Raw genomic sequence first — 230,686 nt, forward strand, 5'->3', positions numbered from 1 at the left:
AATACGAGAGCCCTTGGTTAGCGAGTGATGCTGATTTAAGGGCTCTTTTGTATGGAAACGATAGGAAGGAGCGGTATGGGTGTCAATGTGTTGGATATAAAACAAAGCAACCACAACGATGATTTCTGCGTATGAGAAAGATACAGATTACGATGCACAACCTATTAGGAGGATTATATATGGATTCACGCGAAACCTTGGACCAGGAACTGGAACAGATTTTGAAATGGGAAAAACAACAGAAGGACTTGTTTATATGGGATAAAATTGGGCGTTTGCCCTTTGCGATGTTGGATAAAGTGATGCCTAAAGCGTTAAAACAGAAAATTGGAGATTCCCTGAACGATGTCGGGCAGTATGTCCAGCATGGGGGAAAGTTCCTCGTACAGAAGAAAAAAGTAGCTAAGCTGCTGCAAGAGGAAGCCGAGAAGTCCGGTTATTCCATGATAGATACGACCTATCGTTTGGAGCAGGAAGCTGAAACCGAGGGCACAACGAAGATTCATAGTGTGGAAAAGTTGCCGCTTCAAGTGTTGGACCAGGTGGCTGATAACATTACCGAGAGTCGAACCAAATTTGCTGCGGCACAGGGTGCAGCTACAGGCTTCGGTGGCATTGTAACTATTGCAGCAGATATTCCGATGGTGATGGGACTTTCCCTGAAGGTGCTTCAGGAGATGGCGCTATGTTACGGCTATGATCCAGATGAACCGCTGGAGCGCATCTTTATTGTGAAATGTCTGCAATTCTCATCCGCTGATATCGTAGGCAAGAAAGCGATCATTGAAGAACTCGCTGCATACGACGACCCGGACAAGCCGATTGAAGTGGTATCGCAGATGCAGGGCTGGCGGGAAGTTTTTAATTCCTATAGTGAATCCTTTGGTTGGAAAAAGCTGTTCCAGCTCATTCCAATTGCCGGCATGGTGTTTGGTTCGGTGAGCAACAAAAATACGATCCGGGATGTAGCCGAAGCAGGCAAAATGCTGTACAAAAAAAGGCTGATCCTTCAGCGTTTAAAGTAATTTAGAGACGTAATATTACAGAACATATCGTTAAAAACCTATTCTTGCGTGATGACAAGAAACGCAACTATGATATGGTGACGATTGCTGGAACGAAGTCAGTTGATTTGAGAAGTTTAAGCGTGAAGATACCTAGCCGCAAACTAAGTTTTGCTAGCGAAAAGGATTTGATGGAATGCCTCGGACTGGAAAAAGGACACGTCAACCCTATGGGGGTTCTCAATAATACTCAGAAAAACGTAACCGTCGTCTTTGACAAGGATCTAGTCGGTCAAAAAATCGGAATTCATCCCATGGAAAATACAGCAACGGTATTTCTTTAGTTTGAAGATGTGAAGGAATTGATTACATCTCAGGGTAGCAGCGTTGTGATGTGGAGTAATGCGGTTAAGGCTCATTGAGAGAAAAACAATATAACAAAAAGGGTTCCTGCCGGTCTGTGGATACAGATGGCGGGAACCCTTTTGTTGTTATGGTTTAAATTATTAATTTAGACTTCAAATGTAGGTGACTAAAGTGAAATCTAACGAACTCAGCAGACGCTATTTGGCGATATTTCACTCATCCCGATCTCTAAAGAATCTCAGACACGTTATTTCTACATTTTACACGCACATTCCAAGGTTTTCGGCCTTTTTCTCGGGAATAGCGTTGCTCAGATTCATTAGATTGCGAAATATGTGATATTCGTTCAAATAAGAGCTGTCAGGTTCGTTAGCACAGCTAACGTTTTATAAAGACAGTGTTGCCACGTAAGGATTGGATCCAATATAGAATAAAATGTGGACACCTGTTGATGTATGGCTTACTCTTCACTACCGTTTTCTTTCGCCCAGATATTCAGCAATTTATCGGATGGAAGCAGGAACGTGAAGATCCCGAGCAGGGGCAGGAAGCTGCACATCTGCATCACGGGTGATACGCCGAATACGTCAATCCAGTTGCCGAGAACAAGTGCACCCAGGCCTCCCATACCAAATGCCAGACCTGTAATCAGACCGGAAACCGTACCGATTTTGCCTGGAATCAGCATTTGTGCATAGACCACCGTAACCGAGAAGCTGGATAACATGATAAAACCAATAATGGTTAACAGTACACCTGTCCAGAACAGATTCGCATAAGGCAGCAACAGAGCAAGTGGAGCAGCTCCGGCCATGGACAGGAAGATCAGATTACGTTTGCCAAATCGATCCGCAAGAGGTCCTCCAAAGAACGTACCGAGTGCTCCCGCGGCCAGGAATAGAAAGATATAGATCTGCGCGTCCTCTGTGGATAATCCAAAAGTATCTTTCAGATTAAACGCGTAGAAGCTGCCAATAGAAGCGATGTACCAGGAACGAACAAAGACAAGCAAGATCAATAGCGTAATGGCGGCAGTAATCTTTTTGCGTAATGCTGGATTGGGTGCACGACGTGCAGCAGCCTGTCTACGCAGGTATCCACCAGATTGCAGCATGCGGCCATACCAACGGGCTATGTAGATCTGAACGGCGATCCCCATGGCTGCAATGCCTGTAAATCCAATCGCACCGAACAATCCAAACGGGATAAAGATCCAACGTGTAAGCAAAGGGGCAAGGGATTGCCCGGCGTTACCGCCGACCTGGAAGATGGACTGTGCCAGTCCGCGACGCTGACCGGCAGCCATATGGGATACCCGTGAACCTTCCGGATGGAAAGCGGCTGAACCCAGGCCGACAAAGATTACGGAAATCAGGACAGCCATATAACTGTCAGCAAAGGCCAACAGCAACATGCCGGTAAATGTAAAACCCATGCCGATGGGTAGAATGGACGGTGTCGGTTTTTTATCAGCAAACCAGCCTACGACAGGCTGCATAATGGATGCGGTAAAGTTGATCGCAAAAGAAATCCATCCGATCTGAGTATACGTGAGATGCATGGAGTCTTTCAGAATCGGAAAAATGGCTGGAATAACCGACTGGATCGAATCATTGAACAGATGAACCAGACTGATCGCAATGAGTATCCGGTAAACGGTGCTTTGGGCATCCAATCCGGGTGGGGCTTTCGAACGCGCTGCGGCGTCCTTGGTTAATGAGTTTTGTGTAGACATGTACAATTCTCCTTTGGTCGCGGTCACGAGGGATCAGCGCCTGATGTTGTATTCTATGCGTGTAAGCATATTGTTACATAATAGGATAGATTGATTGGGTCGACAAGGGGAACAAGAGAAATAGAATAACGTGGATGAATCAATTTTTGCTATTAAATATCTATATTTGAAGAGTATTTTGTTGTAATTGCATTTACAAAAGAAACATATTAATTTAGCATTTAGTGTAAGAAAATCCATATTTAAGTGCAAGAAGGCCCTAGGAGGGGTTAAAATGAAATCACTGTCACCTTATGCTGCTGCCAAACGTGAACTGGTGATGACCATTTTATATATGGCTGTAATCACGTATCAGGCTATCTATGTTGCACCGAAATCTCTATCTGCTGCTATCGTCATATTTATCATTTTTCAATCGATTGGTGTACTGATGTTGAGACATTACATTAAAAAATTAAAAAAACTGAAGGACGATCAGTCTACTTGAATGTCAGTTGAATCAAGGATTTAGAGAAAAGCTGAATTTCGTATAAATCGTATACCTGTTAAAAGGAAAAAGCCGAACTTCTTCAGATTTGAAGAGTTCGGCTTTTGACATTCTATGATTCTATTTTATACAGAATGGATGAACCTGACGATTTAACGATTATCAATTGTTTCCGGATACATATCATGATTCATCATGCGGTGGTCGGCCATCTGCTCGTACTTCGTTCCCGGCTTACCGTAATTTGTGTACGGGTCAATGGAGATACCACCGCGCGGTGTGAATTTGCCCCATACTTCAATGTAGCGCGGGTCCATCAGCTTGATCAGGTCGTTCATGATGATATTCACACAATCCTCGTGGAAGTCACCATGGTTGCGGAAGCTGAACAGGTACAGCTTGAGTGATTTGCTCTCGACCATTTTGATATCAGGAATGTAGCTAATATAGATCGTTGCAAAGTCTGGCTGACCCGTAATCGGGCACAGGCTGGTGAACTCCGGGCAGTTGAATTTAACAAAATAATCACGGTACGGATGCTTGTTATCAAAGCTCTCCAGAATGCCCGAATCGTACTCAAACGTATATTTTACGTTCTGGTTGCCTAGCAACGTCACATCTTGCATCTCATCAGGTTGTCTCATCGGTTATTAAGCGCTCCTTGTTTCCGTCAAAGCCCGAAGCTTCGCGGTATATATGAATAGGCCGTCTTCAATCTTGCCTGTATAATTCTCTTCATTGTTTGAGGACATTTCGTTCTCATCCATGCCGCCCATTCCACCCATACTGCCCATTAGACGCCGCGTTTGTTGCCCCATACCAACGTATGAAGCTGTGGAAGCACACGAACATCATTCAGGTCATCGGATGCACTGACTTGGTCAATCAGCCACTCATAACGAGCAAGCAGTGAGGACGCCAGATCTGGCGTATCGGCGGAAGTCACATCCGGGTTCCCGGTTTGTAAAAATAGATCCGTGCCCGGATATCGTGCATGCACACGGCGGGCATAGCCCAGGTCTGTCTCATCGAAGATCACGATCTTCAGACTATGGCTTCGTTCTGCCGGGCCAGCGGCTAGCCGTCCGATCAGATCATCCAGCACGGACCAATCCGTGTCCATGCCGGAGCTGGGTGGCTTGGGCGAGACGGTGACTTCATCAATGTCCGCCAGCCAAGGCTGCCAGCGGGAGCCCTGCGTCTCCACCGCGGTGCGGATGCCGTTCTCCCGCAGCAGGGCAACCAATCCGCCCAGCGAAGCGAGCAGGGCGGGATTACCGCCGGAGATGGTGACATGGGAGAAACGCGTGCCGCCAACGCGGCGCAATTCTTCCCATACGCCCTCCGGCGTAATCATCTGGATCTGGTCCTTGCCACTGCCATCCCAGGTAAAGGCCGAGTCGCACCAGGAGCAGCGATAATCGCAACCCGCGGTGCGAACAAACATCGTTTTTTGCCCGATGACCATGCCTTCGCCTTGAACCGTCGGACCAAAAATCTCCATCACAGGGATGCGAGCCTCTTGGTTACGTTCACGCGATGGCCCATGTTCTACAACACTACTCATCAATCATCCACTCCCGTCTCGCTTCCGCGTAACTGGTTGGTGTCTCGAAGAGCCTTACAAACTCTGTCCGTCCGCCGTCGGTTAGTCCAGCATATGGCTCTGTCTGAAGCGCATGCTCCATTTGTTCGAACAGCCAGACGACCATATTTTCAGCCGTTGTATTCATTAAAGGAAGTGTCTCGTTGAGGTACTGATGATCCAGATAACCCTCAATCTGAGTTTTCCATATATCCTTGATATGTCCAAAATCAACTGTCAGCCCGGTTTCACCCGGATAACCGCTGATGCCAAATATCACTTTATACGTATGACCGTGCAAGTTCTTGCACTTGCCTTCATAACAATGCAGATGATGTGCCGCGTCAAAGGTGAATTCTTTGCTTACAAGCACACGTTTGCGGTGATAGCGCAGCTGGGTGGGTAGAATATCTTCACCTATTCGTTGCAGATGCTCCACAATACGGAATGTTCCCGGCTCTCTCATCGTACATCCACTCCCGCCGATTCAGCAGAAGCACGTTGCTGTACATAACGATCCAGTCCGGCTTTGCGCAGTTTGCAAGCAGGGCATTCTCCGCATCCATCGCCAATTACGCCGTTATAACAGGTCAGGGTACGCTCACGAACATATTCGAAGGCACCGAGATCATCTGCCATCTTCCACGTTTGGGCTTTGTCCAGCCACATGAGTGGCGTATGAATGACAAATGGGTAGTCCATCGAGAGATTAAGTGTCACATTCATCGACTTTACAAATGAATCCCGGCAATCCGGGTATCCGCTGAAATCCGTCTCACATACACCTGTAACCAGGTGACGAGCTCCTTTTTGTTTGGCCATAATCGCTGCAAAGCTGAGGAACAGCAGATTCCGTCCATCCACAAATGTACTTGGCAGTTCGCCTTCTTCATGTGTAATTTCAACATCTGTGCGCGTGAGTGCGTTGGGTGCTAGCTGGTTTAACAGGCTCATATCGAGAACCGTTTGCTGCACGCCCAGATCGCGAGCGATCTCGGAAGCACATTCAATCTCCAGCTTGTGGCGCTGACCGTAATCAAACGTAACAACCTCGACTTCGGCAAACTGTTGTTTGGCCCAGAACAGACACGTGGTGCTATCCTGACCGCCGCTGAATACAACGACTGCTTTTTCTTCGTTCAACATAAAAAAACCTCTCTATCTTCTTGAGATCAAACCATGCACGAAGGCATAGAGTGTCGGAAGAACAGAGAAGTTCATGAACTGGCATCCATCAAAAAACACACCTTCTCGATAACCGCTTCAAAAAAAAGCAGCCATGAGCAAGTGTCCTTAGTTTTTTACGTACATTACGATAAGTAACGTGTACGCAAGACTTATACTGACCATCACAAGGTCAAGTCTTATAGAGGGAGTTCGCGAACCTCTCCCATGCCGTAGGCACGGATTTTCTTCTTCAATTGTCTGAACCATTATAACATGAAACCGCGTGGTGACCACCCCACTTGAGCACAGTGGCAGTTAATCGGTTGGCTTCATTAACTAACGGTCTATTTGATATGTTTATTTGATCAGTACATTCCCGAAAGGGATCACTTCTTTCAGAATTCGTTTGAACAGACCCTCATCGTTGAGATCCTGTTCCAACCGACGATTCTCACGTCCAGCCTGAAAGAGTACAGATCCATGTCCTGTCATCTTCCAATGATAATTCATATGCTGACTGGCAAGGTTGTTACCATATACCGTGAGTTCCAGATGTGCATTCTCGGGATAGGCAATGATGCTACCGGCATCCACATACAGCGGTGCTGTTGGGTGAAGTTCCTGTTGGCAGACCTGGCCTTGAGTGAGCAATCCGATTTTACCTCTGCCGGAAAATTTCATTTTCACTGCATCACGGGTGATCAGCATGTTTTTGATTTTTTGGATTTTGGTATGCATCGTTACACCATCCGAGTAGAAGAACAGGTGGCGGAAATCATAGAGCAGATCACTGTCCTCCGTGAGCTCCACTTCCTTCATGGTGAATCCGGGAGGCAGGGCAGCCACAAATTGGCAAGGTCCGGTAATTTCAGATTTAATCAGCTTTTTCTTGCGATATATGCCTGTAATATTCATGAATTTATCATTGCGGCTCCCACTTGGACCGCGGAAGGCCACTATTTGCTGTGGATGCAGAATATGAAGGCGGTCATCTTTAATCAGTGAAAATGTGACGACTTGTCCAGTTCCGCCTGCTTCAGCATGGTTCAGGTGTATGTTCATGCAGTTGCTCCTGTCTTTTATACTCGGCCTGAACGGCGACGCATTCCCCAACGCATCACACGAATCAGAACAAAATAACCCAATATGAGAGAAACGACAGTGATGATCATCGTCTGAATTCGTTTGCTGGCAGCCACTCTGGCATTCTGGTCATCTTGCAATTTGCTTACCATTTCAGTAAGTTTCTGGTTCTGAGCCAGTAGCTGTTCGTTCTGGGTCTTAAATGCTTCGACATTGGCCTGAGCTTGTCCCAGCTGAGCGGATGTTTGATTCAATTGCTCCATGGTTTGTTTGTAACTTTCCTGCAGAGCGTTCACTTCTCCAGGCAATTCGGAGACTCGCTCCCAGCCGCTATATATATCCGTAAAAATATTGGCACTGGCTGCATTTGCTGTCGAAGCGATCGAAACGGTAAATAGAATGCATGTGGTGAATAACACCCGAATGAAATAACCCTGAATGGATTTTGGCATCGTTAACACCTCTTTCTTCGGTTAGATCGAGCAATCGCCGAAATCGTCGTCTATTGTTGAAATACGGCTCTTACATTATACGTCAAAATCGGGACGATGGGTTCAAGATGATATCGTTTTATTACCCGAAATATTTAAAATGATTTAGGAACAGGGCTGTTTAGCATATAAATCTGTGGGGTAATAGAACGATAGGCAAGCACACCGGACCGTTTTAACAGAACTTTTACTTCAGTTCCGGGTGCATGCTATTCACAAATACGCAATTTAATGAACGATACCAATATATCCGATTGAATATAAGATCGCGAACATGAAGGAGTAGAAACATATGTATACGACAGATCAGAGCACATCAACCAAAACAATTATGATCACTGTTAACGGAGAGCCAGTAGGGCGTAAGCTGGTCATTGACAGTGTCACCTATGCTCCGGTAACCCAAGCAGATGGTGCACAGTACTTACACAAAATGGGAATTGATCATCCTACAGTTTAATTTGGGACTTGTCATAGATTAAGGATTGAAAAGCTTGGCATAGTGCCAGGCTTTTTCGTCGTTTATTGTCGTATTCAGGCGGATTTGGGGACGAGAAACTAATATATTGGAAAAATTTAATGGGAACATGTGTTCCGTGACAATATAGTGTCCATTCACCCTGATAACTTAGAAGATAATACACATAAATCGGGGGAGAGACTACCAGTGAACTCAGTCTTTGAAGTATCTTATTCGTGGAATAAAGAGGCCATACCGACAGGGGGAGCCGACCCCGTATATATGATGGTAGAGTGGCGTAACGGTGCCCCTGCCAAAAGACTTAGGAAAATAGCACCCAAAATTGTATCAAGAGATTTGGAACTTTTGCTCAAACCGGAATATGGGGTGCAGCTCAAAGGCATCTATGGATGTCGCTCCAAAGAAACAGATATTGGTTGGTTACTCAGGCTTGGTGATGTATACAAAGGGGAGAGCAAACAAATTTTGCTTGAATTCGTCATGGGACCCCGGGTATCCGGAAAAGCAGCGGTATGTTCAGCCTACTGGAGCACAAGGAAGTTGAAGCAAAGTCAACGCGTATTGTTACGAAGAGAGCAGTTGTATATTCAGTACACCAGTCATCTCGGCATGCTGAGACAGCCGGAAGATCCGAAGGTGGAAAAGACCATTAAGTTAAGTGAAACTGTACCGTTGATCAAGCAAGCCTTACGTGCCTATGAAAGGGGCCGGGTTCAAGAGGGGAGTCATATGTTGCGTCGTCATGCAGATGCGCTGTTAATTGAAGCCGCACGCAAGCAGGATCTGGATTATTACACAGAAGCCGAGATCGTTGAGAAGCTGCGTTGTCATTATGAAATCACGTTTACAACCGGATATCATGACCGTGAACAAAAGATATTAGGCGAATAGGGTTGATTTCAGATGGTTACGGTATAGAGAGAACGAGTCTACATATGTTTTGAAGGTGAAGTTTAGGAGAAGGTCGAATGTATGTATCAATATCATATTAAACTATGGATGGAGTTGTATCAAATTTATTGAAACAACATCGTGGAGGGTCCGGCAAAATGACAGACCGACTAATCCGATTAATGCGCATTATCACGCTGGTACAAGCCAAGCCAGGCATTCTGGCGCGTGAGCTTGCCCAGCGATGCGAGACGACGGAAAGGACGATATACCGCGACATGGAGGCCCTCAGTGCAATGCATATCCCGATCGCCAATATGGGACACGGACAAGGGTACATGTTTATCAGCCATTTTGCCATGTATCCGCTTAATTGGTCTGATGAAGAAGCCCAAGCTTTCATGCATCTTGCTGAAGTTATGGAGAATATTCGTCCTTTGCTGAAACCTGCTTTTGAGAGCGCGTATGAGAAAGTGGTTGCTTCGAGTCAGAAAAACAAAACAGAACGTGTGGAATGGTCGGAGCAAATAAGTGGATTATTCAAAGTGGGATTGCCCGTATGGCAACATGAAAATAATGATTCACAGAACCAATCCCTGATTACCTTGCTTCAGGCAGGAATCTCACAGAACACTATTGAAGCGGAGTATCTGTCTCAAGGAAAAAAAGGAATTGTACGCATAGATCCTTACTGTCTTATCCCGCAAGAATACAGATTTGAGCTGTTAGGGTATTGTCACATGTCGGAGAAACTTCGAATATTTCAGGTGAGCCGGCTGCTAAGGATACGGATCTTGCCGCGTACGTTTCGAAAAGAGGACTATCTCATACAATCACACTTCCGCATTCCTTGGGCATATGAGGGAAGTACGGAGTGGACTGCGTTCAAAATTCGATTTGCACCCCATGCTGTGGAGCGTGTAATGCAGGAACAATTCTATATACGCCCCATTTTAACCATAGAACCGGAAGGTAGCCTGTTATTTGAAGCCATTTTAAGTGACGTTGAGGAGTTTCTCGTATGGATATCCAAATATGGACCTGATGCGGAGATACTCGAACCAGAGATATGCCGCATCAAGATGAAAGAACGCCTGAATTATTGGCAGCAAATGTACAATAGAAGTTGAAATTAGAAGGCTCCTATTCTATCGCAACACACGATTAGGCACCGTGCTGTGGAGAGCTACTCTTTGGATTTGAACAGGTTTGCCAGGTTACCAAACGGAGATTCTTTCTCTTCATCTTCTGTAGAGCTGGAATAGACAACCTTAGATGCAATGCCTTCATCATCGGCTGCACAGTTATTTTCCAGCGTGAATCGGTCGAATTGATGCATGAATACCTTAGCTGTATTGATGGCATCATCCAATGCGCGGTGCTGGGTACCATCGAATTCAATGCCGCAGATTTCAAGAGCCTGAGCGAGACCGAGTTGACGGAATTTGCCTTCTTTGCGAACGGTGCGCGACCATTGTTGCTGGAGATCGTTATGATTGGTGATCCAGGCCACATCCAGTTGATGTGTGCGACAATGAGAGATCAGTTTGCTGCGGTCATCGGGTCCCCAGGAACACATGTAATAGGGGTCACTTCCCATCCAGGCAATGAATTGATTCAATGCTGCCGGAAAAAGTGGGGCTGCATCAATATCTTTCTGCGTGATGCCTGTAAACTGAATCGTGTCAGTGGACAGAACGGATTTGTTGGAAGGACGAACATACGTATGGAACGTATCCGTAACGGCCAATCCATCCGCACTTTCCGTAACTTTGACGGCGCCGATATCAATGATTTCAGAAGAATAGCGAGTATTGCGGCTTACCGTGAATTCAAGATCGTATATGATATATGGCATAGGACAAGCTCCTTTATCGATTAATACCTGTGGTAGATTTCTATTTCTCTATATTACAGGGAACATGCTTCCATGTCAGCCATCGCCAGAGAATTCATTGTAATCAGGATGAACGAACTGTTTGAATGTTTAATTATCTAACAGATGCATTTCCGGTTTTGGTAAGTCTTTACTTCGCAAAAAGTGGTCGTTATAATGAGTGGAGTTAGGGGCTTTCCTATATATTGGTCTGTATTTATGGCGACATAAAAGTAGAATTATTATCAAAACTTCCTAACACAGTTTGAAATGTTGGGAAGTTTTTTTGTTATTTATGCCTATTCATGCAGGAAAGGAGAGAAATTAGTCGGTTGTTGGTATAGCATAGGAAAACTGCTTCACGAGTTCGTATTATTGAATTTACAGTACATATGGAGGTTTGTTTCTTTGATTAGCAGAAAAATGAAAATAACAGCAATTACAGCTAGTGTGTTTGTTGTGTTAATGAGCGCTGCTTATGGTGCATTTTATATTTGGAACAAGAATTATAAATTTAATAATAATTATGTATGGCAGCCTCTGGAGAACGTAGAATCTGCAATAACCTTGAAAGATTCCTATGACGTAATTGTAGCTGGAACGGATCCTGAGGGCATTACCGCTGCTTTATCAGCTGCTCGTAATGGAATGCGTGTATTGCTAGTGGAAGCAAGAGATCGAAACATGTTGGGCGGATTGTTAACCGAGGGAGGCCTTAATACGCTGGATCTAAATTATTCCCCTGAACAACCGCAGTTATTGAGTAGTTTGCGACAGCCTGATTTTTTGAACAAGGGCATTTTCCAGGAATGGTTTGACCAGATCGAGGGCAGTTCTTTTGATACCCATACAGCAGCTAACGTTTTCTATCGGATGGTTCGTTCTGAACCTAATATTGATCTGTTGATGAACGCGAAGGAATTAGTTCCTGTTACTGAACAATCTACGGGAGATCACACGACAATAACGGGGATGAGCATAACGAAAGAAGACGGAACAACTGTTCAGATATCAACCCGCTCCATTATTGATGCGACGCAAGATGCGGATATTGCAGCCGCTGCAGGAGTTCCATACTCCATCGGTAGACAAGATATTGGAGATGGTAAATCCAAAATGGTCTCTACGCTCGTATTCAAGCTAAGCGGTGTTACAGATGAGGTATGGCAAAAGTTTAGGGAAAGAGAGGGAACCGGGGTTGATAAGATGAGTGCTTGGGGGTACGGTGATGCTCGAAAATATGAATCCTCCAATCCACAACATATTAAGATTCGTAGTCTGAATATTGGAAGACAAAATGATGATACAATCTTGGTTAACACGATGCAGATCTTTGGGGTAGACCCGTTAGATCCGATATCTGTGAAAGAAGGTTTGGAGATCGGGAATAAAGAAGCCCCACGAATTGTTGATTTTCTGAAGAAAAATTATGATGAATTCGCAGGGCTGCAATATGCTGGGACAGCGAATGAGCTTTATGTGAGGGAGTCACGTCACATCTATGGCGAGTATCGATTAACTTTAGCGGATGTCATGGAAAATCGTGATCATTGGGATGCAATTGGATACGGTTCATACGATATTGATATTCAGAGCACGAGTGTTGGAAATGCCGGCACGATTATGTTAAGTCCGATTCAATATGGTGTACCTTTTCGTTCTCTTGTTCCGCTAAAGGTGGATGGTATGCTTGTCGTCGGACGTGCAGCAAGTTATGATACAATCCCACATGGTAGTGCGAGAGTTGTACCGCTGGGAATGGCAGAGGGAGAAGCGGCAGGAGCGGCGGTCAAACTGGCCTACGTCCATAAGGAGTCCTTCCGAGAACTCTCAGCTTCTGAAGAGCGAGCATCTGAATTACGCAAAATGCTGGAAAAACAGGGTATGGATCTAAAGGTACATCATTTCGAACAGCCTAAGTATATGGAACATAAGGATTACAAGGGATTGCTGGCTGCCGCGAGTATGTATATGACTTCAGGCAATTATAATAACGATGGTTGGGAACTGGATAAAGGAATGAATCCGGAACGATTTTTAAGTAAATTGAAAAGAATGCAGTCGATGTTCCCAGAAGCCTACACCGGCAGTGCCGATCAAGCTCTGGCCACTATGCAGAATGCCTCAACCCTACCTTTAACGTTGGATCAGGCTGCGTATATGTTATGTCTGGCAATGGGATCTGCAGAAGCTGAAACTTCACTTGAAGAGGCACTTGCTCAATTGCAAACGCAAAACTTTATAAGTGACGACACACTTGCTGGCATTGCTGACAAGAACAATCTTACCAATGGGGATGCGTTTATGCTCATTCGTGATGTAGTGGAGTATTATTCAGGAGTTGTATTTGGTTAAGTTGGTTGACAATTACTTGTAAATGAACTAATGTGGTCAAAAATGATAACAGCGTTATAACGAGGACATGATTGTGCAAGCCAGCTTCAACAGAGAGGGGACAGTATGGTGTAAGGTTCCTGTAGCTGCTTCGTAATTCCTACCTCGCGAGCTGCGGAAGAGAATACTCAATCAGGGTTGCAACATCCGCCGGCAGGGCCCGTTATGCCCCGTAGGACTGCATTTTACAGATCGCATAGGTTGCGAACGGATGAATATGCAGTTAAACAAGGGTGGTACCACGACACATTCGTCCCTTGACGGATGTGTCTTTTTGCTGTTTACACGCCATATTTTGATAATAAAAAAGAAGATTGGGAGTGGTCCAGATGCGTCAAAGTGAAATGTTTGTTCCAACATTACGTGAAGCGCCAGCGGAGGCAGATGCGGCAGGACATCGCTGGTTACTGCGCTCCGGTATGATTCGCCAACTGGCAGCAGGAATCTACAGTTACCTGCCTCTTGGACGCCGTATATTGTTGAACGTTGAACGGATCGTTCGAGAAGAGATGGATCGTGCCGGTTGTCAGGAAGTATTACTGCCGATTATGCAGCCAGCCGAACTGTGGGAAGAGTCCGGAAGGTACACCCAGTATGGTCCTGAATTAATGCGTCTAAAGGATCGTCATGCAAGGGAGTTTGCTCTTGGACCAACACATGAAGAAGTGGTAACTGCGTTAGCGCGGGATGAGGTGAACTCGTATCGTAAGCTGCCATTCACGCTGTACCAGATCGGAACCAAGTTCCGGGATGAACGCCGTCCTCGATTTGGATTGCTGCGCGGTCGTGAATTTATCATGAAAGATGCGTACTCCTTTGCTTCCGATTGGGAAGAACTTGATCGTACCTATCAGGCGATGAATACAGCTTACAGTCGCATTTTGGAACGTTGTGGTCTGGACTATATCCGTGTCGAGGCGGACGCAGGAACGATTGGCGGTCAGGGGGAGACACACGAGTTCATGGCTCTTGCTGATGTGGGTGAGGACACGATTGTCACCTGCAAACATTGTGGATATGCCGCAAATCTGGAGAAAGCTGATTATCAGACTTTAGAAGATACGGAGAAAAAAGAAGGAAGCTTGGAAGTTCCAGTCGACGCTGCCAGTGCAGACTCCGCTCTTCAAGCGGATGAACATTCAGGAGCGGAAAACGTAGTACGCATCTCGACACCTGGCGTTCGTACGATTACAGAGTTAAGCGCCTTTGTGGGCGAAGCTGCTAATCATATGATCAAAACACTGCTTTATCTGGCAGACGGTCGGCTCGTTGCTGCCCTTGTACGTGGAGATCATGAACTGAATGATATCGCATTAAAGCAGTTGTTGGGTGCAGAGGAACTGATCCTTGCAGACGATGCAGCCATTGCAGCACATCCGAGTCTGAAGGTCGGTTTTCTGGGGCCGATTGGACTGAATCTGCCGATGGTGGTGGACGCTGACGTGGCAGTGATGAAGAGTGCAATCACAGGAGCCAATGAAGTGGATATGCATATTTCCGGTGTACGCCCAGGCATTGATTTTGCATTGGAGCGAGTAGAACGAATCCGTTTTGCTGCTGAAGGGGATGCTTGCCCAACATGTGGCTCACCACTTGGTTTTACCAAAGGCATTGAGGTTGGACACATCTTCAAATTGGGAACGAAATATAGTGATGCCATGGGTGCTTCATTCCTGGATCGTAATGGTCGCCAGTGTGCGCCAGTCATGGGGTGTTACGGCATTGGCGTATCCCGTCTGATGGCTGCGATAGCTGAACAGTATGCAGGAGATGAAGGCATACGTTGGCCTGCGACTGTGGCGCCATATGATGTGCATCTGATTCCGGTAAGCTGGAAGGATGAGCAGCAGCGTCAACTCACGCTGGAACTGGAACAACAATTGGTCGAGGGTGGTTTCACTGTATTAGTCGATGACCGGGATGAACGACCAGGTGTGAAATTCAAGGATGCGGAGCTAATCGGATTGCCTGTACAGATCGTGATTGGCCGAGGAGCAGCAGAAGGACAGGTTGAACTGGGATCACACGCCCTTGCAGCATCAGGTGAATCGAAGCGAATCTCGTTAACGGCCCAGGAAGCCGTGTGTTATGTGAAGGAACAGCTCACTTCCTAGATCTATTTGGCTAATGATATAAGTTCATATAGTAGTACCGAATATCATGCGGTCGATCATTTTGATTGCCAAAATTCCAATTCGAGTATGAAAAAGAGGGCTATAGACATATAAATAGGCGAGATTGTAGTTGTTGTATCAGACGAAATAACTAAATGGGGATCGTTGTATTCAGTATACAAATGGTTTTATGATTAAGGAATTCGAGATCATCATGCTCAGGGCGGATTGATGTGCAAGTATGCAATTTTGAGAAGACAGAGATGTCGAAATCAAATGTACAATAACCGCATGAATACAGTAATTTTGGAGAATTTTTATATAGTTCGGTATCGAAGGCACGTGATAAACTTGGTCCGTAAAGTCCATGCAGGGATTTATTTTTACTTCAAATGATTGTCAAGATCAGCAGGATATGTCCACGGGAAATGTTCAACATAACTGATATGGGTGGATGTTTAACAACAGATATTAAAAAATGGAATAGAAAAAAAGGGAGTCCCTTAACCAGTAATCTGGCTTGAGGGACTCCCTTTTTGTTATGGCAAGATAGATTCGTGATGTAATTGAACCATATCAGCGGTCACGCCTATACGCACTTTGCTGAGCTTAAGAAGCTGCAGGCAATTTCAATTGTTGACCTGGATAAATCCAGTGTGGATTTTTGATATTGTTCAGCTTTTGCAATGCCTGCCAAGTTGTGCCGTATTGTTTGGAGATAGAGTACAGGGAATCTCCAGATTTCACAACATGCAGTTTGGCTGGAGCTGGTTTGCTTGGTGTTGGTTTAACCGGTTTTTCCGGTTTTGGTGTTTCTGGTTGTGGCTTGGTTGGAGCTGGTGTTTCTGTTGCCGGAGTTTCCGGCTCTACTGCAGGTTTTTTCGCTTCACTGATCCGACCATCTGTTTTGATGTTAACTGCGCCAAGCTTCTGCATGTAATTGATCAATGCTTCGTCCAGCGCGCCATACATACCTGTTGTTGGGTATTTGGCAAACATGGTGTATTCGTCACCACCAACAGCTGTGAAATCATTGGTTGCCAGCGTGTATGTGGCTTCCGGATCAAGGGCTTTATCACCAACAGTCACGGAATGTACACGGCTACCTTCAGCAGCGGAAGCGTCAATTTTGAACTTGATTCCAGATACTTGCGGGAATCCACCGCTTGGTTCCGGATAGGAGGCTACGCCGACTTCAAGGGCTGCCAGGATATCGGACCCCTTCACTTCAAGAGTTACCACTTGATTACCAAAAGGAAGCACGGTGATGATATCACCTTTGGTTACGACACCTTGCTCAATGGAAGCACGGATACCCCCACCGTTAGTCAGTGCGATATCGGCATTGCTGACATCACGAATGGCATCTGCAAGCAGGTCACCCAGGTTAGTTTCACCTGCACGTACTTGTTCACGTTTACCATCCAGCAGTATAGCTGTATTGGCTACTTCTTCTTTCAAAATCGGTTCTTGTTCTTTTTGAATGGAGTTTACGAGAGTTGCAACTTTCTCATTCGGTTTGATGTCTTTTGCTTCCGTTTCATCAATTAGAGTTGCTTGTTTCTTCGTTACTTTACCACCGTCTACCCACAGATCGATGACACCCACATAATTGGTGTATTCCCCTGCACTTGCAATCAATGTTCCATTATCGGATACAAGACCATCTTGCAGTACAGTGTGGCTGTGACCATCAATGAATACATCGATGCCAGGAACTTCTTTAACGACTTTGAAACTAGTATCCGTGCTGGATGCGTCTTGTCCAAGGTGTCCCAAGACAACAACAACATCTACTTTGCTGCGAATTTCGTTTACCAGAACTTTGGCTTCCGCAGATGGATCTGTAATATCAAGACCTTCTACGTTTTTCGGATTCGTTTTGTACAACGTTTCCGGTGTAGTCAAAGCGATGATACCGATCTTCACGCCATCCACCTCTTTGATGAGGTAAGGATCAAAGAGTCGTGTTCCGTCTTTTTTCTTCACGTTGGCACTCAGCATGGGGAAGTTCATCATGTCTGCCAGTTCAATCAGGCGATCCGAACCATAGTTGAATTCGTGGTTACCCGGTACGATGGCCTGGTATCCCATTTCATTCATGACTTTTACGATGCTTTCACCATTTACGAGAGTGGCAAAAGTTGTACCATGTACAGCATCTCCGGCATCCAGTAGGAGTGTGTTCGGGTTTTCACTGCGATATTTGTCAGCGATTCCAGCTACTTTGGCAAAACCCATGGCAGGTGAAGATTCAACTGCACGGGCATGCGTATCATTCGTATGTAGAATGGTAATGTGTTTGCCTGTGCCCGGAGTGGTGTCCGTTGCAGCCGCGGCAATACCTACACTGCCAAACAGCAAACAGACCGTTAGCAGAAGTGAAACGTAATTCTTCCAGATTTTCATATGAATCCGATACCTCCCCAAATAATAATCTACTAGAGCGTTTACATAGCTCAAATAGTATTTTAACAGACTATTATTAGGAAATCTCGCGAATCACGTAAAAATAAGTAACCTGAAAGTGACATGTTTAAATTGGTACTGGTAAAAATAATCTCCGCAAAGAACGTATGTTCTTAAATGGTGTAAAAAAAATGCTGCACTTCACGCGGCAGTCCGGTACGTAAACAAAATTTCTCCAAAGATTCATCCGGTTCAGGCATTACCCCGGAGGTTAGTAACTGAATGGCAAAACGGTTAGCCTGTCTTTCCAGCTTGCCTGGAGCAAAATAGGAATGTTCCTCCAGAAAGAATCGATTAATCCCTTTATGAAGCCGGTCATGGCCAAGCTCATGGGCGCACACGAACCGTTGCCATTCCGGCGGCAAATCATTGTGTATGACGATAAACCTGCGCCGGAGCTTGCGGAAGTACAGCCCCTTGGTGGATTTCCCCAAATTGGTGAAACGAATCTGTATTCCAACCGCGCGGGCAATGCTGAAAGGGCAGTTGGTCCGGTGTTTTCGAATCAGCTTTGTTACGATATCATCCATATGATCTCACCTGCTGCTTCATTAAATTCAGTTCGTCGTGCCTCATGGGCGATTGTCCGATTCGTCTGTCTTTTTGCGTTTGTTCATCTGTTTGGCTTCCCAGAACAGACCTGTCAGTACATCCTTAATTCGTTTCTTGTCATCTTCATCGAGTGGAATGCCGTCAAACATCAGATCATCATCGTCCTCCAGCATCTTTTTGAAATCACGACGGTCTTTGTATGTAGCCCATTCCGGTACTTCCTGAAGTTCGGTGGCACTCCCTGGTTCGATATAACCAGCCTGTTTCATCATCTCTGTATAAGGCACCGAGAGTGCATCTGAAATCTTGCGGATAGTTGCTGGTTTCGGCACACCCCGGACCCCATTTTCAATACGTGAAATCTGTGAGTTGCTTATTCCGGCTGCTTCGGCGAGCTGATTGATGCTGTATCCCTGTTGCTCGCGCAGTTGTTTCATATAAGGACCAAAAGCGTGCTCCACAATTATGCCAACTCCTTCGATTCGTACAAGTGCTTGAAATTAATATTAAGAAGAAAGGTGAATGCGACAACCCTAAAACTCTGCGGGTGCGCCGTTCCGGATTCGGATCGTTCTTTTGATCGCTGTTATCCCCGGATTTCCTGTATCCCTTTCCTAAATGGTGAAATCCGTTGCTAAAGGCGAACGTTTTGCTTCTTCAGAATCGATTCCGTCTCCTCCACTACGTTGGCTCTTGGTAAGTGCATTAACACATATTTCAAAGGCATCTTCTTAATATTAAAAATCAAATGACTTATACGGAAGTTCATTAATTAAACAGTACTATAACGTATATATACCATTAGGTAAAGGGATATGAAACAATTATGCCAAAAGGCATAGGAAATGAGAGCGAAGGTTTTATTTTATCGTCAAAATGAACCAAAATGAAGGTTTACTCCGATCTCCAGAAAGTGGTATCCTCAAATAGAAATACGAACACCATACGAACAAAATGTAACATTGACACAGGTTGGAGTTTAAGAAACCACCCTTTGAAGAAGGGAATTCCCCGGATTATACTGATTTGGAGTGATTCCAAAAGGCAACAGCGGGAAATTGAAAAAATGTCGTTATTATTTCAGAGATCTGGATAACTCTAATAAAGATGAGAGCATGAGGGTTTAACTTTTATAGAATGAATTTTAAGGTACGCAAGAACGAAGAGGGCAGAAAAAAGCTGGAGAAGCGAAGTGTTCGCCTTTATCACTGGATTTCCACTTTTGAAAATATAATCAAAGAAATCCGGGGATAACAGCGATCGGAAGGTTATTCTGTCATAAGAGTGAATATGCGAAGCTACTAGACTTTCATTCTATACCTAATGTTAAAGGAGGAAGATAAATATGGAATTGATGCTGCCCGAATTGGACCGACGCAAAACGCAAACGGCTGTTGAAGCTGCGCTGGAGAAATATCGAATCTATAAAACGATTGCATTTGAAGAACGAGAGGTTATGGTGACGGCAAGTTATGCGGAGCGTTTCCACGGTGCAACCAATGCGACGGGGGATTCCACGGCACGAACGGCGATCTATAATGTGGATGTGCAGCGAGCGCGTCAGGCATACTGCGATACGATTGATTTTGTGGTGTCCCGCCTGAGTGAAAAGGAACGTGTTCTCGTATGCGAACGATATCTGAAAGACGATGATGTGTTTGATTATAAAGTGTATAACCATGTGTTTGATCCGCCTGTCAGCAAGGACACGTATACGAAGATTCGTACGCGTGCTTTCTACAAAATGGCGCTGGCTCTGTCAGATCGAGGACTAATTAATATGGAACCGTTGTCTGTGTCCCGCAAGGAGCGGCAGAAGCTGGGCTAAGTTATCGATTGAAGAAGTTGATCCTTTAATATCCAAGGTGGATTGGTTACAATAGTTGAACAAACCACAGTTGGCATTAGCCAAAGGAGAGAAGACTGTCATGTCGGAAGAAGTCGGAATGCAGGAAATGGTCACGCTGAAGACAATCGCAGAAACGCTCAATACGTCCAATGATCTGAACCTCATGCTGGATACCGTGGTCGGCAAATTACTGGAGTTGACCGGATTAACAGCAGGCTGGATGTTTCTGATTAATGAACGTGGAGACTATGCCTGTGTTTCGGACTACAATCTGCCCCCGGCATTACTGCGTAAAGATAAAGAGCCCATGCGAACGGGTACTTGCTGGTGTGTGAACCGCTTCAGGGACGGTCGTCTGAATCATGCGGTCAACATCATTAACTGTAAACGGTTGGAGGATGCCGTGGAATTCCAATGGGGAGATACCCATGATATTACCCACCATGCGACCGTTCCGCTGCGGTCAGGTGATAAAATGCTGGGCTTGCTCAACGTGGCTGCGCCAGCCAAGGAACATTTTAGCGATAGTGAACTGGCACTGTTACAGGGCGTCGCGTACCAAATCGGTAGTGCGATGGATCGGATGAGATTGTATCGTGCGGAGCAGCAGCGAGCTGATCTGTATGCCAAGCTAGGGGAGTTTAGCACGGCCTTGGGCCTTGCGGTGAACGAATGCAGCAATTCGGATGCCTTTTCTGTAAAAGTTGTACAGCTGCTTGGACAGCATTATGACTGGCCTTTTGCCGCAATCATTCAGCAGAAAAACGGAATGTTCGTTTTGCAGGCGGTGTATGCAGACGATAAGGTTCGAACATTATCCAGTGCGCTGGTATCCTCGGAAGCGGCAAACCACATGAACCGGGTAATCCATAGCCACCGTGCCACATCTCTGTCTGCAATAGAGGCGGCTGAGATACTTAGTCTATGCGAGCCTGACCAGACGATGAATTCCATTGCCTCGGGAATGGCTGTTTCCCTCCCGTATCATACGCCAGGGGAAACGGGAGTTCTGGTGATCGGAATAGGAACAGCAGGTCCTGTACAGGCAGACCTTGAAGTGCTGGAAGCATTGGCTGAGCATATTGCGGCTGCATGGGAGAGTCTGAAGCTGGCGGAGAATCGCCGAGAACTGGCACGACTGGAAGAGAGAAACCGGTTGGCACGTGATCTTCATGATTCGGTTAATCAGATTCTATTTTCACTATCGTTAACTGCTAAAGGTGCGGAAAGTATGTTGACAGCATCCGAACAGGCGCACCCGGCAGCGGAAGCGATGAAGGATATTCGGACTTTGTCTCAGGAGGCTCTTAAGGAAATGCGCGCATTAATTATGCAGCTACGTCCCGCAGGACTGGAAGCAGGGCTACTCCATGCGTTACAGGAATATGGTACCAGCCAAGGTCTTCAAGTGGTGATGAATCGGACGGGAATGCGGTCTTTACCGCGTAATATCGAAGAAGCATTATGGCGAATTGGGCAGGAAGCGCTGAATAATATACGGAAACACGCGGATGTTCCTTCTGCTGAGGTCAGCCTCAAGTTAAGTGAGCATGAAGTGGTGTTCACCGTTGCAGATCACGGAATAGGCGGTGCGCAAAGGCCAAAGACATCGTCTGGAAATTCACTTGGCCTGTCCATTATGAAGGAACGGGCCGAATCGCTTGGGGGCAGGTTGGAGATAGTTAGTTCTTCCCGCAAGGGAACAACAGTAACGGCAGTCATTCCGATTCCGTTCGAATCCGTATAAAGTCAGGGGGGAGAAGAGATGCCGATTACGATTTTGCTCGCAGATGATCATGCGATGGTGAGACGAGGACTGCACGTTTTTTTGAGCACACAGCAAGACATGGAGGTTGTTGGTGAAGCATCGAACGGACAAGAAGCTCTGACGCAGGCGGAAGCGTTAAAACCCGACGTGGTATTAATGGATCTGCATATGCCGGTCATGGACGGAATCGAAACAGCTAGACGGCTGCGTACACTAATGCCAACAACCCGAATCATTGTGCTCACCTCGTTTTCCGATCAGGATCATGTGGTTCCTGCTGTGCGCGCTGGGGTGAAAGGATATCTGCTCAAGGATATTGAACCAGAGGACTTGGCTGTGGCCATTCGTAATGTGCATGCGGGTCAGGTGGAATTACATCCTGCGGCAGCAGGTCAATTGATGCATGTGATGGCTTCATCCGATGGGTCGATGAGCGAACAGTTATCAAAGCAAATACCGACAGATCAGTCGGCGGACACTCTACATCCAGAGCTGAAGCAGGTGGAGAAAACAACGCAAACATCTCCTGGCGGTCCGGATATGCTCACTCGCCGTGAACAAGAGGTCTTGGGATTGATTGCTCAAGGGCTGAGCAACAAGGAAATTGCGGTTCAATTGGTCATTACCGAAAAAACGGTCAAAACCCATGTCAGTCATCTGCTCGACAAACTGGGGTTGGCGGATCGGACACAAGCGGCTCTTCATGCGTTAAGAAATGGCTGGGTCGTCTGACCATTTCCGACATATCTTCATACTTAAGTCGTATAAACTCAACCTAAAGGTTGAGTTTTTTTGGTATTCAAGTTAAGTCTATCTGCTGACGAATTGAATGCGGAAAAAAGGTAAGATAAGGATAGTCAAAGACGGATCGGTTGAAGGAACGTTAGCGTTTGAATCCAAAAACCAAGGAGAGTGACATGAATGAATATTGTTATTTTGGCAGGCAGCAATCGGAATAATGCAACCAGTACACGTCTGGGAGAGTATGCGGTGGAGATTATTCGGGGTCAAGGACATCAGGCTAGCCTGTTTGATCTGTATAAGTCACCGCTCCCATTCTACGCACCAGATGAGAAACAAGCGGATCACGAACATCTGGCAGACCTGAACACGCGAATGCTCGCTGCGGACGCAATCATCCTGTCTACACCGGAGTATCACGGCAGTATTAGCGGTGTGCTCAAAAATGCACTGGATCACCTGAGTCAGGCTCATTTCAGCGGCAAACCCGTCTTGTCCATTAGCTCCTCCGGCGGAGCAGTGGGGGTAAGTTCGCTTTTACAACTGCAAGCGATTGTTCGCAATCTGCATGGCATTAATGCACAAGAGTGGATCTCCATTGGGGGTGCACAGCGCAGACGATTCGAAGCGACATTTGACGGATATGAAGAATACGAAGGCAGTCAGGATATAGAGGACCGGGTGCAGCGGGTTATTGGATCGTTTTTGAATCTGGCCCAGACGTTAACGAATGCGCGGAATGCATCCACGAGTTAAGAAAGAATGAAGAAAAGGCGAAAATGGAAAAGAGGTTGAGCATCATGATTACAGGCATATTTGAAACACATCTAAACGTGACGGATCTGGAGAGATCCCATCATTTCTATGAAACGGTCTTGGGTTTACTTCATGCCTATGGGCAGAAAGAACGCGGAAACTCCTTCTACTGGATAGGTGGAAAAGGTAATGCCATGCTGGGATTGTGGCAAAAGGAACCTTCCAAGGTGCAGCGTCAGCACTTTGCTTTTCAAGTATCTCTCGAGGATATGAAACATGCGGTGGCCCACTTGGAGAATAAAGGGATCAAGACACGCAACTTCCTGGATGATGATATCGGTGAACTGTACGTCTTTGGCTGGATGCCTGCGGTATCTGTATATTTTACCGACCCGGATGGTCATTCACTTGAATTCATAGCCATGCTCCCGGATGAAGCGAAGCCTGAACTTGGCATGGTGCCATGGAGTGAGTGGGAGAAGATGCAGGGGCGAAGCGTATGATCATCGAAGAATTACAGTTATACACAACTCGGCTGGAGGAGCTCAAGCATTTTTATAGTGTTACGTTAGGCATGGAGGTGTCCAACGAGACGGATCAGGCCTTCCACCTTCAGGTTGGATCGACTAGGATGATATTCAAACAGTGTGAGACGGATCATGAGCCCTTCTATCATGTGGCCTGGATGATTCCGACGAATCGGTTCAAGCAAGCGAAGCAGTGGGCCGCATCCCGTGTTGTTTTAAGCAAGGAAGGGGAGCGGGATGAGACGTACTCTACGAATTGGAACTCTCATTCTTTCTATTTCGAAGATCCGGCAGGTAATATTATCGAGCTGATTGCTCATCATCGTATTCAGAACGGGAGGGATCATAACTTCTCTGCGAAAGACATCGTAAAGGTATGTGAGGTTGGATTGGTGTCGGATGATGTTCTGTCTACGGTGAATGAGCTTCAGCAGATCGGATTTACTCGCTGGGGTGAGATAAGTGAGACTTTTGCTCCTGTAGGAGATGTACATGGTTTATTTATTGTGGTGAAGAAGGAGCGGACGTGGTTTTTCTCTACGCAAAAAGCACAGATCTATCCACTGGAAGTATCCATCCGTGACGTGGGCAAGCTTCGAATAGGCTAAACTTTGCATTCCGGGGCAAAACGGGCATATGTGGAGCAATTCCATCATGTTATAGAAGTAAGCGCTCTATTTATTAACCAGAATAGATAAGTTGAACTACATTTACACGATAACAGAGAGGACAGAAGAAAGCTACTTCGTAATACAGATGATGAAGGGTGGTGGCAAGCTTGGATCGACGTTTGTTGGAAGAAGGACTATCAATTATCGTTTCCAGTCGGGAGCGTACAGGAGATCTGTGGCACGCCCATTATGGGGCGGGTGCGATTGCGGCATATTTTTGGGTGCGGGAAAATCGTCTCACTGCCCTTGCCGCCGGCAGTGTTACCGCCGAAGCAAAAGCCATGCTTCGCCAGCATGGAATCAGCCCTGGTCAGACCTCTCCAATAGGTGAGATGATGCCCAGGGAAGATGCCGAAGCGTGTATTACGGACGCATTGGATCGAACCATTGGAGAGCTGCACTGGGTTGGACACCAGGCCATCTACGGGGCAATCAGTCTGAAAGCCATTCGTGAACTGGATGGATGGGGCACTGCGGAGGAGATTGGTCGTCTGGTTGAACTGATCGATTCATTCGATCGAACCATTCCGGGGAGATCCTGGATGAACACAACGATGAAAGAAATTCGCAGTCTGAAGCCAGAGAAAAGTGATGGTTTCCCCGAGATCGAAGATCCAGTTCAGTTGTCACGCCTGATTCTGGATGAGCTTGGTGCGTTCCAGACCATCTATCACGCGGAAGCGCATCATGACCTGATTGGTCATATGCTGACCTATGGACATGCGCTTAACATATTATATGAGCTGGGTTATCCGGCATTATTCCACAAAGGCATCCCGCCATTCCTTACCATGGTGAAGGCATTACGATTAAGCCGAGATGTGGATATTGAACAGGCGATGCCGACATTACAATCACCTGTAGATCTACTGCCACTAGCACGAGCGGAACGGTCGGTGGCGTTGCCACATGAACTGGAATATTGGCTCACCGATAGACGTTCCCGTGACTGGTACGGAGGTCATGTATTCAAATTCCCGTTCAGCTTCTATCATCATGCCAAGAATGGGGAGCCCGTACCGGAAACATGGGAGAACTTTCGTTATATCATCGCGTGAGATAAAACATACATTTCAGAAGGGGTGTCCGTCAGTCATGAGTTTGACGGAGGACACCCCTTTTTGGCATTATTCTGGTCTACCGAATCGTGGGTATCCTGAACCTTTTTAACGGGGCCAAATTTCAAGGATAAAAAGGATCAGCATGACTCTGGACACCAGCATGTATGGTGATTTTCGTACGGGCCGACGCGCCGCCCATATTCCCCAAGAACTCATAAGTGCAATACTCCCCCAGAACATCCATAAGGAGATGCCTTCTGGCGTAAATAGAAAGGACAGCTTGGGCAGCCCCCTGTTGCCAGCCCCAAGAAGAACAGTGGTCATATAGACGAGGACAAGGAAAAACAACTCGAAGAGCAGGGTTTGCAGCCAGAAATAATAGATGTTGAACACTCGTAGCACGATGACTGTAATCAGGATAAACAGGATACCAACGGATAAGAATGTTGCCGTGGTCCATCCAATGAGAGATGTTGTTATAACATCTGTTTCCTGATATAAGATGTACATCGCCAACGCATACATAGCGGGGCCCGCCATATAACTGGTGACAGCAATCCAAAGATAGAAGAAATACCTTTTCTTCATGGTCATATTCATCCTTTATTGTTCGTAGAATTTGAAAACTGCTTACGTCATATAAACATCAACAGGATGGGTTTGGTTGGGTTATCGATAGGAATTCCTCACAATAAATCGGCTTCTAACCGCCATAGAGACGACCACATTCAGGCGTAATTCATCCCGATTACCATCTGCACGAGTGGGCAAAGGCGGTAAAATGGTATTATCGGATCAGCAGCAAGGCAGACAACACTGACAGCTCATACGCTAAAGTACAGACCGGCCATGGGGCCGGTTTTTTAATTCGGTGATTGTTCCCTTGCCCTGATCGGGTAATAAGACTAAACAGATAACAGGAGGCTACGTGATATGAAAACAGTATTGTATGTTCCACTGGATGATCGTCCAGCGAATCTGGATGATGTGATTGTGCAAGGGAAAGCAGCCGGTATCCATATCGTTACACCGAACCTGAGTGATATTAAGAATCGTCTGGACTCGGAGAAAACCGTAGATGGCACAACGCTGCTCGGTACCTCCACGCCGGTTTATGGAAAACCATCCAAGATTCACGACTTTATTCTGAAACATGCTGCCAAGGTCGACGGATTCATTATCTCATCCGATATGCTCGCCTATGGCGGTCTGATTGGCAGTCGTCAGCTTCGTGAAGATGGGGGAGGCACCTATCCTGAATACGATGGAGAAACCACTCGTTTGCTGGATGTAATCCGCGTGATTAAGCAAAAATATCCACGTAAACCTGTGTTCGTAATGGATACCATCATGCGTCTGGCTACAACCTCTTTTGCAGATGGTTTGGCACTAGATGCATATAATGAGTCCCGTGCGTTGATGCAGCAGCCGCGTCAGACATACACCGAATTTGAAGATATTATTCAAGGTTATAACCTGTCCCCGGATGGAGTGGAATATGGGACAACGACCTATTTTGATAAAGAACAGTATTACAATACAAGACAGCATAAATTCAAAACAAATCTGTACATTTTGGATCAGCTGGCTCGCTCAGGTTATATCGATTTCCTCGCCGTGGGTGTCGACGATGCCAACACGCAGGGTGTTCAGATTAATGAAATCAACTATGTAGAAGCACGAATCAATGAATGGCTCAGTGGAACCAATGGACAAAATCCGGATCGTGCCATCATCTTGCCGGATGCGGATGGTCTGGGGCACGCTTTGGTTGCTCGCATGGCTAACCAGTTGTTCCGAGGCGGGGCGAAGACACGTTACGCCGTGAAATATTTTGGTCCTCACGGCAATACGATCATTAACACATATGAATACATGGACGTACACGAGAATGTGGTTCGTCACGTGGATATTGTGGGCGGTGTGTTTGTGGCGGATTCGGCATATCCTGAACCGGAGGTGGTGACGGATCCGATGACTAGTGTGGATAATGAACAGCTGGTGGCTGTATCAGTCGAGCAAGTTGTTCCATTTGATATGGCTTCCGAACTGGATCGTATGACCAAGGGTCACCCGGGAGTTTCCGGAGAGAACACAGCCGTCGACATCGAGATTATTGCGATTACCGCTCTGGATCAGGTGCAGGCTGCGTTGGAGCAGTTGACGCTGAATGGGGAGCAAGGCCTGCCTTCGGTGTTAATTGATTTTGTGGGAAAAGGTCCAGCGAATGTTGATGTTGCTGAAGCGTTGCTGAGCAGTCCATATACCGGACGGGTGTTGGGATACAGTGCTTGGAATACACCGGGCAACAAGATCGGTATTGCCGTAGGTATGGGGCAGTCTAGGTACGCGTTGATCACCACAGAGAAGCATGAGCATAAATTGCGAGATGCAATGAATGCACACGGCTCCTTGTTGTTTAAACGTTTCCTGAAGGATTATTACTATAAAGCGGTAGCGATTGCAGAGATTCGCACGTATTCCCGAGCTCACGCGTTGTATACCAATGTGGCTACCCTTTCGGATCAAAATATGCTGCTGTTCAACTCAGAGGAAGACTATGCCCATCTGCAAACATTGCTCCGTGATCTGATGCAGACGTATACCACGGCGCTTGCGAATAAGACAGCCTTCCATACAGGCAATGTGGCGATTAAGCAGATCTGTAATGACGAATTGTCCTATGCCACGTATGGCAGTGCACTGCTGGAATATGCGAATCCCGATTTCATCTGGGGCCGTGCATTTGAGATTACGTTGAACCCGAAGGTTACTTTGAACTAAGGTTTGAAATAGTAGAACGCGTTATGTCGTCTTTTTTCCACCCGAACGACCCCCTTTATCGCACCGAAGTCGTACGGAACACCATCCGCGCTAGGGATGAAAGAGTGTAAGATTGTATTATCGGATCAATAACAAGGGACGCACCGAAAGCACATACGCTAATGTACAGACCGGCCAGGTGGCCGGTCTTTTTGATGCGGTGAATTAGTCCCGGTACTGGTTCGATCGGAATACAGACTCTGAGTTCAAAGGGGGAGTCTACTGCTGCTGCATTGTCGCTGCACGGTGTGGGCAGATCTCAAACTTGCAGCCAAAGGGGGCGAAATGAATGTGTCTATGAACAATGAGATTAGCACGATCATGAGCACCGGTAAAATGAGTACGCTCATAAAAAAAACGCTAAAACAGAAGCTCGCGGTACTTGTTCCAGATTGGGATGATCGTGTGCTGGATGTACCTGCTTCAGGCGAAGTGTTGGCTGGGCCTTGTGCCGTGGTTGCGTTTGCCGAAGAAGTGCCGAAGTCTGCCTGGGCGGGATATCGAAGGATTATTAAAATCTCACCGTATGCTCGCCCGGAAGATGGTGGCGCTGAACAAGTGGAAGCTTGGTCCGCTGAACTAATAGAAGGATTGCATCAAGTAAGGCTAGTGGATGAAGCAGGTGAGTCCTTCACTTGTATCTATCTGGGTTCTTCAGATAGTGACCGGGTGGATGCAGGGTCTGGAATGTTTACGCGCAGTCTGCGGTTCGGAGTGTATGTTCCCGAAGACTCGGGAGCTGCTCTCGTTGAATCAGAGGATGCGTGGTTAGCTGCGCTTCAAGGCTGGACACAGCAGGAACTTGGCTCGAACTGGTCGGTATATGGTGATGCCTGGCCTGGTGGATACTATACGCCGTCTGTGTTATGGCGATTGGCCGGATGCAGCACGTCTGTGGCGGGCACTTCCGCATTGGAGGTTCGACAACAGTGGATTGGGCATGTGCTCACCGATCATTCGGTGCTAACCCGGCATACCGTTACTCGGTTGGTAGAGCAACTTGCGGTCCAAGCTCGTCTTGCCGTAACTGAAACGGGTGGCGAAGAGCACCAAAGTAACACACGGTATGTGACGGTGGATGAGGTCACGGCAGATTTACAGGCAGATGCGTATCTGAATGGTCAGATTCGTCTGACACTACAACAGCGGATTCGTCGTCCGGGTACGAATGTACCTTTGATCCGTGAGATTTACCATAGCAAAGGTATGGAGTAAACGTTAGTCGAGAGGAACCTTCTATTAAAGGTGGTTCCAGATTATAGCTTTGAGTAGATTGGTTTAGCTTCAATATTATAGCTTCAAATTCATAGGTTCATAGGGTCGAAAATTCATAGGTTACGCTTAAAGATCAATGTTAACGAAATTAGCAGTCCAACAAATGAGGTGAGATGGCAATGGCAAGCTCAGTAAAAAAAAGTAAAAAGACAGCCCCGCGGTATACACGGGCCGAACTGATGAATCATGCAGAAGCCCTCTTTGCCGTTAAGGCAGAGGTGCTGTACGGTGCGCTGTACGAAGCGGCGCAAGAGACGTTTTCCATTGAAGAAACACAAGAACGAATTAACCAATTTATGAAAGCGAAGGTGAAGGCATAATGGCAGGTGGAACTTGGGAGCAAACGAATCGTCCGGTCCTTCCGGGCTTATATATGAATTTTCAGGCGGCAGCATCCTCGGCCATTCAAGCGGGTACGCGAGGAACGGTTGTTGTGCCGGTTAAGGCCAACTGGGGCCCTGTAGGGACTTTTGTTGAAGTGGGGAGCGAAGCGGCGATTGAACGTATCTATGCGGCGAATGCGCTGGACAACGGTACAGCTTATACGTCCTTGAAGCTTGCCCTGTTGGGCGGGCCGAAGAAGTTGCTCGCTTATCGGGTAGCAAATGCTGCTGCCAAAACAGCTACGCTCACCTTGAAGGACAGCAGTGATGCCAATGTGCTGCAACTGGATGCGAAGTATCCTGGGGATCGTGCGAATGGATTCTACGTCACCATCCAGCCAGGTGTAATTGATAATACGAAACATGAAGTGCGCCTCTTTGAAGGTAACCGGATGTTGTATGCGCTCCTGACTGCGGATATCACAGCAGCTTCTCTGGCAAAAGAGATTAATTCGGATGAACGAAATGTCTGGGTGACGGCGCAGGCGATTGGTGATGGTGCGGGTGTGGTAGCTACTGTTGCGGGTGCGGCATTCAAAGGCGGCGTAAGTGGCAATGATGACCTAACCAATGCGGAATACATTGCTGTGCAGGGTGCGTTGGAAGGAGAGCAATTCGACGTCTTGGCTTTGGATCAGGCGGCTGATGCACCTCTGCTTGCGAGCTTTGCGGCATGGGTGAAACGTGTGCGTGGTGAAGGCAAGCCAGTGATGGCTGTATTTGGCGGTTCCGCAGCGGATGATACCTCCGCTACAGCAGTACAAAAAGCAGCAGCACGTTCGCTTGCGCTCAACCATGAAGGTGTGATTAACGTTGGTACAGGCGTTCGCCTTGGAGATGCATTCTATAGCTCGGCAGAAACGTCTGCTTATGTTGCAGGACTGATCGCCGGACAACGTCTGAACCAGTCTACAACCTATGCAGCTACTCCGTTCGATGATGTGACACGCCGCTGGACGCGGACGGAACAGGAGCAGGCGGTACAGAATGGCGTATTTATTTTCTTCCATGATGGACGTCAGGTGAAAGCACTTCGCGGTGTAAACACACTGGTAACCCCGGCCGCTGGACAGAATAATGCCTGGAAAAAAATCCGATCCATTCGTGTGTTGGACGCCATTAACACGGATCTGCAACGCTCTGCGGAAGATACGTATATCGGTAAAGTAAACAATACCGAAGAGGGTCGTCAGGCACTGATTAGTGCCATGAAGGCCTATTTGGCGCTGCTTGCACAGAGCAATGTAATTGAAGCTGACGGTTACGATGTCATTCTTGATCCGGCGTATTATGGCACTGCTCCAGTTCTCAAACCGGAAGCGGATCAGGTATTCCTGCAATGGAATGTGAAGCTGACGGATGTGATGGAGCAGTTGTTCGGTACATTTTACGTGCAATAAGGTTGTATGGAAGGAAAGAACTATTTTTCTAAAATAATTACTATACATTGAACGGATGGTTTACACGATATTTTTTAATTTCAAGGAGGAAAAAATATGTTGGATGCGTCAAGAGTAATTCTCGGTACCCATGGTCAGCTACATATCGATGGTGTGTGGCAGACGAACATTAACAAGTTGGAAGCGAGTGTGGAGATTGAAAAGCGGGAGCTGAACCTAGTCGGTAACGACTGGAAAGTGCACAAAAACGGCGCAAAAAAAGGAACCGGCACGATGACGGGGTACAAGGTCACTTCGGATATGATCCTGCGCGGCTTCACCAAATTCGAGATTATTTCGAAGCTGAACGACCCTGAATCGTATGGACACGAGAGTGTTCTGCTAAAAGGTTGCATGGTGGACAAAATCCAGCTTGCCAACTGGACAGCGGGTGAGGAAGTACCGGAGGAAACGGGCTTTACGTTTGAAGGATTTGAATTGTTAAATCCGATTGTGGCGAACTAAAAAGGACTTTAATGGAGGCCGAGATGATCTCGGTCTCTTTGTTGTCTACTTAAAGCAAATTTAGTATCTACACGATAACGGAGAGGACAGAAATAACGTGAAGAAGTGGAGCGTTCGCCTTTATCCCCGGATTTTCCCTTGAAGAGGGGAATCAAAAAAATCTGGGGATAACAGCGATCGGAAGGTTATTCTGTCATCGGAGTGGCTAGTGTACCATTATGATTGCCAAATGTGAGCAAGAAGGAGAAAACGCCCAATGAGTATGAATGAAAATATGTCCGAAGAACAGATTTTGGATCAGTTGTTTGAAGCAGCAGAACGTTTGCCAGAGGAGAATGTGCGCATTCAGCGTCTGGATCTACTGTTGACCTTGCGTGGACTGACGTCTTCCAAAGTGGATCACATTCGCGAACGCTGTACAATTCGAAAAACGACCAAAGGCCGCACCGAGGAAAAGGTGGACACGGAAACATTTAACGCGCTTCTCATTTCCGAAGCAACCGTGAAATTGAAAGTCCGTAGCCTGGAATTGTCCGGCTGGGGAGATACACGCATTACCGGTCGCATGAAGCTGTCTGGTGGAGAACAGGCGGTTCGCCGTATGCTGCTCGCGGGTGAATTGGATGCTGTAGGTGATAAAGTGCTGGAGCTGTCCGGCTTCGGTGTGGAGATTGAAGACCTAAAAAACTGATTCACTCCGGCGGAATGACCACGTTCCTGTATCACATGTGGGTGCGTCATCATCTCCGGCCCGGAGAGTTCTGGTCTTTGCCACGCGGGGAGCGTTCGCTGTTGATTGCGTTCTCGGAAGAGGAAATGTCAGCGATCACTTCGCAAATGAATCGATAACAATATAAGGCAGGAGGTGAAAAAATGGCAGAAATGATTGTAGGTCTATCCAAGTCCAATGCCGAAATGCGGACAACCCTTCGATACCTGGATCAGATCCAGCGTTCTACGGAACGGCTGGGAAGAGTTCGATATCAGAGTCTGATTAAGGTGAACAATGAACTGAGAACGACAGGACGCAGGTTGGAGCATGTTTATAGTATGGCCGTGCGAATCAGCAGGCTGCGTATTACACCGACGATTGGGTTGATTGATAAGCTCAGTCCAGAACTGGATCGCGCATTGGCGAAACTGAATAGTTTCAGGAATCAGATGGTTATGGCTTCAGGTACAGTATCGCTTGAGGTTCGACAGAAGATCGAAGTGGCGATGGGTAAAGGAGTACCATCAGGTCCAACTATGGCTATCATGATTCAGAACAACAAAAACATCACTAACAATTCGAAGGAAGAAGAACCAAAAAAATGGTGGGAAAAGGCACTAGAAGTAGCTAATAGTTTTATGGATGCGTTCAACAACATTGGAGATATTATTGATCGTTTCAAAAAGAAAAAAGTAGATAGTCCTCCACCAGATCCAACCAGAAGCCCTGCTTCCAAATGCTGCTGTTGTACAGGTGGAAAGATGGGCAAGAACCGCAGAGTTCGGTCACCCAATGCGAACGGTGGAGGTGGCCCTGATCGGGGCAGACGAGGCTCCCGAAGTGGTAGAAGATCAGGCAATGGACCTAATCCAGGCCCAAGACCAAATCCGGTACCGAGGCCACCTGTACCTGATCCGCCTAATCCTCCACCCGATCGAAATAGAAATGGGAGAAGAGGACGAAGAGTTAGAGGTATGGGTGGCTTAGGTTTTGCCGACTCTGGTTCACTCGGATCATTAACCGATATGCTGGCAGGTAGTGGGTTGATGGACAGCTTGAGTGGAGGCTTTGCCAAAGGAGCCAAAAGGTTGCTTGGTCCAATTAGCATGCTCGCTGATGTAGCGAATGTTGCAACTGCACCTCCCGAGGAGCGGGGTCGAGCGGTAGGTTCCATGATTGGTGGCACAGCAGGTACTGCGATTGGTAGCGCCATCGGTAGTGTACTTTTGCCTGGCATCGGGACATGGGTTGGTGGTGCAGTAGGTGGTTGGGCCGGAAGTGCAGCAGGCGGCTGGATTGGAGACAAAGCGAAGGATATTGGAAACTTTATGTCTAGTGCTACCGAGGGTGTAGGGGATGCTTTGTCGGGTGCAGCCGATTATGTCTCTGAGAAAACAAAAAAAATCACCGATGGCATATCCAACTTCTTCGGCTTTGGTTCCAAAAAAGAAGAGAAGACGGTCTCGGCAGCAACAGTAGCTGCACCGTCGCAAGTACCAACAGTGCCGCAGATGGCACCTGCCTATATACCACCGGCACTGACCATGACAGGCCCAACGGCTTATATGAACAGCAAAGTCGGTCAGCCTACATCTGCTGGATTCATTGGAACAAGCATGATGCAGAGCCAAGCGATGGCGCTTGGTAACGGTGCGCAGACGAATGGGAAATCGTCCACGATGACGGTACAGATATCTGAAGACCAGATGAGCAGTCTGTCCGGTTACTTGAAGGATTTCAAAACCGAAACTACCAATCAGATTGCGATCAATATTGCACCGGGAACGGTACAGGTGACGGTTCGCGAGAACGCAATTGATTATGACGCAGTTTCTCACCATGTGGGGCAACGGATCTCTAACGAGTTCCGCCGTGCGATGCAAAATCGTAAAACGATTATGGCCTAAGCAGAAAGGAGGCCGCAGATATGTCAGTACTTGAAGATAATGTTGGTCCTAACAAAATGTCATTTACATTGAAGGACGGCAATACTCGATTTCAATTCCCAGTGAACCCTGAAGAAGTTAATATTTCCAGGTCTAAGGGATATGAAACGGTCAATATGTTGGAGCATGGCGAGTTTGATTTTGCACAAGGGGAGAAGGTGAAGGAGATCACCTTCTCTTCTTTTTTCCCAAAAAGATTTGATCCGTCCTATTGCATGGATGAAAAATCTTTTCTAGATCCGCGTGTGGCGATGAATGTGCTGAACACGTTTCTGATCTCCAAAAAGCCACTGCGTTTCATCATCTCCGAAACCGGCGTGAACGTGCCTGTTTTTATTGTCTCGCTTAACTCAAGCTTTCGCGGCGGGGAGACGGGAGATATTTATTTCGACCTAACCCTGCGGACATGGCGGGATTCCAAGGTGGAGAAGGTCGGCTCAGCTGCATCCGGGAGCAAGTCAGGTTCTCGTACGGATTTGAAAAAGTCTAGCAAGACCTACACCGTCAAATCCGGTGACTCTCTGTCCAAAATAGCAAAGCTTGAGCTGGGCAGCAGTTCCAAATGGAACGAGATCTACAAGCTCAACAAGAAGATCATCGGCACTGATCCTAACCGGATCAAGCCCGGGCAAAAGCTGGTGATGCCATGACCTACAAGGTCATTGTCGACGACAAATATGACATCACCAAGCTGGTAGAGACAATTACGCTGAAGGACTCGCTGGACCAGATTGCGTATCAGGCCAACATCCGGCTGGCGGTGTCTGCATCTTCGGGTCTGCCTTCGATCTCACCGGGCATGGCGGTGCGGATTAGCGGGGTTCCTTTTGGCGAAAAATCCATGGTTCATTTGCTGCATCCTGCGGTCATCTGGGAGGTGGAGAGTTCCAACAGCGGCACCAAGCGGCTATCTCTCACGGTGTACGACCGGATGATCTATCTGGAAAAATCAGAGGACGAGTTCCTGTTGCCGAAGGATCAGACTGCTACGCAACGACTCAAAACCTACGCCAAAGAGTGGAAGATTCCATACGGCACGCTGCCGGATACGAAGACCAAGCTGGGCAAAGCCGTGTATCGGTCACAGACGATCTTTTCGATGATGTTTGCTGATCTGAAGGAAACGGCCAAGTCTGGTGGGGAGATGTATCATCCACGGATGACACCCGGCGGATTGCAGCTATTTCAGGTCGGCAGTAACGCGAAGGTGTATGAGCTGGATCGGCTGATTGATCTGACCCAGATGCGTACGCTCGAAGGAGCGGTCACCAAAGTGAAGGTGATGGCAGCGTCGGAGTCTGGAAGTGGCAAAGAGGTTCCATCCAAAGTGCTCGCGATTGAGCAGAATGGTGTGGAAGAACTGGGCACATTGCAAAAGCTGGTCGAGGACGATCAGGTGAAATCGACACACGCAGCGAAGAAACTGGCGAAAAGTCATCTGACGGGGATTCAGGAGACCTTTACGATATCCGCACCGGATATCAATACGATTCGCGCCGGGGACGCAGTGTTGTTGAAAGGACTGAAGCTAATCGTCATGTCGGTCAGCCGTGATTTGTCTGCCGGGCCTGGAACGATGACGTTGGAACTGGGTACAGCTGAGATGGTGAAAAGGAGGTATTACCTTGAATAAAGATGATCCGTATGGGCATTTTGCCGACGTCATGCGGGGAGCGATGAGTACACATTCTCGTCAGGCCGTGAGCGGCATGGGCGCGGTATTGGGTACGATGACCTCATCCGGCGTGAAGTTGGATGATTTCAAACACGAAGTGCAGGATTATCTCGTGGCCGAGTTGCCGGGCACGCTTGGACTGCCGGAGCGCGAGGCTGCTGGCGCGATCTCGGGTATATCTGACGTGGCAAACGGCGGAACGACGGGCACGGGACGGTTTCTTTTGCAAGAAGAGGAAGTGGAAGAAGCGGTGTGGTCTCTTGGTAAAGGATTGAAAGCGGGAGATCGCGTACTGGCGATGCGGGTGAATGGCGGTAACGACATTGTGGTGCTGTGTAAGGTGGTGAGTGCCAATGCCTAGTTTGTTCCCGGAAACGGGTGTGGTCTGGGGAGATGAGGAGGATCTGTCGGGGGCGGCTTCGGAAGAGGTGCGCTTTGGGCGGAGCTGGCGATTCGATTACGATGCAGGGGATTTTGTGCTGACCCCAAGTGGCAAAGTGGCTGCGGCTGACGCACATGAAGCGTGGGTACAGTGGTGCATCAAGGCGGTCAAGACGCCACGGTACAGACATGTGATTTACTCTCGAAACTATGGTTCGGAGCTGGAGGATCTGGTGGGGCAGGGTGACAGTCGGGGTGTGATGGAAAGTGAGATTACCCGGATGGTCACGGAGACGCTGCTGGCTGATCCACGCACGGATTCGGTGGACCAGTTTACGTTCGATTGGAATCGGGAGCAGTGCATGTTCTCGTGCCGGGTGGCGAGTGTGCAGGAAGAGATGTTTATTCTGGAAAGTGAGGTGATCTGACGGGATGGCTGAGATTCCGCGTTATTTGGAGGACCAGACGGAGGAACAGATAATGCAGCGTATGCTGGATCGTCTGCCCGCGGATCTGGATAAGTCGGAAGGATCGTTTCTGTGGGATGCGGAGGCTCCGGTTGCATTTATGCTGTCTGAAGCGGCTTTGTGGGCACAGGAATTACTCCGGCGGGGGTTTGCAAGTACGGCTGCGAGCAGTGATCCGAATTTTCGTTCGGAAGAACTGGATCTGCGGGCGGGAGAGCACGGCATTACTCGGCGGGCTGCGGTGGCGGCGCAGGGTTCGGTGAGGTTCATGGGTACGCCGGGGAAAGTAGTGCCTGCTGGAACGGTCGTGGCTACGCTCGCGGATGAAGTGTCTGCTGAAGCTTCGCTCGAATATGAGACAGTCGGACGTGTGGAACTGGATGCCGAGGGCTTCGGGGGGGTAGGCGTGCGAGCGCTTGTTGCCGGAAAAGAGAGCAATGTGCCTGCGGGCACGGTAACAGTACTGTCTACACCTGTAAGTGGCGTGACTTCAGTCACGAACGTTGAGGTGATCAAAGGCGGTGCGGATATTGAGACCGATACGGCACTGCTGGAACGCTTTTATGCCAAAGTCCGCAACCAAGGGACAAGCGGCAACAAGTCGCAATATGTGCAATGGGCCAGTGAAGTGCCAGGTGTTGGTGCAACGCGTGTTATTCCGTTATGGCAGGGGCCAGGCACGGTGGGATTGTATCTGCTGGACACGGACAAACGTGCTGCTGGTACCGATCTGGTGGCGGCCGTACAGAAGTACGTCGATCCAACGCAGGATGGACAAGGTGAAGGTGTTGCGCCCGCGGGGCCAGTGGTATCCGTAATGCCAGCCGAGGAAGTACCGATGAATATTCAGGTCAAGTTGACGTTGGCAAGTGATGCGACACTGACTGATGTACGGGCACTGATCGAACGCGGGGTGACCGCGTATCTGAAGCAGTTGGCTTTTGCCGATCCGCTCGTGCGTTACACTCGCATTGCCGCGATCCTGCTGGATATTCCGCCCATTATCGACTATTCAGAGCTTACCGTGAACGGTGTGAGCGACCAGAATATCGAGATGACCGCGAGTCAGGTGGCCGTGTTGGGGACGGTGGATGTGCATGAGTAGTGTTGGGCAGATGGTGAGAGCAAAGTACGGATGTGGGGGCAGCGGTAATGTAGGACATCGGAAATGTTCTGACTATGCGGCATCCGGTTCAGCTGGAAATGAAGTAAGTGGTGGGCCAGAAGAGTGCTTGGGGCGTGCGGTACGCCGCTCGGGAGCGCAGCATTTGAGCGAAGCTGTATACGTTGATGTGAAAGGAAAGGAGGATGCTGGTCATGAGTGCTCCTTCTACTGTAGATGCTGGACTGACGAGTGAGAAAGGGCGGGAGCTGTTTTCGTATTTACCAAATTATTATGAGACTTCGCGCGTTATGCAGGCGGATATGCAGGCCAAAGGTACCGAGATGGATATGCTGTATCAGGCGCTGGATGAGACGTTGGCGCAATTTTTTGTCCGTACAGCGACGTGGGGGCTGGACTTCTGGGAGCAGGAGCTCGGCATTGAGACGGATCGTCTCAAACCTTTGGAACAAAGGCGTGCTGTGGTGGAGTCGAAGCTGCGTGGTGCCGGTAAATTCTCAGGCAGGCTGGTTGCGAATGTGGCTGAGGCTTATGCCGGAGGCAAGGTGGATGTAACGTTTCAGCCGGAAGCGTGGAGTTTTACGGTGAGCTTTGTGGATACGATGGGCATTCCGCCTAATATCGATGATCTCAAACGGGCGATTGAGGAATTGAAACCGGCCCATATGGCCGTGGAGTATGAGTATCGTTATCTGGTCTGGGATGATCTGGACGACAAACAGATGACATGGGACGAACTCGATGCCGCGTCCTTGACGTGGAATGAACTGGAGGTGTGGGCGTAATGCCAAAAGAAACAGATCGACTGAAATTACCTCTTCCCTTGGGGAACGAGAATGTGACCCGGGAGAGTATTAACGGGATTTTTGAAAAGATTGATGCAGGTGTTGCAACACGTGAATCCATCCTTATACCTGCGGAATCTGATCTTAATAGCTACATTACAGAAGGGGAATATTATTGCCCAACGAATGCCACAGTAGGGACTTTAGCCAATTCCCCAGTAGGAGTAGCCTTTCATTTGACAGTAGAAAAACATGCTGGTGTGGTCCAAACTCTAACAACCTTTGAACCGAGTAACCTACAAGTTTTTCAAAGGAACTACTATGTCGGATGGGGGCCATGGAAAAAGGTACCTACAAGGGATGATATTGAAGAGGTAAAGTTATATACCGATCAGAAACTTGGGGAAATCGTTATTAATGATGCATCCTTAATAGATAAGGGTATCGTCCAACTGTCCAATGCAGTTGATGGGACCCGTGAAGATTTGGCTGCTACGGAGAAGGCTGTTAGAGATGCGAGGATTACGGCTGAGACGAATGCGAAGAATGCAAGTCTGCCGCGCTCAGGAGGGGATATTTCAGGCCCTCTTACAGTTAGTTCTTGGGGGACTATCTCTTCAGGAACTGCTGGCTTTTTCCTAATGGGCCATAACTGCTATATTCACCCTACGAGCAATAAATATTATTTCAAACAAACGCATTCTAATATGGGAGCTAGAGGTATTATTTTTAGATTGGGCCAAGCCGGGGTGCATACGTTTGATACCGGTCCGATCTCTACTGTGAAAGATACTGAGTTTACACCTACTTTGATTAGAATGCCTACACAGGCGGACTATGATGTGCTTTTTCAATCTGGCGTTAGTGCTAAGGAAACAATAGTAGATACAATTAACGCCAAAGGAGTAACAACATCTACTAATGAAAAGTGGAGTGAGATCAATAACAAAATACAGAAACTATATGGCCCAAACTCTAAAATTAGTTCTGATAAAATCTCACCACCATTAATTGCATTGAATGGTTTCATGAGCGTTTCAAGTTCAATATCTTACACATGTTACAATGCTTCATATATCTATACAATATTGGGTGATAAGTATAATAAGTACGATACTAAGGGCGAGTATAAAGGCTCTTTTGGAGTTCCTGGTCTTAATGATTCTAATTATCAGGCAAGAAATGTAATTTTTGCTGTGCCAAATTCAGAGTATTATTACTATCAATCGAGTGATTCTTACTCTGGAGATATAAGATTTGGAAGATGGGGCGGGAGCGGTAACGGTTCTGGGAGTCAAGTGTTCGCTCAATCAGATGGGCAGAATTCAAGGGGAGGTTCTTATGGAATACTTGGTATAGCTCAGGATGGTTCGTGTTATTACTACAATAAGGCAGGAAATATAGTTAGAACTAATGGTATGAATTCCTCGATAAAGTGGTCTGTTTCTTTAGGTTCTACAGTAGGTTATTTCTATCCTTCAAAAAACTACGTAGTGTTAATGGGGAATTATGCAACAAGATATGGAATAAGAGTAATTGATGATATAAGTGGTCAAGTTGTTTCAGCAATTAATTGGCGTACAGATGGTTCTACTGCAGAATATCCTCCAAAAAGTATTGTTTTTGACTATATCAATAGTCATCTGTACATTCTTCCAGGAACAAGTGATTCAGGACCTAACTATACTTTGTTAAAGAAATATGAAATAAATAATGTTAATGGTTCAATTAATTTAGTAGCAACTTACGATTTATCTTCGTTTTATGCTTCTAAATACGGAGCAAATAATCAGGCTAGGACTTACTCATCAATACTTATGGTTTTACGGGACAAGCTAATTATGAAGGTTACAAATGACAATATTTTTTCAGAAATATATGAATTAAATACTAATTTTGCTGAAGGGTGTATTTTAAATCCTTATCTGACTGCGAATCAAAGTTTTATAAACATCCCTACAGGTGCTCCTGCAGATAATGGAAATATATATATAAATCGTGGTGTGATTTTGGACGCAGATCTCAATTACAAATTAGTATAATATTTCATTGCTTAAAATTTCGGGTAGGAGGTGAACCATGACCACAAACCAACTAACCACAGCCATCGCAACTACACTCACGCAACATTTCCCTAACATCCCGATCCATCCTAATAATAGCATCACCAGCCCCATCCCGGACATTATAGGCATGACCTACCGCTTACTATCCGCCCAACTCACCCGGGAACGCAGCGATCGCTTCGTGCAATCTCACGCCTTTGAAATTCGGTGGCTCGATCCAAACGATATCCCGGCAACCCTTCCGGACGAGTTGTTCGAAGTCTTGGAGACCATCAACGTGGAAGGCACCCCCTACCGCGCTTCGGAAATGCGTTGGGAGACGGAGAACGACACACCGCGAATGCTGGTATACTACACCATGCGAACCACCAAAGTGTCGGAGTCCGCCGCTACCATGCAACAACTGGAACAGCGACCTACCGCACTTAAAGCTACGAGAGAATAACGATATGAGTTTAACGTAACGATAGTTATCCTGTCCTTGGAGTGGTCAGTATAGCTTTTTTTTTATTAAACTTAACTAACCGAATGAGGGGATCAGTATGAAAGGAATAGGAGGCGCATTGGCGATGTTTACGAAAAAAGAACAGGATCCTAAAAATCCGGAAGCTCAACAGAAAAACAACCCAAAATACAGCAAATCACAGTTCGCCGAATCCCGGCAACTCAGCCGGATGGAGAAAGACATTTTGGCAGCAGTTCTGCTGAACCAACAGACGTACACCTTGCAAGAAGCACAGCAACACATCCAACAATTTATGAATGGGGAGGCACAATAATGGCTGGAGGAACATGGACAACACAAAACAAGGTACGCCCCGGCGTATATATGAATTTTGCATCAGAGGGCTCATTGCCGGGTACGGTAGGAGAGCGAGGAACGGTCGCTTTGGCGCTTCCATTGTCATGGGGGCAAGCAGGTACAATCCTGACGGTACAAGCAGGTGAAGATGTACAAGCCAAATTGGGCTATGACTGGACAGCACCGCAATTACTGCTCATCCGCGAAGCTTTGAAACGCGCGCAGACCCTGCTTCTTTATCGACTCAATACAGGTACCAAAGCCAAGGCAACCTTGGACAAACTGACAGTGACAGCCCAACACGGTGGTGTGCGTGGTAATGATCTGGCTGTTGTAATCTCAGCAAATATCAATGACCCGGAACAATTGGACGTTTCCACGTTGCTTGCGGGTAAAGAAGTGGACAAACAAACTTCATCCACCATCGAAGCTCTGGAGTCCAACGAATACGTCACATTTACTGGTGAAGGTGCACTTACAGCTACAGCATCACTTCCACTAACAGGTGGATTGGATGGCACAGCAACGAACCAGGAGCATTCCGATTTCCTGACCAAGCTGGAAGTACTGGATTTTAACACGGTTGGTCTGATCTCAGACGATGCCACACTTAAGTCTGTTTACACAGCTTACATCAAGCGCTTGCGTGATACCGAAGGCAAGAAGGTGCAACTGGTTCTGTCCGATTATCCTGCAGCAGATCATGAAGGAATCATCAGTGTGAAAAATGGTGTTGTACTTGCAGACGGTACCGTTCTTACGCCGAAACAAACGGTAGCTTGGACTGCTGGTGCAACAGCCGGGGCTAATCTGAATGAATCCCTGACGTTCCGTGTGTATGACGATGCCGTGGATGTGAATGGCAGATTGACACATACCGAGACAGAAGCAGCATTGCGTAATGGCGAGTTTGTCTTTACCGCGAGCAGCAACCGGGCGGTGGTGGAGCAGGATGTAAATACGTTCCGTTCGGTGACACCGGATAAGGCACGTCATTTTGCCAAAAACCGTGTTGTCCGTGTACTTGATGGTATAGCTAACGATATGAAACGGATCTTCGAGTCCTACTACATCGGCAAAGTGAACAACAACGAAGATGGGCGCAGCCTGTTCCGTTCCCAATGTGTCACTTATCTGAAGCAGCTTCAGGATATTGGGGCGATTCAAAATTTTGATTCCAAAACAGATATCACTGTTGCTCCGGGGAATGAAACCGATAGTATTCTGATCGAGATTCAGGTCCAACCTGTGGATTCCGTTGAAAAAGTATATATGAAAGTGAAGGTGGTTTAAGATGGCATTTTTGAAAGCAAGCGACACAATCTCCGGCCAGGAAGGCCGCGCATACGCAACGATTAACGGACAGACGGAAGAAATGTTCTATGTGAAGACGCTGGAAGCAACGGTGGAGAAACAAAAAGCAGAGGTCAAAACCTTGGGCCGCCGCGGCGTACAGCACAAAGCAACTGGTTGGTCTGGCTCGGGTTCCATGACGATCTTTTATACCACATCCCGTTTCCGTGAGCTTATGCTCCAGTACATGCAGAATGGTGTGGACACATACTTCGACATTGAAGTGACCAACGAAGATCCTTCCTCTACAATTGGCAAACAGACCGTGACCCTCAAAGGCGTCAACCTCGACAGTGTGATTATGGCATCCCTGGATACCGAGGCAGAGGCGCTGGAGGAAGAAGTGAGCTTTACATTTGAAGATGTCGATATGCCTGTATCGTTCAATCTGCCGAAGTAAAGTGTGGCGTGGAAAGCTTAATACTCTAAGAAATAAAGAGAATAAATCAACAGCGGGTTTGTAAAAGCAACCTGTTCAACTTGCCTGTGTTACGGGCTATTTGGCGTGTCAATATACTGTTCTTCGCCGCATCTTGCGGCGGGGGGCCTAACTTTAGAGGAGGAACAATACATGAGTGGATTGAGTATGTTTTTTGCCCAAAATGCAGCAACGGATACAACGGAGGAGTATATCGTATCCCCCCGTTTCAAGGATGAGAAGGGCGAGCCGGTTGCCTGGAAACTGCGCAGCATGACCGAGGACGAGAACCAGGAATGCCGCAAGGCGGCTACCCGCAAAATCAAGGGCAAGAACGGTGTCTACACACCCGACATCGATGCGAATGATTACATGGCTCGCCTGATGAGCGCAAGTGTAGTATTTCCCGATTTGAAAAATGCAGAACTCCAGCGGTCATATGGCGTGATGGGGGCGGAATCGCTTTTGCGGAAAATGCTGTTGCCTGGGGAATTTGCTTCGCTCGGTGAACAGGTTCAGAAGCTGAACGGCTTCAATCAGGACATGAACGAACTGGTGGATGACGTAAAAAAATAATTAAAGAGGGCGATTCCGAAGCCAATCTGGCTTATTACGCTCTCCATGAATTAAACATTTTGCCGCATGAGCTAATGGCCTTCTCTATGCGAGAACGAGCGGCCATTTATGCGATGATCTCCATCCGGGTAGAGGAAGAGAAGAAAGAACGGTCCAAGAATCGCGCCCGGAAGAAATAAAAAGGAAAGGAGGGAGAAATGAATGTCCGATACAAGTATCACCGTAATTAATCCTCCATCCATAAATAATCTGATCAATAACTTAAATCTAGTTCAGGTAAAAACAACCGAAATTTTGAACAACTTCAACCAGATTAACCATGTTAATTTGAATCAATTTAATCAAACCAACATATCCAACCACTTTAATCAAATAAACCAGCAAATGAATGTGACCATTAATTTGATGGAAAAGCTGGAGGATACGGCTGATGATACAAGTGATTCGTTAGGTGATAATCTGAATAAGCTCTCCAAGTGGATGCAAATGGTAAAGTCGGCTGGAAGCATCGTGTTAAAAGCGGCTGCTGAACAAGAAGACTTCAAATATCGTTATATGGTTGCCGCAGAAGATCCGGTGCTTGGGGAAAGCATCTATAATAAGTATCGCGAGCAAGCCGCCAAGAATGGCCAGGATGTCAACGATTCACTCAAATCTTCTCTAGGCTTCGTGCCTTTGGCACAAAATACAGGGCAGGTAGATCAGTTGAATCAACTAACTCAACGTCTGAGTATGTTGTCACCGGATGGACAAAATCTGTCCGAGGCGTCTGCTGCCATTGTTAGTGCCATGAATGGAGAAAACGGAGATTTGGCGAGTCAATTTAACATCCCGGAAAGTGCATTAAACGGAGCTGGATTGGATGAATTTATACAGACGAAAGACCTTGATGGCTTCATACAGGGATTGCAGACGGTACTTGAAATGCAGGGCTACACACAAGAAGCCTTTGATACAATGCTTGATTCTCCATTGCAAAAATGGACGGCTCTGGTCAATCAGTTCAATGGAATACTATCTGAAATCGGGACAAGAGCTTTGGAAGTTTTATCACCTGTGCTTGACCGATTAAACGAAGCCATAAGCTCAGGTCAGTTCAGTGCTTTCATCGAATGGATTGGTGGTGCCTTCGCAATTATTGCTCAAGTTGTAGCTTTTATTATGGAAGGATTCATTAATTTTGCAACAGCTGTACAAGAAAACTGGGCTATCATCGGACCTATATTAACTGCCATTGCTTTAGTGCTCCTAGCCAATATCATTATTACGCTCGGAGTTGTAATTGCTCAGGTTTATTCACTGGCTGTGGCATGGTTGGTAGCTAACTGGCCTATCTTGCTTGTCATTGGTGCTATTGCAGGACTTATCTTCATTTTGCAATTATGTGGTGTTACAGCTGGGGATATGGTGGGAGCGATTATAGGTTATTTTTATATGGCTTACGAGTATATGAAATCAATTTTTGCATCTATTCTGAATTATTTCATATCTTGGGCCGAATTTGTCATTAATGTATTCAGAGATCCAGCCTATGCATTCCAAAAGTTGTTTGTTGATATGGGACTCATTGTACTCCAAATTCTGTTCAACATTACAAAGGGAATTGAGGATTTTGCAGGTGGTTTCAAAGATCAGATCAACTGGATGATCGGGGGTATAAACAAATTAATACCCTATCTTAATAAGATTTTCGGGACCAATTGGGGCGGTATTAAACTAGTGGATGATGCTAACATTCATTCAATGAGTAGTAAGATACAGGGATTAATGAGTGATCTTGAAGCGAGTGCTCCTGAGAGCCAGAAGGGCGTTGTTAGCCTGTGGAGAATGGACGCTTCTGCGGACTATAAGGATGCATTTGATATGGGATTTGACAAGGGGAACGATTTGATGGATACCACCAAAGGCTTATTCCCCAACGGTTCTGATAAATTACTTGGAAACTTCGGCGGCTCAACTCCCAAAACACCTTCCATGCCATCGATACCAACTGCACCTGCTCACACCGTTGTTCCCAATAACAATATGAGTAACATCAACAAAATCAACAATATCGGACAGGTGGACAAGATCGGTGACGTGGACGGCACAGTGGATGTGACGAGCGAGGATCTGAAATTGATGCGTGAGCTTGCCGAGATGCAGGCGATTCAGCGATTTGTCAGCCTTACGCCAACCGTTCAGGTTACTACGGGTGATATCAACAGCGGACATGACGTGGACAGCATCATCAGCAAAATCACTGATGGACTGAACAGTCAGATCGTCTCCAGTGCCCAGGGGGTGTATGGATAAGTGGAATATTATATTCAACTCAGCTTCAATAACCGCTCTGAATACATGTTTTTCCCGGTGACACCAGAGAGCATTGAGTTTTCGGATTCGGGAGACGGCAGTTCGTTTAACGTGAGCGCTTTGGGTGAAATTAACGTGATCAAGTCGCCAAAGCTGCGTGAAGTCAGTTTCAGCGGGATTTTTCCGGCAGACTACAGTCCGTACCATCTGAACTACGATGCAAGCCATCCGGCAATTCAGAAGCAGTTTTACCGTGATCCCTATGAATATGTAAAAAAGATCATCCGTTGGATGCAGACGGGCAGACCCGTCAGACTGTTCTTTTCCAGTGCAAGGTATACCATTAATATGGCGGTTTCCATTGAGAGCTTCGATTGGAAAGAGACAGCGGGTACAGTGGGGGATATCCAGTATGATATCAAGCTGAAGCAGTTCATTTTCTATGCCGCCAAAAAAGTAGTACCGCTCAAGGATAGCAAGGATAATGCTGCTTCAAAAACAAAAACCAAAGCCTCCCGGCCCAATGAAAAAATCCAGCCCCAGACGGTTACACTCAAAGCAGGAGACTCCTTGTGGTCTGTAGCCAAAGCCCATCTGGGAGATGGATCTCGCTGGAAAGAGCTGCAGAAGTTGAATAGCATCAAAGATGCACAACTGAAGAAGCTGCCGATTGGACTTGTGATCAAGCTTCCGTGAAAGGAGAGGCAATATGCAAGAGCAGATCAGGCTGGATGATAAGCTGGCAAACATGAAGGAACGGTTATTGCTGGATGACAAGCAGGGCAACATCTGGGACATTAGCGAAATTGCTGGCGACATTACGTACAAAACCTCCCGCATTGGCAAACCTTCCTCTCTGGAATTCACGTTGATCAAGGGCAGTCTGTACCAGAATAAGAAATTCACCTATGAGAATGGATATGTTGTGAAATATATCAGCAACGAGGTAGGCATATTTTACGGATATATCTTCTCGGTGGATAGTGGCAAGGACGAAAGTGTCAAAATCAAAGCCTACGACCAGACTCGTTATCTAACCGCAAATCAGACGTACAAGTTCGTTAACGCAACCGCTACAGATGTGATCAAACGAATTGCTACCGACTTTCAGTTGAAAGTGGGGGAGCTAATCCAGCCGAAATATGTTATTCCACGCATGTTGTTTGATAATAAAAAGCTGATCGACATGATCTGTGAGGCGCTCGACCGAACGCTTATCTATGGCGGCAAAAACTACATCTTCTACGATGATTTCGGCAAGCTTGTGCTTCGGGATGTGGAAGAGATGCCTTACGGCTTTGTCATTGGGGATAACAGTCTACTCACAGATTACAGCTATACAAGGTCTATTGATGACCAGACGTATAACAAAATCAAGCTTTATCGGGATAACAAGGATACGGGAAAAAGAGAAACGTTTGTTCATCAGGATTCAGGCAGCATCCGTCAATGGGGGCTGCTTTTTTTGTACCAAAAAGCGGATGATGGCCTGAACGAAGGCCAGATTGATGACATGCTGAAGACCCTGATGACCCTCCGTAACCGTGAGACGCAGACGTTGAAAGTGGATGCGCTTGGCGATTTCAAGGTGAGGGCAGGCAGTTTTGTCAACATCCAGATCGATGAACTCAAGATTAATCAATATTTTCTGGTGGACGAATGTACGCATAAGGTACAGAGCGGTGTGCATACGATGTCGCTGGATTTGAAGGTGGTGTAACGATAAATGATGCTGGACGTGATTAAAAAGGCGGCGGTAGCCGCTGTAGATGCTAAGTCTCCCGTTCAGGTAATGTACGGAAGCGTAACAAGTACCCAGCCTCTGGAGATTACCGTTGAACAGCGGTTGGCATTGGCTGAGCCTTTTCTGGTACTGCCGGAATCCGTAGTGAACAAAGCTTGGACCGTGGGTGACCATGTTCTGTTGTTGCGTGTTCAAGGTGGAGACAGCTTTGTCGTGCTGGATCGGCTGGTGAATCCATGATTCCACAAGGTGCACAGATTAGCGCAGATCAGGAAGAAGCTGCTGTGCTTCCAAGTCGGACGTATGTATTTCAAGCTTCGGGACAACGAATTGGAAGACTGCAACTGGATGGAAAAGATGCGGTAAAACAGGCGGTGTATAAAGCTTTGTCGACACGTCGCTACGAACATCTAATCTATTCTTCGGATTACGGAATGGAATGGTCCTGGGAAGGAATGGCCGGGAGATCCATGGTTGAATCAGAACTGGAACGCTGGATTCGCGAAGCGTTACTTCCAGATGATCGGATTTCGGATGTAACGGAGTTCGAATTCGTTCACGAGGCCGATGGAGTACGGGTTTCATTTACCGTGGAAACGGATTTTGGCAGCTTCAGGGAAGAGACGGAGGTGAACATGGATGTATGAAGGGCAGACGTTTGAAATTATTCTAAATAGAATGCTGGATAGGGTACCAGATGGTGTGGATAAACGTGAAGGCAGCATTATCTATGATGCGCTTGCGCCTGCGGCTGTAGAAATGGCTCAGATGTATATCGAGCTGGATGTGAACGCCAATCTGAAGTTTGCAGATACAGCATCTGGAGAGTATCTGGATCGCGCGGTGGCTTGGTCTGGCATTAGTCGAAAAGCGGCCACGAAGGCACGTTGGGCTGGAAGTTTTCGGGACAACGAAGGTAAGCCTGTTGAGGTTCCTTTGGAGAGTCGTTTTTCCACGGGGGATCGGGTGTATGTTGTTGTGGAACGCATCGCAGCAGGGCAATATGTGTTGGAGTGTGAAGTTGCAGGAGCGGAAGGTAATGAGTATACGGGGGCTCTGCTGCCCATTGATTATATTGCCGGCCTGACGACGGCTGAATTGACACAGTTGCTGGTTCCTGGTGAAGACGAGGAAACGGATCAGGCCTTGTATGATCGCTATCAGGATAAAGTTTCCCGTCCGGTTACGAGTGCCAACAAATATCAGTATGAATTATGGGCACGGGAAAACTCCGGTGTGGGCAAAGCGAAGGCTTTTCCACTATGGGACGGGCCAGGTACAGTCAAAGTGGCATTGCTGAATAATGAAATGAAAACACCTGCTGAGGCGGTCATTAAGGCGGTGCAAGAATATATCGATCCATCCCAGGATGGAATGGGCGAAGGTGCTGCTCCAATCGGCCCTGTGGTTACAGTAGTGGGAGCGGAAGAGGTTCCTATTGATGTGGAGGTACAGGTCACACTTGCTTCTGGTTCAACGTATGAGGGCGTGAAGACACTGATTGAAACGGGAGTTACGGCATATCTGAAAGAACTGGCTTTTGCCGATCCATTGGTTCGTTGGACACGGATTGCGAATGTCATTCTGGATATCCCGCCTGTGATCGATTACAGTGATCTGCTGGTGAATGGTGGGATGTCCAATCTGGAGATCGCCCCCGGTGCAGTAGCCGTTCTTGGGACGGTGAAGGTGACATGAGTAAAGCAGAGGCATTAATGACTCTTTTGCCCCCGTTATATGAAAATGTGCTGGAGATGCAGTTTCTTACCGAGACCGAAGGGGTAGAGTTAGACAAGCTTACTGTGGGTTTGGAAAGTGTGCTGGACCAATTCTACCCGGAGTCTGCGACCTGGGCATTGGAACGTTATGAGCGGGATTTGCAGATTCCTACAAATCAAGCCAAGCCAGAAGACCAGCGGAGATCCGTAATCATTTCCAAAATGCGCGGCAGCGGCAAAGTCTCAGGCTCCATGCTCAAGAACGTGGCGCAGGCCTACGAAAGTGGCGGGATTGATGTATCCGTTACGCCCGAGGAGTACTTGATCCGAATCCGATTCATCGACACTTGGGGTTTGCCGCCCAATCTGGATGATCTGAAGGCAGCGATTGAGGATATTAAACCAGCACATATGACCGTAGAGTACCGTCTACGGTATTTGACGATCTCGGAGGTTGAAAGCATGACGCTGGAGGAGATCGAACAGACCCGGCAGGATAAATTTGCAGGAGGTGGAGCATAGATGAATGAACCAAAAACACCGAATTTGGGATTGAATAAAATTGACCGTTCCTCGCCATCGACAACCTATTTTGATCTGGATAAGTATTTAGATCAGAACTGGGAGAAGGTTGATGAGGGTGTAGCGACTAAGCAAGATTTAGAGGAAATTCGTGAAGCAGTAGGGGAGATAGATGTTCCCGATGCGTCTTTGACGCAGAAGGGTAAGGTTCAGTTATCGAATGCAGTGGATAGTGATGAAGAAATTTCGGCCGCTACCCCAAAAGCAGTAAAAATTGTGATGAATGAAGCTTTATCGGCAAAGCAGCTTGGAGTTGAGCGAAAAGCCAATGTGGTTGCCGCTCTCAACTCCATAGGTATACCGGCATCCACAAACGAGTCCTGGGACACACTCATTAACAAACTGACTGGGGTAATTCGAGCCACGGGCAACGCAACAGCAGCACAAGTTCTTGTGGGAGCAACATTCAGCAACGCTTCAGCCAACGGTGTCACCGGAACGATGCCGAATAGGGGAGGGGGAGGAACAATTGTTCCTTCTAATGTAAGTCAGACTAAACCTTTTGGATATTATAGTTCGGATATCTCTATTGCTCCCGCTTCTGCTCAGCGAATAGCAGATATAAAGTCTATACCCGCTAGTTCATATACATTGTTTAGTTATTTCAAAAAACCACAATTAACACTGATGAATAATATTGACAAAGACACTAACTATACCGTGTATGGAATAATCATTGTAGGAGACAATCCCAATGTTGTTCGTGATCCTAATACAACTTTTGTAACTGAACAATTTATTAGTCCTCGTACTAGCGGCTCTAATGCTATTGGCGTAACTGATTGGATGACGCAACAAAAAGCTTTTCAGGTTATTAATCGAAATGATAGCAGATCAATAACTGTCCAATCAATTGCATTCTTTGATACTATTACCCCTTAAAGGAGAAAAAACATGGAAAAAGTTATTGAATGGATTAAGGAAAAGCAATTTACATTTCTTGATCCAATTACAAACAAAGACTCAATTTATTGGGGCAACGGTTACGTGTTCTACGGCATCGTAACTCCGATTGAAGTTGTTGTAAGGCTACATGGTGAAGTGATGAAATTAGCACTTGAAGAAGGGCGCGTAGTAAGGGAAGCTGTCCAGAATAACGATCCAGAAAATAAATATGGTTTTAATGATTTGATATAAAAGGGGTTCCGAAATCGAAGCGCTATTTTTATACCTTCTGGAGTGATCAGGGGGCTTTTTATATTAAAGGGGAATGCCGTGTTTAACAGAGGGGCTTTTAACAGCAAGGCCTTTAATCGCCAAATATCCGTATTTCTCTTTGACCAGGCAGTTGTATACATATCCGGTTCGACTGTCGCCGCGGCAACGAAGGGTTCGGCGGTTATAGATGTAGCTTCTGAACTCATTTCGACTTATTAAATTTCATGATCTGTTCCTGCTAGGTTATTCAATCCATTTAACAAGTTCTTGAATAGATCACAAATAACAATGAGGTGAAACCATGGAAAGATGGGACACCCTATGGAAATGGGGAATTGCACTCATGAGCAGCTCAGTAACCTACTTCTTCGGAGGTTGGTCAGGCGTGCTCGACGTACTGCTCGTGTTCGTCATCCTCGACTACCTAACCGGCATCGTGGCTGCGGGTATGAGTGGCAAGTTAGAAAGTAATGTCGGCATGTTCGGTATTGCGCGGAAGGTATTTATATTTGCAATGGTATCGGTGGCTCATCTGGTGGACGGTGTTCTGGGAGACGGACATTTGTTCAGGGATGCGGTCGCCTTTTTTTATATCGCAAATGAGTTGTTGTCTATCATTGAAAACGGGGGTAAGTTGGGTGCTCCGATTCCGCCTGTGATTCGGCAAGCCATTGAAGTGCTTAAGGGAAAAGGGGGAACCGGGGGGATCTCGGGTAACTATACTCCTGATTCCAAAGAATCTTTTGTACAGTCAGATCATGAGGACGTTGATCAACAGATTAGAGATGAAACGAAGTAAAGGCTCAGCATTCATTCAAGATTTTCCTGTGGCAAATATAGAGCACTACAGAGTCGAAAGTCTGCACCAGTAGCCTACAAGTAGTGAAAGAGACTTTTTCCTAAGAGGATCGATACTCATTGAACATATCTATTACCATCAACAAGGGACACGCACACAAGCAACCTCTAGCTCAACCGCATTAACTATATACAAACGGCAATTTGCCGCATAAAGGGTGTGAGAAATATGCAAACGAGAAGTTCGGGCAACACACAGGGCATTGACGTCTCCCGATACCAGGGCAATATTGATTGGGCCAAAGTGAAGGCAAGTGGCATGACATTTGTGTTTATCAAGGCAACCGAAGGACAGACGTACACCGATCCCAATTACCAGAAAAATGTAACAGGTGCACTGGCGGCGGGTATGCTGGTGGGAACGTATCACTTCTTCCGCGCGACCTCTACCGATGGTGCCAAGGCAGAAGCGACACATTATGCCAATACACTTAACAAAGTTGGAGGCGCCAAAGCGTTACAGCTGCCACCTGTCATGGACTACGAGAACAACCCCGGCAACCTGAGCAAAGCGCAGATGAATACAGTTGCCAAAGCTTTTTTAACCGAACTACAACGTCTGACAGGTGTAAAACCGATCATATACACAGGCAATTCTTTTGCCGGGAATTTTGACACATCACTCAGCTCATACGATCTGTGGATTGCGCGTTACAGCAACTCCCGTGTACCGGATGACCAGCCGGCATGGAAGCGTTGGACGTTCTGGCAGTACACGGATTCGGGCAAGGTGAATGGCATCAGCGGCAACGTGGATATGAATGAATTCGAGGGAACCGCGGCACAGCTCAGAGCTAGATACGCAGCAGCCACTCCGAAACCACCGGAGCCAACCAATCCAACGAATCCAAGTAATCCGAATCCACCAACCGAACCACCGAAAGGGGGCGAACCGATGACAGCCGAAGAGAAAGCAGCGTTTGATGCGCTCAAATCCCAAGTCGACAAATTGCAGGCGCGTCAGCAAATGGAAGTTCCAGTATGGGCAAAAGCAGCTGTGGATGCAGCGCTGGCATATGACACCAAAAATCCATTGTTCAGCATCGATAATGGGGCGAGTTATGATTTTTACCGTTTCATTACTGTGATGCATCGCAGAGGTTTGTTTAAAAAGTAAGCTGAATTTCAGCAAATTTATTTATTAATTTTATCTGATTGTGGATGGAATGGAGAAGGGACACGAGACGCTTTTTGTCGAACTGTGTTCCTTTTTTGTCTTTTGTGTAAGTAATATTAACGCATATAATAAAGTTGAAGACTTATGTCTGTAAATCTCTTGTCTAATTGATTAATGTGATGTAAAGTAAGTTACACGAAATTGTTTTTCACCACAGTTTATTTACACAATCCTCCTCATCATGACAAAACCATAACATATGAAGTTATTGTAATGTCTCTCTGTTGTACAATCCAACATCTCAAGATCTCGTTCATACGTTATACACATCCAATCTGCAAGAGACAACCACCGTATTAAAAATACTTACACGATCTAAACAACCTAGCCTATGTTGAGTTTCTTTCGTCCGTATTGCAAACGATACCTAGTCCAGCTCCCACACTGCATACTTAAGAGGACCCGCGACCCGCTCAAGGAACAGACGTTATTGGTACCCAGCAGCGTAGTATCCATATGCCCATCTGTATTTCTAATCTAGTGACTTGAACTTGGTCTAACAGGTCCGTAGCCATTTTCGGTTACTTATTGACCTAAGTTCAAATAAATCGCAACAATCTCATTCATTTCATTACATTACATAGAGTCATCTCACAAGGCACTTTGTTCATTGTACGTCTTCTTTCTCTATAAAAGTAAATCGTCCATATCCTTAATCCGTGAGCATGATGATCTGACTTTTACTTATATCCATTGTTCACCTGTCTCCCATACTTTTTTACATTTCATATACATGCCTTATTTTTCCCGGAACTTTAATTTAGGTATCACAGGCACCTAAAGCCTTTCATTGATACAAGCAAGCACCGAACCAATGGCTATCATTGAAGTTTTTTCATGCCAGCATCACACACATTATGAGACAGGGAAGGGTGTTGTACGTATGCGAATGAGAAAGAAATGGATGTCCGGTTTTTTGACTCTGGCTTTGAGTACCGTCTTGGTGTTGTCAGGCTGTTCGAGCAATGAGGGGGCTGGGAATTCACCTGCTCCGGCGGAAGGCAGCGAGCCGCCAGCCGAAGTGACAGAAGCGCAGGATACGATGATTATGGGGCGTGGCGGGGATTCCGTTGCACTCGATCCGGCGATTGTGACTGATGGAGAGTCGCTGAAGATTGGACATCAGGTGTTTGATTCGTTGCTGGATTACAAGGAAGGCGGAACAGAGGTCGTTCCTGGACTTGCAGAGAGCTGGGAGATTTCGGCGGATGGGCTCAAGTATGTGTTTAAGCTGAAGTCCGGTGTGAAATTCCACGATGGAACTGACTTCAACGCTGAGGCTGTTGTGTTCAACTTCAACCGCTGGGGCGATCCGGCGAGTGAATATAAATTCGAAGGAGATTCCTTCGATTATTACGACTCCATGTTTGGTCCAGAGGACGGACGTGTGATCAAGGAAGTGAAGGCGAAGGACGAGACTACGGTGGAGTTCACATTGAACCAGCCACAAGCGCCTTTCCTGCAAAATATTGCGATGACGCCATTTGGCATTGCCAGCCCAAAAGCGATTCAGGAGAAAAAAGAAAACTTCAAGAGCGAGCCTGTGGGCACCGGCCCATTTGTATTCAAAGAGTGGAAGCGTAACGACTCCATCACCTTGGAGAAAAACGCGGATTACTGGAAAGAAGGACTGCCGAAGCTGAACAAAGTTATCGTGCGTTCGATTCCGGATAATACCGCTCGCTTCAATGCCCTGCAAAACGGCGAGATTGATGTCATGGAAGACTTGAACCCGGACGATCTGTCCATCCTTGAAGGCAACAGTGAGTTGCAGAAGATTGAGCGTCCACCGTTCAACGTGGCGTATATCGGCTTTAACTTCAAGAAGAAACCATTTGATAATGTCAAAGTCAGACAAGCCCTCAACCATGCGGTGAACAAGCAGGCCATTATTGATGCGTTCTTTGCTGGACAAGCTGAGCCTGCTGTCAATCCGATGCCGCCAACGCTGTGGGGATACAACGATACCATTGAGGATTACCCATATGATCTGGAAAAAGCAAAAGCTCTACTCGCCGAAGCTGGCTTCCCTGACGGTTTGCCTGATCCGGTAACCTTCTATGCCATGCCGGTATCCCGCCCGTATATGCCTGATGGCAAGAAAGTAGCGGAAGCGATCCAGGCTGATTTTGAGAAAATCGGCGTGACCACGAACATCGAATCCCCAGAATGGGCGACGTATCTGGATGATGCCAAAGCCGGGGAGAAAGACGATATCTACATGCTCGGTTGGACGGGGGATAACGGGGACCCGGATAACTTCCTGTACACATTGCTGGACAAAGACGCCATTCCGGGCAACAACCGTAGCTTCTATGTCAACGAAGAGTTGCATGTGCTGCTGACGGATGCGCAGAAAGAAACGGATCAGGAGAAACGTGCCGAGCTGTACAAACAAGCACAGATGATTATCAAGGAAGACGCACCTTGGATTCCACTTGTGCACACCACGCCAATTCTGGCGGGTAAATCGAACCTGAAAGGTTTTGTACCATCTCCGCTGGGCAGTGAATCCTATGCTGGTGCCTACTTCGAATAATACAGACGTAAGCTGAACTTATCTATTTCAGGATAACGGAGAGTGGAGAATCACTCTGAAGAGGGCACTGCACCTCGGAGTGAGTAGGTGTAATTTCTTTCTATTAAAGCGCTGGTGAGACGAAATGCTTGGCAGAACCCACATCCGGACGTAACTATCCAAAGCATGCGTATCTGCCAGCGCTTTTTATTTTGCAGATATGTCGAAGGCAGGTGAACAGGATTGAACAGCTATATTGTCAAACGTGTGCTTGTGTTGCTGCCCGTACTGCTGGGCATGACCCTGATTGTCTTTTCCATCATCCACGCCATCCCGGGTGATCCGGCCGAGACCATACTTGGGCAAAAGGCAACCGAACAATCCAAGCAGGCCCTTCGTGACCAGCTCGGTCTGGATAAACCCTGGTTCCAGCAATATTTCGCCTACTTGGGCGATTTGCTCAAAGGCGACCTCGGAACATCCATCCGCACCAAGGTGCCTATTGCCCAGGAAATTGTGCCTTATCTGACAGCTACCCTCGAATTAACAATGGCAAGTATGTTGTTTGCTGTCATTATGGGGGTGAATGCGGGGATTATCAGCGCATGGAAGCACAACTCCTGGTTTGATTATTGCTGTATGGTCATTGCTCTAGTGGGTGTATCCATGCCGATCTTCTGGCTCGGCCTGATGGAACAATGGCTGTTTGCGAACAAATTGCAGTGGCTGCCATCCATTGGGCGCATGAATGCACGTGATCCGGTGGAAGCCATTACGGGCTTGTATGTGCTGGATACGATGATTGCTGGACAATGGAATCAGTTGTGGACCGTAACGAAACATTTGTTGCTCCCGAGTATTGCGCTTGGTACGATCCCAATGGCCGTTATTGCCCGGATGACCCGTTCCAGCATGCTGGAAGTGATGAGTTCCGATTACATTCGTACTGCAAAGGCGAAGGGACTGGGTCCGTTTTTTGTCGTCTATGGGCATGCACTCAAAAATGCGTTTATCCCCGTGCTTACAGTTATCGGCATCCAGACTGGGTCGTTGCTCGGGGGTGCGGTGCTGACCGAAACGATTTTTGCTTGGCCGGGCGTGGGACGTTATATATATGAAGCGATTAGTTCGCGGGACTATCCAGTGATCCAGAGCGGCATTCTGATCGTGGCGTTCTTTTTCGTGGTCATCAACCTGATTGTGGACTTGCTCTACGCCGTGTTCGATCCTCGGATTAGTTATAAATAGGAGATTCATCAATCATTCATATCCAAGAAAGGGGACGCCGCATGGCCAAATTATCGACCAATACCGGACCATCCATTGATGCTGCGTCGGCGAGCACATCCGGTCCATGGCGGGATGCGTGGAGAACGTTTCGGAAGAATCGGCTTGCACTTGCGGGCTTGATTATTATCGTGTTTTTTATCCTATTGGCTTTCCTCGCGCCATATATCGCACCTTACGATTACAAGGAACAGGTGCTGGTGGATCGGCTTCAGGCCCCTTCGGCAGAGCATTGGTTTGGTACGGATGATCTGGGACGTGACGTGTTTTCCAGAGTGCTGCATGGAGCGCGTATTTCCTTGTGGGTGGGCTTCTTCTCTGTCATTGGTTCCATTATCGCGGGTACGCTGCTTGGTCTGATTGCTGGATTTTATGGAAAATGGGCGGACATGCTCATCTCGCGTTTATTTGATATCTTGCTCGCATTCCCGGGGATTTTGCTGGCCATCGCCATTGTGGCGATACTGGGCCCGTCGTTGCAAAATGCACTGCTCGCCATCGCTATCGTCAACATCCCGACTTACGGAAGGTTGGTGCGTTCACGGGTACTCAGCTTAAGACAGGAGGAATTCATTACGTCGGCGCGGACACTCGGAGCAGGCAACGGGCGAATCTTGTTTCGCCATATCTTGCCCAATAGCCTTACTCCACTGATTGTGCAGGGTACGCTCGGGATTGGAACGGCGATTATCGAAGCTGCTGCACTCGGATTTCTGGGCATGGGTGCGCAACCACCTGACCCGGAATGGGGTAAAATGCTATCAGACTCCCGTCAGTTTATACAAAAAGCACCGTGGACACTCATCTTCCCCGGCGTTTCCATCATGTTGACCGTGCTCGGCTTCAACCTCATGGGCGATGGACTCCGCGATACCCTTGATCCGAAAATGGCAAAAAAGTAGAATTTTCAAACTCAAACTCAAACTCAAACTCAAACTCAAACTCAAACTCAAACTCAAACTCAAACTCAAACTCGAACTCGAACTCGAACTCGTATTCATATTCAACCTCAAGCTCTAACCGTAACCGTAACCTATAACCCTATTCTGCTTTCTAATTTTTTTTGTAACGCACCATACACACCACGGCTAACCCTAAACTAACCATATGTGCTAACTTTCTGCCGTAATCCTATGTGTAGCTGTAACGCTAACTTCTGCATCATCTCTAACGAAACTGGGAAGCCTTATTTTACGATTTTTAGCTGATTTCCTAATCTAACGAACTTCACACACCCTAATATGTGAAAAACTTTCGAATGTGCTCCATAGATTGGATTAAATTGAGCAATAGCGTGTCTAGGGTTCGTTAGATTACAAATTCATCCAAAAAAGGCCATTTAACGCCTCTGAGGTTCGTTAGCGCGACTGCCATACTTCTCAAGACATTCAAGCAATCACAGGACCAAGTTACCAATATACCAACGAACATATCAACACAATATATCAACACAAAAATAGCAATACGGACATATCAATACGAACACATCGATACGGCAGTCTCAACACTGCAAACCCGAGGATATTCCGAGGCGCATTAAATAGACAAGTTTTAAAGCCATCCACGATACCAATGGACAGATTACGATCTTCCCCCATAAGCCGGTTCGAACTTTGGTTCGAGGCGGCTTTTGTTTTACCTGTGGGATTACGTTAAAATGATTGGTGATGTGTCAAAGTTGAAGGGTATTCGATCTTTTTGTTAAAATAACCGCCTGCGTATTGACACCCAATTTTCCCATATGTTATATAAAAGGAAGGGTTTAGCACTCCGATCATTAGAGTGCTAACAAATGATGTTTTTACTATACGCCTACATATGGAATGATTCTGTTTTTGAAAATAGATATTGAACCTGAGTAGGACATGCGAAGCCAAGGGACGCACAGACCTGAAGAAGCGAAATGTTTGCTTAATCTACAGACTCCATCTAAATAGAAGGCTCTAATCCTCATACAAGTTCCTGATTAAATGCGAAAGTAGTGCAGGGGACGAAATCGATTTGGAGGAAGCGAAGCGTTCGCCTTTATCACCGGATTACTCCCTTATATAAAGGAATCAAAGAAATCTGGGGATAACAGCGATCCGAAAAACGATTCGTAACCGCAACGGCTACATGGCAGAACGTCATGCACTTATTTTTTGCAATGACTCATTAGTGTGAGTCACATTATCTGAGGACTAGAGCGCTCAAAGGTTTTTGAGTCTACTAATGGTCGCAGGTATATCTCAGTTATTTCTATTTTCAATCAAATCATTCGATATCCAAATCTGAAAGGAGTCCAACCATTCATGGCTAAAAAAGAATTCCAGGCAGAATCCAAACGTTTGCTGGATATGATGATCAACTCCATTTACACCCAAAGAGAAATCTTTTTGAGAGAATTGATCTCCAACTCCAGTGACGCCATTGATAAAATTTACTACAGAGCACTGACTGACGATACACTTGTTTTCAACAAAGAGGACTACTTCATCAAGCTTACCATCGACAAAGAAAATCGCACGCTCACACTGACGGATACCGGAATCGGGATGACACAGGAAGAGCTGGAGAACAATCTGGGCGTTATCGCGAAAAGCGGTTCCCTGGCGTTCAAGAAGGAAAATGAAGCCAAAGAAGGCCACAACATCATCGGACAATTCGGGGTTGGTTTCTACTCGGCATTTATGGTGGCGGACAAGCTAACCGTAACAAGTAAAACGCTGGGCAGCGACGAGGCTTGGAAATGGGAGTCCGAAGGCGCAGATGGATACACGATTACACCAGCTGAGAAAGATTCCGTAGGTACAGAGATCGTCCTGACGATCAAAGAAAATACCGAAGAAGATTCGTATGACGAATTTTTGGAAGAGTACCGCCTGAGATCCATCATCAAGAAATACTCCGACTTCATTCGCTACCCGATCAAGATGGATGTGACGGGTCAACGTCCGAAAGAGGGCACGGAGAACGAGTTCGAGGAATACCAAGAAGAGCAAACCGTGAACAGCATGGTACCGATCTGGCGTAAAAATAAAAGCGAATTAACCGAAGAAGATTACAATAACTTCTATATGGAAAAACGCTACGGTTTTGACAAACCGCTCAAACACCTGCACATCAGCGCAGATGGCGCTGTGGTATACAATGCAATCCTGTTTATACCGGAGAATACGCCGTTTGACTACTATACCAAAGAGTATGAAAAAGGCCTTGAACTCTACTCCAACGGTGTACTGATCATGGATAAATGCGGGGATCTGTTGCCAGATTACTTCGGATTTGTCAAAGGTATGGTGGATTCGGAAGACCTGTCCCTGAACATTTCCCGTGAGATGTTGCAACATGACCGTCAGCTTAGCCTGATCGCGAAGAACATTAAGAACAAAATCAAGAGCCAACTGCAAAGCCTGTTGAAGGACGAGCGTGAGAACTACGAGAAGTTCTACCAAGCGTTTGGTCGTCAATTGAAATATGGTGTATACAGCGACTATGGGGTGAACAAGGATACATTGCAGGATCTGCTGTTGTTCACGTCTTCCAAAGAGGGCAAACTTGTGAGCCTGGACGAATACGTCTCCAGAATGCCGGAAGATCAGAAGTACATCTACTATGCATCCGGTGAGTCCATTAGCCGGATCGAGAAGCTGCCACAGATCGAGGGTGTTCTTGAGAAAGGGTACGAAGTACTGTACTTTACCGATGACATCGACGAGTTCGCAATCAAGATGATCATGAACTACAAGGAAAAAGAGTTCAAATCCATCTCCAGTGGTGACCTGGGTATCGAAGATAGCGCGGACCAAGAAGAAACGGACGCTCAGGACAACGATAACAAAGAGCTGTTTGAAGCGATGCAAGCTCAATTGGCGGGTAAAGTCAAAGCCGTTAAAGCTTCCAAACGTCTCAGAAGCCACCCGGTATGTTTGTCTACTGAAGGTGAGCTGACGATTGAAATGGAGAAAATCCTGAAAGCTATGCCGAACAGTGAAAACGTACAAGCCGACAAAGTGCTGGAAATCAACGTGAATCACGATGTTTTCAAATCGCTGAAAGACGCTTTCGCACAGGATCAGGAAAAACTGAACCTCTACACAAGTCTGCTGTACCATCAGGCATTGCTGATTGAGGGATTGCCTATTCAGGATCCAGTAGAGTTTACTAACGATATCTGCAAGGTTATGGTGTAACAATCCGGCTACAAGGATGCAATAACAACCTTGATGCAAAAATTTACGCGGCTTCAAGAGTCACTGCGTGAACAATAAGTTTAGTAGCTAAATCGCAACGCTGCATCTACCATATTTATCCGACAGGGCATTGCTCCTGTCGGTTTTTGTTTTTTTACCCACAACGGGGTGGGCGTGGGGGAGGTAGACTATCATTGCAGCGATGGATAAACATCTTAATGGAATTCTTTAGTCATTCAAAAATGTGATGAAATCCCCTTTTCTAGGGGATGTGATGTCACTTAGATTGGGTGTGAATTAAACAGCAAAAGTAATGAAGGGGACGGAATCGATTCTGAAGAAGCGAAGCGTTTGCCTGAAAGCTTTCTGCAAGAAAGCTACATCGGAAGCACATGCTATTACCGAATTTCTCCCTTTCTAAAGGGAATCAAAGAAATTTGGGAATAACAGCGATCATAAGAACGATCCGTAACCGGAACGGCCACGCCAACTGTATCATGCACTTTTTTTTCATCATAAGTCACTTTCAATATAGAATCATGATCATTTAGGTGCACGAATGATAGTCTGGCAGGGTATAATAAAAGAATAGGACTGTTTATTACAAGTTGATGTAAGAAGAGATGACAATCGCAGACAGGTTTTACTTTTCGAAACCACAGATGTTGTGTATAATCACTCAAAATAGAGACAGTCGGCTAGGAGTGATCCCCATGCAATGGAACGATCTGAGAGAACATAGACAATATCCTGAACTAACCAAATTGGATGGATCTCGTGCAGCATACGAACGGGACTATTCCAGACTCATTCATTCACCGACCTTCCGTCGGTTACAGGGCAAATCACAGGTGTTTGGCGCAGGAACGGGGGATTATTATCGTACTCGTTTGACCCATTCCCTGGAGGTGGCGCAGATTGCCCGCGAGGCTGCCCGCAGCCTGATTCGTCGTTTTCCCGAGGTGGACTGGGACCGTGCCGATAACCCCGGCCTTATTATTGATTCAGAAGTGGTGGAGTGTGCTGCAATCGCACATGATTTCGGTCACCCGCCGTTTGGACATAAAGGTGAAGAAGTATTAGACGGTATTCTGGATGACCTCATTAACACCGAGGCTAAGAAAATTATGAAAAAAAGCCGCAGCGCCAAAGTTCCCAAGGTGGAGTCTGAGGTCCGTGCCGAGCTAAAACGGAAATATGAGCATTTTGAAGGAAATGCACACAATTTCCGTCTCATTATGCATTTGGAGAAGCGTGAGGATATCGACGGACTGAACCTGTCGGATGCGGTATTACTGGGAATCAATAAGTATCCGTACCCCGGGACAGAGAGCAAGAAAGGCATGTATCATCATGAGTGGCAATATATTCGTGAGATCCGTGAACGTTGGAACGTGCCGGCAGGCAAGAAGACGCTGGAAGCGCAGCTGATGGACTTATGCGACGACATTGCATACTCTTCGCATGACCTGGAGGATGGCATCAAAGCAGGCAAAATTGAAGTACACGAGCACTTCCTGCAAGATCCGCATGTGAATCGACTGATTGTGGATAAGATTACAACATTGGAGGATCTGTTCTGGAACGGATGGACTCGGGAAGCAATTGGGCAAAAGGTAGAAGAAGTGCTCGCTTCGTTCCTGCGCATCTGGAATGAAAAAATGCCGTTCTGCGAGCATGATTACTCGCGTACCCGACGTGAGGTGAAAGCTTATTGGGTGAGTTTCTTTGTAGGCAGCCTGGGTGTTATTGATGATGGTGACTGGAAGAAGGTTACCTTTGTCCGTGAAGGGGCTGAAGACCTTGATATGCTGCGTACGGTGAGTGTGCTTAAGAGTTTTGCATGGGTGACGATGATACGTGATCTGCGTGTGCAACGGCTACAGAAGCGAAGTGAGTGGATGATTAAGCGGTTATGGGATGCATTTCTGGATCCGGAAACGTCCAAATCTATTATTCCATCCGACTGGCTGCAGCGGTATGAGAAGGATCAGGCCAAAGCGCAACCGATCTGGACCTGGGAACATATGGTGATTGATTATATTGCAGGAATGACGGATGCATTTGCCGAGAAAATATACAATGAACTTTATGGACTGAAGGTAGGTTCCATCTACGATCTGGATTAAAATGAACCGATATAAAGGGAGATGAGACGCTTGGCTACAAGAATGAGTGAGACGTTCAGTCTGGGCGTACTTGACCTTGTTCCAAGGCTAAACGATGCCACAGCGGAACAGGCACTTCAACAATCTGTGGCACTTGCGCAACAGGCTGAGGCTTGGGGATACACCCGATACTGGACATCAGAGCATCATGATATAGCTGAACTGGCATCGGCCTCTCCCGAAGTACTGCTATCCCACATCGGAGCAAGAACGACAACGATCCAGCTTGGCTCAGGTGCGGTCCTGTTGCCACACTACAGTCCGCTCAAGGTTGCAGAGTCGTTCCGTCTGCTGGCCACCCTCTATCCGGGGCGCATTGAGCTTGGGCTCGGACGTGCTCCTGGCGGTGGTCCTCATGCGACGATGGCACTCAGTGGCAATTACTTGCAACATGTGTCCAAGCTGCCCGAATCACTTGCAGCACTGACCGAACTGCTTGAAGATCGATATACCTACGAGGATCATCCTGTGACGGCTCGTCCGATTCCCAAGCTTCCGTTATCGCTTTGGATGTTGGGAACCAACGTAAAGAGCGCAGAATTTGCGGCACGGTTCGGCATGGGCTATGTCTTTGGTCAATTCATGAGTGATGCTGATGGTACAGAGGCTGTAAGGCGATACCGAGAAGGATTTGTTCCCAGTGCAACCATGAAGGAACCTGAAGTTATGGTGGCAGTCAGCGTATTGTGTGCGGAGTCAGAGACGGATGCCTTGGCCTGGAGTCGTGACATGGCAGAGAGACGCAAGGCGGATGGAAAAGAACGTTTAAGCGAGCTGAATTCGAATAGTATCGGGGTCTCCGGCACGAATGATTCAGCCAGTGCTGGTCTTCATGAAGCTGAGCGGCACTATGCAGGTACACCTGAGCAGGTATGGGGTCAATTGGAACAAGTAAGTCGCAGGCTGGATACGGAGCGGTTGCTTCTGGTTACGGCAGGACCCGATTATGAGCGCAGGTTGAATTCTTACCGATTGCTGGCCGAGCAAAGACAGAGCAATCTTGAAGTAGACGAAGCACTTTATGATGCAAACCGTTAAAATTTGAATAAAGCGGAGAGCTGCAGATCGGGATGTAACCGTATGCTGCAGCTCTTTATTGTAGAATATGCCAAAATTCAACAAGACTTTACTAAATTAAGCTTCTTAATAACAAAATAATGTTATAATACTTTACGTCTATTTTCCTATCGATATAATATAGATAAGTTCTTTTGACAAGAGGTCAAAAGAAGGGGAAAACAATGACAAAAGCACCTGAATTCGGGATGACCGAAGAGGTCAAGGGGGAAATCATATGTTCAGCAGATTTAAGATCAAAAGTATCGGTCTGCGTATCAGCATCGCGTTCTACTTGTTAATCCTCTGTTTGATTGTTTTGAGTGTCACCATTGTCACCCGTATGAATTCAATCGAATCCAACACAAATGAGATTACAAACAATTGGATGCCATCAATCCAGCAAATTAACCGGTTAAACTACACTACGGAGCACGTTCTTTCGCTAAGTTATCGTCACTTTGACGCGGATACATCGGACAAGGGAACTTTGTCAGAAGAGCGTACCAAGTATATTCGTGAAACAACACAGGCGATTAAAATTTATGACCAGCAGGAAAAGTCTGCGGAGGAACTTGAACACTGGAATGCGTTCAAGAACAAATGGGAAGCGTATCTTAAGATTAATACGCAAGCAATCAAGCTGAGTGATGAGGGTCAGACACAGCTGGCCAAGGAAGTCGCTGAAAAAGGTGCAGACTCCTTTGACGCCATGCAAGTCGATCTGGATTATCTTGTGGAATACAATCAGAAACAGTCCGATATTGCGGCGGCCCAAACGATCAGATCGGTTCAGGATGGTAGAATAATCATTATTATCGGTGTTCTTGTCATGATTGTCATTACAGCGATCAGTATTCCGATTATTCGTTCACAGGTCGTGAAACCACTGTTGCGTGTTATTAGTGCGGTGAAACTGATTGCAGAAGGCCAATTGAATGTACAGGATATACATACCAGACATGAGGACGAAGTCGGTGTTCTGGCCAAAGCGGTGAATGACATGAAAGGTAACCTGACTTCCATGGTTCTGAGCGTTAGACGAATTGCGGAAGCTGTCAATCGTCAGAGCGGGGAACTGGCAATCTCCTCCGAAGAGGTTAAGATTGGCAGTCGCCAAATTGCTGTGACCATGGAAGAGTCGGCCAAGGCTGCGGAAAGTCAGGCAGAGACAGCGGTGGAATCAGCTCGTACGGTTGAAGTGCTGAATGATCACATCCAGAATCATACGGAGCAAGGCAGTCAGCTACGCGTCATGTCGGATCTTGTACTGGAGCAAGGGCTGAATGGTCGCAAGGCGATGGAACAGTCAGTTCAGCAGATGCAACAGATTTCTGGAGCGGTCTCAACTTCCATGAACAAAATGGAACGGCTGAATCGTAAGAATGAAGATATCTCCAAGCTGGTTCAGGTCATTCATGACATTGCACGCCAAACCAACCTGCTGGCATTGAATGCTTCCATTGAAGCAGCCCGTGCGGGAGAGAGTGGACGCGGGTTCGCCGTAGTGGCCTCAGAAGTGCGGAAGTTATCGGAAGCTGTGCAGACTTCGGTCGAAGAGATCACGGCGATTACCGAGGATATTCAGCAGGAGTCACAAGGGGTGGTTGCGGAATTGCGTACAGGCGTTCAGGAGACCGAACTGGGTCAGGAACATGTACTTGCTTCAGGTCAGCTCTTCCGTACGATTAATGAATCGGTGGAAGGCATGGTAGGTGTGATCAGCACCATGACAGATGGCCTCGCGGGAATGCAGGAAGCAAGCGGACGAATGAATGATTTCAGTCAGCAGATTTCGGCTGTTTCGGAACAATCAGCAGCAAGTGTGGAAGAAGTTTCTGCATCGGCGGAAGAGCAGGTCAGTTCCATGGAAACGATTAGTGGCAACATTCAAAGTCTGAAAGAATTATCGGAAGATTTGCTAACATCCATTGAAAAATTGAAAATATAACCTTCTTCTTATAATAGAAGAAACTGGCTCATGCATTGGGGGTCAGTTGAGAATCTCAAAATAAAATAAGGTGTTCCTCGATCCTGGGGACACCTTATTTTTTTCTTTCCAAATAGTTACCTCCAAAGAAATGGATAGTTGTCTAGCAGTCTAACATTGTATACAATGACTACCTGAAGCATTCGTAACAGCTGATATTTGATATGTATACACTGAGCTACTATCTATATAGAAGAAACATGATTAATGAAGGAAGGAGAGGAGAATTTTGCCTGATGAAACACTTGGTAGTTACACTACTTCTGGGAAATACCTCTACACCTTTGCTTGCCACGAGAACGAGCGTGAATTATGCATGCTGGAGCTGAATACGTTGCTTGAACCGAGTTCAGAGATCGGTATGGATAGGGGAGCATATGTGTGGTCTGAACGACATATATCACCTGGACGTAGTCCTTTTATCCATGGCAGATTAGATGTAATCGGTGAAGGCAATACGGTGAATGACCTACTCCCTCTTGCCAAAGAGATTCAGCTGTTGCCAGAAGAGACATTTAAGGTGATTTGTCTGAAAGAAGGGGATCATGCCCCTGATTATGCACAGTCTCGTCAACTGGAAAAAGAAGTCGGCATGTGCATTAAAGGCAAGGCACAGATGAAGCAACCAAAAGTGACTTTCGGCCTAATCCAAACAGGAGAAAAATGGATCTTGGGCCAGTGGACAGAAGCTGATCGATCATGGCAGATACATCGGCAGAAGCCGCAAAACTACTCGACGGGATTTGGCATCACGCTTGCCAGAGCGCTGGTGAATATTGCTGTTCCGAACGTGGAAAACCATCGATTACTTGATCCCTGCTGCGGTATGGGAACAGTTGTCATTGAAGCTTTATCCATGGGAATTGATGCGAGAGGTAACGACTTGAATCCTCTGGCTGTCCGAGGTGCACGTATCAATCTGCCGCATTATGGATATGATTCGGATCGAATCACGTTAGGGGATATGAATGAACTGCAAGATCGGTATGATGCAGCGATTTTGGACATGCCCTATAATCTCTGTTCTGTACTCCCAGATGCTGAGCAACGAGACATGCTGAAGAGCTTGCGCAGATTGACCCAGCGGGCAGTGATTGTTTCCACAGAGTGGGTAGAAGAGCACTTGTTGGAAGCGGGATGGACAGTAAAAGAGTACCGAACAGTAAACAAAGGCACGTTTATACGTCATATCTGGTTGTGCGTGTAAGTATAAAAAAAACAAAACTCTACCTCTAAGGAAATTTCCAGAGGTAGAGTTTTTTTACTGTGTACATTTTAATTGAACTAACGATTTACACGAGAAACGTAGAGGACAGAAAAAACTGAAGAAGCGGAGCTAAATTTTCTGCAAGAAAGCTGCATCGTAAGCATACTCTTCGCCTTTGTTCACAGATTTTCACTTTTCTAAAAGTGAGTCAAAAAAATCTGGGAATAACAGTGAGCGGAAGGTTGTTCTGTCATCGGAGTTGTAAGTGTAAATATTGTTTAGTTCAATTGATATCGTTGATCTGATTTGCACAATATTGCATGGGAACGGATGTTTGTGTTAATATTTATGACTATAATCCACCAGGTTAAGCGGAAGTGTCTGGCCAGCTATATAAGCTTCCAGATTTTTGACGAAAATATCGAGGGCACGATCCGTGTATTGCTCCGTGCTTCCTGCGATATGTGGCGTCATTAAGACGTTATCCATGCCCCATAACGGGTGGTCTGCCGGAAGGGGTTCTTCTTCGAACACGTCCAGTGCGGCGAAGGCAACCTGTCCGTTTTGGAGTGCATTCAGCAAGGCTTCCGTTTTCACACTGGGGCCGCGGCCCACATTGACGAAACATGCACCAGATTGGAAATGCTCAAATGCAGTTTGATCATATATATGTTTGGTTTCATCGGTCAACGGTAAAATATTAATCACATAATCGCCTTGGCTCAAGGCTTCATGCAGCCCGGTCATGTCGTACATCTGATCCACGTTGGGCACATCTTTGCCTGAGCGACGAACTCCGATCGTTCGCATGCCGAGTGCTTTGAGGATGCGGGCTGTTTCGGTTCCAATCTCACCTACACCAACGATGACCGCTGTTTTGCCGTGCAGTTCGGGTAGGGGGGTGGCGGGAGCTTTCCATTCGGACTGCTGTTGATGCAACATGGCTTGTCTCAGCCAGCGACTGTGGGATAACATCATGCCCAGAATAATTTCGGTGATTGGAATGGCGTGAACTCCATTTGCACTGGTGACCTGAATGTTCTTCTGCTGCAAATCTGCAAAAGGAAGATTGTCCACACCAGCGGACCAGACCTGAACCCACTTCAACAGGCTGTCCTGTCTCAATGCATGTTCAGTGACAAGAGGTGACCAACCGAGGATAATCTCAGCCTCTTTCAACTCAGCAGGGTCCAAGTCCTTGGCTTTTCCGAATGTCAGGGTGTACCCCGGTGCGACGTTCTGAATGCGTTGTTTCTGTTCTTCGGATAGAGATGGAAAACATACAATTTTACCCATAATGTGTGGTCCTCCTGAGATCAATAGTTTGATAAGTTTGATAATTGAAGTGTATCAGATTTGATGTTGGATGTGCATAAGGTGGTAAATGCAGGAATCTAGCCTTATTTGCAAATGGTTATCTTTGTGTCACTCTATACTTACCCAACTTGAAACGATATGTATAGTTATGAAATAATAGAGCGAACTTTAGAGAGGTGTATGCAATGAATAACCAATCACATCAGGATCATTCATCCCGACGGGAAAGATTGTTTGTGGCGATTCGTCTTCCTGGTCCTGTTCAGCAGTCTCTTCAGATGGATGCGAGGCTTGTACAGAACAAGCTTGATTTTCGTAAATGGACAGATCATCGGGATTATCATATAACCTTGCAATTTCTTGGGGATACACTTGTTAGTGAGATTGGACATCTTCGGAAAGCGTTGCGCTCAGTAGCAGTTGAATTCCAGGCGTTTGAACTTCAGCTTGCGGATTGGGGCACATTTGGACTTGAAGAAGCGCCTAAAGTGTTATGGAAGGGTGTTAGCGGAGAGATGGATCGGTTGATTTCATTGCAAAAACAAATCGTTCAGGCCACATCGACTCTTGGATTCGAAGCTGAATTAAGAACATATGCTCCCCACATCACCGTTGCTAGAAAATATCTGGGACAACTCCCAGGTAATGAGAATAAAGGGGTATCTGGAGTGCTTCCGGAACATGCCTCAGGTGTTAATTCATGGATGGTGGAGGACATTGTACTTTATGTGACAAGGCTTGGACAATCTCCAATGTATGAGGTCGTGGACACGTTCTCTTTTTCCTGATAATCATTTTTATGCCATAAAATCACATTGACATTACGTTTATCCCTATGTAATATTAGCCATCGTTATTCAAATTCTTTTTTTTGGGTTACTTAGATAAGGGAAATGTTTCGACAGGAGGAATCTTCGAATGAACATTATAAGCAAGAATCGTTGGGTAGCACCGATGTTATCAGTGCTGCTTGTATGTATAGTGGGGGTAAATGTCGTTCAGGCGACGGGGAAGTGGAATGAAGCTAGTGATAGTAAACAGATGACCGAACTTGCGGCTTCTGTGCAAAATAACCAAACATCTGCGCAAGAAGAGAGGCGCATGATGGAAGATGGGACAAGTCTGTCTACACAAACCGTAGCGTGGACTGAATCTCTGCCAGCGAAGAACTGGTTGACGACTGCTCAAGAAAAGCAGGAATTGCAAGAAGCCAAGGCCAAGAACAAAGCTAGAGCTGTAGCTGCGGCCAAAGCCAAAAAAGAAGCTGCACTGAAATTGGCCAAAGTGGAACGTGCCAAAGCGGTGGCTGCTGTAACAACTCCCCCCCAAAAACTATACTTTACGCGGACCAAACTTCTGAACCAGGAAGACTCGAAACTCGCAACCTGGTCATACAGTGTGTCCGATAAAGAACTGCATCTGCTGCAAAAAATCGTCATGGCAGAGGCGGAAGGTGAACCGTACGAAGGCAAAGTGGCAGTTGCCAATGTTGTCTTAAACCGGCTGCGGTCAGCCAATTTTCCCGATACCATTTACAAGGTGATCTATCAGAAATCCCAGTTCAGTCCTGTAGCGAACGGACGTTTGAAACGTGTGGTTCCCAATGAGGACAGTATCAAAGCAGTGAATGCTGCGCTGAACGGGAAGAAGGAAGTTGCCGATGATACGTATTATTTCTTATCATTGACGCTTGCGGACGATCTGACAGTTGCCCGCTCGCAGAAAAAAGTAAAAACGATCGGTCATCATACTTTCTACAAGTAATCGACCCGTAAATTCTGCAAACAGGCAGGGTAGTTAACAGTGTGTGCTTCACACGGCCCTTTAAAAAGCCTGAATCGTAGTTTTATTTCGTTATTTAAAATATGGTTATACTCTAAATTACCCTTTTTTCTGCCAAATCATACGGTCGAAATCAATGAAAATAAAAGAAGGTTCCCTTCCAATAATTCGGAAGGGAACCTTCTTTGTATATCGTGAGCACTTGCCTTGTCCTCTATAAAACCTCATGAGAGCTGTTCTATAGGTCCATAGAGACGTTAGAATGGGATTCTGGTACCTGACAAGGACGTGGCAGCAATTCCGGCTGAGAATCGCTCTACGGGTGTTTTCGTAACTTCGGCTGTCGTCGGGAATAATAAATCATGAACAGCTTGGGCGCAACACGTTGGATCATAGGCTGAACGGCTGCCGGTAATATGTGCTACGTTCAGCGGGCTTTCAGCTTGAGTGGATGCCTGTTCACAGAGTTGGCTGAAACGTTTGGTAATCACATCGGCAGAGTGGATGACCTGGCCGTATCCGGCTTGTACAAAGTATTCACAGTTCTCTTCCTCTTGACCCGCCAGCGGAGGAATGAACAGCATGGGTAACCGCTTAGCCAACGCTTCGGTACATGTCATGCCACCAGGCTTCGTGATTAGCACATCGGATACATCCATCAGTTTGCTTACTTCACGGGTATATCCCAGAATACGAATATTAGGGTGCTGGAAGCAAGGCATCTCCTTCATTTTTGCAATCATTTTCTCGTTGCTACCAAGACAGAACACCAATTGAACACGATCTGCCCAGGACGTGAGAGCTTTCATATGATCCTCATCAAAAGAAAGTCCCCAGCCTCCACCCATAAGCAGTGCGGTAGGCATGTTCTGAAGCCCCATCTCTTGCCGCAACTTTACTTTGTCACCCGCTTCCCAGAAGTCAGGATGCACAGGAATTCCCGTGATCTGAATGTGGGAGGGATCGACCCCTCGAATTTCAAGTAATGCTTTGACCTGAGGGGTGGAGACCAGATATTTATTCACTTCCGGATTAATCCATGTTCCATGCACGTCATAATCCGTCACGACGGTATAGAGCGGGATATTCAGGCCCTGGCGTTTGAGCCGGGAGATCACTGCATTTGGAAAAGGATGGGTACAGATCACCGCATCTGGTTTCAGTTGGGATACGACCTGTGCTGTCTGTGTATAGAAAATTCGATGCAACGCCAGCTTGGTAAAGCCATTTAATGACTTGTTGTACTGTGTGCGGTACAACAGACTGACCAGTTTGGGTTGAACCGACAGTGTCTTCCGATATGCAGAAAAGATTAATGGAGCTACCGTTGGGTTTAAAAATTTGCCTAGTTCAATGACACGACTGTGAACATGTGGACTGACTTTTTTGATGCCATGTGCCAGCGCATGAGCGGCCTGAGTGTGACCGGTACCGAATCCTTCCGATAATAAGAGCACTCTTGGTTTTCGCATGAGTTCACCTTTATTCATAAGTTTTAATTCATAATGAAGATATTCATCGTTTTCGTTAGCTATGGATCATACATTACTACATGAATATACATTGAAGCGCAGAATCATGTTTCATCCATAAATATTTACACCATATCTCTTGGTCTGAGACAGTCTGGCTTCATTTATATACGTATGTTTGAGTCATCTTACACTATAGACGACGACAGAAGGAGTTTCCACTGCATTTCGGTTAAAAAAAATTAACACAATATTTAAAATGTTAGGGTTGCAATCTTATTGCTGAGGTGGTAATGTATATTTTGACCGAATGACCAAATTGTATTTTTGGTCATTTATGTAGGACGAATGAACATTGAATGGAGTAAAAGGAGGGATATGATGGCTCCGATTGACAGGAGACAGCAGGTTATTCATGCAGCAGCCCAGTCGTTTGCCATGTTTGGATACAAAGCAACTACGATGGACCAGGTCGCCAAGATTGCGAACGTGGGCAAAGGAACGATCTATACGTTTTTCACCAACAAGGAACAATTGTTTGATCAGATTCTGGTAGAAGTGATTCAGGAAATGAAGAACATCGCACATCGTGAAGTGCATCAGGAAAGTGCATTTTTTGATAATCTCTTTCGGGTGCTGGATGCGTTGTTGGAATTCCGCCGTGATCACGAACTGCTGGTTAAGTTATCACAGGAATTGAAGGACTTTGGAACACTGCAGGCCAAGGAAGGTTTGGACAAAGTGGAGAAAGTTATTTCCGATTTTCTGGCCCGGGAGCTTGAGAAAGCGAAGGATAATGGAGAGATTCGGGATTGTGATCCGCAAGTGGTCGCTTTTATGATGATTCGCTTGTATATTGCACTCACCTCTGATTGGAACAAACAACATCAACCACTGAGCAAAGAGGAAATCAAGAATTACTTTCGCCTTTTCTTAATGGAAGGAATTGCTGCTGTAATGTAATCCGAATTTATTCTACTATAAATAAGGGTTATCATACATGTGTGGCAGCGAGGCTTGTCGGAAGACAGGTTTGTTTTTTGCTTCAAATTGACCGTTTGAGGAAAATGGTCACTTCGTGTTTCGGTAATTTTTCTGGAACGCGACATTTTATTTCATTATAGTTATTCCTGCTCATGAAGCAGAGAGATTAAGGGGAGAAAATGACATGAAATCTTTATCCGTGTTTTTCAAGGATGTGGGATCGGCCGTGAGAAACCCGAAGGTGTTGATCCCTGTTATTGCAATTATGTTTATACCGATCCTGTATAGTGGCATCTATCTGGCGGCTTATTGGGACCCATATGGTCATGTGGATGAGATGCCGGTTGCCGTTGTCAATCTGGATAAAGGCGCAGAGCTGGAGGGCAAATCGCTTCATGTAGGTAATGATCTGGTGGATGAGCTGAAGAAAAATGCAGATTTCAAATGGGACTTTGTCAGTGCGAGCCAAGCCAAAGAAGGCATGAGTAATGACAAATATTATATGCAAATTACGATTCCGGAGAACTTCTCATCCCAAGCAACAACGTTGCTCGATGACAAGCCAGCACCGGCTGACCTGATCTATGAACCGAATGGCAATTACAGCTTTGTCGGGGCACAGATCGGCAAGACTGCGATTAAGGATCTGAAAGCGAAAGTATCAGCCAAAGTAACGGAATCCTATGCAGAGACTTTGCTCGACAAGTTCTCCGAAGTATCTGATGGCTTAGCGGAGGCGGGTGATGGAGCTGGTGAACTGAATACCGGCGCAGGCAAACTGGATGATGGTGCAGTTAAGCTCAAGGATAACTTGGCGAAGCTTGCATCCGGGACGCTTGAACTTCAGGAAGGACTTTCTCCATTAAGTGATGGGGTTAACGCGTTGCACACGGGTGCGACCAAGCTTGAAAGTGGAACAACGAATCTTGTATCGGGTCTGCAACAGCTTCAGGCAGCCGCTTCGAGCCAGCTTCAGAGCGGAGCAGATCAGTTGAAGGATGGCAGTGCCAAGTTGGAAACGGGCCTTCAATCTTCACTGGATGGTACAAGTAAGTTGCAGGCTGGCCTGGCATCGTCAGAACAGGGCAGTGCGAAGCTGTCTGACGGTCTGCAAAGTGCCGTTCAGGGCAGCGGTACACTGGCAACAGGCCTGCAATCGGCTGTGGATGGCAGTGGGAAGGTTGCGGACGGAGCACAGAGCGTAGCCGCCGGATTGAAGCAGCTTGCTGCATCGAACCCGGAACTCGCCGAAAATGCGGATGTACAGAAACTGCTTGCGGCGAGTGAAGCGGTTGCTGATGGAAGTGCGCAACTGCATGAGAGCGAGCAGAAGCTTGCACAGGGTGCAGATCAGCTGCATCAGGGTAACCAGCAGTTGGCCGCGGGTGCATCCGAGCTCCATGGTGGTCAGAAGCAACTACTTGCTGGTGCAGACCAGCTGGTAGATGGACAGAAGCAATTGCTGGCTGGAGCCGGACAGCTTAGTCAAGGGGGAGCGAAACTCTCCGATGGTCTGAAGCAGTTCAGCGGCAAATTGGGTGATGCTGCAAGTGGCGGTACATTGTTGGCGAATGGTGCCAAGCAGCTGGGCTCAGGTACAACAGCTTTGCAAACGGGTGTGGGCAAACTCAGTGGTGCCGTTAGTTCACTAACCGATGGTTCCAAGCAACTGGGTGATGGCGCAGGCAAACTGGCTGACGGTCTTACTGAGCTAAAAGATGGTTCAAGTGAACTGGCAACCAAGCTGAATGATGCCGCGCAGAAAACATCCGAAGTGAAGAAAACGGATGATGTGGTGAACATGTTCGCTGAACCGGTGAACTCCTCGGAGAACACGGCAGAGAACGTGAGCAATTATGGTACAGGATTGACACCGTTCTTCCTGTCGATCGGTCTGTTTGTGGGATCATTGATTTCGACGATTGTATTAAAAATGCGGGAAACGTCCGTACCTGGTGCAACAGGCTGGAATCGTTTTGTCAGCCGGACACTGGTATTTGGCTCCGTGAGTATCTTCCAATCGGTTATCGTGGCAAGCTTCATGTTATATGGTCTTGGACTGGAGACGCACAGTGTAGGGCTGTTCTATCTGTTTACCATTATTACAGGGCTGACCTTCATGTTGATCGTTCAGGCGCTTGTAACCTGGCTGGATCTGCCTGGACGTTATGTTGTCATTCTGCTGCTGGTCTTCCAACTTGCGGCTAGTGCAGGTACATTCCCGGTAGAACTGATTCCATCGTGGCTTCAGGCATTTAGCCCTTGGTTGCCAATGACACACAGCATTATGGGCTTCAAAGCTGTTGTATCGAGTGGTAATCTGGATGTGATGTGGCATCAGGCAGGAATTCTTAGTATCTATGCAGGTGTATCTATTCTGCTGACGCTTGCTTACTTCCTTTGGAATGGCAGACGTCCGAAAAAAGAAGTCGAACAGGCTGATTCCGGTCAAGTTGTGACGGCATAAGTCGAACCTGATCTTCAGCAGGGTCATATTTTTGAATAAAAACTTTATTTTCTTGTAGTGAAATTATGCAATATAGTAGTCAAATAGTGCAAATAGCCTGTGACCCCAAAAAGGGGTTACAGGCTATTTTGTATACAAATGCATAAAGAAGTAAAGATTCGCTGGCTTCCACAGTGGAAATTTGGTTGAATTATGGATAAACGCAGGCGGTACATGGAACGATTTTCTTCTGTCAGCAATTTAATTCAGTTGTACTCTGGCTTAAAAAGTGTATAATTATTCGAAAAAGAGATGAATTTAAACGTCACTACTGTAAAGCTGTACTGCAAAACATTTCTTATCAGAGGTATTAAAAAGTTTAAATTGCGCTGATGTTAGGTCGGTGTTAAAATAATAGAACTATATCAAAAAAACGTCGCTCCATTTCAGTAGCCGTGCCAGCGGCTGCGTGTTGATTTATACATGATGCTGTTTGCCGGATCGTCCGGATCAGCCCAACTCATTCAATGGCTTCTGCCCAATAGCAGGCTTATTTTTGACAGTCTCATGCTGTCACCTCTTCTATCTAGCAGGCTCTATCGCAAGCGAAAGGCCAGCTCCTCCCGTTTCATTGTTGCCTGTTGCCTATGTTCTTGATCTTTCCGAAATACTTCATTATAGAAAGGTTGCGTTCCATGAGACACATCGGATTACCTCCAAAACAGGGTCTATATGACCCGCAGTTCGAAAAAGACGCATGCGGAATGGGTTTTGTTGCCAACATCAAAGGAGTACCTTCACACGATATCGTTAGTCAGGCACTAACCATGCTCAGTAACATGGAGCACCGTGGAGGACAGGGAAGTGAGCCGAATTCCGGTGACGGAGCGGGTATCCTGATTCAGATTCCACATCGTTATTTTGCACAGGAAGCGGAACGTCTTGGTTTTGCATTACCTGAGCAGGGCTTCTATGGCGTGGGAATGTTGTTCATGTCCCAAGACCCTGCCATCCGTAGTGCGCACGAAGAGAGCCTCAAGAAGATTATTGAAGAAGAAGGACAGACGTTCCTGGGTTTCCGGGATGTGCCTACTTTTGATGAAATGCTTGGCCGTTCTGCACTTGCAGCGAAACCTTATGTACGTCAGGTGTTCATTGGAAGATCCGCAGATGTGAAGGATGAGCTTGGATTCGAACGTAAACTGTATGTTATTCGCAGACGCGCTGAGTTGGCTATTCGATATTCGGCAGATGAAGCAGAAGGTGGTTCATTCTACCTGCCAAGCTTGTCTTGTCGCAAAATTGTTTATAAAGGCATGCTCACAACGGAACAGGTGGGAGAATTCTATCTGGATCTACAGCAAGATCTCGTAGAATCTGCGCTTGCACTCGTGCATTCCCGTTTCAGTACGAACACCTTCCCAAGCTGGGAACGTGCCCACCCGTATCGCTTCATGATCCACAACGGTGAGATCAATACGATGCGTGGTAACGTGAACTGGATGCATGCACGGCAGTCCTTGTTCGAGAGTGAATTGTTCGGTGACGACATCGCCAAAGTGAAACCGGTCATTAACCCGGATGGTTCCGATACAGCGATGTTCGATAACACACTGGAGTTCCTGTATCTTAGTGGTCGTTCACTGCCACACGTGGCCATGATGATGGTTCCTGAACCTTGGAGCACAGATGAGGGCATGGACCCTGCCAAAAAGGCATTTTATGAATATCACAGCACAATGATGGAGCCTTGGGATGGACCAGCAGCAATGGCCTTCACAGATGGTTTGCAGATTGGTGCCACACTTGACCGTAACGGTTTGCGTCCAGCTCGTTATTATGTAACCAAGGATGACCGCATTATCCTGTCCTCAGAAGTTGGGGTGCTTGATATTGCGCCTGAAGAGATCCTGTACAAAGATCGTCTGCGTCCAGGTCGGATGTTGCTTGTGGATACACAAGAAGGCCGCATCATCTCAGATGAAGAAGTAAAAGCGATCATTGCAGCCGAGAATCCGTATCAGGATTGGCTTGATGAGCATTTGATGGATCTGAGCGAGCTGCCGGAAGCACCGGAACTTCCTGATCCAAAACATGATAACGTGACCCAGCTTCAGCTGGCATATGGATATACATTTGAAGAGCTTCGCAAAATCCTGGAGCCAATGGCGACAACAGGTATGGAAGCTACCGGTTCGATGGGCTATGATGCACCACTGGCTGTGCTATCGGATCGTCCGCAGCGTCTGTACAACTACTTTAAACAGATGTTCGCCCAGGTAACCAACCCGCCAATCGATGCAATCCGTGAAGAGATTGTAACGTCTACGGCAACAACCATTGGTCCTGAGCGCAACTTATTGAACCCTGAACCGGAGAGCTGTCGCCAGATCCGTCTGGATACACCGGTATTGTCCAATGAAGACTTTGCGAAGATTCGCCATGTGCGTCGCCCAGGCTTCCGCTCCATGACGATTCCGATTTTCTTCACCGCTGCGGAAGGAGCAGAAGGACTGCGCAAAGCAATGGATCTGCTCTTCGAAGCTGCGGACCGGGTCATCGACAAAGGTCATAACATTCTGATCCTGTCTGACCGCGGTGTGGACGCAGAGAATGCGGCCATTCCTGCATTGCTTGCTGTAGCAGGTCTGCATCACCATCTGATTCGTCAGGGAACCAGAACAAAAGTCAGCATTTTGCTTGAATCAGCAGAGCCGCGTGATATTCACCACTACGCATTACTGCTGGGTTACGGTGTGAGTGCTGTGAACCCTTATCTGGCCTTTGAAACGCTGGATGACATGATTCAGCAAGGATTGCTTCGTGGCATTTCGCATGAGAAAGCAGTGAAAAACTACATTAAAGCAGCTACCAAAGGCGTTACGAAAGTGTTGTCCAAAATGGGGATTTCTACGATTCAATCGTATCGTGGCGCTCAAATCTTTGAAGCGGTGGGTCTGAAATCAGACTTCGTTGACCGTTACTTTACCTGGACACCTTCCCGGATCGGTGGAATTGGGTTGGAAGAAGTGGCAGCCGAAGCGCTGACACATCACAACCGTGCCTTTACGGATAAAGACGGTAACGATAAAGTATTGGATTCCGGTGGCGATTATCAATGGCGTAACGACGGAGAAGAGCATCTGTTCAATCCGCAAACCATTCATACGTTGCAACACGCAGTTCGTACCGGAGATTACAAGCTGTATAAAAAATATTCCAAACTTGTGCAAGGTGAGAATGATCAGCTGTTGACCATTCGCTCCATGCTGAAACTGAAACCGGTTGGAGCTTCCATTCCACTTGAAGAAGTTGAATCCGTAGAAGATATCATGCGTCGTTTCAAAACGGGTGCAATGTCCTTCGGTTCAATTAGTAAAGAGGCGCATGAAGATCTTGCCATTGCAATGAACCGTGTTGGAGGTAAGTCCAATACCGGTGAAGGTGGAGAAGATCCGGCTCGCTTCATTAAAGATAGCAACGGGGATTCCCGTCGCAGTGCTATTAAACAGGTCGCATCCGGACGTTTCGGTGTTACTTCCAACTACTTGGTTAATGCCGACGAAATTCAGATCAAAATGGCACAGGGAGCAAAACCGGGTGAAGGCGGACAACTGCCAGGACGCAAAGTGTATCCTTGGGTTGCTGAAGTCCGTGGTTCAACACCGGGTGTAGGTCTGATCTCGCCACCGCCGCATCACGATATCTATTCGATCGAGGATCTGGCAGAGCTGATCTATGACTTGAAAAATGCCAATCCGCGTGCTGAGATCAACGTTAAGCTCGTATCGGAAGTGGGCGTGGGTACCATTGCGGCAGGTGTAGCCAAAGGGCGTGCCGATATTATCCTCGTCAGCGGTTATGACGGTGGTACAGGTGCATCTCCGCAAGGTTCGATCCGACATGCGGGTATGCCGTGGGAACTGGGTCTTGCAGAGACACATCAAACGTTGATACTGAACAATCTGCGTGATCGCGTCGTACTCGAAACAGATGGCAAAATGCTTAATGGCCGTGACTTGGCGATTGCAGCTTTGCTTGGAGCTGAAGAGTATGGTTTCTCTACAGCACCGCTCGTTGCACTTGGCTGTATCATGATGCGTGTCTGTCAAATGGATACCTGTCCGGTGGGTGTAGCAACACAGAATCCGGAGTTGCGTAAAAATTATATGGGTGATCCGGCTCATGTGGTTAACTTCATGCGATTTGTTGCTGAAGATGTGCGTGAGATCATGGCTGATCTTGGTTTCCGTACCATTCAGGAGATGGTCGGACGTACAGATTGCCTCGAAACGGTAGAAGCCGTAGATCACTGGAAGAAAAAAGGTGTGGATCTGTCTGTATTGCTGCACGTGCCTGAAATGCCGGAAGGCTCTGCGCGTTACCGTACACAGCATCAGAACCACCAATTGGAAGAAACGCTGGATATGCAGCAATTGTTGCCACTGGCACAGTCTGCTATTGAATCCGGTCAACCGGTTGAAGCGGTGCTTCCAATTACGAACGTTAACCGTGCCGTAGGTACCATTCTGGGTAGTGAGATCACACGTAAATATGGACTCGCAGGATTGCCTGAAGATACGGTTAAATTCAAATTTGTCGGCTCTGCCGGACAAAGCTTTGGGGCCTTTGTACCTAAAGGCATGACCTTGACCGTTGAAGGGGATTCCAATGACTACGTAGGTAAAGGATTGTCCGGAGGTAAACTGATCGTGATGCCTTCTCCGAAAGCAACGTTTGAGGCGGAAGATAACATCATTATCGGTAACACGGCTCTCTACGGTGCAACAAGCGGTGAAGCGTATATCCGTGGTATTGCGGGTGAGCGATTTGCTGTACGTAACTCCGGTGCCAAAGTAGTCGTTGAAGGGGTAGGCGACCATGGTTGTGAGTATATGACGGGTGGACGTGTCGTTGTACTCGGCGATACAGGTCGTAACTTTGCAGCAGGGATGTCCGGAGGTATTGCCTATGTGTATGATCCGGAAGGCACATTCTTGCAACGTTGTAATCTGGAAATGGTTCTTTTGGAGCGTATCGAAGATGTTGCCGAAAGTGCAGATCTGCGAGGCATGATTCAACGTCATGTTGCCAATACAGGAAGTGCTGTCGGTCAGCGCGTTCTGGATAACTGGCAAGATGCGGTGAACCAGTTCGTTCGGGTTATTCCGAAGGACTTCAAGCGTATGACGGAGCAGATTGAACGGGTTCAGGCGACGGGCTTGACTGGAGAAGCAGCACTGCTTGCAGCGTTTGAAGCAAATATGCGTGAACTTGCACGTGCTGGGGGTTAACTCCTTGTTCAAAGGTGAACGTGCATGAACAGGTTGTATGAAGAATAATAGGAGCTATATGGTTGCCATTTTGGCACCATATAGCTCCTATTTGGCTTTCGACAAAATTAGAACCCCTTCAAAAAACGTTATCGTCATGAGACGACAACATCACGGAACGTTCTCAAGTATAATAAGGCTAGTTTTGGAGGGCAGGGAAAGTATATAGATAAGAGAGGTTAGCGGAATGAATATGAAGCATCCAAACAGGGACGATCGTAGGCCGACAGGGAAACAAGTCGAAGCAACCCAGATGGACATCATGAAAGTTTTACTGCAATGCGGAATCGACCCGGAGCGTTGGAACCATTTCATATCCTCCGTCAACAACAAGCGTCCTTGACACAATAGATAACCATGGAATGGAGGGAATTAGGACACAAAAAAAGCCCAGAAGCCAGAGATAGCATCTCTTGGGAACTGGGTCCTCTTTTCGGGTTTAGTCCATGCTGCGTTCCATGCGGACAAACGCAATAAAACGACGTGCCTCTTCTTCCGTTAAGGACTTCCCATCAATCATCAGATCGAAGCGTTCTAACACTTCTTTGTCCGATAACTCCAAGGTATCAACGAATTCACGTACGTCCTCATCCATCACGACATCGCTTTGCTTCGTACGTCCTATAAGATAATCAATAGACACATCAAAGATGTCAGCAAGTCTCGTTAACACTTCGAAGTCCGGTTTACGTCGGTTCTTCTCGTAGTGGGAGAGAGCAGCTCTGGTAATATGAATGGAGCTCGCAAGTTCTTCTTGAGTAAGTCCCCGCTGTTCCCGTAATTCAGCAATGCGATTTCCGTAGCTCATAAGCTATTTCCCCCTGAACGACATCAAATATATATAGAAACAATCCTGAGCCAAGTTTTTGATCAGGGCAGCTTTCCTGCAAAAGAGTAACTCCTCATAAGTTTCCTTTAACCCATTTCCATTTGTAAATAGGTCTGTCTAAGGACATCTCAAATTGTCGTAAATCAAAAGAACCATGTCCAAATACCGCTTGACATGATACGTTTTGTATCGTAAATTGGACGTATGGAGTTACAAAATGTATCATTTGGGATATTTTAAGTATCTCCTTGTTGCCTGGACCATATACCTGTGAGAAGGAAGTAGAGGCAGTCCATGTAGGCTAATCCATTCTAAAGGAATGAAACCATGCAATCAATAATTCAGGAATGGGCTGATATGAAATTAAATGTCCATATGTACATTCAGGAGTTTCATAAGAAAATGGTAGACCACAAAAGACGCCCTGTTCTGTTACTTGGAATGGACACTCAAGCAATCACCTTCCTGAGCGACCTGAACTTGCCAGTATCATCAGAAATGCTCATAGGTTTGGATGTTGAAGATCATCATGTATGTGTAAGACTTCACGCAAGGTTGCAATGGAAACAGCCCTTCGGAGAGCTCACAATGTATCATTCAAATTTGCATATTCAGCACGAACAGAAACTATATATAACTGGACAGTTAAACACAATGCTTACTGAAGTTCAGTTTCCCACGGTTTCCCGTTCTCAGTATGAAAAGGCAACAGAGCAGAAGGATCTGCAGAAAACCTATCATTACATTGATTTCACCATATAATTCCAAGTCGATTCTTAACAAATTCTGAACAAAACATGTACTTAACGCCATTTTACTATATTTCATAGCGTTATGCATTAGTTCTTTAACACCAAAAGCATTTGCGCAATGAATAAAGGGGCGAGGGGGCTCATACTATTTCAGGAAGTTTGGATATGGTTGAAATGCACTGCCACATATTGTCCGGTCTGGATGATGGTCCTGTTCGAATGGAGCAGTCCGTTGCGATGGCTGAGAAGGCGGCAGCCTCTGGAATCACCTCCATTATTGCTACTCCGCATCACCTGAACGGGCAATACAACAATGAACCGATGGTGGTTAATCAGGCCGTGAACCTGCTACATGCAGAACTTCACAAACGTAACATTCGCCTGGAGATCCGTCCCGGACAGGAGATCAGGGTGCATGACAACCTGATTGGAGACTTATATGCAGGAAAGTGCTGCACACTCGCCGGAAGTCGTTACATGTTGCTGGAACTGCCCTTTGGTCATATTCCCTCACAGTTCCCCAGGATACTGCATGAATTACGAATAGCGGGAATTACCCCTATCATTGCTCATCCGGAACGCAATCGTATCATTTTGAAGAAGCCAAAGTTGTTGGCGGATTATTTGAGTCAAGGCGGGCTATGTCAGCTTACGGCTCAATCTTTCACTGGGCTTTTCGGACGGAAAGTTCGGCAGTGGTGTTTTCATTTTTGTAAAGAAAACGGGTTTCATTTCATTTCATCAGATGCACATGATACGTGCAAAAGGACATTTGCCATAAGTGAAGGGGAGCGGGTGATTGAGCGTCGTTTTGGATCTGAGGCCGTTAAGAGGCTTGCAGAGAATGCGTCGCACATCCTATCGAATTCGTGTCTTGTCACAGAACGCTGGAAACCTCGCAAATGGCTACTGTCCATCTGGTAGTTACATAGGATAGATCACAACGTATAGGAGGAATGAAAGTGGAACTGAAAGGATATTTTCGACTCTTACAAAAGAAACTGTGGTTGATTGTTGCAATTGCTCTGGTAGCGGGTGTGGGTGCAGGGGTCAAAAGTATTTTCTTCACCCAACCGATCTATGAGGCGAGTTCCAAGCTTATCGTGAACCAGACCTCCAATGTTCAAGGCCAGGCGATGATGGACTTCAGCATGATTCAAACCAATATCAAACTCATTAACTCCTACAGAGAAATTATTAAATCTTCAGCCATTATGGATAAAGTGGCTTCCACGTATCCAGACCTTGGCTTAACCTCAGCACAGCTCATGAATAGCACCTCCGTCTCTACAGCCAGCGAATCCCAAGTGATGAGCATAACTGTACAGGGGACTTCCTACGAAAAAGCCGCAAAAACGGTCAATGCCATCTCCAACGTGTTCCAATCTCAAATCCCCCTAATCATGAAAATCGATAATGTCGCTATCCTCAGCGAAGCCAAAGTGGATAGTAACGCATCTCCAATTAATATGAAAACCACATTAAGCATCATTGTCAGTCTGTTCGCAGGTTTTGTGCTCGCGATTGCACTTGTATTCCTGATGGATTATCTGGATGACACATTCAAATCCGAGACTGAACTTGAAAAAGAACTAGGCCTGCCTGTGCTTACGGTGATATCCAAGATGAAAAAAGATGATCTGAAAAATACGAAAAATTACGTATCTCAACAGAAAGTGGGGGATGGCAAATATGTCACGGCTAACCAATGATAATAACAGTCTGGTGACCTATTTTAACTCCAAATCTCAAATCTCGGAGGGGTACCGTAAATTGCGGACCAATATTCAGTTCTCCTCAATCGACAGTCATATCAAAAAAATCATGGTGGCTTCAGCCGAAGCCGGTGAAGGCAAGACCACAACCATTAGCAACCTGGCGGTCACCTATGCTCAGGAAGGCAAAAAGGTTCTGCTGATTGATGCCGATCTGCGTAACCCTTCTTTGCACCAGGTGTTTTCCGTACCCAATCACATCGGCCTTAGCAGTGTGCTGTCCAATCAGTACAGTGTGGAGGAAGTGCTCAGAGAGAGTTATATCGATAATCTCCAATTGTTCACTTCTGGCCCAATTCCGCCAAACCCTTCCGAGATGATCGGTTCCAACCGGATGAAGAGGCTGATGGAGAAGTTAGAGGATCAATATGATGTCATCATGTTTGACACACCACCGGTGCTCGCAGTAACGGATGCGCTCATTGTGAGTTCGCTGTGTGATGGTGTGCTGCTGGTCGTGAACTCAGGCAAGGTCAAGAAGGAATTGGTGAAGAAGACCAAGGCTGCTCTGGAGCATGTGAATGCACGAATCCTGGGCGCAATCCTGAACAATATCAAAAACGTTGCAGTTCCGGTGGGTTACGGAGAGAAATAAAGTTCTGTCCGTTGCTCCAGGTAAACAGGTAATGTCTACTGCACCTTTATCACTGTAGGCACTCGGTCATGCTGTGGGTTCAGTGAACCTTAGACGTTAATCGTCGAAGGTATGACGTGAGGACGGGTTAGATGCCCTGGTTCAACTTTTAAACTAAAAAAAGAGGATAGGGTGGTATTTATGAAAAAAGTGAGAAAAGCAATCATTCCTGCAGCTGGACTGGGTACACGTTTTTTGCCAGCCACGAAAGCGATGCCCAAAGAAATGCTCCCTATTGTGGACAAACCAACTATACAGTATATCGTTGAGGAAGCCATTGCCTCTGGAATTGAAGACATTATCATCGTAACAGGTAAAGGGAAGCGCGCGATTGAAGATCATTTCGACAACGCTTTTGAACTGGAACATAACTTGCTGGAAAAAGGGAAGCTGGGCCTGCTTGAAGAGGTTCGCAAATCCTCTAACGTGGATATCCACTACATAAGACAAAAAGAGGCCAAAGGACTTGGTCATGCTGTCTGGTGTGCACGTAACTTTATCGGTGACGAACCTTTTGCCGTGTTGCTCGGAGATGATATCGTCGTATCGGAAGTGCCATGCACCAAACAATTGATTGATCAATATGATCAGGTTCAACATTCCATTGTTGGCGTACAAACCGTACTTGCTGAACAAACAGACAGATACGGCATTGTGGACCCGCTTCAATCGGATGGCCGTTTAACAGAGGTTCTCAGGTTCGTAGAGAAACCTGCCCAAGGCACAGCGCCTTCCAACCTGGCGATTATGGGGAGATACGTACTGAGTCCAGAGATTTTCGAACATCTGGAACAACAAGAGATTGGCCAAGGGGGAGAGATTCAATTAACAGATGCGATTCAGCGTTTAAATGAGACACAAGGAGTGTATGCTTACGATTTCGAGGGAATACGTTATGACGTGGGCGAGAAACTGGGATTCATCCTGACAACCATTGACTTCGCTCTGCAAAAACAGGAACTTAGAATTCCAATGCTGCAAGCACTGCAACATATTTTGGAAAAAGAGTCGGTAGAATATGCAGCCGGGGGGGAGTTTGAATGAGTCCATCTCCCCAAACGAAGGAAGCGGAGATTGTTATGGACCCAAGTCTGGGGTACAATGCATCAACGATGTCAGGACAAAATGCGGATAAAGTGTATCTATTTATGAAAAGAATGCTCGATTTGCTGGGTTCTTTCATAGGTTTGATCATTTTGTGCCCCTTGTTTGCGGTCATCGGAATACTAATCAAAATCGAGGCCCCTCAGGGGTCTGTTTTTTTTCGTCAGGTACGGGTTGGACAGAATGGGAAAGAGTTTCATATGTACAAATTCAGGTCCATGGTTGCGAATGCTGAAGATTTGCTGGAACAACTGATCGATCAGAATGAAGTGAACGGGAATATGTTCAAAATGAAAAACGACCCCCGCATTACCCGCATTGGCAAGTTCATTCGGAAGACCAGTCTGGATGAGCTGCCCCAGTTGTGGAACGTGTTCAGAGGTGAGATGAGTCTCGTTGGACCCAGACCAGCTCTGCCCAGAGAAGTGAAGAACTACACTTCCTATGACAGACAACGCCTGCAGATGATCCCGGGATGTACGGGATTATGGCAAGTCAGCGGTCGCAATAGTGTTGGGTTTGAAGAAATGGTAGAGCTGGATCTGACGTATGCCCGTGAACGCAGCATGATGGTGGATATCAAAATTATCTTCAGAACGTTCAAGGTGCTGGTAGGTTCGAAGGATGCGTTTTGAAACACGATTCTGGCTTTGAGGTGGCATAGCAGATATGCAAAAAACCGGTATACTTGCTGCATTAAATATGAAGTCGTTTAACATCATTTTGTTTTCACTAATAATAGTCTTCGCAGCAATCTATCTTCCGCTAGTTTCAGTTGTTGCACTTGTAGCTGTGATTCTGCTGGGCGTTTATATTAAACAGCCCAGCTGGATTTTTATGATTCTTATTGTAAGTTTCTCATTGTCCATTGATAAGATATTTAGCATTCATCTGGCAGGACTGGATTCGCTGTCCTTCTACAAGCTGGCGATTCTGGGTTTTGTCATTTCTCTTTTTTTACGATTTGGTATTCGAAAAGATCTGATATATCCTGCACTCGCAATTGTTTTTTTATTTGTGGAGAGTTATTTTCTATCGGATCTGCCCAGTAAGGTTAATCCGCTGGATCCATTCAAGGCCTTTCTAGGAGTCATTGTTCCTTTTTTGTTGCTGATGCCCCATTTTTCAAGAGAGATCAGTCAACGAATTATACGTGTACTCGCATGGTTGCCACTGTTCAGTCTCGCTGGTGGTTATATTCTGCAACTCGCCGGCATATTGTCCATTACGAACCTGGAGATGTCGGGCGTAACCCGGTTACAGGGAGCTAATATCGCCGCGCATCTGGCCATGTTGTGTTTTATCTCGATCTGCGTCTGTCTGATCCAGATCAAGCAAGGCCATCAGGTTGTACTGTATTACATGCTTACCTTGACACATCTGGTTATTCTGGTCCAGACAGGAACAAGGGGACCACTTATTGCACTCATTCCAATTATTCTGGTCTATCTTTTTGATCAACTGAAAGCCTTCATCAAAGGCAGAGTCAGTGCCATTATTCCTCTCATTCTATTCGTTGTGGCCGTCGCCTATATGGTGATTGCGCAGTGGGACAACTATGAGATGAGATCAGAGAGCAAAGGCTTGTCGGGAAGGGATGTAGCCTGGAACTATTTCATTGGCAAAGCGAATGAGTATCCGATATTTGGACGTGGGCTCGGCTCAACGCTCGTGGCTAATGATGGAAGTATCTTTTCTGGCTTCGTCGTTCCGCATAATGAATACATTCGTTTTTATTACGATGGCGGGTTAGTTGGAGCCATCCTGTTGTTTCTATCGTTGCTTCTGGTATTCCGTGCCGTATTCTTCCGATTGAGCGGCATGATCCGGTTGTATTTTGCCGGTATGATTATCGGTTTCCTGACCTATTCCTTTTTTGACAATACCCTGTCCACCGTTCATCTGATTGCTCCATTCTGTATCTTCCTGAACGCATTATATGCTACGGGAAAAGGAGTACACTCCAACTCAGGGGCTGAAGCAGAAGTGGATATACAGGTACAGCGAGCCAAGGACGCATCCTTTTCAAAGGAGATTAGAACATGAAGGTCTGTTTGATCAGTTCTACAGGCGGTCATTTTGATGAATTGACCAAGATTATACCTGCGGTTGAAGAACATGATTATTTCCTGATTACCGAGAAGAACAAAAGCAGAAAAGTAGATTCATCTCAGGGCAAAATATACTTCTTAATGCAGCAAGAGCGTAAGAATGCGATGTTTTTGCTGATTTTTATGGCTAACATTATCAAATCATTCTTTTTATATCTGCGCGAGCGTCCAAAGGTCATCATTACGACAGGGGCAGGGGCCACATATCCATTTTGCCTCATCGGTAAAATCTTCGGTGCCAAGCTGATTTATATCGAAAGTTATGCCAAAATCTATTCCTCCAGCGCAACCGGGAGATTGATGTACAAAATCTCGGATGAGTTCTTTATCCAGTGGGAAACGTTGCAGGATAGCTATCCCAATGCAAAATACAGGGGGGCTTTATTTTGATATTTGCTATTGTTGGAACCCAGCGCTTTCCCTTCAATCGCATGTTCGAGCTTATTGATGAGGCGATTGAGGCTGGAATTATTGAAGAGGAAGTTATTGCCCAGTCGGGATATACGGAGTATCAGCCGCGAAACTTCACTGCAATTCCTTTCCTGACGCAGGAAGAGATGAATGGATATGTGCAGCGCAGCAGATGTATTATCACTCATGCGGGTGTTGGCTCCATCACGAATTGTCTCGAACGCGGCAAGCCGGTGATCGTCATTCCGCGCCGGAAAGAGTGGGGTGAACATGTTGATGATCATCAACTTGAGATTTCTAAGGTTTTTCAGGAGAACGGCTATGTTGCCGTTGCAGAGAGTCAGGCTGAATTACAAAAACTGGTTCCTTGCATAGAGCAGCAGACGTTCCAGCCTTATGTGAGAAAACAGTCTGATCTGATCTCGTCCATCAAAAATTACGTGAATAGTCTGTAAGTATTCTGAAGATTAACCATGAAAAAAGGAGTCTATCATGAAACCAAAAGTATTGGTTGTTGGATCATCCTTGAAGGATATGGGTGGAATTGTGAGTGTAATCAAAAACATTGAGGATTCTTCCATCTCTGATATGTATGCCATGCAGCGGGTGGAAACGTATATCACGGGCAGCGTGTTCTCACGGCTGCTTATTTTTATACGGGGATTCATTCAATTCTGGATGAAGCTGTACACGTTCAAGCCGGATATTGTTCATATTCATATGGCGAACAACGGAAGCTTTTATCGGAAGTCACTATTCCTGCTAACCGCAAGAAAATTGTTTCGAAAGTCAGTCATTCTGCATATTCATGCGGCCAGCTTTGATGATTTCTACAATCGATTCGCCCTGCAGCGCAAGTATTGTCACTACATTTTGAATCAAGCCGATAAATTGATTGTCTTATCCCAGACGTGGAAAGAATACTTTGTCACGATTGTTCCGGAGACAGCTATTGAGGTGCTCTATAACGGAGTCTTTGTGAAAGAGCCCTTTGCGAAAGAGCAGAAGGCTGCAGTTAATGCTCTCTTCATGGGAAGACTGGGTGAGCGAAAAGGCGTCTATGATCTGCTTCAGTCTATTCAGCAATTAAAGGCGCTGGGCGTTACAGCTACCTTCAATCTGGCGGGGGATGGCGAAGTCGAAGAGGTCAAAGCGCTTGTACAGCAGTATGGAATCGAAGAGCGTGTCAACGTACTCGGCTGGATTAACGGAGAGCAAAAGGAAAAGCTGATGCGGGAAGCGGATCTGCTGGTCCTGCCTTCTTATCATGAGGGATTACCTATGGCCATACTTGAAGCAATGAATTGTGGCTTGCCCATTATATCGACCAACGTCGGAGGCATTCCCGAAGTGATTACATCCGGTCATAATGGGCTGTTAATCGAGCCGGGAGATGTGCACGGGCTAACATCAGCACTGGAATATCTCATTACGGATGAAGAGATTAGAGCAAGAATGGGTTCATATAACAGAGCGATTATATCGGATAGGTTCGATATGAATCTTCTCGTAGGCAGGCTGTCAGGAATATATGATGCACTTCAAGTGAAGGTATCCTAGTGAACAGGAAAAGGTGATGAAATGAACCCCTTGGTATCTTGCATCATTACGACCCATAACCGGGCCGAGTTATTGAAAAATGCGTTGAGAAGTGTACGAGAGCAAACACATCCGTATCTGGAGATTTTCATTGTGGATGATGGATCAGAAGACCAGACGCCAGAGATCTGTCAGGCTTGGGCCCGGGATGATTCACGGATTCGGTACATTCGGGTTCCATATCCCAAAGGAGCCAATCATGCACGGAATGTGGGGATATCCCAAGCCAATGGCAAGTACATTGCCTTCCTGGATGATGATGATGAATGGATGGCCGACAAAATTAAAACCCAGGCGGAAGTGCTGGAGCGTACGCAGGAATCGTTTACCTTTTGCAGCAAGTATCTCGCATACACGAATGAGCAGCATCAGGTGGTCAAACGGAAATTGTCGGTGGAGCCTCGTGATGTTGTACGGTATGAGGATCTGCTTACATTCAACTGGATCGGGGAAACGTCCAAAATCATGGTACTTACCTCGCTTGCCCGTGAAGTTCGATTCGATGAGACTCTGACATCCGCTCAGGACTATGATTTTTATCTGCGCATATTGAAACGAGGCTACATTGCCGTGAATGTGAAAGAACCGCTCGTGGATATCAATATCCATAGTGGGCCGCGCATTTCAACCTCCACAACGGCCAAGTACAAAGGCCAACGCAAGATTATTTTGAAATACTACAACGATATGTCCAAGGAACAGAAACGCCGCCAATTACATCATTATCGAATGCTCGAATGGTCGAGAAATACTCTGCGCAATAACGTTTATTTGAAAAAAGCACTGTCGCTGTATCCCTGGTGGAAAGATTGGGTGCTGCTCAAGCGTAATACCAAAATTATGATGCAAGGTTTTCTGATGAGATTTCATGCAAGGCGCGCAGTTGGAACGTATACAGAGGAACCTGTGCGAATGAAACTAAAGTAAGAGGTGTCTGGATGGAAAATCCGACGGTGTATATGCTGCCCAAGATGATTGAGAACAATAAATTTAATGAGCTGTTATCCGATTCCATTGAGAACAAGGGATGGGAAGTAAAACAGTTTACCAAAAAAGATCTAATCAAACTGAGAAAAAATGATGTGCTGCATTTTCATTGGCCCAGCTTCTATTACAGAGGTTCATCCGTGCTGTCAACCGTGATCAAATCCATTCTATATGTATTGATGATTTGTTTTGCGCGGTTGCGCGGTGTCAAATTGTTTTGGACGGTGCACAACATCTGGCCTCACAACAGCGGTAAGACGCGCTTCGATTATTGGATGAGAAAAATACTTGTCCGAAACTGCTCCAAGCTGATTGTCATGGGCAAACCCCTGATCTCTGAGATCTGTTCGACGTTCGGGATTGATCCCAGCCGGATCGAGGTTATTCCGCATGGACATTACAAGGGCGTGTATCAGGGAAAAGGCGTGAATATCCGTTCCCGGTTTGGCATCCCGGAGGATAGTTATGTGTACGCGTTCTTCGGTCAGGTGTCACCCTACAAGGGCGTGGATGATTTGCTGGAGGCATTCAAGGAACTGGATTCGGACCAGGCCCATTTGTTGATTGCCGGTAAAAAAGTGAAGGACTACGATCTCGGTGAAGAATTCCTCGAGAGCGGTCATATTCATACCCATTTTCATTTTATTGAAGATGATGAATATTCGGACTATTTTGATGCGGTCGATTCCATCATTCTGCCATACAAGCAAATTGCAACTTCTGGTAGTGCAATTCTGGCTTTGACCTTCTGTAAACCGGTGGTGGCACCACGGATTGGCTTGTTGGAGGAATACCTGCCCGATGATTGTGCAGTACTCTATGAACCTTCCGATCCGGATGGATTGCTTAAAGCGATGAATATGATCCGTTTAAAACAATCGGAGTTTCAGGAAGGCAGTGGTTTTGTCAAAGCGTTAGAGCGGCTGGATTGGCCAGTGATTGCCCAAAGGACACTTACCCTGTACTCCAGTTAGTGCAGATGAGAGGGTGGACCTAATTGAACAATATGGGGATGAAATGATGAAGGTAACCGTCGCGATCTGTACGTATAACCGTGCACATGATGCGGTAGAGGCGATACGAAGTGCAATACAACAGAATTACGCAAGCAGCGACTATGAGATCATACTGATTGATAATAATTCGAAAGATAACACACGGGAAATCGTGCTTCAAACGATTTTGCAGCATGAGACCCATTCGATCCGGTATGTGTTGGAAGAAAAGCAAGGCTTGTCTGTAGCCCGTAACCGGGCCATTCACGAGGCGCGCGGCGAGTATATCCTGTTTCTTGACGATGATGCCTTTGCTTGCAGGGATTGGATTCGCCAGATCGTTAGTGTGTTTGAGATGAGCGAAGATATCGGATGTGTCGGTGGCAAGATTGATCCGATCTGGGAAGTGCCAGAACCGATGTGGATTCCACCCGAGAATAGGTCGCTGTTCACCATTCTGGATTTTGCAGATGAAGTCACTGAAATGAAAAGCCCCTATATTCCATTTGGTGCGAATGTGGCTTTTCGGTTATCCGTCTTTGAACAACTGGCTCCCTTCCGTGAAGACCTTGGAAGAGTGGGCAACAATCTTCTCTCCAGTGAAGAGAGTGAGTTAATTGCAAGAATACGGACAAAGTTCAAGGTATATTACACGCCGTATGGGGCAGTACAACATAAAGTAGCCAAAGAGCGAACGACGAAGAACTGGTTTCTGCGGCGAATCTATTGGCAGGGTGTGAGTGATGCCATTCGTGATCAGGATCGTGGTGTTGTGCGTACGGCCAAACATGGCATCAAGCTGGCACAGGGGATAACAACTTCTCTGATCTACATTTATAATGCAGATCGGTTCACACGTCAGCTTGCCAAAGTATGTTACCGAAACGGCATGATTGTTGGGTCGCTTCGTCAAAACAGTAAGGGATGAGGATCGCTATGGCGCAAGTTGCACTTCGCAAAGTATTCAGAGGAAATGGCTTAATGAGTGCCATATTTCAGACAAGTGGAACCAATCTGCTGGTCATGACACTGACGATGCTGTCTTCCATTTTGACGTCACGCATGTTCGGCGTAGAGGGAAAGGGCGCATTCTCGGCCATCCTGTTCTGGCCTGCGCTCTTAACCGGATTGGTCGGATTCGGACTACCCACGTCTATCATCTATAACATCAAACAGAGTGCAACCGAGAAGAGTGCACAGTATGTTCGATTAAGCTTTCTTTTTCAAGTTCCAGTGTGCATCATCATTGGTGTTGTGGCCTGGTTTGGATTACCTTTCTGGCTCTCCAGCTTTCCGCCGGAGGTCGTGCAGATCTCCAGATGGTATACGATTGCTACGGTTCCTGTACTTATTGTCATCAATCTCATATCAGCCCTCTCGCAGAGTCGGGAGAAATTTGCTGTATATAATGGCATCCGGTTAATGATCCCCCTGTTTAATGTAGGGGGGCTTTTTGTGTTATGGGGCCTGGGCATGCTGAGCATTCAGCTCGCGGCTGCGATCTATTTTGTAACCAGCTTCTCCGTGGTGGCGTGGGCCATCTATGCCAACCGTAATGAATTGAGACTGAGATGGTTCAAGGATAGGGTGGACCAGAGTTCGGCCAAGAAGCTTTTTGGTTATGGCAGCAAGGTGTATGGCGTTGAATTGTTAGGAACGCTGTATACCCAATTCGATAAAATCATTATTTTGGCTTTGCTCACCCCGCGTGATTTTGGACTGTATTCTGTCGTATTTGCCTTATCCCGAATCTATAATGCCGTTCAGACGGCGATTAGCAATGTGGTTTTCCCAAAAGTGACCGGATTGCCTCAAGAGCAGATTATTCGAACGGTTGGCAGAGCCTTCCGCATCTCGCTCATGGTCATGATGATCATCGTAATTCCTACCATGTTTGTGGGGAACTACCTGATGGGTCTTCTGTTTGGCTCCGAATTCCTGGAAGCGAGCGTCGCATTTTATATTTTGGCTGTGGAATGCATCATTGGTGGTGGTTCATGGATTCTGGCATCCGCATTTAATGCGCTTGGACGACCAGGGCTTGTGATGATCAGACAGCTCATTGCACTCTCGGTGACGGTGGCCTTGTTCTTTGTGTTCACCCCGCTATGGGGGCTCAACGGAATTGCGATTGCTTTATTGATCGGGTCCATTGTACGAATGGTAGTCACTGTGGCCGCGATGAAGATTGTATTCAAGGTGAAGTTCGCCGCCATGTTCTATGACAAGGAAGATCTGCCGTTTCTCTATGAACGGTTAAACAAAAAAAGAAGAAGAGTCACCCAAGGAGGAGATGGAGATGGAGATGCTGGGCACTAACAATATTCATCCAATGGAAGAGTTGAAGGGACATTTACGTCAGATTTTGAAGGTCATTCCACCGCGTACCGAAATCTATTATTTGGATTACCCGGTGCATAGCAATGGTGGCGACTTGTTGATTATGAAAGGGACTGAGGCTTTCTTCCGGGACAATGATATTCAAGTACGTGCCAGATACAGCATTCTGGATTGCCCTTTGTCTCTCAAGGTACCGGAAGGTATCACAATTGTGTTGCATGGGGGAGGTAACTTTGGTGACCTGTACCCTGCTCATCAGAAATTGAGAGAACGAATGATTGCCCAGCATCCGAATCATCGGATTGTCATTCTGCCTCAGACGATGTTTTACAAAAGTGATATTGAATTGAAAAAAACAGCCCAAGTATTCAATCGTCATAAGGATGTGCACTTTTTTGTCCGGGATACCTTATCTTATGAGATAGCCAGTAAAGAATTTCAACAAACAAATGTTTATCTGTCTCCCGATATGGCGCATCAATTGTGGCCACTGAAGTCCAAGAGCAAGCCCAATGCAGAGATGTTGTATTTCTTCCGTAAAGACATTGAGAAGACTCAGAATCAGGTGCATTACGAATCCGTCAGTGGACCTAAAGCCACGTTTAAAGACTGGGAGACATTGTACAACCGGGTTGACCGGAAAATCATTCGCATGATTACATCCCGGTTGAAGTCAGGGAAAGGCAGCTCTTTCGCCCGCTGGTTGTGGTACAAATACTCTGATCGGATGGTACATACGGCCATTAAGGAATTCAATAAGTACCAAACCATTACGACATCCCGTCTGCATGGACACATTCTGGCCTGTCTCCTGGATCAACCGAATATCCTGCTGGATAATTCATATGGCAAGAACTCGAATTATTATGCAGCCTGGACCAAGAGCAACCCAGCAGGCAGACTCGAATCCAATCAGACCAGCACATATACCAAGCAGACCGAGACCGGCAAGGGAGCGAGTTCGGTCGTACTGTCAGATGGTGCAGCCCTATGAGAAGTATTCTGTTATCCGGTGGTTCTGGCAAGCGACTCTGGCCGTTATCCAATGATTCCAGATCCAAGCAGTTTCTTAAAGTGCTCCATGGGCCGGGGGGAAGTCCGGAATCCATGGTACAGCGGGTATGGCGACAGTTGAATCATGCCGGACTTGCATCACAGGCGCTGATCGCAACCAGTTTGCCACAGGTCGAGATTCTGACTTCTCAGTTGGGAGATGATGTGAGACTGGTCGTGGAGCCAGAACGGAGAGATACGTTTCCTGCAATTGCGCTGGCAGCCTCCTATCTTTATTCCGTAGAGAGTGTGAGTTTGAATGAGACGATTGCAGTGTTGCCGGTGGATCCTTTTGTTGAAAAAGAATTCTTCGAAGTGCTGGCAACCTTGCCGGAGATACTCGATAAGTCAGGTGCCGATCTGGCCTTAATGGGAGTTGTGCCGACCTATCCGTCAGAGAAGTACGGATACATGATTCCGCAATCCCGATCTTCCAGTGAAAATAACGATGAATACGTCAATGTAGCGAAGTTCCAGGAGAAACCCTGCGAATCCGATGCGGTCCTTATGATGGAGCAGGCCGCATTATGGAATTGCGGGGTTTTTGCTTTTAAGCTGGGTTATTTGATCAATCTGCTGATTGAGATGGAACTGCCGATCCAGTACGACGAGATGCTGAAGCAATACGGAAGATTGAACAAGATCAGTTTTGATTACCAGGTTGTCGAGAAGGCGAATCAGATTATCGCTATTCCGTATAACGGATTTTGGAAAGATCTAGGCACATGGAACACACTCACGGAAGAGATGGGAACTTCGGTGGTAGGAAAAGGGTGGATTACAGGCGATTCCCTGAACACACATCTGGTCAATGAACTGAACATTCCGGTTGCCATATTGGGCTTGTCGAATGTGGTGGTGGCCGTAAGTCCAGATGGCATTCTGGTCAGTGACAAAGAGGCAAGTCCACGCATCAAGGAAATCTTGAAGAACGAGGATCAACGTCCCATGTATGAGGAGCGTAGGTGGGGTTGCTACCGGGTTCTGGATTACACCAGAAACGAAGCTGGTGGTGAGGTTCTTACCAAACGAATCTGCATCAGTGCCGGGAAAAATCTGAGTTATCAATACCATTTGCTTCGCAATGAGGTGTGGACGGTTGTATCGGGAACAGGCGAATTGATTCTGGATGGGCAGAGCCGAATGATCGGGCAGGGAGATACGGTGGTCATTGACCGGAGCATGCTTCATTCCGTCAGAGCCGTTTCGGAACTGGAGATCATCGAAGTACAGATCGGAAGCCAGTTGATCGAGGAAGATATCGTTAGAGTGTCTACCGAATGGCAGGACATTGTTCAGACATATGTGAAGCACGCGTAACCAACACATTAGGACATGGGGGAGATTATGGAATGAATATTACGGTGATTGGCACAGGGTATGTGGGTTTGGTATCAGGCGTATGCTTTTCGGAACTGGGAAATAACGTGATCTGTGTCGACAATAATGTGGAAAAAGTGAATTTGTTGACGGATGGTCAGGTTCCGATCTATGAACCGGGTCTCAAGGACATTATGAATGCCAATATGAAAGCGGGTAGGCTGTCCTTCACGACGAACATTCAGGATGCCATCAGTCGTTCGGATATTATTATCATCGCTGTAGGAACACCATCCCTGCCTAATGGCGAAGCGAATCTGAGTTATATTGAGCTTGTTGCACGAGAAATTGGTTCTCATATGGATAATTATAAAATAATAATGACTAAAAGCACTGTTCCTGTCGGAACTAACGATCGTATTCAGGAATGGATCAGCAGTTTGACGAATCATCCATTTGACATGGCATCGGTACCAGAGTTCCTGCGTGAAGGTACCGCTGTGCAGGACACACTGTATCCTGACCGGATAGTCATTGGCACACATAGCGATCGGGCAATTGCCACCTTGAAAGAGCTGCATCAGCCATTAACCGATCAGATTATTGTCACGGATATTCGCTCAGCCGAAATGATTAAATATGCATCCAACGCATTTCTGGCAACCAAGATCTCCTTTATCAATGAAATTTCTAACATCTGTGAAAAAGTAGGCGCAGATGTCAGCCGCGTTGCTGAGGGGATGGGATATGACAGACGAATCGGTGCTTCCTTCCTCAAGGCAGGCATTGGTTACGGAGGGTCCTGTTTCCCTAAGGATACACAAGCTCTGATTCAAATTGCAGGTAATGTGGATTATGACTTCAAACTGTTGAAGTCGGTGGTGGAAGTGAACAAGGATCAACGCTTCAACGTCATTCGCAAACTGGAAGACGCGTTGGGCTCGCTTGAAGGGAAAGAGATTGCGATCTGGGGGCTCGCCTTCAAGCCGGATACGGATGATGTTCGGGATGCTCCGGCAATTGAGATCATTCAGCGTTTGCTTGAGCAAGGAGCAGTCATTCGGGCGTACGACCCCATTGCTACTGAGAACTTCCGCAAAGAGGTGGATTCTTCATCCATTACGTGGGAGGATCGTGCGATGAACGCAGCGGAGGGCGCTGATGCACTCTGTGTTCTGACCGAATGGAAAGAGTTCATGGAGGTTAATCTGACCGATTTGGCAGCACATATGAATCAGCCCATTCTGATTGATGGAAGAAATATTTATGGAGAAGAACAGATTCAAGACACCCCCTTTCAATACTACTCCGTCGGTCGTCCAGGTCTAACCAATATCGATGGAAGAAAAACGGCAGTTATCTGACGGAGGCCATAACATGAGACGCGGGATTAAAATAACATTAGGTGCCATTTCCCTTGTTGCAGTCGTTATGATTGGATATTCTGTGTATCTGTATCTGCATGTTAAATCAGCGGCAGATCAGATGTATGAACCCCGGGAGCCCATCAAGCAGGTATCTATTGTCGACCAGAGGGGCGGGGGAGATTTCCCCGTGGACATGGAGAATGAGGAACCTTTCAATGCTTTGATTCTGGGTGTGGATGAGCGTTCGAATGATCGGGGTCGCTCCGACACCATGATTGTATTGAGTGTTAATCCTGCGAAACAATCGGTACTTATGTTTAACATCCCTCGGGATACCCGAACTAGTATCGTTGGGCATGGCACGGAGGATAAGATCAACCATGCCTATGCCTTTGGGGGCGTTAATATGTCTGTGCAAACGGTGGAACAAATGCTTGACATTCCCATACATTACTACATGAAAGTGAATATGGAGGGCTTTGCACAGGTCATCGACATGGTGGGTGGAGTGGACGTGAATAACCCGTTCGCATTTGACTACGAGGGTTACCGGTTTCAACAGGGGAATATTCATCTGGATGGTGAAGCTGCTTTGGGATTTTCGCGGATGCGTTATGATGATCCAAAGGGAGATCTTGGGCGTAATGACCGCCAGCGGGAGATTATCAAACAAGTGCTGAAGAATACGGTCCAGGTATCCAATGTGTTGCAACTGGAGACGTTGCTGGACGAAGTCAGTGCACATGTGAGAACCGACGTTACCTTTGATGAAATGAAGCAGATGTTCTCCAACTATCGTCCGGTGCTGAATCATATTGAATCTGTAGAGATCAAAGGCACAGGCAAGAAAATAGACGGCGTGTATTACTATATCGTGGAACAGTCAGAGCGAGACAGAATACATCAGATGATTGAAGGCCATTTAAAATGATCAGATAGGGCGGTGAACCAGATGCGTATCTCCAGGCTATTGAAATTATCCCTGATTGTGCTACTAATGTATATGCTCATGATACCCGCAAGTACAAACGTTGTTCAATCAGCCCAAGACTATCAATGGAAAAATATCCCCATTGGTGGAGGGGGGTACGTTACAGGTGTGGTCATTCATCCGACTGAGCCTGATCTGGTTTACGCTCGAACTGATGTGGGGGGAGCCTACCGACTGGATGTAACTTCAGGAGATTGGGTTCCACTGCTTGATCATTTTGGAGATGAGGATAGCAATCTGTATGGTGTGGATGGCATTGCGCTGGATCAGCAAAATCCCAATGTCGTGTATATCGCTGCTGGGAAGTACGGGAATGTGGGGCCAAGCGATATTCTAAAATCTACAGACCGAGGAGAAACCTGGATTCGAACCGGACTTAATCTTCGGAATGAATCGAATGGAAATATTCATCGAGCCATGGGAGAGAGCATCGCTGTGAATCCAACCAATTCCAATTACCTGCACGTCGGTACACGATATGATGGATTATACACCTCCAGTGACGGTGCAGCCACGTGGAGCAAAGTGTGGGATGTACCAAACGGGTTGGCCGGTGAGGGCATACGGAGTGTAGCATATGGATTAAATCCGGTGACGAAACAAGGTCAGGTTGTGTATGCGGGAGTTCGCGGTATTGGTGTCTATAGCAAAGCACCTAGAAGCAATGGGCAGACCACATGGCAGCTTACCGGGAGAAGTCCCGAATATCCTGCGCGTATGACTGTGGCGAAGAACGGAACCTTATATGTCACCACGGATAATCAGGGCGTCTATAAGTTCAATGGTGTGCAGTGGACGAATATCACACCAAGTTCCAGTTACTCTTCTTACTATGGGATCACCATCGATCCCAATAACGATAATCATATCCTGGTAGCCGTTCGTACAGGCGGAGATAATCTGCCCCTGTATCGTTCGGTAAACGGCGGAATTAGTTGGACTGTAGTTAATAAAACGCTGGTATCCAAACCATCATGGTGGACACCCAACATGTTTTTCTCAGCAACATCCAGTATCAAGTTTGATCCAATTCATCCGGGCACCGTATACGCTACAGACTGGTTTGGCGTGTACAAGACGGAAAATATCAATGGTACCAATGGATTGACTGGCAATACGTCGAGTACTTGGGAAGCCATTACCGATGGTCATGAAGAAGTCGTTGCACTCACTGCATCCACACCGCCTCAAGGTGTATCGTTCTTTAGTGGGTTAACGGATCAGGTCGGATTTAGACATGACAATGTAAATAATGTTCCTCTTAATAAAATTCCGCTCGCAGGTATGCGAGAAATTGTGAGTATTGACTATCATGAGGCAAATCCGAATTACATGATATTTCTCGGAAGCAGTGACTGGTATGGTACGACCACACGCTTATTTGTCTCTTCCAATAACGGAGTTACCGTAACTCCAATGAATGTTCCGGCAGGCTCCATCCTGGGGAGGGTCGCTTACTCGGCCATTAATCCAAATGTAATTGTTTATTACCCTCAGACAGGTAATCCGGTCAGAAGCACGAATCGTGGCGCAACGTGGCAAAATATGAATGGTGCCCCTTTTCAGGCCATTGGGGGAAATATGGTCTTCGCCTATAATCATCCACTGGCTGCGGATCGCATCAATGGATATAAATTTTATATGTACGCTGCTGGTTATATGTATCGCTCAACGGATGCAGGTGCGAACTGGTCCAAAGCCAATACGGTTCGTCTTCCTGTTAACACGGATATCAATACGAGCTTCATTAAAGTCGAGGCTGCCCCAGGTGTGGCGAATGCCGTATGGGTAAGTCTGGGAACCGATGGACTATATGCATCGACGAACTCGGGAAATACATTTTCCAAAATCCAGAGCGTGCAGAATTCCAAATTATTTGCCTTTGGAAAAGCTAAGCCAGGAAAATTGGTTCCAGCCGTCTATGTATACGGCACCGTTAATAACGTGCATGGTTTCTTCCGTTCAGATGATATGGGAGTAACCTGGAACAATATAGGTCCAGTAGGTGAAGGAATTGGGCTAGGCAATGAGCCGCAAATTATGGCGGCAGACCGTCAAATCTATGGTCAGGTATATGTAGGTACGAATGGCAGAGGCATGTATGTTGGATCAATAGAATAACGAGAGAGATATGAAAGTGGTGAAGATCAACATGATGGAGGAGGGCTCCGGGCGCGCGAGACAAAAGCATGTACGAAGAACGTACGGGTTTCTCATTGCTCTGCTGTTGATTGTGATCTGGATTCTGGTCATCTGGTCCATGTCAACGCAATCCTCTCAACAGCAAGACATTCAGCCTTGGCTTCATAAATGGTCTCAAAAATTGCACATCGGTTTTACGCTTCCCGATGTGCAATTCACTTACGGGGAGTACGAGTATTCACTGAAACAGAGGCCGTATGATTTTGCAGAGTTCATTTTTCGCAAGAGTGCGCACTTATTTGTCTACGCTGTGCTTGCCATGCTTGTGTATGGCGGGCTTCGATACAGGAGAACATCCCTTGTGACCAGTATCGTGTCTGCTCTGGCTGTAGTGTTCGTCATTGCCTCTATCGATGAGTATATTCAGCAGTTCAGCCCGGACCGGACAAGCTCGATACGTGATGTTGGAGTGGATTTGCTCGGTGGTTGCTGTGGAATTGCCATATATGCAGGACTGCATTCCATTATTCGCAGGATTATAAGGAAAAGGCGTGCTTCCATCTAGGATAAGTGATTTCCCAGGAAATGCTGTCTTCAGAACCTGCTTCTACTTGTCTTCCAACCATCATAAGTATGGAGTAGGACAAGGAGGGCGGGACATGCTGCGAAGAAGGAATAGGAATGCTTTGTTTAAGAAGATCGGTTTCATTGCGATCATTCTAATGTTACTATGGTTAATCGGCAGAACCATTCCATATGTATTTCGTGCAGATACACCGGATGAAGCTGCAGCTGTTGCTGAAGAATTTTACAAATATGAGCAGACGGGTGACTTCGGCAGTTCGTGGGAACTCTTTCATCCGCTGATGAAAGAGCGGTTTCCGAAAAGCGCATATGTACAGAACCGAGCACATATATTCATGCAGCATTTTGGCGTGGAGACCTTTGAACTGGAGATGGAAAAGCCGGAGCGCGAATTCGATGTAACCGTGATCGATGGCGTTAAGCCATTTTCTGAAGCCTACAGAATCCGTGTCACCCAGAAGTACTCCGGTACCTTCGGCCAATTCGATATTGTGCAGACCTGTTATCTGGTAGAGGACGGTGATGAGTGGACATTACTCTGGTATTATCCAAATCAGAAGAATAAGGATACCTCACATGTCGACAATAGTGACTGATCAGGCATCGTGGGATCGTTGTGAGAGAGACTGGAACTCTGTCATGATGATATTCACCTATACATTGAACCAAATTGTATCATTTACCTCACATGAAGCTCTGTGAATGCGAGACTTTTGTCGCATTTATGGAGCTTTTTTTGTGTTTTCCTCGTTTTTATGGCTGTAAAGCCTTGACAACAGTCCCGGTGTCAAGTAAATTACGAGATAGATACAAAATGTATCAATTTTCAGCGTCTAACGACAAATAACAAGGACTTCTAAGCTCCTTGTGAGGGGAAGGAATATCATTGATCGAAACGGGCCGCTTTTACTGTGTCAGTTGTGGGATGATTGTGTCGGTCGCTAGGAGCTCTGTCGAAATGAAGGAAGAGGGCAATGGAGGCAATCACGTATTTCGCACCGGATTCTACCGGAGTGAAATGCCGCTTGGATGCTGTGAAGCGTGTGTAGTTGAAGCGAAACGTCAGGGGAAATCCCAGTTTGCGGGACAATATACTAAAGATTATGATACACTATGTGCATATGAGAAACGGGCATGATGTATATGTTCGTCCATGAAGGAGGGGATTGAATGCAGCAGGAGCCGGTCGTCCGGATTCAGGGCGTCAGCAAAATCATATCCTCCCGATCATTGGTCAGCGACCTGACTCTGGATATTTCTCCGGGGCAGGTTTTTGGTTTTTTAGGACCTAATGGCGCGGGGAAAACAACGACGATCCGAATGATGGTTGGACTGATGTCCATCAGTAAGGGTGACATTTTAATCTCGGGACACAGTGTGAAGAATGAGTTCGAGCAGGCGGTAGCGCAGGTAGGAGCCATTGTGGAAAATCCGGAGATGTACAAGTTTCTGACCGGGTATCAGAATCTCGTACACTTTGCCCGCATGTCACCTGGAGTTACCAAGGAACGAATTGCGGAAACGATTGAGCGTGTCGGGCTTACCGCCCGTATTCACGATAAAGTCAAAACCTACTCACTGGGCATGCGCCAGCGTCTGGGTGTCGCACAAGCGATATTACATAAACCAAAGTTGCTTGTACTGGATGAGCCAACCAATGGACTGGACCCACAGGGCATACGGGAACTGAGAGACTATTTGCGTGAGCTCACTCAGGCGGAAGGCATTACGGTCTTCGTCTCCAGCCATTTGCTGTCGGAGATGGAACTGATGTGTGATACGGTGGCTATTATCCAGAACGGCAAGTTGATTGATGTAAGAAACCTTCGAGCTGAAACGGGTGCGGATGCATTAATTGAAGTTGCTTTTGAAGTGAATGATGCAGAACGCGCTGTCAACCTGATTCAGGGTGCTACTGCACAGGGCAATGTGCTTGTGGCACGGGTGTCTCGTGAGCAGATTCCAGATATCAATGCCAAGCTGGTTAGCGAAGGGTTTCAGGTATACGGTATTCGTAACGTGACTCATACCCTGGAAGAACAATTCTTGCAAGTCACTGGGGGTGGAGGCATTGGGTAGTTTCGGTAATCTGATATTGAATGAAAATATGAAAATATTCCGTCGTCCACGTACCTGGATCATGTTATCAATTCTGGTGCTGATCTCACTGTTAATGCCCGTGTTATTGCGAGAAGGAATGGGTTCCGCTGGTGTTCCATTCTGGGAAGCGGCTGTAACCACTGTTCAGATTGTATTCTTTCTGAATACGATCTTCTGTGTTGTGATTGCAGCGGAAGCGGTCGCGGGCGAATTTACTTGGGGAACAATCAAACTGCTGCTTATTCGTCCATGGTCACGAAGCAAAATTCTGGCTTCCAAGTACCTCACTGTGATCATCTTCAGCATTTTGAGTACTCTGGTTGTCATTGTCATGGCAACAGGGATGTCCTATCTGCTGTTCTCGCATGATGCTCCTTCGGGGAGTGGCAATGCACTAACCTTATGGGGATATTTGTACGTTGATCTGTTCATTACACTTGCGATTGCCTTCATGGTGTCGTCCGTATTCCGTTCAGGCGCACTTGCAATTGGCTTATCCCTGTTCATTATGTTCTCACAGAGTATCTTCTCACTCATATTTAATCCGGCCCGTTATGAGTGGGCCAAGTATATTCTATTCAACAACATGGACCTTAGCAAATACATGAGCTCGGGAGCGGATTTTGCGCTCATGGGTGGTCCGAGTGCAGGAATGACACTTGGTTTCTCCATTGCAGTCCTGGCAGTGTATTATGTTATTTTCATGGTGATTTCCTGGGTTGTATTCAGCAAAAGAGATGTGGCAGGCTAACGCCTGCTTCTTTTTTTTGCTCCAATGCTGTCTTGGTAAGAAAACAGTGTATAATCAGCATCGCCTGTGGCATGACTGTCATTTAAGGGTAATTAGTACCATAAGTAAATGACTAGATATACATATGAACGCCGCAGTCACTTTGGCCGAGCAGCGCATGGAGGGATCACGTTCCTTGATTAACAACAAGTTCTACCGCATATGTACAGCAATTATTTTGTTGCTGCTCATTGTGTACCTTGGGGATAAAGTAAACTTTATATTCAGCCCCCTGACCTCACTGATTCATATCATCATCATTCCGCTGCTGATTGCCGGGTTCTTCTATTATCTGCTTAGACCGCTCGTCGATTATATGGAAAGGCACAAAATTAAGCGTGCATTGTCAGTTCTGATCATTTATGTCGTGACTGCATTGATGATTGCAGGTTTTAGTGTACTGGTATGGCCTTCATTGAGAGAGCAGCTGCTGAATTTTGTGGAGAATGCTCCAGCATTGGTTACTTCGCTCAGCGAACAGTTGAATGCACTTGAAAAGAGCAATTTTGTATCCAGATACCTGCCTGATGATTCCAATCTATTCTCACGATTATCCGATGTTCTGAGCCAAGGGATCACGCAGGTTACCGATTACGTCTCCGGGTTATTCTCCGTAGTATCGAATCTGGTTATCATTCTGGCTACGTTCCCGATCATGCTGTATTACATGCTCAAGGAAGGCAGCAAGTTTGGAACGAATCTGACCTTATTGTTGCCGAGGCATTATCGGAAGGATGGAGAAGAAACCGTCCATGAGATCGATGAAGCACTAAGCAACTATATTGTTGGCAGGGTCATTGTTAATGTTGCTCTGGGCATTCTGATGTACATCGGTTTTCTTATCTTGGGTCTGCCGTATGCATTGCTGTTGACTGTTGTGTCGATTATTCTGAACTTTATCCCTTATGTGGGTGCATTGCTGGCAGCTATTCCGGTTGTCATTGTCGCGTTTATTGAATCCCCTTCGATGGCGATCTGGTCACTGGTGATTATTGTGATCGCACAGCAAATTCAGGATAACCTGATCTCACCTTACGTTTATGGCAAACAGCTTGATATTCATCCTCTCACTACCGTTATTCTATTGCTCGTGGGTGCCGATCTGGGGAATATCCTGGGCATGATTATCGTTATTCCGCTGTATATGATTCTGAAAATTATCGTTCGCAAAATCCATTATCGGATTGTCGAAGATAAGACTGAACTTTGAAGAGCATTCAAAATATCCCGCTGTCATAGGATAACACTAAGGTTATTTTGAATCACATAGAATAAGCTCAATAGGATAAGCCGCATATCAATGGTGATGGGTCAGGTAAGTTGGCACTCACGATGGATATGCGGCTTTATTTTTTTGTTTTCATTTTTATTGCTCACTTATGTTATAGCTGTTATACTTGATATATAACAGATAACAAAAAAAAGAAGGTGAACCCTTGATTATTCAACTGGATATGCAATCTGAACTTCCCATATATTCGCAACTCGTTTATCAAATTATTGAAGGCATTGCCAGTGGAGAGTTACAGCTAGGTGAGGCGTTACCTTCGGTTCGGAATTTGGCCGCAGATATTGGTGTTAACCTTCATACAGTCAACAAGGCTTATACAATACTCAAGCAAGACGGGTACATTCTGGTTCATAGACAAAAGGGCGTTGTGGTAAACCCTGATGGAATGCCTAATTTAACGGATGATTTTTTGAAAAAGCAACAAAGAGAATTAAGACCGATTATTGCCGAAGCAATATGTCGCGGAATGACCAAAGAGGAACTGTCTGCGGTATTAGACCAAATGTATGATGATGTAAAGATGGGTCACAACAAAGAATAAAGAATCAAGGGAGTGTGTTATGTATGCAACTATTTAGTATATTGCCTATCATTTTAATCTTTGCTCCATTAGCCCTACTTTTATCCTTTGCACCTTATGTGACAAGGGAAACCATCAGCTTTGGGGTTACGGTAAGTCAATATAATTACTACACACCAGTCTTACGTAAGCTCCGGAGAACGTTTGCCACAGTAAGTCTGATCGGAAACGGGCTGATTGTTCTTGCCTGTCTGTATGTACTCCGATCTGCCAATGAAGAGTCTACCGCAATGATCACCGGTGTTTGCACCATGATATTCATTGTGTACTGGTCCGCACTACACATAGTATTTCATTTCAAGATGAAAAAGATAAAAGAAACACTTACAACTGTAGAAGCACCTCAAAGGGTTAAAATCGACACCACCTTCCGCCAAAATAAACTCACCTATTCCAACTATTGGTTTCTCGTTCACATAGCTATTATTGTAGCCATTGCGATCATTACAATCTTGAATTATAACGCACTGCCTAACGTCATTCCGATGAAATATGATCTTCAGGGCAATGTCACTTCCAGTGTGCCCAAAACCTATCTTTCGGTACTGGCTATTAACCTTGTACAGCTAGGTATCATTGCACTGATGATGTTGGTGAACTGGAGTATTAAAACAAGCAAACAACAGCTTGCTCCATCTAATCCTGCCCAATTTGCTGCTGATCATATCCGATTCCGCCGTAAGTGGTCTCTATTTACGATCATAACAGGCTTGCTTCTTACCATCTTATTTGCCTTCATTCAGATAAATATGTTCGTTCCTAATCAGGTCTTGTTAACAGCGATTAGTCTGATCACCTCAGTGGGGATCTTATTAGGTGCTATTTTGTTGTCTCTCACAGGCAGACAAGGCGGTGGGAAAATTAGGAATCATCAGGAAGATCGCGAACGTTCCAAGGAGCAGCCTGTGAATGACGATGATTATTGGAAGCTTGGCTTTATTTACTTCAATGCCAATGATCCTTCTTTTACCGTAGAAAAACGTTATGGCATAGGCTGGACGATTAACTTCGCTCGTCCACTATCTTGGGTCCTAGTGTTACTCATTATTGCTATTGTTGTTTTAAGCAGAGTTCTGAGCCAATAAAAGCTCATAGACTATGCATATTATAAAAATGATTTGGAGGAAATATGACCATGACCAATTGGAAAAAGCTACTCCTGTCTCTTAGTTTCGTATGTCTCATCCTGCCCGTGACATCGATCTCAGCAGCTGCTGAAGAACACGCTGGGAATGAAAATCTGGTTCCTATTCGTGAGATTGCAGAACAGAATGGTGCAGAGGTATCTTGGCAACAAAAAACAGGACAGATCACGATACGCAAAAATGAACTTATTATTGTAGTTAAGGTAGGGGAGAAACAGGCGATAGTGAATGGGCAAGTCGTACCCATAAGCAATCCTGTTCGGTTAACGAAAGGGGTTACCTTCATGGATGAAGGATTTCTTAATGAGACTCTGAATACATCACCTGAGGATCGGTTCATTTTACTTATAAGTGAGGGCAATGGCAAGGAAGCTGCGAAGTATGTTCATAGCTCTGTGAGTGGAGTGTTGTCTCCTGCGTTGTTGAGCCAGTTATGGACAGCATTAGAAGGACAAAATGGTAAAATCACAAATAAAGCCATAGCTAAACACGTAGAAAATAACACCGTGCATCGCAATGTCACCTACACGTTCAAGACAGAGCTTACTCGTATTAATATTACGGTCAGAATGAATGATAATGGACTTGTGGATGACTTGCATATTGCCGCCGCTACTCCAGATGTGTATCAAAAACCAAGCTATGACGACCCATCTGCGTACATAGAACAAGACATAACGGTGGGTCAGGGCGATTTAGCTTTACCAGGAACATTAACATTGCCTAAAGGAGAGGGACCTTTCCCGGTTGTCATTCTGGTACACGGTTCTGGGCCTAGCAATCGAGATGCTGCCATTGGTGGGGCGAAGCCATTCCGTGATCTTGCGGTAGGTTTAGCTTCACAAGGCGTTGCCGTATTAAGATACGATAAGGTCACGTATGAGCATACCTATAAGGTGGCTTCTCAGCCTAAATTCACATTAAAACAAGAGAGCGTAGATCAGATAAACGATGCAGTGGAATTGCTTAAAAAGAATGCACATATTGATTCTACAGCGATTTTTGTAGCTGGACATAGTCAAGGCGGGTTTGCAATGCCGTTAATCATTGCTGAGGATAAGCAACATGATCTTGCAGGAAGTATTCTACTTGCTGCACCAAGTAGTAGCTTTGTGGATGTGCTTACCGAGCAGCAGGACGAATTGGTAGAGCGGATGAAGCAGCTTGGTTTAGACACGGATGTCATTCAAGGGCAAGCTGATTTTTATAAAAATGTGGCTGCGATCGTTAAAGATCCACAATATTCTGTAGATCATCTTCCTGAGGCGTTTCCACTTCAACCTGCTTATTGGTGGTTTGAGCAGAGAGATTATGTGCCTGCGGAATTGGCTAAAACGCAAAATACTCCTATGCTTGTTATACAAGGCGAAAACGATGTGCAAGTGTCTATGGATCAGTTCCAAACCTGGAAATCGGCTCTTCAAGGTCATTCCAATGTAACGTACAATAGCTATCCAAAGGTAAATCATCTTTTATCCAGCTATGATGGACTTTCGATTGGTCAAGAGTACGCTGAGCCGTCTAATGTCTCCAAAGCCATTATCGATGATATAGCGAATTGGGTATTAAAATGATATGGAGAAGAGTAACACATTGAGCCTAAAATAATATAAAAGAGGAGCACTTGCCAATGCAGGCAGCTGCTCCTCTTTTTTGTTTATGAATGTGCTTTATTTAACCCGATTGGACTCTTTGTCGTCTTCATCGGTATAATCAGACATCGTCAATGGTTCCTTGGGGACAATGGCCACTTTGTAGAACCGATTCTTGTCTTTTTCCAGCAAAACAAAAGTAAGATTCTCGAACTCATATTCTTCCTGTTCGTTCATCTCGGGACGATGACTGTAGAGCCATCCACCAATGGTGTCCCACTCATCTGCATCCAGGCTAGACATAAACATGTCGTTCACCTTCGATAAGGAAACCTTGCCATCCATAATGACATAGTTCTCATTGATGACCTGAATATCTTCCACTTCGTCTGCGTCGAACTCATCGCGGATCTCACCGACAATCTGTTCAAGCACATCCTCGATGGTTACAATTCCGGATGTTCCTCCATATTCATCCACCAGCACGGCGATGTGCACGCCATCCTTCTGCATTTTCTTGAGCAAGTCCTTTACAGGAGTTGTTTCGTGAACAGCGGATACAGGCTGAATCAGAGAAGACAGATCGACAGGCTCATCATTTCCGTATAGTTCCAGGAAGAATTGCTTCGTATTAATGATACCGATAATATCGTCTTTGCTCTCATTAACTACTGGAAAACGGGTATACTGTTCTTCACGAATAATCTCCAGGTTTTCCTCATTCGTTCTATTTACATAAAGGCAGACCATATCGGTCCGGGGTACCATGATTTCTTTGGCTAACATCTCATCAAAAGCAAAAATCCGGCTTACATAACCGAACTCGGCTTGGTTTATTTTACCGTTTTCGAAGCTTTCATTAATAATGATCTGCAACTCTTCTTCAGAGTGAGCATCTTCGTGCTCGGAAGCAGGTTTGATTCCGAACAGTTTCACCAGTTGGTTCGCTGAGCCGTTTAACAGCCAGATAAAAGGATACATAATTCGGTTAAACCAGATGATAGGTGTAGACGTCAGCAGGGCTACAGTCTCTGCTTTGCGGATTGCAATCGTTTTTGGAGCAAGTTCACCAACCACAACATGCAGATACGTGATGGAAGCAAACGCAATAACAAATGATAAGAATGAAGAAACGGCCTCAGGAATTTGCAAGCTTTCGAACACAGGGTGGAGAATCTTCTCTACCGTCGGTTCACCCAACCAGCCCAGTCCCAGAGAGGTAATCGTGATGCCGAGCTGGCAGGCGGACAAATATCCATCCAGATTGGCAACGGCTTGTTTCACAGCCAGCGCACGCTTGTTTCCTTCTGCAATCATTTGGTCGATCCGGCTTGGACGAACCCGTACCAGAGCGAACTCCACTGCAACAAAAAACGCTGAAAGTCCTATCAAAAACGCAACCAATATTAAATTTAACGCATACCTCTCACTGTCCATTCACTACTGTTCTCCTTTAAGTAATAAGTTTTTAACGAGTATTATATCTAATTTTACGTAAGAAGACCACCTTCTCATGAAGAAAAGAGGAAGAGTCTGGAAGGGACGATGAGCAAATTGGCGCTGCAATGCGGTTCTGTATCATGATTAATCTGATATGTAGAAGGTAACACAGTCATAATATACAACCTGTGATGAGATATTCCGATTACCAGAATCAAGTATGCGGTCTGCTTATGTAAAGTTTTATCTAAGCAAACGTTACGAATAGGGGCTACATTGGGTATCTATGATTAGCTGTATGCATAATCGTCAAAGCTGTGTAAGTGAGAGAACGGCAAGGTCATGAAGCTTGCCACCTAAGGAGGAAGCCGAATGTTCTGGCTGGTCATTATATTAGTCGTATTTATTTTTCAGGCAGCCACGATTCTTTTGCTGGAATTTCGGAATCCGGCTAAAGCTGTGGCTTGGCTGTTTATTTTGTTCTGCGTGCCTTTGATCGGTTTTGTAGTGTATTATTTCGTGGCGCAGGATTATAACAAACGAAAAAAACTCCGCAAGGGTGGATCGCGAATCTTCCGTGAAATGAAGGAAACGATCTGGAAACAAGCCCACATCATCGGGGATGTTGAACAGATGCCTGGCGATCGTTTCAGCCATCAACATCGATTGTTTAACCTGTTAACCCATCTGTCGGAGAGCCCGATCACGGGTTGTAACCACAGTACGGTACTCACCAATGGTGAAGAGGCATTTGCGGCAATGCTGAGAGAAATGAAAAAAGCAAAGCACCATCTTCATGTGGAATTTTATATTTTTCGTGATGATGTCATCAGCACCATGTTTCAGGATGTCATGATTCGTAAGGCGCAAGAGGGAGTGAAGGTTCGGTTTATCTGCGACGGTCTCGGCAGCCACAAGATGAGTGGAAGCTTTATCCGCAAACTTCAGGATGCTGGTGTGGAATTCCATTATTTTCTCCCACCGCTGATCGCTACGATTGACCGCAGAGTGAACTACCGGAACCACCGCAAAATTGTTGTTGTGGATGGACGGGTTGGCTTTGTGGGCGGTATTAACGTAGGTGATGATTATCTTGGACAATATCCAGAGGTAGGTTTCTGGCGGGATACACATGTGCAGATTGAGGGAGACGCTGTATACTTTCTGCAAAGTACGTTCCTTAATGACTGGAAACTGGCTGCTGGTGAGCGAATTACCGAACCCCAGCTTGCAGAATTATTTCCTCCACATATCTGTAGCGGGGAAGAGCGAATTCAGATATTGGCTAGCGGACCGGATCAGGACTGGGATGCGATTCAGGAGATGTGTTTTGGGGCCATTTCGGTAGCTTGTGAACGGATCTATATTACCACACCTTATTTTATACCTGATCCCGCATTATATGAGGCGCTCAAAACAGCTGCAGTCAGTGGCGTCGATGTGAGAATTATCATTCCGTATCAATCCGATTCAAAACTCGTACACCTGGCGTCACTTTCTTATGTGGAGGAACTGTTGCGAGCAGGTGTGCAGTTTTTCCAATATCGCAAAGGTTTTGTACATGCCAAAGTGATGATTGTAGATGAGTTGCTCGCTACAGTCGGAACAGCCAACATGGATATGCGCAGTTTTTTCTGCAATTTCGAGTTGACGGCGGTCCTGTTCGAATCCTCTGCGATTCAGCGTTTGATGAATGACTTTGAACGTGATCTCGGGGAATGCAGTCAGATCGATGGGAAGGTATTTCAGAAGCGTTCACGGGGACAAAAAGGCGCAGAAATGCTTTCTCGGATGCTTTCTCCGCTTCTTTAGCCGATTTAGGACAGATTTCTGAAGATAAGTTCACTTTTTGTGAATTTATCTTCTTTTTGCTTAGTATTTTGCGCAAATTTGATCTTTTATGATATAATAGATATATAAATCATGTCTTGGCGAAGGAGGGGAGTCTGCGGGAAAACAGGCTCCCTTTTGCTCTCTTTTGAAAGTACAAACCGGGATGAAGAACATTTTGAATCCATTTTATATCGCCTTTAGATGCTTGTGCTTGTATGGCCAGGGTACATGTAGAACGCAGTTTGCTGTTTTCTATATGTCGATTCACCCTGAGTATTTAAATGATTTATAAAATGGATTCACACACTGATTTAACGGGGGGGATACCATGTCCAATGTAACGGTGAAAGAACTAACAGCCAAGCAAGCTGACCGCGGGGTCAAAAGCTCGGTGTTTACTTTAAAGCTGCTGCAACGTATTGTGATGATTCTGATCGGTGCTGCACTAATGGCTGTATCGCTTGAAGTATTTCTCGTACCGAATGGTGTTATTGATGGTGGGATTACGGGGATTTCAATTATGGTGTCAGAGCTTACACATCTGCCACTCGGCGTATTCCTGACCTTGCTCAACTTGCCGTTCCTGATTCTGGGTTACAAGCAGATTGGTAAAACATTTGCGTTATCCACATTGCTGGGGATCGTGGTCATGTCCATCGGGACTTCGTTATTGCACCATGTTCCTGCATTAACACCGGGTGAGCCTTTGCTGGGAGCAGTTTTTGGCGGATTGATTCTGGGTGTGGGTGTTGGACTCGTTATTCGGTCTGGCGGTTCACTGGACGGTACGGAGATTGTGGCTATCCTGCTTAGTGAGAAGTCACCGTTGTCTGTAGGACAGATTGTATTGTTCATTAACGTATTTATTTTCGCAGGTGCAGGATTTGTATTCGGTTGGCCGAATGCCCTGTATTCCATGATTGCATATTATATTGCGATGAAGATGATTGATATCGTGAATGAGGGACTGGATCAGTCCAAATCGGTATGGATCATTAGTGAGAAGTATCGTGATATCGGTTCAGCCCTGACAGACCGTCTTGGTCGTGGTGTAACTTTCCTGGATGGCGAGGGTGGATTCAGCGGCGACGAGAAAAAGATCATCTTTGTTGTCATTACCCGCTTGGAAGAAGCCAAACTCAAGTCCATCGTTGAAGATTGGGACCCGCAAGCTTTTGTGGCGATCGGTAACATTCACGACGTGAAGGGCGGACGTTTCAAGAAAAAAGGTATCCATTAGCGATTTATCCACGCATATATGATAATAGCCGACTCCCTTGTGATAAGGGGGTCGGCTATTTTTTCTTCAAATGCTTGAGAATGAGTTCAACCGGTTGCGGCTCGACGGCTGCGATCAAATCTCCGATATCATTCAGGCGCTCCACAATGTTCATCAGATGGTAATCCTGGATGGAGACGTTGTTTCGAACCTCATCCCAGGTAAGTGGCGTAGATACGGTGGCTCCTGATTTGGCACGAGGTGTATAGGGGGCCGCAAGGGTCTTGCCACCATAATGCTGGAGGTAGTCAAAATATATGCGGTCTCCACGATCCTTTTTGAGTCGTTCCAGTGTGAACAGATCGGGGTGCTTCTGCGTGACATATTTGCCAACAAAATAACCGATATCCCGCAATTCATCAAAGGTAACACCTTGCACAATAGGAACGATAATCTGAACTCCGGTTGCCCCTGAAGTTTTGGGAATGGACCTCAGACCAAGGGAAGTCAAGGTTTCTCCAACGATGAGTGCAGCCTGCATGATCCGTGGCTCATGTTCCTGAGAGGGGTCCAGATCAATCATCCATTCACAGGGCAGCAGGCTTCCGACAGCATGAAGAGAAGGATGGAATTCAAGTGCAGCCAGGTTGCCGAGCCACAATAATTCAGGCAGTCCATTCATTACCACATAACGGATGCCATCGTGTACTTCAGTCCGAACATAATCCGGGACGGGTTCGGGGGCATTCTTTTGGTAGAAAAATGTCCCTCCCGCTCCATGGGGGTATCTTATGGTGGTTAATAGTCGATTGCTTGTATATGTGAGCAGATATGGAGCTAAAGCTGCCAGCTTTTGCAGATAGATTGCTTTGGTGACACCTGCTTCCGGCCATAACAGCTTGTCCGGGTTCGTAACGGTTAGCTCTGTGCCTTCTATTATGATGGTTCCTTGAATCTTAGGGGCCACACCGAACACCTCCTATACGTAATCTATATACGAACTCATTCATTGAAGAAGCTGATTCGCCAGGCAATCCTCACGGGTTACCTCTGCGAAGGTCTGAATACTGGGATGGCGTAGTGTGCGATGATGCGTCAGTTCCATATATTGCACTTTGACACCTATTCGTGGTTCTACCCAGGTGGTTTCCGCACTGCGTTCGGGTACATTATGGAACGGTCGGTCCTGCCTAATCAGAGGCTCAACCTGATGGGTAAGTTCACGCCAAGTATTGGAGTTCAGCTTGCCTGTCCCGACATGACCAATATAGACAAAGTTAGGCCCATCATATACGCCAACCGCGATGGCGTTCACAATACCGCTTCGGTACGTGACACCCCCGATCATGGCATATACATCATGCATGATTTTGACCTTCTGCCAGCGCTGATCCTTACCCTGTATGCCATAAGTGCTGGTGAGATCCTTACAGACGATGCCTTCCATCTGATGCTGTCTCATGACCGTAAGCAGGGATGCGGCATCAAGTGTATTGGTAACCTCCTGAACATGGGGAGCGCTGTTAAGAACCTCGTGCAACAGGCGCTGTCGATCTGCCAAAGGCTGATCCGTCACCCATTGTCCCTCATAGAACAGGATATCAAATACCATATACGTGACCGGAATCTGATGTATGGCTTGGGCGATGCCTTCCGGTCTGCTCATGCGATCCCGCCGCAGAACGTGATAAAACGAAGGTTTGCCGGTGTCCGGGTCCAGTGCAATTACTTCTCCATCCAAGATATAGGATGCTCCTGAACATAAATTACGTGGTGTGACCAACTCGGGATACTGTGCGGTTCGATCATGTAACCTGCGATTCACCAGGCGAAGCTCATGCCCGTCCTCATAAGCAAGCATACGGACTCCATCCCACTTGATTTGTGCAATCCATTGAGGTCCTGTGGGCAAGGTATCCCTGGAGATGGGTTCGAACGGAATCAGCGGTTTGAACATGGGGAACTCCTTCCTCGCCCTAATGATCCGGCGCAGGTTCATTCAGAATTTTGTTATATTTTTTGGAAGCGGGACTTCATATGATGCACCAGAATGAGCAGTAACGGAAGTGCAATACCACAGGTCAGATCCCAATCAATCCAATAGGGAATGATGACCTTGAGATAAAAGGTCTCGTTCGGAGCGATTAGAATAGACATGGCGAGAATAAGCATGGAACCCGGCAGGATCAGAGAACGGTGACTGGACAAGTGAAACAGGTGAGCGACGCCCAGGATAAAACCGTAGAAGAACAGAGCGGCTTTGAAAAAAACAGCAATAATCCAGACCGATGTTATGAAGGCTTCGACGCGTTGCATAAAGTTTCCGATATTGATCTTCTGTGAAAGGTTGAATGAAGCGAACCAGTGATGCTGCGTCATCCATGGTCCCATAACGAACAGACACATGCTTAGCGTCAATGTGAGTAACAATCCACCAATCATGCCAGCGAACAGAATGTCCTTTTGCAGATGGGGCTCATCTTTCGTGTAGGGAAAGAGCATCATGAAGATGCACAACTCGCAGTAAGGATAGGTGAGTACAGCAACAAAACCTTTGAATGGATCAAGAAAGCCTTGTGCAAGCACAGGTTGGATGTTAGCTATACGTATATGGGGGATTAGAAATACCGTCAGAAAAAGCAGAAACAATACGATCAGAGGAAGAAAGACCTCAGCAGTCTTACCAATGCTCTCCAGACCGGAAAAAAGCCCCCAGACAAGTGCACACATAAAAACCAAATGAAGGATCATTAATGGAGATTCCGGCAAGATCTGGGTAGACATAAAATCGCCAATCTCCCTAATGAACGTTGAGGTGCTGATTAGGAAATAAAAAATATAAAAAGAACCAAACAATGTCCCGATCCAGGGTCCCAATGTTCGAAGGGCATTTTGAATCAGATTCAGCCGGGGATGCGTTCTGTAGGCAACAAGCATAATGAAGAGTATTCCAAGGCCCCCTGCGACTCCCAACAAGGCTGATAACCAGGCATCCTGATGAGCATAGGATGTGATCATGGAAGGGAAGACGAGAATTTGCTCCCCGATGGTGCACAGGAACATAAGTGAAGCGAGCTGTCTAACAGTCAAACGTCCCTTTTCGATCATGAAGTATCTCCTTAACAGATCATGTCTATGTATTGGTTAGAATGCACCAATTGTGCCAGTTTTATAAAAGCCAATGTAAAAAGCCCGTGCAGCCGACCTCTCTGTGATGTAGAGAAATCAGTTACCCGGGCTTATTAACATGTGGTTAAGCAATCATATTGTATTATAACGGCTACATAGAATCAGTTCGCAGTTGTCAGACGTATACGAATATTCTGTGGGTCTACCGTAAACCAAGTGTCCTCTACTGGTGTAACGACTGCACCGGATTGACGTAATTGTTCAAGTGCCTGTTCCAATTGTTCCTTGGTGGCGTACACAATGGTGAAGTAATCAATTCCTGTAGCGTTATCTGGATTGACAGGTGCATTCACTCCTGCCCAGATATTGAGTCCCAGATGATGATGATAGCCGCCTGCGGATACAAATAGTGCTGACATGTTGGCGAAGTTACCCACGATATCAAAACCGAGTATGCCGGTGTAGAAGTTGCGGGCTTCTTCCAGGCTGCGGACGTGCAAATGAACGTGACCGATAACTGTGCCAGCAGGCAGACCTTGCCAAGGTTCATTCTCCGATATGGCAAACAGGCTTTCCACATCAACCGGATCACTTGCCATCACGTAGTTATTGTCGCTATCCCGTTTCCAGGTATCACGTGCACGGTCAGCATAGATTTCAATCCCGTTCTGATCGGGATCGGAGATATAGAAGGCTTCGCTGACCAAGTGATCGCCTTGGCCGATATCGATACCGGATGCAGCCAGATTACGAAGAGCGAGACCCAGGGACTTACGGTCAGGCAGCAGAATGGCGAAATGATACAAGCCAGCGTGTGAGCGTTCCGGCAGGGTAATGCCATCCGTGAGCTCTTCCAATCGCAGCAGGGAATGTTTTCCGTCAGCTGTCAACGTAGCCACTTTGTCACTCCGCTCCAGTAATTTCAATCCAACTACATCGGTATAGAACTTAATCGAACGGTCCAGGTTCATAATTCGGAGACTCACTTCATCCAGATGGGTTGTGGCAGGGATTTGATACGGTGTATTCATGATTGTTTCCTCCTGATAATAAATAATATGGGTTCTCGTTTGAATGTGTATATGCGTTGAAGATGAATTATTAGATTGCATGTTGTTAAAGCAGGATTGCAGAGTGACTGTATATTCATAAATAAGTTACTTTTCATAAGTTAATATAAAATATAAATCAGCTTTCGTCAATCGCATTTTACAAAAACAAAAAATCCGACTGTGAAGCCGGATTGGAGTAAATTTCATTACATGAGCAGATAACGGAATCGTTCTTGTGTTGACGACATTCAAACTTTTGGTTTGGGTGCTGCCTTTTTCCTTTTGGCTGGTGCAGGTGCATCGGATTCCCCTCCGGCAGCCGCCTGAGCGGACGATTTTCGCGCTGCGCGTTTCTTCGGTTTGGCCGTTGTTGTCCCAGGGTCAGCCGGAATAGGTTTCACCGCCTCGATGCTTGCCTGTAAGGCAGCCATCAAATCCATCACATTAGCTTCAGGTTTGGCTGGAGCAATCTTGATTTCTTCGCCTGCCACTTTGTGCTGGATAAGATCCAGCAGTTTGTTGCGATAGTCATCGGTGTATTTACCAGGTTCAAAAGGCGTAGACAATTGATCAATCAACAGCTTTGCCATCGTGAGTTCCTTCTCATTCACGTTTTGCACTTCCGGCAAGTTAGGCACCTGGGAGACAGGACGAATCTCGTCCGGATAGAAAATCGTCTCCATGGAGAGGCAATCTTCCAACACGCGTATGGCAGCCAGACTGCTCTTGGAACGAATGGAGATTTTGGCGATGCCGATTTTGCCGGTATCCCGCATCGCGTTCATCAACAGTTGGTAGGCATTTCCCCCGGCCTGATCGGGCGAAAGATAATATGTTTTCTGAAAATAAATCGGGTCAATCTCAGTTAAGTCTACAAAATCCAGTATGGTGATGGTTTTGTTGGTGGAATCATTTAACGCTTCTAATTCATCTTTTTCGAAGAGTACGAACTTTCCTTTTTCATATTCATAGCCTTTGGTGATCTCTTCCCATTTGACGTCCACTTCACAGGATGGACATTGGCGAACATAAGCGAGCGGGCTGCCGCAGACTTTATGGATATAGCGCATGGAGATGTCTTTGTCTTCGGTAGCCGAGAACATTTTGACAGGGACATGAACAAGGCCAAAACTGATTGCGCCTTTCCAGACGGTATGCATAGGTCGGCTCCTTTCGAAAGGGTGTTCAAAAATTCAGCTTTTGATTACGTCAGCCGAATGTCCGTTACTGAAAACCGGATTTGTTGAACACGGATTTATATTCAATAGTATGGGCATATGGCGCAAGGGATAATCGTCTTATGGACGAACGAATTCGTATGGTTCGACGAGACTCGGGGATGATAACAGAAGTGATCTCACAATGATTAAGCTGGGAGGTGCTGAAATGAAGAACAGACGGGATGAAGAGGAAGCACACAAGCATGCGTTTTCTCCGTATCCTCTTGCGGAAGCCGAAAGCGCAGAAGAATTCTATACACCCGCTACAGCTGTGAACTGGGAAGCGGTAACCTCCGAAAAATTGCCCCTTGATCGGGAGTCGTTCATGCTCGACATTGACCGGATGGTGAATGAAGGGTTAGGCGGGGGACAAGTTACGGAAGATAACGGTTATATTGGTGAAAGTACAACAGATAGCATGGTTCGAGAATCACATGAGGATCCGGAAGGGGAGTATGAATAAGATGATGGATGCAAAGCGTGCCAAAGCGATATATGATTCCAAGGATACGATTGCCGTTACGCTGGAAGGAGATCCGGTCTGGATCGAGAATGTGGATGAAGCCAATGGTATGGCGACCGTTCAGGTTGGCAGCAGACCAGGAAATACCCAGACGGTACGTGTGGATCGCTTGGAGGAGTAGGTACAAGTAGCATATTGTTATTAAGCAATTCGAGAATGAATAAAAGCTGAATATATGTATAACACGGCCGGTACCGGGAGGTGCCGGTTTTTGGTTTTTGCTAGGGTTGTTGCGGGGGAAGAAAGGGACCGATATAATAAGGTTCAAAGTGAACTCAGGCGGCTAGACCGCCAAAGGTGGGGCGAATATTGAATCAGACGCACGAGCAGTGGGTGTTTTTATCCCATGGCATTGCAGATACAGAAGCACTCGCTTCCGCACTCGCCAGACAGGCAAACGCCGGCATGGTAATTGCTTTGGATGGTGATCTGGGTGCGGGTAAAACGGCATTTTCGCAGAAATTTGCCTGGCATTTGGGTGTACGTGATGTGGTGAGCAGTCCCACATTCACGCTAATCAAGGAGTACGAAGGGCGTCTGCCTTTATATCACATGGATGTATATCGCATATCGCTGGAAGAAGCGGATGAGCTTGGACTTGATGAATATTTCTATGGAGCCGGAGTCAGTCTGGTGGAGTGGTCGAGTATCATTCCCGAATTGCTACCGCAAGAGCACTTGCATGTGCAGATTGAAACAACGGGCCTGGAGGATCGAACGATTACACTGGATGGGTACGGCGAGACTTATGCAGCCTTGTGCCGACAGTTCAGACAGAATGGGGTCAAATGATGATGGAAGATTTACAAAAAGAGCCGCGTCAGCGGTTTTTGGCGTTGGATACATCCACCGCAGTAATGGCTGCTGCGATGATGGAAGGTCATGCGCTTCTGGAAGAACGCAATGAACGGGCTGAGCGCAACCATTCGGTACACGTTGTACCGGTGATGGAACAGCTGCTGGCCGCCAGCAGCACACACCCTGGCCAACTGGACGGCATTGCCGTTGGCGTTGGGCCAGGCTCGTACACGGGCATCCGCATTGCGGTGACCGCGGCGAAGACACTGGCCTGGGCGTGGGACATCCCCGTAGCCGGGGTGTCCAGCCTTCAGGCCCTCGCCTGGGGCGGCTGGCACAGCGGCCTTGCCGCCAAGGCGGAAGCTGCGGCAGACGATGCCGCAGCAGGGGCTGGCGGAACGCCATCCGCGGACCAGGGCAGCACAGGTGCTGCCCCTGTCCACTGGATCGTTCCGCTTGTGGATGCACGGCGCGGTCAAGCGTGCACCGCGCTGTTTGCCTCCGCCGGGAGCGATGCGCCCCGGCGTCTGGCGCCTGATGCCATCCGCAAGATGGACGGATGGCTGGAAGCCCTCGCCGCCCGCATGGCGGAGGCGGCGCCGGAAGAGCGGCCCGCAGCCGTCTGGTTCGTCGGCGAGACGGGCCCTCATGCTGCGGCAGCGGCGGAGCTTCGCTGCCCCGCAGGAACGGCGCTCCAGCTCGTACCTTATGAGCTGGAAGGCCGCTGGGTTGGGCGGCTTGGCGCCGCCGCGCTGCTTGCAGGTCAGCGTGATGACGTGCATGCGCTGGTGCCGAACTACACCCAGTTGTCTGAAGCGGAAGCCAATCTGCTGCGCAAAAGCTGAAGGGGAGGGGAAGCAGATGGACAACGTGGCGAATAATAAGCAGGAAGCATCGCTTCAGTTCAGGTTCATGACACTCGCGGATATTCCCGATGTGATGGAGATTGAACATGAGGCCTTTACCCTGCCTTGGACAGAAGAAGCATTTCAAAATGAATTGACACACAATCAATTTGCTAAATATATGGTGATGGAATTGGAAGGCAAAGCCATTGGTTATGCCGGAATGTGGACGATTATGGATGAAGCCCATATTACCAATATTGCAGTCAGAGGCGCGTATCGTGGACGCAAGCTTGGCGAAAAGTTACTGGATGAATTAATGAGTACAGCGGCTTATCTCGGGATGGAACGAATGACGCTGGAGGTCAGAGTGTCGAACAGCATAGCTCAGCGTTTATATCAGAAAAAAGGGTTTGAATCGGCGGGTCTTCGTAAAGGGTATTACTCCGATAATGGGGAAGATGCGATGATTATGTGGGCGAACTTGCCGTCTGCAGGCCGGAGCGGCGAAGAGGAAGGAAGCGTACTGGATTCATGAACGAACTCAATGAAAAAATAAATTCTGCACCATCCTACATTTTGGCGGTGGAGACAAGCTGTGATGAAACATCGGTAGCTGTAGTCAAGGACGGACGGGAAGTGCTGTCCAATCTGATCTCAAGTCAGATCGAGACGCATAAGGCATTTGGTGGTGTGGTCCCTGAAGTCGCTTCACGTAAACACGTGGAAGTCATTACGTTGATGCTGGAACAGGCGATCGAACAATCCGGTATTCGTCCGCGTGATCTGAGTGCAATTGCCGTGACGCAAGGCCCGGGACTCGTTGGGGCATTGCTGGTAGGCATTGTTGCGGCCAAAACGCTGGCGATGGCACTGGGCAAACCGCTCATTGGCACACACCATATTGCTGGGCATATTTATGCCAACCGACTTACCCATGAACTGCAATACCCGGCGATGGCACTGGTCGTATCGGGTGGACATACAGAACTTGTGCATATGGAATCCGAAGGCAAGTTCAAGTTGATTGGTCGTACGCGAGATGATGCCGTCGGCGAAGCCTATGACAAAGTAGCACGTGCATTGGGCTGTCCTTATCCGGGAGGTCCGCATGTGGACCGGATGGCGTCTGAAGCGGAGGATGTGGTACCACTACCAAGGGTATGGCTGGAAGCAGGTTCATATGATTTCAGTCTCAGTGGTCTGAAGTCTGCTGTACTGAATACGCTCAATCAGGCTAAAATGCGCGGAGAAACCTTGGAGCCATCTGCCGTTGCACGTGGTTTCCAGGAAGCTGTCGTAGAAGTCCTGGTGGAGAAAGCAGTAAGAGCCGTTCGTGAGTATGGTTCAAAACAATTGCTGTTGTGTGGTGGTGTTGCCGCTAACCGGGGATTGCGCTCTGCATTACAGGAGCGATGCACGAAGGAAGGGCTTGAGCTGTTAATCCCGCCAATGGAATATTGTACGGATAACGCGGCCATGATCGGAGCGGCTGCATATCTGAAATGGCAGCGGGGAGAAATCTCTGAATTTGATGCCAAAGCTGACCCGGGGCTTTCCCTGGAGGCATGGTCCGTTCAGTCCCTATAAACAGGCCGTTTGAGATAAGAGTTGACAGCCTGCATGTGAAGAATGTATATTAGTTACAAATTTAAACAGGAAGTTATTTTCCTGAATGGTTAAACGCGATGAACAGGAATAGTAAGGTCAATTCCCGGTTTAGAGAGCTGCGGGTTGGTGCAACGCAGTCGAAGGAAACCTGAAACTCACCTGGAAGCGGAACGATGGAACACGGTGACTCCCCGGGAGAATCCGAAGGCCGATTATGGCCCAAAGTACATGGTTACGGGTTGCCTCCGTGAATGGGCCGTTGTCGGAAGGACCGTTATTACAAGGATTGCCGACAATAACTGAGGGGGCTTTCAGGCTGCTTCAAGTGATCCGGAGGTGCGAAAGCATCTAGGGGTTCTCTTGAATGAACAGGAAGGAAGTCAACAAGAGTGGTACCGCGAAGGTGAACAGCCTGTCGTCTCTTGCATTATTGCATGAGGTGGCAGGCTTTTTTTGATTTTTAAAATAAGGATGAATGAAGTTAGGTCATAGGTTAAATGTGATGAACGGGAGCAGTAGAATGATAAAGCGCTCAGAGAGCTGCGGGGTGGTGCGACGCAGTGGCTTAAGTCATTCGAATCTCGCCCGGGAACGGAGTTGTGGAAGCGTGGGGATGATATCAATCGTCCAGTTGTCCTGATGGACAACGACATGTGTTACACAGCAACGGTTAACCCGCGTTATAGGGTGTTTCTCCGAATTCCAGTGATGAATGTACGTGCACGCACATTCAGCGGATATCGGAGACGACGAGGTGGATGGAGTCCGGCGCAAGCCTGACCCATCAAGCGAGAGTGGTACCGCGGAGGGGATAATAACCCGCCGTCTCTTATATGAGATGGCGGGTTATTTGTGTTTGCTGCCGGCAGCAGGGTGGGCATGGGATAAACCATATGGAGATTGAAAAGGGAGAAAGACAGGGTGTAAGTCGACGTACAGCCTGTCACAAGCAAGTAGGCTATTTAACAAACGAGCAATGAATATGGAACATCGAGTAAATGAACATGAAATATCAAGTATAGGCACTAAATATGCAATAGGCTCTAATGATTACCAAGGACTAAGCTACTAACGACATACGCATTTACAAACAAAATATATAACAACATTGATGGCGATCAGCGGGTGTTCTATGGCTCGTGGATCGTAACAAAAATGAATATAAAATTTGATGGAGGTTGATGAATATGACAACGATTAATAACAAACGTATGATTGAGATTTTTGATACAACGCTGCGCGATGGAGAACAGGCCCCGGGAGCGAGTCTGCAACCCGAGCAAAAGATCGAACTGGCCCACCAACTGGCATCTCTGGGGATTGACGTCATTGAGCCTGGATTCCCGATCTCCAGTCCAGGTGAGTTCGCGGCGGTTCAGGCGATTTCGAGACAGTTGCAGAACGTGGAGATTTGTGGATTCGCGCGTGCGGTCAAAGGTGATATTGATGCAGCCGTTCAGGCAACAGCAGATGCAGCACGGCGCCGAATTCACCTGTTTATCTCTTCCTCGGATATTCATATAGAGCATCAGCTGCGCCGTCCGCGTAGTGAAGTGGTGGCTACCGCTCGTGAGATGGTATCTTATGCGCGTCAGTTCACGGACATCGTAGAGTTCACTGCTATGGATGCGGCTCGTACCAAGATGGACGATCTGATTGAAATGGTTGAAGTCGCTATTGAAGCTGGAGCGAGTATTATCAACCTGCCGGATACCGTTGGTTATGCTCTGCCACATGAGTATGGCGAGATGTTCCGCCGGGTACGTGAGGGTGCAAGAGGAGGCGATCAGGTTCGCTATAGTGCACACTGTCACAATGATCTGGGCCTGGCTGTAGCGAATAGTTTGGCCGCGATTGCCAATGGGGCTTCCCAGATTGAAGTGACGATCAATGGTATCGGAGAACGGACGGGGAACTGTGCACTGGAAGAACTGATTATGGCTCTGGAGACCCGGGGAGATGCAATTGGTGCAACGACCAACATTAAGCTGAACCAGCTGTATGAGACTTCTCGTCAGATTAGCCGTGCCATGCACTTCCCGATTGCATACAACAAACCGGTGGTGGGACGTAATGCATTCCAGCATGAATCCGGCATCCATCAGGATGGTCTGCTGAAGAATCGGAGCACTTATGAGATTATGGACCCGGAAGCGCTGGGTATCCCTCGCAGCATGATTATTCTGGGCAAACACTCTGGTCGTCACGCTCTGAAGGATCGGGTTCGCAAATACGGTTTTGAGCCGGATGAGCAACAAATGGAGCAATTGTATGAGGTGTTCAAAGAAACCGCAGACCAGCAAAAAGTGGTCAGTGACGACCAGTTGCTGCAGATGGTTAGCCAGACCATGAATATTCCTGCACAGGATTATGAGCTGGTTGAATTGCAGGTGACGGCGGGCAGCATGACCGATCGAATGGCCGCCGTTCGTATTCGTACAAGTGCTGGAGAACAGTCTTACTCTGCCGTTGGCGGGGGTCCAGTGGATGCGACCATTCGTGCGATTGGTCAGAGTATTTCGGATGACATTGCTTTTGTTGATATGGAGATGCATGCCTTGAGCGGTGGAGAGGGTGCAAGTGCGGAGGCTGTAGTTACCGTGGAGCGTGCAGGACGTGAGTTCCGGGGAACGGCAACACATAATGATATCGTCATGGCTGCCGGTTTGGCTTATGTGGCGGCTTGCAATGCTGCTGGGCTGAAGGCGGAGCCTTCCGAACATCATGAACAAGCACATGCGTAGATCATCTGGGTCAGATCGTATGTGCAGCAGGTATAGTACTCATCGCGATTCGATTTGATCTACATTGCATCATGTGAGTAAACAACGGGCAGGCCTTGAACGACAGAGGTCTGCTTTTGTCTTTTTATGGAGGAAGTATGAAGAGAGGGAAAGTCTATTTGTCAAGGTGTGACTATAGTTATCCACATATCCAGTGAAAATTGTGGGTAACTGGGATAAAGTCAAACCAGTGCAGTTTTCGAAACGAAAAGGGTTTAGGGGATAGAACGACTCCTTACTATCCACAAAGTTGTGGATAACGTGGATAACTTGGTGGATAAATATGGTTTTTGTGTGTAAAAGGCTATTCTACCGCTGTATAATTAAGGTTATTAATGTGCTTGCTATCTTGCTTTGCTGTGGATAAGTATGAAAGATGGGCGTATAAAAATATTTCTCCTCATTCGAGTGAATTTGACAAAATCCAAAACAAGTCACCCCAACTTAAACAAAAAGCTGATCCCAGTAAGGAATCAGCCGAGGTACAACTATATTTGTAAGGACTTGTTCAAGCCATGTTTCTCAATTTGGGCTATTCCATAGCTAGTTCTTCCCACTCCTCATACGCCTTGGTGAGCTCTGCTTTGCGCTCCTCCGATTGTTGCTGGAGTTCTTGCAGCTTCATATAATCCTGGTAGATTTCAGGCAGAGCCATCTGCTCCTCAAGCTCTGTAATTTTCGTTTCCAGTTCCGCGATCTGTTGTTCCAGAGCTTCCTGCTTGCGTTGCCGGTTACGTTCTTCACGCTTTGCTTGTTTTTCCGCTTCGAACGAAGCCGCTCCAGATTTTTCGGTTGTTGCTGTACTCGGATCGGATTTGGAAGAGTTCTTGGATGAAGCTTGACGTGCCTCAGCAGCTTCGCGTGCGATGTCCTCAAGCTCCTGTTTCTTCTCCACATAATCATCATAATTTCCGAGATAGTGTTCTGTTCCACCTGGATGAAGCTCGACAATGCGCTCGGCCATTTTGTTGAGGAAGTATCGGTCATGGGAAATGAACAGCAGGGTACCTTCATAATCCATTAACGCCGCTTCCAGCACCTCTTTGGCAAACAGGTCGAGATGGTTCGTAGGCTCATCCAGAATGAGCATATTGGCTTCCTTCAGCATCAGCTTGGATAGAGAGACACGTGCTTTCTCGCCGCCGCTGAGGGAAGAGATTTTCTTGAGCACATCGTCACCGCTGAACAAAAAATTCCCGAGTACGGTACGAATACGTGCTTCTTCCATCCCCGGATAGGCACTCCACAGTTCTTCCAGAACCGTGTTGGACGGATTGAGCCCCGTCTGTTCCTGATCATAATAGCCAATCTGGACTTTCGTTCCCCATTGGATATCCCCGGATACCGGACGTAAACTTCCGGTGAGACACTTCAGCATGGTGGATTTGCCGATACCGTTTGGACCGATCAGAGCAACGGTTTCCCCGCGCCGCAGATCAAAGGATACATTGCGGAACAATGGAGAAGCCTCGTCATAAGCGACAGACAGTTGATCCACACGAAGCACTTCTTTGCCAGACATCACGGCTGTTTCGAAGGAAAAATGAGCTTTTTTCAAATCTCCCATCGGCTTATCTAGGCGCTCCATTTTTTCGAGGGCCTTCCGGCGACTTTGAGCCCGTTTGGTCGTCGATGCACGTACAATATTTTTCTGGACAAAATCTTCCATCTTCGAGATTTCACCCTGTTGTTTCTCATATTGCTTCATCTGCGTCTCATATTCGGCAGCCTTGAGTTCCATATAACGGCTATAATTGCCCGTATATTTTTTGGAGCGATGCCGTTCGATCTCTACGATGGTCGTTACGAGCCGATCGAGGAAGTACCGGTCATGGGATACCACGAGCAATGCGCCTGAATAACCTCTCAGATAATCTTCCAACCAGGTGAGGGTTGCGATATCGAGATAGTTGGTAGGCTCGTCCAGCATGAGCAGATCGGGTGCCTGAAGCAAAATGCGAGCAAGTGCAAGGCGTGTCTTCTGCCCGCCGCTCAGCGTAGCAATGGGGGTGTCCGGCGAAAATTCCCCGAATCCCATCCCGTGCAATACGCTGCGAATGCGGGTTTCCATCTCATAACCGCCATGGTCCTTGAACCAGTCGGAGCGTTTCGCATAACGTTCCAGCAGGTCCGCGTACTTTTTCTCGTCTTCCATCTGGGCAGGGTCGGCAATATCGCGCTCCATCTGACGCAAATCGGCTTCAGCCTGTGTCAGGTGAGCGAACACGTTCATCATTTCTTCCCAGATGGTGCGATCGGATTGCAGCCCGCTATTCTGAGCCAGGTAACCGAGCGTCGTTTCTTTGGATTTGAAAATCTGTCCCCCGTCATAAGACATTTCACCAGCTACAATTTTGAGCAAAGTGGATTTTCCTGCACCGTTTACACCAACGAGGCCGATGCGCTCGCGTTCTAATATTTGTAAGTTCACGCCGTCCAGGATTGGATCGACACCAAAACGTTTGATAATTCCGGATACTTGCAGCAGCATAAAATTAAGTTCCTCCATAGGTCCAGTTCTTGATATGACAACTATATCCCAGTTTACATGAAATACAGAGCAATTGCACCGATTGGGAACGCATGGGGCATGTAGTCTTTTTGATCAATCAATGATAAACTGAAAGAAGGCATGTTATTACATGAGGATTTTGCAGAAAATGAATCATTTTAACCTTTTCAACAAGATGACAACTGGTCATAACATATAAATTGTTTTTTAATGAGCGCTTTTTTGTACCTTCCCTATCAACAGGAGGTTATTCAAGGATATGCAGGATCATGCGGAACTGAAAAGCCAGCTTCGATCCAGACTGAGACAGAGCCGTGATCTGATGGATGCGAGCATGCATCAGCAGGCGATGACTAAGATTAACGTTGGAATGAGGCGTGAGCTGGATCGCCTTAGACAGGCCAAGAGTAAGGTCATGAACAGACCACTCGTCATATTCAGTTATCTGTCCTATGGAAGCGAAGCATCCACAGCTTTTCTTTTTCAAGAGGGCTGGAATCATGGAGATGTGATGTATGCACCGAAAGTGTTGGCGAACCCACCTCGAATGGAGCTACGGCGAGTGACCGGAGAACGGGATCTGGAGCCAGGCATATGGGGGATACCGGAACCCAAGGATTCCTGTGAAGTTCTCAAGCCTGAAGATTGGCCGGATATCGATCTCGTACTGGTACCGGGGCTTGGTTATGATCTGCATGGGGGGCGTATTGGTTACGGTGGCGGTTATTATGATCGTTTTGCCGAGACGCTTGCAGCAACATGTGTGATGACGGGCAAGAAACCTTTGATGGCTGCGATGGTATTGCCGGGTCAGTTACAAGAGGAGATCCCGATGGACCTGCTCGATCTGCGGATGGATCTGTTGATAACAACCGAAGGTATATTACATATCGAATAAAGGGTTGTGATGTGATTGAGTTCAGAAGTGAACAACGGCCAGGCTTCGGGTGGAAAACTGACCCATTTTAATGAACAGGGGCGGGCCCGGATGGTTGATATTTCGGGTAAGGAAATTACCGTGCGTACGGCTGTGGCCGTAACCAAGGTGACGATGAATCCAGATACACTGGAAGCGATTCGGGAGGGCCGAATCGGCAAAGGTGATGTTCTGGCTGTGGCTCAGATTGCCGGGATTCAAGGCGCGAAGAAAACGTCGGACTGGATTCCGATGTGCCATCCGCTGGCACTGACGGGTGTGGATATTCGTTTTCATGATAACGGAGTGGATGAATTACACATTGAAGTTACTGTCAAAACCGAAGGTAAGACGGGTGTTGAGATGGAGGCGCTCACGGCTGCCTCGGCTGCAGCACTGACGGTCTATGACATGTGCAAGGCCATGCAAAAAGATATGATTATCGGTCCAACCATGCTGAATTCCAAGAGTGGTGGCAAAAACGGTGATTACAGCCGATAGACAATATTTATTTTCATAGAGGAGAAGGGTGATCTTTATGGTGTGGAGAACAGCAATCCTGACAGCCAGTGACAAAGGAGCCCGCGGGGAACGTGAGGATACGAGTGCACAAGTCATTCGGGAGCTGGTGGAAGAAGAGCTGGGTGGTCAAATCGTGGAGTACCGTATCGTTCCGGATGAACCCGATGAGATTATCGCGGCTTTGATTGAGATGACGGATTATTTTCACGCCGATCTGGTGCTGACTACCGGTGGAACGGAGCTGGCCATTCGTGATATTACTCCAGAAGCGACCCGGCGCGTAATTGAACGGGAAGTTCCAGGGATGGCAGAGGCTATGCGGTACAGTGTAATGAGCAAAAACCGTTCTGCCATGCTCTTCCGTGGGGTCTGTGGCATTCGTGGCCGCACGCTGATTGTCAATCTCCCAGGTACGCCAAAGGGTGTGCACGAACATCTGGCTGCCATTATGGATCAGCTTCCGGAAGCGCTGTTGATGGTTACCGGTCAGTTCAAGCAATAAGCGAGTACGGACTCTCGTGCATGATATTCGATTAGACATAAACCATTGTTCAGGTAATATCTCTTATTTGTGAATATTGCGGGTTATGTAAGTGGTTACATCTGTGGTATGATGGGCTTAAATTAAGAACGACGCAGAAGACATCTATGAACATCTGGCCGAATATGCGCATCTTTGAAGCTTGAGACGAGGAGGAATATCAATGTTAAGTTCCATTGGACCAACGGGTTTTATTTTGCTGGCCGTGATTGCATTGCTGTTGTTTGGACCCAACAAACTTCCGGAACTGGGACGTGCAGTTGGGCGTACCTTCCGTGAATTCAAAGAGGGCGCTCGCGAGATTATCTCTGAGGATGACTCGTCCAATCGCAAAGAGCAGGAGAAGGCAAAACCACTGGCGGCTGAGAGCACACCTGCAGACAAGCCTGCTGATAAACGCCTGCCGGAATAATCTTGACGGCAATGAAAGAGAAATCCCTTCCTGCCGGAAGGGTTTTGTATTTTAAGCTGGCAATAATGGGGGGGCAGGCATGACGCAGCAAATGGAAGAAATGTCGATTACGGAACATCTGAGTGAGCTGCGGAAGCGGCTGATCTACGTATTAAGTATTTTTGTGCTGGGACTGATTGCAGGATTTTTTGTAGCGGACCCGGTATACCAATATCTGACCAAGTCAGAGTCGGCCAAAGGTTTTGTATTGCATGCCTTCTCGTTCTGGGACGGGATTGGCATTTACATGAAGATTGCAGGTTTATTTTCACTTATCATTACGCTGCCGTTTACGGTGTATCAGATCTGGAAGTTTGTTAGTCCGGGGCTTAAACCGCGCGAACGAAAAGCAACGCTGAAGTATGTTCCCTATGTATTTCTGTTATTTCTTATAGGGATGGCTTTTTCGTATTATGTTATATTTCCGATGGCACTCGCCTTTACAACAGCGATTACGGAGAAGATGGGGCTTGTGGAGACCTACGGGATGAAACAGTATTTCAGCTTCCTGTTTGGCATTGTGCTGCCTGTATCCCTGTTATTCGAGCTTCCTTTGCTTATTATGTTTCTGACAGGACTGCGGATTCTGAATCCCATTCGTCTTCGCAAGATGCGCAGAGTGGCTTATTTTGTCCTGATCTTCATTGCAGTGGTGATTACACCTCCAGACTTCATATCCGATCTGCTGGTGATGATTCCCTTGCTCCTGTTATATGAGATCAGTGTGTTATTATCCGCAATTGTATACCGCAAGCAGCTTGCGGCCGATGAAGAGATCGAATCCCGTTACGTCCGTGCCGAGGATAAGAAGCATGCGGGTTAGAACATAAGATGGTATCAAAATGGAACACTGGTATATGACTGGTATGCGTGTGAATGAGGATGATCAGTAACTGTAATGTGCCCGGAGAAGACGGTTTGTTCTTTTCCGGGCTATTGTTGTAGATTGTTCCGCAGCTAGGCAGGACAAGCAGGCATATTATGTTCAACAATGGATACAATGGGAAAGGGACTGTCTGCTAACGTTGCAGAAGGGCTCAAGAATTTCGTAAAATAAGAATAGTGAATTTCCACATAGAACCAGGCACAGCGGGTGTACTTTGGCTATGTTCGTGTAAATTCAAGGTAAATTCTCATAGGAATTCGTCAAAAGGACTTGAAATCATGCTTCAAGTTGAGTATCATAAAGTTGGTTGTTAGCACTGAACACTGTCGAGTGCTAATACATATGGCTACAACCTACAATGTAACGTTATATAATTTCAAAAGGAGGCTATTTTTCATGATCAGACCTTTAGGTGAACGCGTATTGGTAGAACCACTGGAGCAAGAGCAAACAACTTCTTTCGGGATCGTACTCCCGGACTCCGCCAAAGAAAAACCGCAAGAGGGTAGAATCATTGCAGTTGGTGCTGGAGCATTGAAAGACGGCGTACGTGTGGCTCTGGAAGTGAAAGAAGGAGATCGCGTTATTTTCTCCAAATATGCCGGTACAGAAATCAAGTTCGAAGGTAAAGAATATTTGATTATGAAAGAAAGCGATATTCACGCGATTCTCGACTAATTCAAATTTAATCGGATAACCGAACCATATAGCAATACCATTTTCCAACAAAAACTAGGGAGGTTTTCTTAACATGGCTAAAGACATTAAATTCAGTGAAGACGCTCGTCGCTCCATGCTTCGTGGTGTGGATGCATTGGCTAATGCAGTAAAAGTAACACTCGGTCCTAAAGGCCGTAACGTGGTTCTGGAGAAAAAATTCGGAAGCCCGCTCATCACTAACGATGGTGTAACGATTGCTAAAGAAATCGAACTGGAAGATGCATTCGAGAACATGGGTGCACAACTGGTTAAAGAAGTAGCTACTAAAACCAACGATGTTGCCGGTGACGGTACTACAACAGCAACTGTACTCGCGCAAGCGCTGATTACAGAAGGTCTGAAAAACGTAACTGCAGGTGCTAGCCCAATCGGTATCCGTAAAGGGATCGACAAAGCGGTTAAAGCTGCGGTTGCTGAATTGCAATCCATCTCCAAACCGGTTGAAACCAAACAATCCATCGCACAAGTTGCAGCAATCTCTGCAGCTGACGAAGAAGTAGGCGAACTGATCGCTGAGGCTATGGAAAAAGTAGGTAAAGACGGCGTTATCACTGTAGAAGAATCCCGTGGATTCGCTACGGAGCTTGAAGTGGTTGAAGGTATGCAATTCGACCGTGGATACATCTCTCCATACATGATCACAGACACGGACAAAATGGAAGCTGTTTTGGACAATCCGTACATCCTGATCACAGACAAAAAAATCTCCAGCACGCAAGACATCTTGCCATTGCTTGAGAAAATCGTTCAACAAGGCAAACCACTGGTATTGATCGCTGAAGATATCGAAGGCGAAGCACTGGCTATGCTGGTTGTGAACAAACTGCGTGGAACATTCAATGCTGTAGCTGTTAAAGCTCCAGGATTCGGTGACCGTCGTAAAGCAATGCTGCAAGACATCGCTGCCCTTACTGGTGGCCAATTGATCACGGAAGAACTGGGTCTGGACCTGAAATCCGCTGTTGTGGAACAACTGGGTACAGCTCGTCAAATCCGTGTAACTAAAGAAAACACAATCATCGTTGACGGTGCTGGTAACAAATCCGATATCGATGCACGTGTTAGCCAAATCCGTACACAACTGGAAGAAACAACTTCCGAGTTCGACAAAGAGAAACTGCAAGAGCGTCTGGCTAAATTGTCCGGCGGTGTAGCAGTAATCAAAGTCGGTGCAGCTACTGAAACAGAATTGAAAGAACGCAAACTTCGCATCGAAGATGCCCTGAACGCAACTCGCGCTGCGGTTGAAGAAGGTATCGTATCCGGTGGTGGTACAGCGCTCATGAACGTATACAACGCGGTTGCAGGCGTAGCCCTTTCCGGTGACGAGCAAACAGGCGTAAACATCGTCCTGCGCGCTTTGGAAGCACCAATCCGTACAATCGCAGCTAACGCTGGCGAAGAAGGTTCCGTAATCGTGGAACGTCTGAAAAAAGAACAAACTGGCGTAGGCTTCAACGCTGCGACTGGCGAGTGGGTTAACATGATCGAAGCAGGTATCGTTGACCCTGCGAAAGTAACACGTTATGCATTGCAAAACGCTGCTTCCGTAGCAGCAATGTTCCTGACTACTGAAGCAGTTATCGCTGACAAACCAGAACCAGCAGGTGCTGGTGGCGGAATGCCTGACATGGGCGGTATGGGTGGAATGGGCGGCATGATGTAATAAAGGTGTAAAAACCTTAAATGCATCATGGTTTCCCTTGATAAGAAACCATCAAAAAGAATAGACCATTCGTATTACTACGAATGGTCTATTCTTTAATTGTTTTCTAAGTGTTTAAAATAAGTTATAGATTCAAAAGCTACAACAAATATTTTTCAAACAGCTCCAAGTGCTCTTAAAATGACGTAACTCAGTATCAACTAGCTTGTAAACATCATCGGGAGTATTGATCTTATTAAATGTCAAATATTAATCACTTATAAAGTAATAATTCGTAATTATAGAAATTAAAACAGAAAGGGGAAGATGAGTATATAAAAGAACACTTCACAGATATAAAGATATACTGAAACGAAAATTTACACATATTTACAATTAACAATTCAGAAGATGAAGAGCACTTTCAAAAAAAGATGTTAGCTTAAAAGTATTACAAGACGATAAAGTGGGCATCAACTATTTCCATCACAATCTACTAAAAATTTCAATCAGTTATTATTAAATACTTGGGCGATGTTGATCAGATTAGGGAGGGCGTTTTGAATTGAAACAAAATTTATTTGCTACTGTTAGATACTTTCAATTAGAAGTAGCAAACACTTCATTGGATATAATGAGTGGATTGAGATTATCAAACAAAGAGGCTACAATAAGTCAAATTTTAAATAACACTGTAATTGAGAATATAGGTAAAATATCAGAAAAATCACTTAAGGATTCGATATACATTTTTTGCAATGGATCAGGAAAGCGGTCGATCTATGATAAATTAGATATTGTTGGAATTAAAGATGAAGATGAAATCTTTAATGTTGTTAAAGGAGTAATTCAAATTTTCTTTACATGTCTATGGTTAGTTAAAGATAATAGTGCTCATATAGATAGTATATTTCTTAATAATTATATAGAAAATGAAAATGAAACATTGGAACAAACGTTCCATCACATAACATACTTAATATTTTCAACCAGCAGAGGCGAATTACAAACAAACATGTTCACTATAGATGAAATTAAAAAAGCTCTATTCTACGTATCATGTTTTAAAGAAGTAGATTCTCTCGATGAAGTGGACAACATCAAGTTTGGGTATGGACTCTATAATGACTTACCTTATAATAATTATAGCAAGCTTTCTAGAGCACACACTTTAATATGTACAGCAAGAAAAAATTCTTTTATTCCAATTAAGATTTCATTTTACATTGCCACCCTAGAATGTCTATTTAATACAGGTTCAGGTGAAGTAACGCATATGGTTTGTGAAAGAACATCGTTATTCCTTGCTGGCGACTTAGAAACAAGAATAAAAAACTATCAGTTAATTAAAATAGCATATGATATACGTTCAAAATTTGTACATGGACACCAAGATATGACTTCAAAAAGAAAAACTAAGGAGTCTTTACAGCAAATATCAGAAAAATTGGATTCTTTAATTCGTCAACTAATGGTTTTAGTTATAACAGAAAAAAGAGAAATTCTACGATTAAATAATTCAAAGAATGAGGATAAAAATTCTATAAATCAGATGTTTTTAGAGTTAATCCTTGAATAACTATTAAGTCAATCAACAGTCGATGCATTCGAATAGTACAAATAGTGTTTTTCATGTAAAGAAACTTCACTGCGATTACAAGTTTAGGGATGAACTCGTTTAATGTACATATCTAAAACTGATGTAGAAAAAGTGCGGGATTGACTGAGTAAACACTTGTAGTGAAAAAGTCTAAAATCTTTATAGAATAAGCGCTCGAACATTATTGAAAGCATGCTTTAACCCACCCCAACAAAATGTGAACTAAGACGTGTATTCCCGCATTAGAAACATACGTTCCGAATAAATTTATGACTACCACACAAACTCGAAATTAAAGAGGTTTGTTACAAGTGTGGGACTGAACCCTTTTGATTGACAAGAATCAAGACACCTTGTAGGCTTTAGCAACCGTCATCGGAATTTTATCTGAGACTGTTTGTTTAGTTTCGCTTGAATCCGAATGAAGTTTCAGAAGTTGATGTAGACTTAAAGAGTCTGTTCAACGATTGCCTTCGTTGTGCACCTAAGATCTTCGAGGTGGAACGTTTCAGACTTTAGTGTCGAACTAAACGGCTTACTGTGGGCATTATCAGCGGACATCCCTTATGGGATCTCATGGTACACTAAAATGAGCAAAGGCTCCCGTGAGGGAGTCTTTTTTATGTTGATTTTTTCAAAAAAGTACGGATGATTTCTTCTGTTGCTAAACAGCAAATTCTTAAGTAAAATAATATATGAACAAGTGCTCACATATTAATATATAAACTATATTGGAGATGATTCATATGTACGATGCATTGGTTATCGGAGCTGGGCAAGCAGGATTGGCAGCAGGTTACTATCTTCAGAGGTCGGGCTTAACCTTTGTAATCGTTGACGCTGCTTCATCTGTCGGGGAATCTTGGCGTAAACGGTACGATTCCTTGCGTCTTTTTACTCCACGAATGTATGATGGGTTACCGGGAATGCCGCTTGGTGGAAACGAAAATGATCTGCCAAGCAAAGATGAAATTGCAGATTATTTTGAAAGTTACGCCAAGCAAATGCATCTTCCCATAAAGTTAAACTGTTTAATCTCCCGTCTCTCCAAGCAAGATGAGGTGTACTATGCTGAAACCAATGATGAAATAATTGAAGCGCGCAATATTATCGTTGCCACAGGGCCTTTCCAGACCCCAAATGTTCCATCTTTTGCAAAGTCATTATCCGAGAGTGTAATTCAGCTTCATTCATCAGAGTATAAAAATATCTCTCAATTGCTCCCTGGCATAACAGTAGTTGTAGGCGGAGGGAATTCAGGCGCCCAAATCGCTGTAGAGTTAGCATCAGATGATAAACAAACCGTGTACATATCCATAGCTCGAAATATTACCTTTAGGCCATTGCATATTATGAAACGAAGTATATTCTGGTATTTCGAAAAGCTCGGAATATTACGTGCAAGTGCTGACCGTATGGTTGGAAAATGGTTGCGGAATCAGCCTGAGTACGTCTATGGCTATGCGTTAAAAGAATTGATGACCCAGGGGAAGGTCAACATGCGCCAACGTGCCATTAATGCGATAGATGACCGCATCCTATATGAGGATGGGAGTGAGACACGAATAGACAATATGATCTGGGCGACTGGATTTAAGCGAAATGATAGTTGGATCGATATCCATACTGCTTTTGATTCCAAAGGTGAAATGATACACGAGAGAGGCGTATCACCGGTTGCTGGACTGTACTATGTTGGACTACCTTGGCAAACATCTCGGGGCTCAGCACTGTTGGGATGGGTCAAGTACGATGCTCAGAAGATCATTAGTCATGTGATTCATAGGTAAGACACATTATACTGGAGCAGATGCTGGGGATAATTAGGCAAATATCACATCTCACATTTTTGGGTATATTCCTAAAAGGAGGGATTTTATGAAATTATATAAACTGCCAATGATTCTTTGTATTATAGTGCTTGTATCTATTGTCTCAGCTTGTGGTGCGGATGATATCATCCGCGGAAAGAGCGATAACTGGAATATATCTCTTCAGAGATCGACAGGGATCTATACGATAACCTACATCGGTGATGAAAAGCGTATAAAAGATTTTGTGTTTGACCTTACGGGCAACAATTTATCACAACAGGGGAAATCACTTGATGAAGAAGGGGTACCGTTCACGATGTCGGGAACAATAACTGAGACGGAGAAAATGAAAGATCCGATTACCTTTAAAATGAGTTGGAACAATCAAAGCGAGACTATAACTTTTGAGTAAATCTCGCATGGCGGAGGTGTTCATCATTGGTTTGGTGGCAACCACTGAGTCAATCTATAGTACATAGAACATATCACCCGATAGGCCGTTCCTTCATGGAGCGGCCTTTTTACTCCAATGCATCTCACTTCGCAACAGTTATTTCAAAAGTAGATTGTTCATGATCCTGGATGCTGAAGCGATATTCCAATCCATTTCTAACCGTTGCCCCATCAAAATCTGACTGATTCACATCGCGATCCAATAGACCGATATCCTGAATGACATCTTGTGCATCGTTATACGTGTACTCACTATTGGTTGTGAGAATGAGCGTGGCCATAGCGGTCAAAAAAATTCCACCCGTTGGTTCTATGGTATCACCAGTATCATATAACGTGACTTCCTGTAAGCTCTCATCTGCATTCACTACACCAACCAGGCGCAATTCGTCATTGAACACATACTCGAAAGTGCTAGTAACCTGATTGGAAGACTCTTTCATATTCAAGCGGGTAATACTCAACCCATTCAGTCGGTATTTGCCCACGGCGCCATTAAACTTGTTTTTAAACTCTTCGGTAGTCATGTGGAAGCCTGAGGGACTCGTCTGATTTGCAGCTTCCTGTTCTTTGTCTGTGGTAACATTACCTGAATTTCGTTCCACTGTCTGATCTTGTCCAGTCTGAGCGGAGTTCGAAGATAAAGTCAGCATGCCATATAACCCTATTGAAGCCATTCCGAAGCATAGCACGGATAGAATAGTATGTCTTATCGTTATCCGGTTATGTTTGCGCATGGAGAGGATCATCAAAACAAGAAATCCCAAGAAAGGAAGTAAGCCAAGAATAAAGATGACTGTAAAAAGGTATTGCACATGCTCACCTCGTAGTAGACGGGTATTTGGAATAGTACTGTATCAAATGCTTAATAAGTGTGTCTCAACATCTGTGGCCCAAAATGATATATGTAGAATTGGGCCTATTCCAGCGGGCACAATTCCATTTGCGCCTCATTCATTATAATGGTTCCATCAAAAAGTTCAAACTTCCAATGCTCACTGTCCCCAACAAAAAAAAGCACTGCCGGCATACTGCCAGCAGTGCTTGCTTGATGTTATACAGGTCTTACCGTAAAGGTGAAGGAATACGCGCGGTTGGCCGGCAAGGTGTATTCAGCGTGGGTACGTGCGCCCCAGCTATCATCCCCGCCGACACCCATTTGTTTATAATTAATGCGGGCGACAGTCTGTGTACTCTGAGGTAATTTATACACATGATCATTGGCTTCGAGTTCCTCAGGTGTCCACGGCAACGCATTGATCTCAAATGGTATGTTGGCTTCAACGTGCAGGCCACTTTGACCATCCGTTGACGTGATTTCAGCAAAGCGTACATCGGTTTTGTTACCACACTCTTGTGGTTTCAGGTATGGAACGAATTGATCTCGAACCGCACCTGTGTAATAGCCGAGACGTGCACTGGTTAGGCGGTCTGCGTAATTGTCATGCGGGCCTCTGCCGTACCAAGAGATTGTATCCAGGCTGTTACTCAGTTGCAGCAACATGCCGAACTCTGGTAGATCAGGTAGGCCCTCGCCTGGAATAAGCGTTTGACTGATTTCCAATACACCATCCATATCAATACGGTACGAGATGGACAACGTACATCCCGGATGTTGATCCCACGTATGATCGGTCGTCACGAGAATGCCTTGTTCGTCTGAATGGTGTTCAAAGCGAATTAATCTACTGGTAGCGTGAGCATCTCTCCAGAAAGCAGAACGCATATTCAGCTTGTTCCCCATATCGTTGTCTGTCATGGCTCTCCAGAAATTCGGCCGGATCGGTGCCAGCAATTGTTCCTGATTGTTGATCTGATAAGACGTTAACACGCCAGTAGTCGGGTTAAAGCTCAACGTGACTTGCCCTGTAGCTACTTTCAATTCATCTTGCAGTTCCTGTACCTGTGGTGAATTGCCTTGTCCTTGGTGTACCGGTTGGATTGGACGCAGTCGCGGAGATACCACGAACTGATCCCAGGCAATTTCGTGACCGACTCCTGCCCATTTGGTTGCGACTTTGGTTACCAGAGATACAGTCAGCACCGCTTCCTGGAACAGATCGGATGATGGCGTGTAAGGGATACGCACTTCAGCTGATTCGCCAGGCGGTACCGCGATGTCCAACGTGCCGTTCTCTACGGATACACCATCGTGTGTTACTGTCCATACGAGCGAATATTCGCTCAGATTCGTGAACAGGAACTGGTTTCTTATACGCAGCAGGCCGTCTTTGACATCAATAGCCTCCATACGAACGTTCTGATAACATTTCTTCACTTCTTCCAGCTTCGGTGTAACCGTCTTATCGGCCAGAATCAGTCCGTTTCCGCAGAAATTGCCATCATGAGGGGATTCGCCGAAATCTCCGCCGTATGCGAGATATTCTATACCGTCTGCCGTCGTGGTACGAATGGACTGATCGACCCAGTCCCAGATGAATGCACCTTGCAACACATCATATTTATCGAACAATTCCCAATACAGATGCAGGCCGCCGCAGGAGTTACCCATGGCATGGCTGTATTCACAGATAATATAAGGTTTCTTCGGTCCTTGCATGCGAGCATAATTCTCCACATCCTCAGGACTGATATACATCGTCGATTCAATGTCGCTTGCCGAATCGGAAGGGCGATAATGGAATGTCCCTTCATAATGAACGAGACGGGTCGGATCGACTTGTTTCAGATAATCGTACATGGCGATGAAGTTATCGCCGCCGAAGGACTCGTTACCCAGAGACCAGATAATAACGGAAGGATGGTTTTTGTCCCGCTGGAACATCGAGTTACAGCGATCGATGACGTTGTTACGCCATTCCGGTTTGCTTGCCGGGATGTTGTTCTCATTCATTTCCTTTTGCCCATAGTACCAGGTGCCGTGAGTCTCCAGATTCGTTTCATCAATGACATAGAGGCCATATTCATCACACAGTTCGTACCAGAGTGACTGATTCGGATAATGGGATGTACGCACAGCGTTAACGTTATAGGACTTCATCAGCTCGATGTCACGGACCATGTCTTCCCGACCAATGGCTCGACCTGTATCCGGGGAAAATTCATGACGATTCACGCCCTTGAATACAATGCGTTTGCCGTTGATTTGCATCAGGCCATCCTTGAGTTCAAACTTGCGGAATCCGATCCGGCTGCGAACCGCTTCCAGCGTTTCGCCTGATTCATTCTGAATGGACAGCACAAGTGTATACAGATGAGGAGTCTCGGCGCTCCATAGAAGCGGCTGGATAACCTCTGCTGACAATTGGAATGAAAGTTCATCCTCACCCTGGAAAGTGACCGCCGCAGTAAGTGGTTGCTTCAATACAGTCTGCTGTTGTGCATCATAGAGCTGTGCCTGAACGGACAATCCGGCTGTGGTCTGCACCGCGTTATGATTGAATAATTTTACATCCAGCAGCAGCTCCGCATCCTGATAGGCATCATCCAGTTCAGTGCGAACAAAGAAATCGGCGATCTGAACCGGTGAAGGTGAATGCAGGTATACACCACGGAATATGCCGCTTAGCCGCCAGAAATCCTGATTCTCCAGCCAGCTCGCATCACACCATCGATATACCTCCACAGCCAGCTTGTTTTCACCTTCCGTCAGATATGCAGTGATATCGAATTCTGCGGGTGTGAACGTGTCTTCGCTATAACCGACGAGCTCCCCGTTAACCCATACATAAAAGGCGGATTCAACGCCCTCAAAGTGCAGCAGAACAGGCCGGTCTTTCCAGTCTGCAGGAACCGTAAACGTACGGATGTACGAACCCACCGGATTATAAGTCGTTGGTGCAAAGGGTGGCTTCAATTCAGGCTCACGCTCGACCCACGGATACGTCATATTTGTATATTGGGGATAATCGTAACCTTGTAGCTGCCAGTTGGAAGGAACGGCGATCTCGTCCCAGTCACTGGCATCATAGTTGTTCTCATAAAAGGAAGAGATCCGTTGCTCCGGTGTCTCCGCAAAGGCAAACTTCCACTGACCATTCAGTGATGCGTACCATGGCGATGCGCTGGATTCATTGGATAACGCTTCTGCTACAGATGGAAACGCTACCATAGACGCATGTGCGGGTAGACGGCCTACTTGAAAAGTCTCAGGATTGTTGTTCCATTCCGGGTATCCATTAGCCGGAGGGGTGTATACCAATTTGTTTCGCATAACAGCAACTCCTTCTGAAATGTTATAATATTGTCATTATAGAATTGAATGATGACTTAGAGAATAAAGAATATTGCCCATATATATCACAATATGAAACTAACGATGGAGAAAGGGGGGGACTGGATGGATACCCGGATTTTTTTTGGTAAAACAGAAGAAGCTGCTCGCCTGCCCATCTATATGACCACGGTTGGTTACTGGGAACACCAATATGAAACCGAGCGTCCAGAGGGATTCCCGGATTATCAGATCCATCAGATTATTCATGGCCAGGGGAGACTGATTATACAGGAAGAAGAGTATATCGTCAGCCCGGGAGACGTTTTCTTTCTGTATCCTGATATTCCGCATCGATATATGCCCATCAGTGATCGTTGGGAGCTGGCTTGGGTGTCGTTCCAGGGGAGAGAGGCCAGCCAGTTATTATCTTACGCGGGGATAACCGGTTCAAGCGTGTGCAGACTCAGAAAAGCCACGCTGTTACGTGGCCTGGAGCAACTTCTGGTTAGAGGAGAGCATGGGGATACGACGGATTACGCAGATTACGATGTGGAATGCTCCAAACAATTATATGCCCTGCTGCTGGATCTAAAGCCAATGCTCATCGCTTCCGCCAATTATAATGATGAACTGGAGCGATTGAAGCCTGTGCTGCGTTATATTGCAGAGCATCTGGATCGTTCACTTTCACTGAAGGAACTGGCCGATGTGGCTGTAGTATCTCCCCAATATTTGTGCAGGCTGTTTCAGAAGGCGCTCCATATCAGGCCTGTATTTTACGTGAACCAAGAACGGATCAATCGGAGCAAACAACTTATGTTCAGTGAAAGAGAGCTGCGAATCTATGAAGTGGCTGATCGAGTGGGTTACGAGAACGCCAGTTATTTCTGTGCGATGTTCAAACGGCATACAGGCATGAGTCCCGAACGTTTTCGCAAACTGCATGGACTGAATTGATGAAGTTACAATTTTGATGCTCCACCTGCCCTAGGGGCAACAGAGTACACATCACTTAAATGACATGCCAGATACACCTTCATCCAACCCTCGGAATCGTTCAGATCCACGCGTAGAATCTCCTCTATTTTGCGCAGACGCAGGTACAGCGTATTGGTATGAATATGAAGACGTTCGGCTGTGACTTGCACAGATCGATTTGCGGCAATGTAGGTTTTGAGTGTGAGTTCAAGCTCTCCTGATTTTTGCTGTTGAAGAGGCGACAGAATTTCATCAATGTAGTTCTCAATATCAGACGGTTCCTGATTCAGAAACAGCCGATTGATCCCGATTTCTTCGTAGAGCATCAGGCCCGCTTTGTTTTGTTTCAGCAAAAAGGATAACGAGCGTGTAGCCTCGTCATTGCTTTTGGACACGTACTCAAGCCCTTGATAAAGTCCGCCGATACCGATAGATAGGGCAGGGGTTTTGGAGGTGGTCCATTTCTCTACAGCCGATTCCAGCCTGCTGATGATCCAATGTCTGACCTTGGGCTCGGGTGCCGCAGCCAGAATCGTAATTTTGTGATGTGCACTGAACAACAGATGTTCACGGGTGCCTAGTTCCTTTTCGATAAAACCAATCAATTTGCGCACCCAATTTTCAGTGGTTTTCATATCGGGATGTTCCCCATAGAGCTGCAATTGTGCGACGAACAAGGACTGATGGGCTGGCAATTGAAAGCTGGAAAGTCGTGCCTCCAACTGCTGTGGATCTCTATATTGCACCAGATCGCTGAAGAAATCCTGGTTTTTTCGATAGGACATTTCAGTGAGGGAGTAGGTGTTCATCATCTCCAGCATGACAATAGCTCCGCCTTGCTCCAAAATCACATGATCCAGCTGACCTAACGGATGATCTAATTGGATGGCAAAACAGCCAAGCATCAGAGATCCGTTCACAATCGGATACAGGTAATAATCGCTTTGATCCGTTCCCCCGGATAAGATGATGGGGTTAAACTGACTGTCCAGAGCAGTGTATATATCTAGCTCACTTAACAAGACACTTTCTGGGAGAACGGGGTACCAGTCATTTCTGGCCATGTCCACATAATAGGTAGGAAGCTTCAACATCGACCCAACCGTCTCAATGATATGTTCAAGGCTCACATGTTCAATGGAAAGGGCCGTGAATTGATTATGAATTTCATTGCGGCTAACGAGATATCGGTTCGTTTCCAGCAGTTCTGAATACATGGTGGCATTGGAGATCGCAATGGCTGCCTGATCCGCGAATCCCTGCATCACATTCAGATCATGTGGGGCAAATCGTCTGTGTTGTTCAAATTGGTATACCAGCATCACTCCGATTTTATGGGTGTTCATCGTCACAGGAACGGCGATAAGCCCTTTCGCCATAACACCATCAGGCAATGAACGTACAATGATATCCGCATTCTCCTGACTGACATTGCCCATATCCTTAAAGGCATCATCCGGTGTGCTGTACATTCGGCCAATGCCTTCCTCGTATACTTTTCCCGTAATGCCCTCATCCAGCTCGCCCTGATATTGATACACACTATCCTGAAAACCGACCTTGGCTCTAGGGATCATCTTGCCAGAGTCCGGATCAACCATCATGAACAGTCCACAGGAAAGAGAAGGGATGACATGCAGTGCATTCTCCATGATTTTGAATAACAAGTCGTTCAACTCCAGGGAACAGGTCAGCTCCCGCAGTCCGGTCAACCATCGATCATTGTGTGCACGTTCCATCTCAATCTGCTGCTTCAGCAGTCCTTCCCGAATCAAGGACTCCAGACGTTCACTTTGTAGCAGGGTGAGTTGTTTCTGGGTATCGATCACCACACGAATCTTGATATTGGACAGAAAATCAAACGTATACCTGAGAATCTTCCAGGATGGCTCGATCTGTTCTTGATCTGTATATTCAGGTACCTCTCCTTCGCGCAGCCAGTTATTCCATTGGAAATCGTATTCGTCCTTCATCCAGATTCCGTACGAAGCAGATCCAAAGACCTTAACCATAAATGAGCGAACTGCTTCATGAATCATAGCAAACGTACTCCTTTCGTGTTCACACGGTGGCAAATGCTTACATATATAACATGACCTTCACTATGCTGTGTAATTTATATTCGATATTGTGTATATCACCATAATAAATATCAAAATGCTGTTGTTATCAACAATGACATTATACATTTGCAACTTATATAATGTCATTAACTTTAACACTATACAATTTTATCGTAGTACAGCAATAGAGCTATAAATCAATAATATTGAAGTTCAACTTAACTTTTTACACGAGAACGGAGAGGACAGAAATAACGTGAAGAAGCAAAGCGTTCGCCTAAAAGCTTTCTGAAAGAAAGCTGCTTCGGAAGCATACGCTATCCCCGGATTTTCCCTTTGGAGAAGGGGATCAAAAAAATCTGGGGATAACAGCGATCGGAAGGTTATTCTGTCATCGGAGTGGAAGTGTAAATATTCTTTAGTTGAACTTGCAACCAAGTCTGAAAATGAGGTGGAGTACAGATGAGTCAAATTACTGCTTTTGTAGGTGCATTGTTGATTGATGGACAAGGTGGAGAGCCTGTTTCCGATAGTGTGGTCCTGGTTGAGAACGGAAAATTCATAGCTGCGGGTGCGAAGGCGACCGTTCCAGTTCCGGAAAGTGCCAAGCTTGTTGATGTAACAGGCAAAACGGTGATGCCCGGATTAATTGATGCCCATGTCCACGTGCATGGAGCCAAAAACCTGAATATGGCTGCGGTGGCGCTCGAAGCCAATGAACTTCAGATGGGAAGAGCACTTCAGGATCTGCCGAAACTGATCAACGCGGGCTTTACAACCGTCAGGGATGTAGGCAGCCACGTTGCTGTGTACATTCGTGATCTGATTAAGGAAGGTGTGGTGAAGGGGCCGCGAATTAAAACATCCCGTCACATGCTCTCTCAGACGGGTGGACATGCAGATATTCATATGATTCCAACGGAACTGAATATGTTTACCGTGTGTGACGGCGTTCCCGAAGTGATTAAGGCAACACGTACGCAGTTCCGTGAAGGGGCAGATTTCATTAAAGTGTGTTCCACAGGCGGGGTGCTTTCGGAGAAAGATGACCCTCGCTGGTCGCAATTCCGCTTGGATGAGCTGAAGGCGATCGTGTATGAAGCGGAAGCGGTACAGTCATATGTGGCTGCACATGCGCAAGGTACACAGGGGATCAAAAATGCGCTGGAAGCGGGCGTGCGCACGATTGAACACGGAATCTACATTGATGAAGAAGGTATTGGCATGATGCTGGATCAAAAGGCGGTTCTGGTTCCAACGTTGGCCATTGTACATCGGATTATCAAAGAAGGGCATAAATACGGTGTTCCCGAATTTGGCATCCGCAAAGCCAAAAGTGTATATCAGGAGCATATTGAGAACATGATTATTGCGCGTAAGGCAGGCGTAACCATTGCAGTAGGGACAGATTTCTGCACGTGTGCACCTGTTGAGCATGGCGGGAATGCACTCGAACTGCGATTGCTTGTGGAGGATGTTGGATTTACGCCGATGGAAGCGATTGTTGCTGCAACACGAGATGCAGCAAGAGCGATGCAGATGGAAGCGGAGATCGGCACGATTGAGCCGGGGAAAGCTGCTGATCTGCTGGTATTAAATATGAATCCGTTAACGGATATCGGACTGCTCGAAAACACAGAGAATATCGAACAGGTCTATTTATCAGGTGAACGCTTGAAATAAGAAAGAGAAAGATGGTTCTGCGTGTACTGCACTGACAACATAGAGAATGGGGAGAAGCCACCATGTTTAGTCAACCGATATATATCGCCACGGTATTACTTGTTATTTTAGCTATAGGGGAACTGGTTTCGATCTGGTCCAAAGCACGAATTCCTTCCTTGCTTGTGATTCTGATAGGATATTTGCTGCTGAACTGGGCGGGGTTATTTCCCAAAGGAGTAGTATCGAGCTCCGCTCTCACTGCGTTCGGGGCTCTCATGGTGGCTCCGCTGATTGTACACATGGGCACATTAATACCGCTGAAGTTAATACGTTCCCAATATAAAGCAATACTGATCTCTTTGTTCGCCTCACTCACGGCGACAGGTCTTATCCTGTTAATCGTATCACCGTTCTATGGTTATCCTACCGCTGTTGCCGGATCAAGTCCGGTTGTCGGTGGCATTATCTCATATCTGATCACAACGACGAAGTTGCAGGAGATGAACTTGGGGCATCTGATTACGATACCAGCCGTTATTCTGGGAATTCACTCTCTCGTGGGAATGCCGATTGCAACCAACATGTTACGCAGATATGCGCTGAAACTACAGAAACAGGGTGCTTTTGAGAACAAGGTTGCAGGCGAATCCAATGTGAACATTAAAGAAGCGAATGCCAAAACATTCCTTCCACAACATTTCCAAACCGCACCTATTCTGCTGTTGCTTTTGTTCATTATGGGCAGTCTCTCCATTTATCTGGGCAATGTAACCGGACTTAGCTACAGTATCTGGGCTCTGTTGCTTGGGGTGCTAGGACATCTGATTGGACTATTCCCATCTCGTATTCTGGATAAAGCAAGTACATCGGGGATTGCCATGACAGGTCTGATCGTAGTCGTGATGACAAGTATGGAGTCGATCACTTTCGATGCGGTGGTTAGTTCCATTATTCCGGTGTTATTCATTATCGCAATCGGTGTAGTTGGGGTGCTGATCGGTGGATTTGTCGGTTCCAAGCTGTTCAAATGGGACCCGCTCAAAGGTCTGCCTGTAGCACTGACCGCACTATTCGGTTTTCCGGGGGACTATATTATCTGTGAGGAAGTAAGCCGTTCGGTTGGACGTGATGAAAATGAACGCAAAGCCATCCTCGATGAGATTTTAACGCCAATGCTGGTGGGGGGATTCACAACGGTCACAACAGCATCTGTGTTAATTGCGTCCATACTGATCAAGACACTTTAGAAAAATTGATGTTCTTTTCATCCCAATTTCAGTTTCTATTAATGTTACGGAGGTAAGATAATTCTTGTAAACCCCTTCTCGTGTTAAATAGATGTGTGACTGGCCCTATCGGATTGTCCTCCGGTAGGGCACTTTTTTTCTTCATTTGTGCGGTTGATGGTATGATAGATGAATACATAATGTGTAACCAACTCTAGTGATCGGAGGATTGCATAGTGGATCACAGCTTGCACCCGTTGTTTAAGCCGATTCAGATGAATGGAACGTATTCGAACAGTTATTATGTTGAGAAAATACCCGCCACCGGCTTAATGGCATATGTGGCCTGTTATTGGGAATCGGGATCTCTTTCAAGCACACGCAGGGATGTTGCTAAGGGAGCAGGTCGAGATCAGTCGGTGATATCTGTACCTGCCCGAGTATTGCCTGATGGTTGCACGGACATGCTGATTACATATGATCACGTCCGTTCAAAGTACGCCTATGCATATTGTGGCAATTATACACAGCCATTCACTATACCTGAGCCATCTGATGATGGTCCTCCTGCTAGAGATTATACTTTTGGTGTCCGGTTCTTCCCAGGTGGAGCGCATATCTTCCATGGCATGCCTCTGGAGTGGTTTACGGATAAGCGAGTTGCCCTTCAGGAATGTTGGCCGGAGGGGCTGAACGAGCTTCAGGAACGGATGGCTGAAACGAATAGTTTTGCAGAACGGGTAGAGGTCATGAACGCATATTTGAATCCGTTGTCCGTGCAGACCAGCACATCTGAGAACGATCTGATGAAAAACGTGTTGCACCGTATTTTTATAGATGGGGGACGTATGAGTGTCCAGGAGCTGGCAATGCGTGAAGTGATCAGTGAACGGCAGTTGCATCGCAGATTCTCGGAATGGGTCGGAATCAGCCCCAAGCGATTCAGCGAGGTGGTTCGTTTTCATCGTGTACTGAGCGATATTCATCAGGGGAACACGGCAGACTGGGCCATGCTTGCCCAGAATCATGGTTTTTTTGACCAAGCCCATCTGATTCGGCAATTTCGCAAGTTTTATGGAGAGACTCCGTTGACGGCAGCCAGAGAGCATGGCAGGATGTTGTCCGATTTGTACAATAGATCTGTAGAGTCTTCAGTTATACTAAGATCATGAGTGAGAATAAAAGATAAGGGAGACATCATATATGAATGGAACATTGCAGATTCGGGATCATTTGTTAACTGAACTGGAAACAGGAGTACGGACAGGCGCTTCGTTAATTCGATTGATCCGTCCGGAGGATTGGTCGTATCGTCCACAGGAGAATATGCGTTCATTGGTGGAGCTTGTACATCATTTTATCCAGATCACTGCATCGGATCTTGCCATCATGCAGGAAAAAGATGAAGCTGAGGTTGGACTGGTGGAGAATAGCTTGTCGGGGACTCAGGATATCGAGAAGCTGGAAGCAACGTTGTGGAGCAATTTTGAATCCTACAAAGTCTATATCACGGGATTAAGCGAAGACGATTATCTGAACCGCTCTACCAAAGCTTTTTATATGGAACAGGGTCACTTGCAGGCACAATGGCAGATTGAAACGTTAACGCATGTATTCCATCACCGCTCGCAGCTCTATAACTACCTCAAGCAGCAGGGTCATGAATTAAATTTCTACATGCTGTATGCGTAGTTAAACTTATAATTTCAAAATAAGCTTAGTTGGCTCCATCGGATGTTCCGGTGGGGCTTTTTGCGTACAGTGGTCTATTAATCTATGAAGTCTATCAAAAATGGACACTATGACAAGGGTATTCACCGTTGCTTTAATAGATTTCAAACATAGAATAACGTATCAAAGCAAAAGGAGGTGATTTCAAATGGCCATCCTTTTACCGCAACAGATTTACAATCTGGATCCAAGTGTGGGCAAGTCGTACTACGAAGATCTGACTGGAGGAACCAATGCGAGTATTACGGTTAACAACTTTGGTCCGTTCGCAGTTGACCTGGTTGTTACTCGTGTGAATGCACCGGTAATCACATATTTGATCCCTGCTGGCAACAGCCTTACACTGTCTGTAGACTTGCTGCTCGTCGCTGCGTTATTGACCAGTGCAGCTGGTGCATCTACAGGTACGATTCAAATTGCAACATCTGATTTCTAATGATGTAATGTACTTGTTGAACCTCTGTCGGACATCTTGTCGACAGGGGTTTTTCTTTTTTTTGGTGAATAAACATAGATTTAAAGTAATATGGACTATATAAGTTCAAATAATGAACTAATTTTTCTTCGAGAAAGAAGGTGAGAATCTTGGTTATGAAAGCACTCTTAAGAGGTGGAATACCATTCGTCATTATGAGCGTTATTGCTCTATTACTTTATTCTCAAGGGAAGTTTTCTGATGCTAAAGGTACATTTGTTGCAAGCCTAATCGCTCTTTTTATCGGTGCTGCATCCGTTATCTATAACATAGAACATTGGAGTTTGACTAAACAAAGCGCTGTTCATTTTATGGTGATGGTTGTAACAATTTATCCTATCCTAATATTAAGTGGTTGGTTTACGATTACATCTGTAGCCGATGCATTTATAATTTTTTTGATTTTTATTTTTGTTGGGCTCATTCTATGGTCTGCACTGTTTGCATTAGCCAAAATTTTTTCTTGGTCATAATAAATGCGTATTACCTTTAAACTTTAGTAGTGCTTTATACAGGTTTGTTTACTTTGGCAGTTATTCGATTAATTTAAGGTATAGACGGCACACAGTCTTGTGTTGGCATACAGGAGGTTAGTCGATAATGAACAGAACCATTTTATTTGAAACCGAACGGCTGGAGTGTGCGACGTGGAACGAAGGGGATCGTGCACTGGCATTTGCGCTTTGGGGTGATCATGAGGTTGCCAAATGGATTAGCAGCAATGGATCATTGAGTGAGGATGAAGTAGAAGCGAGATTAACACAGGAGATTCAAAGGCAACAGGAAGCGGGGGTGCAGTATTGGCCTTTCTTTGAGAAAGAGTCGGAGGTGTTTGTTGGTTGCTGCGGTCTGCGTCCGTATTCGCCAGAAGAGGATATCTATGAGCTGGGATTTCATCTAACCCGGGATCACCGGGGGAAAGGGTATGCGCAGGAAGCTGCACAGGCGGTGATTGATTATGCGTTTGACGAAAAGAACGTGAAGGCACTGTTTGCCGGACATCATCCGGATAATGAAGTGTCACGTCATATCTTGATCAAGCTGGGATTCGAGTATACAGGTGATGAACGCTATGAACCCACCGGAAATATGCATCCATCATATATGCTGCGAAAATAAGAAACCCCTGACCAATGGAGGACAGGGATGGTTTGTTAGGCGATGCTGAATAATACGGTTTTGGTTCCCACAAGTGTAGAGCCGCTGTTCACAAAATAATAGTTGGAGGCGGTATCCAGTGTTAAAGGTCCTGTCCAGGTAATCGTCCCAAATTGACTGCTGAATATGCCTGTTGGCGGGACGTCACTCAAGGCGAGTGTAACTGTCACATTGCCATTCATTGTGGAATTGGTAATGTGAGAGTATCCTCTAACGTTAATGGTACTGTCTGACACACTATCTACCATACGTTGAATATTCAAACCGGTATGGACCATGGTGTTGATGCGACTGTGATACAGGTACGTGTTCAGATTGCCCATATGACCGGATTGTACGATATTACCCACGACTCTGGCATTGAGCAGTTGAAACTCAATGGTTGTGAACGGGTCAACCGGAGCAACGTTCTGGAAAATGACATCACCGCTTATAATGGCCCCGTCAGTATAGTTGGTGTGTGTGCTGACGGACGTGCCGTCATTAAACGTTCCTATGACCGTAACAGGACGAGCATCAAATGCAGGTCCTTGAACCAGATAGACATCTTCCGCAGCCTGGCTCGTTTGGATCGTGACGTTGCGGGGGATGGAAGAAGCAAAGTTGGCCAGATCAGAGTTGCCCAGTTGCCATGGACCTAGACCCAGAAGCTGCACATGCCTTGCTGGTGGAATGACAATATCCTCATTGAAGGATGAATTGCCAGCAATGAGAATAATTAGACGGGCTCTCATGCCAAAAGTAACCGCAAGTGGACTATTTGTCGCTGCATCAATAGCTGCCTGGAGAGAATTAAAGGGATCAAAAGGTGATCCGGTGCCCGGTCCTGGAGCACTCGAATCAGCCCAGTAGATCGTCTGTCCCCACTCGAAGTTGGGAGTTCCGCCTTCAGCACCAAGTAACTCAGAAGTTACCAGTCGGTGGGCAGCGACCAATTGTCCAGTGTTATTTTTACCCCACATGGAAACGTCGGTTGAGCTTTCTGCCAAGCCGCTGGTAGTGAAAACAAACTCAAAGCCATCCAGGTTTGCAAAATAACTTTTGGTGAAGACTTCATTGGGAGCAAGTGAGATGGATTCCAGTACATACAAGGTTCGCGTTCCGTTCAGCGCATATCCTTCGATCAGAACAGTTGAGGCGTTGACTGGATCTTCGTTATCAATTTTGATAGTAACCGATTGGGTGAGTCTTGATCCGGCTACCAGGTTGTTCTCAATGGGACCAGATGAGATTGTGGCCATTTTTTTTCCCCCTTTTATAGAGATAGTTCTTTTGAAACAATGCGGTGTGCGGTAACGATTTGCCCAGTGTTGTTTTTGCCCCATACTGAAATTTCGGTTAGCGCAGCCGCACCTCCACCCGTGGTAAATACATATTCGTATCCATCCAGGTTGGCGTAATAGGTTTGGGAGAAGACTTGTCCGGGATTCAGATTGACCGATTGTTGAACATACAATGTCCGCGTTCCATTAAGAGAATAACCTTCAATGAGTATATTGGATGTATTAATGGAATCAGTGTTGACCATTTTGATGGTGACTTGTTGCGTAGGCCTGCTGCCACCAGAGAGGTTATTCTCGATTGGCCCGGTAGAAAGAACTGCCATAGGTTCATCTCCTTTTTTATGAATGTCTTTTCCTGAGAAAAGCTAGAATAGCATATGCTAGAATATACAAAATAGTTTGGACTGAGAGACATATGTACTGAAAGTAAAGAAGATACTGAACCCCAGTCTCAAGAGAGGATGTATGTTTTCATGCTTTTTTTATTTCGCTTTCAGCTTCTATTAAGGTAGCGGAGGTATGATAACTCTTGTAAACCCCTTCTCGTGTTAAATAGATGTGTGACTGACCCCGCCGGGCGCCGGTGGGGTATTTTTTTGTTTTATTCTCAAATAAACAAAACTAAACAAAAATAAATAAAAGATTATTTCTTTGCTTTTTATTGACTATCAAAGATAAACAAAGGTATAATGAATGTGAAAAAAGGAACTTACTATGTACGTGGCAAGCATATGATTTTTAATATAAGGAGAGATTGATCATGAACGTGACCCTTACCAACGTCAACACACAGGCTGCAGGTTTCGATATTCCATTTGTTCGAGAGATGGCGGAGATTACACAACATATGTGGAAGAATGGCTGGGATGAGCGCAATGGAGGCAATGTCAGCTATCTGCTGGAGGAAGAGGAAGTAGCACCATATATCGATATCCATCATGTGATCCGCAAGATCAAACCAGCATTTTCGGTGCAAGAGCTGGCAGGCAAGTATTTTATCGTGACAGCATCGGGTAAATATTTCAAAAATGTACTTGCTGATCCCGAGAGCAACCTGGGATTGCTGCGTGTATCACAAGATGGGCAGGAGCTGGAAGTGCTCTGGGGATTGAAGTCGGGGGCGAATCCAACCAGTGAATTACCTACACATTTTATGAGCCATATTGAACGTTTGAAATTGGACCCGAACCATCGGGTTGTCATGCATAACCATGCCACTCATGTATTGGCCATGACGTTTATCCACGAATTGGATGAGGCCAAATTTACGAAGACCCTCTGGCAGATGTGCACCGAGTGTGTAGTTGTATTCCCGGATGGCATTGGCATTATTCCATGGATGATTCCTGGGTCGAACGAGATAGGCCGCGAAACGGCGGAGAAAATGAAAGAATACCACGCGGTCATCTGGCCGCAACATGGCATCTTTGGAACAGGTACAACGATTGACGAGGCTTTTGGTCTGATTGAGACGATTGAGAAGGCAGCCCAAGTGTATATGCTGGTTGCTGGTCACGAGATTCGGCAGAGAATTACGGATGAACAACTGATCACCCTGGCGCAAGCGTTTGGCGTCACCCCTCGTCCTGGCATTTTGGACAGCTAAATATAAGCTGAATAAAGAAGCTGCACAGGTCTGGACAAGGCAGATGCAGGGAAATTACATTGCTGTACAGTCAACGTATAGATCAAGGAAGTGGTCTTTGGTTCATTGAACCGAAGGTCATTTCCTTTTTTTTGACGAACAAACGTCATTTTGGTTCAAAAAAGTTCAAATTGCTGAACAAGAATGGCTTTGTTATCGATTATTGAATCGTAGAATGCATTATCACGCGCTGGCGAAATTCGGGTGAAATGACGTATTGTCAATGGCTCTGCGATTTTGCATAATAACAATGCTTCACAGATGAGAGATGGAAGGAAGTTATGATCATGCTTGGCAAAATGAAGAGAATCTTAATAGGCAAGCCAATGAAATCGGCTGAACTGGATGGAGAAAAATTGGGGAAATGGAAGGCGCTCGCCATCCTGTCCTCGGATGCCCTATCGTCCGTTGCCTACGGTACGGAACAGATTTTGCTGGTGCTCGTTGCGGCCGGATTCGCCGCCCTGTGGTACTCTGTTCCAATTTCCATCGCCGTGCTGGGATTACTCGTCATTTTAATTTTTTCCTATCGCCAGACGATATTTGCTTATCCAACAGGGGGCGGCGCTTATATCGTAGCCAAGGATAACCTGGGTACAACATCCAGTCTGATTGCCGGAGGATCTCTGCTGGTCGATTATATTTTGACCGTTGCGGTAAGTTCGTCCGCAGGCACGGATGCGATTACATCGGCTTTTCCTATGCTGCATGACTACAGTGTTGTGATTGCACTCATTATGATTGTTTTTCTAACCATTATGAATCTGCGGGGAGTGACGGAGTCGGCGTCTGTGCTGGCGATCCCCATCTATCTGTTTAACTTTTCGATTGCAATTCTGATTATCTCGGGTGGAATCAAATTTCTTGCCGGGGGCATGGAAGCAGCTGCACCAGAATTCGGAACAAGTCTATCCCATGTGAGTATGTTTCTGTTATTGAAAGCATTCAGCTCCGGATGTTCGGCCTTGACTGGCGTGGAGGCGGTAAGTAACGCGATCCCGAACTTCAAGCAGCCAGCCGAGAAAAATGCCGCGGGTACATTACTGCTTATGGGTTGTATATTAGGAGCCATGTTCATCGGTATCACCTTACTAGCTTATGGGTACGGAGTGAAGCCTGATCCCAAAGCAACGGTCATTTCCCAGATTGCTGAAGCGACGTTTGGCAGGGGCACGATGTATTTTATCATTCAGGGTGTAACAGCATTGATCCTGTTCCTGGCTGCCAACACCGCATATTCGGCTTTTCCGCTACTATCCTTCATGATGGCAAAAGATAAATTCATGCCACATGCATTTATGGTCAGAGGAGACCGCCTTGGTTTCTCGAACGGAATCATTTTTCTTAGTGTGATGTCTGCCTTACTGGTGGTTGGGTTCAAAGGAAATACGGAAAGCCTGATTCCGCTCTATGCGGTAGGGGTGTTCATTCCATTTACCCTGTCACAACTCGGTATGATGATTCGTTGGATCAAAGTCAAACCATCTGGCTGGCAGATGAAACTGCTCGTGAATACGATCGGTATGCTGACTACATTATCGATCACCCTGATCTTTATTTTCACCAAGTTCACGCAGACATGGGTCATTTTTATCTTTTTGCCGGTTGTTGTCTATGTGTTCATGCGTATTCACCGTCACTATTGCAACATTGCCGATGAGCTGCGAATCGACATTCAGGTGGAAAAACCAGCCCACAAAGGCAATACCATCATCATTCCCGTTGCTGGCATTACCCGGGTCGTCATGAATACGATCAGTTATGCGCAGACGATGTCGGATCACGTGGTCGCGCTGTACATTGGATTCGATGATGAGGCGATACGCAAGATGGAGCAGAAGTGGGAAGAGTGGAATCCCGGTGTTCGTCTGGTCGTGATCAAATCGAGATACCGCAGTATTATGGGGCCGCTGAAGAAATTCATTGATACCGTGGAGTGGAAAACGGCCGAGACCGATCACATCACCGTATTGATTCCGCAATTCATCACCAAGCACTGGTGGCAAAATGTACTGCATAACCAGACCAGCTTCATGATCCGGGCCTATCTGATCAATTACAAAGACGTGATTGTCACCACGGTGCCCTATCATCTGAATCGTTAACTTGAACAGTTCATCGCTTCATCCCGTTTGAAAGATTTACAGATTATTGTAAAATGAGTCACGTTCTTTAATAGGTATACGTTCATATTCCATTAACACATCGAACCGCAGGGATATCTCCAAACAGGGGAGTTCTTGCGGTTTTTTATCGTGAGGTCCGGTCTGGATACCGCTTTCGAAAGGATGCACATTTGCGTAAAGTCCCTTGTCCATGATTAACGTTACGTTGATTCAGAATGAATTTTACTGTGACATTCGACTCTTACACTAGATAACGTGGTGCTGAAGTGGATGTAACCTTTCACACACACTGAATGCGTGAAACAAGGGGGAAGAAAATCCGATGAGTGAGCTTGATAACCGGATCAGCTTGCCCGCGGCCAAACGGCGTGTATCAGGTACGAGTGAGCGCCGGTCAACCTCGCTGCGTGTGCAGCGAATGCGGGAGAATCTGCTGGCCTATGGTTTCCTGGCACCATCGCTGCTTTTGTTTGCAGTGTTTCTGTTTTACCCGATGTTTAAGTCCGTGTACCTTAGTCTGCATTCCACAGATCCGACGGGGCAGATTGCAGCTTATGTAGGAATGGATAACTTCAAGGCGGTGTTCCAATCGGGGCTGTTTATGCAAGGCATGAAAGTGACATTACTATTTGTCCTGTTTACAGTACCTACGGGTATGTTGGCCGCTCTGATTCTGGCTGCACTGACTCACAACCGTTTCAAGGGTATGCGTGTATTCCAATTTGTGTTCTCTCTGCCCGTGGTATTATCCGTCGGTTCGTCAGCGGTCATCTGGAAGTTTCTATTCCATCCGACTCTGGGCATGCTGAATTATCTGCTTGGCAAAGTAGGCATTGACCCAATCCCCTGGCTTACCAGCCCGGACTGGGCACTGATTTCGATCTCCATCATGACCATCTGGATGAACCTCGGATTTAACTACATTATTCTATCCAGTGGTTTGGCAGGCATACCGGATGAGATCTACGAGAGCGCCAAGATTGATGGTGCAGGAGCAATGCTTACGTTTCGTAAAATCTCGATGCCGCTACTGTCACCAACGTTATTTTTTGTTACGGTCGTATCGATCATTGGCGCTTTTCAATCGTTCGGTCAGATCAACATTCTAACCCGGGGTGGCCCGATGGACAGTACGAATGTGTTCGTCTATTCCATCTATCAGGAAGCCTTCGTTAATTTCCGCTTTGGTACAGGTAGTGCACAGGCACTGATCCTGTTCGTGGTAATTATGCTGCTGACCCTGATCCAGTTCAAATGGGTAGAAAGGAAAGTGCATTACCAATGAGTGCGAGATGGACAAAAACGCTGTTGTACGGAGCACTGACCATTTGTGCGGCACTGGTACTGTATCCGGTGATGTATACCTTTTTCATGGCTGTCATGACGCCAGAAGATGCGAGCGCTTATCCGCCGCATATCATTCCGAATTCCATCGATCTGTCCAACTTTAGCGAAGTATTCGATATTGTTCCGATCGGTCGATTTATCGGCAATACCTTCCTTGTCGCAGGACTGACGACACTTGGTCAATTGATTACAGCGAGTATGGCAGCCTATGCTTTTGCGAAAATGCAGTTCAAAGGCAAAAATGTCATCTTCAGCATGTTTGTCGCAACGATGATGATTCCATGGGAAGTGACGATGATCCCGAATTACCTCACGGTTCGCAGCTGGGGCTGGCTGGATACTTACCAGGGGCTTACGGTGCCATTTCTGGCGACGGCGTTTGGTACATTCCTGCTCAGACAGTTCTTCATGCAGCTGCCCAAGGAGTTGTTCGAAGCAGCGAGGATCGATGGTTGTGGTCATATTCGTTATTTCATATCGCATGTTCTGCCTTTGTCCCGTCCGGCACTTGGAACACTGGCAATCTATTCATTCTTAAGCATGTACAATTCGTATCTCTGGCCGCTGCTGGTGACCAATACACCGGAGATGAGAACCGCACAGATCGGGATCTCCATGCTGGAGTTCCAGGAATCCACAGCGTGGAATCTGGTATTTGCCGGAACCGCAATGGTGATTCTGCCATCCTTACTACTCCTGATCTTCGGGTTGAAACAGCTTGTCCGCGGAATGGCCGCAGGCGCGTTGAAGGGGTAAGGAGATAGTATTTCACAAGTATTCAAGTGAATGGAATATCTGAAGGTTTTGATCTTAAGTTTTTAATCTAAAGGTTCCGTATTAAAGATTTTGATTTAAACCTTGTATCTTCGTACAAGGTCTTAAGGGTTGGATACCAGGAGCGAATAAATGAGGCTCGCATTTTCAATAAGTCTCTTGAAGAGCTGCAAAAGTAGTGAAGGAGAAGAATCGATTCTGAAGAAGCGAAGCGTTCGCCTTTATCACCGGATTTTCCCCTTTGAGAGGGGGAATGAAAAAAATCCGGGGATAACAGCGATCAAAAGAACGATTCATATCCGGAACGGCCATCTTGCAGCACCTATGCACTTATGATTGCGCGAGCCATATAAAAGGAGAGCGATTTCGGTTGAAAAAAAGAGGAACATTTGCATTAATGCTGGCAGCACTCATGTTGGTTATCTCAGCTTGCGGAACAAAAGCGGAAACAAGTAGCCCGGCGAGTGGAGCTCAAGCAGAAGCTGCTGCCGCCGAAACAACACAACTGACGTGGTGGCACTCCATGTCTGGCGCAGGGGAGAAAGCCATTAATCAGCTCGCCTCTGATTTTAACGCCAGTCATCCGGACATTCAGGTGAAGCCCATCTATCAAGGGAAGTACGATGAGAGTCTGAACAAACTTAAAGCATCCATGGGCTCGGACAGCGGTCCTGACATTATCCAGGTCTACGAGATTGGCAGCAAGTTCATGATTGATTCAGGCATGATTACGCCGGTACAACAGTTCATCGACAAGGATCAGTTCGATCTGTCCCAACTGGAACCAAACATCATCCGATATTACACGATTGATGGCAAATTGAATGCCATGCCGTTTAACACATCCAACCCGATCCTGTACTACAACAAGGATATGTTCAAAGCAGCAGGTCTGGACCCGGAGAACCCGCCGAAGACGTATGAAGAGTTTGAGCAGGCGGCGAAAGCATTGGCGAAAGACGGCAAGCCAGGTGCGTCCATGGCGATCTACGGCTGGTTCATGGAACAGTTCTTTGCAAACCAGAATGCAGATTATGTAAACAATGGTAACGGAAGAACGGAAGCAGCTACAGAGTCTCTGTTGAATTCCGAAGCAGGCGTGAAGACGTTAACGTGGTGGAAAAAGATGATCGACGAGAAAACCCTCTCCAATCTGGGGCGTAGCACAGACGATACAACAGCAGCATTTACCGCTCAGCAGATTGGTATGACTCTGGATTCCACGGCTGGCCTGCGCAAAATCGTGGAAGGTTCAGGTGGCAAGTTTGAACTGGGGACAGGCTTCCTGCCTCGTCCGTCAGATGCCAAAGAAGGTGGCGTTGTGGTTGGCGGAGCAAGCCTGTACATCATGAATAACAAATCGGAAGCGCAACAGCAGGCGGCATGGCAATTCATCAAGTATTTGGCTACACCAGAGGTGCAAGCGAACTGGAGCGTTGCGACAGGATATTTCCCTATTACGACAGCAGCCTACAATGAGCAAGTATTAAAGGATAATATGGCGAAGTACCCGCAATTCCAGACAGCCGTCGACCAATTGCACGCTTCCGCGGATTCGACAGCAACATCCGGGGCATTAATGGGTGTATTCCCTGAAGCGCGACAACTTGTCGAAGGAGCGATTGAAACGGTCCTGAATGGACAAGGTACACCGCAAGAAGCATTGGATGCAGCGGCCAAACAAATTACGGACAAAATTGCGCAGTATAACAGTACGGTGAAGAAATAATTGTAGACTAACTCAAAATAAAGATGCGGCGATCATTCCTGATCGTCGTGTCTTTATGATTTTATGAATTTTAACCAGTGAGACTTAAGTTGGACTTTTCTTGATGTATGGAGTCATAGGTGTTATCACAAAATGTCGAAAGAAGATATGCTTTACACTTTTTATGTTAGCTTAAGTTACGCGAATTAGTTTTTTATGCACAGGCATGGTAGATATAAGGTTTAAAAAGTCACAATTAGTATCCGTTATTAGTCCTATATGAAAGAGAATGATGTGATTTTGTTTATTTTTGTAATGTATATGTTCTATTTTCTTTCATAACGAAGAAATATTGTTTACACAGGTCGCTTATTCAGTTATCTTATATTTGAACTAATGTACAAGTTGTCTGAACAAATGATTGAAAATTCATAACATGGGGGTAGGAGAAAGATGCAAAGTAAGCAAATAAAGAGTTGGCTTCGATTATTCTTAGCTGTGGTGCTGTTGATTACCGGAGCTATACCTGCTGGCTTATTCAACAGTAAAGCCGCCGCAGCTGACGAGCCATTAACGGTTACACAGGCGCTCGCTCTTGGTTCGGATGATTCAACCGCTACAGTTGAAGGTTATGTTGTAGGGACCTACAGCAACGGTCCAAGTGTAAATTCGAATCCACCCTTTACTGTAGACACCAATTTTGCTATTGCGGATAGTCCAACCGAAAGAGATATTAGCAAAATGATGCCTGTGCAGGTACCCACATCTGTTCCTCGCAGCACGTTCGGACTACTAAGCAATCCCTCCTTGTATCAATCCAAAGTGCGTATTAACAACGGTACGTTATCTCAATATTTCACTTCTAAAGGTATACGCTCCGTTGCATCAACAACCTTTCAACTCATTGATGAGACACCCGAAACGGAAGTAGCCAATGTTACAGCTAACCCATCTTCAGGGGAAGTTCCGGCAGGAACACAGGTGGCCCTAGGAACAACTACAGTCGGTGCTGCCGTATATTACAAGTTAAATGATGAAAATGCTTTTCTTCCTTACACAGTTCCCATTACGGTAAATGATGCCATACACATTGAAGCCTATGCACATAAAGAAGGCTTGCTGGATAGTGCAATTGCTTTGTTTAATTACACCATCGTGGACAATACGCCGATCTCAATCTCTGATGCCAGAAACAAACCGGAAAACACTTCGGTTACCGTTCAGGGGATTGTCACCTATCGAGAGGAATCCGGAGGGATGGCAAATCTATACATTCAGGATGAGAATGCCGGTATCGTCATTCGGGGCACGGATTCAACTGTGGAGCCCGGTGACCGGATAGAAGCATATGGTCCGCTCACCATTTATAACGGTCTGCTCCAGATCGAGAAGGATAAAGCAGGATTTCCAGGCGGATATATCAAGATTTTAGACAAAGCACAAGAAATTCCTGAACCGCTTGTATTGACTTCCAAGGATTTTACACCTGCAGAAGGCGGAGGTAAGGGTGCGGGCGGCATTTATGAAGGAATGCTTGTCGAAGTTCATGGGGTTACAGTGACAAGAAGCAGTAGTTCCACCTTTTTTGCGACAGATGTCGATGGTGGAGAGATCACGATCTATGCCAAGAATAGCCCCACTGCACTAACAACAGGCAAAACATACGAAAAAGTGACAGGTGTCATGACTTACCACACAAGCTATGGACTGGAACTAATCCCGCGTACAGCAACAGATGTTGTCGAAAATCTGCTTTCTGTTAAAGCTAGTGTTCCGTCAGGTGGTATTGTCAAAGGATCAACCGTGACCTTATCCTCACCAACAGCTGGAGCGGAAATTTATTATTCGGTTGATGGAACAGAACCAACCCAAACATCTACACTGTATACTGGCCCGATCACATTAGACGAAGATACGGTTGTTAAAGCGATCGCCGTATCAGGGGGCAATACAAGTCATGTATATAGCTTTACGTACACCGTTCTTCAGGAACTGGACAACCTGAGAATTCACGATATACAAGGCGCATCTCATAACTCCCTGTATGATGGTCTGGCTGTCCAGAATGTTGAAGGTATCGTGACTCATATTGTCAATGCAAGTTCGTTCTATATGCAGGAGATCCCTGGCATGGAAGATGACGACACTAAAACATCTGAGGGTATCCTTATTTATAAATCCACTCATGGCATGGCGGTAGGCAACAAAGTCAGCGTATCCGGTCAAGTGAAGGAATATGCGACAGCAACGACCGAGCTGGCGACAACAGAAATAGTGGCTACAGCAATTACGGTTGAGGGTGAAAATCAGACACTGCCTGAACCTGTGATCCTTGGGAAGGACGGACGAATGATCCCTAACGTCATTGATTCGGATCAGTTCGGTGAGTTTAATCCGGATGTGGATGCAATCGACTTTTACGAGAGCTTGGAAGGCATGAGGGTGCAACTCGATCAAGCCACGATTGTCGGTCCGTATTCAAGTGAGCCAGGGCTGGCAGTCGTAATCGATAATGGTCCGAACAATCCGTTACGAACACCTGCAGGAGGCGTCATTCTGACAGGAGATGGTGTAGAGCCGTTTGAGAGTTCACTTAATCCGCAACGACTGTTCATCAATAAAAAACCATCCCAAGCGGTCAAAACGGGAGACAAGCTGGATGGCTCTGTGAAAGGGGTTATGACATACTCCAATGGAAACTTTAAAGTGATTCCTGAGGGTAATCTTCCGGCAATCACACCGAGCTCTCTTGCACAAGCCATAACCAATATTCAACCTACGGATGACAAATTAACGATTGCAACGTTCAATGTAGAGAATTTCAGTCAAAAGGATGCGGCTAGAGCGGTTAAAATTGGCGGTATTGTTGTAAATAATCTGAAAAATCCAGATATTATTGGCATTATGGAAGTACAAGATAATGATGGAGCAACCGACAGTGGAAACACTGCTGCGGATGCGAGCTTCCAGACTTTAATTGATGCAATTGCTGCCAAAGGTGGTCCCACGTATAAATACACAGATATCGCTCCGGAAAATAACAAGGATGGCGGAGCACCAGGTGCCAACATTCGAGTTGGGTTCCTATATAAGGAATCAAGAGTGTCCTTGAAAGAAGGAATTAAAGGTAATGCGACAACAGCAATTCAGGTAGGCGCTGACGGCAGTCTCTCCAATAACCCGGGTCGTATTGCACCAGGGGATGAGGCGTTCGCCAGCTCCCGCAAACCGCTTGCCGCTGAATTCGAATTCAATGGTGAACGTGTAGTGGTGATTGCCAACCACTTCAATTCCAAAGGCGGAGACCTGAAACCGTTTGGAAGCATACAGCCTGCCACTCGAAGCAGTGAAGTTCAACGTGCGAAGCAAGCTGCGCTGGTGAATGGCTTTGTGAAAGACTTACTAGATAAAGACCCAGAGGTAAATGTTGCTGTTCTCGGTGATTTCAATGACTTCCAATTCTCAAATACCTTGAACATTGTTGAGGGTAATGAACTGGACAATTTGGTAAACGAACTGCCAGAAAACCAGCGGTACTCCTACATCTACGACGGCAACTCTCAGACGCTGGATCACATCCTGGTGAGCAAAAATCTGACTGAAACGGCAGCCATCGAAGTGGTGCATGTGAATGCAGATTTTGAGGCAGCGGATGGACGGGTGAGTGACCATGATCCACTGCTCGCACAATTAAGTATTGGAGAGCCGGTGGAAGAAGGAGACTTCAACCTGCGCGTACTGCACACGAACGATACCCATGCGCATCTGGATAACATTCCGCGCCGAGTTACGGCAATCAAGGAAGCACGCAATGATAACACGTTGGTGCTGGATGCAGGGGACGTTTTCTCAGGCACATTGTACTTCAATCTGTTTAATGGTTTGGCTGATCTGGAGTTCATGAACATGATCGGATACGATGCCATGACCTTCGGTAATCATGAGTTTGATAAAGGTCCGAGCGTACTGAAAGAATTTATTGAGAAAGCAGAATTCCCATTCGTGAGCGCCAATATTGATTATTCAAAAGATGCGAATTTGAGTGGTTTGTACAACGATAACATCGGGAATCCGGGTGAAAAATCCGAGATCTATCCGGCGATTATTACGGAAGTGAATGGTGAGCGAGTTGGTATTTTTGGACTGACGACACCGGATACAGTATCTCTTTCTTCACCGGGAGATGACTTGAAGTTTGTAGATTATAAGGCAAGTGCACAAGCAACCGTACAGATGCTGCAAAATGAAGGTATCAATAAAATCATTGCTTTGACTCACCTCGGCTACTCAGAGGATCTGAAATTAGCTGAGTCCGTAGAAGGAATCGACATTGTGGTAGGTGGGCATTCACACACCATTCTGAAAGAACCGATTATGGTGGGCAGCCAGGATGAGCCGACATTGGTTGTACAAACTGGTGAATATGACGTGTCTCTTGGTCAATTGGATGTTACGTTTAATGAAGCAGGTATATTGAAAAAGTGGAACGGCAAATTGCTGAGTCTGGATGCAAAAGATGCTAACGACCAATTCGTCTATGCTGATGATGTGGAAGCCGCAAACAAGCTGAAAGATTATGCGCCTCAGTTGGAACAATTCAAGAAAACGGTTATCGGTAAAACGAATGTCTTCCTGGATGGAGAACGGGGCACTGTGCGGAAACAGGAAACCAATCTAGGAAACCTGATGACAGACGGCATGCTGGAAAAAGTGAAATCCATTGTAAAGGAGAATGATGTCAAAGGATACATCGCGATCCAGAACGGCGGCGGCATTCGAGCTTCATTCCAGACAGGCGATATTACGCTGGGTAATCTCTTGACTGTGATGCCATTCGGTAATAACCTGTCTGCGTTAAAAATGACAGGTAAGGAAATCACAGCCGCGCTGGAAAATGGAGTAAGTGGTGTGGAAACAGGAGAAGGGCGCTTCCCGCAAGTGGCAGGTATGCGGTTCTACTACGATTCCACGAAACCGGGCGAAAAAATTGATGCTACGACCAACACCGTAACCCAAGAGGGCCAACGTGTGGTCAAAGTTCAGATTAAAAATGCAGATGGTACGTACTCGGATATCGATCCGAACGGCTATTATATCGTTGCTACCAATTCATTCATGGCTAACGGTGGAGACTTCTATCGTGCGATGAGAACGGCGAAAGATGATAATCGATTCTACGAATTGAATCTGGTCGATTATGAAATCTTCCATGAACATCTGGACCGTGTAGGTACAGTTGATCAAAAGACGGAAGGACGCAGTACGGATCTGAAAGGCACACCACTTCCTGGAAACGGAAATGGAAGCAATCCTGGTAATGGTGGCGGCAATAATGGCAGTAATCCGGGCAGTGGCAACAGTGGTGGAGGGTCTACAACACCTACTCAGCCGGTAACTCCAACCACACCGACTACGCCAACCAACCCTACGAACCCTACTACACCAACCGTTCCTGGTAATGGAGGAGGTACGAATCCAACCACTCCGGGTGTAGACCTGAAAGATATCGGGAATCACTGGGCTGCGGCTGCTATTGAGCAGGCCATTTCCCGGGGAATTGTGAACGGGTATCAGGATGGTAATTTCCGTCCGAATGCACTAGCCACACGCGCTGAATTCATTGTTATGCTGGCAAGAGCATTTGAACTTCCAGCCAGCAATAAAGCTTTGACATTTAAGGATGCTGCTGGCATACCTGCGTGGGCGCAAACCTTTATTGCCCAGGCAGTGGAGCAAGGCATCATTAGCGGGTATACGGATGATACCTTCCGTTCATCGGGCAAAGTATCGCGGGTAGAGATGACGGTTATGCTCGTTAGAGCACTCGGTCTTCCGGTACAGTCCAATCCGGTACTGGGCTTTGCGGACGCAGATAAAGTACCAACGTGGGCTGTTCCATATATAGCTGCGGCATATGATGCAGGATTGGTGAAGGGAACAGGGCAAAATAGATTTAACCCTCTCGCTGAAGCAACACGTGCGGAAGTGGTGACCTTGTTATTGTCGGCAATTGAATTGCAAAAGCAATAAATGCATATACAGACGGTTTAGAACAGCTCGCAGGCTTCCATCTGCGAGCTGTTTTTTTACTAATTAATGCCTGTTCATTTTCACCAAGCGAAGGTATAGTAGACAGGATTATATTGAAGGAGTGTTGACGAAATGCAAGAACAACCCGTATTAATCGCACTATTTGCCATCGCGGCAGGAATTTTTAGTTTGCTCGGTGGGATCAACAATTGGGACTGGTTTATGAAGAGCTTTCGAGCAGGCATTTTTGTGAAGACCATTGGACGGCAGGGCGCAAGAGTGGTATATGGTATTCTCGGTGTTGTCATGATTGTCATTGGTGTATTACTGTTACTGATTGATAAAGTGTAGGAATAGAAAAGAAAAGAAAAAATTTGTAGAGCCTGAGTACATAATTCAGTTATACAGCCTTTAATGTAGAAGGTAACCATTAGTACGTCTAGCTTTATGCTTGAGATTTTCGAGACTAGTTAGGGTGTGTAGATTAGTATTTTAAATGTCTTTAAGTCAATGCCTTTATCCTTGGGGAAAGGTAGTTAATTTTCTAAGGAACTCAGGACGCCTTATTTCGCCTTCAGCTCTTCTTTTTACAAAGTAAGGAACATCAGGCACGTTATTTACTGGAATCTCTAATAAAAGCAATGCAAATGCCTGTTTTATTCTGATATAGGATGTCTCAGTTTCTTTAGTTTACTGGAATCAGTTGATATCCTTGAATAAGGCTTCTCCGATTCGTTAGCACTTACACTTAAAAAGACCACCGAAAAATTTCGGTGGTCTTTTTACCAAATTCAGGTTTACCCATCTCAATTTGGTTTAATTATCTTTTAAATCTTTAACGGAGTCGATATTCATGTAAGTTGGAACAACCAGTCCTTGTTTGACTCCAGTCATGCTGACCGCAATATCGTCAATCTGGTCACCATAAGTTTCCCAGTAGTCACCGTGTGTCAATGGGAGCCATACCGCTGGAGAAGCATCGATATCTCCTGCAGCCAAGCCTGCCCACATTGGTCCGGCTTCGACTTGAAGCGCTTTGACATTGTAACCAAGATCATTCTCAAGAACATACTTTATCAGGTTGGTACTTGCAATCTCGGAATCCCAGGCAACATATCCAAGACTGAAATTATCACCATTCACTGGCGTCAAACCTTCAGTCCATTCTTTGATCTGGTCTGGATGTTTTTCCGCATAAGTCTTGGCAGCCTGTTCAGGTGAAACGCCATCTTGAATATCAATCATGATCTCACTCATTTGATCTGAATTCCATTTGAAGCGAGAGAGGAATTCGTAGGCAACCGGATGAGCTTCCTTGATTCCTTTGCGTCCTACCGTGTGAACTTCTTCTGCATCCCCGAAGATTAAGTCGGGATCATCTAGATATTTCAGATCATACTTGTTGAACATCCAGTGAGGCGTCCAGCCTGTAACAATAATCGGTTCTTCGTTCTTATAGGCTTTGTCCAGCGATGCAGTCATTGCTGCTCCAGAGCCTTCAACCAGATTCCAGTTGGACAGTTCATAATTTTCAATCGCATTTTTGGTTGCTTTCATCAGACCTGCACCCGGGTCGATCCCGACGATCTGGTGATTTACCTCTTCGCCTACATTGGCATTAGCCGTTGGTGTTGAGGCAGAGGCACCTGTCTCCAAATCTGCAATCGAATTTACATCCGTCATGTATTTAGGAACCACGAGGCCTGTACGTACACCTGTCATGTTGGCACCCAGATCGTCGACCTGATCTTTGTAACGTTCCCAGTAGTCAGCGTGTGTCAATGGCAACCAAGCTGCTGGAGAGGCATCTACATCGCCTGAGGCAACACCTGTCCACATTGGCCCAGCTTCTACTTGCAGAGCGTTAACTTTGTAACCAAGTTCGTTTTCCATCACATATTTCAGCAAGTTGGTACTTGCGATTTCGGAATCCCAAGCCACATAGCTTAGTTTAAATGCATCACCGTTCACGGGAGTCAGACCTTTGGTCCACTCAGCAACTTGATCAGCATGCTTCTCGGCATATGCTTTAGCTGCTTCTTCAGGAGAGGTACCTTCCTGAATGGCAGTCATCATTTCACCCATTTCATCAGATGTCCACTTAAATCGGGACAGGAATTCATACGCAACAGGGTGATCTTCTTTCAGACCTTTACGGGCGATGGTATGAATCTCCTCCGCATCACCAAAAGATTTCTCTGGATCTTCCAAATATTTCAGGTCATATTTGTTGAACATCCAGTGCGGAGTCCAACCTGTAATGATGATAGGTTCTTCATTTTTGATTGCTTTGTCCAGCGTGGCTGTCATGGCTGCACCAGAGCCTTCAATCAGAGTCCAGTCAGTCAGCTTGTAGTCTTCAATCGCTTTTGCAGCGGACTTCATGATACCCGCCCCTGGATCGATACCAATAATCTGATAATTAACTTCTTTACCTACAGCGTTGGCTGCTGAATTGTTGCCACCAGCGGAAGTTGTGCCACCAACGAAGTATTGTGAGAAACCAGCAACAAGCACAAGGAATGTTGCCGCAGCCGTGATCCATGCTTTTTGCTTTGCTGTAACGCGTGAGGTCTTTTTGCGACCTGGCATAAACAGATTTTGTGTAAAACGGTCCAATACAATCGCGAGTACAACAACGGCAAGGCCGGCTTCAAAACCTTTACCGATTTGCAGCTGTGTTACCGCACGATAGACTTCCGCACCAATACCTTGTGCACCGATCATGGATGCAATAACAACCATGGACAATGACAACATGATCGTCTGGTTAATACCGGACATCACGGTAGGCAAAGCGAGTGGAAGCTGTACTTTGAACAACTTCTGCATGGAGGTCGAGCCGAATGCATCGGCTGCTTCAACCAATTCGCCAGATACTTGTCTGATACCCAGATGAGTCAGACGAATCGTTGGTGGAATCGCAAAAATAACGGATGCGATAACACCTGGAACGACACCAAGGCTAAAGAATGTAACTGCAGGCAGCAAGTAGACAAATGCAGGCATTGTCTGCATGAAGTCAAGCAGCGGTGTGATTATGCGTGCTGCAGTTTTGCTATATGCCAGCCAGATTCCGACCGGAACACCAATCAGAATGGAGATTAATCCTGAAGTGATAACCAGGCCAAGTGTATCCATGGATTGGGACCAGTACCCAAGGTTATCTACCAGTAAGAATCCAATCACCGTAAATAGTGTCAATGGGAGGCGACCTACGAGGAACGCTAGAACACCCAGTATCGCAATGAACAGAAGCGGATGGGGCAACATGAACAGCCCGGAGAAGAATCCGACTACTGCCTGAATAACAACAGAGATTACATTAAACAATCCGGAGAGCGAGGAGCTCATCCAGTCAACGATGGATTCAATCCACGATGCTAGTGGTATTTTGGGAATCATTCACAAGTTCCTCCTTTACTGCAACTTCACCGCTAAGTGCACCCAGCAGGGCACCGCGGACGATAACACCTTGCAGACGGCCATTCTCACCAACAACAGCGAGAGGCACATGGGCTGAACTTACCATTTCGAATAATTCATGAATCAAAGTCTCAGGCGCAACAGTAGGCCCGTCTGTGATCAGAATGTCGTTTAATACTTTATTTTCGCGCATCGCACGGGTAGCATCTTCAGCTGTGATGACACCAAGCAGTTTTTTCGAACGGTCAATGACAAACAGGTTGGAAATTCCGCGTTCGCGCATTAATTCGAGGGCAACACGAGGACCACGATCAAGTGTAATCGTTTCAGGGCGACGCATTACGTGGGATGCTGTAAGGACCTTGGACAGATCCACGTCTTCGACGAAGCGGGCCACGTATGAGTTGGCCGGTTGAATCATAATCTCTTCCGGTGTACCAATCTGCACAACTGCGCCGTCTTTCATGAGGGCAATACGATCGCCGATGCGCAGCGCTTCGTCCAAGTCATGGGTAATGAAAATAATGGTCTTTTTCATTTTATCCTGAAGCTCGATCAACTCATCTTGCATATCACGACGAATCAATGGATCAAGTGCACTGAAGGCTTCATCCATCAGTAGTACTTCCGGGTCATTGGCAAGTGCACGCGCCAAGCCGACACGTTGCTGCATCCCGCCACTGAGTTCATCTGGCATTTTGTCTTCCCAGCCTTTCAGGCCAACCAGCTCAAGTGAGGTTTTTGCCTTCTCCCGGCGAACTTCCTTATCTACTTTTTGTATTTCCAATCCATACTCCACATTATCAAGAACGGTACGGTGCGGAAATAACGCAAACTTCTGGAAGACCATGCTAATCGTTTTCCGGCGCACTTCGCGCAATTGTTCTTTGTTCATCTTGCGTAGATCCTTACCATGGACCAGAATTTCTCCGGATGTTGGTTCAATCAGACGATTGAACATCCGAACCAGTGTGGATTTACCACTCCCGGACAGCCCCATAATAACGAAAATCTCGCCTTCCTTAATATCCATGTTGACCCGGTTGACACCAACCGTTATCTGTTTTTCTTTGGCCAACTTTTCTTTACCCCAACCCTGCTCCAGTAATTGCAGACCTTGCTCGGTTTGGGGCCCAAACAATTTACTTACGTTTTTCACTTCAAGTATGGTCATGTTTTCACCCCTTCTGATGTGTTGTGCACTTCGAACGGCTTTCAGCATCCATAAGCCCATACACTTATGCGCCCAGCCACGAAATCCGGTAGTTGTTGCTTCGCTTCCCGTCTTTCTGGGTAACGACTTAATACTAACAATACTTAACCAGTATATCAACCGAATAAACAGTACATAATGTTTGTACAGTAAAAACTGTACAAAGTTTTTCGTCAAAATACTCCGTCATTCTCCTTATTCTGGCTTATAAGGCAGCTTTACATTTGACAATGCTTTTCCTACAATAGAAAATGAGCTGAATTGAAGCTGAATTTTTTGGTTAAAAGATAGTCATAGGCAATTGTAGCCTGGTAAAGTTCCCATTTTCATACATTGGGTGAATGAAAGCCCTCTGGCATATATGATGTCCGGCCGAGAGCTTTCCCATGTAAGCAGGACTTTTAAAGTGTTGCAATGATTTCGCCAAAGACTGTGGAATGTTCAGAATGGAGGTTGCAAGCATGGGCTTGGACCATTTACAAGAGGAACAGCAGGCAACCGTGCTGAAGATTCGTAAGCGCGTTATTGAAGCCATTGGACGTAATATGGATCTTTACGGGGTTACGCTGTCTACGGGACACTTATATGGATTGCTATTTTTTGCAGACAAACCAATGACCCTTGACGATATGGGACGGGAAATGGAAATGAGCAAAACGAGTATGAGTACAGGTGTACGAACACTGCTGGATTTGAAAATGGTAAATAAAGTGTGGAGCAAGGGCTCCAGAAAAGACCTATATGAAGTGGAATATGACTGGCATCAGACGTTTACGGATTATTTTGCGATTAAATGGAGAAAAGCCGTGGAGAGTAACCTTCAGGTTCTACGCAAATCGATTGAAGAACTGAATCGACTAGTTGAAGATCTGGATGAAGAGACGGATGTTGAACTAATCCGGACCCTGATGGAAGACAAACATAAGATTTTGCAAGCGGAAGCATATTACAAATGGTTGGATCGATTGATTGATACCATGGAAGATGAAGAGATATACAAGCTGGTTCCGAAGGAAGAGATCAAGGAACATCTATAATCACATGCAAAGGGCCCTTTCCGTTAGAGGAGAGGGCCCTTTTGGCTTGTGCAATATCTTACTGAATTATAATGAAGGAACACGATGTAAAAGATAACTTTGCCCATCGTATCGACCTATGTTCACATTTAATGTCCAATCAGACCTGCATGAGGAAAGGCTACAGGCTGCTGTGAAATCTGTTGCAGTTCATTCAGTATCTGCATTTGGCCACCTGGAGTCCAGCATAACTGATGCCAATTCGAGATATCATGAACGTTACCTTGTAACACGGCAGGGGAACGATTCCAGGATGCCGTTTGCTTCATGCGCCGGAACACCTTTTCACTGGCAGGCTGAAGCGAAGCGCGGTGAATCAACAGGTAATCCGTGTCCAGCACGGGGATACTATCTGCTGCATAATCATTTCTGGAATTTTCGGGAGATATAAGCTGGGCAGGGTGCAGTCCCAATTCTGCATACAACAAGTGATTTAATGGATGCTCGCCAGTTCCTTGTAAGCGAATGAACTGATTCGTGACCTCCATCAGAGTCAACCGTTTTTGTCGGAAATAAGGTTGTAGGTTCAATCCTGCTTCAAGTTTGCGAAACTCAAGTTCCTTGAAATTCAGCAACGCTTGCTTCTCGCGTCCGACCAGTTCGGCTATGCGAATATGGTTCTCTTTCCAGTCATCCGTGGATTCCAAGATGACGGTGGGTGCAATATTTTTCAGGCGATCGTAATAGGACTTATGGTAAAAGTCACCGATGATCAGGTCTGGCTTCGCCTGCCGAAGTTGATCTAATTGTCTGGTTAATTGGCGTTCATGTTCATATTCATCCGATTCTCGGTCAAGAACTCCTTCGAGCACAGCTACAGGGCGCAATCCAAGCGAAGTCAGATTCTGATCGAATCCCATGATGGACGCCGTAGCTACGCGAAGTTGATCTTTTTTCATATATACGCTGGGGGCAATCCCCAAGGTTTGTTTGAATTTGCGGCTAAAATAATACTCGTTGCCATACCCTACAGATACTGCGACGTCTTTAAGAATACAGTTTTCTTCGGTCAGCTGTTTTTTGGCTTCATCTATCCGTAAACGATTGAGATAATCGGTCGGCGACATGCCTTTGGCTTTCTTGAAACTGCGTGAATAGGAGCTGGGTGTGAGACCGGCAATCTTCGCAAGCTGATCCATGCTGATTCCTTCACTCATGTAGCGTCGCATATACATAATACTGCGTTCCAAGGCAGGGTCCACTTTCTCATGATTGGCTTCCAGCCGGTTCTCCGAGAGAAACTGTAGCAGTTCATGCAATTGGCTATGTATGCTGATAAAGTGATCTGGCTGACAGCCCCGATAGGTCTCATACAGTTGTTCCAAACGTGATACAGCCTGCTGCTCGTGACGAACTAGCAACCTGCCTGTTTGCCAATCCAGCGGAAAGCCAGGTGAAGAGGTCATTTTCCACTCGCCTCTCACTTGCTGCAAACGAACGGTATCCATGCTTAGCAAAATACATTCGGTCACCTTCGAGCGAGCAGCGGCCTCGATGGTTGTACCTGGCTTCAGTACATATATGCTGCCCGCTTGAGCCGGATAGGCTGTATCATTCAGGACCAGAACACCGTCTCCTTGTAAAATAAGACAGAGCATGGGCCGGGACACCGTCTTGCCTTGCACACGGAAATTCTCCCCGCGATGCATACGGCACATGGAGGAGAGGAGCGGTAGAGATGAGGTTTCAGCAATGAAGGGAAACTGTTCAGTCATACGGACCATCCTTTTGTCTTATTTTCTTAATGATAACAATTATCATTCTCATATGGAAGATGTTTTTTTCAAATAGTTTTTGACAACCAAAAAAGGATTACCAAGAGCCACTAGGGCTGCAGGGTAATCCTTTTTGTTATGGACAAGTCCGTAGAATGAGCTACATGCTTGAATCAACAGGATATATTAGTACGGTGTCACCAATAGAATATTGTCTAGGAAAACGTCACTCATGACTTTTTTGCCTGTTCCGCCCGTTTGCACATGATACAAGCGATACTGATCTTTGGCATTGATGTAGAACAGGCCTGCAACATCATCTCTGATATGGAATGCATCCCATTCGTCACTGGTAAGTTTGGTTACCTTGAGAGTAGTATTGACCGAATAGAGACCATTGTTGCCCGAGATGTAAGCAGCCGTAGGTGTACCATTGGTCAATTGATTCGCAACATACGTTACATTGTTCAGGTTCAGGTTGGCGGACTTGGTTACTTTGTTGCCGGAGACCGTTTTGGCATAAGCCTTCTTGTCTGCATCAATAAGTACAACCTTGTCTGTACCTAGAGCACTTACTTCCCGAACGCTTTTACTATGAAGCTGAAGTGTTTTGGCTGAAGTTGTTAACGCAAACGCTTTGCCTTTGGCATAATTGTAATCCTTGTTACTGTCAAGCTCGATTCCTTTGTTATACACGTAAAGGTTGTTACCCCAACCACCGGAGTATACTGCATTCACATCCAGTTTGGCTTTGGGATTTACCGCAGTGGCCTTGCCCGTGTTGTAATTCACCTTATACATGACAACAGCATTGGTAGAGTAGTACTGCTCATATGGGTCTGTATTGACCATGAGTTGCAGTTCGTTTTTGGCCAGATTCGTAAAATAACGACCTTCCACTGCACCTGCGGCAATTCGCTGCACAGCTCCAGAACCGTTGGATGTTTTGGACACGATCCACGTGTTTCCATTAACCAGTGCGTTATAGTAAACCCGCCCTTTGGTTACCACGAGAAACGGAAAGTCGGTATCAGCCTTGTCCGCAATCTTGGTAACAGCTGAAGCGTCACTATTGCCATTAGCGCGATATATCGTGCCTGTAGCATCCAGATAATAGATGAATCCATTATCCGTATAATAGCTGAGCACATCTGTTGCAAATGTCTCTGCTGCATCGCTGGACCCGTCATTCGGAACCCGAAGCAATGTTGTGGATGAAGCAGTCTGGGTGTAGTAGAGATAAGAACCTGCCGCGAGCAAGTCCACCCCTTGGAAATCAATTAATACTTCTGTTGTATTGCTTCCATCCGCGGATACTTTGTACAAAACGCCGTCGGACTCATAATACACAGTGGATTGGCTAAGTGAAGCTGCCTGGGCTTCGCCCCCGCCTCCAAATGCCACTGCTGCAATGAGTGTAAATAACAGCAATGTACAGATGATGCGTTGTAAATATGTATGCCCTGTTTTCATGCTTTCCTCGTCCCCTTCGTTCTATATGTATGTCGTTAATTTCTTATGTTATATCGGTAAACTATGGAAGATATGTTAGATCTCAAACATGAAAAAAGAAGCGAATGAAATTGAATTTCATACACATTCAAACCTGAAATGGAATTGCGAATGATGCTGCCAATCCGGCTCCAAAGCATTCTCCGCCTGACTTGATCGTGATAACATAACATTTAATCAGCGAAGAGAGTCAACTGACTAAACGACAGGAGCGAAACGATATGATGAATATAGCAACGATCGGTACAGGGTCCATTGTGGATGCCGTTCTATCCGCGATCAATGAACTGGAAGATGTCATTTGTACAGCGATGTACTCCCGGAAGAGAGAGACAGCACAGGAGCTTGCGAGTAAATATGAAGTAAATACAATCCATACGGACCTGGGGTCACTATTTGCAGATACAAATGTAGATCTCATTTATATTGCTTCACCAAACAGCATGCACTACGAACAGGCTTATCAGGCACTTCAACACGGCAAACATGTCGTCTGCGAAAAACCGTTCACGTCCACGCTTCAGGAAGCAGAAACCCTGATTGCACTTGCAAAAGAAAAAAATCTGTTGCTGTTTGAAGCCATCTCGAATATTCATTTGCCCAATATTAAAGTCATACAGGAGCAGCTGCCAAAGCTTGGCCCAATCAAACTAATCCAATGTAACTACAGTCAATACTCACGCAAATACAATGATCTGCTTGCAGGGAGGACGCCGAATGTATTTAATCCACAATTTTCTGGCGGAGCGCTGATGGATATTAATATATATAATCTTCATCTGGTCATGAATTTGTTCGGCAGTCCGAATACCGTATCGTATACTGCGAACCAGCATGCAAACGGCATTGATACGTCAGGCGTTGTCGTTCTCCAATATCCGGAGTTTATTGCGGAATGTGTGGGTGCCAAAGATACAAGCAGCATGAACTTTGTGCTTATTCAGGGAGAGAAAGGGTATCTTCAGGTTGTCGGGGGAGCAAACGGTTGCCGGGAGATCAAGCTTCAGATCGGAAATGAGTCTGCTGAGGCGTATAATGCCCAGACCAAATCCAATTGGCTCTACTATGAGTGGGAAGTGTTCAGGGACATCCATGCAGGTGGGGATTACAACCGGTGTTACGAACTGCTCGAACACAGCCAGTCTGTGATGAGTGTGCTCATGGGTGCGCGTAAGGATGCCGGAATTATATTCGCAGCAGATCAGCGTTAATCGTTAATACGTGTCACTAATGCTACTCATGTACAACATGTCGAAAATATAAAGTACCGAGACCATCGAAGACATTTTGGACAGCCTTAATTGTTCATTGTATCCGTAAGCGAGTAACGTTTCGTCACAATGTTTGGACAAGGTTGAATGGTTGCTGCCCGTGACCGCGATAACTTTCATCTGTTTGTTGCTCAGCACTTTGGCCGCTTCAATCATGGATTGGTTCTCACCTGTGTGTGATATAACAAAAGACAGCGTCAGGCTGTTGGGATTCATCGTATTCAAGTAATGCATGTTGGCATTATTGTGAGCAATTGCAGATATGCCGAGTTCATTCCATTTGGCACAAGCCTGTTGAGCTAGATAATAATTCATATCACTGCCATAGATATCGATACGTCCGGATTCTTTGACCCAGTTTGCGATTCGTAGTAAAACGGGGGCCTTTAACATCCCGCGTGTATCCTCCAGCGCTTGCTGATATAGGTAAGGAACCGAGTCGATGGCAGCCAGCACATTGCCTTGTTCTGCGAATGGAGAATCCTGCTTCTGCAACGCAGAAGGTATCCGTTGATATTCAAGAGCAAGCTTTAACTGGAAGTCTGGGTACCCTTTGGTACCCAGCTTTTTGCATAAGCGAACAATGGTGGATGAGCTTGTATAGGTCTGCTGAGCCAGTTCATGGGCTGTAGAATCAAATACAACTTCGGGATTGTTCAGGATATAGTCCACAATATGCCTCTCCTGTGCCGTTAATTGTGAAGCATATTTTAATTTTTGAAGCAGTTTGGATTCCATGCGGTTGTTCCATTCCTCTCTATAATCATCCCAAAGCATATATCTCTTCATCATAACCTGCGTTTATTGATTTCTCAATCTGCACATCTCAGATCTGACTTTCCGCCAGTTGCTGACGACTATTCCATTGGGTGACGAAACGAAGAAGAACCATACTTATGAGTAGGAGCAATGCACCGATCAAGAGTAACATCCAAGGACCGATCAGCAGCATGCCACTGGCTTGACCAGCCACTAAGGCGATCAGGGGAAGGACAATTAATCCGCCGAGCTGATAGGCTTCCTGGAATCCGCGAACCTTGGCCGAGATCAATACGTTTAATAGAATGACCATAAGACTGCAAGCCGGAACAACCCACACCACAAGTATGATCCAGTTCAGATTGGGAAACATCAACGTTCCAAACAAGGGGTACATCAGAATATTGGCAATGATTCCATAGATCAGGAAAGTAACCCAGGATAATAGAAGGGAAGGGATTAGGGCAGCCAACACTTTGCCTTTGAAAAGTGTGTCCATGCTGATCGGTGTGAATAATAAACCTTCCAGTGTCTTGCGTTCCTTCTCACCAGCGAAACTATTGGCCGTCAGAATACTGGAGGCCATCACCGGAATGATGAGAAACAAGGGCGCGAACATATACATGGCTAAATAATAAACAATACGATGATTATCTGTAGGCATGGAAGCAAGCTGAGGAATCTGTCCACCATGGGTAAATGCATCCAATGATTCGAGCAAAAAGCTGATGTTGCCCAGAGAACGAAGTTCCATTCTGGAGGCCGCCCACAGAAGAGCAGAGGGCATGATGATTCCGATAATCAGTGGAACGATCAACATGGGCAACCAGAGCTGAACGCTGGCTGTGACGGACCGGATATCTTTACGGATCAGTGCACGTATGGCTTGGCGATTATTCATGGTGGTGTGCCTCCCTTATGGCAAAATAGATACTCTCCAGATCACTGCCCGTGATGCGGGCCTGATAGACTTGACCAAGCTCCGTTAATTGCCTTAGCAGTAATGGAATATCTTCACGAGATGTAAGCTGAAATGTCGCTTGATGTGCAGAGATTATTTCAGGTGTGTAGTCAGTTGCTGTGTTCCATCCATCGGGCATGTCGGCTTCAACTTCGAGTTTTGGAGTGGACAGGTACCGGCTAACAATCTCCTTTTCCGTGCCTTCCTCAACGATGCGCCCCTTTTCCAGGAAAATATAACGATCACAGACGGCTGACAGTTGGGACAGCACGTGGGATGAGACCAGAATAGTCATCTTTTCTTCCTGATTTAATTGACGGATGATACGCAGTACCATCTGGATTCCATCCGGATCCAGGCCATTGGTGGGCTCATCCAGAAACAGGATGGAAGGACGATGCAGGAGTACTCGTGCAAGGCCCAGGCGTTTCTTCATGCCTGTGCTATAAGTGCCGACCTTTCGATGCTGATAATCCTGCAGCTCGAACAGAGTTACAAGCTCGTCGATACGTTCCTGGGCATGCTTCAGGCCAAAAACATCTGCGAAGAAAGTCAGATTGTCACGGCCACTCATATTTTCATATAGTCCACTTTGTTCGGTAAGTGTGCCACATATGGCCAGTACTTTCTCGGCCTCACGAGCGGTGTCCAATCCGTTAATGGTTACCTGTCCACTGGAAGCACCCAAGACCCCATTCATGATGCGGATCAGTGTGGTTTTGCCCGAACCGTTAGGGCCAATTAACCCTGTGACACTGCCTTGTTGAACTGTGAAACTGACATCATGCAGTGCTTGATGTACCTTGAATTGCTTGGATATGTTGCGTGCTTCAATCATCTATATTCACCATCCGATCTGAGTTTGGAGATTATACGTGCAGTAGGCTGATATCGTTCAAATGGACGACAAAAAAGATCTATTCCTGCTTCAATAGTCCCGAATGTAGGGTGCATATTTACCCTGAAGTCTGGCTGAAATCGGGTCTCAGGTTTGTTTTCACTATGGCGTGTAACATGTATCCTTATTTTAGGGTAGAACATCCGTTTCATTGCTATTCATAATGTGGTAATGAATTGAATTACATATGAATTCGTCTAACACATCCATATGAATACATCATATGGGTACATATAGTGTTCTGGACGTAGAGGAAGGTGAGTGACTCATGGCAGCATCCAATGAATATCGTTTTCAAGTGAACCTGAGCGGGATGATTCAGATTTTATCCAACCATCTATATAGTAGTCCCAAGGTGTTCTTGCGTGAACTTATGCAAAATGCAACAGATGCGATCACGGCACGCAAGGAAGTGGAGCCGGGATATCAGGGCGAAGCAAGGATTGAGCTGACAGGAACCGGTGATCAATTGACGATGATGGTGGAGGACAACGGAGTTGGCCTGACCGAAGCGGATATCCACGAGTTTCTGGCGATGATTGGACAATCCTCGAAGCGGGGGCAGCAGGCACTGCTGGATGGCGAGACATCGTTTATTGGACGTTTCGGTATTGGTCTGCTCAGCTGTTTCATGGTAAGTCATGAGATCGTTATGCTGACTCAATCGATTAAGGGTGGTCCCTCGATGGAGTGGAGAGGTAAGCCGGATGGTACATATACGATTAGACAATTGGACACACAGTTGTCTCCCGGAACGAAAGTATATCTGCGTTGTACACCGGATGCAGCACATTATTTTGAAGCGGAGTATGTAAAAGAAGCTTTATTTTACTACGGCGCTCTGCTTCCTTATCCAGTCACGTTGATACATGATGGGGTGCAGTCTGTTGTCAATCAGGATTCTCCGATCTGGCTAACACGCCCAGAGCTTGCCCGTTCTTGCCGAGCGGAAGTGCTTGCTTTTGGTGAACGTCTGCTTGGGGAGAAGTTCCAGGATTTCATCACGCTGACAACGGCTACGGGCCGTACGGGAGGCATTGCGTATGTGCTGCCACATGCAGTGAATCTGAATGCCAAGCGTTCTCACCGAGTGTACCTGAAGCGAATGCTGATCTCGGAGAAAGCCGAGAACATTTTGCCGGAGTGGGCGTTCTTCGTGAAATGTCTGATCTGGACCGATGAGCTTCAACCGACGGCGTCAAGAGAACATTTCTATGAAAATGAAAAACTGGAAGAAGTGCGCTCCGAGCTTGGAGACGCTCTGCGTACGGGGCTGGCTGACATGGCTGAGAATCAGACCGAACGCTTGCAGAAGCTGATTCGCCTGCATGCCCTTTCGATGAAAGCATTGGCCGTTCAGGATCAGGCGTTCTACGCGATGATTCATCGCTGGCTGCCTTTTGAGACGACGAGAGGACACCGGGAACTGGGTGAACTGATTGATGAAGGGGATACGCTGTATTATACCGGCTCCATTGATGAATATCGTCAGATACACCATGTGGCTTCAGCACAGTCCATGCTGGTCGTCAACGCAGGTTATATCTACGATAAAGAACTGATGGCGATGCTACCTGTCATACTGAACCATGTACAGACCGAGCGAATTGAGCCAGATGAAGTATCGATGACATTCACGGATGTTGCACCGGCTGAACGTAACCAGTACTATGATGCGCTACGGTTGGCAGATTCGGCATTACAACGTTTCCGCTGCCGGGCTGAAGTGAAAGGTTTCAAGCCATCGGATCTGCCGGTGTTGTTTACCCTTTCGCAGGAATCATCCACGCTGCGTGCGTTGGAAAAAGCAAGCGAAGAGAGCACTGACTTATTCTCCTCTGTTCTCGGTTCGTTGTCGGCAGGTATTAATTCGGCAGGGTACTCGACGTTGTATCTGAATGTAAACAATCCCATCATTAAACGGGTGCTGACTTCACCGGATAATCAGATGACACCGATTGCTATAGAAATGTTGTATGTCAACGCACTGATGATGGGCCATTACGCCATGAACAAGCAGGAACTTGAAGTATTGAACCAGGGAATTGTACGGTTTATTGATTGGGGTTTACGCGCAAATATGAATCATGAGGGAGATGCCTGATGAAGACAGAGATGGATTTTGAAGATTTGATGGAAGAGGCCTATCAACTGCCTAGTGGTCCTGCGAAGCTCGGTTTTTTGGAGGAAGCAGCGCGGGTAGCCGATGTCAATGGTATGGTTGAGGAGGCGTACGAAGCACGCTCCGAGATTGTGGATGTAGCCACCTTCTGTGGATATCCGATGAAAGCTTTGATCGCTTTTTCCTGGCAACTGGGCAAGTTCGATCAGCAACCAGAGCTGTATGATGAAGAGACGTTATTGTGGTCATATAAATGGATTCTCGGTAAAATGCCCGATTTCCCTGAAATCTCACGCGAGAAGATTATGGAGCTGTTGGAGGACTTCGGAGCACGGTTCAAGTCTTATGGTTACAGTGAGCGTTCTTACTGGTACTATCGTTTCCGCATCTTTATGGATTTTGGAGAGCTGGAGGAATCAGGGCGCAGTTATGACAAGTTCAGAACATTGGACCGCGACTTCATGAGTGACTGTGAGGCATGTGAGCAGGATGAGATTATGCGTTATTTTTTGTTAAAAGGAGACGACGAGAAGGTGCTGGAATTGGCCAAGCCTATTCTCAAAGGACGCATGAGCTGTGCGGAGATTCCGCATCTAACGTTGTCGGAAATTCTGATGCCGCTATATCGTCTGGGGCGGACGGAGGAAGCCGATAAATATCAGGTCAAGGGATACCGCTTGATCAAAGGTGAGAACGATTTTGTGCAGAGTTTTTCCGAGCAGATGGAGTATCTCACACTTACGAATCCGGCCAAAGGCATTGATGTCCTCGAAGAAACACTGGTACTCGCAGCCGATCATGAAGATGCATATGCCAAAATGTTGTATTATGCGAAGGCAGCCCCGTTATTGCGGCGTTGGGCTGAAGAAAAAGAGTCGGATGGGTATCGCATGCGCTTGCCAGCATCCTTCCCGTATGAAGGCGATCCCGGCGACTTGCTCAAGTTGGCTGATTACTTTGCGGAGCATGCTCAGACCGTTGCAGCCAAGTTTGATCAGCGTAACGAAAACACACATGTATCCTCGTTGATTGCGTAGAGACGGTTATAACTCCGTAACATATAATAAATTTACTAGTAGCGATAACGTAAGAAAAGTAACGAAACAGGCTTGTTCAAGAAGGTTTATATCCTTCTGAACAAGCCTGTTTTTCATTTATAAGCATGATAAATCTTATCAATATGAAGATACTTTGTTCTTATTGTGCCGATACTTCAGAAGGGATCGTCGTTGGTGAAGGAACCGTTGCAATTTCTGATGTATCTTCTGCAGGCTCTGCTCCTTCAGCAGGTTCGGCTTGCGGCTGCTGAGCAGCCATTAACTCAGCGACGATGCGATCTGTCGGCTGTGTGATTAAAGCATACATGATAGCAGCCTCTTCTTGACGAATCAGAGGTTTGCGAGAAAGGAAATCAACGGAACCATCCTCCATCACCTTCACCTCAGGTCCATGGATACCAAGCTTCGCCATCATCTGAACAGCAGGTACAGCCCATGGATCTGTGTGCCCTGCAAGTTTCACATCATTGAAAAGTTCGCTAGGATATTGCAATTGCATAATTCTCCACATCATGACCATGGCTTCCTGTCGGATAATCACTTGATCCGGCTTAAACTGCTGTTCGTTCGTGCCCGTAATCATACCCAATTCATATCCAAGTTGAATATATCCGGCTGCTGCATGGTTTGCCCAGTCGGTGCCTGCAGGTGGCGTTGTTTTGCTGGGCTTCAATCCACTGAGTTTAAGCGTATTTTCAATGAATTCAGCTCGTGTCACAGCTGTCTTCGGTTGGAAAGACTTGTTGGCATCATTCTCATAATATCCAAGAGATTGTATGGCATAGATTGCTTCAGCGTAGGGACTATTCTCACGAACATCCCGGAAGCCCGCAGGCTTTTGTCCTTTTTTCTCATAACCCATAGGGTTAAGGTAAGGTTCTTTCAGGTAGGTGGTGCCATCTGCATTTTCTTTGAATGCTGTGAATTGACCGGTCAATTCGTCTTTGAAAAGATTATCTTCCACTTGAATCAGATTGCGTTGGCCCAGGAATACATCGTTAATGCTCAGATGTCCTGGCTTATCGTCGCCACCTTTCAGAGAACTTACAATCGTGCTAAGTCGAAGGTCTGCGTACAATCCGGTAAAGCGTTGCAGCTCAGCTGCGGATTGCGGCGTGTAATCCTTGAACTGCACTGGCTCTGCATATTGCGGGAAGAAATTCTGGATGAATGCCGGGTAGAACAGATTACGAAGTGCTCCATTTTGATTATAGGTCAGGAAGACGCCTGTGTTTTGCTCAGGAATAAAAAATAGATAAGAGCTGAATCCTGTCAGGTCGCCTGCTTTGGTAATCACGCTGGAACTGCTTCCTGCCCCGGGAAGCTGAAACGGTGCTTCGAACCCGTAAGTGGTATCGGGCAGTAATGGATGAATGGAGGAACGATACTGCTCCATGCTTTTCACTGTAGATTCCTTGAGAATACGCTTGCTATCCTTTACGCCATCATTCAGAAACGCAATCATGAATTTTCCGATATCCTCAGTAGTAGACAGCATGCCACCTTGAGGCATTGGTGATGGAGAGAGGGTATACAGATCAAGCGGGTTGTGTGCCGCATCATAGCCTACAGCAAGTTGCTTTTGGAACTTTTCGTCCAGCATGAAACTGCTGTTATTCATTCCTAGTGGTTTGAAGATATGCTGCTGCATATAGGATTCAAAGGGCTCTCCGCTAACATTCTCCACAATCATGCCGAGCAGCAAAAACGAGAAATTATCGTACATGTAGGCGCTGCCAGGCTCTCGAACGACGGGAGGCATGTGTTGCTGAGCGTAATCCTCCATCGTTATGTATTTGTCAAAATCAGTATGGATGTCTTCCTGCTGCGGATCACGGATCTCGAATCCGGTCGTGTGTGTGAGCAGGTTCTCCACAGTTACAGGTTTGTCAAAAGGATTATCGAATTCGAGCCCTTTCACATAGGTTTGAAAATTAGCTTGCAGGTCAGCTTTGCCTTGCTCCGCCAGCTGCATCACGGCTGCTGCCGTGAATGTTTTGGAGACAGAGGCTACACGGAAGGCCGTATTTTTCGGATCAATAGGCGTTTTGTTCTCCTGATCAGCATAGCCGTATCCTTTTTCCGCCAGCACTTTACCATCCTTCACAACAACAACGGAGGCTCCAACATAATGAGCTTTTGCCTCAGCGGAATCAAAGAATGAGTCGAGAAATGCTGTAGCTGATTCGCCTGTCAGCGCTTTCGTTTTCCCCTGTTCAGCAGTTACTGGAGTCGCGGTCTCCGCCTGGACTGCGGGTACCCATAGACTAAGAGACAGAACAACAGCCATGAAAGCTCCGATTAGGGAGGTGAACCTGACGCGGGTCTTTCGTTTGGATAGATGCATGCAAACACTCCTTTTATGAAAATATTTACAAAATAGTTACTTATCCATGTATTACTGATTACTTGCACGATAGGTTTCACGATAATAGATTCCAATGTTGACAATCCAGATGACGGAGAGCATTACAATTGGGAATGGAGCAAAGCTAAAGAGGGCTGAATATAACACCATGGAGACCATGCCGATCCCAAGCAAAATGTTCATCATCAGGAAAGAACGATAGGCTGCACGGTATACGATCCATTTCTCACCTTCATCCAGTTTCTCGAAATGATCCTTCTTCATGTTGCGTGAATTCAGATCCAGTGCGCGATCAGGGAAATAGCGATTGTATCGCTTCACAGTCAGTGTTTGCAGTATAACGACGATGATAATAGAGATACACGCAGCAAAGAGATTCATGAGGTTAAACAGTTCGGGAAAATTCGGCATGTTTCTGTTGGAAGCGTTTAAGGACAGAGCAAGTGCGATCCAGGTAAACGCAACAATAACGCTCAATCCGCTGAGAATCATCGCTTTTCCGAGGGAACGCTCAGCGGGAGAGATGAGTGAGTCAGAATCTCCATACACCTCATCTTCCGTTGGAGGCACAGATGGCGTACGAACAAGACTGAGCGTGTTCCACAACATCATAACCACCACTGAAGCAGCCAGTAATGCAAATAAAAGATCATAGTCATAGTAAACGGACAACGTCCAATTCAAATTAGATGGAATTTTGTTGATTCCGCTGGCTCCGAGAAAACCGACTACAGCACCACCTGCCGCATACAACGGAAGACGCATCTTGTTCTTTTTGGACGGGGAAGTTGTTCTGTTCATCTTAATCTCCACCTTTCAATTCAAAGATTTTTTCGACAGGTTCACGAAAGACATGGGCTATTTTTAATGCCAGGACGACCGATGGAGAGTAATCTCCGCGTTCAATCAGGGCAATGGTTTGACGGGATGCGCCGATGAGTTTGGCTAATTCCGCTTGGGACAACCGGTCTCTTGCCCGTAACTCCCTAACATGATTGTGCAATTCTTCCACTTGCTCACCTCCATGAATAAAATGTACATGATATTTCACTAAATGTAAACTATAATATACAAAATGTTAATGATAATTTACTTGTATGCGTTGAGTTTGGACATGAAAAAGAGAGCCTGCCATGGCTCTCTTAGTGATTATGTTGTTGCCGAAAAAGTAATATCATGATGCCTCTGCACACGCCAGATGTTGATGCTGTTCCTCTGTCTTCCGAAGTGACATTCGGAAAAAGACAAGTGCTGCAAGCCCCATGAGTACATACAGAACAGCCATTACGTATGAGGGCAGGAAGGCTCCGATGGTTAACCCGATACTTCCGAGTAGTGCTGCCACGTTATAGCTCAACCCGTCAGCAGCCATGTAGGCAGCCCGGTCCGAATCTGGCATCATACCGGCTAGCATGACCTGACGAACAGGGGCGTACATCAATTCTCCAATGGTCAGCAATATAGCGGATGATATAAGTAGCCAAGCCCAGTTGCTGAAAGCAAGAACGGCGAAACCTGCGGTATACAGGCACATACCGACAGACATGATCGCTCGGGACTGGAAGCGGCCCATCCATCTAGAGAATGGGATTGCAACCAATGCAACCAGTACAGTGTTGATGATCATAATCAGGCTGAACATACGCAGACCAGAGATATCTGAGCCGAACAGTTGGGCGGTGAATTCACTTTTTAGACGAACCGCAATATATTTATCCAACTGGAATTCCAGGGAAACGGCAAGGACCGTAGCCGTGAAAAATACCATGAAACGTTTGTCCTGAAAGACCGCCCGGTACGTTTTCAGTATGTTCCTCTGGATGGGAGCATTGGATTCCAATATTCTGGTGGATGGACCGGAATGATTGGATTGATCTCCATGATTGAGTGCGCGTTTTTCCATTGTTTCCCGAATCATAAAGACTAATATAAACAGCGTAACCATACTTTCCAGGCACACCAGACTGAATAATAAGAAACGAAATGATTCGAAAAATAGCCCGCCCAACAGTGCGCCAAAGGTTACAGCAACGTTTGTTGTCCAATATTGTAACCCATATACATAATGACGTTCATGTTCACTGCTCACGTCGACAATCATGGCATTCGCAATCGGCACTGTGATCCCTGAACTTAGACTGCTGAGCAGAAACATGAGACAAGTGACGATGATCGAATCCATCCACGGCGAGTTGGCAATAGCCAAACAAAGTAGAGCTACGACCTGCAAAGTTTGTGCAATCACCATTAATTTCTTCCGTCCCATTCGATCCGACCAATATCCTGCCCACAAACCCACAATCATGGAAGCCGCAATATTGACCGTTAGCAATAACCCTGCCACACCTGCGCCAATCTGAACACTCAGATAGATCGCCATGAATGGAATGATGGACTTCTGAGTCAGATCGGTGAAAAAATCTGTAATGATACGTATTCGGATGTTAGGGTGCAGATCGGCGTATTTCATAAATTGTTCTTCTTCCTTCCCACTGGTCATGTTGATGTTACTGAGTATAATGGAGGAAAACCTGAAGAAAAACTGTAGAAGCATCCGGATGGATTTCGTATTTTAGAAAGAGACGAAGGAAGGGCATATATGGACGTATCAGAACATTACATTCAACTGCGGTTGAACTTCCCACATGTGCATGATGAACAAGAAGTACATACAACGGTAGGTGAACTCGCTGATCTTTTATGTTGCACCATGCGTAATATGAACCTCATTATGAACAAATTCAAGGAGAACGGATGGGTCAGGTGGAACCCACAGCGTGGGAGAGGCAAAAAATCGACGCTGTTATTTTGTGTCCCTTTACTTACTGTGGCGCGTAAACGGTTCGACGATTTACTGAATGGCAACAGGATGGAGGATGCCTATGAACTGGCCGCCACCTTGCCAATTACGATGCGAGAACATTTGATGCAGCAAATGCAGACTCAATTCGGCCTGCTTTCGAATGAAGGAGACAGAGGCCGGGTGGATACATTGCGGATTCCGCAGAATACACATTTTAAGACTCTCGACCCTACGCAGACGGGGATGTGGGGAGAAGTATTCATTATTACAGAGGTCTTTGATCGTTTGGTTCGTTATAATGGGGAACGCCAAGTCTGCGAACCGAGTCTGGCTATGGCATGGGAGAGTGATGCGGATGGAAGGGAATGGACCTTTTATCTGCACAAAGGCATACCTTTTCATCATGGAAGGATCCTGGATGCAGAGGACGTCAAGTTTACCTTTGATCGCATTATCTCTAACAAGAGTAACCCGTGCAGGCCGCTGTTTGGTTCCATTGAGAGCATAGAGACGTATGACCTGTTGACTGTACGTTTTGTGTTGAATAAGCCCAACTTCATGTTCCCGGATCTGATGAGCAGTGTGTGTGCATCTATCCTGCCTAGAGATGTGGAGATGAACCCGCTCTATCCGATTGGAACAGGACCTTATCGATTGACTCGTCATGATTCGAAGCTGCTTGTACTTGAGGTATTTCCGGCCTATTTCAGAGGGCGTGCTTATGTAGATCGCGTTGAAGTATGGCAGCTTCCCCACTCGGCAAAGGCGGAGTCCATCATCAAGCATGATTTATTTCCGGATGCGGAGCCTCGTGCAGTGCAGCATGAGATACAGGGCGGTGTGTATATGACGTTTAATATGCAAAAGGAAGGGCCGCAGCATGATGTGAATTTTCGCCGGGCTGTTCAACAGTTATTGAATGCACATGAGCTGTCGGAAGCGCTCGGGAGCACAAACACACAGGCTGCTTACAGTTTGATTCGAGGACGAGTACAGGAACAGCAACCAACAGTGGGTGCGGATCAAGGGGAGTTATGGAAAAAGCAATCGGAACAATCGAATTTTTCTGTCACACCTATACCCGCACTTTCCGTGGAGACCTCACTGGCGCAGGCCGCGGCATTATTACGTCGTAGCTCATACCAAGGGCAGAGTTTAAGTCTATGGGTGGAAGAAGGAGAGAAGATGGAGGCAGACATGGTCTGGTTTGCAGAGAGATGTAAACAGATCGGCCTACATATCAACATTATGCCGGGAGATCCGGTCCATGCAGTCTATCAAGATGGGTTCAGGGACTGTGATCTGATCTATACAGGAGAAGTCTTCAATGATCATGTCATGCTGAGCCTCGTGACGATGTATACCTTCCGGAACACGTTATTCCTGATTGCGATGAATGATTACTGGAGACATGAACTGGAACAGGGATGCGGACGTGTGGTAATGATTCAGGAACCTGCTGAGCGGTTGAAAACGTTGATTCATTTGGAAGATCGACTGATACAGGAGGCGTTGCTTCTGCCCGCGTACAGCTTCAGGGAAGAACATGCCCATCATGATTCGCTGCGAGATTATCGTGTTGCGGGGTATGGTCTGCCTGATCTGCGCAGACTGTGGGTGAAAAGAAAGCCTGGTGCCGAGCAAGAGGATGGGAGTTATCCGGTGTATATTCCGTTGTGGTAGGTATGGATGGTTACCTACCACAACGGAAATGAAGCAGATGTTCACCAGTTCAGATCATTTACGAAACCCTGTTGAATTCAATCGGTTTTGTACCCGGTTCAAGCAACAAAGGAATGGAGATGGATTGAGCAACTTCTGATGATTCGTTCAGGGTGAACGTATATGTGACCTTCAGACCGAATGTGACCAGTTCGACAGAGAACGTATCTTTTCCGGTGTATTCCATGGGCATTTCGAGGGCGTTAAAGGTTGCCTGCAACCCGTTCGTTGTTTCCTGAATAGACATCTCGCCATAACCAGGATGCGTGTAAATACCCGCATAAGCGGTGTAAGGTCGATCACAAGGTATGATGAGAGGTTCTTCCATTTTTTCTTCAACGGCAGTGTCTGCTTGAATAGGCACTTCCAAAGGATTCTCCGGATTAACCTCCGTTTCTTCTGATTCTTTCCCCATTAATATGCTTAATTTGGAACTCCAGTTGACAGGCTCAAGCCCAAGCAGTCGGTCCATGATATGAAAAGCAACCGTATACGGAATTATACTTCCGTTGGTATTGCTCAGAACCACGATTCCAATCTGCTCCTCTGGCAAAAAGGCAACTTGTGATGCAAAGCCATCAATAGCCCCACCATGATGAATCATGGCATGTCCACGATAAGGCTCAATCATCCACCCGAGACCATATGTACTCACAGGTAGCTCTTGGCTTATGAACGGCGAATCACTAGTCATCTGAGGACTATGCATAATCTTCATCTGTTCCTTAGAGATCAGTGACGCTCCTTCCCATTGACCTTGTTTCAATTGGAATTGAAGCCATGCGATCATATCGACTAGATTACTGTTAATGGAACCAGCAGGTCCTATGGCATCAATGACACGAAATGGTATTCTCGTATTCTGACCCTCTTTCTCTAGGTAAGGGTAAGCATAGTCTGACTGGAGTTGCATTTCATCAACTGAGAACAGACTTGAGTTCATACCGAGCGGATTAAATAGGGAATTTTGAACCATCTGCTCCCACGAAGTTTCATTGAGCTGTCCAACAAGGTAACCGGCTGTCATGTACATCAGGTTTTGATACTGCCATTTGTTACGGAAATCTTGATTTGGCTCCAGATACTGTAATGCGTGTACAAGTTCTTCTCTTGTACGTGGGGAGTTGTACCATACCAACTCATGCCTTGGAAGACCGGAACGATGACACAACATGTCGCGAATAGTTAGACGTTCTGTTGCGACCGGATCGAACATTTTGAAGTCTTTCATGTACGACTTCACGGGGGCATCCCAATCCAGTATTCCTTGATCAACCAGGAGAGCAGCGGTTGCTGCAGTAAAGGCTTTGGTACTTGAACCGATGGCAAACAACGTATTAGGGGTAACTTCAAGTTTGGATTCCAGGTCACGATAACCGTAGCCTTTTTGCCAGATGACCTCATCCTTATGGATCACAGCCACCGCTGTACCGACACCATTCCATAGTTGAAGTTGATCATCAATGAACTCATCCAGTCCTTCCAGTGATGTGCGAAGCTTTGTTCTTGTCATATCCTTCCCTCCCCATAGTCAATAAAACGAATAATTTCCTACAATTCACTATGCCTTTTCTGGATAAAGTTAACATCCTACCCGAGACTGATTTTGCGTAGCAATGCCGTATTAACCGACTTCACCGATTGCTTGTCAAACTAGTCCGCATATATCGAACAAGTCCCTCATAACATGTACTAATCAAGTAGGGGTTCTGCTGCAAGCACAATCCTGAAGTGAAAACATGTGCTAAAGGGGATGATGTCATGCGCCGAATATCATGGATGCTTGCCATGGTATTGGTCTTATCGGCCTTACTTGCCGCCTGCGGGAAGAAGGATGCGGCAGCTGTGGTCAAAGATCTGAACGAAGTCGTAGGAGAGATGGAAAGTTACCAGGGGGCAGGCGTGATGACGCTGCATACCGGAGATGCGCCGCAGCAGTACAAGGTCGAGGTGTGGCATCAGAAGCCTTCCTATTATCGTATTGCATTAACGAATGCCAAAAAGGATGTAACACAGATTGTACTGCGTAACGATGAAGGCGTGTTTGTTTTGACACCGAGCCAGAACAAAAGCTTCCGTTTTCAGAGCAATTGGCCGGATAATCAAGGACAGGTATATCTCTATGAAACATTGATTCGGAGCATTACGGGGGATACAACCCGCCAGTTTGCGGATGAGAAGGAGAGCTATGTATTTGATGTAGCTGCCAATTATAATACACATGCACTTGTCAGACAGAAGATCTGGCTGAACAAAAGTGATTATGCACCTAAACAGGTGGAGGTATCCGACTCCAATGCCAATGTTGTGGTCGATGTGAAATTTGACTCCTTCAAATTCGGGACTGAATTTGAGAAAGATGCCTTTGACATGCAACGTAACATGACAGCCGGTACTGAAGAAGGCGGCAAGACAGGAACCGACTCCGGTGTGACTCCTGTGGAGCAAACCGGTAATGAGGGCGGCAAAGAACCAGCCAACCCTCAGACTGCGCCTGAACCAGAAGGAGCTGTCACTGATGGACAGACGGGTGTGGGTGGGGACACAGAGCAGCAAGGTACAGAGGGGGCCGCAACAGGTCAGGAAGGCGAAGAGCCAACACTTGCTGAACCGGAAGGGGCAGACAGCTTCGGCGTGATTCAACCAACCTATGCACCGGAAGGCGTACAGCTCAAGGATGATCAGATCCTGGAAGAGGCAGGAGACTATTCGGTCATGCTTCGTTATGAAGGAACCTATAATTACACGATATTCGAAGCCAGACCTCAGGATCGAGCTGTATCGCTTGCTCCATCCAGTGTAGTGGATCTTGGATTCACATTGGGAATGATCAGCGGAGATGCATTGAAGACTCTGACATGGATGACAGATGGCATAGAATATCGGATCACCAGTGCAGACCTGCCTCAGAACGAAATGGTACGCATCGCAACATCAATGCAGGAAGAGTCAGGCAAATGATTTTTGCACAAAAGAACGAATAGTTGCATAAACATAAGGAATGCTAAGAAGCATCGGAGACCCGTTCTCCGGTGCTTTGTTTGATGAGAGACAGGTATTTATCTGGAACCATTTCTCCTGCTCCATCATCCAATAATGCAAAATGCGCTTCTATGCAGAGGGAACCGGGTAAATAATCGATATAAGCAGCTCTTTGATGGGGTGAAAAGTGAAATTATACCCTGTCAATCTTGCTTATCGGTCTTCTTCTGTATTCACATTGGTTCCTCAAACGGCGCGCCTTGCACCTGTTTTTGAATGTGAAACTTCGGTTCATTTGACAGTCACATGCAGGAGCATTACGATGGAGTCTGACGTGAGCCGGATTAAGATGATTAGAGAAGGTGACTTAACGTGCAAGGACAATATCGGCCGACCCAAGCGGACATCAATTTGGATCATTTGTGTACTAACGTAGAAGCTTTCCGCAAGGCATTGCCTCAGGGCATGAAATTCCTCGCCTGTGTGAAGGCCAATGCTTATGGGCACGGAGCGGTGGAGATGGCCAGAGAACTGGAACGAGTGGGTGTGGATTACTTAAGTGTTGCTTTTCTTGACGAAGCGCTGGAACTGCGACAACATGGGATTACGATTCCAATTCTGGTGTTGGGTTATACGCCGCCTGAAGGGATTGCTGCTGCATGGAAACATGATGTGACCATCACGCTGTTCAGCAGGGAAGTGCTTGACGCCATTCGACATCTGGATGCGAGCACATTCGCGAACAAACTGAAGGTTCATATTAAAATTGACAGCGGTATGGGCCGATTAGGTCTATTACCTGGCGATGAGGCATTGGCTTTCATCCAGGAAGTAGCTTCGCTTAATCAGGTGATGCTGGAAGGCATGTTTACCCATTTTGCCAGAGCGGATGAAGAAGACAAAACCTATACACTGGAGCAGTATCGACGGTTCCAAGGCGTGGTTCATGCGCTCAGGGATCAGGGATGTTCCATCCCGATTATACATACGGCGAACAGCGCCGCTGCCATTGATACACCTGAATTGTCTTATGATATGGTACGTGTGGGAATAAGCCTGTACGGACTGTATCCTTCGGCTGAGGTGAATCATCAGGTGGTGAAGCTGTCCCCGGTATTGACGCTGAAGACGAAAGCGGTTCTGGTCAAAACACTGCCACCCCATTGGGGGATCAGTTACGGAACCCGTTATTTTACGCAAGGGTACGAACGAATAGCGACCCTGCCAATCGGATATGCAGACGGATACTCAAGAATGCTGACAGGTAAAGCACAAGTGCTTGTACGCGGCAGCCGCGTCCCTGTCGTCGGTACAATCTGCATGGATCAGTGTATGGTGTCGTTACAATCTTTCGCAGAAGAAGCGGAAGAAATTCAAGTCGGCGAAGAGGTTGTCCTCATCGGTCATCAGTCTGATGGCGTTATAACCGCAGACGAGGTGGCATCCCAGCTCGGTACGATTGCTTATGAAGTGATTTGCATGATGGCGCACCGCATTCCACGGGTATATACCCGTGGGGGAGCAGTAGTCGCCAAAATTAATCCACTTTTGACATCCTGACAGGTAAACTGGACGTCATTACCAATAAACTTTTTTTCAGAACAGAAGGAAAACTGTCGGAGCATCTCGAATGTTGTATGACAGTGAGGATTTAATTCCTGAATTGAGATGTTTGGTCTGTACGAATATTGTTCCCCGTGTTTATAATGGAGTACAGCATACTTGATATACTCGGGGCATATATATTCCTTTGTATAAAAGTTCTGGAAAAACGTAATACTGGTTCACAATGGCGAAAGGTTTGTGGGGGTGGAAGAAAGGTGGCCAACTTGCAGAACACCAAGCGGATCATGATCAGTTTACCTGATTATCTTTTGCAGGAAGTGGATGGCATCGTAGCGCTGGAGAATTCCAACCGCAGCGAATTGATTAGGCAGGCTATGAAGCTGTATTTAACGGAGCGTAAGAAACGTTACATCCGTGAAACGATGCAGCGAGGGTACATGGAGATGGCAAAAATTAATCTGACCATGGCATCCGAAGCCTTTCATGCGGAGGAAGATGCGGACAGCACTCTGGACCGCTTAGTTAGCGGGGTGTAGACATTGATCGTAAAACGTGGTGACGTTTTTTTTGCGGATCTTTCTCCCGTTGTCGGTTCCGAGCAAGGTGGAGTCAGGCCGGTTCTGGTGATCCAGAATGATATTGGCAACCGGTTTAGTCCAACTTGTATTGTGGCGGCTATCACCGCCCAGATCCAGAAGGCAAAGCTGCCAACGCATGTTGAAATTGATGCGGCGGCTCATGGCTTTGACCGGGACTCGGTTATTTTGCTCGAACAAATACGGACGATCGATAAGCAGAGGCTGACTGATAAGATTACCCATCTGGACGAGGAGACCATGAAATTGGTCAACGAAGCCTTGCAGATCAGCCTGGGATTAATCGATTTTTAGGCAGTAACCAGCGTTTTGTACGCTGCCCTGCTGTCCGTTGGCAATGGATGTTCCTGTAAGGGAACACACTGAATTCAGACTGTAACCAAAAGAGCGTATGACATCCTTCGGGCTGTTGTACGCTCTTTTGATTAAAGCTTGATGAAAGCGTAGAACATTGGCGATCTTTTCGCTATAATGAAACCTGAGAAACCGTTTACCCGAAAGACCTATATAGAGAGGTGGAGGAGACATATGAGCATTTACATCAATCAGGAGAAACTTCAATTTCATTTACAGACCCGTGAGGCCAGTTACGTATTTCAGGTACTGCCTTCAGGATATTTGGTGCATTTGTATTATGGCAAAAAATTACGCGACACCGATCTGAGCTGGTTGCATGTACGGACAGAACGAGCGTCCTTTAGCCCTAACCCGGTGCCAGAGGATCGTACGATCTCCTTCGATACGTTGCCAGTGGAATTGCCAGTGTATGGCACGAGTGATTTCCGTAACCCTGCAATCCAATTGGAACTTGAGAATGGCTCAACGGTTTCGGAGTTTACGTATACAGGTCATCGATTGGTCAAAGGAAAGGCAGCACTTACCGGACTGCCAGCAACATACGTTGAATCCGATGACGAAGCAGAGACGTTGGTTATTGAGCTGGAAGACCGCGTCGCTAGTATCAAGATCGAGCTTTCTTATACAGCCTTTACGGCATTTAATGCAATTACACGCTCCATGCGTATCGTGAATGAGAGCGCTACCGCTGTGAATGTGGTGCGTGCGCTCAGTTCTTCTGTCGATTTCCCGCATGCGGATTATGAATTGTTGCAATTGTCAGGGGCTTGGACACGGGAACGTGATATCGTGCGCAGACCGCTTGCGTCAGGCCTGCAAGGCATCGAGAGTCGTCGCGGTTCAAGCAGTCACCAGCAAAATCCATTTATTGCGCTGATGACACCAGGTACGGATGAAGATCAAGGTGAAGTCTACGGATTCAGTCTCGTCTATAGTGGTAGCTTCACCGCACAGGCTGAAGTGGATCAGTTCCACACCACCCGTGTATCGCTTGGGATCAACCCGTTCGAGTTCAGCTGGAAGCTGGAGCCACAGGAAGCTTTCCAGACACCTGAGACCGTTATGGTGTATTCGGCTGCAGGTTTGGATGGCATGTCACAGTCCTACCACGAATTGTATCGGGAGCGTCTGGCACGCGGCAAATTCCGCAATGCGGAGCGCCCGGTACTGGTTAATAACTGGGAAGCGACTTACTTTGGTTTCAATGCGGACAAGATTGAACAGATTGCTCGCGCTGGGCAGAAGCTGGGTATTGAGCTGTTTGTTCTGGATGATGGTTGGTTTGGACACCGGGACAGTGATAACTCCTCGCTGGGTGACTGGATTGTCGATAAAAACAAATTGCCACAGGGGCTGGATGATCTGGCAAACCGCGTAACAGGTCTGGACATGCAGTTCGGACTGTGGTTTGAGCCTGAGATGATCTCACCAGACAGTGAGTTATATCGTGCGCATCCGGACTGGTGTCTTCATGTTCCTGACCGTCGCCGGACAGAAGGACGTCAACAATTGGTGCTCGACTTCTCTCGTCAGGATGTACGTGATGAGATCGTGCGCATGTTAACAGACGTACTTGGTTCTGCACCAATCACTTATGTGAAATGGGATATGAACCGCAATATGACGGAAGTGGGTTCCGCATTGCTTCCGGCAGACAGACAGCGTGAGACTGCGCACCGTTACATGCTCGGATTGTATGACGTTATGGAACGAATCACTTCGGCGTTCCCGAACATTCTGTTCGAGAGCTGTTCAGGTGGTGGTGGCCGCTTCGATCCAGGTATGCTCTATTACATGCCACAGACGTGGACAAGTGATAACACGGATGCGATATCCCGTCTGCGGATTCAATATGGTACCAGTCTTGTGTATCCGGTGAGCTCCATGGGATCGCATATCTCGGCGGTACCGAATCATCAGGTGAACCGGATCACTTCTCTTGAGATTCGGGGACATGTGGCGATGTCGGGCAACTTCGGGTATGAGCTGGACCTGACGAAATTCACGGAGGAAGAGAACGACATCGTGAAAGCCCAGGTTGAGCTGTACAAGGAGATCCGTGGAACGGTGCAATATGGAACGTTCCGTCGCTTGCTCAGTCCGTTTGAAGGCAATGAGACGGCGTGGATGTTTATTGCACCAGACGGAAGTGAAGCGGTTGTATTCTACTTCCGTGTGCTCTCCGAGCCTAATGCGCCTCTTCAGCGCCTGAAGCTAAAAGGATTGGACCCGAATGCGGATTATCGTCTGAAAGGCGGATCAGAGACCTTTACCGGCGATGCCTTGATGTATGGCGGTATTTCGGTAGGCAGTGCATCAGGAGACTATCTGAGCGAACTGTTCCGCTTTGAACGCGTCTAGATAAGTGAACTACAATTTATTTACACGGGTACTACGATGACAGAATAACCTTCCAATCACTGTTATCCCCAGATTTTTTGATTCCCTTTCTCAAAGGGAAAATCCGGAGATAAAGGCGAACGCTTCGCTTTTTCAGGTTTTTTCTGTCCTCTCCGTCATAGTGTAAATGAGTAGTTTCACTTATTAGATTGCTATTGTATATAGAGTTTTTAAACAAGGGAGGATCGAGGAGCGTCGTGATGACGTTTTTCGGTCTTTTTTTGCCGTAATGGGGAAGGCTGGAGGATGACATCATTCTGTCAGAACTTGTATGCTTGCGGATTGATGGAAATCTGGATGTGATTTTGTGATAATATAGGATAGAGTGGAAAAAACAAATGGTTCAACTATACTGTAATTACAGCAGCAAAGCTGCCCTGAAATGATTGTAACGAACGATTCAGATTCAGGAAGGAAAGAGGGATTTATTTTGTCTGAACAGGAAACGGTTCTGGAACCCAATGAAGAAACAATAAAGGCAGAACGCCATGAACGAATCATCAAACAGGTAGCCAAGGAACTGTCACTGTCCTTGAAGCAGGTCCGTACGACATCGGAGCTTCTGGACGAAGGCAATACGATTCCATTTATCGCCCGCTACCGTAAAGAAATGACTGGAGAGCTGGATGAGAACCAGCTGCGATTGATTGAAGAACGCATTGTCTATCTGCGCAATCTTGAGGATCGCAAATTGGAAGTCATCCGTATTATAGAGGAACAGGGCAAGCTGACCGGAGAACTGAAGAATTCCATTACCCAGGCTGTGAAGCTGCAGGAAGTGGAAGATTTGTATCGTCCGTTCCGTCAGAAACGGAAAACGCGTGCAAGCGTGGCTAAGGAAAAAGGTCTTGAGCCCCTTGCTGTATGGATCTGGGGTCAACCGAAGCAAGGCAATGTACTCCAGGAAGCTGCGAAATATATCAATGCTGAACTGGGCGTAGAAGATGCGGAGTCGGCACTTCAGGGAGCCAAAGACATTCTTGCTGAGAACATCGCAGACGATGCTGCCATTCGTGCATGGATTCGTCGGTACACCTTGGATCACGGAATGCTGACTTCAGAAGCGAAGGATGCTCAAGAAGAGTCCGTGTACGAGAATTATTATGATTACCGCGAACTGGCCAAAAAGATGCCTCCACACCGAATTCTCGCGATTAATCGCGGGGAACGTGAGAATATTCTGAAAGTTGGCCTGGACGTACAGGCAGAACCGGCCCATCGTCATATGGAAGGACAGATCATTCGTGGTGCTTCTGCCGTGCAGGATATCCTGCGTGATGTGATTGAAGATGCATACAAGCGGCTTATTGCGCCTTCCATCGAGCGTGAAGTTCGTGGAGAACTGACGGAAAAAGGCGAAAATCAGGCCATCTCGGTATTCTCGGCCAATCTGCGTAATCTATTGCTTCAACCACCGATTCATGGCAAACGTGTGCTGGGTGTCGATCCTGCCTATCGTACGGGCTGTAAACTGGCTGTCGTAGATGATACGGGCAAGCTGCTGGAAGTGGCTGTGACCTATCCAACGCCACCGCACAACAAGAAACGTGAAGCTGCGGAAGTATTCCACCGCATGATCAAGCAATATGATATCGGACTGATCGTCATTGGTAATGGTACCGGATCTCGTGAAACGGAGCAGTTTGTTGCCGAGATCATTCAGGAGAACGGTGATGAAAGTCTGGTGTATCTGATTGTTAACGAAGCAGGGGCGAGTGTGTATTCTGCATCCAAACTGGCCCAGGAAGAGTTCCCGGATCTGGATGTTGCGGAGCGCAGTGCAGCTTCCATTGCACGCCGGGTACAAGATCCGCTTGCGGAGTTGGTTAAGATTGATCCAAAAGCTATTGGTGTGGGGCAATATCAGCATGACGTTTCCCAGAAGGTTCTGGAAGAAAGCCTGAAGGCTGTCGTCGAATCTGCAGTTAACCATGTCGGTGTGGACGTGAATACGGCTTCACCTTCGTTGCTGTCATATGTGGCTGGAGTTAACGCTACGATTGCCAAGAACATTGTGAAGTACCGTGAAGAGAATGGCCGGTTTACGAACCGTCGTCAGCTTCAGAAGGTGCCGCGTCTGGGTGCCAAAACCTATGAGCAGTGCGTAGGCTTTATGCGTATTGGTGAGGGTGAGAATCCATTGGATCGTACGCCAATTCACCCTGAGTCCTACAAGGTTGTCGATCAGCTGTTCAAGGAGCTTCAGGTTGCACTGGACAAGCTCGGCAGCAAGGAACTGTCGGTGTTACTGTCCGAGCAACAGCCGGAGCAACTGGCTGTGAAACTGGACGTAGGTGTGCCTACATTGCGTGACATTCTGGACAGCTTGCAGCGTCCGGGTCGTGACCCGCGTGAGGAGATGCCGTTGCCAATCTTCCGTACAGATGTATTGAAAATTGAGGATCTGGTGGAAGGCATGGAGCTGCAAGGTACAGTTCGGAACGTTATTGATTTTGGTGCCTTTGTTGATATTGGGATTAAGAGTGATGGGCTTGTCCATATCTCACAGCTCAGCAACGGATATGTTAAACATCCGATGGATGTTGTATCTGTCGGGGATAATGTAACGGTGTGGGTCATGAATGTGGATACCAAAAAAGGGCGTGTCGGCCTTACGATGAAGAAGCCTGCTTCTGCGCAACAGTCTTAATAAGCAACAGAATTGGAGAACAGCCTTCCCTGAACAGGGAAGGCTGTTTGTTGTCGACAGTAATAGTCCCGTTGTCCGTTCTAATTCCTCTGATAAGTACGGTGGGAATATGTGCATTTTCTTAAAGTGCGTGTTCTAAAGGCCATCCTTCATAATCCAAAGCAGACTTTAGGAAACCTTTTAAAGTTCGTTCTCTGCACTGCGTGGTGTGCCATTTGCTGGTTTGTTGCGATAAAAGAACCAGCATTCGTTCAGCAACTTGATTTGGCGGCTATCCTTTTTGTGAAATGCACGCATCAGTTGATTGCAAAGCCATTGAGGCAAGGGTATCTCCTCCTCTTGCATAATTCATCTGTACGTTAGCATATGTGGCAATAGCCTGGACTGTGCGGCTTAAGTGAGGAGCTCCGCCAAATCATTATCTTAATCGCCAAAAAGCACAATTCCCAATGCCGGGAGTTGCGCTTCTTGAACTTGTCATTTTAAAATGATACCTCAGATGAATTAGAGAGCTTCCATCTCTTCTTCATACCATTGTTCCAATTGAGCCTGGAGCGCCCGGATTTCAGTAAGCAAGGAAATCAAGGGATAATGGCTCTCACGTAGTACTGCAAAAGATTCTTCAAGCGCATTGATATAATCAAGGCCGCCGATGATGGTAAGATTTTCGTTCAGAAGATCGAGGTTGTCACATTCGGCGATTGCCCAAGGCAGGACAGGGACATCTGCTGCCGTGAGTTTATCTATCTCCTTGTGAAGGCGCAGATTGAGCGCGCTAAGTTGATAGGCGTAATCCGCCGGCATTTCCACGAACTGCAATTGTTGTTCCTGCTGCAGGATGACATAGCGCATTGTAGGCATAACGAGTAATAATCTCCCCTCATACATTCTACTTGACAGTGTAGCCTACGAAACGGTTAAAATTCAAGTATTATGCCGGAAAAACAAATGCTCCGAGGGGGTGCAAGGAGAGGACACCGATGGAAAATGAGGAGTTGCAACAGTGGATTGAACAGGTATCACTGGATCATTTCGGAGTACCGTTCACCCATGAAGCGTTGTTTAACAGTCGTCTGACCACGACGGGAGGGCGTTATATGCTCAAAAGTCACCGGATTGAGATCAATCCGCATCAACTCGAAGCCTACGGGCGAGATGAGGTTGAAAAAATTATCAAGCATGAGCTGTGCCACTATCATCTGCATATTCGTGGACGCGGCTATCAGCATCGTGACCCGGAATTCAAGGCTTTATTGCAGAAGGTGGGCGGTTCGCGTTACTGTCAATCTCTGCCTGATGGCAAAGGCAGAAAGCCGCTACCTTATCGTTATAAGCTGGTATGCAAGAGCTGCGGGACGGAATATTTGCGCAAACGGAAAATAGATCCGAAGCGTTACCGGTGTGGTCGTTGCGCGGGAAAGCTGGGCCTTCAGAATATCTGATGTGAGTATCATTCAATGTATTGGAGAAAGTGATGGAAGGCATGTTGACTTGGATTATTAATCATGATAAATTAATCTTATTCAAGTTAATTTTCCCTGATAGCTCAGTTGGTAGAGCACTCGACTGTTAATCGAGTTGTCACAGGTTCGAGCCCTGTTCGGGGAGCCATTTCTTGGAGAGATACCCAAGTGGCTATAAGGGGACCCTCTGCTAAGGGGTTAGACTGCGTAAGCGGTGCGAGGGTTCGAATCCCTCTCTCTCCGTTCTGAATTAAACTTCTCTGCAAAGGGATGAGAACCCTAAAGGTTCGTCGGAGCATAAGCTTCGTTAGCAATACTCCGCAGTCTCGAACGAAGTGAGAGTATCCCTCTCTCTCCGTTCTGATTCAACCCAAAATCCCCTTCACATTTGACCGGATAACGGTTCAGTGTGAAGGGGATTTTTTGCGTTCTCATCTTGGAGTATCCTTCGTATATTTTTCTGTATCGCTAAAGTGAAATATCCAGCACCTCGTATAAACCTTTCTTGCCTGCTTCCGTTACTTCGACAGAGCGACTTCCTGTTTTTTGGCGAATCCAGTCCAGTTCCGATAATCGATGTCTGAGTTGTTCCCCAAGCATGCCTGAGAGATGATGACGGCGTTCGCTCCAATCCAGACATTTGCGAGCGATGGCACGGCGTGATCCTGGCTTCATCTGAAGTTTAATTCCAAACGTAGTGAACCACTGTGTTCCTTTTTCTGTAACTTGATAATCCTTGCTGTGTGCCTCTTCGGGCTCTTCAAGATAACCCTTCTGTAGTAAGGCTTCACAGAGCGAGATTCCTAATTTCCCGGCCAGATGCCCATAACAGGTCCGTGCATAACTCAGTTGTTGAAGCTGATTGGATTGTTTGAGAGAGCGGATCTGTACAGGCGGAGCAATACTGGCCATGGTTTCAATCAGATTAGCAATTTCCTTGTTTGCAAGACGGTAGTATCGGTGACGGCCTTGCTGTTCAACTTCCAGTAATCCTCCCTCTACGAGTTTGGCGAGATGACTGCTTGCCGTCTGGGGCGTGACACCTGCCATATGAGCAAGCTCTCCTGCGGGCAACGCCCGGCCATCCAGTAAGGATGACAGAAAAATGGAGCGACTTGGATCAGCGATTAACGACGCAATAACAGTGATATTCGGGTATACATTCATACTTCGATCATATCTGAACTATTACTGTATTACAATTCGGTTGTATCGTCCCATACGGATCAGACGAAGCTTATAAACGAATGGATTGGAACAGGAGAGGTACAAAATGAACAAGGTGAACAAGATAATGAAACCGGAGGCTGCTACTGGGCAGCTGAACAAAAATTCCACAGTGGTACGACATGAAACGATTAATCCCAGTATTTTATATTATGGTACCCCTGTATTGCTGCTAAGTACATTAAACGAGGATGGGTCAACCAACGTGTCTCCACTGTCCTCATCCTGGGCGCTGGGGGACTGTCTGGTGCTAGGTATAGGTACACAGGGGAAAGCCTATGAAAATCTGATTCGACATCCGGAGTGTGTGATTAATTTACCAGATGCGACCATGTGGAGACAGGTTGAGGCATTAGGCCGTTATACGGGAGTTAACCCGGTTCCTGAGGAGAAAAGGCAGATGGGCTATGAATATTGTCATGATAAATTCACTGTAGCTGGACTGACATCCGAATGCTCCGTTCAGGTGGCTCCAGATAAAATAGTCGAATGTCCGCTCCAGATTGAAGCGGCTGTACAACACATACGCATTCCCGAACATACACCGTTCATGGCGATTGTGGAAGTGAAAGCGTTGAAGGTGCATGCACACACACGACTGATATCTGGACCAAACAAGATTAATCCAGAAGAATGGCATCCGCTGATCTATAATTTCAGACATTATTTCGGATTGGGAGAGAGACAAGGGAGCAATTTTCGGTCAGAGAATTGACCAGAGTAAAGGCTTTTTATTGTATAAGATGAATTAATCATTTACACGATAACGAAGAGGACAGAAAAAAACTGAAGAAGCGAAGCGTTCGCCTTTATCACCGGATTTTCCCTTTAGAAAAGGGAATCGAAAAAATCTGGGGATAACAGCGATTGGAAGGTTGTTCTGTCATCGTAGTGCCAGTGTAATAATCTTTAATTCAACTTATGTAGTCAGTGAAAGATTGGGTAATAGTAAAGATAGCAAATGTAAGCATATACATAGTAAAAGAGGTGATGTGCATGGAATTGGAATATTTGATGCGTGTACTCATAGCTGGAATATGTGGTGTGTTAATCGGATATGAGCGCAAGAATCGAATGAAAGAGGCGGGAATTCGTACTCATTTTGTAGTCGCTGTCGGCGCGGCCCTGATGATGATTGTATCGAAGTATGGATTCCAGGATCAGGCGGGCTGGGCCAATCTGTCGCTTGATCCATCAAGGATTGCGGCACAGGTCGTTAGCGGTGTGGGGTTCATTGGAGCAGGCATGATCTTCACACAGCGCCACACGGTCAGGGGATTGACCACAGCGGCTGGCATATGGGCTACGGCAGGCATGGGACTTGCTGTCGGTTCAGGTCTGTATTGGACAGGTGCAGGCGTGACACTGCTTATTGTCGTAGCACAGATGTTACTGCATAGGCCCACACGCTGGTTGGTATCCGCTCGAACAGAGACGTTAACCATCCATCTGCAGAATGAGGGAGAGGCCCTGAAACGTGTTTTGGCACTGCTGGGGCAAGAGAAGATCTCGGTCATCGGATTTAAGACAGAACAGCATTCAAGCACAGACTCCATAGAAGAGACTGTGCTTGAGTTCACGTTGCAACTGCCGGGTTCATATCGGGGCGAGCAACTGATTATTTTGTTACAGGACGTGCCTCACGTTCGATCTGCTGAGTTGAAATGAAACGAAGAGAAGCTGCATGGATCTACAGGCGACCATGCAGCTTCAGTATTTAATTCCGTTGCGGGATTACTGTCCTTCTCCAACAATCGTTTCCGGACGGGCTACCGGTCTACCTTCAAGCAGGCACTCAATGGCATGTGCAACGCCGTTCTCCACATTGGTCAGCGTTATGGCTTTGGCTAATGCCTGGATTTCGGGTTCGCCATTACCCATGGCGATGCCGAGTCCTGCCATTTTTAACATGGAGACATCGTTGAAGTTATCCCCGATCGCTGCTGTATCTTCCATGGAGATGTTCAGGTGAGCCGCCAGTTTGGTGAGGGCATTCCCTTTGGATACGTCCGGGTGCTGCATTTCGAAGTTGTGCTCAAAGGATACAACCATAGCGACATCCGTTCGGGAAGCGAAGTGTTCTCGTCCTGTTTTTACTTTGTCCGGATTCATGGAGAAGGCCATAATATTATAGATATAGGCTTCTGCCGGAATTTCGAGGTGGCTGTTTACCCGGTGGTAGTCTTTTTTTTGATAATGTTTCTTAATGCCCCGAATCATGCGTGCAATGTCCTCACCAGGGTTCGAACCAAGAACACGTTCCATCTCTGCGAGCAAGGTTTCATGACTGCTAAGTGGGGCATAGATGCCTTGTTGCGTTGAAGCTTCATAATAGACATCATGATCTTCCAGCCACTGCATAACGGAAGCAGCTGTGTCGCGCTCAAGCGGAAGATGGAATAGACGTTCACCGTCTGCATCATGAATCGTAGCTCCGTTAGAGCCGATAATTGGGGTTTTGATCCCGCCTTCGCGGCTGATGGTCACTACATCGGAATAGACGCGTCCTGTAGCAATGGTAACTTTCATACCGGATTGCTGGGCCTTTTGGATGGCTGCGGCATTCACCGGGCTAATCTGGCTATCTCTGTTCAACAAAGTTCCATCTAAATCTGTGGCAAATAATTTCATATATTTACAACTCCTTATCATCTGTAGGTTCAGGAATGAGAATCTCAACCTGTTGTTCGGCTAGAAAAACAAGCCATTCTTGGGTTGGCCATTGATCCGTAATCAATACATCCACCAATGACCAGTCAGCAAAACGATAACCATATCGTTTATCAAACTTGGATTGATCTGCAAGAACAATGACTTTCTTGGCAGCTTTCATCATTTGGTGTTTAATTTTACCTTCCTCTTCGGAAGCACTGAAGCCGTCCATAGTGATACCGCCAATTCCGATAAAGGCTTTATCTACATAATAGTGGGAAAGTGTCTCGATCACAGAGGTACCATAGACATAACGTTGTTCCTTATCCACTTTGCCACCGAGCAAACGAATCTGGACAGCCGTGTGATTGGAGAGAAGATCAGCGGAATGAATCGAATTGGTAATGACGGTACAAGATTTGCCGTTCAAATTCTCGGCACAAGCCTGCACGGTCGTGGAAGAATCCAGAATAATGATCTCGCCTTGTCTTACTATAGCGGCAGCGAGTTTGCCAATGGCTCTTTTTTCCTCAGATACATCGAGTAAACGGTCTTTGTAGGATCTGAACTTTTGCGGAGGAGGGGGGAGAATTGCACCGCCACGTGTTCGAATGATGGCATCCTGTTCCTCAAGCTTGATCAGATCCCTGCGAGCGGTATCCCGTGATACATCAAACAAAGTGACAATATCATCAGCTGAGATGCGATTGTGTTTGTGAAGATGTTCAACAATGAGCTGCATTCGTTCTTCTTGAAACAAACATGTCACCTCCAAGGGTATGGATGACCGTACTTATCATGATACTTTAATTATAAGTATTCCTAATGCGATTTGCAATATTATAAGTCAACGTAAGGTTTTGTAAGTTTTTTGATAAGGAATTTACTTTTTCCCCGTACAGGTGTGACATTGGCGTGCATGTGGAGGGCGACTAAAATGCTCTATGAAGAACAGTTTGAAATGGACAAAAAAGCCTGAAAAATAAATTTTAAAAAAAGTATTGCAAGTTTAAATTGTCCTGTGGTATACTCATTCTTGTCGCCAAGAAAGACAACTTGTTATTAAGGCCCGTTGGTCAAGGGGTTAAGACACCTCCCTTTCACGGAGGTAACAGGGGTTCGAATCCCCTACGGGTCATATCTTCACCACCTCATGAGATTTATATTTTCGATGAGAAATCCTCAAAGTCAATGCTCTTATAAACAAGAATGAAGCATGGCACATCCGGTGAAGTTTACAGCAAGAGCCATTAGCTCAGTTGGTAGAGCACCTGACTTTTAATCAGGGTGTCGAAGGTTCGAGCCCTTCATGGCTCACCATTTTTACAATTGAATATGCGGTCGTGGTGGAATGGCAGACACGCTATCTTGAGGGGGTAGTGGGTGTATACCCGTGGAGGTTCGAGTCCTCTCGACCGCATCACAGCAACAACGTTATAAGATAGACTTTCATGATCATTCATGGAAGTCTATCTTTGTGTTATACGCTATACCTTATCTTGTTCCAGGTATATAAAGGCTGAGCATTCAGGAATAATGTGGTATAATTCAAGCAGATGAGTTGATTATTACGGTTGGAAGGCGGTTCTTGTATGCAGTCGATCTATGAGCGAATTGAACACCTGATTGCCGAACGAGGAATGACCAAGAAGGCTTTCTGCCAACAGCTGAAGATTAGCACAGGCAATCTGGGTGACTGGAAACGTGGCAAGTCTATTCCGAGTACGAATAAATTAATTGAGATTGCTTCGTTTTTTGATGTGAGCCTTGACTGGCTCATGATTGGTCGTCCATCGAAGGAAGCGATGGTTCGGGAAAAACGGGAGGATTATTTTTTTGACGTTTTGCGGCAATTGAATTGCCAGGAAAGTGAATTATCGACTGTGGAACAGTCTTTTATCAGCGAATATATTGAATTCACCCGTTACCGCAAATCCAAGGAAAGCAAAGACGCAGGAGACTATCGTTATAAGTCTGAGAACAGATCAGAGATTAATTCTGAAGAGAACGAAGCGTAACTGATATGAGCAGCATCCATAGACTGAATGAACAAAAACCTCTGGACTAATCCGAACATACTCGGAGATAGTTCAGAGGTTTTTTGTATTAACCATGCATGTTTCATGCCCTTATTTACGAAAGACAAGAGTTTCTTTGCCTAGCAGTTGGGGGCGGAGTGTGTTCCAGATCTGAAGGCACTGTTCCTGAAGCTCCCAAGCGGCCATGCCAAGGATTCGAACGCCGATGCCTCCCGTTGCCAGTAAACTTGCACCTGCGAGCATCCGTCCATCGGGTGGCAGCGCGGATCTGACTTGTTCCAACTCCGCAGTGCCAAGCCCCGGAGCGATTATCCACAATGCAGCGGTATGTGTGTAGTGAAGGAGAGATGCTGAGTGTTTGGGGTCATCGGTTGCCGGTTCGAGTCCGAAACGATCCCAGACAGCCAGTTGCTTACCTTGCCATATCTCCGTCAAGCTGCGGTAGCGTTCGAACTGGAATGCTTCTCCCCGGTGAATCCGTCCGGCAGACCAGATATCTGCATAGGCAAGAATGGCCTGTTCATCCAGCTCAAAGGTTACTGCGAGTGAAGAAGAACTCCCTTTGAAGGGAATGACGCATTCCGGGAAGTATTCCAGCGTAGCTCCTTTTCCCAACAGAAAGTGATGATTAACGGATGAGGGAATGGAAGGTGTGGGATGAAGTCTGGTCGCTGATGTGCTGCTCAGCATGACATGTGTGCCTTCACCTAATTCCCACTCGGAATGATAATGATCCCCGTTAAGGACTCCGGGAGAGACGTCTGATGTGTACACGCATAACTCGGTTCCGCCTCCGGGAGGCCGAAAGGATCGGCTAAACCGGAGAGGGGCGCTGTAATAACGATCGGTCATAACCGTCCGCTCGCCTTGAAAGGCAAAGGTGGCCCGAAGCTCGCTGCGGCGCGTGACAGGCTCACCTGTACTTTCGTTCCGATTCACTCCTGTCCCGGTGGGCACAGAAGGTGAATTAATGTGAGTGAGTGCCATGTTCATGGCTGTGTGAATGCAGATGTGCAGCGGAAGCATCGTCATCCATGTATTGATGTTCGAGCCAGTGGACGATCTCGGATACACCTTCACCGCTCATTAGATTAGACATGACATAAGGGCGGCCTTCGCGTACCCGCTCGGTATCATTTTTCATCACTTCCAGGCTTGCTCCAACGTAAGGGGCGAGGTCGGTTTTGTTGATCAACAGCAGGTCTGAACGCGTGATGCCAGGTCCGCCTTTGCGCGGGAGTTTCTCTCCTTGGGCAACGTCGATAATGTAGATGAATACATCAGCGAGTTCTGGACTGAATGCAGCGGAGAGATTGTCACCACCGCTCTCGATAAAGATCAGTTGCAGATCCGGGAAACGTTCAATCAACTCGTCAACTGCTTCGAAATTCATGGAAGCATCCTCACGAATAGCCGTGTGCGGGCATCCGCCTGTCTCTACACCGATAATACGCTCTGGTGCCAGTGCATTCTGACGCAGCAAGATCTCGGCATCTTCCTTCGTATAAATGTCATTGGTGATGACAGCAAGGCTATAACGTGTACGCAGTGCCTTGGACAGCTTCTCGACAAGGGCTGTTTTGCCTGAACCTACCGGTCCGCCAATGCCAATTCGCATCGGACGACTCCGATCAAATGCCTTACGTTCCCACTCCGGATGATGCGTATGATTAGCTCCTCCACACATAACAATTCCTCCTAAGTTAGATAAAGTTGTAGTTAAGACATAAACAGCCGTGCGGGTAAGGTCTCGTGCCGCATAGCATAGATTTCCTGGGCGATTCCGAAGCTGTGCATATCTTCCGGGTCATTTTCCCGAATGAGTGCCCATTCTGCTTCGATATCATCGAGCAGCTTCTGAATCAACATCTGCGCCTCGGTTTGACCGATGGGCAGAAGGCGAAGTGCGCTGTTCACATAAGCGTTAACTGAGGTATACAGATGCCCGGTAACGGCTTCATCCAATGCAATCTCCAATTGATAGTTGATATAACCGTGAATGGTCGTAATACCGCAATACGCGTCGTGTTCCCGTATGGCCTCATCAATCAGGGTGAAGTCCATCCAAGGATAGAGTGAACGGGCCAACTTGAGTAGTCGCTTTCCCATTTTGTGGCCGCTTTCCCTGAGTTCCCGAGGGGAGCGCTGGGCGTGGACACGTTTGTCATACAGGGCAAGTAGAGCGGCATCCTGCTGATGTATTGCCTGATAGACGCCTTTGATGGCAAGACCATCTAGTCTTACAAGACTGGAATGAAGCTGACTGCGAATAAACTGTTCGAGCTGCGCAGTATTTTGTACCGTGCCATCATGTGTATAAGCCTCCAGACCGAAGGAATGGGAGAATCCGCCGATGGGCAGGGCTGAATCCAACAGCTGAACGTAACGGAGCAGCTTCGTACCACTATTCATCATGAGTGCCCCCTTATCAGCTAATCCGTATTCAGATCAAAACATAAAGTAGCGCTGTGCCATAGGCAACTCGTCTGCGGGTTCACAGGTGAGCAGTTCGCCGTCGGCGCGTACCTCATAGGTTTCGGGATCGACCTCAATGACAGGGGTGACGTCATTGTGGATCATGTCTTTTTTGCTTACCGAGCGGCAGCCTTTAACAGGTTCAACCCGCTTTTTCAGCCCTAATGTCTCTTTGATTCCCGCATCTGCTGCGGCTTGGGAGACAAAGGTGATCGATCCGCTGGCAATGGCGCTTCCATAGGCTCCGAACATCGGTCTGCCAAATACCGGCTGAGGGGTCGGGATGGATGCATTGGGATCACCCATCTGGGCGAATGTAATCATGCCACCCTTGATGACAATCTCGGGTTTTACACCAAAGTAGGCCGGTTTCCATATGGTTAGATCGGCCAGCTTGCCGACTTCCACCGAACCGACGAGATGTCCGATTCCATGGGCGATCGCCGGATTGATGGTGTATTTGGCGACATATCGCTTGATCCGATCGTTATCGGAAGGTGAGTCTGGGTTGAGTTCAAGTTTGCCGCGCTGTTTCTTCATCTTGTCGGCTGTCTGCCAAGTGCGTATAATGACTTCGCCCACTCGGCCCATGGCCTGTGAATCGGAACTGATGATGCTGAACACGCCAAGATCATGCAAAATGTCTTCGGCCGCAATGGTTTCGGGACGAATCCGCGAATCTGCAAAAGCGACATCTTCCGGGATGGAAGGGTCCAGGTGATGGCACACCATCAACATATCCAGGTGCTCTTCTACAGTGTTGCGTGTGTACGGCCGTGTTGGGTTGGTGGATGAGGGGATAACGTAGGACTCCCCAGCGGCCCGAATAATGTCCGGTGCATGTCCGCCACCAGCGCCTTCCGTATGGTACGTGTGGATTGTCCGGCCATTGATCGCGGCCAGTGTGTTTTCGAGAAATCCGGTTTCGTTCAGTGTATCGGTATGAATAGCGACTTGAACATCATGTTCACCGGCGGCAGTCAGGCAGGCATCGATAGCGCTCGGAGTAGTACCCCAATCCTCGTGCAGCTTCAGACCGATTACACCCGCTTCAATCTGTTCGATTAAAGGTGCGGTACTGGAGCTGTTGCCTTTGCCGAGGTAACCGATGTTCATGGGAAAAGCTTCTGCGGACTCCAGCATCCGGTGAATGTGCCAGGCCCCTGGTGTGCAGGTGGTGGCTTTGGTTCCTGTTGCTGGTCCTGTTCCGCCGCCAATCATGGTTGTTACCCCGGAGGATAATGCAGTCTGAATCTGTTGTGGACAGATGAAATGAATATGGGTATCAATGCCGCCAGCGGTTACAATCATGCCTTCACCAGCAATGATTTCGGTGGAAGCGCCGATGACCAGCGCGGGGTGAACCCCATCCATTGTATCCGGATTACCGGATTTGCCAATGGCGCAGATATGACCATCCCGAATACCGATATCCGCTTTTACAATGCCCCAATGATCAATGATGATGGCGTTGGTAATAACGGTATCAGGAGTACCGTCACTGCGCAGGGCAGAGGTGGACTGGCCCATCCCGTCGCGGATGACTTTGCCACCCCCGAACTTGCTCTCATCTCCGTACACAGCATAGTCATGTTCGATCTCTGCCCATAGTTCGGTATCTGCGAGTCTTACGGCATCACCGGTTGTGGGTCCGAACATCGAAGCATATTGCTCGCGACTCATTCGTTTCATGAAGGCTCACCTCTATCCTGTATGGGAGGGGAGAACGTCTTCAGGAATGCCTCCAGTTTCTGTGGATCGGGTTGTTGATCCGCTGAGCCTTCCGTTAATCCATTGAATCCGTGAATCTGGCGTTTGCCGCCAAAAGTCGTGAGTTCGACGGGTTTCTCTTCACCGGGTTCGAAACGGACGGCGGTGCCTGCCGGAATATGCAGACGATGTCCAAAAGCTGACGTGCGATCAAAGTCCAGTGCGGCATTAACTTCATAGAAGTGAACGTGAGAGCCGACTTGGACGGGACGGTCGCCGCGGTTCAAGACAATCAGGCGTAGAGTTGGGCGATCCGGATGACAGATGATATCGTCATCTGGCTTCAAGCGATATTCACCAGGAATCATGGTTTCTCCTGCCTTTCTCAGCGTATAGGTTCATGTACAGTAACCAGTTTGGTACCGTCAGGAAATGTGGCTTCTACCTGTACTTCAGGGATCATATCAGGAACGCCATCCATACAGTCTTCGCGTGTCAGGATGGTGCCTCCGTGTCTCATTAAATCGGCAACACTCATTCCATCCCGTGCCCGTTCCATGAGTTCGGAGGTCAATAAAGCGATGGCTTCGGGAACATTTAACTTAAGTCCGCGTGCTCTTCGTTCGCGGGCGAGGTTAGCGGCCACGGTAATCAGGAGTTTTTCCTTTTCCTGTTCAGTCCAGTGCAAGGCAATCCGACCTTTCGCTTATAATGTCTGATATGTTCATGAATCATGTTATATGTTAAATATACTCACACAGGGTGAATCCTTTGTCAATAAGCTTCAAAGCTTATTAGCAGCATGCATGAAATGAGTAGGCATGAAATAAAATTATGTAAGCTATATTGACATGAAGAGTGTAACACTCCATAATTTGGATCAACGAACATTTCGGGTGTAAATGACCTTAATGTTCGGCAATAGACTAAAAAAAGGGAGTGTAGGCTATTGAAGAAGAGGTCGGTCAAATTATGGAGTGTTTTGCTAGGTGCGGTCATTGTCATGACGGGATGTGTGGAGGGTGCTGCGCCGCCTGAAGCTTCAGGTTCGGGTGGTACAGGAGAGCCGGCTGCATCCAGTGATACGATTAAAGTTGGTATTCTTCACTCCCTCAGCGGAACGATGGCAATCAGTGAGGTATCTGTTAAAGATGCCGAGATGCTTGCTATTGAAGAGATTAACGCCGCGGGCGGAGTTTTGGGTAAGCAGATCGAGCCAGTAATTGAGGATGGCGCTTCGGATTGGCCTACTTTTGCGGAGAAGGCTGGAAAGCTGCTGCAACAAGATAAGGTCGCTGCTGTATTTGGCGGTTGGACCTCTGCAAGTCGGAAGGCTATGCTCCCGGTGTTCGAACAGAACAAAGGTCTATTGTTTTACCCCGTGCAATATGAAGGATTGGAATCGTCGCCAAATATTTTTTATACAGGAGCAACAACCAATCAGCAGATCGTTCCATCCGTAACTTGGTTACTGGAGAACAGGGGCAAGACGTTTTATCTGCTCGGTTCAGATTATGTTTTTCCGAAAACGGCCAATCAGGTCATTAAGGCACAACTCGCAGCAGAAGGCGGCGAAGTGGTGGGTGAGGAATATACACCGCTGGGACATACCGATTACAGTACCATCATTAGCAAAATCAAGGCTGCGAAGCCGGATATTGTATACAATACACTGAACGGGGATAGCAATGTGGCCTTCTTCAAACAATTGAAGGACGCAGGAATCTCATCGGATCAGATGACAACCCTGTCGGTAAGTGTAGCGGAGGAAGAAATCCGTGGTATTGGCGCAGACGTATTGAAGGGGCATCTCGCTTCGTGGAATTATTATCAGACAACGGATACACCTGAAAATGCCACATTTGTTGCCAAGTACAAAGAAAAATACGGTGCTGATCGGGTGACAGCAGATCCGATTGAAGCGGGATATGTGGCAGTTTATCTCTGGAAGGCAGCGGTGGAAAAAGCAGGATCAACCGACGTGGAGAAGGTTAAGGCAGCTGCGAAGGGTCTGGAGTTTGATGCACCGGAAGGTAAGGTGACTGTGGATGGAGAGAATCAGCATATCTACAAAACCGTACGGATCGGTGAGGTACAGGAAGATGGACAGTTCAAGGAATTGTGGAATTCTGGTGCGCCTGTCAAGCCGGACCCTTATCTGAAAACGTATGAATGGGGAGCTTCCCTTAGCGCCAAATAACATAGAAACCCCGTAATAAACATAGATAACTCGCTTCAAAGCAGCCGAAACAGAAACGAGGGTGTGACAACACATCCTCTAACCGTATCGCGGTAAAGCGTTGATGTGATGAGTGTATGTATTGGATGTGTAGTGACTGAGACGGATTGAAATCATGCGCATTAGCGAGAGTCACGGTATGGAGGAGGGGATCACGATGGATATGTTTATCCTGCAGGTGTTCAATGGTCTGAGTATCAGTTCAATTCTATTGTTGATTGCACTCGGTCTGGCGGTAACGTTTGGGTTGATGAATGTCATCAATATGGCTCACGGTGAACTGATCATGATCGGTGCATATGCAACGTATGTAACACAAAATCTGTTCATGTCCTATGCTCCAGCGGCGTGGTTTGGTGCCTACTTTGTTGTGGCTTTGCCGATTGCGTTCATTGTAGCTGCTCTGATTGGCTGGTTGCTAGAAGTCGTACTGATCAGGCATCTATATGGTAGGCCGCTGGACAGTCTGCTTGCGACATGGGGCGTAGGGATGATGCTGCAACAGCTGGCCCGCACGATATTCGGAGCGCCGAATGTGGGGGTATCCAGTCCGGCTTGGCTCAATGGGGGATTGGCGATCTCGGATGGCATTGTATTTCCGTACAAGCGAATTTTCATTATCGCATTGGTTGCGGTTGTGCTGTTGTGTATGTATCTCTATATCTATCGAACATCATCCGGAAGACGAATGAGAGCTGTGATGCAGAATCGGAGTATGGCAGGATGCCTTGGAATTTCGACTCGGCGGGTGGATGGCATGACCTTTGCCATTGGTTCGGGCATCGCGGGTATTGCTGGCTGTGCATTAACGCTCATTGGTCCGATTGGCCCTTCCCTTGGCACGTATTATATTGTGGATGCATTCATGGTCGTTGTTCTGGGTGGCGTAGGGAAATTGGTCGGAACCGTGTGTGGTGCACTGGGAATTGGTATGTTCAACACGCTGTTCGAAACGTATACCTCTGCCTCCATTGGCAAGGTGCTGGTATTTGTGTGTATCGTTGCTTTTCTGCAATGGAAACCACGTGGCCTGGTTGCAATGCGTACACGGAGTCTCGATTAACGTGAAGAAGGGGGTTAGTTCATGTCGGCATTACTCAAGACTGGCAGTCTGAAAATGAGGATCATCTGGGCGGTTGTGCTCATCATGATGTGTCTTGCTCCACTGATCTCCACGGAGTTTCGTCTGAGTCTGTTAGCCAAGTTTTTGGCGCTGGCGATCCTGGCCATTGGTCTCGATCTGATCTGGGGATATGGGGGTGTGCTGAGTTTAGGGCACGGTGTGTTCTTTGGACTGGGTGGTTACGCGATGGCAATGTATCTGAAGATCCAGGCCAGTGGAGCAACGCTTCCTGACTTCATGGGATGGAGCGGTCTCAGTGGTCTGCCCTGGTTCTGGGAACCATTTCGCTCTTTCCCCGTGGCCCTCCTATTGGGGATAGCCCTTCCGGCATTGCTCGCCTTTGCTCTGGGGTGGTTTACGTTCCGTAACCGGATCACTGGTGTATACTTCACTATTCTTACACAAGCCTTGGTTCTCATTACGGTGACATTATTTGTTGGTAAACAGGAATGGACGGGTGGGACGAATGGCATTACCGGATATAATTCAATCTTTGGTTTTACACTTCATTCCGCTGGAACAACAATTGCTCTCTACTATATAACCCTTGCTGTTCTGGTGATTGCTTATGTGCTCTGTCGTCGAATGGTGAACAGTCGGTTCGGCCAAGTGCTCGAAGCTGCGCGTGATGGAGAAAATCGGGTGCGATTCCTCGGATATGATCCGGCAGGATATAAAACGCTGGCTTTTGCTTTTTCTGGTGCGCTTGCAGGCATCGCGGGCATGTTGTTTGTTCTTCAAGTCGGTATTATCTCGCCATCCATGATGGGGATTGTGCCCTCCATTGAGATGGTTCTGTGGGTTGCGTTGGGTGGTCGCGGTACGCTTATCGGTGCGGTCATCGGAGCGGTGGTACTGAATGCAGCCAAAACAGGTATAAGCGAGGCTTACCCTGAAGGATGGTTGTTTGTCATTGGTGGGCTCTTTGTAACGGTAGTTTTGTTCATGCCGAACGGTATTGTGGGTGTGTATCGTCATGTTGTTCGCTTGCTGAAGCGGAGAGGAGAGAGTGCGCATGTCCAAGTCACACGGGAAAAACCTGAAGTCTACTAAGGATTCGGCAGTCCTTGTAGCTGAGGATATTACAGTGGCCTTTGGCGGGTTCGTTGCTGTCAAAGGCATGAATCTGAAGCTGCATGAGCATGATCTGCATTTTCTGATTGGACCGAATGGTGCAGGGAAAACGACGATGCTGGATGTGATCTGTGGTAAAACCAAACCGTTGTCCGGCTCGGTGAAGATGGGGGATGGCACGGACTTGACGAAACTGAGAGAACACCAGATTGTTCGCAAAGGTGTAGGACGCAAATTTCAGGCGCCATCAATCTTCGCGGGTCTGACGGTGCAGGAAAATCTGACGCTGGCGGCGGAGACTCGACGTTCCCCTTTGCAAGCCATTGGTATTCGTCGATATGGGGAAATGAGTGCTGCCATGGAGCGTGTTACCCTCCAGATTGGTCTGCAAGATCGCGTTGAGACTCGTGCAGGAGCGTTATCGCATGGGGAGAAGCAGTGGCTGGAGATCGGCATGTTGCTTCTGCAGGAGCCACGTGTGTTGTTGCTGGACGAACCAGCCGCAGGCATGACGGATGAAGAAACGCACAAGACAGGGCGACTCCTGCAAGAGATTGCGCGTGAACGCTCAGTTGTGGTGGTGGAGCATGATATGGAGTTTGTGCGAGAGTTCGCATCCAAGGTAACGGTAATGCATGAAGGGAAACTGCTGAAGGAAGGTACGATGGCGGAGGTGCAGGCAGACCCGAAAGTGGCAGAAGTGTACCTAGGCAAAAGGAGGGATGACCATGCTGTCGCTGCAACGAATTGAATCCGGCTACGGGGAGAGCAATGTGCTCCGCGGTGTGAACCTTGACGTACAGCCTGGACAGGTGGTGTGTCTGATGGGGCGTAACGGTGTGGGTAAAACCACGTTGATGAAAACATTAATGGGGCTGCTCAAAACACGCAAGGGCAGTATTCAGTGGCAAAATCAGGAGTTATGCACCTTGGACACAGCCAAGCGGGCAAGGGCAGGGATCGGTTATGTACCGCAGGGGCGGGAGATTTTCCCGCAGCTTACGGTGAAAGAAAACCTGTTGCTTGGTCTGGAGACAAGTGCTCCGGGATTAAAAACGTTCCCGGAGGATGTGCTGGCGATGTTCCCGGTGCTTGCTACGATGTATGGACGGCAGGGCGGGGATCTGAGTGGTGGACAGCAGCAACAATTGGCATTCGCCCGGGCATTGGCTTCACGTCCGGGGTTGTTACTGCTTGATGAGCCGACAGAAGGCATCCAGCCTTCTATCGTGGAGGACATTCGGCAGGTTATTCTGCAGCTCAAGGCGAAGGGAGACCTCTCTGTTCTGCTGGTGGAGCAAAGTATTGATTTTGTAAGGAGTGCCGCCGATTATATCTATATCATGGACAAAGGAACCATCACCCTGCATGGGACACCGCAGGAACTGGATATGTCGCAGTTTGAACATCATCTGTCCGTGTAGTGTTAATTAGCGTGTTGAGTAGTTAAGTTTCAGGAACGCTTGTCCAGGATATTCGAGTATTTCGGATATAACCGCCGGATGCATTCAGGACAGATGTCATGGGTGAATTCGGCGTGGGTATGCTTCTCCAGATAATTCTCAACGGAGGTCCACTGTTCCTCTTCGTCCTTGATTTGTTTGCAGACAGCGCAAATAGGCAGCAGTCCACGCAATGTGCGCACTTCAGACAATGCCTTCTTCAATTGGTGTTCTGTCTTCCTCTGTTCGGTAATATCCATGTGTGCAATCAAAGCTAGATCGGTATCCAGAATTGTATTCGTGTGAGACAGAGGGGTGAGTTCCACGCGAAACCACCTCTCTTCGTTGTATACAGTATACACGCAGATATCATATGTATGATTTCGATTAAAGGGTATTCCGCGTTCTTTCAAATTCTGTGCGACAAGTGCCGTGTTTGCGTTCTTGCTTCGTATTGCCCAGGCTTCCGTCAGATGCAGGTAATGTGCATGATTAATATTCGCATCCGGGTATGGTGGTGATTGGCCGAGCCCCTGTTGCCAGGCGCGGTTACAACTGTGAATGATCCAATTATGATCAACGATGATGAGTTGGTGACGTATGGACTGGAACGACAGTCTCTCCAGATCGGATGTAACATGTCTCATGGATGGGACCCTCCTTTGACAGAAATCTTATCTCAGTTCATCTGGAATATCCAAAATATCAGCGACCATGTGCCTGAATCGGGTTGCTTTGCGTGTGCCGTGGATGAGATTGGATAAACGGTAGGGTGGGATGCCGTGCTGTTCACAAAAGGTCTTCTGGTCCACTTGTAGTTCGGTTAGCCGTCGTTTGATGGCCCATCCGAACGGAGTGACTGGTTTTTTCTTGTTCTTGTTCTTGTTCAAAAGGGTTCACCCCTGGTTAGAATGTAGTATTCAGTCGCCCTTTCTTCATGTAGAATATATAGAAATGCGAGCTGTATATTTCATTATATACGTAAATCCGTCATCTAACAATTAAAAAAGACGGAAAAAAGTGTATTTTGTGATGTTAAATGGCGTAAATACGTTAAATAAACAAATAAGATGACAAAAAACACGTCGGCAAGGAGGTTGCCGGCGTGTTTTTTAGTTTGTTTGATGAAGGGAAGGGGGCGGGTTTGTGGATCAAGAGGACTAGGCTCTGTAGGCATGAAGTCCAGCTCCAAGCATATGGAAACTGGGGAAAAATGATTTCATGGACATTGAGGTTGGCTGTGCCAGTCCATCCGCAGCCGAGGCGCTTACGGTATTCCATTCAGTCTCCAGATCTGAGGCCAGGCGTACCATCAGATCTTTGGTTATATCGTTATTCAGGGGAATGACTTTGGAGGCTTTGGTTATGCAGGCATTCATGGCTGAATGCAGGTAACCAAGGACCGCTTCCTCGACCGGGATGTCGAGGTGGTGGTTAATCCAGGCGTGAACAGTGGAGAGGCAGCCAACCGAATCATATTTGGCGAAGATCTGTTCGAGCTGGCTAAAATCAATCCAGGGGTGCAGAGCGCGTGCCAGTCTGATCAATCGTTTTCCCATGGCGGCAGCTTGTTCTCTGAGATCTCCAGGAGTTCGCTGAACATGGACCAGTTTATCGATCAGAGCTATCCGCCATGTATCCTTGTGATCTGCTGCGGTATAGATGCCTTTGATGGCCATGCCTTCAAGACGAACAATGCTGGGATGCAACTGACAACGCATGAATGATTCGAGATCTTCAGCATTACGAATGGTACCCTCCCTGATATGGATATCCATGCCGAAGGAATGGGTAAACCCTCCAACCTGAATAGAGGAATCAAGCAGTTTGACATAATCGAGCAGCTTATTCCCACGGTTCACAATCATTCGCCTCCTGTGTTCGTTAAATGTCATGTTAAATGACATTTATATTCCTTTTTGTTAACTTTATGTTTGAAAATCCGAATTATATGATAGTTATCATCCCATAAACGTCCGCTTTTTGTCAATAGTATCCGTTAAATTTAATGAATAGATTCTGATATTTAATATTTGTGTCATTTTATATAACTTATTATGTTATTTATGTGACGGAGTTCAGGGAGGACTATATATAAGGAAGGACTATATATAAATGAATCAACAAGATCGGCTCTTACCGAAAAAGAGGGGATCAAATCTAATAATATGCAGTTCATGGGTAAACATGACGAGAATATGCGTTTTTTGAGGAAAATGCCTAGCTAAAAAAGAAGGTTTAAAAAATACTTTACTTTTATTTCAGAACCCTGTATAATCAATTCTGTTGCCGATTATTTACGACATGCGGTCGTGGTGGAATGGCAGACACGCTATCTTGAGGGGGTAGTGGGCGTATGCCCGTGGAGGTTCGAGTCCTCTCGACCGCATCATATGAACGATGAAGAAGAAGCTTTCCATTAATGGAAAGCTTCTTTTTTTGCCTTTTTGAACAGTCTGGTACCAGAAGTTGAAAAAAGGCCATCCATTACCGGGGGTAATGGTGCTCTACCTTCCGGCTAAGGGTGGCCGATGTACTATTTTTGCAGCAAGTTCTTGATATCTTCTTCAATCTTGTCAGGTGTTGTTTTGGGAGCATAACGTTTAACTACCTGTCCGTTCTGATCCACAAGGAATTTGGTGAAATTCCATTTGATTGCTTTGGAGCCGAGCAGGCCGGGTGCTTCTTTGCTAAGGTGTTGGAAGAGCGGGTGAGCACTTGAGCCATTCACATCAATTTTCTCAAACATAGGGAAGCTCACGCCATAATTCATCTGACAGAACTCCGCGATATCGTCGGAAGAACCTTTTTCCTGGGCAAACTGGTTGCTTGGAAATCCAAGGACTTCAAATGGCGCATCCTGGAACTTGTCTTGCAGTTCTTGCAGACCTTTGAATTGAGGTGTAAGTCCGCATGAGCTTGCCGTATTCACAATCAGTAACACTTTATCACGGTAGTCGGACATTTCAACTTCTTGACCGCGAAGGGTATTCACTTTGTAATCGTAGACTGTCATCTCAATCGCCTCCATGATATCATCTGATACCTTTCATTATATTGGTTACAATTAAATAATGCAAAACTAATATGGTGTTAAAAGAATCAAAACTGGCAAGTTGTGCAGAATGCGTGAATGAATTGCGAAGTGATTTACGCGAGAGTGAGAATTAGATAGCCTTGACGAGGTGGATAGCGTATAACCGTATTGTAAGCGTTATTATATATGAATAATGGCGAAAATCTGCCGATTCGGTGATCTGTCCGGACTTTACACCGCCATGGCACGGGTGTATGATTCATATCGTAATTTCAATTTAAAACTAAATTGTACCTGAAAAACGAAACAAACGATAATATCGCTCAATCTTAACTTAAGATATACGAACGATGTTTTAATCGCTGAGTTTCCATTCATTCATGAGTGGGAAACGGGGGAACCAACGGAATGCGCTGTCCAGGACAGTAGGCATTCATGGGGTGAATTTTCCGGTGACAGCCGGAAATAGGGCGACTCTCGCGCCCGAATCCGTCAGCTAACCTCGTAAGCGTTAAAGGGAGAGGCAACAAGCCGTACGCTGGTTCATGGCGATTTCGCCATGGATTCTTTAAGAAGCGTTCGGGAGGCCTTGGTCCCCCACGCTTCTTTTTTGTTGTCTTTTCACGCCAAGGGAGGAACGAATGATGGATACTGAGATGATCTTAGTGACTGCTCCTAATGAAGCAGGACGCAAATTTATCAAATTGCTGATGTACAAAAAAATGCCGTTTGCCGTTCTAACCAACAGTGCAGGGGAAGAGCGCAGACTCCGTAGAATCGGAGTAGAACATGTCATTCGCATGAATACGGCTGCAGCTCAAAAATGGTTTTTGCCGCAGGCAAGCGTTGGTAACGTGTTTATTTTCGAGAACAGCCTGAATCTGACCTGTCGTTATTTACAGATCTGTCGATCGTGGACATCAAAATCCCTATGCGTCATTACGGAGCAAAGCCATCCGAAGGGGATCTATCGGGGAATGGGTGCAGACCGGATTGTATATTCACTCAATGGGGAAGTCGGCTTTCTCCTCAATGGGTAATGTCATAGCTTGAGATTGCTCAGGTGTAAGGTGCCTGTTATAATTGAATGTATCGATAAACGGAAATTTGAGGAGACTCGTGCATGATGGTGAGTCTTCTTTTTTATGGTTTTAAAGGTAGTTCAAAAAGTCCGCTTTTGATTACGAAGGATGCCTAGCGGCATCATCAGCATCGAATATGAAATTCAGCCGAAATGTCCGTTGCTCACGTAGTTTTCCCTACGCTCCGCTACTCCATTTCTAGCTTCATTCCATCTTCTCGATACTGAAAACCAGACTTTTTGAACACGAACTTTTAGATTGCCTGTGGCTTACAAGGAGGAATTGGCGTGCCGGATGTGGGTGGATTGAAGTGGTTGTTTTTTGATGTTGGAGATACGCTAGTGGATGAATGGGACCCGGTTGATGATATTATCGGACAGTTCGTTCGCGAAGCCGGTGCTTTGGGGTATCCGGTGAAGATTGAGGCGGTACGTGAATTGTTCGCGAACTGTTATCAGAAATATGAACAATGGCCCATGAGAGTGGCAATTCGCACATTCATTGAAGATGAAGGACATCAGAAACAGATTCAGGACAAGCTGAAGTTTAAAAAAGATCTTGAACGACCTTTTCCTTCAGCGGATTCCGTTCTTCAGCAGTTGTCGCGGTATTATCGCATTGGCATTATCGCCAATCAGAGTCCTGGAACGGAAGAAAGACTGGAGAGTTACGGACTGCGAAAGTATGTTGATGTTCTGGCATGCTCGGCTGAAGAAGGGGTGTCCAAGCCAGATCCAGAGCTGTACGCTGTAGCCCTGAAACAGGCGGGTTGTGCACCGGAGGAAGCCGTCATGATCGGGGATCGGATTGATAACGATATCATTCCTGCCCGGAAGCTGGGCATGCGTACGATTCGAATTATGCAGGGGTACGGAAGATTCCAGCCAGACCGATCGGATGACGAACGCGCGGATTGGACTGTGGATTCATTGGATGAACTCCTGCCTTTACTGGTGCCGGATCAGGAATAGATGATTATTTGTTAGAGCTCGGAGTTTTACTACAAAAAGAAACACCTCGCTGTACTGCAATAATAAAGGCTGATCAACTTGGTATTGAATACCGGAGTTGATCAGCCTTTTTGATGTTTAGTCGATATGACGAGATTAGAATAACCGGATCGTCTGAATGATCAGATATACATTCAACACAACGATAATTGCGGCAATGACCCATGAGATGATTTTGAGCCACAATTTGTTAGCGAATGCACCCATGCTTTTTTTATCACTCGTGAACATGACCAGAGGGATTACCGCAAAAGGTAATTGAAGAGACAGTACAACCTGACTCAAAATGAGCAGTTCTTCTGTGCCGTGTTCTCCTGCAATTGCTGTGACAATTACTGCCGGGATGATGGCGATCAGACGTGTGACCAGTCTGCGCAGCCAAGCCGGAATCCGAATGTTGAGGAAACCTTCCATAACAATCTGCCCTGCGAGTGTACCTGTAAGGGTGGAATTCTGGCCTGATGCTAACAGCGCCACACCGAACAGAATACTTGCGATTGTAGTCCCTAATAGGGGTGTAAGCAAGTGGTAGGCATCGGAGATCTCGGCAACCTGCGTCATGCCGGCACTATGGAATACAGCAGCTGATACAATCAGGATGGCCGCATTGATGAACAAGGCGAGTGTTAGCGCGATTGTAGAGTCCATAGTCGAATAACGAATCGCTTCTTTTTTGCCCTGTGGTGTCTGTTCGATCTGACGCGTCTGCACAATGGAAGAATGCAGATACAGATTATGCGGCATCACGGTTGCTCCTATAATACCAATGGCAATATAGAGCATGGCAGGGTTCTGCAGGATCTCCACATTTGGGACAAAACCATGGAGAACACCGCCCATATCCGGTTTTGCCAGGAACAGGTCAATCCCGAAGCAGAGGGCAATGGTGGCCATCAGCACGATGACGAGTGTTTCCAAGGCGCGGAAGCCTTTGTTTTGCAGTACAAGAATCAGGAGTACATCAACGGCGGTGATGATAACTCCGTACAACATGGGGATGTTAAATAAGAGCTTTAACGCGATGGCAGAACCGATGACCTCAGCCAGATCGGTAGCCGCAATGGCCAGTTCACACAGAATCCATAACATGACGACAACAGGCATGCTGAAGCGTTCGCGGCAGGCTTGGGCCAGATCCCGTCCAGTGACGATGCCAAGCTTTCCTGCCAACGATTGAAGTACAACGGCCATCATGTTCGAGAGCAGGATGACGGATAACAAAGTATACCCGAACTGCGATCCGCCTGCGATATCTGTTGCCCAGTTGCCGGGGTCCATGTAACCTACGGCCACGAGATACCCTGGCCCTACAAAAGCGAGAAATTTCTTCCACCATGCCGCATTCTGCGGTACTTTCATGGAACTATGTGCTTCTCCGAGTGAAGGGGCTATGCCTGCAGTAGACAATGATTCACTTGAAGGAGCGTTGAATGGATTTTTTTTACTCATACGTTTATCACCTGACTCTTTGGAATAGTGATGCGGGACGAACCGCTCAAGATATATCTAAATTTTTATGTTTATTGTTACATTGTACTCCTTCAATAATTTTTGTCTAGTGCAACTTTTATGTATTAACACAAAAATTATGTTCTAATTTGAAAATGCTCTTTTGTATATTACCCAACCCCGGAAAAAATACAGATATGTGGATAAGATGCATGAAAATAATAAAGATGTAAAAGCTGATAAAGATATAAAATGCGTTTCAAATTGAGCCAGAAGTTTAAATTGAATTGAAGGCATTTAAAACTATACGGATAAGGGAGAGATTCTTAATGGAAGCTTTATATACAGCAGTAGCGACAGTTAAAGGTGGACGTACAGGTTCGGTGACTTCTTCCGATGGCATGCTTAAACATGATCTGAAAATGCCCAAAGAGCTTGGAGGTTCCGGTGGTGAAGGTACCAACCCTGAACAGCTCTTCGCCGCTGGATATGGAGCATGTTATGAAAGTGCCCTTGCCAATGTAGCACGCAAAGCAGGCGTGAAATTGGAGGATGTGGTCGTTACAAGTAACGTATCCATTGGTAAAGACCCTGCGGATGACGGTTTCCAGTTATCTGTTCGTTTGGACGTGAGTATGCCTGGTGTGGATCACAGTCAAGCAGAAGAGCTGGCTCGCAAGGCACATGATTTCTGTCCATATTCCAAAGCGACACGTGGCAATATTGATGTTGTATTAAACGTAGTCTAAGATTTGACTCCCCCAATCAAAGGGGAACATATAGAGCAGGGTATCTCAGATACCTGATGTTCGTTCGTTTGAGTACAAAGCCCTGCTGGCCATCGGCAGGGTTTTGTGTTGATTATAATATAAGGGCAGGATGCAGGAGATCAGATGTCCAATCGCGTACTTTTTACATAATTGCACTCCCACTTCATGCTACACATTCCATAAAGGGGGAACGAAGATGAGTATTGAAGAGATGATCGAGCGCCGATTTGTATGTACAAAATGCAGGGGCACGGATTGTAACATTAAGGAAGTTTCCATGTCAGGAGCAGGCCTGAGCAAGATGTTCGATATACAACATAACCACTACCTGTTCGTGGCTTGTGCTTCCTGCGGCTATGTTGAAGTATTTGATCCGGATGTTTTGAAAGGTAAAAAACAAGGGCAGGTAGGGACGATTCTGGATATTCTGTTTGGCGGGTAGACATGCGCGAGTTGACATTGAACTGAATTTTCTTTAATATAACTTAGTACTGAGTAGTGTCATTGCATGAACCAAATTTGAATTAAACAGGTGATATCCATGTCTTATAGACCGCGTATTGCAGATTTAGAACTAGCTTATGGTAACAAGGAAGACGGATTGTACGAATTCAAAATGAATTTGGTAGACGGTACAAAATGCCGTGTATTCTACTCCCGTTCTCCGGAATGGAAGATGACCAATATCAGCCGTCTGCAGAAAACGCCTTGTCCAGTATGTCGCAAAGATTTCATTTGCAAATGTATGGACCAGTGGGCAAGTGACCTGCATCAACAAATGATCGATGACCAATGGATGGAAAAGGCAATTGCTGAGTAATTGTCGGACAAGATACGAGCGTGGGCACAATGCCTGCGCTCTTTTTCTTTATACTTCCTAACAATGCGTGTTCAAAAGTGGACTTTTTGAACCACCTCTATAATTAAATTTTAGAATTAGGAAACAAGATGGCTCAGATTGGGTAAGTTACTCTAACCGCAACAATAGGAGGCAGCCAATATGACAGCAAATCAAACGGATGTGCATCAGGGACATCCCATCGTACTGGTGGATGGCGTCTGTCACTTCTGCCAGGGCTTAACCAAATGGATTATCAAACGTGACCCGGAAGGGAAATATCATTTTGCTTCGCTCCAATCGGATGTGGCCAAGGAACTGCTGGTAAAGGGTAACCTGTCGACAGACAGTATGGATACTTTTGTTCTGATTGAGAATGGAAAATACTATACACGTTCAACGGCCGCACTGCGATTGGCTAAAGGTCTGAAGTTTCCTTATCCATTGTTATATGTGTTCATTATTGTACCGAAATTTATTCGCAATGCAGTCTATAACTGGGTTGCTCGTAACCGTTATCGCTGGTTTGGCAAGGATGAAGCATGCATGTTGCCTACCCCGGAGATCAAAGATCGATTTTTATGATTAATAACGGAAATAATTGGGTAATGACTACAGATCATATCTAATTTGGGAGGACAACAACTTGAAGAAGTGGACTACATTATTTATCGGGGCATTATTAGCAGTAAGCTTGGCAGCATGCGGTAACGACACAGATAATACAGCAACGCCGCCAGCCACTAACAACGAAACATCCAACGAGGGCAATACACCTGCAGAGCAGGAAACAAAGATCCCTACTTTGGACGAACTGATTACCAAAACCAATGCAGCAACGAAAGAAATGAAAAGCTTCACAACTGAAGCAAACATTGATCAGAATCTGAAACTGGATGCGGGTGAACAGTCCCAGGATCAACAGGTTAAAACATCGCTCAAGATGGATATTATCAAAGATCCAATGATGATCTATCAAGAGATGAAAATGGAAATGTCGGGACAGGAAGCTCAGAACGTGAAGCAGTATATCACTTCGGATAAAATCTACTCCCAAGTTGGGGACCAATGGGTTGCGATTCCTGAAGCTCAAACTGCTGCATTAATTGAGCAGATGAAAGCAAGCATGAATCCGGAAGGTGAATTGGAGCAATTCAAAAAGATCCAAGAAGATACTGAAGTAACTGAAGAAGGCGACAATTATGTGATTAACGCTGACGTATCCGGTGATAATGTAAAAGAGTTGGCCAAATCCGTAATGGAGCAAAACGGCTCGGATGCCCAGATGCAAGCGATGCTGGATCAGATGAATATCACCAGCATGAAGATGAAATACATGATCAACAAAGAAACGTATTTGCCGGCAGGTACGGATGTAACCATGGTCATGGAGATGGAACAGAATGAACAGAAAATGACGATGGACATGAAGATGACCAGTACATTCTCCAACCATGATCAAGTGGAAGAGATCAAGATTCCACAAGAAGCATTGGATAGCGCGAAGTAAATTGGCTGGCACAACTGCCCAAATGAAATGCTGAAGAACATAAGAAGCGATGGACGTACATCCTTGTGTACCGTTTACGCGCACCTCTGAATTAGATCTGTGTGAGCCACGAGGTTCACCGGATTCAAGCAGGGGTGTTTTTCTTTTTAAAAGAGAATATGTTCAGGCGTCAAGGTGTTATAGTATAGTCATAATGAAGCAGAGAGGGGAGACAAAAGATGATCGAATATGCACACATTCACCATGTTAGTCTGGCTGTACGAGATCTGGAAGTCGCGAAAAAATTCTATTCGGGGTTACTGGGAATGCAGGAGATTGAACGTCCGGCTTTTCGCTCCACAGGTACATGGTATGCCATCGGTAGCCAGCAGCTTCATCTGTTACAGCACCCGGAGGGTCACACGTTACGTGAGGCTGGGATTGATACAACGGACGGCCACTTTGCGATCTGGGTGACCAGTTATTCAGGGACTATCGCTTGGCTGGAGCAGCAGGGAATTGAGTACGAAGCCAGACCTGATAGTGTAGCGGGATTCGCGCAGATTTTTGTACTTGATCCCGACCGTAACATTATTGAGTTCGATTCACCCTATGAATCCTAAGGATGAAGGGTTAGAATAAATCCCTTGCTCCACCAGAAATTGTATGCTATATTATCCATACATTCATAGCACGTGACGGAAGCACCGTCCATATACTGCATATTCATGCGGTTATTGGGCGGTGCTTTTTTGTGCTTTCTGACAGGGAGGGAAGGGGAATTTGATTGTACTGAAGGTTGTTCTGGTTTCGAAGGATAGAGATTACATTAGCGCATGGCTGGATTTTGTGCAGGGGAGCTCGTCTGGTTTTCATGTTCGTTTCACGGCATTCTCCCAGGGGGATTCCTTCAGGGAGCATATGAATGAGCAAGAAGGTCGGGAATTACCGGATCTGGTTATTGCGGAACCGGAGTTTCTGAATGACTGGCTGAATAACGGGGGAGAAGGATCAGGTGTACCTTGGCTGATGCTTAGTGAAGGCATGGAAGAGGTGGATGAGGCCAAGCGGCTGTTGAAGTACCAACCTCTGCCTGCTTTGCTGGATGCTGTGATGCATGCCTGCCGGCAACCACGCCGCAAGAAGGTGCATCTTCCGGGACAAGAAACTCTCTCCATCGGTGTAGTATCCGCTTCGGGTGGAAGTGGCAAAACGGCGGTAGCCCTGCATATGGCGAAGCAACTGGGACTTGCGGGATATGCTGTTCTTTATCTGAATCTGGAGACGTTGGATAGTACGCTCCCTTTTCTGGAAAAGGGACTAACTAGAAGTGGGCAGCGCCAGCCTGATGCGGAGACGGGATTGTCACGCCTGTTATACGATCTGAAGGTGGGCAGAAAGGAATCCGGCAAGCAGTTACAGGCGCTATCGAAGGACGTGGATGGATATGTGGTCCGGCATGAAGCATTGAAATCCGATGTGTTCTGGCCATTATCGAATCGTAAAGAATTGTTGCAAATGACTCGTGAGGATACGTCGAATCTGCTTCGTTATTTAACCGATAGCGGACAATATGACATGCTGATTCTGGATGGGGACTCAGGTTGGGATGGGCGCAGTGAAGGGGTGCTGGATACAGCAGATGCATTTGTCTGGTTGGTTGAGGATGATATATCTGCCATGCATCGATGGGGACAATGGTTGCAGCATGCTGAGCGAACGAAGCCGGAGGTGTATGAAAGTATCATGGACCGATCACGTTTTGTAGTTAACAAATATCGGGACAATGTTATCAATGCACTTCCACGCCCTGATCTGCATCTGGATGCAGTGTTGCCCTATATCCCTTCTTGGAAACAACTCAGTCAGGAGGAAGTCCTGCTTAGTTCACCGATCTTCCAACGTGAAGTGAAGAGATTATGTGCCATGCTGGTACAAGATGGCGAAGAAGAATTGAAGCAGACGGGACGAATTCAGAAGCAGGATCGGTGGGCACTATGACGGATTCAACCCATAGAATACTGGATCGTGAAGAACAGTTTCAGATGATGCGCAGGGAAGTCAGAGCTGGGCTCGATTTAACCTCTTCAGCAGGAGATGATGAACTGTGGCAAGGGATAGAACGCAAAGTTCTCACCGACCCGAAGCTGGATGATCTGACCTCAGGAGAGCGTCACACGCTGGTACAGCGATTGTTTGACTCCTTTCGTGGATTGGATATTTTGCAGCCACTTGTGGATCATCCCGATATTACGGAAATTATGATCAATAGTCACAAGGAGATTTTTGTGGAGCAGGAAGGTGAAGTCAGCCAGATCACCCTTGAATTTGAGTCCAGGGAACGGCTTGAGGATATTATTCAGATGATTGTGTCTGGTGTAAACCGGATTGTGAATGAGTCTTCGCCAATCGTAGATGCCCGTTTAAAGGATGGTTCACGGGTCAATATCGTGTTGCCTCCCATTGCCTTGAAAGGCCCCACGATGACGATTCGTAAATTCCCCAGTGAACCGATGAAGATGTCCGATCTGATTGAAAAGGGAGCCCTGCATGAAGAAGCGGCAGAATTATTGCAGCAATTGGTACGGAGCAAATATAACATCTTCATTGGAGGGGGGACCGGATCGGGAAAAACGACCTTCCTGAACGCACTATCCCAGTTTATCCCTGCCGATGAGCGGATTATTACCATTGAGGAT

General features: G+C 46.5%; 210 protein-coding genes, 6 tRNA genes, 1 riboswitch and 1 other annotated feature (1 of these 218 only partly in view). Of the genes, 160 read left to right on the plus strand and 56 right to left on the minus strand.

Annotated elements, in window-relative coordinates:
- Nucleotides 1–179: 179 nt before the first annotated feature.
- Nucleotides 180–1,025: an EcsC family protein gene (locus tag NLBNIHML_RS23485; RefSeq protein WP_339240186.1), complete on the plus strand. Its 846-nt coding sequence runs from the start codon at nt 180–182 to the stop codon at nt 1,023–1,025.
- A gap of 74 nt (nt 1,026–1,099) precedes the next feature.
- Nucleotides 1,100–1,348 (plus strand): YbaK/EbsC family protein, encoded by a 249-nt coding sequence (locus NLBNIHML_RS23490; protein WP_494352896.1) that lies wholly within the window; start codon nt 1,100–1,102, stop codon nt 1,346–1,348.
- Between the two features lie 482 nt (nt 1,349–1,830).
- On the opposite strand, the gene NLBNIHML_RS23495 is transcribed toward NLBNIHML_RS23490, so the two are convergent.
- Nucleotides 1,831–3,105: an MFS transporter gene (locus NLBNIHML_RS23495; RefSeq protein ID WP_440387315.1), complete on the minus strand. Its 1,275-nt coding sequence runs from the start codon at nt 3,103–3,105 to the stop codon at nt 1,831–1,833.
- A gap of 274 nt (nt 3,106–3,379) precedes the next feature.
- Here NLBNIHML_RS23495 and NLBNIHML_RS23500 point away from each other — a divergent pair, with 274 nt between their 5' ends.
- Nucleotides 3,380–3,592: a hypothetical protein gene (locus NLBNIHML_RS23500; RefSeq protein ID WP_494352897.1), complete on the plus strand. Its 213-nt coding sequence runs from the start codon at nt 3,380–3,382 to the stop codon at nt 3,590–3,592.
- A gap of 152 nt (nt 3,593–3,744) precedes the next feature.
- Here NLBNIHML_RS23500 and queF read toward each other — a convergent pair whose 3' ends face one another.
- The 6 genes from queF to NLBNIHML_RS23530 all read right to left on the minus strand — a co-directional run bounded on the left by queF (nt 3,745) and on the right by NLBNIHML_RS23530 (nt 7,879).
- A complete protein-coding gene (queF, locus tag NLBNIHML_RS23505; protein WP_494352898.1) occupies nt 3,745–4,236 on the minus strand; it encodes a preQ(1) synthase in 492 nt (163 codons plus the stop codon).
- Between the two features lie 149 nt (nt 4,237–4,385).
- Nucleotides 4,386–5,159, minus strand: coding sequence for a 7-carboxy-7-deazaguanine synthase QueE (gene queE, locus NLBNIHML_RS23510; protein WP_342572103.1), 774 nt, complete (start codon nt 5,157–5,159; stop codon nt 4,386–4,388).
- Nucleotides 5,152–5,643, minus strand: coding sequence for a 6-carboxytetrahydropterin synthase QueD (queD, locus tag NLBNIHML_RS23515; protein ID WP_036611465.1), 492 nt, complete (start codon nt 5,641–5,643; stop codon nt 5,152–5,154). The genes queE and queD overlap by 8 nt, the downstream gene beginning before the upstream one ends.
- On the minus strand, nt 5,640–6,320 hold the full coding sequence (gene queC / locus NLBNIHML_RS23520; RefSeq protein WP_494354752.1) for a 7-cyano-7-deazaguanine synthase QueC: 681 nt from the start codon (nt 6,318–6,320) through the stop codon (nt 5,640–5,642). The genes queD and queC overlap by 4 nt, the downstream gene beginning before the upstream one ends.
- Nucleotides 6,321–6,701: 381 nt before the next feature.
- A complete protein-coding gene (locus NLBNIHML_RS23525; RefSeq protein WP_339240194.1) occupies nt 6,702–7,406 on the minus strand; it encodes an AIM24 family protein in 705 nt (234 codons plus the stop codon).
- Nucleotides 7,407–7,423: 17 nt separating this feature from the next.
- Nucleotides 7,424–7,879, minus strand: coding sequence for a hypothetical protein (locus NLBNIHML_RS23530; protein WP_339240195.1), 456 nt, complete (start codon nt 7,877–7,879; stop codon nt 7,424–7,426).
- A gap of 331 nt (nt 7,880–8,210) precedes the next feature.
- Between NLBNIHML_RS23530 and NLBNIHML_RS23535 the strand changes: the two genes are divergently transcribed.
- The 3 genes from NLBNIHML_RS23535 to NLBNIHML_RS23545 all read left to right on the plus strand — a co-directional run bounded on the left by NLBNIHML_RS23535 (nt 8,211) and on the right by NLBNIHML_RS23545 (nt 10,420).
- Nucleotides 8,211–8,378 (plus strand): hypothetical protein, encoded by a 168-nt coding sequence (locus NLBNIHML_RS23535; protein WP_494352899.1) that lies wholly within the window; start codon nt 8,211–8,213, stop codon nt 8,376–8,378.
- A gap of 207 nt (nt 8,379–8,585) precedes the next feature.
- Entirely contained in the window at nt 8,586–9,290 is a 705-nt protein-coding gene (locus NLBNIHML_RS23540; protein WP_339240198.1) for a hypothetical protein, read from the plus strand.
- A 158-nt stretch (nt 9,291–9,448) separates the two neighbouring features.
- Nucleotides 9,449–10,420, plus strand: coding sequence for a helix-turn-helix transcriptional regulator (locus tag NLBNIHML_RS23545; protein WP_339259343.1), 972 nt, complete (start codon nt 9,449–9,451; stop codon nt 10,418–10,420).
- A 56-nt stretch (nt 10,421–10,476) separates the two neighbouring features.
- Here NLBNIHML_RS23545 and NLBNIHML_RS23550 read toward each other — a convergent pair whose 3' ends face one another.
- Nucleotides 10,477–11,148 carry a 3'-5' exonuclease gene (locus NLBNIHML_RS23550; RefSeq protein ID WP_339259345.1) on the minus strand — a complete coding sequence of 224 codons (672 nt, stop codon included), beginning with the start codon at nt 11,146–11,148 and terminating at the stop codon, nt 10,477–10,479.
- A 426-nt stretch (nt 11,149–11,574) separates the two neighbouring features.
- Here NLBNIHML_RS23550 and NLBNIHML_RS23555 point away from each other — a divergent pair, with 426 nt between their 5' ends.
- Nucleotides 11,575–13,521, plus strand: a complete 1,947-nt coding sequence (locus NLBNIHML_RS23555) for an FAD-dependent oxidoreductase (RefSeq protein WP_494352900.1) — start codon at nt 11,575–11,577, stop codon at nt 13,519–13,521.
- Nucleotides 13,522–13,889: 368 nt separating this feature from the next.
- Nucleotides 13,890–15,674 (plus strand): proline--tRNA ligase, encoded by a 1,785-nt coding sequence (locus NLBNIHML_RS23560; protein WP_472474030.1) that lies wholly within the window; start codon nt 13,890–13,892, stop codon nt 15,672–15,674.
- A 609-nt stretch (nt 15,675–16,283) separates the two neighbouring features.
- On the opposite strand, the gene NLBNIHML_RS23565 is transcribed toward NLBNIHML_RS23560, so the two are convergent.
- The 3 genes from NLBNIHML_RS23565 to NLBNIHML_RS23575 form a co-directional block, all read right to left on the minus strand.
- Nucleotides 16,284–18,083: a 5'-nucleotidase C-terminal domain-containing protein gene (locus tag NLBNIHML_RS23565; RefSeq protein ID WP_339259351.1), complete on the minus strand. Its 1,800-nt coding sequence runs from the start codon at nt 18,081–18,083 to the stop codon at nt 16,284–16,286.
- A 173-nt stretch (nt 18,084–18,256) separates the two neighbouring features.
- Nucleotides 18,257–18,673 carry an ImmA/IrrE family metallo-endopeptidase gene (locus NLBNIHML_RS23570; RefSeq protein ID WP_339240211.1) on the minus strand — a complete coding sequence of 139 codons (417 nt, stop codon included), beginning with the start codon at nt 18,671–18,673 and terminating at the stop codon, nt 18,257–18,259.
- A gap of 42 nt (nt 18,674–18,715) precedes the next feature.
- A complete protein-coding gene (locus tag NLBNIHML_RS23575; protein WP_339240212.1) occupies nt 18,716–19,159 on the minus strand; it encodes a helix-turn-helix domain-containing protein in 444 nt (147 codons plus the stop codon).
- Between the two features lie 881 nt (nt 19,160–20,040).
- Here NLBNIHML_RS23575 and NLBNIHML_RS23580 point away from each other — a divergent pair.
- From NLBNIHML_RS23580 to NLBNIHML_RS23610, 7 genes are all read left to right on the plus strand, one after another.
- Nucleotides 20,041–20,523 (plus strand): ArpU family phage packaging/lysis transcriptional regulator, encoded by a 483-nt coding sequence (locus NLBNIHML_RS23580; RefSeq protein WP_494352901.1) that lies wholly within the window; start codon nt 20,041–20,043, stop codon nt 20,521–20,523.
- A gap of 55 nt (nt 20,524–20,578) precedes the next feature.
- On the plus strand, nt 20,579–22,291 hold the full coding sequence (locus NLBNIHML_RS23585) for a GAF domain-containing sensor histidine kinase (protein ID WP_494352902.1): 1,713 nt from the start codon (nt 20,579–20,581) through the stop codon (nt 22,289–22,291).
- An 18-nt stretch (nt 22,292–22,309) separates the two neighbouring features.
- Complete coding sequence (locus tag NLBNIHML_RS23590) at nt 22,310–23,044, plus strand: response regulator (protein WP_339259355.1); 735 nt, start codon at nt 22,310–22,312, stop codon at nt 23,042–23,044.
- Between the two features lie 189 nt (nt 23,045–23,233).
- The gene (locus NLBNIHML_RS23595) at nt 23,234–23,809 is read left to right on the plus strand and encodes an NADPH-dependent FMN reductase (RefSeq protein ID WP_339240215.1); all 576 of its coding nucleotides are present in this window, start codon (nt 23,234–23,236) and stop codon (nt 23,807–23,809) included.
- Between the two features lie 44 nt (nt 23,810–23,853).
- A complete protein-coding gene (locus tag NLBNIHML_RS23600) occupies nt 23,854–24,312 on the plus strand; it encodes a VOC family protein (RefSeq protein WP_494352903.1) in 459 nt (152 codons plus the stop codon).
- Nucleotides 24,309–24,944: a VOC family protein gene (locus NLBNIHML_RS23605; RefSeq protein ID WP_494352904.1), complete on the plus strand. Its 636-nt coding sequence runs from the start codon at nt 24,309–24,311 to the stop codon at nt 24,942–24,944. The genes NLBNIHML_RS23600 and NLBNIHML_RS23605 overlap by 4 nt, the downstream gene beginning before the upstream one ends.
- A gap of 161 nt (nt 24,945–25,105) precedes the next feature.
- A complete protein-coding gene (locus tag NLBNIHML_RS23610; protein WP_494352905.1) occupies nt 25,106–26,065 on the plus strand; it encodes a hypothetical protein in 960 nt (319 codons plus the stop codon).
- A 108-nt stretch (nt 26,066–26,173) separates the two neighbouring features.
- Here NLBNIHML_RS23610 and NLBNIHML_RS23615 read toward each other — a convergent pair whose 3' ends face one another.
- Complete coding sequence (locus NLBNIHML_RS23615; RefSeq protein WP_494352906.1) at nt 26,174–26,656, minus strand: hypothetical protein; 483 nt, start codon at nt 26,654–26,656, stop codon at nt 26,174–26,176.
- 345 nt (nt 26,657–27,001) lie between these two features.
- Here NLBNIHML_RS23615 and NLBNIHML_RS23620 point away from each other — a divergent pair, with 345 nt between their 5' ends.
- The 40 genes from NLBNIHML_RS23620 to NLBNIHML_RS23815 all read left to right on the plus strand — a co-directional run bounded on the left by NLBNIHML_RS23620 (nt 27,002) and on the right by NLBNIHML_RS23815 (nt 68,687).
- Nucleotides 27,002–28,852, plus strand: coding sequence for a DUF4127 family protein (locus NLBNIHML_RS23620; RefSeq protein WP_494352907.1), 1,851 nt, complete (start codon nt 27,002–27,004; stop codon nt 28,850–28,852).
- A gap of 330 nt (nt 28,853–29,182) precedes the next feature.
- Nucleotides 29,183–30,106: a hypothetical protein gene (locus NLBNIHML_RS23625; protein WP_494352908.1), complete on the plus strand. Its 924-nt coding sequence runs from the start codon at nt 29,183–29,185 to the stop codon at nt 30,104–30,106.
- Nucleotides 30,107–30,285: 179 nt separating this feature from the next.
- Nucleotides 30,286–30,486, plus strand: a complete 201-nt coding sequence (locus NLBNIHML_RS23630) for a YqzN/YkzM domain-containing protein (RefSeq protein ID WP_494352909.1) — start codon at nt 30,286–30,288, stop codon at nt 30,484–30,486.
- Nucleotides 30,486–31,949 (plus strand): phage tail sheath subtilisin-like domain-containing protein, encoded by a 1,464-nt coding sequence (locus NLBNIHML_RS23635; RefSeq protein WP_494352910.1) that lies wholly within the window; start codon nt 30,486–30,488, stop codon nt 31,947–31,949. Before NLBNIHML_RS23630 ends, NLBNIHML_RS23635 begins: the two co-directional genes overlap by 1 nt.
- 96 nt (nt 31,950–32,045) lie before the next feature.
- A complete protein-coding gene (locus tag NLBNIHML_RS23640; protein WP_105600731.1) occupies nt 32,046–32,453 on the plus strand; it encodes a phage tail tube protein in 408 nt (135 codons plus the stop codon).
- A 256-nt stretch (nt 32,454–32,709) separates the two neighbouring features.
- Complete coding sequence (locus NLBNIHML_RS23645; RefSeq protein WP_017690174.1) at nt 32,710–33,144, plus strand: phage tail assembly chaperone; 435 nt, start codon at nt 32,710–32,712, stop codon at nt 33,142–33,144.
- 182 nt (nt 33,145–33,326) lie between these two features.
- On the plus strand, nt 33,327–35,072 hold the full coding sequence (locus NLBNIHML_RS23650) for a hypothetical protein (protein WP_494352911.1): 1,746 nt from the start codon (nt 33,327–33,329) through the stop codon (nt 35,070–35,072).
- A 56-nt stretch (nt 35,073–35,128) separates the two neighbouring features.
- Nucleotides 35,129–35,761 carry a LysM peptidoglycan-binding domain-containing protein gene (locus tag NLBNIHML_RS23655; RefSeq protein ID WP_494354753.1) on the plus strand — a complete coding sequence of 211 codons (633 nt, stop codon included), beginning with the start codon at nt 35,129–35,131 and terminating at the stop codon, nt 35,759–35,761.
- Entirely contained in the window at nt 35,758–36,744 is a 987-nt protein-coding gene (locus NLBNIHML_RS23660) for an XkdQ/YqbQ family protein (protein WP_494352912.1), read from the plus strand. Before NLBNIHML_RS23655 ends, NLBNIHML_RS23660 begins: the two co-directional genes overlap by 4 nt.
- Nucleotides 36,737–37,147: a hypothetical protein gene (locus NLBNIHML_RS23665; RefSeq protein WP_339240237.1), complete on the plus strand. Its 411-nt coding sequence runs from the start codon at nt 36,737–36,739 to the stop codon at nt 37,145–37,147. The genes NLBNIHML_RS23660 and NLBNIHML_RS23665 overlap by 8 nt, the downstream gene beginning before the upstream one ends.
- The gene (locus tag NLBNIHML_RS23670; RefSeq protein WP_494352913.1) at nt 37,140–37,595 is read left to right on the plus strand and encodes a DUF2634 domain-containing protein; all 456 of its coding nucleotides are present in this window, start codon (nt 37,140–37,142) and stop codon (nt 37,593–37,595) included. Before NLBNIHML_RS23665 ends, NLBNIHML_RS23670 begins: the two co-directional genes overlap by 8 nt.
- Before the next feature lie 4 nt (nt 37,596–37,599).
- Nucleotides 37,600–38,739, plus strand: coding sequence for a baseplate J/gp47 family protein (locus NLBNIHML_RS23675; protein WP_494352914.1), 1,140 nt, complete (start codon nt 37,600–37,602; stop codon nt 38,737–38,739).
- Entirely contained in the window at nt 38,732–38,992 is a 261-nt protein-coding gene (locus NLBNIHML_RS23680) for a hypothetical protein (RefSeq protein WP_494352915.1), read from the plus strand. Before NLBNIHML_RS23675 ends, NLBNIHML_RS23680 begins: the two co-directional genes overlap by 8 nt.
- Nucleotides 38,952–39,542 carry a YmfQ family protein gene (locus NLBNIHML_RS23685; protein ID WP_494352916.1) on the plus strand — a complete coding sequence of 197 codons (591 nt, stop codon included), beginning with the start codon at nt 38,952–38,954 and terminating at the stop codon, nt 39,540–39,542. Before NLBNIHML_RS23680 ends, NLBNIHML_RS23685 begins: the two co-directional genes overlap by 41 nt.
- Nucleotides 39,542–41,584: a tail fiber protein gene (locus NLBNIHML_RS23690; RefSeq protein ID WP_494352917.1), complete on the plus strand. Its 2,043-nt coding sequence runs from the start codon at nt 39,542–39,544 to the stop codon at nt 41,582–41,584. The genes NLBNIHML_RS23685 and NLBNIHML_RS23690 overlap by 1 nt, the downstream gene beginning before the upstream one ends.
- A 37-nt stretch (nt 41,585–41,621) precedes the next feature.
- A complete protein-coding gene (locus tag NLBNIHML_RS23695) occupies nt 41,622–42,053 on the plus strand; it encodes a phage tail terminator family protein (protein WP_494352918.1) in 432 nt (143 codons plus the stop codon).
- 124 nt (nt 42,054–42,177) lie between these two features.
- Nucleotides 42,178–42,387 carry a YqzN/YkzM domain-containing protein gene (locus tag NLBNIHML_RS23700; RefSeq protein ID WP_494352919.1) on the plus strand — a complete coding sequence of 70 codons (210 nt, stop codon included), beginning with the start codon at nt 42,178–42,180 and terminating at the stop codon, nt 42,385–42,387.
- Nucleotides 42,387–43,703 (plus strand): phage tail sheath family protein, encoded by a 1,317-nt coding sequence (locus NLBNIHML_RS23705; RefSeq protein ID WP_494352920.1) that lies wholly within the window; start codon nt 42,387–42,389, stop codon nt 43,701–43,703. Before NLBNIHML_RS23700 ends, NLBNIHML_RS23705 begins: the two co-directional genes overlap by 1 nt.
- A 1-nt stretch (nt 43,704) precedes the next feature.
- Nucleotides 43,705–44,163: a phage tail tube protein gene (locus tag NLBNIHML_RS23710; RefSeq protein WP_017690162.1), complete on the plus strand. Its 459-nt coding sequence runs from the start codon at nt 43,705–43,707 to the stop codon at nt 44,161–44,163.
- Nucleotides 44,164–44,334: 171 nt separating this feature from the next.
- Nucleotides 44,335–44,757, plus strand: a complete 423-nt coding sequence (locus tag NLBNIHML_RS23715; RefSeq protein ID WP_494352921.1) for a phage tail assembly chaperone — start codon at nt 44,335–44,337, stop codon at nt 44,755–44,757.
- 201 nt (nt 44,758–44,958) lie between these two features.
- Nucleotides 44,959–47,052, plus strand: coding sequence for a phage tail tape measure protein (locus NLBNIHML_RS23720; RefSeq protein WP_494352922.1), 2,094 nt, complete (start codon nt 44,959–44,961; stop codon nt 47,050–47,052).
- On the plus strand, nt 47,053–47,748 hold the full coding sequence (locus tag NLBNIHML_RS23725) for a LysM peptidoglycan-binding domain-containing protein (protein ID WP_494352923.1): 696 nt from the start codon (nt 47,053–47,055) through the stop codon (nt 47,746–47,748).
- A gap of 13 nt (nt 47,749–47,761) precedes the next feature.
- Nucleotides 47,762–48,772 (plus strand): XkdQ/YqbQ family protein, encoded by a 1,011-nt coding sequence (locus tag NLBNIHML_RS23730; RefSeq protein WP_494352924.1) that lies wholly within the window; start codon nt 47,762–47,764, stop codon nt 48,770–48,772.
- A 6-nt stretch (nt 48,773–48,778) separates the two neighbouring features.
- Nucleotides 48,779–49,036, plus strand: coding sequence for a DUF2577 family protein (locus NLBNIHML_RS23735; RefSeq protein ID WP_494352925.1), 258 nt, complete (start codon nt 48,779–48,781; stop codon nt 49,034–49,036).
- The gene (locus NLBNIHML_RS23740; RefSeq protein ID WP_494352926.1) at nt 49,033–49,443 is read left to right on the plus strand and encodes a DUF2634 domain-containing protein; all 411 of its coding nucleotides are present in this window, start codon (nt 49,033–49,035) and stop codon (nt 49,441–49,443) included. Before NLBNIHML_RS23735 ends, NLBNIHML_RS23740 begins: the two co-directional genes overlap by 4 nt.
- Complete coding sequence (locus NLBNIHML_RS23745; protein ID WP_494352927.1) at nt 49,436–50,494, plus strand: baseplate J/gp47 family protein; 1,059 nt, start codon at nt 49,436–49,438, stop codon at nt 50,492–50,494. The genes NLBNIHML_RS23740 and NLBNIHML_RS23745 overlap by 8 nt, the downstream gene beginning before the upstream one ends.
- Nucleotides 50,491–51,036, plus strand: a complete 546-nt coding sequence (locus tag NLBNIHML_RS23750; protein ID WP_494352928.1) for a putative phage tail protein — start codon at nt 50,491–50,493, stop codon at nt 51,034–51,036. Before NLBNIHML_RS23745 ends, NLBNIHML_RS23750 begins: the two co-directional genes overlap by 4 nt.
- A complete protein-coding gene (locus NLBNIHML_RS23755) occupies nt 51,037–51,978 on the plus strand; it encodes a tail fiber protein (protein WP_494352929.1) in 942 nt (313 codons plus the stop codon).
- A gap of 12 nt (nt 51,979–51,990) precedes the next feature.
- The gene (locus tag NLBNIHML_RS23760) at nt 51,991–52,233 is read left to right on the plus strand and encodes a hypothetical protein (protein WP_494352930.1); all 243 of its coding nucleotides are present in this window, start codon (nt 51,991–51,993) and stop codon (nt 52,231–52,233) included.
- Nucleotides 52,234–52,311: 78 nt separating this feature from the next.
- Nucleotides 52,312–52,473 carry a hypothetical protein gene (locus NLBNIHML_RS23765; protein ID WP_494352931.1) on the plus strand — a complete coding sequence of 54 codons (162 nt, stop codon included), beginning with the start codon at nt 52,312–52,314 and terminating at the stop codon, nt 52,471–52,473.
- Nucleotides 52,474–52,555: 82 nt separating this feature from the next.
- Nucleotides 52,556–53,053 (plus strand): phage holin family protein, encoded by a 498-nt coding sequence (locus NLBNIHML_RS23770; protein WP_494352932.1) that lies wholly within the window; start codon nt 52,556–52,558, stop codon nt 53,051–53,053.
- 228 nt (nt 53,054–53,281) lie between these two features.
- Entirely contained in the window at nt 53,282–54,229 is a 948-nt protein-coding gene (locus NLBNIHML_RS23775) for a glycoside hydrolase family 25 protein (RefSeq protein WP_494352933.1), read from the plus strand.
- Between the two features lie 949 nt (nt 54,230–55,178).
- Entirely contained in the window at nt 55,179–56,828 is a 1,650-nt protein-coding gene (locus tag NLBNIHML_RS23780) for an ABC transporter substrate-binding protein (RefSeq protein ID WP_494354754.1), read from the plus strand.
- A 222-nt stretch (nt 56,829–57,050) separates the two neighbouring features.
- Nucleotides 57,051–58,055, plus strand: coding sequence for an ABC transporter permease (locus tag NLBNIHML_RS23785; RefSeq protein ID WP_494352934.1), 1,005 nt, complete (start codon nt 57,051–57,053; stop codon nt 58,053–58,055).
- A gap of 41 nt (nt 58,056–58,096) precedes the next feature.
- Nucleotides 58,097–58,996, plus strand: a complete 900-nt coding sequence (gene nikC / locus NLBNIHML_RS23790) for a nickel transporter permease (RefSeq protein WP_494352935.1) — start codon at nt 58,097–58,099, stop codon at nt 58,994–58,996.
- 1,389 nt (nt 58,997–60,385) lie between these two features.
- A complete protein-coding gene (htpG, locus tag NLBNIHML_RS23795) occupies nt 60,386–62,266 on the plus strand; it encodes a molecular chaperone HtpG (protein WP_494352936.1) in 1,881 nt (626 codons plus the stop codon).
- A 713-nt stretch (nt 62,267–62,979) separates the two neighbouring features.
- Nucleotides 62,980–64,395: a deoxyguanosinetriphosphate triphosphohydrolase family protein gene (locus NLBNIHML_RS23800; protein ID WP_105597648.1), complete on the plus strand. Its 1,416-nt coding sequence runs from the start codon at nt 62,980–62,982 to the stop codon at nt 64,393–64,395.
- Between the two features lie 21 nt (nt 64,396–64,416).
- Entirely contained in the window at nt 64,417–65,472 is a 1,056-nt protein-coding gene (locus NLBNIHML_RS23805) for an MsnO8 family LLM class oxidoreductase (RefSeq protein ID WP_494352937.1), read from the plus strand.
- Between the two features lie 256 nt (nt 65,473–65,728).
- On the plus strand, nt 65,729–67,441 hold the full coding sequence (locus NLBNIHML_RS23810) for a methyl-accepting chemotaxis protein (protein WP_494352938.1): 1,713 nt from the start codon (nt 65,729–65,731) through the stop codon (nt 67,439–67,441).
- Between the two features lie 268 nt (nt 67,442–67,709).
- Nucleotides 67,710–68,687, plus strand: coding sequence for a TRM11 family SAM-dependent methyltransferase (locus NLBNIHML_RS23815; RefSeq protein ID WP_494352939.1), 978 nt, complete (start codon nt 67,710–67,712; stop codon nt 68,685–68,687).
- A 339-nt stretch (nt 68,688–69,026) separates the two neighbouring features.
- Here NLBNIHML_RS23815 and NLBNIHML_RS23820 read toward each other — a convergent pair whose 3' ends face one another.
- Nucleotides 69,027–69,983 (minus strand): D-2-hydroxyacid dehydrogenase, encoded by a 957-nt coding sequence (locus NLBNIHML_RS23820; protein WP_494352940.1) that lies wholly within the window; start codon nt 69,981–69,983, stop codon nt 69,027–69,029.
- A 206-nt stretch (nt 69,984–70,189) separates the two neighbouring features.
- Between NLBNIHML_RS23820 and thpR the strand changes: the two genes are divergently transcribed.
- Together thpR and NLBNIHML_RS23830 are read left to right on the plus strand one after the other, a co-directional pair.
- Nucleotides 70,190–70,792, plus strand: coding sequence for an RNA 2',3'-cyclic phosphodiesterase (gene thpR, locus NLBNIHML_RS23825; protein ID WP_494352941.1), 603 nt, complete (start codon nt 70,190–70,192; stop codon nt 70,790–70,792).
- Nucleotides 70,793–70,922: 130 nt separating this feature from the next.
- Nucleotides 70,923–71,768: a cell wall hydrolase gene (locus tag NLBNIHML_RS23830; protein WP_339240257.1), complete on the plus strand. Its 846-nt coding sequence runs from the start codon at nt 70,923–70,925 to the stop codon at nt 71,766–71,768.
- Between the two features lie 275 nt (nt 71,769–72,043).
- On the opposite strand, the gene NLBNIHML_RS23835 is transcribed toward NLBNIHML_RS23830, so the two are convergent.
- Entirely contained in the window at nt 72,044–73,258 is a 1,215-nt protein-coding gene (locus NLBNIHML_RS23835) for an MGDG synthase family glycosyltransferase (protein WP_339240259.1), read from the minus strand.
- A 381-nt stretch (nt 73,259–73,639) separates the two neighbouring features.
- Between NLBNIHML_RS23835 and NLBNIHML_RS23840 the strand changes: the two genes are divergently transcribed.
- The 4 genes from NLBNIHML_RS23840 (at nt 73,640) to NLBNIHML_RS23855 (ending at nt 82,364) form a co-directional block, all read left to right on the plus strand.
- Entirely contained in the window at nt 73,640–74,221 is a 582-nt protein-coding gene (locus NLBNIHML_RS23840; RefSeq protein WP_494354755.1) for a TetR/AcrR family transcriptional regulator, read from the plus strand.
- 205 nt (nt 74,222–74,426) lie between these two features.
- Nucleotides 74,427–76,709, plus strand: a complete 2,283-nt coding sequence (locus NLBNIHML_RS23845; protein ID WP_494352942.1) for a YhgE/Pip family protein — start codon at nt 74,427–74,429, stop codon at nt 76,707–76,709.
- 674 nt (nt 76,710–77,383) lie between these two features.
- Nucleotides 77,384–81,982 (plus strand): glutamate synthase large subunit, encoded by a 4,599-nt coding sequence (gene gltB, locus NLBNIHML_RS23850; RefSeq protein ID WP_494352943.1) that lies wholly within the window; start codon nt 77,384–77,386, stop codon nt 81,980–81,982.
- Between the two features lie 226 nt (nt 81,983–82,208).
- Nucleotides 82,209–82,364, plus strand: coding sequence for a hypothetical protein (locus tag NLBNIHML_RS23855; protein WP_215078381.1), 156 nt, complete (start codon nt 82,209–82,211; stop codon nt 82,362–82,364).
- 96 nt (nt 82,365–82,460) lie between these two features.
- Here the strand turns inward: NLBNIHML_RS23855 and NLBNIHML_RS23860 are convergent, their stop codons facing one another.
- A complete protein-coding gene (locus NLBNIHML_RS23860) occupies nt 82,461–82,829 on the minus strand; it encodes a helix-turn-helix domain-containing protein (protein ID WP_047841965.1) in 369 nt (122 codons plus the stop codon).
- A gap of 348 nt (nt 82,830–83,177) precedes the next feature.
- On the opposite strand from NLBNIHML_RS23860, the gene NLBNIHML_RS23865 reads away from it, so the two are divergent.
- The 28 genes from NLBNIHML_RS23865 to NLBNIHML_RS24000 all read left to right on the plus strand — a co-directional run bounded on the left by NLBNIHML_RS23865 (nt 83,178) and on the right by NLBNIHML_RS24000 (nt 110,496).
- The gene (locus tag NLBNIHML_RS23865; protein WP_339240265.1) at nt 83,178–83,612 is read left to right on the plus strand and encodes a hypothetical protein; all 435 of its coding nucleotides are present in this window, start codon (nt 83,178–83,180) and stop codon (nt 83,610–83,612) included.
- 155 nt (nt 83,613–83,767) lie between these two features.
- On the plus strand, nt 83,768–84,526 hold the full coding sequence (locus NLBNIHML_RS23870; protein ID WP_339259403.1) for a tyrosine-protein phosphatase: 759 nt from the start codon (nt 83,768–83,770) through the stop codon (nt 84,524–84,526).
- Nucleotides 84,527–84,558: 32 nt separating this feature from the next.
- Complete coding sequence (locus tag NLBNIHML_RS23875; RefSeq protein ID WP_339240267.1) at nt 84,559–85,314, plus strand: YveK family protein; 756 nt, start codon at nt 84,559–84,561, stop codon at nt 85,312–85,314.
- The gene (locus NLBNIHML_RS23880; protein WP_339259407.1) at nt 85,295–85,972 is read left to right on the plus strand and encodes a CpsD/CapB family tyrosine-protein kinase; all 678 of its coding nucleotides are present in this window, start codon (nt 85,295–85,297) and stop codon (nt 85,970–85,972) included. The genes NLBNIHML_RS23875 and NLBNIHML_RS23880 overlap by 20 nt, the downstream gene beginning before the upstream one ends.
- 180 nt (nt 85,973–86,152) lie before the next feature.
- The gene (gene galU / locus NLBNIHML_RS23885; protein ID WP_494352944.1) at nt 86,153–87,055 is read left to right on the plus strand and encodes a UTP--glucose-1-phosphate uridylyltransferase GalU; all 903 of its coding nucleotides are present in this window, start codon (nt 86,153–86,155) and stop codon (nt 87,053–87,055) included.
- Nucleotides 87,052–87,750, plus strand: coding sequence for a sugar transferase (locus NLBNIHML_RS23890; protein WP_413405052.1), 699 nt, complete (start codon nt 87,052–87,054; stop codon nt 87,748–87,750). Before galU ends, NLBNIHML_RS23890 begins: the two co-directional genes overlap by 4 nt.
- A gap of 34 nt (nt 87,751–87,784) precedes the next feature.
- Nucleotides 87,785–89,161 carry an O-antigen ligase family protein gene (locus NLBNIHML_RS23895; protein ID WP_339240269.1) on the plus strand — a complete coding sequence of 459 codons (1,377 nt, stop codon included), beginning with the start codon at nt 87,785–87,787 and terminating at the stop codon, nt 89,159–89,161.
- Nucleotides 89,158–89,616 (plus strand): PssD/Cps14F family polysaccharide biosynthesis glycosyltransferase, encoded by a 459-nt coding sequence (pssD, locus tag NLBNIHML_RS23900; protein WP_339240270.1) that lies wholly within the window; start codon nt 89,158–89,160, stop codon nt 89,614–89,616. Before NLBNIHML_RS23895 ends, pssD begins: the two co-directional genes overlap by 4 nt.
- Nucleotides 89,613–90,092: a PssE/Cps14G family polysaccharide biosynthesis glycosyltransferase gene (gene pssE, locus NLBNIHML_RS23905; RefSeq protein WP_339240271.1), complete on the plus strand. Its 480-nt coding sequence runs from the start codon at nt 89,613–89,615 to the stop codon at nt 90,090–90,092. The genes pssD and pssE overlap by 4 nt, the downstream gene beginning before the upstream one ends.
- A 37-nt stretch (nt 90,093–90,129) precedes the next feature.
- The gene (locus NLBNIHML_RS23910; protein ID WP_339240273.1) at nt 90,130–91,197 is read left to right on the plus strand and encodes a glycosyltransferase family 4 protein; all 1,068 of its coding nucleotides are present in this window, start codon (nt 90,130–90,132) and stop codon (nt 91,195–91,197) included.
- Between the two features lie 21 nt (nt 91,198–91,218).
- Nucleotides 91,219–92,163 carry a glycosyltransferase family 2 protein gene (locus NLBNIHML_RS23915; protein WP_494352945.1) on the plus strand — a complete coding sequence of 315 codons (945 nt, stop codon included), beginning with the start codon at nt 91,219–91,221 and terminating at the stop codon, nt 92,161–92,163.
- Between the two features lie 11 nt (nt 92,164–92,174).
- Nucleotides 92,175–93,197 carry a glycosyltransferase gene (locus tag NLBNIHML_RS23920; RefSeq protein WP_339240277.1) on the plus strand — a complete coding sequence of 341 codons (1,023 nt, stop codon included), beginning with the start codon at nt 92,175–92,177 and terminating at the stop codon, nt 93,195–93,197.
- A gap of 43 nt (nt 93,198–93,240) precedes the next feature.
- Nucleotides 93,241–94,146 (plus strand): glycosyltransferase, encoded by a 906-nt coding sequence (locus tag NLBNIHML_RS23925; RefSeq protein ID WP_494352946.1) that lies wholly within the window; start codon nt 93,241–93,243, stop codon nt 94,144–94,146.
- An 8-nt stretch (nt 94,147–94,154) separates the two neighbouring features.
- The gene (locus NLBNIHML_RS23930; RefSeq protein WP_494352947.1) at nt 94,155–95,537 is read left to right on the plus strand and encodes a lipopolysaccharide biosynthesis protein; all 1,383 of its coding nucleotides are present in this window, start codon (nt 94,155–94,157) and stop codon (nt 95,535–95,537) included.
- Nucleotides 95,524–96,552, plus strand: a complete 1,029-nt coding sequence (locus tag NLBNIHML_RS23935) for a polysaccharide pyruvyl transferase family protein (protein ID WP_339240282.1) — start codon at nt 95,524–95,526, stop codon at nt 96,550–96,552. Before NLBNIHML_RS23930 ends, NLBNIHML_RS23935 begins: the two co-directional genes overlap by 14 nt.
- Nucleotides 96,549–97,931: a sugar phosphate nucleotidyltransferase gene (locus tag NLBNIHML_RS23940; RefSeq protein ID WP_494352948.1), complete on the plus strand. Its 1,383-nt coding sequence runs from the start codon at nt 96,549–96,551 to the stop codon at nt 97,929–97,931. The genes NLBNIHML_RS23935 and NLBNIHML_RS23940 overlap by 4 nt, the downstream gene beginning before the upstream one ends.
- Before the next feature lie 32 nt (nt 97,932–97,963).
- Entirely contained in the window at nt 97,964–99,295 is a 1,332-nt protein-coding gene (locus tag NLBNIHML_RS23945; protein ID WP_339259419.1) for a UDP-glucose dehydrogenase family protein, read from the plus strand.
- Nucleotides 99,296–99,308: 13 nt separating this feature from the next.
- Nucleotides 99,309–100,229 (plus strand): LCP family glycopolymer transferase, encoded by a 921-nt coding sequence (locus tag NLBNIHML_RS23950; RefSeq protein WP_494352949.1) that lies wholly within the window; start codon nt 99,309–99,311, stop codon nt 100,227–100,229.
- A 21-nt stretch (nt 100,230–100,250) separates the two neighbouring features.
- On the plus strand, nt 100,251–102,410 hold the full coding sequence (locus NLBNIHML_RS23955; protein ID WP_494352950.1) for a WD40/YVTN/BNR-like repeat-containing protein: 2,160 nt from the start codon (nt 100,251–100,253) through the stop codon (nt 102,408–102,410).
- A 10-nt stretch (nt 102,411–102,420) separates the two neighbouring features.
- Entirely contained in the window at nt 102,421–102,996 is a 576-nt protein-coding gene (locus NLBNIHML_RS23960; protein ID WP_494352951.1) for a VanZ family protein, read from the plus strand.
- Between the two features lie 94 nt (nt 102,997–103,090).
- Nucleotides 103,091–103,612 carry a hypothetical protein gene (locus tag NLBNIHML_RS23965; RefSeq protein ID WP_339259427.1) on the plus strand — a complete coding sequence of 174 codons (522 nt, stop codon included), beginning with the start codon at nt 103,091–103,093 and terminating at the stop codon, nt 103,610–103,612.
- Nucleotides 103,613–103,974: 362 nt separating this feature from the next.
- Nucleotides 103,975–104,154, plus strand: coding sequence for a hypothetical protein (locus tag NLBNIHML_RS23970; protein ID WP_036668929.1), 180 nt, complete (start codon nt 103,975–103,977; stop codon nt 104,152–104,154).
- 32 nt (nt 104,155–104,186) lie between these two features.
- Nucleotides 104,187–105,095, plus strand: coding sequence for an ABC transporter ATP-binding protein (locus tag NLBNIHML_RS23975; RefSeq protein WP_339240290.1), 909 nt, complete (start codon nt 104,187–104,189; stop codon nt 105,093–105,095).
- Nucleotides 105,088–105,867 (plus strand): ABC transporter permease, encoded by a 780-nt coding sequence (locus NLBNIHML_RS23980; RefSeq protein WP_494352952.1) that lies wholly within the window; start codon nt 105,088–105,090, stop codon nt 105,865–105,867. Before NLBNIHML_RS23975 ends, NLBNIHML_RS23980 begins: the two co-directional genes overlap by 8 nt.
- Before the next feature lie 175 nt (nt 105,868–106,042).
- On the plus strand, nt 106,043–107,116 hold the full coding sequence (locus NLBNIHML_RS23985; RefSeq protein WP_339240293.1) for an AI-2E family transporter: 1,074 nt from the start codon (nt 106,043–106,045) through the stop codon (nt 107,114–107,116).
- Between the two features lie 226 nt (nt 107,117–107,342).
- Nucleotides 107,343–107,738, plus strand: a complete 396-nt coding sequence (locus NLBNIHML_RS23990) for a GntR family transcriptional regulator (RefSeq protein ID WP_339240294.1) — start codon at nt 107,343–107,345, stop codon at nt 107,736–107,738.
- 23 nt (nt 107,739–107,761) lie between these two features.
- Nucleotides 107,762–108,862, plus strand: a complete 1,101-nt coding sequence (locus tag NLBNIHML_RS23995) for a DUF1648 domain-containing protein (RefSeq protein ID WP_494352953.1) — start codon at nt 107,762–107,764, stop codon at nt 108,860–108,862.
- Nucleotides 108,863–108,912: 50 nt separating this feature from the next.
- The gene (locus NLBNIHML_RS24000; protein ID WP_494352954.1) at nt 108,913–110,496 is read left to right on the plus strand and encodes an alpha/beta hydrolase family protein; all 1,584 of its coding nucleotides are present in this window, start codon (nt 108,913–108,915) and stop codon (nt 110,494–110,496) included.
- A 96-nt stretch (nt 110,497–110,592) separates the two neighbouring features.
- Here NLBNIHML_RS24000 and NLBNIHML_RS24005 read toward each other — a convergent pair whose 3' ends face one another.
- Nucleotides 110,593–111,951 (minus strand): hemolysin family protein, encoded by a 1,359-nt coding sequence (locus NLBNIHML_RS24005; RefSeq protein WP_339240298.1) that lies wholly within the window; start codon nt 111,949–111,951, stop codon nt 110,593–110,595.
- A 375-nt stretch (nt 111,952–112,326) separates the two neighbouring features.
- On the opposite strand from NLBNIHML_RS24005, the gene cls reads away from it, so the two are divergent.
- Both cls and NLBNIHML_RS24015 read left to right on the plus strand, forming a co-directional pair.
- Nucleotides 112,327–113,766, plus strand: coding sequence for a cardiolipin synthase (cls, locus tag NLBNIHML_RS24010; RefSeq protein ID WP_339259433.1), 1,440 nt, complete (start codon nt 112,327–112,329; stop codon nt 113,764–113,766).
- A 349-nt stretch (nt 113,767–114,115) separates the two neighbouring features.
- Nucleotides 114,116–115,027, plus strand: coding sequence for a YitT family protein (locus NLBNIHML_RS24015; RefSeq protein ID WP_278296378.1), 912 nt, complete (start codon nt 114,116–114,118; stop codon nt 115,025–115,027).
- Nucleotides 115,028–115,082: 55 nt separating this feature from the next.
- Here the strand turns inward: NLBNIHML_RS24015 and ligD are convergent, their stop codons facing one another.
- From ligD to ku, 5 genes are all read right to left on the minus strand, one after another.
- Nucleotides 115,083–115,973, minus strand: a complete 891-nt coding sequence (gene ligD / locus NLBNIHML_RS24020) for a non-homologous end-joining DNA ligase (RefSeq protein WP_339259435.1) — start codon at nt 115,971–115,973, stop codon at nt 115,083–115,085.
- A gap of 39 nt (nt 115,974–116,012) precedes the next feature.
- Complete coding sequence (locus NLBNIHML_RS24025) at nt 116,013–116,963, minus strand: ATP-dependent DNA ligase (protein ID WP_339259436.1); 951 nt, start codon at nt 116,961–116,963, stop codon at nt 116,013–116,015.
- Between the two features lie 53 nt (nt 116,964–117,016).
- Nucleotides 117,017–118,114 (minus strand): GerAB/ArcD/ProY family transporter, encoded by a 1,098-nt coding sequence (locus tag NLBNIHML_RS24030; RefSeq protein ID WP_339240305.1) that lies wholly within the window; start codon nt 118,112–118,114, stop codon nt 117,017–117,019.
- Nucleotides 118,115–118,296: 182 nt separating this feature from the next.
- A complete protein-coding gene (locus tag NLBNIHML_RS24035) occupies nt 118,297–119,166 on the minus strand; it encodes a VOC family protein (RefSeq protein ID WP_494352955.1) in 870 nt (289 codons plus the stop codon).
- 269 nt (nt 119,167–119,435) lie between these two features.
- On the minus strand, nt 119,436–120,347 hold the full coding sequence (ku, locus tag NLBNIHML_RS24040) for a non-homologous end joining protein Ku (RefSeq protein ID WP_494352956.1): 912 nt from the start codon (nt 120,345–120,347) through the stop codon (nt 119,436–119,438).
- Between the two features lie 226 nt (nt 120,348–120,573).
- Here ku and NLBNIHML_RS24045 point away from each other — a divergent pair, with 226 nt between their 5' ends.
- The 8 genes from NLBNIHML_RS24045 to NLBNIHML_RS24080 all read left to right on the plus strand — a co-directional run bounded on the left by NLBNIHML_RS24045 (nt 120,574) and on the right by NLBNIHML_RS24080 (nt 126,928).
- On the plus strand, nt 120,574–120,870 hold the full coding sequence (locus NLBNIHML_RS24045; protein WP_342572158.1) for a hypothetical protein: 297 nt from the start codon (nt 120,574–120,576) through the stop codon (nt 120,868–120,870).
- A gap of 4 nt (nt 120,871–120,874) precedes the next feature.
- A complete protein-coding gene (locus NLBNIHML_RS24050) occupies nt 120,875–121,051 on the plus strand; it encodes an H-type small acid-soluble spore protein (protein ID WP_026081228.1) in 177 nt (58 codons plus the stop codon).
- A gap of 188 nt (nt 121,052–121,239) precedes the next feature.
- Nucleotides 121,240–121,722: a tRNA (adenosine(37)-N6)-threonylcarbamoyltransferase complex ATPase subunit type 1 TsaE gene (gene tsaE, locus NLBNIHML_RS24055; RefSeq protein WP_339240310.1), complete on the plus strand. Its 483-nt coding sequence runs from the start codon at nt 121,240–121,242 to the stop codon at nt 121,720–121,722.
- A 2-nt stretch (nt 121,723–121,724) separates the two neighbouring features.
- Complete coding sequence (gene tsaB / locus NLBNIHML_RS24060; RefSeq protein ID WP_494354756.1) at nt 121,725–122,573, plus strand: tRNA (adenosine(37)-N6)-threonylcarbamoyltransferase complex dimerization subunit type 1 TsaB; 849 nt, start codon at nt 121,725–121,727, stop codon at nt 122,571–122,573.
- Between the two features lie 16 nt (nt 122,574–122,589).
- Nucleotides 122,590–123,111, plus strand: coding sequence for a ribosomal protein S18-alanine N-acetyltransferase (gene rimI, locus NLBNIHML_RS24065; protein WP_237176573.1), 522 nt, complete (start codon nt 122,590–122,592; stop codon nt 123,109–123,111).
- Nucleotides 123,108–124,163 (plus strand): tRNA (adenosine(37)-N6)-threonylcarbamoyltransferase complex transferase subunit TsaD, encoded by a 1,056-nt coding sequence (tsaD, locus tag NLBNIHML_RS24070; protein WP_494352957.1) that lies wholly within the window; start codon nt 123,108–123,110, stop codon nt 124,161–124,163. The genes rimI and tsaD overlap by 4 nt, the downstream gene beginning before the upstream one ends.
- Nucleotides 124,164–124,252: 89 nt before the next feature.
- Nucleotides 124,253–124,610, plus strand: a binding site (T-box leader).
- A gap of 292 nt (nt 124,611–124,902) precedes the next feature.
- Nucleotides 124,903–125,088 carry a hypothetical protein gene (locus tag NLBNIHML_RS24075; RefSeq protein WP_494352958.1) on the plus strand — a complete coding sequence of 62 codons (186 nt, stop codon included), beginning with the start codon at nt 124,903–124,905 and terminating at the stop codon, nt 125,086–125,088.
- A gap of 283 nt (nt 125,089–125,371) precedes the next feature.
- Nucleotides 125,372–126,928, plus strand: a complete 1,557-nt coding sequence (locus NLBNIHML_RS24080) for a 2-isopropylmalate synthase (protein WP_253431642.1) — start codon at nt 125,372–125,374, stop codon at nt 126,926–126,928.
- A gap of 571 nt (nt 126,929–127,499) precedes the next feature.
- On the opposite strand, the gene NLBNIHML_RS24085 is transcribed toward NLBNIHML_RS24080, so the two are convergent.
- Complete coding sequence (locus NLBNIHML_RS24085; protein ID WP_339240314.1) at nt 127,500–129,458, minus strand: ABC-F family ATP-binding cassette domain-containing protein; 1,959 nt, start codon at nt 129,456–129,458, stop codon at nt 127,500–127,502.
- Between the two features lie 280 nt (nt 129,459–129,738).
- Here NLBNIHML_RS24085 and NLBNIHML_RS24090 point away from each other — a divergent pair, with 280 nt between their 5' ends.
- From NLBNIHML_RS24090 to NLBNIHML_RS24135, 10 genes are all read left to right on the plus strand, one after another.
- Nucleotides 129,739–130,377: a 5-formyltetrahydrofolate cyclo-ligase gene (locus NLBNIHML_RS24090; RefSeq protein WP_339240315.1), complete on the plus strand. Its 639-nt coding sequence runs from the start codon at nt 129,739–129,741 to the stop codon at nt 130,375–130,377.
- Between the two features lie 90 nt (nt 130,378–130,467).
- On the plus strand, nt 130,468–130,896 hold the full coding sequence (gene moaC, locus NLBNIHML_RS24095) for a cyclic pyranopterin monophosphate synthase MoaC (RefSeq protein WP_047844160.1): 429 nt from the start codon (nt 130,468–130,470) through the stop codon (nt 130,894–130,896).
- Nucleotides 130,897–130,933: 37 nt separating this feature from the next.
- Nucleotides 130,934–131,419 carry a MogA/MoaB family molybdenum cofactor biosynthesis protein gene (locus NLBNIHML_RS24100; protein ID WP_017690080.1) on the plus strand — a complete coding sequence of 162 codons (486 nt, stop codon included), beginning with the start codon at nt 130,934–130,936 and terminating at the stop codon, nt 131,417–131,419.
- Between the two features lie 202 nt (nt 131,420–131,621).
- On the plus strand, nt 131,622–131,870 hold the full coding sequence (tatA, locus tag NLBNIHML_RS24105; RefSeq protein WP_036611264.1) for a twin-arginine translocase TatA/TatE family subunit: 249 nt from the start codon (nt 131,622–131,624) through the stop codon (nt 131,868–131,870).
- Nucleotides 131,871–131,949: 79 nt separating this feature from the next.
- Nucleotides 131,950–132,732, plus strand: coding sequence for a twin-arginine translocase subunit TatC (gene tatC, locus NLBNIHML_RS24110; RefSeq protein WP_339240316.1), 783 nt, complete (start codon nt 131,950–131,952; stop codon nt 132,730–132,732).
- A gap of 459 nt (nt 132,733–133,191) precedes the next feature.
- Nucleotides 133,192–133,473: a co-chaperone GroES gene (gene groES, locus NLBNIHML_RS24115; protein ID WP_153977313.1), complete on the plus strand. Its 282-nt coding sequence runs from the start codon at nt 133,192–133,194 to the stop codon at nt 133,471–133,473.
- 73 nt (nt 133,474–133,546) lie between these two features.
- Nucleotides 133,547–135,181 (plus strand): chaperonin GroEL, encoded by a 1,635-nt coding sequence (gene groL / locus NLBNIHML_RS24120; protein ID WP_094939589.1) that lies wholly within the window; start codon nt 133,547–133,549, stop codon nt 135,179–135,181.
- 544 nt (nt 135,182–135,725) lie between these two features.
- Entirely contained in the window at nt 135,726–136,739 is a 1,014-nt protein-coding gene (locus NLBNIHML_RS24125; RefSeq protein WP_472473915.1) for a hypothetical protein, read from the plus strand.
- 767 nt (nt 136,740–137,506) lie between these two features.
- Nucleotides 137,507–138,550 (plus strand): flavin-containing monooxygenase, encoded by a 1,044-nt coding sequence (locus NLBNIHML_RS24130; protein ID WP_494352959.1) that lies wholly within the window; start codon nt 137,507–137,509, stop codon nt 138,548–138,550.
- 88 nt (nt 138,551–138,638) lie between these two features.
- A complete protein-coding gene (locus tag NLBNIHML_RS24135; RefSeq protein ID WP_339259447.1) occupies nt 138,639–138,986 on the plus strand; it encodes a hypothetical protein in 348 nt (115 codons plus the stop codon).
- A gap of 124 nt (nt 138,987–139,110) precedes the next feature.
- Here NLBNIHML_RS24135 and NLBNIHML_RS24140 read toward each other — a convergent pair whose 3' ends face one another.
- Both NLBNIHML_RS24140 and lacZ read right to left on the minus strand, forming a co-directional pair.
- Entirely contained in the window at nt 139,111–139,680 is a 570-nt protein-coding gene (locus NLBNIHML_RS24140) for a hypothetical protein (RefSeq protein WP_472473911.1), read from the minus strand.
- A 401-nt stretch (nt 139,681–140,081) separates the two neighbouring features.
- Nucleotides 140,082–143,201, minus strand: a complete 3,120-nt coding sequence (lacZ, locus tag NLBNIHML_RS24145) for a beta-galactosidase, LacZ type (protein ID WP_472473909.1) — start codon at nt 143,199–143,201, stop codon at nt 140,082–140,084.
- A 126-nt stretch (nt 143,202–143,327) separates the two neighbouring features.
- Between lacZ and NLBNIHML_RS24150 the strand changes: the two genes are divergently transcribed.
- Complete coding sequence (locus NLBNIHML_RS24150; protein ID WP_342572165.1) at nt 143,328–144,161, plus strand: AraC family transcriptional regulator; 834 nt, start codon at nt 143,328–143,330, stop codon at nt 144,159–144,161.
- A 5-nt stretch (nt 144,162–144,166) separates the two neighbouring features.
- Here the strand turns inward: NLBNIHML_RS24150 and NLBNIHML_RS24155 are convergent, their stop codons facing one another.
- Nucleotides 144,167–146,221, minus strand: a complete 2,055-nt coding sequence (locus NLBNIHML_RS24155) for a helix-turn-helix domain-containing protein (protein ID WP_472473907.1) — start codon at nt 146,219–146,221, stop codon at nt 144,167–144,169.
- A gap of 486 nt (nt 146,222–146,707) precedes the next feature.
- Between NLBNIHML_RS24155 and NLBNIHML_RS24160 the strand changes: the two genes are divergently transcribed.
- The 7 genes from NLBNIHML_RS24160 (at nt 146,708) to NLBNIHML_RS24190 (ending at nt 152,461) form a co-directional block, all read left to right on the plus strand.
- Nucleotides 146,708–147,928, plus strand: coding sequence for a metal-dependent hydrolase family protein (locus NLBNIHML_RS24160; RefSeq protein ID WP_494352960.1), 1,221 nt, complete (start codon nt 146,708–146,710; stop codon nt 147,926–147,928).
- A 62-nt stretch (nt 147,929–147,990) separates the two neighbouring features.
- The gene (locus NLBNIHML_RS24165; protein WP_342572167.1) at nt 147,991–149,157 is read left to right on the plus strand and encodes a hypothetical protein; all 1,167 of its coding nucleotides are present in this window, start codon (nt 147,991–147,993) and stop codon (nt 149,155–149,157) included.
- A 215-nt stretch (nt 149,158–149,372) separates the two neighbouring features.
- Nucleotides 149,373–150,308: a helix-turn-helix domain-containing protein gene (locus NLBNIHML_RS24170; RefSeq protein ID WP_494352961.1), complete on the plus strand. Its 936-nt coding sequence runs from the start codon at nt 149,373–149,375 to the stop codon at nt 150,306–150,308.
- 31 nt (nt 150,309–150,339) lie between these two features.
- Complete coding sequence (locus NLBNIHML_RS24175; protein WP_494352962.1) at nt 150,340–150,828, plus strand: DinB family protein; 489 nt, start codon at nt 150,340–150,342, stop codon at nt 150,826–150,828.
- Between the two features lie 187 nt (nt 150,829–151,015).
- Nucleotides 151,016–151,303 (plus strand): hypothetical protein, encoded by a 288-nt coding sequence (locus NLBNIHML_RS24180; RefSeq protein WP_339240332.1) that lies wholly within the window; start codon nt 151,016–151,018, stop codon nt 151,301–151,303.
- A gap of 155 nt (nt 151,304–151,458) precedes the next feature.
- On the plus strand, nt 151,459–151,815 hold the full coding sequence (locus NLBNIHML_RS24185; RefSeq protein WP_339242952.1) for a DUF3021 family protein: 357 nt from the start codon (nt 151,459–151,461) through the stop codon (nt 151,813–151,815).
- Between the two features lie 127 nt (nt 151,816–151,942).
- On the plus strand, nt 151,943–152,461 hold the full coding sequence (locus NLBNIHML_RS24190) for a GNAT family N-acetyltransferase (RefSeq protein WP_494352963.1): 519 nt from the start codon (nt 151,943–151,945) through the stop codon (nt 152,459–152,461).
- 35 nt (nt 152,462–152,496) lie between these two features.
- Here NLBNIHML_RS24190 and NLBNIHML_RS24195 read toward each other — a convergent pair whose 3' ends face one another.
- Nucleotides 152,497–153,741: a hypothetical protein gene (locus NLBNIHML_RS24195; protein ID WP_472473897.1), complete on the minus strand. Its 1,245-nt coding sequence runs from the start codon at nt 153,739–153,741 to the stop codon at nt 152,497–152,499.
- Nucleotides 153,742–153,755: 14 nt separating this feature from the next.
- Nucleotides 153,756–154,106, minus strand: a complete 351-nt coding sequence (locus tag NLBNIHML_RS24200) for a hypothetical protein (RefSeq protein ID WP_339240335.1) — start codon at nt 154,104–154,106, stop codon at nt 153,756–153,758.
- Nucleotides 154,107–154,543: 437 nt separating this feature from the next.
- Here NLBNIHML_RS24200 and rhaD point away from each other — a divergent pair, with 437 nt between their 5' ends.
- From rhaD to NLBNIHML_RS24235, 7 genes are all read left to right on the plus strand, one after another.
- Entirely contained in the window at nt 154,544–155,389 is an 846-nt protein-coding gene (rhaD, locus tag NLBNIHML_RS24205) for a rhamnulose-1-phosphate aldolase (protein WP_494352964.1), read from the plus strand.
- A 326-nt stretch (nt 155,390–155,715) separates the two neighbouring features.
- Nucleotides 155,716–157,533 carry an APC family permease gene (locus NLBNIHML_RS24210; protein WP_494352965.1) on the plus strand — a complete coding sequence of 606 codons (1,818 nt, stop codon included), beginning with the start codon at nt 155,716–155,718 and terminating at the stop codon, nt 157,531–157,533.
- Nucleotides 157,534–157,876: 343 nt separating this feature from the next.
- On the plus strand, nt 157,877–158,839 hold the full coding sequence (locus NLBNIHML_RS24215; protein WP_494352966.1) for a carbohydrate ABC transporter permease: 963 nt from the start codon (nt 157,877–157,879) through the stop codon (nt 158,837–158,839).
- Nucleotides 158,836–159,657 carry a carbohydrate ABC transporter permease gene (locus NLBNIHML_RS24220; protein ID WP_494352967.1) on the plus strand — a complete coding sequence of 274 codons (822 nt, stop codon included), beginning with the start codon at nt 158,836–158,838 and terminating at the stop codon, nt 159,655–159,657. The genes NLBNIHML_RS24215 and NLBNIHML_RS24220 overlap by 4 nt, the downstream gene beginning before the upstream one ends.
- A gap of 388 nt (nt 159,658–160,045) precedes the next feature.
- A complete protein-coding gene (locus NLBNIHML_RS24225; RefSeq protein WP_494352968.1) occupies nt 160,046–161,404 on the plus strand; it encodes an ABC transporter substrate-binding protein in 1,359 nt (452 codons plus the stop codon).
- Nucleotides 161,405–161,836: 432 nt separating this feature from the next.
- Complete coding sequence (locus NLBNIHML_RS24230; RefSeq protein WP_494352969.1) at nt 161,837–167,413, plus strand: 5'-nucleotidase C-terminal domain-containing protein; 5,577 nt, start codon at nt 161,837–161,839, stop codon at nt 167,411–167,413.
- A 132-nt stretch (nt 167,414–167,545) separates the two neighbouring features.
- Nucleotides 167,546–167,764, plus strand: a complete 219-nt coding sequence (locus NLBNIHML_RS24235; protein ID WP_339240345.1) for an immunity 17 family protein — start codon at nt 167,546–167,548, stop codon at nt 167,762–167,764.
- Nucleotides 167,765–168,229: 465 nt separating this feature from the next.
- On the opposite strand, the gene NLBNIHML_RS24240 is transcribed toward NLBNIHML_RS24235, so the two are convergent.
- Complete coding sequence (locus NLBNIHML_RS24240; RefSeq protein WP_494352970.1) at nt 168,230–170,818, minus strand: glycine betaine ABC transporter substrate-binding protein; 2,589 nt, start codon at nt 170,816–170,818, stop codon at nt 168,230–168,232.
- Nucleotides 170,784–172,013, minus strand: a complete 1,230-nt coding sequence (locus NLBNIHML_RS24245; RefSeq protein ID WP_339240348.1) for a quaternary amine ABC transporter ATP-binding protein — start codon at nt 172,011–172,013, stop codon at nt 170,784–170,786. The genes NLBNIHML_RS24240 and NLBNIHML_RS24245 overlap by 35 nt, the downstream gene beginning before the upstream one ends.
- Before the next feature lie 500 nt (nt 172,014–172,513).
- Here NLBNIHML_RS24245 and NLBNIHML_RS24250 point away from each other — a divergent pair, with 500 nt between their 5' ends.
- The gene (locus tag NLBNIHML_RS24250; protein WP_339240349.1) at nt 172,514–173,089 is read left to right on the plus strand and encodes a GbsR/MarR family transcriptional regulator; all 576 of its coding nucleotides are present in this window, start codon (nt 172,514–172,516) and stop codon (nt 173,087–173,089) included.
- A gap of 128 nt (nt 173,090–173,217) precedes the next feature.
- Here NLBNIHML_RS24250 and NLBNIHML_RS24255 read toward each other — a convergent pair whose 3' ends face one another.
- Together NLBNIHML_RS24255 and NLBNIHML_RS24260 are read right to left on the minus strand one after the other, a co-directional pair.
- Entirely contained in the window at nt 173,218–174,843 is a 1,626-nt protein-coding gene (locus NLBNIHML_RS24255; RefSeq protein ID WP_494352971.1) for a helix-turn-helix domain-containing protein, read from the minus strand.
- 186 nt (nt 174,844–175,029) lie between these two features.
- Entirely contained in the window at nt 175,030–176,316 is a 1,287-nt protein-coding gene (locus tag NLBNIHML_RS24260; protein ID WP_494352972.1) for a DUF5050 domain-containing protein, read from the minus strand.
- Nucleotides 176,317–176,579: 263 nt separating this feature from the next.
- Here NLBNIHML_RS24260 and NLBNIHML_RS24265 point away from each other — a divergent pair, with 263 nt between their 5' ends.
- Nucleotides 176,580–177,566, plus strand: a complete 987-nt coding sequence (locus NLBNIHML_RS24265) for a Gfo/Idh/MocA family protein (RefSeq protein WP_494354757.1) — start codon at nt 176,580–176,582, stop codon at nt 177,564–177,566.
- A 3-nt stretch (nt 177,567–177,569) separates the two neighbouring features.
- On the opposite strand, the gene NLBNIHML_RS24270 is transcribed toward NLBNIHML_RS24265, so the two are convergent.
- From NLBNIHML_RS24270 to NLBNIHML_RS24280, 3 genes are all read right to left on the minus strand, one after another.
- Nucleotides 177,570–178,364, minus strand: coding sequence for a MurR/RpiR family transcriptional regulator (locus tag NLBNIHML_RS24270; protein WP_342572181.1), 795 nt, complete (start codon nt 178,362–178,364; stop codon nt 177,570–177,572).
- An 88-nt stretch (nt 178,365–178,452) separates the two neighbouring features.
- Nucleotides 178,453–179,286: an ABC transporter permease subunit gene (locus NLBNIHML_RS24275; RefSeq protein ID WP_494352973.1), complete on the minus strand. Its 834-nt coding sequence runs from the start codon at nt 179,284–179,286 to the stop codon at nt 178,453–178,455.
- Nucleotides 179,279–180,184 carry an ABC transporter ATP-binding protein gene (locus NLBNIHML_RS24280; RefSeq protein ID WP_339259476.1) on the minus strand — a complete coding sequence of 302 codons (906 nt, stop codon included), beginning with the start codon at nt 180,182–180,184 and terminating at the stop codon, nt 179,279–179,281. Before NLBNIHML_RS24280 ends, NLBNIHML_RS24275 begins: the two co-directional genes overlap by 8 nt.
- 328 nt (nt 180,185–180,512) lie before the next feature.
- Here NLBNIHML_RS24280 and NLBNIHML_RS24285 point away from each other — a divergent pair, with 328 nt between their 5' ends.
- Nucleotides 180,513–182,348, plus strand: coding sequence for an HSP90 family protein (locus NLBNIHML_RS24285; protein WP_339240356.1), 1,836 nt, complete (start codon nt 180,513–180,515; stop codon nt 182,346–182,348).
- Nucleotides 182,348–183,403 carry a hypothetical protein gene (locus NLBNIHML_RS24290; protein WP_494352974.1) on the plus strand — a complete coding sequence of 352 codons (1,056 nt, stop codon included), beginning with the start codon at nt 182,348–182,350 and terminating at the stop codon, nt 183,401–183,403. Before NLBNIHML_RS24285 ends, NLBNIHML_RS24290 begins: the two co-directional genes overlap by 1 nt.
- A gap of 160 nt (nt 183,404–183,563) precedes the next feature.
- Here the strand turns inward: NLBNIHML_RS24290 and NLBNIHML_RS24295 are convergent, their stop codons facing one another.
- From NLBNIHML_RS24295 to NLBNIHML_RS24310, 4 genes are all read right to left on the minus strand, one after another.
- Nucleotides 183,564–185,771, minus strand: a complete 2,208-nt coding sequence (locus NLBNIHML_RS24295; RefSeq protein ID WP_494352975.1) for a serine hydrolase domain-containing protein — start codon at nt 185,769–185,771, stop codon at nt 183,564–183,566.
- Between the two features lie 51 nt (nt 185,772–185,822).
- Nucleotides 185,823–186,593 carry a DUF3169 family protein gene (locus NLBNIHML_RS24300; RefSeq protein WP_339240360.1) on the minus strand — a complete coding sequence of 257 codons (771 nt, stop codon included), beginning with the start codon at nt 186,591–186,593 and terminating at the stop codon, nt 185,823–185,825.
- 1 nt (nt 186,594) lies between these two features.
- The gene (locus NLBNIHML_RS24305; protein ID WP_017690042.1) at nt 186,595–186,804 is read right to left on the minus strand and encodes a helix-turn-helix transcriptional regulator; all 210 of its coding nucleotides are present in this window, start codon (nt 186,802–186,804) and stop codon (nt 186,595–186,597) included.
- A 162-nt stretch (nt 186,805–186,966) separates the two neighbouring features.
- Nucleotides 186,967–188,262, minus strand: a complete 1,296-nt coding sequence (locus tag NLBNIHML_RS24310; RefSeq protein ID WP_494352976.1) for an MDR family MFS transporter — start codon at nt 188,260–188,262, stop codon at nt 186,967–186,969.
- A 129-nt stretch (nt 188,263–188,391) separates the two neighbouring features.
- On the opposite strand from NLBNIHML_RS24310, the gene NLBNIHML_RS24315 reads away from it, so the two are divergent.
- Nucleotides 188,392–190,278, plus strand: coding sequence for an ABC transporter substrate-binding protein (locus NLBNIHML_RS24315; RefSeq protein WP_494352977.1), 1,887 nt, complete (start codon nt 188,392–188,394; stop codon nt 190,276–190,278).
- Nucleotides 190,279–190,336: 58 nt separating this feature from the next.
- On the opposite strand, the gene NLBNIHML_RS24320 is transcribed toward NLBNIHML_RS24315, so the two are convergent.
- Nucleotides 190,337–191,830, minus strand: coding sequence for a serine hydrolase (locus tag NLBNIHML_RS24320; protein ID WP_494352978.1), 1,494 nt, complete (start codon nt 191,828–191,830; stop codon nt 190,337–190,339).
- Between the two features lie 248 nt (nt 191,831–192,078).
- Here NLBNIHML_RS24320 and NLBNIHML_RS24325 point away from each other — a divergent pair, with 248 nt between their 5' ends.
- The 6 genes from NLBNIHML_RS24325 (at nt 192,079) to NLBNIHML_RS24350 (ending at nt 200,868) form a co-directional block, all read left to right on the plus strand.
- On the plus strand, nt 192,079–193,278 hold the full coding sequence (locus NLBNIHML_RS24325; protein WP_339240365.1) for a DUF4367 domain-containing protein: 1,200 nt from the start codon (nt 192,079–192,081) through the stop codon (nt 193,276–193,278).
- 393 nt (nt 193,279–193,671) lie between these two features.
- Nucleotides 193,672–194,859 carry an alanine racemase gene (gene alr / locus NLBNIHML_RS24330; RefSeq protein ID WP_494352979.1) on the plus strand — a complete coding sequence of 396 codons (1,188 nt, stop codon included), beginning with the start codon at nt 193,672–193,674 and terminating at the stop codon, nt 194,857–194,859.
- A 260-nt stretch (nt 194,860–195,119) separates the two neighbouring features.
- A complete protein-coding gene (locus tag NLBNIHML_RS24335; RefSeq protein WP_017690037.1) occupies nt 195,120–195,401 on the plus strand; it encodes a CopG family ribbon-helix-helix protein in 282 nt (93 codons plus the stop codon).
- A gap of 3 nt (nt 195,402–195,404) precedes the next feature.
- A complete protein-coding gene (locus tag NLBNIHML_RS24340) occupies nt 195,405–195,755 on the plus strand; it encodes a type II toxin-antitoxin system PemK/MazF family toxin (RefSeq protein ID WP_024630714.1) in 351 nt (116 codons plus the stop codon).
- Between the two features lie 234 nt (nt 195,756–195,989).
- Nucleotides 195,990–198,179, plus strand: coding sequence for an alpha-galactosidase (locus NLBNIHML_RS24345; protein WP_494352980.1), 2,190 nt, complete (start codon nt 195,990–195,992; stop codon nt 198,177–198,179).
- Between the two features lie 469 nt (nt 198,180–198,648).
- Nucleotides 198,649–200,868, plus strand: a complete 2,220-nt coding sequence (locus NLBNIHML_RS24350) for a Tex family protein (protein ID WP_339240369.1) — start codon at nt 198,649–198,651, stop codon at nt 200,866–200,868.
- Nucleotides 200,869–201,048: 180 nt separating this feature from the next.
- Here NLBNIHML_RS24350 and cmpA read toward each other — a convergent pair whose 3' ends face one another.
- Together cmpA and NLBNIHML_RS24360 are read right to left on the minus strand one after the other, a co-directional pair.
- Nucleotides 201,049–201,192: a cortex morphogenetic protein CmpA gene (cmpA, locus tag NLBNIHML_RS24355; protein WP_017690033.1), complete on the minus strand. Its 144-nt coding sequence runs from the start codon at nt 201,190–201,192 to the stop codon at nt 201,049–201,051.
- Between the two features lie 180 nt (nt 201,193–201,372).
- On the minus strand, nt 201,373–201,729 hold the full coding sequence (locus tag NLBNIHML_RS24360) for a hydrolase/acyltransferase (protein WP_339240370.1): 357 nt from the start codon (nt 201,727–201,729) through the stop codon (nt 201,373–201,375).
- A gap of 119 nt (nt 201,730–201,848) precedes the next feature.
- On the opposite strand from NLBNIHML_RS24360, the gene NLBNIHML_RS24365 reads away from it, so the two are divergent.
- The 3 genes from NLBNIHML_RS24365 (at nt 201,849) to NLBNIHML_RS24375 (ending at nt 202,574) form a co-directional block, all read left to right on the plus strand.
- Nucleotides 201,849–202,310 (plus strand): SprT family protein, encoded by a 462-nt coding sequence (locus tag NLBNIHML_RS24365; RefSeq protein ID WP_036669054.1) that lies wholly within the window; start codon nt 201,849–201,851, stop codon nt 202,308–202,310.
- 93 nt (nt 202,311–202,403) lie between these two features.
- Nucleotides 202,404–202,479, plus strand: a tRNA-Asn gene (locus NLBNIHML_RS24370).
- A gap of 6 nt (nt 202,480–202,485) precedes the next feature.
- Nucleotides 202,486–202,574: transfer RNA gene (locus NLBNIHML_RS24375), tRNA-Ser, on the plus strand.
- A 36-nt stretch (nt 202,575–202,610) separates the two neighbouring features.
- On the opposite strand, the gene NLBNIHML_RS24380 is transcribed toward NLBNIHML_RS24375, so the two are convergent.
- On the minus strand, nt 202,611–202,766 hold the full coding sequence (locus NLBNIHML_RS24380) for a hypothetical protein (RefSeq protein WP_339259491.1): 156 nt from the start codon (nt 202,764–202,766) through the stop codon (nt 202,611–202,613).
- A 33-nt stretch (nt 202,767–202,799) separates the two neighbouring features.
- A complete protein-coding gene (locus NLBNIHML_RS24385) occupies nt 202,800–203,498 on the minus strand; it encodes an ArsR/SmtB family transcription factor (RefSeq protein WP_339240371.1) in 699 nt (232 codons plus the stop codon).
- A gap of 127 nt (nt 203,499–203,625) precedes the next feature.
- Between NLBNIHML_RS24385 and NLBNIHML_RS24390 the strand changes: the two genes are divergently transcribed.
- Both NLBNIHML_RS24390 and NLBNIHML_RS24395 read left to right on the plus strand, forming a co-directional pair.
- Nucleotides 203,626–204,273, plus strand: coding sequence for a flavin reductase family protein (locus tag NLBNIHML_RS24390; protein WP_339242956.1), 648 nt, complete (start codon nt 203,626–203,628; stop codon nt 204,271–204,273).
- Nucleotides 204,274–204,554: 281 nt separating this feature from the next.
- Nucleotides 204,555–205,226, plus strand: a complete 672-nt coding sequence (locus NLBNIHML_RS24395) for an MgtC/SapB family protein (RefSeq protein ID WP_342572194.1) — start codon at nt 204,555–204,557, stop codon at nt 205,224–205,226.
- A gap of 66 nt (nt 205,227–205,292) precedes the next feature.
- On the opposite strand, the gene NLBNIHML_RS24400 is transcribed toward NLBNIHML_RS24395, so the two are convergent.
- On the minus strand, nt 205,293–206,189 hold the full coding sequence (locus NLBNIHML_RS24400) for a Cof-type HAD-IIB family hydrolase (protein WP_494352981.1): 897 nt from the start codon (nt 206,187–206,189) through the stop codon (nt 205,293–205,295).
- A gap of 4 nt (nt 206,190–206,193) precedes the next feature.
- Entirely contained in the window at nt 206,194–206,970 is a 777-nt protein-coding gene (locus NLBNIHML_RS24405; protein WP_339259497.1) for a DeoR/GlpR family DNA-binding transcription regulator, read from the minus strand.
- 306 nt (nt 206,971–207,276) lie between these two features.
- Here NLBNIHML_RS24405 and NLBNIHML_RS24410 point away from each other — a divergent pair.
- The 4 genes from NLBNIHML_RS24410 to NLBNIHML_RS24425 all read left to right on the plus strand — a co-directional run bounded on the left by NLBNIHML_RS24410 (nt 207,277) and on the right by NLBNIHML_RS24425 (nt 208,228).
- Nucleotides 207,277–207,348, plus strand: a tRNA-Glu gene (locus NLBNIHML_RS24410).
- A 106-nt stretch (nt 207,349–207,454) separates the two neighbouring features.
- Nucleotides 207,455–207,530: transfer RNA gene (locus NLBNIHML_RS24415), tRNA-Lys, on the plus strand.
- Between the two features lie 17 nt (nt 207,531–207,547).
- A tRNA-Leu gene (locus NLBNIHML_RS24420) sits at nt 207,548–207,630 on the plus strand.
- Between the two features lie 172 nt (nt 207,631–207,802).
- Nucleotides 207,803–208,228 (plus strand): helix-turn-helix domain-containing protein, encoded by a 426-nt coding sequence (locus NLBNIHML_RS24425; RefSeq protein ID WP_339240376.1) that lies wholly within the window; start codon nt 207,803–207,805, stop codon nt 208,226–208,228.
- A gap of 111 nt (nt 208,229–208,339) precedes the next feature.
- Here NLBNIHML_RS24425 and NLBNIHML_RS24430 read toward each other — a convergent pair whose 3' ends face one another.
- From NLBNIHML_RS24430 to NLBNIHML_RS24455, 6 genes are read right to left on the minus strand one after another with little or no spacing between them, the layout of a single operon-like run.
- Entirely contained in the window at nt 208,340–209,323 is a 984-nt protein-coding gene (locus NLBNIHML_RS24430) for an urease accessory protein UreD (RefSeq protein WP_494352982.1), read from the minus strand.
- The gene (ureG, locus tag NLBNIHML_RS24435; protein WP_017690021.1) at nt 209,217–209,936 is read right to left on the minus strand and encodes an urease accessory protein UreG; all 720 of its coding nucleotides are present in this window, start codon (nt 209,934–209,936) and stop codon (nt 209,217–209,219) included. The genes NLBNIHML_RS24430 and ureG overlap by 107 nt, the downstream gene beginning before the upstream one ends.
- A 32-nt stretch (nt 209,937–209,968) precedes the next feature.
- Entirely contained in the window at nt 209,969–210,664 is a 696-nt protein-coding gene (locus NLBNIHML_RS24440) for an urease accessory protein UreF (protein WP_494352983.1), read from the minus strand.
- Nucleotides 210,665–210,697: 33 nt separating this feature from the next.
- Nucleotides 210,698–212,416 carry an urease subunit alpha gene (ureC, locus tag NLBNIHML_RS24445; RefSeq protein ID WP_339240379.1) on the minus strand — a complete coding sequence of 573 codons (1,719 nt, stop codon included), beginning with the start codon at nt 212,414–212,416 and terminating at the stop codon, nt 210,698–210,700.
- Nucleotides 212,413–212,802, minus strand: a complete 390-nt coding sequence (locus tag NLBNIHML_RS24450) for an urease subunit beta (protein WP_339240380.1) — start codon at nt 212,800–212,802, stop codon at nt 212,413–212,415. The genes ureC and NLBNIHML_RS24450 overlap by 4 nt, the downstream gene beginning before the upstream one ends.
- Nucleotides 212,803–212,819: 17 nt before the next feature.
- On the minus strand, nt 212,820–213,122 hold the full coding sequence (locus NLBNIHML_RS24455) for an urease subunit gamma (protein WP_253431836.1): 303 nt from the start codon (nt 213,120–213,122) through the stop codon (nt 212,820–212,822).
- Between the two features lie 261 nt (nt 213,123–213,383).
- Between NLBNIHML_RS24455 and urtA the strand changes: the two genes are divergently transcribed.
- The 5 genes from urtA to urtE all read left to right on the plus strand — a co-directional run bounded on the left by urtA (nt 213,384) and on the right by urtE (nt 218,294).
- Nucleotides 213,384–214,634, plus strand: a complete 1,251-nt coding sequence (gene urtA / locus NLBNIHML_RS24460; RefSeq protein WP_339240381.1) for an urea ABC transporter substrate-binding protein — start codon at nt 213,384–213,386, stop codon at nt 214,632–214,634.
- Between the two features lie 196 nt (nt 214,635–214,830).
- On the plus strand, nt 214,831–215,736 hold the full coding sequence (gene urtB, locus NLBNIHML_RS24465) for an urea ABC transporter permease subunit UrtB (protein WP_342572197.1): 906 nt from the start codon (nt 214,831–214,833) through the stop codon (nt 215,734–215,736).
- Between the two features lie 21 nt (nt 215,737–215,757).
- A complete protein-coding gene (urtC, locus tag NLBNIHML_RS24470; RefSeq protein ID WP_339240383.1) occupies nt 215,758–216,849 on the plus strand; it encodes an urea ABC transporter permease subunit UrtC in 1,092 nt (363 codons plus the stop codon).
- A complete protein-coding gene (gene urtD / locus NLBNIHML_RS24475; protein ID WP_494352984.1) occupies nt 216,812–217,621 on the plus strand; it encodes an urea ABC transporter ATP-binding protein UrtD in 810 nt (269 codons plus the stop codon). The genes urtC and urtD overlap by 38 nt, the downstream gene beginning before the upstream one ends.
- Complete coding sequence (urtE, locus tag NLBNIHML_RS24480; RefSeq protein WP_339240386.1) at nt 217,599–218,294, plus strand: urea ABC transporter ATP-binding subunit UrtE; 696 nt, start codon at nt 217,599–217,601, stop codon at nt 218,292–218,294. The genes urtD and urtE overlap by 23 nt, the downstream gene beginning before the upstream one ends.
- A 29-nt stretch (nt 218,295–218,323) precedes the next feature.
- Here urtE and NLBNIHML_RS24485 read toward each other — a convergent pair whose 3' ends face one another.
- The 3 genes from NLBNIHML_RS24485 to NLBNIHML_RS24495 all read right to left on the minus strand — a co-directional run bounded on the left by NLBNIHML_RS24485 (nt 218,324) and on the right by NLBNIHML_RS24495 (nt 220,174).
- Nucleotides 218,324–218,959: a nitrogen regulation protein NR(II) gene (locus tag NLBNIHML_RS24485; protein ID WP_339240387.1), complete on the minus strand. Its 636-nt coding sequence runs from the start codon at nt 218,957–218,959 to the stop codon at nt 218,324–218,326.
- Nucleotides 218,960–218,986: 27 nt separating this feature from the next.
- Entirely contained in the window at nt 218,987–219,202 is a 216-nt protein-coding gene (locus tag NLBNIHML_RS24490; protein ID WP_494352985.1) for an XRE family transcriptional regulator, read from the minus strand.
- Between the two features lie 270 nt (nt 219,203–219,472).
- A complete protein-coding gene (locus NLBNIHML_RS24495) occupies nt 219,473–220,174 on the minus strand; it encodes an urease accessory protein UreF (RefSeq protein WP_339240388.1) in 702 nt (233 codons plus the stop codon).
- 444 nt (nt 220,175–220,618) lie between these two features.
- Here NLBNIHML_RS24495 and NLBNIHML_RS24500 point away from each other — a divergent pair.
- A tRNA-Leu gene (locus tag NLBNIHML_RS24500) sits at nt 220,619–220,701 on the plus strand.
- 147 nt (nt 220,702–220,848) lie between these two features.
- Here NLBNIHML_RS24500 and NLBNIHML_RS24505 read toward each other — a convergent pair.
- Complete coding sequence (locus NLBNIHML_RS24505) at nt 220,849–221,328, minus strand: glutathione peroxidase (protein ID WP_215076520.1); 480 nt, start codon at nt 221,326–221,328, stop codon at nt 220,849–220,851.
- 371 nt (nt 221,329–221,699) lie between these two features.
- Nucleotides 221,700–221,875, plus strand: a riboswitch (cyclic di-AMP (ydaO/yuaA leader).
- Nucleotides 221,876–221,990: 115 nt separating this feature from the next.
- On the opposite strand from NLBNIHML_RS24505, the gene NLBNIHML_RS24510 reads away from it, so the two are divergent.
- Nucleotides 221,991–222,389 carry an HAD family hydrolase gene (locus tag NLBNIHML_RS24510; RefSeq protein ID WP_339240389.1) on the plus strand — a complete coding sequence of 133 codons (399 nt, stop codon included), beginning with the start codon at nt 221,991–221,993 and terminating at the stop codon, nt 222,387–222,389.
- A gap of 329 nt (nt 222,390–222,718) precedes the next feature.
- Complete coding sequence (locus tag NLBNIHML_RS24515; protein ID WP_339259509.1) at nt 222,719–223,402, plus strand: HAD family hydrolase; 684 nt, start codon at nt 222,719–222,721, stop codon at nt 223,400–223,402.
- A gap of 135 nt (nt 223,403–223,537) precedes the next feature.
- On the opposite strand, the gene NLBNIHML_RS24520 is transcribed toward NLBNIHML_RS24515, so the two are convergent.
- Complete coding sequence (locus tag NLBNIHML_RS24520; protein WP_494354758.1) at nt 223,538–224,800, minus strand: Nramp family divalent metal transporter; 1,263 nt, start codon at nt 224,798–224,800, stop codon at nt 223,538–223,540.
- Nucleotides 224,801–225,219: 419 nt separating this feature from the next.
- Here NLBNIHML_RS24520 and NLBNIHML_RS24525 point away from each other — a divergent pair, with 419 nt between their 5' ends.
- The 8 genes from NLBNIHML_RS24525 to NLBNIHML_RS24560 all read left to right on the plus strand — a co-directional run.
- The gene (locus NLBNIHML_RS24525; RefSeq protein ID WP_339240392.1) at nt 225,220–225,639 is read left to right on the plus strand and encodes an organic hydroperoxide resistance protein; all 420 of its coding nucleotides are present in this window, start codon (nt 225,220–225,222) and stop codon (nt 225,637–225,639) included.
- Between the two features lie 217 nt (nt 225,640–225,856).
- Complete coding sequence (locus NLBNIHML_RS24530) at nt 225,857–226,102, plus strand: zinc ribbon domain-containing protein (RefSeq protein ID WP_036610816.1); 246 nt, start codon at nt 225,857–225,859, stop codon at nt 226,100–226,102.
- Between the two features lie 99 nt (nt 226,103–226,201).
- On the plus strand, nt 226,202–226,480 hold the full coding sequence (locus NLBNIHML_RS24535) for a hypothetical protein (RefSeq protein WP_253431871.1): 279 nt from the start codon (nt 226,202–226,204) through the stop codon (nt 226,478–226,480).
- A 180-nt stretch (nt 226,481–226,660) separates the two neighbouring features.
- Complete coding sequence (locus tag NLBNIHML_RS24540; protein WP_339240394.1) at nt 226,661–227,083, plus strand: thiol-disulfide oxidoreductase DCC family protein; 423 nt, start codon at nt 226,661–226,663, stop codon at nt 227,081–227,083.
- Between the two features lie 61 nt (nt 227,084–227,144).
- Entirely contained in the window at nt 227,145–228,008 is an 864-nt protein-coding gene (locus tag NLBNIHML_RS24545) for a DUF6612 family protein (protein WP_494352986.1), read from the plus strand.
- A 218-nt stretch (nt 228,009–228,226) separates the two neighbouring features.
- Nucleotides 228,227–228,610 (plus strand): VOC family protein, encoded by a 384-nt coding sequence (locus NLBNIHML_RS24550; protein ID WP_339240396.1) that lies wholly within the window; start codon nt 228,227–228,229, stop codon nt 228,608–228,610.
- A 160-nt stretch (nt 228,611–228,770) separates the two neighbouring features.
- Nucleotides 228,771–229,988, plus strand: coding sequence for a nucleotide-binding protein (locus tag NLBNIHML_RS24555; RefSeq protein ID WP_339259514.1), 1,218 nt, complete (start codon nt 228,771–228,773; stop codon nt 229,986–229,988).
- Nucleotides 229,985–230,686, plus strand: the 5' portion of a protein-coding gene (locus tag NLBNIHML_RS24560) for a TadA family conjugal transfer-associated ATPase (RefSeq protein WP_494352987.1). 603 nt of this gene lie beyond the right edge of the window; only the first 702 of its 1,305 coding nucleotides appear in the window; the start codon lies at nt 229,985–229,987; the stop codon falls past the right edge of the window. The genes NLBNIHML_RS24555 and NLBNIHML_RS24560 overlap by 4 nt, the downstream gene beginning before the upstream one ends.

The sequence above is a fragment of the Paenibacillus sp. JNU01 genome (genome assembly GCF_059130585.1).

Excerpts from the sequence above, each read along its gene's own strand:
- NLBNIHML_RS23485 (WP_339240186.1), top strand. The coding sequence starts at position 180 with ATGGATTCACGCGAAACCTTGGACCAGGAACTGGAACAGATTTTGAAA.
- NLBNIHML_RS23490 (WP_494352896.1), top strand. The coding sequence starts at position 1,100 with ATGGTGACGATTGCTGGAACGAAGTCAGTTGATTTGAGAAGTTTAAGC.
- NLBNIHML_RS23495 (WP_440387315.1), bottom strand. The coding sequence starts at position 3,105 with ATGTCTACACAAAACTCATTAACCAAGGACGCCGCAGCGCGTTCGAAA.
- NLBNIHML_RS23500 (WP_494352897.1), top strand. The coding sequence starts at position 3,380 with ATGAAATCACTGTCACCTTATGCTGCTGCCAAACGTGAACTGGTGATG.
- queF (WP_494352898.1), bottom strand. The coding sequence starts at position 4,236 with ATGAGACAACCTGATGAGATGCAAGATGTGACGTTGCTAGGCAACCAG.
- queE (WP_342572103.1), bottom strand. The coding sequence starts at position 5,159 with ATGAGTAGTGTTGTAGAACATGGGCCATCGCGTGAACGTAACCAAGAG.
- queD (WP_036611465.1), bottom strand. The coding sequence starts at position 5,643 with ATGAGAGAGCCGGGAACATTCCGTATTGTGGAGCATCTGCAACGAATA.
- NLBNIHML_RS23525 (WP_339240194.1), bottom strand. The coding sequence starts at position 7,406 with ATGAACATACACCTGAACCATGCTGAAGCAGGCGGAACTGGACAAGTC.
- NLBNIHML_RS23530 (WP_339240195.1), bottom strand. The coding sequence starts at position 7,879 with ATGCCAAAATCCATTCAGGGTTATTTCATTCGGGTGTTATTCACCACA.
- NLBNIHML_RS23535 (WP_494352899.1), top strand. The coding sequence starts at position 8,211 with ATGTATACGACAGATCAGAGCACATCAACCAAAACAATTATGATCACT.
- NLBNIHML_RS23545 (WP_339259343.1), top strand. The coding sequence starts at position 9,449 with ATGACAGACCGACTAATCCGATTAATGCGCATTATCACGCTGGTACAA.
- NLBNIHML_RS23550 (WP_339259345.1), bottom strand. The coding sequence starts at position 11,148 with ATGCCATATATCATATACGATCTTGAATTCACGGTAAGCCGCAATACT.
- NLBNIHML_RS23560 (WP_472474030.1), top strand. The coding sequence starts at position 13,890 with ATGCGTCAAAGTGAAATGTTTGTTCCAACATTACGTGAAGCGCCAGCG.
- NLBNIHML_RS23565 (WP_339259351.1), bottom strand. The coding sequence starts at position 18,083 with ATGAAAATCTGGAAGAATTACGTTTCACTTCTGCTAACGGTCTGTTTG.
- NLBNIHML_RS23570 (WP_339240211.1), bottom strand. The coding sequence starts at position 18,673 with ATGGATGATATCGTAACAAAGCTGATTCGAAAACACCGGACCAACTGC.
- NLBNIHML_RS23580 (WP_494352901.1), top strand. The coding sequence starts at position 20,041 with ATGGAATTGATGCTGCCCGAATTGGACCGACGCAAAACGCAAACGGCT.
- NLBNIHML_RS23590 (WP_339259355.1), top strand. The coding sequence starts at position 22,310 with ATGCCGATTACGATTTTGCTCGCAGATGATCATGCGATGGTGAGACGA.
- NLBNIHML_RS23595 (WP_339240215.1), top strand. The coding sequence starts at position 23,234 with ATGAATATTGTTATTTTGGCAGGCAGCAATCGGAATAATGCAACCAGT.
- NLBNIHML_RS23600 (WP_494352903.1), top strand. The coding sequence starts at position 23,854 with ATGATTACAGGCATATTTGAAACACATCTAAACGTGACGGATCTGGAG.
- NLBNIHML_RS23605 (WP_494352904.1), top strand. The coding sequence starts at position 24,309 with ATGATCATCGAAGAATTACAGTTATACACAACTCGGCTGGAGGAGCTC.
- NLBNIHML_RS23615 (WP_494352906.1), bottom strand. The coding sequence starts at position 26,656 with ATGAAGAAAAGGTATTTCTTCTATCTTTGGATTGCTGTCACCAGTTAT.
- NLBNIHML_RS23620 (WP_494352907.1), top strand. The coding sequence starts at position 27,002 with ATGAAAACAGTATTGTATGTTCCACTGGATGATCGTCCAGCGAATCTG.
- NLBNIHML_RS23630 (WP_494352909.1), top strand. The coding sequence starts at position 30,286 with ATGGCAAGCTCAGTAAAAAAAAGTAAAAAGACAGCCCCGCGGTATACA.
- NLBNIHML_RS23635 (WP_494352910.1), top strand. The coding sequence starts at position 30,486 with ATGGCAGGTGGAACTTGGGAGCAAACGAATCGTCCGGTCCTTCCGGGC.
- NLBNIHML_RS23640 (WP_105600731.1), top strand. The coding sequence starts at position 32,046 with ATGTTGGATGCGTCAAGAGTAATTCTCGGTACCCATGGTCAGCTACAT.
- NLBNIHML_RS23645 (WP_017690174.1), top strand. The coding sequence starts at position 32,710 with ATGAGTATGAATGAAAATATGTCCGAAGAACAGATTTTGGATCAGTTG.
- NLBNIHML_RS23650 (WP_494352911.1), top strand. The coding sequence starts at position 33,327 with ATGGCAGAAATGATTGTAGGTCTATCCAAGTCCAATGCCGAAATGCGG.
- NLBNIHML_RS23655 (WP_494354753.1), top strand. The coding sequence starts at position 35,129 with ATGTCATTTACATTGAAGGACGGCAATACTCGATTTCAATTCCCAGTG.
- NLBNIHML_RS23660 (WP_494352912.1), top strand. The coding sequence starts at position 35,758 with ATGACCTACAAGGTCATTGTCGACGACAAATATGACATCACCAAGCTG.
- NLBNIHML_RS23670 (WP_494352913.1), top strand. The coding sequence starts at position 37,140 with ATGCCTAGTTTGTTCCCGGAAACGGGTGTGGTCTGGGGAGATGAGGAG.
- NLBNIHML_RS23675 (WP_494352914.1), top strand. The coding sequence starts at position 37,600 with ATGGCTGAGATTCCGCGTTATTTGGAGGACCAGACGGAGGAACAGATA.
- NLBNIHML_RS23680 (WP_494352915.1), top strand. The coding sequence starts at position 38,732 with ATGAGTAGTGTTGGGCAGATGGTGAGAGCAAAGTACGGATGTGGGGGC.
- NLBNIHML_RS23685 (WP_494352916.1), top strand. The coding sequence starts at position 38,952 with ATGAGTGCTCCTTCTACTGTAGATGCTGGACTGACGAGTGAGAAAGGG.
- NLBNIHML_RS23690 (WP_494352917.1), top strand. The coding sequence starts at position 39,542 with ATGCCAAAAGAAACAGATCGACTGAAATTACCTCTTCCCTTGGGGAAC.
- NLBNIHML_RS23695 (WP_494352918.1), top strand. The coding sequence starts at position 41,622 with ATGACCACAAACCAACTAACCACAGCCATCGCAACTACACTCACGCAA.
- NLBNIHML_RS23700 (WP_494352919.1), top strand. The coding sequence starts at position 42,178 with ATGTTTACGAAAAAAGAACAGGATCCTAAAAATCCGGAAGCTCAACAG.
- NLBNIHML_RS23705 (WP_494352920.1), top strand. The coding sequence starts at position 42,387 with ATGGCTGGAGGAACATGGACAACACAAAACAAGGTACGCCCCGGCGTA.
- NLBNIHML_RS23710 (WP_017690162.1), top strand. The coding sequence starts at position 43,705 with ATGGCATTTTTGAAAGCAAGCGACACAATCTCCGGCCAGGAAGGCCGC.
- NLBNIHML_RS23715 (WP_494352921.1), top strand. The coding sequence starts at position 44,335 with ATGAGTGGATTGAGTATGTTTTTTGCCCAAAATGCAGCAACGGATACA.
- NLBNIHML_RS23720 (WP_494352922.1), top strand. The coding sequence starts at position 44,959 with ATGTCCGATACAAGTATCACCGTAATTAATCCTCCATCCATAAATAAT.
- NLBNIHML_RS23730 (WP_494352924.1), top strand. The coding sequence starts at position 47,762 with ATGCAAGAGCAGATCAGGCTGGATGATAAGCTGGCAAACATGAAGGAA.
- NLBNIHML_RS23735 (WP_494352925.1), top strand. The coding sequence starts at position 48,779 with ATGATGCTGGACGTGATTAAAAAGGCGGCGGTAGCCGCTGTAGATGCT.
- NLBNIHML_RS23740 (WP_494352926.1), top strand. The coding sequence starts at position 49,033 with ATGATTCCACAAGGTGCACAGATTAGCGCAGATCAGGAAGAAGCTGCT.
- NLBNIHML_RS23745 (WP_494352927.1), top strand. The coding sequence starts at position 49,436 with ATGTATGAAGGGCAGACGTTTGAAATTATTCTAAATAGAATGCTGGAT.
- NLBNIHML_RS23750 (WP_494352928.1), top strand. The coding sequence starts at position 50,491 with ATGAGTAAAGCAGAGGCATTAATGACTCTTTTGCCCCCGTTATATGAA.
- NLBNIHML_RS23755 (WP_494352929.1), top strand. The coding sequence starts at position 51,037 with ATGAATGAACCAAAAACACCGAATTTGGGATTGAATAAAATTGACCGT.
- NLBNIHML_RS23760 (WP_494352930.1), top strand. The coding sequence starts at position 51,991 with ATGGAAAAAGTTATTGAATGGATTAAGGAAAAGCAATTTACATTTCTT.
- NLBNIHML_RS23770 (WP_494352932.1), top strand. The coding sequence starts at position 52,556 with ATGGAAAGATGGGACACCCTATGGAAATGGGGAATTGCACTCATGAGC.
- NLBNIHML_RS23775 (WP_494352933.1), top strand. The coding sequence starts at position 53,282 with ATGCAAACGAGAAGTTCGGGCAACACACAGGGCATTGACGTCTCCCGA.
- NLBNIHML_RS23780 (WP_494354754.1), top strand. The coding sequence starts at position 55,179 with ATGAGAAAGAAATGGATGTCCGGTTTTTTGACTCTGGCTTTGAGTACC.
- nikC (WP_494352935.1), top strand. The coding sequence starts at position 58,097 with ATGGCCAAATTATCGACCAATACCGGACCATCCATTGATGCTGCGTCG.
- htpG (WP_494352936.1), top strand. The coding sequence starts at position 60,386 with ATGGCTAAAAAAGAATTCCAGGCAGAATCCAAACGTTTGCTGGATATG.
- NLBNIHML_RS23800 (WP_105597648.1), top strand. The coding sequence starts at position 62,980 with ATGCAATGGAACGATCTGAGAGAACATAGACAATATCCTGAACTAACC.
- NLBNIHML_RS23805 (WP_494352937.1), top strand. The coding sequence starts at position 64,417 with ATGAGACGCTTGGCTACAAGAATGAGTGAGACGTTCAGTCTGGGCGTA.
- NLBNIHML_RS23810 (WP_494352938.1), top strand. The coding sequence starts at position 65,729 with ATGTTCAGCAGATTTAAGATCAAAAGTATCGGTCTGCGTATCAGCATC.
- NLBNIHML_RS23820 (WP_494352940.1), bottom strand. The coding sequence starts at position 69,983 with ATGGGTAAAATTGTATGTTTTCCATCTCTATCCGAAGAACAGAAACAA.
- thpR (WP_494352941.1), top strand. The coding sequence starts at position 70,190 with ATGAATAACCAATCACATCAGGATCATTCATCCCGACGGGAAAGATTG.
- NLBNIHML_RS23830 (WP_339240257.1), top strand. The coding sequence starts at position 70,923 with ATGAACATTATAAGCAAGAATCGTTGGGTAGCACCGATGTTATCAGTG.
- NLBNIHML_RS23835 (WP_339240259.1), bottom strand. The coding sequence starts at position 73,258 with ATGCGAAAACCAAGAGTGCTCTTATTATCGGAAGGATTCGGTACCGGT.
- NLBNIHML_RS23840 (WP_494354755.1), top strand. The coding sequence starts at position 73,640 with ATGGCTCCGATTGACAGGAGACAGCAGGTTATTCATGCAGCAGCCCAG.
- NLBNIHML_RS23845 (WP_494352942.1), top strand. The coding sequence starts at position 74,427 with ATGAAATCTTTATCCGTGTTTTTCAAGGATGTGGGATCGGCCGTGAGA.
- gltB (WP_494352943.1), top strand. The coding sequence starts at position 77,384 with ATGAGACACATCGGATTACCTCCAAAACAGGGTCTATATGACCCGCAG.
- NLBNIHML_RS23855 (WP_215078381.1), top strand. The coding sequence starts at position 82,209 with ATGAATATGAAGCATCCAAACAGGGACGATCGTAGGCCGACAGGGAAA.
- NLBNIHML_RS23860 (WP_047841965.1), bottom strand. The coding sequence starts at position 82,829 with ATGAGCTACGGAAATCGCATTGCTGAATTACGGGAACAGCGGGGACTT.
- NLBNIHML_RS23865 (WP_339240265.1), top strand. The coding sequence starts at position 83,178 with ATGCAATCAATAATTCAGGAATGGGCTGATATGAAATTAAATGTCCAT.
- NLBNIHML_RS23870 (WP_339259403.1), top strand. The coding sequence starts at position 83,768 with ATGGTTGAAATGCACTGCCACATATTGTCCGGTCTGGATGATGGTCCT.
- NLBNIHML_RS23875 (WP_339240267.1), top strand. The coding sequence starts at position 84,559 with ATGAAAGTGGAACTGAAAGGATATTTTCGACTCTTACAAAAGAAACTG.
- NLBNIHML_RS23880 (WP_339259407.1), top strand. The coding sequence starts at position 85,295 with ATGTCACGGCTAACCAATGATAATAACAGTCTGGTGACCTATTTTAAC.
- galU (WP_494352944.1), top strand. The coding sequence starts at position 86,153 with ATGAAAAAAGTGAGAAAAGCAATCATTCCTGCAGCTGGACTGGGTACA.
- NLBNIHML_RS23890 (WP_413405052.1), top strand. The coding sequence starts at position 87,052 with ATGAGTCCATCTCCCCAAACGAAGGAAGCGGAGATTGTTATGGACCCA.
- NLBNIHML_RS23895 (WP_339240269.1), top strand. The coding sequence starts at position 87,785 with ATGCAAAAAACCGGTATACTTGCTGCATTAAATATGAAGTCGTTTAAC.
- pssD (WP_339240270.1), top strand. The coding sequence starts at position 89,158 with ATGAAGGTCTGTTTGATCAGTTCTACAGGCGGTCATTTTGATGAATTG.
- NLBNIHML_RS23910 (WP_339240273.1), top strand. The coding sequence starts at position 90,130 with ATGAAACCAAAAGTATTGGTTGTTGGATCATCCTTGAAGGATATGGGT.
- NLBNIHML_RS23915 (WP_494352945.1), top strand. The coding sequence starts at position 91,219 with ATGAACCCCTTGGTATCTTGCATCATTACGACCCATAACCGGGCCGAG.
- NLBNIHML_RS23920 (WP_339240277.1), top strand. The coding sequence starts at position 92,175 with ATGGAAAATCCGACGGTGTATATGCTGCCCAAGATGATTGAGAACAAT.
- NLBNIHML_RS23925 (WP_494352946.1), top strand. The coding sequence starts at position 93,241 with ATGATGAAGGTAACCGTCGCGATCTGTACGTATAACCGTGCACATGAT.
- NLBNIHML_RS23930 (WP_494352947.1), top strand. The coding sequence starts at position 94,155 with ATGGCGCAAGTTGCACTTCGCAAAGTATTCAGAGGAAATGGCTTAATG.
- NLBNIHML_RS23935 (WP_339240282.1), top strand. The coding sequence starts at position 95,524 with ATGCTGGGCACTAACAATATTCATCCAATGGAAGAGTTGAAGGGACAT.
- NLBNIHML_RS23940 (WP_494352948.1), top strand. The coding sequence starts at position 96,549 with ATGAGAAGTATTCTGTTATCCGGTGGTTCTGGCAAGCGACTCTGGCCG.
- NLBNIHML_RS23945 (WP_339259419.1), top strand. The coding sequence starts at position 97,964 with ATGAATATTACGGTGATTGGCACAGGGTATGTGGGTTTGGTATCAGGC.
- NLBNIHML_RS23950 (WP_494352949.1), top strand. The coding sequence starts at position 99,309 with ATGAGACGCGGGATTAAAATAACATTAGGTGCCATTTCCCTTGTTGCA.
- NLBNIHML_RS23955 (WP_494352950.1), top strand. The coding sequence starts at position 100,251 with ATGCGTATCTCCAGGCTATTGAAATTATCCCTGATTGTGCTACTAATG.
- NLBNIHML_RS23960 (WP_494352951.1), top strand. The coding sequence starts at position 102,421 with ATGAAAGTGGTGAAGATCAACATGATGGAGGAGGGCTCCGGGCGCGCG.
- NLBNIHML_RS23965 (WP_339259427.1), top strand. The coding sequence starts at position 103,091 with ATGCTGCGAAGAAGGAATAGGAATGCTTTGTTTAAGAAGATCGGTTTC.
- NLBNIHML_RS23970 (WP_036668929.1), top strand. The coding sequence starts at position 103,975 with ATGAAGGAAGAGGGCAATGGAGGCAATCACGTATTTCGCACCGGATTC.
- NLBNIHML_RS23975 (WP_339240290.1), top strand. The coding sequence starts at position 104,187 with ATGCAGCAGGAGCCGGTCGTCCGGATTCAGGGCGTCAGCAAAATCATA.
- NLBNIHML_RS23995 (WP_494352953.1), top strand. The coding sequence starts at position 107,762 with ATGCAACTATTTAGTATATTGCCTATCATTTTAATCTTTGCTCCATTA.
- NLBNIHML_RS24000 (WP_494352954.1), top strand. The coding sequence starts at position 108,913 with ATGACCAATTGGAAAAAGCTACTCCTGTCTCTTAGTTTCGTATGTCTC.
- NLBNIHML_RS24005 (WP_339240298.1), bottom strand. The coding sequence starts at position 111,951 with ATGGACAGTGAGAGGTATGCGTTAAATTTAATATTGGTTGCGTTTTTG.
- cls (WP_339259433.1), top strand. The coding sequence starts at position 112,327 with ATGTTCTGGCTGGTCATTATATTAGTCGTATTTATTTTTCAGGCAGCC.
- NLBNIHML_RS24015 (WP_278296378.1), top strand. The coding sequence starts at position 114,116 with ATGTCCAATGTAACGGTGAAAGAACTAACAGCCAAGCAAGCTGACCGC.
- NLBNIHML_RS24025 (WP_339259436.1), bottom strand. The coding sequence starts at position 116,963 with ATGTTCAAACCGCTGATTCCGTTCGAACCCATCTCCAGGGATACCTTG.
- NLBNIHML_RS24030 (WP_339240305.1), bottom strand. The coding sequence starts at position 118,114 with ATGATCGAAAAGGGACGTTTGACTGTTAGACAGCTCGCTTCACTTATG.
- NLBNIHML_RS24035 (WP_494352955.1), bottom strand. The coding sequence starts at position 119,166 with ATGAATACACCGTATCAAATCCCTGCCACAACCCATCTGGATGAAGTG.
- ku (WP_494352956.1), bottom strand. The coding sequence starts at position 120,347 with ATGCATACCGTCTGGAAAGGCGCAATCAGTTTTGGCCTTGTTCATGTC.
- NLBNIHML_RS24045 (WP_342572158.1), top strand. The coding sequence starts at position 120,574 with ATGAAGAACAGACGGGATGAAGAGGAAGCACACAAGCATGCGTTTTCT.
- NLBNIHML_RS24050 (WP_026081228.1), top strand. The coding sequence starts at position 120,875 with ATGGATGCAAAGCGTGCCAAAGCGATATATGATTCCAAGGATACGATT.
- tsaB (WP_494354756.1), top strand. The coding sequence starts at position 121,725 with ATGGAAGATTTACAAAAAGAGCCGCGTCAGCGGTTTTTGGCGTTGGAT.
- rimI (WP_237176573.1), top strand. The coding sequence starts at position 122,590 with ATGGACAACGTGGCGAATAATAAGCAGGAAGCATCGCTTCAGTTCAGG.
- tsaD (WP_494352957.1), top strand. The coding sequence starts at position 123,108 with ATGAACGAACTCAATGAAAAAATAAATTCTGCACCATCCTACATTTTG.
- NLBNIHML_RS24080 (WP_253431642.1), top strand. The coding sequence starts at position 125,372 with ATGACAACGATTAATAACAAACGTATGATTGAGATTTTTGATACAACG.
- NLBNIHML_RS24085 (WP_339240314.1), bottom strand. The coding sequence starts at position 129,458 with ATGCTGCTGCAAGTATCCGGAATTATCAAACGTTTTGGTGTCGATCCA.
- NLBNIHML_RS24090 (WP_339240315.1), top strand. The coding sequence starts at position 129,739 with ATGCAGGATCATGCGGAACTGAAAAGCCAGCTTCGATCCAGACTGAGA.
- moaC (WP_047844160.1), top strand. The coding sequence starts at position 130,468 with ATGGTTGATATTTCGGGTAAGGAAATTACCGTGCGTACGGCTGTGGCC.
- NLBNIHML_RS24100 (WP_017690080.1), top strand. The coding sequence starts at position 130,934 with ATGGTGTGGAGAACAGCAATCCTGACAGCCAGTGACAAAGGAGCCCGC.
- tatA (WP_036611264.1), top strand. The coding sequence starts at position 131,622 with ATGTTAAGTTCCATTGGACCAACGGGTTTTATTTTGCTGGCCGTGATT.
- tatC (WP_339240316.1), top strand. The coding sequence starts at position 131,950 with ATGACGCAGCAAATGGAAGAAATGTCGATTACGGAACATCTGAGTGAG.
- groES (WP_153977313.1), top strand. The coding sequence starts at position 133,192 with ATGATCAGACCTTTAGGTGAACGCGTATTGGTAGAACCACTGGAGCAA.
- groL (WP_094939589.1), top strand. The coding sequence starts at position 133,547 with ATGGCTAAAGACATTAAATTCAGTGAAGACGCTCGTCGCTCCATGCTT.
- NLBNIHML_RS24130 (WP_494352959.1), top strand. The coding sequence starts at position 137,507 with ATGTACGATGCATTGGTTATCGGAGCTGGGCAAGCAGGATTGGCAGCA.
- NLBNIHML_RS24135 (WP_339259447.1), top strand. The coding sequence starts at position 138,639 with ATGAAATTATATAAACTGCCAATGATTCTTTGTATTATAGTGCTTGTA.
- NLBNIHML_RS24140 (WP_472473911.1), bottom strand. The coding sequence starts at position 139,680 with ATGCTGACTTTATCTTCGAACTCCGCTCAGACTGGACAAGATCAGACA.
- lacZ (WP_472473909.1), bottom strand. The coding sequence starts at position 143,201 with ATGCGAAACAAATTGGTATACACCCCTCCGGCTAATGGATACCCGGAA.
- NLBNIHML_RS24150 (WP_342572165.1), top strand. The coding sequence starts at position 143,328 with ATGGATACCCGGATTTTTTTTGGTAAAACAGAAGAAGCTGCTCGCCTG.
- NLBNIHML_RS24155 (WP_472473907.1), bottom strand. The coding sequence starts at position 146,221 with ATGATTCATGAAGCAGTTCGCTCATTTATGGTTAAGGTCTTTGGATCT.
- NLBNIHML_RS24160 (WP_494352960.1), top strand. The coding sequence starts at position 146,708 with ATGAGTCAAATTACTGCTTTTGTAGGTGCATTGTTGATTGATGGACAA.
- NLBNIHML_RS24165 (WP_342572167.1), top strand. The coding sequence starts at position 147,991 with ATGTTTAGTCAACCGATATATATCGCCACGGTATTACTTGTTATTTTA.
- NLBNIHML_RS24175 (WP_494352962.1), top strand. The coding sequence starts at position 150,340 with ATGAATGGAACATTGCAGATTCGGGATCATTTGTTAACTGAACTGGAA.
- NLBNIHML_RS24180 (WP_339240332.1), top strand. The coding sequence starts at position 151,016 with ATGGCCATCCTTTTACCGCAACAGATTTACAATCTGGATCCAAGTGTG.
- NLBNIHML_RS24185 (WP_339242952.1), top strand. The coding sequence starts at position 151,459 with ATGAAAGCACTCTTAAGAGGTGGAATACCATTCGTCATTATGAGCGTT.
- NLBNIHML_RS24190 (WP_494352963.1), top strand. The coding sequence starts at position 151,943 with ATGAACAGAACCATTTTATTTGAAACCGAACGGCTGGAGTGTGCGACG.
- NLBNIHML_RS24195 (WP_472473897.1), bottom strand. The coding sequence starts at position 153,741 with ATGGCCACAATCTCATCTGGTCCCATTGAGAACAACCTGGTAGCCGGA.
- NLBNIHML_RS24200 (WP_339240335.1), bottom strand. The coding sequence starts at position 154,106 with ATGGCAGTTCTTTCTACCGGGCCAATCGAGAATAACCTCTCTGGTGGC.
- rhaD (WP_494352964.1), top strand. The coding sequence starts at position 154,544 with ATGAACGTGACCCTTACCAACGTCAACACACAGGCTGCAGGTTTCGAT.
- NLBNIHML_RS24210 (WP_494352965.1), top strand. The coding sequence starts at position 155,716 with ATGCTTGGCAAAATGAAGAGAATCTTAATAGGCAAGCCAATGAAATCG.
- NLBNIHML_RS24215 (WP_494352966.1), top strand. The coding sequence starts at position 157,877 with ATGAGTGAGCTTGATAACCGGATCAGCTTGCCCGCGGCCAAACGGCGT.
- NLBNIHML_RS24220 (WP_494352967.1), top strand. The coding sequence starts at position 158,836 with ATGAGTGCGAGATGGACAAAAACGCTGTTGTACGGAGCACTGACCATT.
- NLBNIHML_RS24230 (WP_494352969.1), top strand. The coding sequence starts at position 161,837 with ATGCAAAGTAAGCAAATAAAGAGTTGGCTTCGATTATTCTTAGCTGTG.
- NLBNIHML_RS24235 (WP_339240345.1), top strand. The coding sequence starts at position 167,546 with ATGCAAGAACAACCCGTATTAATCGCACTATTTGCCATCGCGGCAGGA.
- NLBNIHML_RS24240 (WP_494352970.1), bottom strand. The coding sequence starts at position 170,818 with ATGATTCCCAAAATACCACTAGCATCGTGGATTGAATCCATCGTTGAC.
- NLBNIHML_RS24245 (WP_339240348.1), bottom strand. The coding sequence starts at position 172,013 with ATGACCATACTTGAAGTGAAAAACGTAAGTAAATTGTTTGGGCCCCAA.
- NLBNIHML_RS24250 (WP_339240349.1), top strand. The coding sequence starts at position 172,514 with ATGGGCTTGGACCATTTACAAGAGGAACAGCAGGCAACCGTGCTGAAG.
- NLBNIHML_RS24255 (WP_494352971.1), bottom strand. The coding sequence starts at position 174,843 with ATGACTGAACAGTTTCCCTTCATTGCTGAAACCTCATCTCTACCGCTC.
- NLBNIHML_RS24260 (WP_494352972.1), bottom strand. The coding sequence starts at position 176,316 with ATGAAAACAGGGCATACATATTTACAACGCATCATCTGTACATTGCTG.
- NLBNIHML_RS24265 (WP_494354757.1), top strand. The coding sequence starts at position 176,580 with ATGAATATAGCAACGATCGGTACAGGGTCCATTGTGGATGCCGTTCTA.
- NLBNIHML_RS24270 (WP_342572181.1), bottom strand. The coding sequence starts at position 178,364 with ATGGAATCCAAACTGCTTCAAAAATTAAAATATGCTTCACAATTAACG.
- NLBNIHML_RS24275 (WP_494352973.1), bottom strand. The coding sequence starts at position 179,286 with ATGAATAATCGCCAAGCCATACGTGCACTGATCCGTAAAGATATCCGG.
- NLBNIHML_RS24280 (WP_339259476.1), bottom strand. The coding sequence starts at position 180,184 with ATGATTGAAGCACGCAACATATCCAAGCAATTCAAGGTACATCAAGCA.
- NLBNIHML_RS24285 (WP_339240356.1), top strand. The coding sequence starts at position 180,513 with ATGGCAGCATCCAATGAATATCGTTTTCAAGTGAACCTGAGCGGGATG.
- NLBNIHML_RS24290 (WP_494352974.1), top strand. The coding sequence starts at position 182,348 with ATGAAGACAGAGATGGATTTTGAAGATTTGATGGAAGAGGCCTATCAA.
- NLBNIHML_RS24295 (WP_494352975.1), bottom strand. The coding sequence starts at position 185,771 with ATGCATCTATCCAAACGAAAGACCCGCGTCAGGTTCACCTCCCTAATC.
- NLBNIHML_RS24300 (WP_339240360.1), bottom strand. The coding sequence starts at position 186,593 with ATGAACAGAACAACTTCCCCGTCCAAAAAGAACAAGATGCGTCTTCCG.
- NLBNIHML_RS24310 (WP_494352976.1), bottom strand. The coding sequence starts at position 188,262 with ATGAAATACGCCGATCTGCACCCTAACATCCGAATACGTATCATTACA.
- NLBNIHML_RS24315 (WP_494352977.1), top strand. The coding sequence starts at position 188,392 with ATGGACGTATCAGAACATTACATTCAACTGCGGTTGAACTTCCCACAT.
- NLBNIHML_RS24320 (WP_494352978.1), bottom strand. The coding sequence starts at position 191,830 with ATGACAAGAACAAAGCTTCGCACATCACTGGAAGGACTGGATGAGTTC.
- NLBNIHML_RS24325 (WP_339240365.1), top strand. The coding sequence starts at position 192,079 with ATGCGCCGAATATCATGGATGCTTGCCATGGTATTGGTCTTATCGGCC.
- NLBNIHML_RS24345 (WP_494352980.1), top strand. The coding sequence starts at position 195,990 with ATGAGCATTTACATCAATCAGGAGAAACTTCAATTTCATTTACAGACC.
- NLBNIHML_RS24360 (WP_339240370.1), bottom strand. The coding sequence starts at position 201,729 with ATGCCTACAATGCGCTATGTCATCCTGCAGCAGGAACAACAATTGCAG.
- NLBNIHML_RS24365 (WP_036669054.1), top strand. The coding sequence starts at position 201,849 with ATGGAAAATGAGGAGTTGCAACAGTGGATTGAACAGGTATCACTGGAT.
- NLBNIHML_RS24380 (WP_339259491.1), bottom strand. The coding sequence starts at position 202,766 with ATGAGAACGCAAAAAATCCCCTTCACACTGAACCGTTATCCGGTCAAA.
- NLBNIHML_RS24385 (WP_339240371.1), bottom strand. The coding sequence starts at position 203,498 with ATGAATGTATACCCGAATATCACTGTTATTGCGTCGTTAATCGCTGAT.
- NLBNIHML_RS24390 (WP_339242956.1), top strand. The coding sequence starts at position 203,626 with ATGAAACCGGAGGCTGCTACTGGGCAGCTGAACAAAAATTCCACAGTG.
- NLBNIHML_RS24395 (WP_342572194.1), top strand. The coding sequence starts at position 204,555 with ATGGAATTGGAATATTTGATGCGTGTACTCATAGCTGGAATATGTGGT.
- NLBNIHML_RS24400 (WP_494352981.1), bottom strand. The coding sequence starts at position 206,189 with ATGAAATTATTTGCCACAGATTTAGATGGAACTTTGTTGAACAGAGAT.
- NLBNIHML_RS24425 (WP_339240376.1), top strand. The coding sequence starts at position 207,803 with ATGCAGTCGATCTATGAGCGAATTGAACACCTGATTGCCGAACGAGGA.
- ureG (WP_017690021.1), bottom strand. The coding sequence starts at position 209,936 with ATGTGTGGAGGAGCTAATCATACGCATCATCCGGAGTGGGAACGTAAG.
- NLBNIHML_RS24440 (WP_494352983.1), bottom strand. The coding sequence starts at position 210,664 with ATGATGAATAGTGGTACGAAGCTGCTCCGTTACGTTCAGCTGTTGGAT.
- ureC (WP_339240379.1), bottom strand. The coding sequence starts at position 212,416 with ATGAAACGAATGAGTCGCGAGCAATATGCTTCGATGTTCGGACCCACA.
- NLBNIHML_RS24450 (WP_339240380.1), bottom strand. The coding sequence starts at position 212,802 with ATGATTCCTGGTGAATATCGCTTGAAGCCAGATGACGATATCATCTGT.
- urtB (WP_342572197.1), top strand. The coding sequence starts at position 214,831 with ATGGATATGTTTATCCTGCAGGTGTTCAATGGTCTGAGTATCAGTTCA.
- urtC (WP_339240383.1), top strand. The coding sequence starts at position 215,758 with ATGTCGGCATTACTCAAGACTGGCAGTCTGAAAATGAGGATCATCTGG.
- urtD (WP_494352984.1), top strand. The coding sequence starts at position 216,812 with ATGTCCAAGTCACACGGGAAAAACCTGAAGTCTACTAAGGATTCGGCA.
- urtE (WP_339240386.1), top strand. The coding sequence starts at position 217,599 with ATGCTGTCGCTGCAACGAATTGAATCCGGCTACGGGGAGAGCAATGTG.
- NLBNIHML_RS24485 (WP_339240387.1), bottom strand. The coding sequence starts at position 218,959 with ATGAGACATGTTACATCCGATCTGGAGAGACTGTCGTTCCAGTCCATA.
- NLBNIHML_RS24505 (WP_215076520.1), bottom strand. The coding sequence starts at position 221,328 with ATGACAGTCTACGATTACAAAGTGAATACCCTTCGCGGTCAAGAAGTT.
- NLBNIHML_RS24510 (WP_339240389.1), top strand. The coding sequence starts at position 221,991 with ATGATGGATACTGAGATGATCTTAGTGACTGCTCCTAATGAAGCAGGA.
- NLBNIHML_RS24520 (WP_494354758.1), bottom strand. The coding sequence starts at position 224,800 with ATGAAAGTACCGCAGAATGCGGCATGGTGGAAGAAATTTCTCGCTTTT.
- NLBNIHML_RS24525 (WP_339240392.1), top strand. The coding sequence starts at position 225,220 with ATGGAAGCTTTATATACAGCAGTAGCGACAGTTAAAGGTGGACGTACA.
- NLBNIHML_RS24530 (WP_036610816.1), top strand. The coding sequence starts at position 225,857 with ATGAGTATTGAAGAGATGATCGAGCGCCGATTTGTATGTACAAAATGC.
- NLBNIHML_RS24535 (WP_253431871.1), top strand. The coding sequence starts at position 226,202 with ATGTCTTATAGACCGCGTATTGCAGATTTAGAACTAGCTTATGGTAAC.
- NLBNIHML_RS24540 (WP_339240394.1), top strand. The coding sequence starts at position 226,661 with ATGACAGCAAATCAAACGGATGTGCATCAGGGACATCCCATCGTACTG.
- NLBNIHML_RS24550 (WP_339240396.1), top strand. The coding sequence starts at position 228,227 with ATGATCGAATATGCACACATTCACCATGTTAGTCTGGCTGTACGAGAT.